We start from the raw sequence: 230,686 nt of genomic DNA on the forward strand, positions 1-230,686 counted from the left end.
AAAGAGCATGTCGAGCAAGCGAAGAAACGACTAAATGAACAGCTAACCCTGCAAGGAGGCGATCCGGTCTTAACCCTAAGCGCTGTGGGTCATGCTCATATAGATTTGGCCTGGTTATGGCCGATCCGTGAAACGATCCGTAAAGGAGCTAGAACGTTCTCAACTGTGCTTCGCATGATGGAGCGTTATCCCGATTATGTGTTCGGAGCGAGCCAACCGCAGCTGTACGATTGGATGAAGCAGCATTATCCCAAGCTGTATGAGCAGATCAAGGAACGTGTACGTGAAGGCAGATGGGAACCGCAAGGCGCCATGTGGGTAGAATCGGATACAAATGTACCTGGTGGTGAATCACTCGTACGCCAGATTCTGTACGGCAAGCGTTATTTCCAGCAGGAATTTGGCCTGGAAATGAAATCACTCTGGATGCCTGATGTATTCGGCTACTCGGCAAGTTTGCCCCAGTTATTAAAGAAATCCGGTGTAGATTACATGATGACCCAGAAGCTCTCCTGGAGTGAATACAACCGGCATCCCCATCATTCCTTTCTGTGGGAGGGAATTGATGGTTCAACTGTATTAACACATATGCCGCCTGAGGATACTTACAACAGTCCCGCAGCTCCGCGTTCGATCATCAAAGCTGAACAAGGGTATCTGGATAAAAATGTATCAAACCATGCGCTAATGCTCTTTGGTATAGGAGACGGAGGCGGAGGGCCTGGCGAAGAGCATTTGGAGCGGCTGACACGGGAGAAAAACCTGCTTGGCTTGTCACCTGTCATACAGGAACCTTCTTGGAAATTTTTCGAACGGCTTAATGAAGAACGTGAACGATTCCAGACGTGGCGCGGTGAGCTTTACCTGGAGAAGCATCAAGGAACCCTGACCAGTCAGGGGCGAAGCAAGCGGTATAACCGGAAGATGGAGAAGGCGCTGCGCGAATTGGAGTTCGCTTCTGTACTCGTGGCTGCACAGCTAGGCAAGTCTTATCCGTCCGAGACACTGGAAACGATATGGAAGGAAGTCCTCCTGTATCAGTTCCACGATATCCTTCCAGGGTCTTCAATTAAGCGAGTGTATGATGAGTCACTTGTACGATATGAAGAACTTTTAGATCAGACAGAGAATATGATCAACGAAACCTACAGCCATATGGCAGACCAGATCTCTTCAAATATCGAATCCTCATCCAGCTCCTCTGTGGTGATATTCAATTCATTGCCTTGGGAGCGTCAGGAATGGATTCACACGAATGGAAGCTGGCGCAAGGTTCAGGTTCCATCTATGGGATACACAATGGTATCAGATCATGTGGACCAGGGTGCCATAGATGAGATCGCATCATGCGCCCAGTTAGTTCCGGGAATACGAGAGTCGGAATTTCACGTTTCCGCTGAAGAACGCTGCGTAGAGAATGACACATTCATCGTAAAGTTTGATCGTAACGGAGTTATTCTCTCCATTCGGGACAAGGCAGAAGCTCGGGAAATCATTCCGCAAGGTCATCCGGGAAATGCACTTCGTGTGTATCACGACGAAGGAGATGCTTGGGATTTCAGTCATGACTATTCCGCACATACAGGTATGCCATTAACGCTTCATGACATTCGCGAGCTTCGTGACGGTCCAAAAGTTGGGCTGGTCTTCGAATATAACTATGGAGAATCCACTCTGATCCAGACCGTGGTTCTGACAGAAGGTAGCAGACGTATTGATTTCGAGACGACCGTGGATTGGAGAGAGAGCGGGAAAATGCTTCGTACTTCATTCCCGGTGAATATCCGTACAGATCAGGTTCACTGTGAGATCCAATTTGGCAGTTTGACCAGACCAACTCATCGAAATACCATGTGGGACTTCGCCAAGGATGAGATATGTGCTCATCAGTGGATTGACTTATCGGAGCCGGATTATGGAGTCTCATTGCTTAATGATTGTAAATATGGTCACAGAGCCATTGATAATGTGCTTGGTATGAATTTGCTGCGCAGTAGCTCCTATCCTGATCCGGAAGCGGATCGTGCGGAGCATACGTTCACTTACTCGTTATATCCGCATCAAGGCAACCATGTTCAGGCTGAGATCTATCGAAAAGGTAATGAACTGAACATTCCGCTTCGTACAGTTTCCTTATCATCTGTATCTGCTAAGCAGGAAGGTAAGCTCCCGTATTCCAAAGCATTTCTTCAGCCGGATCATCCGCACATCATGGTGGAATCCGTCAAAAAATCCGAGGATGGTGACGACATCATCGTCCGTCTATATGAAACTTCGGGAACGCATGCCACCACGGCATTACATCTTGGATTCCAGGTAGCAGATGCCTGGATGACTGATCTTATGGAGAATATCATTTCACCCGTTCCAATTGCAGGAACATCCGAGATGGCTTTATCCTTCACGCCATTTGAAATCATCACGTTACGATTGAAGCTAGGACAGCTATAGCTGGGATGGTTAACCGTCCATCATGAGAAAGGAGAGGTTGGAATGTGATCAAGACACGAGTGAGCAACAATCGATTGATGAAGCGAATCTGGCAGCATAAACTCTTTTATTTGTTTATGCTGCCCGGAATCGTCTGGTTTTTCCTGTTCTCCTATGTACCGCTATATGGAATCCAGGTTGCTTTTAGGGATTACAATTTCGTTGGCGGATTCACCGGGAGTCCGTGGGCGGGCCTCAAGTACTTTCAACAGTTCTTCAATTACTACCAATCCGGTGACATCATACGTAACACGATCATTATCAGTCTCATGAAACTGCTGATTGGCTTTCCGATGCCGATTATTCTTGCACTCCTCTTAAATGAAGTCCGTATGATCAAATTCAAAAAGACAGTTCAGACCCTTTCCTACTTGCCTTATTTCGTATCCTGGATCGTCGTAGTTACGCTGATGCAACGGCTTCTAACGCCGTATGGTGGGCCAGTCAATGATCTATTGGGGTCATTTGGAGCGGAGTCGATCCAGTTCCTGAACAATCCAACATGGTTCTATCAGATGATCGTTGGATCAGACATCTGGAAGAATATCGGTTGGAATTCCATCATCTTTATGGCCGCCATTGCGGGTATTGATCAGCAGCTTTACGAAGCTGCCAAGATGGATGGTGCGGGACGCTTCAGACAGATGTGGCATGTGTCGCTTCCAGGTATCCGCAATGTAGCTATCATATTATTCATACTCGCTGTGGGCAGTCTGATGAGCGCGGGTTATGAACAACTGCTTCTCCTGAATGGACCTGCAACCGCAAGCCTGGGTAGTGTACTGGACGTGCATGCCATTAACTCCGGGATTCGAGAAGGGCGTCTCAGTTACGCTGCAGCTGTCGGACTATTCCAAAGTGTTATCGCACTCATTCTAGTTGTAACCGTTAATCGCATCGCCCGCAAAGTCAGTGATGTATCCCTGTTCTAAGGAGGTGACCTTATGGAACGAAAATGGTCCTTATTCTCGGTACTTAACTATATCTTTCTCGCTTTGGTTGGATTCTCGATGATTTACCCTTTTATATACATCTTGGCTTATTCACTGAACGACGGTAAGGATTCGATGCAAGGCGCAATTTATTTTCTTCCCCGCCAATTCACATTGGATAATTATGCTCAGGTATTCGATAACGCGCGGATCTGGAAGGCATATCAAATTACGATTATGCGCACCGTGCTGGGTACTTTTCTCCACGTTGTATTGTGCACACTCATGGCGTATGCACTTTCCAAAAAAACATTGCCAGGTCGCTCCTTTTTTACCTTTTACATCTTTTTGCCCACGATTTTCAGTGCGGGATTCATCCCGTTTTTCATTACGCTTCAAAAACTGCATCTGATCAATAGTTTCTGGGTATACGTTTTGCCCATGTTGTTCAACTTCATGCACATCATCATTATCCGGACATTCCTGCAAGGCATACCGGAAGAGCTGGAGGAATCGGCCCGGATTGACGGGTATGGTGATTTTCAAATTTTTGTGCGGATCATTCTGCCTCTCTCCGGGCCGGTACTTGCAACGATCTCGCTGTTTATTGGGGTAGCCCACTGGAATGACTGGTTCTCGGGCGCTTATTACGTATCTAACAAAGATTTGATCCCGGTGCAGACCCTCCTGCAAGAAATGCTGACGGAAGCAGAGGCGCTATCCAATTCGATGCAGCGTGCAGCACAGCAGGGTGGGCAGACGGTTGGTGGTGTCGGTGGAGCAGGAGCAACACCTGAATCACTTCGTATGGCATTGCTTGTCATTACGGTTTTCCCAATCTTATGTATATATCCGTTTCTGCAACGATATTTCGTGAAGGGGGTTATGATTGGTTCCGTTAAAGGGTAGATCATCCTGACCTGAATTTGCTAGAGCTTTACCGAGATCATTTATTCAAGGAGGCGATTGGTTTGAACAGGATTTGGTCGAAAGGCGTATCCATTTTGCTCGTGTCCATCATGGTTGGAGGTTTGCTGAGCGGTTGCACGAATTCATCAGGGAACGGGGAAGGCGCAGAAGGGGAGAACGGAAATAAACTCAAAATCTTGCACAATTGGAATGGCTCAGGCGGATCGGATAATGGGATAACTCCTGTGGAGGAAGTAATCAAAGAGAAAACTGGCGTCACCTTGGAGTGGGAATATACGAAAGGCAGCGAGACGGAGAAAGTAAACCAGATTTTCGCTACACAGGATTTGCCGGACATTTACACCGGACCTGCATGGGGCGGCGAGCTGGACGGGATCATCAAGGCTGCCAAAGAAGGACAGCTGGTCGATATATCCGATAAATTGGGGGATTACCCGAACCTGGCGAAATCCATTGCGAAAGAGAATGTGCCACCAGCGTTGTATGAAAAAGCGATAGATGCGTATGACGGCAAGAAATATTTACTTTTACAAAATCAGCCCGCGACGAACGAAGACGGCATGGATTGGCTGTATGGCTTCTATGTTCGTAAAGACATCGCCGAGAAAGTCGGCGTGGATCCTCAGTCTGTCGTGACGAAAGAAGATTTCTATAACTTCCTCCAAAAAGTCAAGGATGCCAATCTGAAGGAGAGTGGCCAGCCCGTGTTTCCACTGGGTGGCTTTAGTAACGGATGGTCCGTAGGCATCGGAAACACGATGTTCTATTCGGGAGCAGGCTATGTAGACAAAGGTGACGGAACGGTAGAACATAACTTTTTCACCAAAGGATACGAAGAATACACCTTGTTCTATCGTAAACTGGTTGAAGAAGGGTTAATGGACCCCGAAGCCTTTACTCAGACGGATCCCATCGCCAAGGAAAAAATTAATCAAGGACGCATTGCTATCCTTGCCGCACATTATCCGGCCATTTTGGACGCCTCCAAAGAATATGTTACTTCACATCCTGGAAGCGATTACATCCCGCTCGGACCATTGGAGCGGGCAGATGTTGAGCCGAGCCGGCCCGTCGATCTTGGCATTCAAGGAAACAACGTAACGGCTATCACCAGTAGCTGTAAAGGTGCGTGTGTAGACGCAGCGCTCAAGTTTCTCGATTTCATGGCTTCTGACGAAGGCTTCATGCTTGCCCGGTACGGAGTTCAAGGTGTTCATTGGGACATGAAGGACGGCAAACCAGTACCGAACCAAGAATGGTTCGATAAGTTTACAGCAGATCAATCCGGTAAAGTTCGCAAGAGTGTGGGCATTAGCATCGGACTGGAATCGATCACGGGGTTAGATCGCATCAACTCGGGAGCAGGCGGAGACATCTGGGCAGATCAGGAAAGACTCGATGCCATGGAAAATGCCCGAAAAATCCTTCGTCCAAACGGTATTCACGTGATTACAGCCTATAACCCGGGCGATGTAATCACCAAATCACCGGAATGGGAAATGTTGAAGCCTTCCATGGACCGGATGGGAGATGCCTGGAAGGAAGCCATTTTCGCAAAATCGGATGAAGCCGCCCTTAGCATTATCAACGACCTCAGGGAACAGCTTCGGAAGACCGGATACGATCAAGCGATGCAGTTCACCAATGAGAACCTGAAAGGAAAAGATATCGTGACTGTTCAAATGCCGAACTAATGCCGAAAAGGCAGTTACCGCTTGGCACGGGAATCAAATAGGCTTTGCAGCGCCTTGATTAACAAGGCGAGCGAAGCCTTTCCTTTTTGAATCAGGACTTACCGTTTGCATTGAGAAAATTGAATTGAAGGAGATGTAACAAATGACGACGAGTTTCAGACCACCATCCGTACCTTTGATCACGGTAGACCCTTATTTTAGCGTATGGTCTGCTGCTGACCATCTCTATGATGATCACACCAGGCACTGGACGAACAAACCTCAGGGTATGGTTGGCATGATTGTCATTGACGGCAAAATCAGAAGGTTTATGGGGAAAGTAGGCGTTCACGAAGCTTCAGCCATTGATGAGCCGGACGTGCTCATTCAGACGAATCTAACTGTTGAGCCTGTAACTACCCGTTACACTTTTGAAGGAGAAGGCATCGAACTTGAGGTTCATTTTACCACACCGCTATTGCTTGATGATCTTGAACTGTTATCCAGACCTGTCACGTATGTTACGTTCCATGTTCGAGCGATAGATGGTCAAGGCCATCAAGTGAAAATCTATTTTGATGTGACAGGTGAATGGTGTGTACATACCCCTGATCAGCAAGTCACCTGGGCGTCTCATGTAATCAATGAACAGTTGCACGCCATGTCTATAGGAACGGTGGAACAGTCTATATTAAAACGTACCGGCGATGATACAAGAATAGACTGGGGATATATGTATCTGGTAGTTCAGCGATCCCATCAATCTCAATCAGTCATTCATTCGGTATCCAGGCGTGAAGAGTATGCCCGCTCAGGTCTTTTGAAGACAGGAGATGATTCTACCAAGCCGAAGTCCATATCTGGCGATATGCCTGTTATGGCAACTGAGATGGATATAGGTCTTATCCATGAAGAGTCAGCTTCCCGCTACCTGATGCTCGCGTATGATGATATTCATGCGATTGAATATTTTCACAAACCGCTGAATGCGTATTGGAAGCAAGGTGGTGTGACATTTCATGAGATGCTGGTGAAGGCAGCGGATCAATATGAAGAGATAGTACAACGATGCGACCGCTTTAATCGGGAACTCTTAACGGAGAGCCAAGCTGCAGGTGGGAACCAATATAGAGACATCCTGGCATTGACCTATCGACAAGCGATTGCTGCACATAAATTGGTTGCTGATGAAGCAGGAGAAGTATTATTTTTCTCCAAAGAAAACTTCAGTAACGGCTGCATTGCTACGGTGGATGTGAGCTACCCGTCGATTCCGTTGTTCCTGAGGTATAACACCGAATTGGTCAAAGGTATGATGCGCCCAATCTATAGGTATGCCGAGAGTACAGATTGGACGTTTGATTTTGCTCCACATGACGTGGGAACTTACCCCCAAGCTAACGGCCAGGTTTACGGAGAGAACAAACTCGAATATCAGATGCCCATCGAGGAATGTGGCAATATGCTCTTGATGGCAGCTGCGGTATGCAAATATGAGAAGCATGCAGAATTTGCCCGTGAGCACTGGGGACTTCTCACCACATGGGCTTCGTATTTGCTGCAACATGGACTGGACCCTGACAATCAACTGTGCACGGACGACTTCGCCGGACATCTTGCGCACAATACGAACTTATCCATTAAAGCGATATTAGGCATTGCCGCCTATGCCTATATGTGTAACGAGCTTGGTTTGCCGGAAGGTGCCGTTTATCGTGAATCGGCTGCAAAAATGGCAGAGGAGTGGTCATCCATGGCGACAGCAGGTGATCACTACAAGCTGACTTTTGACAGCTCGGATGAGTCATGGAGCATGAAATACAATCTGGTGTGGGATCAATTGTTGGACTTCAATCTTTTCCCGAAAGAAGTAGCTGCCAAAGAGTTGGCATATTATCAGCTAAAACAGAATCGATATGGCGTACCGCTGGATAGCCGTGAGACGTACACCAAGTCCGATTGGCTCGTATGGTGTGCCTCCATGAGCGAAACGCAGCCTCAGTTCGAACAGATGATTTCACCTCTGTGGGATTTTATGAATGAAACATCGAGCCGTGTACCTGTAACGGACTGGTATGACACCATCACCGGAAAGCAGTTAAATTTTCAAAATCGGTCGGTTGTCGGTGGATTTTTCATTCCTTTGCTGAGAATGACATCTGCATCCAAATCATGATGAGATCAGGTGATGAATGTGGAAACAAGAATCTTGGACATTCATGAATTACAACAGCAGTTCAAGAACCCAGAAGCAACGTATCGGCCACAGCCCTTTTGGTTTCTGAACCACCGTTTTAACAAGTTTGAGCTGGAAAACCAAATTCAATCCATGGTTGAAGCGGGGGTTGGCGGCGTTGTTTTGCATGCACGTCATGGAATGCAGGCCCCGTACCTGTCAGAGGAGTTCATGGATACGCTGGATTTCTGCACAAAAGAGTGCCAGAAGCGTGATATGGTTGTCTGGCTGTACGATGAGGACAATTGGCCGAGCGGAACGCTGGGTGGTAAGCTCACAAGGCAGCATCCTGATTATCGGATGAGATACTTAAGGGTTGAGGAACGAAGATATTTACATGAAATACAACAGGAAACGTTAACTCTCGATTTTGCCTCCTTCGCTAACAATGAGCTCCTTGCTATTCTTGCTTATCGTGCCATCCGGCAAGATGGGGAATGGCTGATATATGATCAACCTGAAGATATTACAGAGTTATGCGGACAGGAATGGAAGCCTGATACCAACGAGAATTACATTATACTTGCCTGTTGGTCCTGTGAAATTGCCGAGGGGATCACGTTTGCAAAAGGTTATTATTTGGATACGTTGAACCCGGAAGCTGTGCAGGCATTCATTCAGTCGGCATATGAGCCGTTTCACCAACTTCAGTCTTATTTCGGAGTGACCATTCAAGGTGTATTTACGGATGAACCTGGGCTCATGATCCATGACGGTTTTTTTGGAGTCGAAGCCATCCGAACGTCGGTTCAGGATGTGAATGCCACTCTGCCCGGAATGGTGTTTGCTTGGACACATGGTATGGTGGAGCGTTATCAGCAGGAGAACGGATATGATCTGATTCCAAGATTAGGCGCGTTGTTATACGGTATGGCCGATGGCAGCAGGTCTGCGAGGCAGGACTATTATGATACCATTACCCGTTGGTATGTAGAAGGTTATCATGAAGCTATTCGTACGTGGTGTGAATCACACGGTTTGCTGTACATCGGCCACACGCTGGAGGAGCCGGTCTGGGGGCAGGCTCGATCACAGGGTAATCAAACCCGCGTGTTGCAGCAGTTCCATTATGCGGGTGTGGACTACCTGACACATGGAATCGGTACGAAGGAGAATCCACATCGTATCGTATCCGTAAAGACGGCCGCGTCTGTCGCACAGTTGGATGGGAAAAAAAGAGTTATTTGCGAGTCCTTTGGTGCAAGCGGTCATGCCTATGCCATGCGACAAAGGCGGCTTGATGCCAATTTCATGGCATTTCTGGGTGTTAATCTGTTTATCCCGCATGCATTTTACTATTCGTTTGCAGGGTATCGGAAAACGGATTTTCCACCTACCGAATTCAAGCATGCACCGCATTGGCCGCATTATCGGACTTTTGCCGATTATCTTGGTCGGTTGAGTGTACTGGGTTCTTTCACGAAGCGTACACCTGAAGTACTTCTGTTGTCACCTATCCACACGATATATGAGCATATGTTCTTATCCGGTGAATCGAACCAGCTTCCAGCTGCAGATCAACTGTTTTCGTTATTGTCGGACCGCATGCTGCGCAGCTCCATAGATTACGATTATGTGGATGAGTGTCAGCTCAGAGAGGCAAAGATTACTCATACTGGAGCATTTCAGTTTAACGGAGAACTAGACGAATATTCGAGTTTGATTTTGCCGAAAATTACGGTCATGTCTATAGATATCGCAAAACAGCTTGTTGCCTTTGTAAACCGTGGTGGAACGCTTATTGCGATTGGGGCAATTCCTTGTGATAGTGAGCGACAGCGCCAAGATCCGGAATTACGGAAGCATATGAACGAACTGTATGGCTCCGATCCTGAGCCTGGGGAATTACAAGCGGTTGGTAAAGGGTACAGCTTATTCTATTCCATGAAAAACACAGCTCATAACGACACACTTATGAACTTTTGTGTTCGGTTAAGAGAATTAACGACATTATCACCAGCCATTGCCTGGAAACAGATAGAAGGGCACGCTGAGGATCTGATTAGCGTTGAACGCAAATTTGAAGATCATGTGCATATATGGCTGATGAACTGGTCTGAGCATCCTGTGACCATTCAACTCCATCAGAACCCTGTGAAAGAACACATTGAAGAACAGATGGAAGAATGGAACTTGGAAAACGGGAGTGTAAATTCGTTGAGTCATGATGCTGTTCTAACATTTGTACCGGGAGAGCTTCGGGTTTTATCGGTTAGTCCTGATCATGTATCTAATCTGCTTCACACTGAAGATACGACTCTTCCCAAACCGCAAAAGCATATAGATTATCGTGTGCATGATGCCAACGATGTGTTGGTATTAGGTGATCATTGGCATTTTCAGACCGTTGAACCGAATGTGCTCGTGTTGGATCAATGGCAGGTAACATTGAATGACCGTCAGTCCAGGATGAATGCAATGATGCCAGGTCAAGTCAACACGTACCGGACAACATTTGTCTTAACGGAAGAATGGATCGAGCTTATGAAATCACCAAAAGATGCAGATCAATCAAACGAATCTGGAAATAAGCAGATCTTCAAGATTGAACTGATTCTTGACGATATGGAGCAAAAAATCCCATCCCATATTGGTTTCCTTCAACGCAGACGTAATGTTGAAATCTTTGTTAATGGAGTACGGATGGAAGCACTCCGGCCTTCACTGTGGCAAGATATTCATTACGCTGGTGTGGACATTACCAAACACCTTGTGAAAGGCGAGAATATGCTTGAAGTTCTCACGGTTTCCCTGCTGGAACCTATGCCTGCCATTTCCTTTCCTGCCTATCTGATTGGTTCATTTTCTATAGAAAATCAGACTACATTAACCGTGGAACCTGAACGATTGAAGGGGGGATGGAATGTTGAAGGTTATCCTTTCTATTCGGGAGCAGGAGTGTACTCGCAGCAAGTGGATTTGTCTAATGTCAGTTTGAATCCGGCAAATGAAATATGGCTGGAAGCAGAAGACATTAGAGAGACGGCTTGCCTGTATGTGAATGGGGAGCAGGTTGGCATCCGGTTATGGCCCCCCTATCATTGGAACGTCTCGTCTTATATGGTGCCAGGTAATAATGTAATAGACATTCATGTGGCTAATACACTGGAGAATCTATACGGAAAGTCATCACTACCTTCGGGCATAAATGGACCGGTAAAACTTGTAACAAAAATATTAAAATAATGCACGATTCAGGTTTAGGTTTTGGATTCGTCGGGGAAGAATATGAACACAATAAAGTCGCCATATTGGCGGCTTTTTTTTGCATTTAACCCAAAAGACTGAGCTTTGCTACGCTGGAAATAATTATATTTGAACCGAGTTATTCATCAAATGATTAGACCTCACACGTTATGAAAGCGATTTAAATTTGTGTTGACGAAAACCATTTTCATAATTATTATGTAAATGAAAATAGTTTTAGAGAGGTGGATATCACTGTGAAACAATATTTTGAGAAGGCTCAGAAGTTTGGTAAATCGTTTATGCTTCCTATTGCTGTTTTGCCAGCGGCGGGTCTATTACTGGGGATTGGAGGGGCCTTGTCCAACGCCAATACGATTAACTCGTATCCATTTTTGCAAATCACTTGGTTGCAGCAAGTGTTTACGGTGATGAGCAGTGCAGGCAGTATTGTGTTTGATAATCTGGCATTGATCTTTGCCATTGGTGTGGCTGTTGGACTCGCCAGAGCGGACAAAGGTACAGCAGGTTTGGCAGCAGGTCTTGCCTATCTGGTCATGAATGCATCCATTAATGCGATGCTGGTCAATTCGGGCAAACTTGCTGCGGATCATTTGGCTAATGCCGGTCAAGGTATGGTACTCGGAATCCAAACACTGCAGACGGGTGTACTCGGAGGGATCGTGGTCGGACTGGTCACCGCATGGCTTCATAATCGATACAATAAAATAGAACTTCCTCAGTTCCTTGGATTCTTTGGAGGTTCACGTTTCATTCCTATCGTTTCATCTTTTGCAGCCATCTTTGTCGGTATTGCTTTGTTCCTGATCTGGCCAACCATCCAGCTCGGCATAGCACAGCTTGGCAGTTTGGTCGATAGAACAGGGTATATCGGAACACTGTTTTATGGATTTGTTTTAAGGATGCTTGGCCCACTGGGGCTGCACCATATCTTTTATCTGCCTTTCTGGCAGACGGGTCTCGGAGGAACAATGGAGGTTGCGGGAAAAGTTTACGAAGGAACACAGAATATTTTCTTTGCTCAACTGGGAGACCCTGCAACCGAGAAATTCTTCTCGGGTACATCCCGATTTATGTCAGGACGTTTTATCACCATGATGTTTGGTCTGCTCGGTGCAGCCCTCGCTATTTATCATACGGCCAAGCCTGAACGTAAAAAAGTGGTTGGCGGACTGATGTTGTCTGCAGCACTGACTTCGTTCCTGACAGGAATTACGGAGCCTCTGGAATTCTCATTCCTGTTTGTTGCTCCAATCCTGTATGTTATTCACGCCGTATTTGATGGTTTGGCATTTATGCTGTCGCATATTTTTGAGATTACAATCGGTCAGACTTTTTCAGGTGGATTAATCGACTTTATTTTATTCGGGGTACTTCAGGGTAATGCCAAAACCAACTGGATTATCGTTCCCATCATCGGTGTGGTCTGGTTCTTCCTTTATTACTTCACCTTCCGAATCTTGATCGTGAAGCTCAATTTAAAAACTTCGGGACGTGAGGAAGAGGTAACATCAGAGCCAGACGCCAAAACGCAAAGTCAGCCCTCCAACACACCCGCATCAACGAAAGGTGAAGAACGCTCCATCGCCATCCTGAATGGACTTGGCGGTGCAGACAATATTAACGAATTGGATTGCTGTGCAACGCGGCTTCGCGTATCTGTGAAGGATATCGAGAAGGTTCAGAAGGATGCACTTACAGCTACTGGAGCCAAAGGGGTAGTTCTTGTCGGTAACGGAGTGCAGGTTATTTATGGCCCTCAGGTTACCGTGATCAAAAATGAAATCGAAGAAATTATGGAAACGGAGTAATTGCAATGAATTTAGATAAATTAGGTTTACAAGGTGGTCTCGTTGTATCATGTCAGGCTTTGGAGCACGAGCCACTTCATAGTTCGCTGATTATGGGACGCATGGCAGTCGCGGCAAAAGAGGGGGGAGCGATCGGTATTCGTGCGAATACTGCTGTAGATGTGAAAGAGATCAAAGAACAGGTTGATCTTCCCATCATAGGTATTGTGAAAAGAAACTACGGAACCAATCCCGTATTCATTACACCAACGATCTTGGAAGTGGATGAACTTGCCGAGGTCCATGCAGAGATTGTTGCGGTTGATGCCACTTTACGTGCACGGCCGGACGGTAAATCATTGGATGAATTCGTACAGGAAATTCGCACCAAACATCCTCAACTTCTATTAATGGGGGATATTTCAACCAAAGAGGAAGCCATTAATGCAGAACGACTTGGTTTTGATCTGATCTCCTCTACATTGATTGGATATACAGAGGAGACAGCAGGGCTTAAGCTGTACGATAATCAATTTGCAGCCTTGAAAGAAATTCTAACTAGCGTACAAACGCCTGTCGTTGCAGAAGGGAATATTATGACCCCGGAGATGGCAGCAACGTGTCTGGAAGCTGGAGTCTATTGTGTTGTTGTCGGTGGCGCCATTACCCGCCCGCAACAAATTACGGAACGTTTTGTCTCTGAAATTGCAAAATTGAAAAGGCCTTCTCCTTCTGTCCAATAAAAAGGAGAAAACAACAAACAGCCAACGAATCAAGTTGGCTGTTTTGTTATTCAGCAGAATAAAGAGCTTTTAACGTTTGCTGCCGCGCACTAAGTAAATGTTCATCCTCAAGTAATAGCAGTGAAATCACATCCAGGATGTAAATGATAGCCAACTGGCTGTTGATAAAGTTCACATCTCCGGTTCGCCCGATATCCGGTGTGAAAATGCACAAATCCGAGATTTCGGAGAGGGGGGTGTGATCAAAATTAGTAATTCCAACGACTTTGCTTCCTCTTTTTTTGGCTGCGTTTAATGCATCACTGACTTCCAGTGTTCGTCCTGAATTGGATAAACCAATGACCAGATCATCTTCGCCCAAAAGAGAAGCACTCATGATCATCATGTGTGAATCGGTCACCGCATCAATGACGATACCCATCCGCATGAGTCTGTATTTGAACTCCAGTGCAGATAAACCTGAACTCCCCAAACCATAGACATAGATCCTGCGAGCATTTTTTATGTACTGGACCACTTGTTCGATTCTGTCGGTATCCAGCATTTCCGCGGTCGCATTGATGATATCATTGTGGATCTGCTGAGTTCTTATAAAGAAATCCGTTTGATTGCGGGGTTGATCCACTTCGCGGTTAAGTCGAATTTTAAAATCAACAAACGTAGAGCACCCTACTTTTTTACAAAATCGGGTAATGGTTGACATGGAGGCATTGGTATAAGCAGCCAAATCTCTAATATTGATGTTATTAATGGATGATTTATTGCGCATCACATAATCAGCGATTTCCTTTTCTTTCGCCGAAAAACGCTGGTATTCAAGCTGCAGCATGTCAATGACACTGGATGACATTACGAATCCCCTTTCCCGGAACATGTTAACTTTTGTATAGTCTATCCTCATTAGTCTACTTCCTAAAAGCCAATTCATCAAACATTTAAAAATAGTCTGCATATTTTCAACCAAGTACCACCAATAACCATATTAATTGTTATGTTAACTAAAACGTTATCCATATTACAATTCAAATAAATGTAAGAGTTTACATAAGTTTTACGTCGCGCTAACCGGATGCTGATGTTCCCTTGTTATGCTAGGCCTGTTTGGAATTACATAAGCCAACAATCATACATACAAAGGAGAGAATTATGATCAGTCACCTCTACAAAAAGATGTTATCCATCCTGTTATCGATTGCTTTGGTATTCGGATGGTTTGCGGGATTTGGGGAAGTCCATTCAGCCCAAGCCGCATCATTGTCCGAGCCTGACATGCTATTACAGCGTAATGCCAATTGGAATTATTTCGATCAGGGTCAGGATCTGCAATCGGATTGGCGTGCTTCATACGATGATTCGTCTTGGAATTCGGGACAGGCTCCATTGGGTTACAAAGACAATGGTAATGGCATAAGCACTTCCTATTTTGGACCTCTCAAAACGGAAGTCAGCTATGGTCTGGACAAAAAAAATAAACCCCGCACAACCTATTTCCGGACAAACCTTACCGTTAACAAGGAACAAATTGACGGTTATGGACAAATCCTAGGCACATTCGGTATTGACGACGGTGCAGTGATTTATGTGAATGGTGTGGAAGTCCGTCGTTTTGGCATGCCTGACGGTGATATTCAGTACTCTACCAAAGCAACCTCAAGTCAGGACTTGCCGGTAATGTATGAGGATATCGACCTGACTGAGCCAATGAAAGCCAATTTGCATGAAGGCTCAAACGAAATTGCGGTCGAAGTACATCAACAGAGCGATAGCAGCTCTGACCTGTATTTTGACATGGAGCTTAAAGCATTGGACAATGCACCATCGCTGGATATCAGCAAAGTAACGGTTACCTTCTATGGTGATGCAACAAATACCAAAGGATTCACTTGGTATACTCCTCTTGCATCTGCACAGAGCACGGTTCAAGTGGTACCTAACCAGGGAGGCCTTGCAGATTTCAGCCAGGCCCAAAGTTTCAACGGACGTGAATCCGTGGCTTCCAACTCCCCGGGAGAAATGGTGCATAAGGCGGAAGCAACGGGGCTTTTGCCAGATACATCCTATTATTACCGTGTTGGTGATCAGGATCTGGGCATATGGAGTGAGGTTGGAACGTTCAAAACGGCTCCGATTGACGGAGCGTTTACCTTTATCGACCTGACGGATACACAGGCGAAGGAAGAAGATGAGGCGATCCTGTCCGGCTCTACACTCTCCAAGGCACTGGCTACAGTTCCCAACGCTGAGTTTGTTGTCCATAACGGAGACGTTGTAGAGAATGGCACTTCAGAGCAAGAATGGAACTGGCTGCTTGGTCACTCGCAAGCCAGTCTCATGAATACGACCATTGCACCATCCGCTGGCAATCATGAGAATAAAAATTATGCGTTCTACGAGCATTTTAATGTGAAGCAGCCAGACGGTGCTGCAACGGTAACAGGCGCATATTATTCTTATAATTACAGCAAAGCCCATTTTATCGTATTGAACTCCAACGAGAATTCAACGGAGTACGCCAACTTCTCGAATGAGCAAGTCGCATGGATGAAGCAGGATGTAGCGGAGGCGAAAGCCGCAGGAGCCAAGTGGATTATCGTTAATATCCATAAAGGTCCATACACGACATCGAATCATGCTACGGATAGCGACATTATTGGTGCGAGCGGTGAACGAAAAAAAATCGCACCGCTCATGAACGAGCTGGGGATTGATCTGGTCCTTCAGGGACATGACCATATCTATGCACGGACGAAGCCAATCAAGAGCGATGGTACTGCTGAAGATGTGTCCAAAATAACGGAGACCTTCAATGGACAGAGTATCGAGTACTCGGTCAGACCGGATGGAACCATTTATATGATTCCTGCTACCGCTGGGGCCAAAGTATACTTCAAAAACGTAAAACCAGAACTTGGTGAAGCGTACTTCAACTTGTTCGAGCGTGCGGAAGAAAACCACGCACGGCAATATGGCGACACTACAAGTTTGGCCAGAGGTCAGGTGCAAAACTTCGTTTCATTGACTATTGACGGAGACAAGCTGTCCGCCATAACGTATGAGATTGACCAAAATAAAAATAATGCAGAACCATTTATCGTGGATATTTTCGGGATCATCAAGGAATCGGATACAGTTCCTGTTCCAGAACAGGTAAACAAGGTAACGGTAACGTTCCATGGAGATCCTACCAAGAGTAAAGGATTCACTTGGTATACTTCTTCCGATCAAGTAACGAATAGCGACCTTCAGGTTGTGGAAAAAACATCTGCAACACCTGATTTCACGCAAGCCAAATCGGTTCAAGGGCGCTCTGCACAGCCTGCCAATGCGCCTACAGAACTGATGCACAAAGCAGAAGTGACAGATCTGAAAGCCAATACGACCTATTATTTCCGTGTAGGGGATGCTTCTCAGCAAGTATGGAGCGAGACAGGTACCTTCCGTACAGCACCGGAAAAAGGCAAATTCACTTTCATTGATCTGGCGGATACACAAGCGAAGGAAGAGGATGAAGCAATTCTGTCCTCTGAGACATTGGCCAAAGCATTGGCTACAGTACCGGATGCACAATTTGTCGTTCATAACGGGGATATCGTGGATACTGGTGTCAAAGAGGAACAGTGGAACTGGCTGCTTGGGCATTCGCAGGAAAGCCTCTTAAACACAACCATCGTTCCGTCCGCAGGGAACCACGAGGACGAAAATTATGCGTTTATCGATCATTTCAATATCCAGTCACCAGTGAATTCCGCAACGGAGACGGGAGCTTACTATTCGTATGATTACAGCAATGCGCATTTTGTTGTGTTGAACTCCAATGAGGATTCGGACGAGTACGATAACTTCTCATTAGAGCAGGTCGAGTGGCTGAAGAAAGATGTTCAGGCTGCGAAGAAGAATGGATCCCAGTGGATTATCGTTAACATTCACAAGGGGCCGTACACGACGTCAAATCACGCAACGGATTCCGACATCATGGGAGCAAACGGTGTACGTACCAAGATTGCACCGATCATGGCGGAGCTTGGCATTGATTTTGTACTACAGGGACATGACCACATCTATGCCCGCACAAAACCGATTGATCAGAAGGGGAAAGCGCGTCAGCCAGAAATGATCACGGAAATTCAAAATGGACAGAAAATCGAGTATTCTGTGAATCCGGATGGCACGATCTATCTGATTCCGGCAACAGCTGGTCCAAAAGTGTATTACAAAAATCCGAGCACAAGTCTCGGTGATGCTTATTACAATCTTTTTGAACTGGCAGAGGAGAATCATGCAGCCAAATATGGCCCTGATCCGAATGACAACCGTCGTCCAATGCGCAGTCAGGTACAAAATTTTGTGGGCATTACGATTGACGGCAGCAAACTGACAGCTATAACGTATGAAATTGACCAAAATCAGAATGGAGCAGCCCCGTTCATTGTTGATCAGTTCGGTATCGTGAAGAAGACAGAACCATCGAATCCGGGACCAGGAACTTCCAATCCGGGAACATCGAATCCCGGCTCGGGTTCAGGCCCAGGTAATGGGTCCGGGCCTGGCAGCGGTAATGGCTCCTCAGGAAGCGGTGGCGATACAACAACCGGTAACGGTTCGAACAGCGGTAGTGGAAGCGGAACTGATTCCGGCAACAAACCGGATACTGGATCAGGCAATAACGGAAACGGAGGCACTGCGCCAGCGTTGAAAGATACAGCTGGACACTGGGCAAAATCCGCAATTGATAAAGCCCTGGCGGCTGGATTCGTCAATGGCTATGGTGATCAGACCTTCCGTCCGAATCAGAAAGTCACACGTGCCGAGTTCATTACGATGCTCGGCCGTGCATTGAATCTGAATACCGTAAGCGAGAGTATTCACTATACGGATGATAACAAGATTCCTTCATGGGCGAAGCCTTATATTACAGCAGCTGCATCCGCTGGCATTGTCAATGGTTACGAGAATGGCTCGTTTGGCCCTAGCAAGACGCTGAGCCGTGCGGAGATGGTAACTATGATTGCACGCGCTGGCGGAATACAAACGAATGCCAATGCGAAACTGGATTTCAAAGATGCAAAGGATGTCCCTGCATGGGCAGTATCCTATGTAGCTTCTGCCGTAGAAGCAGGTTTGGTCGGTGGTGTAGGTGGCAATCGATTTGCTCCGATGCAGACAGCTACCCGGGCTGAGGCAGTTACACTTATTGTTGGTCTTCTTGAACAATCGAGATAACCGAAATAACCCTAAATCTAATTTCCTCGAAACCAATGCGGAACGTTCCCGCATTGGTTTCTTGTTTATTCAGAAGATCTGGAAACATTGCAAAAGAATCAGAGTCCCTGTACAGTGGATGAATCATTAAGCAACAAAGAATCCCAGAAGGAAGGTATTTATGAAATCCCACACCTCTGAGCGTATTAAACTCCCGGCAGGGTTTTGGACAGGGTTACATCAATTAGGGATTGCCGCCCACGATGTAGCTCGCAGAGCACAACTGCCGCTCACGATTATAACTGAACCAGCCGTTACGACCGCTCAATATTTTGCGATCTGGCAGGCATATTCCGATCTCGTCGGTGATACTGCTGAAGGAATCATCAAGCTTGCAACCGTATTTGAAACAGGGAAATACCCGCCGAGTGTCTTAGCGACCTACCATGCGCGTGACTACCGTGATGCATTACACCGAATGGCTCGCTACAAACAACTTTGTCCCCCTGAAAGCTTGCGTATTACTGAGGAAGGCGATGATTGTTCAATCGAACTGGAATGGTTAACTAACGAACAACCAGGTCCGTCATTGCTGGTTGGAGTCACACTGGCATTTCTCCTCGAACTTGGGCGCCGGGGAACAGGTCAACCTTTGACTGCACGGCTTGTCGAATTTTCGCATACCATGGGCGATGTTCGTACCCTTGAGACTTATTTTGGCTGCCCAATTCGGATTGGTGCAACCTGTAACCGGCTGACTTTACAACGTAAAGATTTGGACCGTCCGTTTCTTTCATACAACGAAGAGTTACTGGAGATCCTTACTCCCGCGGTGGACCGATCACTGAATGAACAGCTGGGCAGTCGCTCTATTACAGAGATGGTCAAATGGATCATGAAACGCAGTCTCACAGGAGGTCGCCCTGACATTCAGGTCGTTGCCAAGGAATTGGGTATGAGCGATCGGACCTTGCAGCGCCGGCTTACAGAAGAGAATACAAGCTTCAAGCTTCTATTGACGAGAGCCAGACATGAGCAGGCACGAGCCTACTTGGCAGACCCTACACTGGATATTAAAGAAGTAGCTTTCTTGATTGGATATGAAGACCAGAACTCGTTCTACCGTGCCTTTCGTTCATGGGAAGGGGATACACCAACGAATTGGCGTACAGAATATTTAGGAACGAATTCGCTATCCGAAGGACCGCCAGAATCATCAACGCTTCATTAACTGAATGCTTTCTATCATTTGGCGTGTTATGCAAGAATTTTGGCGCAACACGCTAGTTACTCGGCAATGTAGACAAGGTAATATAAATCCTATCCGGAGCACAAGACTGTTTTTAACATGATTACGAATCAGCTTGCCGCTACAAGAAAATAAAAGGAGTAGTGTTGTGATATGGATATGGGTTTATACGGTAAAACAGCTTTGGTTACAGGATCGACGAAGGGGATAGGGAAAGCCATTGCGATTGAACTTGCCAAAGAAGGGGTTAATGTAATCATCAACGGACGAGATGATGCAAAGGTTGAGCGCACGGTTAATGAAATAAAGTCCGATTTTCCCGCTACCTCACCTCAAAAAGCTACAGCTGATCTGGTGGACATTGGTCAAAGAGAAGCTTTATTTGAAAAATACCCCCAAATTGATATCCTAGTGAACTCTATGGGGATTTATGAAATTATGCAATATGAAGATATCAGCGATGAGGTTTGGGAGAAATACTTCCGTACGAATGTTCTCGCTGCAAATGCATTGTCCAAATTTTATATGCCTAAAATGTTGCAAAATGATTATGGCCGCATGATCTTTATTGCGAGTGAAGAAGCCATCATGCCTTCAGGACAAATGCCTCAGTATTGCATGACCAAATCCATGTTATTATCGTTGTCCAAAAGTTTATCGAAATTAACGGTAGGAACAGAAGTTACCGTCAATACAATCATGCCAGGACCAACGCTCTCTGAACATGTGCAACAAATCCTAGAGAGCATCTACCCTGATGAATTGATGACTTTTTTAGAAAAAGAGAAGGATTTTATGCAGAAAAACCTGTCTCAATCCGAGATACAGCGATTTATCAAGCCTGTTGAGATAGGCAGATTGGCCACATTTGTATGCAGTCCGTATGCATCCGCATTTAAAGGTTCTCCAATCCGTATGGATGGGGGAATGGTGCCAACCATTTTCTAAACTTGCTTTTCACTACACAACTGAACGTAAAGAACCTTGAGCTAAGCCCGAGGTTCTTTTTTCGTTTCTATATATTGATAATCTCTTAATGGATCAAATCCAATTCGTTATCTGATACATGGATTGACTTTACAACTAGCTCAGTAAAAGCTTTAACGGCTGGAGATAACCATTTTTTCTTTTTAATCAGCATATGGGAGTAAATGGGGTCAAACTTTTCGGAATGACTTACAATCTTAAGTTTCCCTCGTTCCACGTCTTCTTTAACTGTCATGTAAGGCAAAAAAGAAAAGCCGAGTCCACTCATAACGGTTTGTTTGATGGCCTCAATACTCCATAACTCCATCGTTTGAAACGGGGGAATATCATGCTTAACAAGATATCTTTCAAACAAGGTTCGATAACTGCATCCTTCTTCGTTGGTGATAAAAAAGGTGGGGTTGTTCTCCAGTTTGTACGCATCAAAATGTTCCGGGCCGTCATTGCTGCAAACCAGTACTATTTTTTCTTCGATTAGCTCGTAATGAATACACTTTTCGTAGAGATGTTAGAAGTGATCCCTTATCTAACAACCCCATCATTATATGGTGGACAGGCTAAGGACGCATTTGATGTGATTATTCCTTCTTTGCCGGGGTTCGCATTTTCGAGTAAACCCACTCAGCCAGGGGTAGGGTCCAAATATGTAGCTACACTTTGGGCGAAATTGATGGATCGTTTGGGTTATGACCGATATTTTGTTCAGGGAGGGGATATTGGAGCAGGAGTCTCAACGTGGTTAGCCTACATCTACCCTGAGCGGGTGAGAGGACTTCATCTCAATTATATTCCTGGAAGCTATAGGCCACCACTTACTCAGAATACACCTTCGATGAGCAAAGAAGAGCGCACATACCTTGACTCCGTAGCAGAAAGGTCGGAACGAGAAGGCGCTTATAGCGCCCTTCATAGAACCAAGCCGGAAACTTTGGCTTTTGCACTAAGTGATTCCCCAACTGGTCTTGCCAGCTGGATGGTGGAAAAATTTCAGGGTTGGAGTGACTGTAAAGGAGATATTGAGAGTTCGTTTTCACTCGATCATATCCTCACCAACATCTCGATATACTGGTTTACCAATTCGATTACATCTTCCAAGCGAATATATACCGAAGGTGGCAAAATGCCACTGCATTTCACGGAAGGCCAGCGTGTTACTGTCCCAACAGGGATTTCCGTATTTCCCAAGGAACTGCCCATGCCTCCCCAAAGCTAGGTAGAGTGTGCATATCATGTTACGCACTGGGAGCAGGCGGATAAAGGGGGGCATTTCGCTGCAATGGAACAGCCAAAATTATTTGCTGAACATCTTCATCGTTTTTTTTCATTTCATTGATTGATATCTCATAGACTGCTTCCCTTGACTTTAACGGGAACAGACATATACATTAAAAAAGTCGCCTATTGGCGGCTTTTTTATAGTTATGCGGATTTGATTTGTTACGAATGATGTTCTCTAACGGTATATATACAGTTTCTTCCACCTGCCATTATGTACTCTCCACGTTCAATATGAACTTGATCCCCAAGAACCGTTTTGAATAAATGTAATTCATTTTTACATAACCCAGTACATACCGCCGCAGCTTCACAGATTGGACAATGCTTCTCTATAAATAAGAGGCTACCATCGCCTTGATCCTTGACCTCGGCCATATAACCTTCATTTGTTCGAATTTCAGCCAGTTTCTCCAGCCTTTCCTTCACGCCGGATGTATCACCAATGTACTGTAGATATTGATCTTGCATGTTCTTATTCCGCACACTCAGCAGCTTGTCCAGCCCTTCATTTCCAAAAGCTTCTTTCATGGAATTGATCAGACTGACGGATAACTCCGAATATCCACTCGGGAAAAAACGATCAGCCGCGGGGGTTAATCTCCATAGCTTGGTTGGTCGACCCATGGGACGAGCCTCTTCTTCGAAAGTAACCAATCCTTCTTCATTCAATGCATTTAAGTGCTGCCTGATAGCCATTCCAGATAACGCAAATTGGGAGGAGAGTGCCACCACATCCATTCCACCTTGATGCTTAAGCAGGTTAATGATTGCTTTTCGGGTACTGGTTGAGGCATCCTTTTTCGTTTGATCCCGGCTCATGGTGAACCTCCTTTTTAAACAACTGAATCTTCACTATTTCATACATTTTAAACAAAAATATTGACAAAGTCAAAGACGAACTGTAGCTTATACTTTATAAAGTAAAATGTTTACTAAGTATCCGGATACGGTGTATACATAAAAATTCTCTTGGAGGTTACATAACATGTCGTCCCCATCTCAAAGTATTTTCAGTCCGCGTTATTTTGCATTATCCATAGGAATTATATTGTCAGTGATGGCCGTTGGATTTGAAGGTTTGTCGGTAACGACAATTGCTCCTTCTATTGCCAGTGACCTGAACGGACTTAACCTGTTTGGCTGGATATTCAGTACATATCTGCTTGCACAGATTATCGGCACCTTGGTTGTAGGTCGAATTATTGACAAAGGGGACCCGCAGTTCCCTTTACTCTCGCACTTCTTTTGTTTATTGTCGGGCTGATCGCAGCCGCAACTGCAGGTGATATGTATACCATGATAGCGTCGCGAGCCATGCAGGGTTTGGGTGCCGGAGCTATGATGACTTGCGTGTACACGGCCATTTCCTTAAGTTATCCGGACGAATTACGTGCCAAAATACTCGGAGCATTCGGTACCGCGTACGTTCTTCCGTCCATGCTTGGTCCATATGTTGCAGGGCTTATTGCAGATCAGTGGTCATGGCGCTTTGTGTTCTGGGGGATTCTACCGATCCTGTTGGTTTCAGCGCTCCTTAGCCTACCTGCGTTCACGAAATTAAAATCACAGCCTACACAAGGGGAGGATGGATCTGCCGCTACTTGGATGGCGCTGCTATTAACGATAGGTACGGGGACTTTATTAGTGGGACTTGGCAAGCTTCCTTCAATTATTGGATTTGTTATCGTCCTTATCGGGGGAGTACTGATGGTATATCCACTGCGCAAACTGCTGCCGGAGGGAACGCTTGCTTTGCGAAGAGGTATGCCCGCTATTCTCGCTACACGTGGATTGTTCTTCGCTGCTTATACGAGTACACAAAATTTCTTGGTATTGGCTTTAATCGAGGTGAAAGGTATTACTACACCTTCTCAGGCCGGTTTAATTGTAGCAAGCGCTGCACTGAGCTGGTGCGTCATTGCTTATTTGCAGGGACGGTGGGACTCAGCAGATCAGGGCCGTGGACGTCATACACGAATTATTGTGGGTGTACTCCTGCTTGCCATTGGAATTACCATCGTATTTTGGGTTCCTGTTGTGACCGCTACCGTAGCGGTGATTGGCCAGATCATAGCTGGAATAGGCATTGGATTAGCACATCCGATTAGCGGTGTCGTCGCGTTTTCGCAAACAGGAGAGTCAGGCGTTGGTAAAACCTCGGCAAATCTGCAATTTGCAGATTCCTTTACACCGGGCGTAGTGATCGGGATCGGTGGCTCCATCCTGGTGGTGTGTCAAGCTGGAGGGATGTCATTGCAAGCTGGATTAATCGTAACGATGGGTTTTCATCTTTTGTTGATCATCTTGAGCTTGATTGCCAGCACTCGGATTGCACCTGTAACAGGACAGATAAGAACAGGGCTGCAATAGCTGGGCTTGAAAAACAAATAAACGGAGGTAAGCCAAGGAAGGTGTGTCAATATGTTGACTTCGGATACCGAGAAACTTTTCACAGCCTATCGTATTATCGGGACGAAATGGACTATCCATATCCTATGTTCTCTTTCACAAGGTCCTAAGAAATTCAGCGAAATTTACGGATGTGTGCCTTCCATCTCAGAAGCAATTCTCTCCAAACGTCTAAAAGATCTTCAGAACGATAATCTGGTTAATAGAACAGGCCTAACCCATTCCATACAAAACATGTATGAACTTACACCCAAAGGGGCCGCTCTAGCTGCTTTCATACCCTGTTTGATGGACTGGTTTACTAAAAACATGAATTAATGAAGAGGAATATACTGCGATTGCGATCATTTTATCCGGAGGTTTTCTGAATGAACCATGTGTTAATCCTATCAGATACACATCACATTGTTAAAAGTTTAAGTTTGTTAATTCGAACCGAGCCGTTTTTACATGTACTGGACGCTACTCGTGATGTGGTCCGTAACATTAATCATCTTCCGGATAATTCTGTGATCATCGTAGATATGAATTTGGAGAATATGGAGACGCTTATAAAACAATTTTCCGGGAAATATAGGATAGTTTTGTATAGCGGATCTCTTGAAATCATAGATATTCCAATCCATCTGCAAACAACTGATTGTCGTTATTTTAATGCATATACGAGTCCTGAAGATATCATTAAGATTTTATTGGGTTGTGTTTGAAAGTAACAGGATAGCCCAAAAATAATTACGTTCCAAGGAGGTATAACAATGATTCAGGTCAGTGAAGCAGCAGCAGAAAAAATCGTCGGAATCCTGGCAAGTGCGGATACCCAGAATTCTTTCCTTCGAGTCGGGGTGGATGAGGGGGGATGCAGTGGTCTATCCTATACCCTTATCGTAGATGAACAGCAAGCAGAAGGGGATATCTTATTAGATAAAGGTGTATTTCGTATATTGGTTCACACCAATACGGTTCCATATATTGAAGGACTTGAGATTGATTACGAAGAAAGTGGAATGTTAGGTGGATTCACCATGAATAACCCTAATGCAAAAGTTTCATGTGGATGCGGGGCCAGTTTCAGATTGGCGAATTACCGTGGTGAGGTCAAAAAATGTGATTAATTGTCAGGATGACGGAATATTTTCAACCAATATCTCATATTAAACATACAATGAAGGAGTTTTCTATTCGCCGATCGTGTAATCATTTCTTTTCAACTTAGGGAGAGAATGTCATGAATATTTTTGAAAATCACATACCTTTGGAAAAATTGAAATGGAATGAGCCATTAAAAGACCATACGTATATAAAACTTGGTGGTAAAGCAGACATACTTATCCATCCTACAACGAAAGAAGAAATTGTTAACACGGTTAACATTGCAAAAACACATCAAATACCTCTGACGGTCATTGGAAAAGGATCAAATGTCATCATTAAAGATCAAGGTGTGCGCGGAATAACGCTCTCTCTAAGCCAATTCGATCAGATTAAAGTCAATGGTGACAAAATTGTCGCGCAGAGCGGTTCCAACATTATTGATGTGTCACGGGCAGCTTTGCATTACAGCTTAAGGGGTCTGGAGTTTGCATGTGGAATACCCGGAAGTACAGGTGGCGCCTTATATATGAATGCGGGAGCTTACGGTGGTCAGATGGAAGAGGTTGTTGAGCGAGCGCTAGTGGTTACTAAAAATGGAGAGTTACTTAACATGGTCCGAGATGACATGCAGCTTGGTTATCGAAACAGTATTTTCCGAACGGATCAATACATCATACTTGAAGTCGAATTTAAGCTCAAACCAGGCAACAAAGATGTCATTTCCAGTACCATGCAGGATTTAACGTATAAACGGGAATCCAAACAACCGCTTGAGTATCCCTCTTGCGGAAGTGTATTCAAACGTCCAGAGGGACATTATGTCGGAAAACTCATTCAAGAATGTAATTTACAAGGCACTCGCATTGGGGGAGCGGAAATTTCCAAGAAGCATGCGGGTTTTATCATTAATGCAGATCACGCCACTGCCGAGGATTATTTGGAGTTAATTCAATTAATCAAAAAAACAGTACGTGATCAATTTAATATTGAATTGGAGACGGAAGTCATTATTTTGGGAGAGTAGGCTACTATGAACAGTGTACACCCTGGTGTCTTCCAAATCGCTTCAGATTCCCAAACCATCCATTATGATATAAGGAAATTTAACAGCAGAGGTAGATATTCAGCTCGCAAGCATTTTTATAGAAAGTGAACAGCAGTTAATGCAGCAGTTAGAAAAAATCACCCTAGGCAGCATGCTTAATGTGATGAAGGAATGTGCGTTGGAAACCATGGAATAGTTTTATGATGAAGAAGAAATCATTGGAGGTTAATGTTGTGAAATTAATCGGATTGTCCGGGTCACTGATTGGATCAAAGACACCAGTGGGTGTGGATGCTGTACTCCAGTTCGTAAAAAATAATCATCCGGAAATTGAAGTGGAACTCATCGATTTAAGAGATTATAAAGAGATCGAATTTTGCGATGGTCGCAAGTTGGAGGATTATAATGAACATACTCAGTCGGTGATCCAAAAATTGATTGATGCTGACTTTTACGTGATCGGCACACCCATTTATCAATCCTCTCTGACGGGCGTACTGAAAAATGTATTCGACCTTCTGCCCGTGCAGAGCATTTACAATAAAGTGATGGGTTTTATAGCAACCGGGGGCACCTATCAGCATTATCTGGTAGTGGAAAATCAATTAAAACCGATTGCCGGCTTTTTCCGCTCTTATGTTGCCCCAAGCTATGTTTATTTGAATAGTGATCATTTTGATGCTGAGAATAACATTAAAGATACTGAAGCCCTAAGTCGGCTGGAAAAATTGGCTGAGGAATTAGTCTTCATGCAGACTCAATTAAAAGCTTCATCCCACTGAAATAAGCAAGGATTAAAATTTATGTTCCAATAAAGAACAAAGGTAGCCGGTCAGTGCGATCGGCTGCCTTTGTTTATTTTTCATCTTCAAAAAAGCAGAATTCATACTAATGAGATGAAATAGCCAAAATTATTTTTTCTCATGCGTGGCTTTTTCGCTTCGTCCGGTGTCTAATTAAATGTAAATCAAGAGGAGGTTCCCCACCATGTCAGGAGCTCATGACACGAAACCTGTTTATCCGGATGAACAGGAAAGCATCACCATCTTTGAGAACACGTATGAGCAATATCGTCAGAGAATCAGCAAATACTTCTCACTGAAATTGAACCCGTCGGTTGCAGATGATTTGACCCAACAGGTATTTTTGAAAGCAGTCGAAAATATTCACAGCTTTAAAGGGAGCTCTAATTTATTCACCTGGATCTTTAAGATTGCTCAGAATACGGTGAAAAACGAATATCGCAGGTTATCGCGACAAAAAGAATCTCCTTATGATTTTACAGAATATGAATCACAATCGATCTCTCTTGAATTTACGAAACATGTTGATATTCGAATTGATATTGGCTCTGCGTTAAAAAAGCTGGATGAGATTGACCAGGAAATTATTGCATTACGTTTTTTCGTTGATTGCACCTTGCCTGAAATATCCAAGATAGTTGGACGACGGGAAAGCGCAGTAAAAAACAGACTGTACCGGGCTTTGGAGAAATTAAGAAAAGAACTGAAAGAGTGGGGGGATATTGCCATCATGTCTATTCAAGACCTGATTTCCATTGTAAATAAAGGTGAAAACCAAGATACGAATGATCGTACGAAGAAAGTGCATCAAGATTTGTTCGATGAGCTCAACAATAGTGTTGAACGAGTGTCGACCAAATATAAACATCATCCATCACAAAAGGTAGTTATTGAAATTTATCCTGATCTGCCAACGTTCCATCAAGCTGTCGGAGAAACAGATGCCCCCAATTGGTTTATGGGCACATATGAAGGGCGTACTCTGAAAATTGTCTCTCCATTGAACCCGGGACCGGAGCATACGTATCAATCCATTCTGAAAAGCACAGTCCACTTGTTCGCCATGTGGCTAATCAGCGACATTAATCCTGCAGCTCCCAAATGGATAAGACAGGGCATTGGTGGATATGAAGCTAAACAGATGTCCCAAGATTTCATTAAAGGATCAACGGAAGATAGCATACGCAATCAGTCGATTCCATCTTTTGATGAATTAAATAACGATACGTGGGATTTTGAAACGATGAAAGGTTTTCAGTTCTCTTATATGATGGTGGAATTTGTGGTTGAGCGATACGGAGTAGATGCATTGAACAAACTAATCCGCAGTCCTCAAGATTTCGAAGGGATCTTTCAATGCAGTGAGACTGAACTGCATGAGCAATGGGTGAAGTATATAAAAATATAATCTTATACTTTTGATTGTAGGTCCGGTGATGAACCGGGCTTTTTTTGTTTTAGTAAAGGTTTGGAGCATTGAAGTAGGTGAATTCGTTATATTTGACTTAGAGTACACTCTAAGCTGTAAACTTGTAGAAGACACATCTGGAAGGAGATTATTTTGATGAACCAGGATAATAAGTCGAAAACCTCACAACATAAAATCGGTTCCGGATTCAACCATCGCACGACAGCTGAGGAAGTATTGAATAACACGGATTTATCAGGAAAACTTGCTATCGTCACGGGTGGATATTCCGGATTGGGACTGGAGACTACACGTGCACTCGTTCGTGCTGGAGCCAAGGTTGTTGTGACCGCACGTCGGCCAGCCATCGCCAAAGAGGCTCTTGCAGGGCTAGCTGGTGTAGAGATTGATGAACTGGACCTCGCAGATCTCACTAGTGTCCGTGCTTTTGCCGATCGTTTTCTGGCAAGCAACCGGAGTATCGACATGTTGATCCTTAATGCGGGAATTATGGCTTGTCCAGAGACTCGCGTAGGCCCGGGCTGGGAAGCTCAATTTGCTACGAACCATCTTGGACATTTCACATTAACTAACTTATTATGGCCTTCACTTGTCAGCCATGGAGGAGCACGGGTTGTATCCGTTGCATCAACAGGGCATCATTTCTCACCAATTCGCTGGGACGATATGCAGTTTGAGAACGGCTATGAAAAGTTTCCTGCATATGGACAGTCCAAAACAGCAACCATTCTGTTTAGCGTTGAACTGGATAGACGCGGTGCAGATCAGGGAGTGCGTGCATTCTCTGTACATCCGGGTGGAATCCTGACGCCGTTGCAACGACATATGCCGAAAGAGGAAATGATCGCATTGGGCTGGATTGATGAGTCTGGTCAAGTAGCTAATCCAAACTTTAAAACACCTGAGCAAGGGGCAGCAACGCAAGTATGGGCAGCGACATCTCCGCAACTCAAGGGAAAAGGTGGCGTGTATTGCGAGGATTGTGACATCAGTGAGCCAGCTCCTGCGGACGGAGCCTTCTTTGGAGTCAAGGACTATGCCATCGACCCAGAGCAAGCCCGTCGTCTATGGAAAGTTTCAGCCCAGTTGACTCAAACTGATCTACCAACCTCTTAAGATCTTTTTTTCTGTTCACGAGGAAAGTCGCCTAAAATGGCGACTTTTTTGTGTTGGAGATGCCCTTCGTGAACAACCTCCTATGTAAAAGATGTTTTATAATCGTTTGTTATATACGCCTTCAATGGTCTGTTCTGTATAATTCTTTGTACATCTGGATTCGCTTGCGGATTATGAATGAGGAGGACAATGATGACTTTTTTTCAAAATGGGACGCATGAAGAACTTCGATGTTTGCTCGTTCAAGCAAGAAGCGTTTGTCTAAGGGCATTAGATCAGTATGAACTAGCATGGGATGGTATACATTTCATTCAGTTGTCAGATACCATCACGTACAAAATCGATACAGCTCCATCGAAAAGCTATTTGCTTCGCATTCATTCCAATCGGCTAAGTAAAGAGGCTATCCGTTCAGAACTTACTTTTCTTCAATCATTGGGCACATCCGATGATCTCCATGTACCTCAAGGTGTCGCGAGTCGCGACGGCTCGTATGTTTTGTCCATGGAGGCAGAAGAAGCGGGGATGTGCTTTTATGTCACGATGATGAATTGGGTAGACGGAGAGCATATGGATGGAAATGAGGTTACAGAACGTTGTGCATACCGTATGGGCTCAATGGTCGCAAAACTTCATGAAGCAACTACCCGTTTTGTACCACCTGTTGATTTTGCTCGGCCCACATGGGGCGAAGAAAGTTTTAAAGTGGATATGGCCAAGCTGAGACGCTATTACACAAGGTTTTTATCCGATCAGGCATGGAAGACGTATCAGAAAGCATCCCGTAAGATATTATCCCAACTTGCAGACTTGGATCAGAATCCACAGCATTACGGAATCATCCACGGAGATTTACATATTGGCAACATCGTATTCGACGATGAACAACCTAATCCAATTGATTTTGGCCGATGTGGGTACGGATATTATCTTTACGATATAGCAAATACGATATTAGGGCTTTTCCCCGCACAACGTTGGGAGTTCATCAGAGGTTATGAAAGTGTAAGCACACTGCCAACAGATTATGTTGAGGTTCTGGAAAGTTTCTTTATCATGTGCATGATTGAGAATTACAGCCACCACTCTTCCGACCCTAGAGAAGCATCACGATTAATAGAGGAGCAGCCGTACGCACAAGCGTGTATCAGAGAATATTTAATGAATGCTCCATTTCTCTTTAATGCGATAGAAGTGCAGGAAGTTACCTGAAATGAACGTCTTGAAATCAGCTCAACTGCTTTTTATCTTGCTCGCATGGCATCACGTCTTCAGGAAGTTTCAGAATAGTTCAAGGTTTAAAAATTTAATCATTTCAAAAGAGAAACGTAAAACGCATCGAATCCATGGACTCGGTGCGTTTTTATTTTATATTGAAGTCACAGGTTTATTTTTTAGTATAAGATCCTAATTGTTTCTGTGAAAATGGGTGAATGGAGTTTTTGTTTCTCAGCCACTTGTTGCCTTTAACAATTAAAACATAGACAGCTGCGACAAAATAAATGGTGCTCCAAATCCAAATTGTTGGTGTTAATATATTCTGTTCATAGCCATATTTAATGTACCAGATTCCAATTGGAAAATGCAGCAATATCGCTGAAAATAGTCCGGGATTATATATGCTTTTTGCTTTTATATTAGCGAAGAAGCCATGCCAGATAATCTGGAAAAATCCCATTAATATAGGCGCCAGACCCAGCCATACAACGGAAGGGAAGAATACAGGCGGCAAATAAAACACATAGGCGATAATCAGATTAATAATCATAGCTGACTGCTGATTTAACGGATATCTCTCAGGTGTTTTACTATGGAACAGAACTTTATTAAACAAGCCTGCAAAGTAACCCGGCCATCGGTATTCTTCAAATTGATGCAGGAGTATGGCAACAAAGCTTAACCCTAAAATGCTGTTAATGCGGGGAAGTGTTCCCCAATACATGATGACATAAATACATACAAGGCATGCAATGATCAATCCCAAGTCCTGCCAATGTTTTCTTAACATGTTCAACTCAATCACCTCCATCATTGTTTTTTAATGAAAGTATCTTTCAAAGAGCAAGTCAATTTGTGCATCTATAGGTGCGATCTTCACAGAAGCTCCTTTTTCCAGAATAGGACTCATAAGTGCCGGGAGAAAGAGCGCCCCAAAAATTTGCGTCATCATTGTAGTCAGTCGTTCCTGTTCTTGTTCTCCGGTTATCTCTTTTAACGTATTTTGAACTCTGGGGAACCCCATTAAATTTAAAAATGAACCGTACTCCTGTTGAGATGAGAAGTCTGCTGAACCCATAAGAATAATTCTGGATAACAATTCGGGATATTCACGGATGACTTGTAAATAATCCATCAAGAATTGCTTTAATCGATCTCGGGCGGGGATGGAAAATTCATCAAGTATAGCAAAGGTATGCTGAAAGCTACTCAAAATCATTTTAATAGATTCGCTGATCAAATTTTCTTTGGACCCGAAGTAATAATTAACAAGCGATACATTTGTGCCAGAGGCTTCGGCAATTTTTCGTATGGTGATGCCTTCAAATCCTTTTTGTTTGGTGAACTCCAGTGTGGCTTTCATAATCTTTTCTTTCGTTTCACTTTTCTTGTCTGGTTCCATATGTAAAACCTCCAACAAAGTTATTTAAACGTTGTTTTAAACGTTGTTTAAGTTTATATTAGCACGCTTTCCTAATATTGCAAGTCATACATTTGGAGGTATTGATCATTAACTAAGAAACATCATATCGCAGGCTTTTCATGAAGACATGGTTAGCTTTCGCGGATGTTTTCTTATGAAATGCGGAAAGGATGATGTACCAACTAAATATCGGTAAACAAAAAGCGCTATACCTGTGGTATGTTTTACGTACGAATATCCCGCTTCAATGTGAGAGGAGATTGTATGCCACAAGTGAAAAGAATAATCCGAAGCAAGTGGTTTCTATGGATGACAGGTGTTTTTGTTATTTTCATCGCTGCGTTCTGCGCGCTATCCTTCATCCTGGTAAATTCGGTATCTGCTACCTTCGAAACCGGAAGTATTGAAGAGAAATATGCTCTACCCGGCACGTACGAGGTAGATACGCTGGAGATCAAGGACGAACAAGGCGAGGAGCTCTACAGAATTTATTCTCCGCAATCAACGGATGTCTTGCACCCGCTCATCGCTTGGGGAAACGGAACGGGGGCATTACCTGACAATTATGATGAGTTGTTAAGACACCTGGCGGGTTGGGGATTTATTGTCATCGATACATACAGCCAAACCACGGGTACAGGAAAAGAAATTATGGCTGCGATTGAATATATGCTCAGTGAAAATGATGCGACAGTCAGCCCGTTCTACCACAGGATTCAAAAAGATCGGGTCGGTGCGGCAGGGCATTCGCAGGGATCCACGGGTGTGATTAACGCTCATACGAATTTTGAGAACGGTGGTCTCATCAAAACGGTTGTATCCATTGCTCTGCCCGAGCTGAAATATTGTGATCCAGAGGACGTGTATGATACATCAGCGCTGAAGGTTCCATTTTTTGTTATAGGGGGAACCCGAGATTTTATCATCTCTCCGTCAGAATCCAACAAACTGGCCTTAAATAATACCAATCCGGATCTTCCGGTCTTAATGGCTATGGCTAAGGGCGCTGCACATACAGCGATAGAGCAGGATGGCGGGCAGCATCGAGGTTATTTGACAGCTTGGATGAGATATCAATTAATGAATGATTCGGAGGCAAGAACGGCTTTTGTTGGAAATAATGCTGAAATAGGAACGAATAATCATTGGAAGGATGTTATTTTCGCAAATTTGCAATAGTCATGGTGCAACTAGTTCAATGCCTACGCACGGTGTAATTTATAGTAAACCAACGTTTTTCAGTGGCCTGAGGAGAATTCTCCTGAGGTTTTTTCTTGTATGTCTGAACGATCGAGTTCTAATAAAAGATAAGCCCCTTTTTCCAACAAAATGCCAAATAAATGACAACGAAATGTTATTTCTATTTGTAACTGCTTACTTTATGCTAGATTTCAACACCCGATGAAGAGACTGGATTATGTCTGTAAATACGGTTATGAGGGTTAACCGTTGTGCAGAAACAAGTTCTTCAGATGTAAGACAGAAGCGAACGTAGAGAATCTTAATGAACTTGTAAGCGGTAACAAAAAACAGACTAGGAGGAAATCATGTGAGAAAGAGTCGATTCATGTTCACGATGTTGGTCATTTTATTAATGGTTTCGTCGGTGCCACTCCCTGCCACAGCCTATCAAAATCCGCAAACATTACCGGATGAATGGGGACAATATGGACTCGGAGACCCCTATGTATTGAAATTTAATGGCTACTATTACCTGTATGTAAGCACAAGAGATACGGACGATGGTGTCAAAGTCTGGAGCTCCAAAGACCTGGTGAATTGGTCGTACCGCGGATTAGCTGCAACAGATCCCATTACGCACGGAGCTTATGCTCCTGAAGTCGTTTACTGGAATGGCATGTTCTACATGTATACATCACCTGCCGGAAAAGGTCATTATGTGCTGAGCAGCACAAGTCCTACCGGACCCTTCAATGTAGTAACGGGCAACCTTGGAAAGTCGATTGACGGTAATGTGTTCATTGACGATGATGGCTCGTTCAGCTTCTATCACGCCGCACAGGGCCGCATAGATGCAGCACCGATGAGCAGTCCGACGGAGATCGGAGTGAGTGCTTCAACAGGAGTGGGGATGGGAGGCTGGACTGAGGGTTCAACCGTCTTCAAACGAAATGGAAAATACTATATGACCTATACAGGTAACCACGTATTTAGCAAAGGATATCGGGTGGATGTGGCAGTTAGTACCACAGGTCCGAGATCCGGATATGTTACTGATAGCACAAACCCGGTATTAATTCGTACAGAGGGCGCAACCGTGGGATTGGGACACAACACCGTAGTAACAGGACCTAATCTGGACACTCACTATATGATGTATCATAATTTGGAAGGTAACGGAATAATTGGACCGCTGCGGCATCTGAACATGGACCGAATTGTATGGAACAACGACAAGATGATCGTGCAAGGTCCGACTTCAACGGATCAACCCAATCCAGAAATGCCTGTTTTCTATGACTACTTCGATCGTTCTGCAATCGGGAGCAATTGGTCCAACGTGAACGGTGGTAATTGGGGCATCTACAATCAGGAACTTATGTGGCAAAATTCGATGGGCAGCTCAACTTGGTATAAACAAGTGACCGCTTCGAGCAGCGCATCCGATTATACGGCTGAATTTAACATGAAGGAAATGAATCGGGGAACGTCCACCAATCCGAGATACGGCGCTACATTCTCCTATACGAATGAGAACAATTACGGTGTTGCGCTGATCAGTTCGAAAAACAAAAGACTTGAGACATTTTTCCGAATTAACGGGGTGGATCAGGCTTGGCAAACATTCGATCTGCCTGCCGACTTCAATTATTCCAAATGGCATAACATACGGATAGAGAAATCAGGATCAACGTTTAAATACTACGTAGATGGTATGTTCAAAGCAACGCGTACCGCCAATGTAGGAGCAGGCAAAATCGGTGTTCTGACAGAGGACACGCATGCGGACTTCGGCTATACTGCTTTTAACAACGATGTGAACGGAAGCAGTGCATGGAATGCCTCCAAGCCGATTCCAGGTACAATCGAGGCTGTTCATTATATGAAAGGAGGCGAAGGTGTCGCTTATCACGATACAACGGCTGGGAACCTGGGCGGGGCTTATCGGACCGATGCTGGGGATATTCGCCTGAATAACGAAGGAATGTTCAACTTAGGCTGGAATCAGACTGGAGAATGGTATAAATACAAAGTAAACGTGGAGTCAAGTGGATATTACGATATTGATTTTCGCATGGCTACCTCGTTGGACGGGGCTCAGATCCGAGTGTGGGATGGTGCGACTGACTTAACGGGTATCGTCAATGTACCTAATACGGGCGGATGGGATAATTGGAAAAACATATCGAAGAAAAAGGTCTATTTAAACGCTGGACAACGGGAATTAAAGGTTGAATTCGTAACAGGCGAGGCCGATTTCTCAAGAATGACGTTTCAGAAAAATGTTGATGTGACAAGTGTAAGTGATAATTTTAATGACGGCGACGACAATGGATGGACCCGGTTTGAAGGAACTTGGGCGGTAGAGAACGGTGAATACAGTGCAGCGAGCACCGGACCTGCCAAATCTACATTTGGGGATTCGCGATGGGCGGATTATACAGTCGAGGCGGATATAAAGATGATTGACTCCGGGGGAGACGGGGGGTTGCTTGTCAGAGTGTCCAATCCGTCCCACGGCACAGAGCGAGGCCAGAACAATTATGATGCTTTACAAGGATATTACGCCTATCTGACCACAAGCGGAGTTAGTCTGGGCAAGATGAATTATAATTGGGCGCTCCTCAAGAGCAACGCGCAGTCATATTCTACGAATACCTGGTACCATATGAAAGTTGCCGTTAATGGCACAAACATCAAAGTGTTTGTAGATGATATGGTCAATCCAAAGATCGACTATACCGACAACAGCTTGAATCCGTTCACGCATGGCAAAATCGGTGTTAGAACGGCAAACAAGCACACGCATTTCGATAACGTATCGGTTACTCCTTGAACAGGAAGCATAAATGTTGAGAATAAAAGGGTGTAACGAGAACTGAAATGCATATCAAGCCGCCAATTGGCGGCTTTTTTGCCTTAACGATATAAGCTATTGCGACTCAATGGTGCCTTCCTCTGATCTCCTTCACCACCGTCATTTCCCATTAGCCAATCCAACCCATTTCATTGATAATTAAATGATGGAATTGATAGGGAGGGTGGTTGGTAATGAAAAGTAGCGATTTGCTGATTGGATCGCATGTATCCTTTGGAGGGAAAGAGATGCTTCTGCAGGCTAGTAAGGAAGCCGCTTCTTACGGCGCATCTACTTTTCTGATATATACCGGCGCACCGCAGAATTCGAAACGAAAACCTATTTCGCAATATAATATAGAAGCAGGGCATTTGCATATGAAGCAGGAGGGCATTTCCAATATTGTCGTGCATGCTCCATTTCTGATTAATCTGGCCAATAGTTGCAAACGAGAGGTATTTGATTTTAGCGTACAATTCCTGCGGGATGAGATCAAACGAACGGCATCGCTTGGATCAAATCAGCTTGTTCTTCACCCCGGGGCCCATGTTCACGCTGGATTGGACATCGGTATTCGACAAATAATCCGGGGATTAAACGAAGTATTACAAGACGATAATCACCCGGAGGTACAGATTTCACTGGAGACGATGGCCGGAAAAGGAACAGAATGCGGAACAAGCTTTGAAGAACTGGCACAGATTGTCGATGGCGTGCAACGGAATGAACGACTCTCCATATGTCTGGATACTTGTCATGTGCATGATGCCGGATACGACATTGCTCATAATTTTGATGGGGTACTGGAGCAGTTTGACAAGGTAATCGGCCTGGATCGATTAAAAGTACTACACATCAATGATTCCAAAAATGTGCGTGGATCAAGGAAAGATCGCCATGAGAACATCGGGCACGGATATATCGGGCTTCAGGCTTTGGATTATATCGTGCATCATCCCCAACTCGCGTCACTTCCGAAACTGCTTGAGACGCCGTCGATTGGCAAAATAAAATATAAAAGTGCACCTTATCGACATGAAATTGCCCTGTTAAGAAGAGAGTGCTCCGAACCTGTGCAAAAAGAAGAGGATTCTTTAGAAAAAAGTAAGTAGAGAGCATTACAAACATTCGTTGACTCATTCCATGTTTATTCTCACGGGACATATGTTAAAATGGAGGTAGTACGTTACTTTTTACTAAAAAGGAGGCCGCCATGCAGCCAATAGAGCCTCAAGACATCCAATCCCGGATCAATCAACTTCTCGATCAGGACCTATATTTACACCTCGAACTCACGTCAGGTGCTTACGCCAGTCATTTCGATAGCACCAGGCACCCGGGGTCGGCATTCATTTCCAATGCGGTCATACGATATACGCAAGGATCTATCTCGGGCACGGGCCCATACCGAGTTGGCTTAAAGACCACTCACGGCTGGATATACGCTGAGGGACTTACACACATTGACGAGCTGGAACAAGAACGACTCATTCTGGCTGGTCACGATAGTCAAGGAAAGCTGGTTGTAGCTTTACAACTTAGTCGGGAATTGTTCTGATGAAAGCGGAGGATCAAATAAGCATGAATAACAAACAGATTGAACATCAGCGCATTTTAGTTGTGTTTCCCCATCCCGATGATGAAGCATTCACTGCTTCGGGAACGTTGGCGAAGTACATAGAAGGCGGTGCTCAAGTCACTTATGCTTGCCTGACTCTAGGGGAGATGGGACGTAATATGGGCATCCCTCCATTTGCCAACCGGGTCACCTTGCCAATAATCCGTAAGGATGAGCTCATAGAGTCCTCCAATGCGATTGGTATTCAAGACTTAAGGATGCTCGGTTTTCACGATAAAATGATTGAGTTTGAAGACCCTGAACTGCTAGATGGGCACATCTTGGCGCTGATCAAGGAGCTTAACCCGTCACTGGTCATTACTTTCTATCCGGGGTATAGTGTGCATCCCGATCATGATGCAACCGGAGCTGCGGTTACGCGAACGATTGGCCGACTGCCCGCAGAGGAGAGACCTGTTGTGTACTGCTGCGCATTCTCGAACAATCACGAAGAGAGCATCGGCAAAGCGGATGTGATTGAAGACGTGAGCGGATTCCTTGCCAAGAAAATGGCGTCGATTCGAGCTCACCGTTCACAATTCCAAGCGCCGGAACTTGTCGGCAAGCGGGAATTGGATGATGAACAAATCCGAAATCGTTTTGGAAGAGAAGCATTTTGGACCTATAAGTTTGATTAATTTTACAGTTTGTAAAATCTAGTTTTCGTAAAAAGTCGCCATTATGGCGACTTTTTTTTGTTTTAGACATACCATATTGTTCAGGTAGTGAATGGAGTGGGAAGGGGCAATCGTATGGTTTCCATACGTTTTCATGGGTAATAACATATTGACCATTAAACTCGTAAGGAGTGATACAATTGAAAGAACTTCGTTCTGTTTTTGTTAAAATCCCGATGTTCGTCATGTTTCTTGCACTTACAGCTTGCTCTGGAGAAACAGAGCCGCCAGCAACCTCTGAACCGTCAGCACCAACAAATGAATCGGTTACAGCTCCCACCACAGAAAATGAGGAAACATCTGAAACGACACGACCGCAAACAGAAAGCTTTGATTTGATGACGGGGGAGGGGAACTCATCACAAACGGCAACCTTGCATCAAGGAGAAAGTTTTTCGTTGTACGTGTTCGAGAAAGTTTCTTTAGACGTTGCCAAAGGCCGCTTGTCGCTGACAAGCAATCCGGACTACTATGTGGATATTGAACCGCTGCCCTCTGACTATGATCTGAAAAAACTTGAGACAGCTGGGCGAGAGGACTTGGAAAAAGCCGGTAAGGTGTCTGACTATAGTGGAGAGCTGATTGAGCATCCGCTTGGTTTCGCAGAGCTTTATCTTCAAGCCTCAGGTGAAAACGGGATAAACGATTATATGGTCTGGAAATCAGAAAAAGGTGACGCTTTTTTATTCCGTCTTCACAATCCTAAAGGTGAAGAAGCCTCTGATTTTGCTAGTCCGGTCCTTGTGTCCTTATCCACTGTTCAGGTCGAATAGTCATCATCGTCATCTTAAGGAGTGAGTGGACATCGTAATGCGAAAAATGCGAAGCAAACGAATCATTCAAATTACTGCGATAGTCATTTTACTTTTGCTCATATCATGCATCGTATTTGTTTATGTTAATGACAGACCTGGCGGACTAGCCGATCGGCGTATGTCCAAAGCAATGGGAATGAGTGAAACCATCCATATTCCTATAGGGAACACTGCTGAAGAAGCGATCCAGAAGTTTAGAAGTAAGGACGATTCATTACAAATCATTCATCAAGAGCCGATAGACGGGGGCATGATTTTGTTTAAACAAAAAGTTGGTCAGAAGAGTAACAGCAATCTTCAAATGGAATATGCTCGGAAGATAATATTCGGATGGAAGTGGGCTTGGGGTGGCGGATATTCCATCGGGGAATCATCTCAATTCACGTCTGCACTGGATTATATGAGCATACCTGAATTGAGTCATATATCGACACCTTTCCCTATGCTGTTTGGACATATATTAGACCCGGCTATTCAGCGTGTAACTGTCGAGTTCAAAGCAAATGAGAAACCAGTGGCTGCCGAAGCCAAGCTGGTTGAGGTAGGCCCGGAAAGCATAATCTGGTTTGTATTCCTGCCCTCGTCTGCAACTATTCCGTATGAGCTGAAGGGATTCAACGATAAAGGAGAGCTAATAACCCATAAACAAATTGATGATCCGAATGACATTGGTTCCATGGTTCTTGGAGAGCGTTAAGGAGTGATCGTACGGAACCAGTGAGTAGGGTGGGGATCGCCAGAAGTTAGGAGAACAGTAGGTACTTCTTATTTTGATAAAATCTACATGGTGCAACAAAAAGGGAACAACCCATTATGTAGGGGTTGTTCCCTTATACGTTACAAGGAAATTCGGGTTTACAAAAAAATAAGTAAAAGAATTCCGACTACAAAGCAATAGTATGAAAAGTAAATCAAGTTCCCTCTTGCCATAATTCCCATGAACCATCTCATTGAAAAGTAGGTTACGAAAAGGGTAGTAATGAACGCCAAAATGTAAGGTATAGCCAACTGCGCTCGGTGCGGATCGGTTACGATGTCAGATGCACCTAAAATTACTCCGCCGATGCTAATCGGAATGTAGAGCATAAAGGAAAATTTCAACGCCGTTTCTTGTTTCATCCCGACAGCAATAGATGCGATGACTGTTGCACCAGAGCGGCTTATTCCCGGAATAAGAGCCACCGCTTGAGCCAGACCCACCAGTACTGCGTCTTTCGCTGACAAATCGCCATCTCTTTTCCGCCCACGAAGGTTTCGAATAAGCCACAGCGCAACCCCTGTAATCAGTAAACTAATCGCAACCGTATAGACAGAAGTGAAGATTTCTTCAATTTTATCCTTGAATAGCACAGCCCCGATCGCAGCAGGTAGGGTACCAATGATTATGTATAGACAAAACATAAAATCTGCTCTGTACTCCGCATTGCGAGAGACTAGGAATCGCCAGCCTCCTACAATAAGTTTTTTGATATCTTCCCGAAAGATAAACATAATGGCAATCAGGGAGGCTGTGTTCGTCAAAATTTCAAAGGATAATCCGTTCTGCTTCATGCCAAGCAATCGTTGAACAATAATCAAATGTCCGCTCGATGAAACCGGAATAGGCTCTGTAGCCCCTTGTACGATACCTAATAACACATATTTCAACCACAAAATAACGTCTTCCATTGTATCCTCCTACTCATTATTTTCGATTGGCTTTGACATATTTCAGTTGGGCCACAATGATGACACTAATAATCACCAAAAGGAACCACGAACTGATCTTGCTAAAACTGACCAGTTGCCAGGAGTCATGCTGGTCAGGGTATTTCCAGCCGTTAAAAAAAGTAGCTATATTTTCAGCGGTCCAGATGAAAAAACCTACGATGATAAAAGCGAGCGTTAACGGCATTCGATAGGTAGTTAAACGTACCCGATAGATAATCCATGTTTTTCGAAAAACAATAAATACAAGAGCGGTCAACCACCACCGAAAATCGGGAATAAAATGATGTGTGAAAAAGTTGATATAGATGGCTCCTCCTAACAGAACAGAAGATGCAAACCCTGGCCAGCCCGTCATGTCCATACGCAATCTGCGCCATATTTGACACATAAAGCTTGCTACACTTGCATACATAAATCCGCTATAAAGGGGAACACCCAAGAGCTTGGTATACCCAGGCTCAGGGTATGACCAGGAGCCCATCCAGACCTTATACATCTCCAGTACTAACCCAATCACGTGAAATATACAGATGACTTTGATTTCATCACGTGTTTCCAATCCGCTGCGGTACATCAGGTACTGCACTGCTAATAAAATAAGCAAAATGGCATCATAGCGATAAAGAAAGGGTATCTGAATTACGCTAGAGAGGGCCAACGTTCCAAAGATCGCCACAGGAAAAATGCAGCTCATCGCCTGATGATAACCAAAATGCAGCAGCTGTACTAGAGGTTTCAAGTTATGTTTATCTCCTTCCCAAGCCTTGTTCATAATAATATAGATATGATCCATTTGTAAAAAGAGAAAAAAAGCTATATATATTTTCTTATTTTCAATTAGAGCGTATTCAAAGACAAACAAGGCCCCTCGTTACTGGAGGGACCTTGTTTTTTTGGCTAATTCATTTATACATTTTCAGATTGCTTGTAGGCAGATTTAATCGTATGTTCGATGAGCGTCGCGATCGTTACTGGACCAACGCCGCCCGGTACAGGTGTAATTGCTGAAGAAGGGACAAAGCAAGCTTCATAGTCCACATCTCCGACATTGCCTTTGTTATAACCTGCATCAATAACGACAGCACCGGGTTTAATCCAGTCTCCTTTAACAAAGAGCGGTTTGCCCACGGCTGCAATAATGATATCGCCAAGCTTCACGATTTCCTCCAGATTCACGGTTTTGGAGTGGCAAGTCGTCACCGTTGCATTCCGGTTTAGCAGCATGGCTGAGACAGGTTTGCCCAGAATTGGACTTCTTCCGATGACAACCGCATGTTTGCCCTCGATTTGAATATTGTAGAAATCCAGAATACGCATAATAGCCTGTGGTGTACAGGAGGGGAATTCAGCTTCTCCAAAAGCATTAAGTGCAAAACCGAGGGTCGTTACACCGTCCACGTCTTTCTCGATGCTAATGGCATCAAAAGCTGCTCTTTCATCGATATGATTCGGAACAGGGTGTTGAAGCAAAATACCGTGTACGGAAGGGTCATCATTTAGCTTGTTAATTTCTTGAATCAATTCATCCGTGGTGGTATCCGCAGAAAGAACGACCTTAATGGATTGCACGCCTAAGCGAGCACAAGCATTTCCTTTCATACGCACATAGGTCGCTGAAGAAGGATCATCTCCGACGAGGATTGTAGCAAGACAAGGCTGAATGCCTTTTTCCTTAAGAATGGCAACCTTCGAGGCCATGTCTTCCTTCATAAAATCCGCTACCGTTTGTCCATTCAAGATCAGTTTGTCAGTACTCATTTTCACATCGCCCTTTCAACATAAAAAAGAGGCAAGGAAATAAATATTCCTTACCTCTGCCCAGGCGTACGGCTTATTACAAAACCATATGCTCCCTCACGGTTCACCGTGTTCGCCAGTTACATATGATCGTTTAAATTGTTTAGTTTGATAGTACTTGAAAAAGAAGAATTGTTCAATAGTTAATGGATTTGATAACTGTTCTCACTTGTGCTATATTGTTAACTAGTAAACTATTTTAGATTAAATTAGTGAACAAGATTGATAAATTAAGGTTTTTTATTGTTTATTAGTAAATAAGGAGTGATAGAAGATTGGATTCAATAGATCGAACAAAACAGTTACTGTATGACCAATTTATCCGATTTTTACATGTATATGAGAATCACAAGGATACGGAAATTGAACATTTTCTAAGTATCGCCCAGCGGGAAAGCATGGACAAAATCCCTCAGCATTTGACCGCGGTTCATATGATAGAGTGCATTGGCAAGCATGAGCCTATTAACAACACAGGTATTGCCGACGCGATGAATTTGTCCAAAGCAAGCATTACCAAGATCGGCAACAAACTGCTGGAGGAAGGGTTCGTCAAACGTACGAAAATGAATGACAACAAGAAGGAGAGCTATTTCCGGTTGTCACCGCAAGGCAAAAAGATCTTTGAACTGCATGAACGTCTGCATGTACTTGTGGCTGAACGGTTCTATCGTTCTTTGGACAAATATTCGGAACCGGAGCTGAAAATAATACATCAATTTCTTCAAGACAGCAGCATGGATATGGAATCCAGATAAACTGAAGGAGAGTGAAACACTTGAGTCTGGCAGAATTGATCAGGGAACGCAGAAGTATTCGTAAATGCAATTCTACACCGGTGGGACAGGAGTTGGTTGTTGAATTGCTGCACAAGGCCACACGGCTTCAACCATCTGTTGAAGCTGGCTCATGGCGTGTTGTTTATGCCGGAACTCCCGAAGCTCGCAAACGGTTGGTGGACTGCATGCTGGAACAGATGTCGCAAAGCAAACTCGGCAAGCTGATTCCGGGAAAACTGCTGGATGTGTTTAAAAAGAGGTTTACAGATATTCCTGCTCACGTCATTGTTATGTCGACTGTAGGACCGGATCGTCTGACCAATGACCGTAATTATGCGGCTGCCTGCGGGATGATTCAAAGCTTCCAACTGCTGGGCTGGGAACAAGGGTTAGGAATGCTGTGGGATACAGAGTCCATGATTCAGAATGAAGGCTTTTTCAAAGGAATTGGACTGCGTGAGGATGAAAGATTTGTTGGCGTTCTTCATATAGGATACTACGACAAAGCGCCAAGAAGCCGGAAAAGAACACCAGCTGAGCAGAAGTGGAAAGTATTGCAGGCTCAGACTACGTAGAAGGGGAGGCTCTAAAAATGAAATTGTTCGATCTGGTAGGCGAAATAGACAGTCCGAAAGATTTTTCGAATCGAATGGTATCGCAGCAGCTAATCCTTGAATTGCTCAATCACGCCGTGTGGGCGCCAAATGATGGACTTCGTGAGCCGTGGCGATTTATTTTTGCCGATAACCGTAATGGGAAACTCATGCAGGGATTGCAGGAGCACGCTCCAGCCTATCTTCTGGTCTTGGTGAAGGAAGAGGCGGATCATCATAAGCGGGAAGAGGATTTTGCAGCCGTCTGCTGTCTAATCCAAAATTTTCGTTTGCTTGCCCATGAACAGGGCCTGGGTGTGCGCAGCACGTTGCATGGCTGGATGTACGACCGGAGCCGTACTGAAACGTTTGGCGTGTTAGGCAACGAGCGGATTGCTGCGGTTCTGGAATTGGGATATGATGCTGGACAGCATGAAGGAAAAGCTGAGATAGCTGAACCTCAGCTTCAGTTCGAACTGTTGTAGCGGGGAATATATAGGGAAGAGAATTGATATGAATGAGGAACGACAATGCCTTGATCAGGATTGTCGTTCTTTTTTATGCGGTGTGTATCCGGTTTGCAGATTAAAAGTCAGCTAAAGCGGATACACACAACTAATCCAGAGATTCACTTCTTTTAAAAAATGATGTTCCTATAATGTGTTAGTTACCTTGTTATGAGAATTAAATTGTGTTCTATTCTGTAAAGTAGATAAATCACCATCTAGATTTTTCAGATTTGGAAGGAATGCTGCGGCGGCCGAACAAAGCAAGGGAAGAAGACCCAAGGACAAGAATAAGAAAGGGATACCATAGAGTTCTGCAACCGCTGCACCTGCAAAAGCACCTACAGGCTGCAGTCCGCCACCAATTAGGAATCGTATTGAGTTGACTCGGCCTTGCAGAGGTCCAGGGACAAGCGTACCATGCAAAGATGAACTGAGAGAACCAAAGAAAGGTCCTGCTGCTCCAGCGGCACATAAGGCAACGAGCGCAAACGGGTAACTCGGGAATAGGCCCAGTAAGGCATTAAAAAGCCCGATGACCGCCAGACTGCAAAGCATGACTGTACGTCGTCTTTTGATTTCACCCATCCATGAGATGATCACTAGTCCCACTAATGTGCCACATGCCGAAGCAGTGGTGAGTGTGCCCATAGCAGCGGCATCCCGATCTAACACTTCACGAACAAAAGGAATCATCATGGTCCAGATGGCCACAGAAGACATGTTGCTGATCGAAACCATTCCCATAATCGAGAGCATAGCCGGGAAACTACGATAAAAGGAGAAACCTTCATGAATATCTCTGATATAAGCTTTAATTGAAAAGGAGGCCTTTGCTGCTACCGGCTTCTGCATTGTGGGTAGATAGAGCAACGTGGCAATGGCGGCGGTGTAACAAACAGCGTTGATGCCAAGCGTTGGCAACGCCCCGGCGGCGGCAGTAAGAGCTCCGGCCAAGGCTGGCCCTAACAAGGCAGCTGCATTACGGCAGCCGTCGATCACCGCGAATGCACGCACCAGTTTGCGTTCATCTGATACTCCCGGAACAATTGCCATTGCCGTGGGCATGAATAGGGCTGAACATGCCCCGCTCAGCCCTGCGGCCAGAAAAAGGTGCCATAATTGCAAGTGGCCTGCGAGTCCCAGACTCAGCGGTAATAAGAGCGTAAGTAACCTAACAGCAGCTAGCACTGCCATGAACCGCCCTCGGTGTAACCGATCGGACAACGGCGAACCGAGCAACCGAAAGACCACTTCTGGAATAGTAAAGCTTAGTGCCATCGCACCCATGGCCATCTTAGATGCAGTTATTTCATAGACAAGCCATTCCATAGCCAGAAGACCAAATACGTCACCAAATGAACTCAGAGTGACAGTAGCTAATAAACCATAATAACTGCGCTTAAGCATGAGAGTTCCTCCGTATGCGTGGGTTAAAGGGACCTTATAATCATTCTTCGATATAAGCTGAAATCTGTTCCGAAAGCTTGTTGAGAGCTTCCAGACGCAAGCTGTAAGAGGTAGTTTTCTGGTTATAATGCACGATGACAAGCCCCGCTGCCCTCAATGAAATCAGGTGGTAGTGCACTGTGCTCTTAGAAAGTTTAACCTCGCTAACGATCTCAGTGAATGTTAACTGCCTTCCAGCCAACAGGCGGAGGATGTATAATCTCGTTTCGTCGGACAATGCTCGTGTTAGACGCAACAACCGATGTTCAGGCCGACCCGTTGCTGGTGGGAGAATATCGGCAGAGTAACTAGTGAAAATCACTTCATCAAAGATTGCTGAGGTGACAAACGGACGGGCGTGATATTGAGGAATTAGAATCACTTGTTTGAGCAGAGGGGTGGAGTATAGACGCATACCCTCCGTGGCCTGTTCGTAGACCTCAAGGTCATTGGTTCCGTTTAAACTAGACCGTCTGGTTTCAGCTTCTAAGGCGAGGCCTTCGATAATCGCCGAATCGATTTGACTGAAATAGTGGGCATCCCATTCACGCAGTGCTTCGGATGTCCGGCTTCGCAGTTCCGGGAGATTGGAGGGAACGGACAACTTCACATTAGCAGCGATGTCATATAGTTGGCCTGTGGTTAGGTCTTCAAGCCAATCCAAAAAACCACTCACTGAGCGTTCACCAGGACAACTCCAGATATAAGGTGCAAGGCTAAAATCATCTACAAGTTTCATCGTCTCCCGCATTTGTTGCAGTTTGGCAGGTGCGAACCGATCCTGTACTTCTTTAACCCATAGTTTTCCAGCATCCAGAGCATTATGATTCTGTTTGCTCATGAAAACCGTCAGGCTACTTACACATTCATAAATTGGCGCGAAATCAACTTCCACTTTGTAGTTCATAGCTCGAATTTTCCCCTCGTCTTTCTTGTTCTATATTTATAGAACAACTAATTTGTTTTATTGTATACGAACAATTATGGGTTTGCAACAAAAATGTCCAATGATGATTTACTTATTCTCTTCAACGAAAAAAGACGTTCCACGGGTGGCGAGCACCTGAAGAATCGTCTTAATGAATTTATACTGACAGCAAAATGAACAGACCGGTTTTAAAATAACCGATTAATACTGTCCAAAAGAGTATATTGAAATTTCTAATCTTGGATGAGTTCTGCTATCTGATCTTTCACATTGACATCACTCAATCCCCCGTGGTAACAAACCACGGATGTAAGGTCAAGATATGTATACTTTCTCAACGAGAGCTTTGCTGCATTCATATCCGGTGTGGTCGGGGCGTGAATTCCACCAAGCATACCGTCTACACTGTACATGGAGTCTCCTGCAATGAGAGTTTTACTTTCCTTCAAATAAAGACTGATATGACCAGGTGTATGTCCAGGCGTGTGAATAACGCGAATCCCGCCGCAAAACGGCAGTTCCTGGCCATCTATTAAGGTATTGTTCACTGTGCCCTTCGGGGGATTCTCCAGGTGACTATCTTTTATAAGAGGCAGTTCCCCTTGGATGTAAGGCTTATCCAGTTCGTGTGCATATACTTTAATAGCATTACCACGCGCCTGCAAAATCTCCGAAAGATTCCCTATATGATCGACATCCTGATGGGTCAAAATCACCGCATTTAGTTTGTCTAACGAGACGCCAGCCTTTTCCATTGCCACACATAAATCCTCGAATTGACCTGGAAAACCAGTGTCTATTAGAAAAGTCATTTCATGATCCTTTAAAAGGATAGGGTGTATCACATTCCCATGATAGTCCAGATGAAGCATTTCGACTCCCTTTGAAATTTCCATAATATTAGTCCTCCGTAGAAAGAAATAGTATCTCTTTGTAAACGAATCAACTTCGTAAAAGGATACGGGGATAGAAAAGGGGGTAAGGATATAACTTCTTAAAAAAGTTTTAAAATGATATGTTGAGATAGTAGAAAGTTTCTTCAAAAATAATATTAGTGGTAAAATAAAAAATAAGGAGGGAATATCATATAACTTACACAGATGGTACAGAAATGTTGGAGGTGCAGGGTCTATAGTGAAGAAATTAAGCTTGGCAATACTGTTATTCTTAACGAGTTACGTATTATTCTCATCAAATTCAACAGAAGCTTCAACAACAGTTAAAACCGCTGTACATACCTATAAAGGTCAACCGTATGTTCAAATTAGTGGTGGAAATGCAATAGTTAGTAAAAAAATAAATTATACTTTAAAGGAACATACAGTAAAAGTAGCTAATGGCAATAAGGCTATCCAACAGAATAATAGTGCAGCTTGGTACAAAACGAGCGTGAAAACAATGTACAATAATAATAAAATATTATCTGTAGTTTACACAGATGGACTCAATTACAGCGATGACAATATCGGAACATATGTATCAATTATTTATAATTTTGATCTTGCAACAGGTAACCGAATTACATTATACGATGTAGTAGATTCTGATCAAAAAAAGGCCAATCTTGTGTCTGTTTTATCTCATAACCTTCAGCTCAAGTATAACAAGGGAATTACAATTTATGAAAAGAGCATATATGATATTCCGATAAACTCTTCCTCACCATTTTATTACTACGATAATGGTATAGTTATTCGATTTTATCCCTCTCAAGTTGCAGAATTGTCAGAGGGATTTATAGATATAAAGGTTCCATTCTCAAAGTTAAATGAAGAAATAAATAAATTGGATCCCCTTAGCACCTATTTAGATTATCTGCGGAACAATGTGACTGATTATGTAGATACTGAGATGGAATACTTTGATGGATACAGTATAAGGAATAGTTATCAACTTGCAAATGGTGAAATATGGATGCAAGTAGAGCCAAATTTTTTTAGCCTACAATCATATTCGTTGTATCCGAAAGTACGCATATATAAAGATAAAACACGCTATTATATGTGGGTTGAGGGTACAGATGACGCAGTAGAAGTTGAGAGAATTAGATAATTTCTAAGCATAGCATTTATTTCTCAGCCGCCCTTCTGGGCGGCTTTTTGCATATTTGTTTTCTTGTAGGTACAAGTCGATTTTTAGAAGGAAAGCAGAACAAAACTAAACATATTAGAGATTATTCTTTAGTTTGTCAGGTTTTTATGTAAACGCTATCATTCTATAATTTAGTCAGAAAGGAGGTTAAAGTAAAAAAAGAATTGCATCAATTGGTAATTGAGAACTTCAACCGAGAATCAGACGAAAGCAGTCGATAGGGCAAATACAATCATATTGGGAGGTAGAGTATGTTTAAATTTAGCAAAAAAATGTTGACGGTCATTCTTGCGGCTTCCATGAGTTTTGGCGTGTTTGCAGCAACCTCAAGTGCAGCGACAGATTATTGGCAGAATTGGACCGATGGCGGCGGTACGGTTAATGCTGTGAATGGATCGGGCGGAAATTACAGTGTGACATGGCAAAATACGGGGAATTTTGTTGTTGGTAAAGGCTGGAATGTTGGATCTCCAAACCGGACAATTAACTATAATGCTGGGGTTTGGTCTCCATCCGGCAATGGCTATTTGACACTCTACGGGTGGACAAGAAATGCACTCATTGAATATTACGTTGTAGATAGTTGGGGCACATACCGACCAACAGGAACGTTTAAAGGTACTGTCACCAGTGACGGAGGAACCTATGACATCTATACAACGATGCGATATAATGCACCTTCCATTGATGGTACACAAACCTTTGCCCAGTACTGGAGCGTAAGACAGTCGAAGAGAGCGACCGGGGTTAACTCCGCTATTACGTTCAGCAACCATGTGAACGCATGGGCAAGCAAAGGAATGAATCTGGGTAGCAGTTGGTCATACCAGGTGTTAGCGACAGAAGGATATCAAAGCAGTGGAAGTTCCAACGTAACGGTGTGGTAAGAAATCCACGATGATCCGTTTAATGAAAGTAAATCAGATTTTTATACATTAGGGACAGGCTCAATGTTTTTTTCCTCAGTTCTACCATCATTCCGGATATGTTGAAGGCCGTTTCAGTCAGACAAACGACAAACGGTCTTCGACGTTGCCGGATGCGAATGGCAGGTATCATAGCCAATTATTTTCCCATTAGCTTAAAGGAGATCGTTCAATGAGAAAGCTATTAATGTTCTTTTTAATAGCAGCAATCCTAGTGATTAGTGCTTGTTCGCCGGATAAACCCGAACCGAAGGATAACCTTGTATTCGTGCAAGGTGGAACGTTTAAAAACAATAAGTCCAATTTTGCTGGAAGAAAAGTGACTCTGTCGAACTTTTATATCGGGAAGTATGAGGTAACTCAAAAAGAGTGGGAAGATGTGATGGGAAATAACCCCTCCGGATTCAAAGGAGATCAATTACCAGTAGAAATGGTCAGTTGGTATGACGCGGTAGAGTATTGCAATCAAAGAAGTATACAAGAGGGCTTGAAGCCGCATTACAACATCGATAAGGATACCCAAGACCTGAATAATAAGAATGATAACGATAATATAAAATGGACAGTAACGATTAATGAGGGAACTAACGGTTACCGACTGCCTACAGAAGCGGAATGGGAATATGCCGCAAGCGGAGGTCAGGAGAGCAAGAATAACACATACAGCGGCAGCAACAACGCCGACGAAGTCGCATGGTATTGGAAGAACGCCGGGGACAAAATCTTAACTGGAGACTGGAACTGGCCTGCCATAGAGAGCAACAAAAACAAGACCAAATCGATTGGTACCCAAAAGCCCAACGAGCTTGGAATTTACGATATGTCTGGCAATGTAAGAGAATGGTGCTGGGACTGGTACAGCGATGCTGAGAGCCAAATTGCTTCATTTCGGGTTGTAAAAGGCGGAGGCTGGATCGGCGGTGTCAACAATAACGAGATCGCTTTTCGAGGAAAATTTGATGCAAATGGTTTTGGTCCCGATCAGGGTTTTCGTGTTGTTCGCGGAGAATAGTCGAAAGGTGGTAGAGTACCCAAATAGTTTAAGACGGCCTCATATGCTGCAAAGTAGGTCGTTGAACATAAAGAGATGTCCACGCTAATGCAGATTAGCCAGGGCATCTCTTTTTTGAAATGCTTGTATTTCATTCTAATGCACAGGATCGGAAACTTGATGCATTGTCGTACAATTTGAACCTTTATTTTGCAGGATCAAAAAGTATCCTACGACACAAAAATGATCGGATCACACAAAAAAGTGCGTACTATTCAACGATCAGGACACCTGATAATCTAACATTCGAAGGGCAAGTTGAATTGTCATTCAATATAAAAATCGTACTGAAGGGGTGGAATAAATGCCAGCGTATCAACTTCACTTGAAAGATAAACGTATCGAATGGGGAAACGCAATAGATGTGGAGTCTCTCATTGGCACATATCCACAGGACTCGATTAGAACAGGCGAGAATGCGGCTTTGGATTGGAAATTGCCTGACGGCATATATAGAGCAAAAGAGGTCGTCATAGAGCTGGATAAACTACTTGAAGCCATACTGGTTCAGCTTGGCGAACCGATAGACGGTAATCCTTCGGTGTTATTGGACAGCCTTCAGGCCAATTTGGCAATCTCCGGTGATCTTTCATCACTACCGCTTGGACCTTTGGCTTTGAAGGATAAAGCGGGTGTTGAAATTACGGCACAGGCTGCACGCATTGGTGAACAATTGGTTCTCTGGGCACGAGAGATTAATTCTGAAAAGAGGGCACTGGCGCAATATGGGCCGGAAACTCTTGGAGAGCTGGAATTTAGAAGTCATTGCTACGGTCATACCCTGATACCGGAAGCTATTGCTCAGGTTTGGGGACCCGCTGGGGGACCAAAAGTTATGCAGCTATATAATGAATACTTGCACCAATTTGTATTGCTGCGGGATGCATTACTTCCCTTTGCCAATTGGGAACAAGTACCCTTTGAAGTCAAGGAACACACGCAATTCAAAGGATTACGTTTTCTGGAGCCTGCCCGTAAGATCTTTTTAACTCAATTGCTCGGCAAGGAATTAACTCACAAGGCGATTGTTCAATATGCACAGAGTGTCGTTAGCTCGGGTTTGACCTCTGCTGGTTACGGTTTTCAATATTCTCTAGGAACCGTATTGCCCGCTGGCTTGGGAGAGTCGGCTGGCACGGCTGCGCGTTATCTTCTGAAGTGGCATCCGGTACAAACCATTGAGATTGAAGATACACAAGATATAGTTGCCATCTCATTCGAATATGAATATGACGATTATTATGCTGCACCACGCGACGAAGCAGGAGCGGGTATACCGGGTAGCAAGGATCACCTTCACATTTCAGAAGATCACAGTGATCTTCCATCCATCGCACGGCTGCTTCCGAACACAGAGTCAGATCGAACAACCGTGCGTTTCAGTTTCGAGAGGGAAGGTAATGCATCTACTGTAGATCTCGGTCAGCTCTTTAGGGGGCATCGATTTTCATATCGGCCTGAAAAGAACAGCCATTCCAAGGATGCTGCCGTGGAGCGACCATCGACGAGCATTCATCAGGTAGCAGACATTCTGTCGCATCCCGGATTGGTGACAAATACGGACGCTGGAGTCCATTTCATTTCAACAGGTGGGAATGAACTTGTACAGTGGGCTTTGTTAGGCAAGCTGTATCCTGAAAATGTGGTGTTATTGGGCAAAGGAGATCAAGAGGAGCTGGAAGCAGCTTTGGTTTCCGGGAAGGGGTATGGAACGCAATTTCTGGTTTTGTAATGCCTTAAACCATTCGTGACAGATGATATGACGGCGGCAGCGTATTCGTACACAGCTGCTGCCGTCAAATTACGACTACTCTAATTTACATTAGCGATGTCACGGCGAGAGTCATCATTGTCGCAAGATACTTCGTCGGGGAACTTCTCGATATAAGTCGTGCCAAACTTGCACAACATCTGAAGCATGGGGGCCAGTTCCTCGCCCAGATCGGACAAATAATATTCTACTTTTGGCGGTGCAACCGGATAGACCTTACGAATAATCAGACCGTCACTTTCAAGCATTCTGAGCTGCATCGTAATCATGCGTTGGGTTGCGTCAGGAAGAAGTCGCTGTAGCTCATTAAATCGAATGGGACCTTTAGTTAAGTGATTGAGTATAGAAATTTTCCATTTGCCGCTAAGTAAGCTCATGACAATTTCCGATGTACAGCGATAGGTTTTATCTCTAAAGTTAATCATCCTCCAACACATCTCTTTCACTTTGATTTTGTACTCCCCACTCACATAAACCTTCCAGAACGGGCAATAACGTTTCCGCTTTATTGGTCAGACTGTACTCGACTTTAGGAGGGACTTGAGGATACTCTTTCCGTTCGACCATACCATCCGCTTCCAATTCTTTTAGTTGTGAACTCAAGGTTTTAAACGTAATCGCTCCAATTTGTCTTTTCAGTTCATTAAAGCGTACCGGTTGGTTTTCTGCCAAAAGATAAATGATGACCATCTTCCATTTGCCGCCAATGACAGACAAGGTGTAGCCAAAAGGCGTATCTTGAATATGTTTAACCTTACCTTGATATTCAGCCATGCTCATATTTATGCTATCCTTTCGGGTAGTACCTGTCATAATAGTGCGTACTACTTTTTGATTTGCGTTCAGTTTATACTAACCTTACTTTGAAGTAAAGGAGATAAAACATGAATCAAAAAACAATACGTCTGTTAATGCCACAATGGCAGGGCGGAAACAATCCTAACTACTCTTTTGGGGCAGAACTGCTTGCCTGGCTGGCTCCTGATAATGATCAACCACTGATTCAAATTCCTGTACAAGCATATGATGGAACTCCACTGGAGAACGAGAATGGTGTAAATGGGAGAAAACAGCTCATTGAACAACTGGAAGCAGCCCAGCATATTATTCATGCTCATAAGCCGGATCGCATCGTCATGTTTGGTGGGGATTGCTTGGTTGAACAAGCACCGTTTGCCTATTTAAACGAACGGTATAATGGAGAATTGGGCTTGATCTGGATTGATGCGCACAGTGATTTGGTTGGTTACGTGGGTTATGATAACGGACATACGCTACCTCTGGGAAACCTTTTGGGAGAAGGAGATGAGGAGTTTGCAAAACATGTGAAAATCCCTCTAAAACCTGAAAATGTCTTTATTGCGGGATTGGCAACACCTACAGAAGAGGAAGGCGAAGTAATCTCAGAAGCATTTGAAAGATTGGGTATAACGACTGCAGAATCAGATACAGAAATGATTCAAAGACTTGGCATTAAAACTGCCGGAGCCGAAGAATTAACGAAAAGTACAGCATCCATCAAAGAGTGGATTAAAGAAAGCGGCATTAAGCATCTGGCTATTCACCTTGATCTAGATGTGCTCGATCCTAAGGCCTTTCGTTCTTTATTATTCGCGAATCCTGAAGGACCGTATACTTTTTCTCCTGCGGGATCCTTGCAAATTCCTCAGCTTCTTCAGCTGCTCAAAGAATTATCGGAAGAAACAGATGTCGTGGGATTGGGTATAACCGAGCATATGCCATGGGATTCAATTCATTTGAAAAATATGCTGGGGGAAATACCTATTTTAAATCAATAAAGTTGTATACGAGAAGAAATCATCGTTGAACAATAACTGATTTACCTCCAGCAAATCAAAAAGAGCCGTAGATTACTACGGCTCTTTTTGGTTATTTTCCAAATTGCCCACAGGTATGGGAAGCCAAATAGAATATGGCTCTTTCATACCTCTGTGCTGGAAAGGAACTTAATGATCACCCGAGGGGTCAGATATCAAGTTTGCGTGTGCCAAGCCATTTCACCATTTCTGGATCGTTATGAGAAAAGAACAGACTCTGTTTTGTATCTAATGCAGTAATTGATTCCATATCATTTTGGCTTAATTCAAAGTCAAAGATATTGAAGTTCTCAACAATTCTTTCTTTACGAACAGACTTCGGAATGACAACGACTTCTCTTTGTGTCAACCAGCGTAAAACGACCTGAGCAACGGATTTATTAACTTTTTCCGCGATGGATACCAATACTTCATTCTGGAACAGATTATTTTTCCCTTCTGCAAAAGGCGCCCAGGATTGAATCTGAACATGATTCTCTTTCATAAATGCAGCACTCTCGATTTGTTGATTGAAAGGGTGTGTTTCAACTTGGTTTACCGCAGGAACTACCTCATTATGAATGATTAAATCGATCAGACGATCCATCTGGAAGTTACTAACCCCAATAGCACGGATCTTTCCTTCACGATACAATTCCTCCATAGCGCGCCAAGAGCCGTACACATCGCCAAAAGGCTGGTGAATCAAATACAGATCCAACACATCCAATTGCAAGCGTTCCAGAGATTTCTCGAATGCTTTTTTAGTGTTTTCATAACCCGTATCCTGAACCCAAAGCTTCGTAGTAATAAATAACTCTTCTCTTGCCACACCACTTCGTTTAATGGCTCGACCAACGGCTTCTTCATTCAGATATGAGGCAGCTGTATCAATCAGGCGATATCCTGCCATAATGGCATCGTAAACGCTTTGTTCGCATTCATTTTGATCTGCAATTTGAAAAACGCCAAAACCCATAATGGGCATCTCTACACCATTGTTAAGTATTACTTTATCCATGTCAAAGCCCTCCTTTGAATATATTTATTATGTACCAAATCATAAATCTAACGTTATATCATTCATATCAAATGTTTGCCTAATTATCTCACAGGACGTATGAAATTAAATCTTGACCTTCAAGTAAAAGACTTCTATTCTGCCTCGAATAGAAGTCTTTGGATTTTTCTTAAAAATGTTCCCTTTTCCAACGGTCCAAGTGGATCGAAAGAACTAACCTTTCTTGTTACAGCTTGACCCAGGCCACCAACCCATCGGGTTGATCCGGATTAATACCATGGCGTTCGGCATTGGCAAGAGCAGCGATTTGCGAGACGAAAATGAAAGGGATACCCCGCACCGCTGTATTAAGCGGACGACTAGTTGTGATCTCAAGGTCGATGAATTCCTGCGGGATGCCCATCTCCCGATCGGCAAACGTAATAATGGTGGCTCCACGCTCCTTAATATCCCTCATCAAATTGCACTGATGCTCAATACCACTGTCCGACAAGGCAGCGATTACTAAAGTATCCGAACTAACGGTGACCATCGGCCCGTGCCGAACGTCAAGAAGATGGTATGCGTGGGCTTGTGTCTTGGCAATTTCGGTCAGAGCGATGGCACCCTCGGCTGCCAGCCCTTGTAGTTCACCGTCTGCAAGCAGGACTGCGTTTGTCCAGTTGAAGTCGGAGACACGGCGGATGCTGTCCTCTACACGTGCCATGTAGGCTTCACCTTGATGAATCGCTTCCTGCATATCGATAATCAGCTCCTCATCACCAGCAAGAAAAGCGGCAAGCAGGAGATTGGCTGCATACAGATTGGTTACTGTACGGGTCTGGCAAACGCTATGATCGAAAGCCCAGGGCAGTTCCAGAGGGAAATCGGCGCTTTTAGATAACGGTGAGTCCGTTACACAAGAAATCGTTAATAAAGGAATACGTTGGTCAGACTGGAGTAAACGCAGCGCTTCAACCACCTCACTCGTGCTGCCAGATCGTGACGGCGCTATGATCAGGCTACCCTCCAGCATAGGACGATAGCGGTCTGCATGGAGCATGAGATCACCAGCTGCAAGTGACATTGCAGGCAGGCCAGCACGCAAACGGAAGGAAAAAGCGGCCGCTTCGCTCAAGCAGTAGCTAGACCCGGCGCCAACAAAGGTAACGGAGGTAATCGCTTGAGCTTGGACAAAGGCAGTAAATTCCGTGCGCTTGGCCAGTAAATAGTTGTAGGTCTGCTGCAAGGCCTTATATTGTTCTTTTACTTCACGATACGTCAAACTCATAAAAATACCTCCCGGGAATGATTTAGATTGATAACTTCATTATTATGACCTTTTCGATCAAAAATAGGGTTAAATGATTGTGTTAATCATAATTATGCCTTTATAACTCACTAAATTGCAATAGTTTTCCAAAATAATGATTGATTTAATCAATTAAAAAGATTATTATGATCACATGCTAGAAATTATCAAATGTTTCCAAGTTCATCTGACCCGTGAAGGGAGGTGCAGGATTGATCAAATCGTCGCTATGTAACCTGATAGAGGATCTTAATTTGAATTCTTGAAGCAGGGAGCGACGAAACCTTAAGAGGGGGAATGGATATGCCACTGATCTCGTCCACTGAAATGCTGCAAACAGCTCGCAGGGACCAATACGCCATCGCTGCATTTAACGTTCATACCCTGGAGATGCTTCAGGCTGTCGTTGAAGCGGCTGTGGAAACCGAATCACCGCTCATTATTCAAACCACGGTGGGCACAGTCAACCACTTGGGTCCGGAGTACATTGCCCATGCGGCCAAAACCGCAGCGGACTTGACGGATATCCCCATCGCACTTCATTTGGATCACTGCACTGATTTTTCGACGATTATCCGATGCATACGAGCAGGCTATACCTCCGTTATGATCGATGCATCCATGTACCCTTTTGAAGAAAACGTGAACCTAACCCGTAAAGTGATGGAGGTTGCCCAGGCATCTGGCGTGAACGTGGAGGCGGAGCTTGGCAAGGTCGGCGGCGTTGAGGACGATATTGTCGTCGAGGAACAGCATGCTTCCCTGGCTGATCCTGAAGATTGCGTGCAGTTTGTAGAACGTACCGGCGTAACTACACTCGCTCCAGCAATCGGAACCGCACACGGTATTTATAAGGGACAGCCGAACATAGATTTTGAACGAATTGAAACCATTGCGAATCGAGTATCGGTTCCTTTGGTGCTGCACGGTGGTTCGGGCATTCCAGCTGAACAGATTCATCGGGCGGTTGCACTGGGGATGTCCAAGGTAAACATAGCCACAGAGCTGCGTATTGCTTTTTCCGAAGCGATCAAAGATGTATTTGTAATCCATCCGGAAGAGAATGATCCACGCAAATACATGGCTCCGGCGAAGGAAGCGGTTAAACGGCTTGCCATGGAGAAAATACGGTTATGCGGAAGCACTGGCAAAGCCGGCGTAGTCCGATGATTACCACAGTCACACTCCATGCGGCCATCGACCGGACATTGTATGTTGACAGGTTTGGCGTAGGCCAAGTGCATCGGGTGACAAGGCAGGTTAATGAGCCGGGCGGCAAAGGTAATAACGTAGCCAAGGTGATTCGGCAGCTCGGCGGTCAGGTTACAGCCACAGGTATTATTGGTGGCAATAATGGTGTATTTATTGAGAGCAGTCTGACTGAACGAGGGATACGGACTTCTTTTATCCAATCAGCTGGAGACTCACGAGTCTGCCTTAACATTGTGGACGATTCCAGTGGTAGCTCTACCGAGCTGCTTGGGCAGGGTCCAATCATGTCAGAAGTTGAAGTTGAAGCAATCAAGAAAAAAGTACAGGAGCTCGCAACCCAGTCCAGTACAGTTGTTATATCTGGAAGTTTACCCCCAGGTGCACCGGACACATTGTACGCAGAATTGATTTGTATTGTCCGTTCAGTAGGCACGAGAGCCTTTCTGGATACAGGTGGAACAAGTTTCAGTATTGGGCTGAGTGCAACGCCCCATTTCGTGAAGCCAAATGAGCTGGAACTGGCCGAATGGCTGGGGCAAAAGCCGAAAGACGTTAACGGATGGGCCCGTGCAGCGCACAGGTTGGCGCATCAAGGCATTGACGAAGTGTGCATAACACTCGGCAGTGACGGTGCTCTGGCTATTTTAAACGGAAAAGCATATCTGGCGAAGCCGCCATCCATTCAGCCTGTGAATACGGTAGGTTGCGGAGACTCCTTTGTTGCCGGCATGGCATATGCAGGAGAGCGCGGCGAATCGCCCGAGTCCAAACTGCGTACGGCTATCGCGGCTGCCGCTGCGAATGCAATGTCTTCCAAAGCGGGTGACATCGACTATGTTCTCTTTGAGGAGTACGAACATCGGGTGCAAATTATACCTTTATGATGGTTGAAGGTTTGGAAAATCAGCCTCTTATCCCTCATGAATAACCGTTAGAGAGATGCTTTTCTTATGGGATGCAGTTCACGTCGACATATTGCAATCCATCCTTTCATCCTACACAATAGAGCTAGCACGGGCTGAAGTTAACGGATATCATGCTGGCCCAGACATATTAAAGGAGAGAATTATGCAATATTCAAAGGGTGAACTGCGCAGAGCACAAACATTGGAACTGATTAAATCGCATGGGAAAATATCGCTGCAAGAGATTGTCCAAACAGTTGGCTGCTCGGAAGCAACCGCAAGACGGGATTTGGACGTACTTGAAAAAGCGGGCGAGATTATTCGAACAAACGGGGGAGCCATTTATGAAGGGAGTCTGACGTCGACGGTATCGGAGCTGCCTTTTGCAGCAAAACGCGATTTCAGACGGATGGATAAGGAACGGATCGCCGCCACGGCCGCTGCCCTTGTAAAAGAGGGGGACATCATCTGCCTGACGGGAGGTACAACGACGTTCTTTATTGCGAAAGCACTCAAAAAGCACCGTAATATTACCATTGTCACCAACGCTGTCAATATTGCTTATGAATTGGCTGATGCCGAAGATATTCAGGTCGTCGTCATTGGCGGCGTTATGCGGTCTAAAAGCTACGAGTTATGCGGTCCGCTGGCAGAAAGTGTGATTGATAAAATTAACATTACGAAAATGTTTCTCGGGGTGGACGGAGTAACGCAGAATTTCGGCTTTACGATGCATTCCGAGCTTGAAGCTCGTATTGCCCAATTAACAATGGAACGTTCCAGCGAAGTTTATGCTGTATTCGATCAAAGCAAGATTGAGAAAAGTGCTTTGTTTACGATTGCTCCCTTAACTCAGGTGACAGGGGTAATTACGAATAAACAGCCGGAAGGATGGTTTGAGCAGGCGTGCCGGGAGCATCAGATTGCCATACATACAACTACAGAGCACATTGCTTCTATATAAATACGCGTAATCCTCAAACGCCCTTCCCTTCATATGCTGGCTAATTTGCAGGACAAGGGAGGATATGCGAATGCATTTTTCCAAGTTTATGCTGATCATTGCGATGGTTTGTGTTGTATTCGCTGAAGCGGGCTGTTCCAGCTCCTCCTCTTCAGGCGGCGATACATCCGCAGACCCGCAAGGCAAGGTGAATCTGGTTTTTTGGAGTCATCAGGAAGACGCCATTGTGGGCGCATACAAGAAATTAATATCCAAATACCAGACTTTACACCCCGATGTAACGATCGAGTATCAGACCTTTCCATATGATGTATACAGCCAGAAGCTGAAAGCCTCATTCTCCGCGAAGAAACCACCCGATATTGCCGAATTTTTTGGCACGTGGGTGCCCGAATATTCCAAGAACGATCTGCTTGTCGAAATCCCTGATAGTGAAAATGTAAAAAAAGAGTACTATGATGCTCCCCTTGGGGGATATTTGCGAGATAACAAGCTATACGGACTGCCACTTGAGTACAACATTGAGAATGGCGGCATGTTGATTCACCCGCAAATGCTCAAAGAACAAGGCTTGGATCATCCACCCTCCAACTGGACAGAACTTGTGGATTACGCCAAAAAACTAACCGTACGTGAAAGCGATATCATCAAAGTCAAAGGCTTCGATTTTGTATCGGCAGACAATATTACATTCACTTTCCTATCCCTTATTTTGCAGCAAGGTGCAAGTTTTATGGGTGAAGACGGACATGTTAATTTTCACACGCCGGAGGCGCAGAAAGCGATGTCCACCTTGGTCTCGCTCGTGGCCAATGACAAAGTTGCGGATTTAACTACGTTCGGCGGTGAGCTGGATACCTCTGACTATTTTTTTCAGGGAAAATCGGCCATGACCTACCGCGGCCCCTGGACGATTGCTGCGGGACAGAACAACTATAAGGTTGATGATTTTGAGTACGTATCGGTGCCTTCCTTTACAGAGAATCCACCCGTTTTTGCTGCCGAATCCGGTTGGGGGCTTGCGGTGTCCAAGAAAAGCAAACAGCAGGAGGCCGCGCTTGATTTCATTCAATTCATCTCGGAGAAGGACAACCTCTCGTCATGGAATACGGACACTTTTACCGTTCCAGCCAAAAAAGAAATTGCTGAAAACCCGGAATTCCTGAAGAACAATCCCCATCTGAAGCCTTCGCTGGACATATTGGCGTTAGGTCAATGGATCGGCCCTATAGCAGACCGGGATTTCTTCTTCAAGCAGGTTAACGACAATTTCCAGCTGATGGCCAGTGGACAGCAGAGTGTCGAGGACGGATTGGCGAATATCGAACAGACGATCAATGATAATCAGGATCAACATAAGTGATAGGGGTGCTGGGGTATGAGTACTGCTATATCTACCAACAAGGCGGAAAAGGTTAACCCAGCGGTAAAGTCAACAGCTTACAGGGCAAAACGAAGGTTCATCATCATCTCCCTCGTACCGATCTTGCTTCTGTTTGGGGTGTTTGCTTTCCTTCCCATCGCATGGAGCCTGGGCTTGTCCGCATTCAAGTATGACCCGCTCAGCTCTAACGCGGTATTTGTTGGGGCGGAGAACTATATCCGGATGTTCCAGGATTCCATATTTCTGAAGTCACTATGGGTAACCTTCAAATTTGTAATTATCGCCGTACTGATCAATATTGTCATTACGCTGTTGATCGCTTCAGCGATTCAGCGAGTCAGCATCCCGTGGCTCAAAAATCTGTTTCGGACCGTATTCTTTCTTCCCACGATCGCTCCGCTGGCGGGAACAGCCATCGTATGGAATACAATGTTCAATTACAATGACGGCTTGTTCAATATGATTCTCGCCAAGCTTCATATGGCCCCGATCCAGTGGCTCAGTGATCCGCATTATGCGCTCTACTCCGTCATTATGATGACCTTGTGGGCTGATATTGGCTATAATATCGTTCTTTTCATTGCCGGATTGGACTCCATCCCGGATATGTATTATGAAGCAGCGAAACTGGAGGGAGCGGGTCGATGGCATGTTTTTGTTCACATCACACTGCCCTTACTGCGCAGAACGACGCTATTTGTTTCGATCACGACAGTCGTGTCCTATTTTCAGGCCTTCCCGCAATTTCAGATTATGACGAAGGGCGGACCCTTCAACGAAACACGAGTGCTGTCACTGCAAATTTATGAACAGGCATTCTCCAGTTCCAACATGGGGTACGCATCCGCTATGGCAACCGTGTTTCTAATGATCATCCTGCTTGTGACGCTGCTGCAACTGCGATGGGGACGCACACAATGGGAACATTGAGGAGAACAGGAGGAGAAGGCGATGCCGCGTAAATTAAGTCTGTGGGAAGGCGTCACTATCGCAGTTCTTGCAGTCATAGCCTGTATTATGCTTTTGCCTTATGCCTGGATGGTATTGTCATCTCTGAAAAGCAACATGGACATCGTCTCGGGTTCCGGCGGGTTGTTTCCAAGCAAGCCGAGCCTGGACGGATACCGAACGGTTTTTAGCGAGGCGCCGTTTGTTACGTGGCTGCTGAACAGTCTGGTGACTTCTGTCATCATAACGGTAATCACCTTATTTACCAGTGCTCTGGCCGGATATGTATTTGCCAAACATCAGTTTAAAGGCAAGAAACTGCTGTTCATTCTGATTCTGGCAACCATGATGATTCCCTTTCAGGTTATTATGATTCCAACGTATTTGATTACCGCTGAGTTTGGACTGGTTAACCATTTGCTGGCGATCATTTTGCCCAATCTGGTCAGTTCCTACGGTGTATTTCTGGCTAAACAATTCATTGAAGAGATTCCACAGGAGCTGCTGGAAGCAGCAAGGATGGACGGTTCAGGCGAATTCAGGCTGATGCTCCGCATCGTTATGCCGCTTATTATGCCCATGCTGTCAGCCTTGGGAATATTCACGTTCATGAACTCCTGGAATAACTATCTGTGGCCATTGATTGTATTAAATGATGAGAGCAAAATGACCGTTCCGCTAGCATTGGTTTATTTTAACGGAACGCATCAGGTCAACTACAACGTCGTCATGTCTGCTGCAGTACTGATTACGATACCGGTTATTATAGTGTTCCTGATCTTCCAGAAGCAATTTATTAAAGGCCTAGCTATGACGGGCATGAAATAACGGGTGAGGAGAAAAGTGATGACTAAAATCTCAATTATCGGAGCGGGTAGTGCATTTACGCGCGAGATCGCTATGGATATCCTGCTGATTGAAGGCTTGGAGGGTGGCACCATTGCCCTGGTGGATATCGACGAACGTCGGCTTGAGTTGGCACGCAGGCTGGTACTTCAGATCGTGGAAATGACAGGAAAAACGTGGGAAGTGCTTGCCTCTACGGACCGCAGAGAGGTAATTGGCGGTTCACAGTTCGTGATTAACCAAATTGAAGTGGGCGGGTTGGAGACGGTTCATTATGAATATGAAATCCCCTTGAAATACGGGGTAAAGCAGTGCATTGGCGATACGCTGGGACCAGGAGGACTGTTCAAGACGCTCCGTACGCTTCCCAGCTGGATGGAAATTGTGCGGGACATTGAAGCGCTCTGCCCAGACTGCATCATTCTGAACTATACCAATCCGATGTCTGCGGTTACACTCCTGACTTCCCGTATTACGGACATTCCTGTCGTGGGACTATGCCATTCGATCCAAAATACGTCGGCACAACTGGCCGAATATGCCGGAGTTCCATATGAAGAAATGTCATGGAAAGCCGGAGGGATTAACCACATGTCCTGGTTTGTGGAGCTGTCGCATGCCGGGAGGGATCTGTATCCTGTTTTATTGGAGAAAATACAAAGTCCTGAGCTGCTGCGGCAAGACCCGGTCCGCTTTGATGCTATGAAATACCTAGGAGCTTTCGTCTCGGAATCGAGCGGCCATTTCTCGGAATATATCCCGTATTACCGCAAACGCCAATCGCTTATCGACCAGCACTGCAGCACAGGTTATAATGGAGCCACGGGGTTCTACGCTGACAACTGGCCGATCTGGCGGAGAGAGAATGATGAGCAGATCGTTTCACAGCTTGAGGGAACTGTACCACTTGAACTGAAATCCAGTAATGAATATGCAGCTATTATCATCGAAGCGGTATTGAAAAATGAGCCGAAGGTCATTTATGGTAACGTTCCAAACCGGGGGTTGGTTGAAAATTTGCAGCCTGACGGTGTGGTGGAAGTAGCCTGCCTCGTTGACGGGAAAGGCGTTCAGCCTTGTCGCTTTGGAAGACTGCCCGAGCATTTGGCTGCATTGTGCCGCTCGAACATGGCTTTTTTTGACCTGGCTGTGGAAGCTGTACGGAGGAGTGACAAGGAAATGGCACGCCATGCACTGATGCTGGACCCGCTAACTGCTGCCGTGTGCTCTCTGGAGGAAATCGGAAGCATGTTCGATGAACTGTATGAGGCGGAACAGGGATTTGTTCCGGTGTTGAAATGATGCAGAGACAGGAAACAAGTCCCGTTGTTGTCATCGCTGGCGAGCTAAATGTAGACTTCATTGTATCCGGAAGAGATGTGATGCCGGAATGGAATCGGGAGAAAATGGTTGATGGCTTCGAGGTTGTACTTGGTTCCTCTTCAGCAATTACAGCCTGTGCGCTGGCAAGCCTGGGAGCGGACGTGCGATTCGTTAGCGTTGTGGGGGATGACGATTTCGGAAAGTTCTGTATCGCTGAATTGCAACGTATGGGCGTGAATACAGAGCATGTAACCCGATTGTCGGGCATCAAGACAGGTGTGACCCTATCCCTTTCCACACCCGTCGACCGCGGACTGTTAACGTACGCTGGAAGCATCCCGTTGTTGACTCCGGATTATATTCCAGAGTCACTGTTGCAGCAGGCCACACATCTTCATTTTGGTTCCTATTATTTACAGGATGGAATGAGACCCCATTGGACAGAACTTTTTTTGAGGTTGCGGGCAAATGGGATCAGCACATCTTTTGATACAGGCTGGGATGTATCCAATCAATGGGACCGCGAGGGCATATGTGCACTACTGGCGGTGACTGATTTGTTTATTCCCAGTGAGGATGAATTACTGCACATTTTCCCTGCCGACGGGGTAGCCCATGTGCTTGACTCCATGCTTCCTGCCGTGGCAGGAGTTGTAGCAGTCAAACAGGGGTCAAAAGGTGCTGCACTGCGCGAGCTGGACAAGCGCACAATATCGGCTGGGCCTTACACGTTGACCCCTGTCGATACGACAGGAGCAGGCGATTGTTTCAACGCAGGAATCATATATGGATACTTGCTCGGGATGCGGAGCGACAAACTGCTGCGATTTGCCAATGCTTGCGGTGCATTATCCACACTTGGCATTGGCGGCACAGGAAGTCTACCCACGATGGAGGCTGTGCTTCTTTTGCAAGCAGGGCATGAACAGTGAATCCTGATTATACTGTGCACAACCAAATGGATCAAAGGGAGTTGAGGGTATGTTGAAGTTCGGTAAAACAATGTTGGTGGGATTAAGTCTGGCGGTAGGGATAGGCTTGGTTTCAGGGATTGAATGGTCCTCAACTGCTGCCGCTGCAGGGACGGATTACTACGTGGCGACAAACGGAAATGACTCCAATGCGGGAACGAGCAGCGCGCCGTGGAAGACACTTCAGCACGCAGCAGATGCCGTTCCTGCAGGCAGTACAGTGCATGTTCGTGGCGGTGTGTACAACCAGAAGTTAAAGATCACTCGCTCAGGCTCCGCTTCACAGGGACCGATTGTATTCACTAACGATGGCACGGAGACTCCGATTATTGACGGCACCGGACTTTCGGTTAGCGGGATTGAAGGGCTGATTGACCTGACCGATGTAAATTACGTTACCCTTCAGGGATTTGAAATTCGCAATTATACAACGGCTACCAAGGACGTTATGCCCGTAGGCATCTATGTTCACGGATCAGGCAGCTTTATCAATCTGTCCGGCAACAAAGTCCATGATATCAAAAACACGGCTACCCCAACCGGCAGTGATCTGCTTGGCCGTGACGCACATGGGATCGCCGTATATGGCACAAAAGCACCGGAATCCATTCACGATATTACGATTAATGGTAATGAACTGTACAATCTCGTGCTCGGCTCAAGCGAATCGCTGGTGCTCAACGGTAACGTGGACACCTTCTCGGTGACCAATAATGTTATTCACGATAACGACAACATCGGCATCGATCTCATCGGTTTTGAAGGTAAAGCTCCGAATACGGCTTACGATCAGGTACGGAACGGACTCGTGAAGGGGAACAAGGTCTACAATATCTCTTCCAATAATAATCCTTCTTATGGGAAGTCACTTCCGAATAACAGTAATGCAGCCGACGGCATTTATGTCGATGGTGGCAAGGACAGTATTATTGAGCAGAACTACAGCTATAACAACGATATCGGTATCGAGATTGCGTCCGAGCATGCCGGTAAATCTACCAGCAATATTACAGTTCGAAGCAATGCAGTCTACAACAACCGACTCACAGGCATTGCCATGGGCGGCTACGACACCAAACGCGGCTCCACAGTAAACTGTAAGATCGTTAACAATACGGTATACAAAAATGACACGCTTGGAGATGGCAGCGGCCAGCTTTACGTTCAGTACGACACGCAAAACAACGTAATTAAGAACAACATTTTTGTAGCCAGCTCCACAGATGTATTGATTTACAATGAATACACCAAGAATTCCGGAAACGTTGTGGATTATAATCTCTATTTCGCCCCTGCCGGAAGTAATGGAGCGAACTGGACATGGAAAAATAAAGATTATACAGGATTCTCCGCTTACAAAACGGGAACTGGCAATGACGCACATTCCTTGTTCATTGATCCCAAATTTGTGAATGCCTCAGGATACGATTTCCATCTTCAATCTACATCTCCAGCGATTGATGCCGGGAACACGGACAATGCAATTATTGGAACACTGGACATTGAGGGGAAACCGAGAGTACAGGGAGCTGCTGTGAATATCGGCGCTTACGAATGAGACTTATAATCTAATGGGAAGACTCTCCCGAAGGCAATCCAACAAAGGCAACTGAGTAATCAGCTGCCTTTGTTTTATTTTATTTAAAGAGTAATAATCCTCTTTAAATAGCCGTGCCTGAATTAGACCTTACGTAAACCCATATTTAGGTAGGGAGCGGCATTTCCATTTCGATCCAAGGATAGTAAAATCGGTTATAGGATGATTAATGCAAAGGTTAATTCACGGCTTTAGCAAAGAAAGGAGGATGTGGAATGAAACCCGATTCCATCAAGCACTGCATCGTCATCTATTGGACCATAATCTTGATGCTGGTTTTGGCTGCGTGTTCCCGATCAGAGCAAAGTGAAAATCCGCCACCACTACAGCCTGCTCATCCTATACAACAGCCGGTTGAAAACAAGCCGAACTCCGATCAACCCGCATGGAAGCTTGATACCACGCCTGTGGATTTGACCTGGTTTGTGGGCGCGAACTGGTATGGGCACACGTGGGGTGAGAGCTTGACCTCCAAGGTTGTTACAGAGAAAACAGGCGTCAATATCAAATTTGAAGTGCCATCCGGCGAAGCCAGCGAACAAATTGCGCTCATGATGACCTCTGGTAAGCTGCCGGATTTGATGTCAATAGGCTCGTGGGAAAGTGCGATTAATAAGTTGTGGGAAGGCGATCAGGTATATGCCTTAAATGAACTGGCGGAGCAATATGATCCCTACTTTTTCAAGGTCGCGGGGGACGGTACACTGAAGTGGTATCGTCAGGAAAACGGCAATACATATGGCATTCCAAATGATTCATACAGTCCCAGCCTGATGCAGGCCACCGGTTTGACGGCTGCGAACCAAACCTTTTTGGTGCGAAAAGATCTGTATGAGGCTATGGGGAGACCGGATTTGAGCACTCCGGAAGGCTTTCTGAACGCACTGCAATTGTTAAAGGATCAGTATTCTGTGTATAAAGGTCAACTCATCAGTCCCTTCTTTGCTCAGGGGAATGTCTCTTATGGGATGACCGAGTACCTGCAAAACCTGCTGGCTATTCCGCATGAAAAGGATGGCAAATTTAACGATCGTATGACCGACGCTGACTACATCACCTGGTTGAAAACTTTCCGTATAGCTTATGAGCGAGGCCTGATTAATGTGGATTTTCTGGTAGATTCGAATACTCAGGTAGAAGAAAAAACCAGTAATGCCCGTTATTTTATGATGATTCGCGAGTGGAATAGCATGGCGGCTATCAATCCGATATTGGCGGCGGGTGCATATCCGAATTCGTACTACATTGCTGTGGATGGCCCGCAAAACAGCCACGGTGATTCCGCCAGACTGTTCCCTGGCAACATGGACGGCTGGATGGTTACGATGATCAGCAAATCCACCAAGAGTCCTGAACGAGCCATCCGATTTTTGACCTATCTGGCCAGCGAAGAGGGCCAAAGAGATGTATTTCTGGGCAAAGAAGGCGAAACATGGGCGATGAAGAATGGCAAACCGCAGTTGAGGGCGGAAATGGTCCAATTGCTTGACACGGATAGGGAAAGGTTAGAAAAGGAATACGGTATTATGGATACCTACTGGATGCTGCGCAACCCTGCCTTTGTTAACCAGTGGAGACCGGAAAAGGCACCATCCGTTAAGCAAATGGAGGAGTTCGCGAACAAACAGGCGGATATGGACAGCGGCATCTATAAGGGAATAGATCCTGTAGGGGATTCCGATATAGCCTTATCCTGGTCGCGTATTTCTCAGAATTGGGAAGAAGTGCTGCCTGAACTGATTACCGCCAAAGATGAAGCTGCTTTTGATAAAATTTTCGAAAATTTCTTGGCCCGCCGTGTGAATTACGGTTTTAATCAGGTGATGGAATACCGCCAGACCGAGCTTGAGGCGAGAAAAGCCAAGATGGCTGAATAATCATTCCCTAACATCCTCGCTCTCTATCAGTTAACTTGTAATATATGGTATAACAAAGGTGGTGAGAGTATGAGGATGAAATACCTACTAACTAGATTGAGGAAACTTTATCGCAATGCCCGTATATCCCAAAAGCTGTTTCTGGCGTTTAGCCTGATGATAGCCATACCTGTTATTTTGGTATCCTTTTTATATATTCGCATGCAGGAAACCCAGCTATACAAGGACGCTATGGCAACAGGCAACAGCCATGTTTCATGGCTAAATGAACAATTACGCAGCAGAATGGATATCATTGAGAACGCTTCCAATACTGCACTCACTCAGAAGTCATTTGTGGATTTCATTCATTCCAATATGCTTGTGGATGGACTGCGACTGGTGAAATTTAAACAAAACCAATTTGAGCAAATGCAAAACATTATTCAAAGTAATGCGATGATCAGTGAGCTCAGCTTTTACGTGGATAACCCGAACTTGTATGAAATCTGGCCTGAAATCTATCATTATCAGAAATTTTGGCCGCAGGATTACTGGGCTAAGCTTCGGGATGAAGGTGGTGCGGCTTACCGCTTGTTTTCTTTTAAGGATGGTGAACAAACGTTATCATACTACCGACTGGTTCGCCTTCAAGGCCAGGAGAAAAAACGACCTAGTATTATGGAAATTCGTGTCCCACACAGCATGTTTTTCAGCGACCTGCTCCAGGAGAGCAAGGGAGATTTCTTTTCTGTTTTGATGAACGAAAGCGATCCTCTCCAATATGTGTATAATTCCCAGCATGAGTTTGCGCAAAAAGCCGGGGAAGGACTGAAAGATATCCTTGGCGGTATTCATCACCAGTTGGATGTACTGCCACAGGAAAGTCCCGTTAAAATTGAGGTAGGAGATCAGAGCTACTATGCACTGTACCGCTATATCGCTCCGCTGAACACGTATGTGGTCGATATAGCCTCCCATCAAGCATTGATGAAGGGGCCACGCAGTTGGTATGCATTTGTGGTAACGATTACATTATGTGTACTGCTGCTCATCATGCTGCTCGTATCACATACAACTCGGCGGATTTTCCGACGGCTGGACAGCGTACTGGCTTCAATGCGTCAGGTACGTAAAGGTGAGCTGGATGCAATGATTGATACGGGCCTTGATGAGAACGAAAGAGGGGATGAGATCGATGAGGTGGCTGTGAGCTACAACAAAATGCTACATGAGGTCAAACGTCTGATGACACAGGTCGTGGATAAACAATTGATTGCCAAAAACGCTCAACTGCACTCCCTACATTCACAGATTAACTCTCATTTTTTGTATAACGCACTGGAATCTATTCGTATGCTCGCGGAGGTTCAACGGCAGCCCGCTATTGCGACTTCATTGGTATCGTTAGGTTCGCAACTTCGTTACAGCATGCAGTGGCGTAGCGATACCGTTGCACTTCGTGAGGAACTTGCCAATATTCAGAGCTACATTCAATTTATTAATTTAATGGAAGGTGGCAGCATCATACTGTCGTCAGATCTCCCGCAGGAGGTGCTTCGCTATGCGATTCCTAAAATGTGCATGCAGCCCATCGTTGAAAATGCAGTTCATCACGCTGCACCTTTAGGCGGTAGTGTGCGTATCCAAATTACGGTTTCTGTGGAGAATGACCGCTTGCTCATTAGGATACAGGATGATGGGGAGGGGGTAGATCCGGAGATGTTAGCTCGGCTGCAAGCGGCTCTGCGGGGAGACTCGGATTCACCGATTGTTACCAGCAAGAACGGACTTGGTTTGGAGAATGTGAATAAGCGGGTTCAGCTTCATTATGGCGAGGATTGCGGTCTTTGGATTGCTAGTGTTCGGGGCGTTTATACCTGTGTAACGATACGCTTGCCTTGGGAAAATGTAAATCTTGGAGGGTGGTAGGACGTGATCAATATTCTGGTTGTGGACGATCAAAAGCACATACGTGACGGTCTGCAGGCGATGCTGCATCAATTTCCTCTGGAGATGAACAACATTTACTGTGCCGCAAGCGGCATTGAGGCGTTAAACCTTTTGCGCCAGCACAGCATTCACATCGTTATTACCGATATTATGATGCCGGACATGGACGGGCTGGCTCTGATGGCACAGACCAAAGAGGAGCGCATCGAGGTGGAATACCTCATTATTAGCGGTTACAGTGATTTTACATATGCCCAAAAAGCGATCGAACTTGGGGCAAAGGGATACTTGTTAAAACCTCTGAAGCGAGAGGATCTGCAAGCTTCACTAGAGCATGTATGGCAAGAAATCCAGACACGGCAGGCGCTTGCGCACAACATGCAGCATGTCTCCCATCTCGCCAGGGAGATAGATCGCAAAGAATTACGAATGTTTATGCAGGGTGCGTTAAACGATGAGGCCTGGATTCACCAAATCCAGGAACAAAATCCTGCGCTTTGGCACAATTATCGCTTATGTTTGCTGCGAGAGAAATGTTGGATCAACCAGCCGGGTTCCAGCAGCGTCCATAGCATGGAAGCTATTGCTTATGATGTATTCGGTAGACAAGGCTGCATTTGCCTGCAACACAGCCCCTACCTGATCCTCGCAGTGGATGCAGCTGTAGATCCGGATGCTTTGCCAGCGGCGCTTAAGGAAGCAATGATTGATGCCATAACCGTTATGACTGACCCGCATCAAGGATTACAGGTATTACCCCGGAGCTATACACAAGTCCTTGAGCTATACCGCCATAGTTACCTGTTCCCAGATCAGTACATTTTGCTGCCAGTACAAATTGAGCATATGGAGCAGGAGTGGCAACTTCCCTATGAAAAGCTATATGATCTGTTCCAGGCCATCGGGACCGACGATAGTGGTAAGATCGCTCAGGGCATTTCCGCAATATTTCACAAAAATGTGCTGCAACGCTATCATATTCGCTATACCCAACAGCTATGTGGCGCCACAGTACAAATGATGGAGGAATACGAACGAGTTATTCGCCCCTATATGGGGGAAGAAGCGCTGGATCTTGAATCTTTGCGTAACTTCTATGATTATCCGGGGATGCGTGATTATATTCAAGCGCTGCAGCAGCAGCTGCTTCGGCTGAATCAGCTCTATTTTGAATATAAGTGCAGCTATCGCAATTCACAGGATTTAAATGAAGCCATCCGTTTTATACACGAGAGCTATCATAAGCCGCTGGACCTTGCGATGGTATCCAATCATGTGTCGCTTAATTACGCCTATTTCTCAAATCTGTTCAAGAAGAATATTGGCAAAGGTTTTGCCGAATACCTGCGTGATGTACGTTTGGATAAAGCGCGGCGTCTCCTCGCCGAAACCGATTATAAAATTGTCGAGGTGGCTGCTATGGTAGGCTATGAAAGCTACAAAAGCTTTACACGGGCGTTCCGCCTTGTGATGCAGATCCAACCCTCAGAGTACCGACAAATGATGCGCCAAAAGGTAGAACGTGAAGTTCAATACCATAGTACAACACCCTGAGGCATTAGATGGAATGGACAATTCTACGATTTGGGTATTCACATTAAATCAAACCCAAAAAAATGGGATATAACAAAAATAATTGTACCTTTTCAGCAGATTATCCTATTCGATAGAATAAAGATATTCCCCCATGTAAGCGATTTCCTTTATACGCATAGATTGGGAGAAACTATTATCCTATCAAAGGAGGACAATTATGAAACCATCTCACTTTACGGAGAAACGGTTGATGAAAAAAGTTCTTGGTTTGTTCTTAGTGGTTGTGATGCTGGCTAGTGTTGGCGTGTTGCCGACTTCGAAAGTCCAGGCAGCGGGAACCACCGTTACCTCGATGGAGTATTTCTCACCAGCCGATGGACCTGTTATTTCTAAATCTGGAGTTGGCAAAGCCAGCTACGGATTTGTAATGCCAAAGTTCAATGGAGGTTCCACTACGTGGAACGATGTTTACAGTGACGTGGGTGTCAATGTGAAAGTCGGTAACAACTGGGTTGATATTGATCAAGCCGGAGGTTATATCTACAACCAAAACTGGGGGCACTGGAGCGATGGAGGATTCAATGGCTACTGGTTCACCCTCTCCAAAACAACCGAAATTCAACTGTACTCCAAAGCAAATGGTGTTAAGCTTGAATATCAACTTGTATTCCAAAACATTAACAAAACAACCATTACAGCGATGAATCCGACACAAGGGCCGCAAATTACAGCAAGTTTTACAGGCGGTGCAGGCTTTACATATCCAACATTCAACAATGATCCTGCGGTAACTTATGAAGCTGTAGCGGATGATTTGAAGGTATATGTCAAACCTATAAACAGCAGCACATGGATTGATATTGACAATAATGCAGCCAGTGGCTGGATTTATGATCACAACTTCGGCCAATTCACCGATGGTGGGGGCGGATACTGGTTTACCGTAACGGAGTCGATCAATGTCAAATTGGAATCGAAGACTTCTTCGGCTAACGTCATTTATACCATCACCTTTAATGAACCGACAAGAAATTCATATGTCATTACGCCATACGAAGGAACAACTTTTACTGCAGATGCGAATGGTTCCATTGGGGTACCGCTTCCCAAAATTGATGGGGGTGCGCCAATCGCCAAGGAACTGGGCAATTTCGTATACCAGATTAACATTAATGGGCAATGGGTGGATCTGAGCAACTCCAGTCAGAGCAAATTTGCATACTCCGGTAATGGCTACAACAATATGTCGGATGCCAATCAGTGGGGATACTGGGCTGATTATATCTATGGCCTTTGGTTCCAGCCAATCCAGGAAAATATGCAAATCCGTATCGGCTATCCGCTGAACGGACAGGCGGGCGGAAATATCGGCAACAACTTCGTGAACTATACCTTCATCGGTAATCCAAATGCTCCGCGTCCGGATGTATCGGATCAAGAGGATATCTCAATCGGAACACCAACCGACCCGGCTATCTCTGGCATGAATCTCATTTGGCAGGATGAATTTAACGGAACTACGCTGGATACAAGTAAATGGAACTATGAAACAGGTTATTATCTCAATAACGATCCGGCTACCTGGGGATGGGGAAATGCAGAACTGCAGCACTACACGAACAGCACCCAAAATGTATATGTACAGGACGGGAAGCTGAATATCAAGGCCATGAATGATAGCAAATCTTTCCCGCAGGATCCGAATCGGTATGCACAGTATTCCTCTGGTAAGATTAACACCAAGGATAAACTCTCCCTGAAGTACGGCAGAGTAGATTTTCGTGCCAAGCTGCCTACAGGTGATGGCGTTTGGCCAGCACTGTGGATGCTTCCAAAAGATTCTGTATATGGCACTTGGGCTGCATCGGGTGAAATCGATGTTATGGAAGCGAGAGGGCGTTTGCCTGGATCTGTAAGCGGTACCGTACACTTTGGCGGACAATGGCCCGTGAACCAGTCTTCTGGCGGCGACTATCACTTCCCAGAAGGGCAAACTTTTGCCAATGATTATCATGTATACTCGGTAGTCTGGGAAGAGGACAACATTAAATGGTATGTCGACGGCAAGTTTTTCTATAAAGTCACTAATCAGCAGTGGTATTCCACAGCTGCACCGAACAACCCGAACGCTCCTTTCGATGAGCCGTTCTACCTCATTATGAACTTGGCAATCGGCGGAAACTTCGACGGAGGCCGTACTCCGAACGCGTCCGATATCCCGGCAAACATGCAGGTGGATTATGTACGTGTGTATAAAGAACAGTAATAAGACAGCCGTTTCCACGATTGGGGTCGTGTCGAGGCCATTCACCATAGTAGTTATGGGTGATGAGGCAAGTTGAACGGAGAAGAAAAGACAGGAAAGACCAACAACAAAAATGTTGTTGGTCTTTGTCGTTTGAGAAGGTATCCGGTTAAGCTCAAGCGAAATTTTTCTTCTCTACAATAATGAAGCAGCCTTCATTCAATTGTTGAACGAAGGCTGCTTGGAGTCTTTATATCATGCCTATTTATTTTGTAATTCCTTTTAATGACGGGAAGCTGCTTGCGCTGGTACCACTGAAGCCTCTTCACGCACAACCGCCTGTGCTGCCGAAGGTCTTACCTCAGGAGCCTCTTCACGCACAACCGCCTGTGCTGCCGAAGGTCTTACCTCAGGAGCTTCTTCACGAACAGCCGCTTGAGCTGATGGACGTGCTACTACAGCTGCTTCTTCGCGAACTGCCGTTTGAGCTGATGGCCGTGTTACTGCAGAAGCATCTTCACGAACTGCCGCTTGTGCGGAAGGACGTGTTACTGCAGAAGCATCTTCACGAACTGCCGCTTGTGCGGAAGGACGTGATACTACAGAAGCATCTTCACGAACTGCCGCTTGTGCGGAAGGACGTGTTACTGCAGGAGCTTCTTCACTGACAGCCGCTGATTGCGATGGACGCGTTGCCGCAGAAGCTTCCTCATTCGCAACCACCCTCGGAGTATTGCTGGAAGCCCAAGCCGTTGTCACTGTACTAACTGCAGCAACTAGGAATAGCGTCGATATCGCTATAACAAAAGTTTTCTTTTTCACATTCTTTACGTTAAGCATGAAAGTTAATCTCCTTTTGAGTTGTTTACCGTCCCCGGATAAAGAGGAGCAGAATTGTATGGGCAAATTCCTTGATCCAGCCACTACGTTCAGGATGGTTTCCCCATAGCGTTTACGATCTGCATAGGCCATTCCCTTTACGACTTCTTCATCGCAGGACAGTTCACTCCATGTATGAATATCTTTGGAAAGCATATGAACCAATGGATTGAACCAATGCAATGCACGAGCTACTAATATGAGCGCCTTGATCCATAAATCTTTCCTTTTCAGGTGTATCAGTTCATGATGGAGCACCATACCGATATCCACATTTGCAGAATTCTTCATAGGCAGATAAATCGTAGGTTTCCACAGCCCAATTAGAAAAGGACTACGAATCATAGCGCTGTAAGCAAGCCGAACCCCGCTCTTGAGACCCAGATTCCCCTGGATTACAGGGAGCAGCATAGCAATATCACTGTTGTTCGGAACGGTGGTTCGCGTAAGTTTTAATTTCTTGAGAAACCTGTGATAACAATAGGTTTGCCATGCTGCAAAAGCGATGACCCCGACTACCCATAAGCATATAAAAGCGAGAGCTACGTTTGCCGAAATGGTCTGTACTTGGATGGCAGGAGCTGGATTGAATGGTCCAGGTAACACATGGTGAACAGTTAAGGGTAACTCGTTTACTGTAGTACTGGATGGGAACAATGAAAATATCCAATTAAAGGCCAGAAAGATGGGCAATAGATACAATCCTAAAGCCATTTTCCCAATTCCAAAACGCCATTTTGCAGGGAAAACTTGAAATGGAACGAGGCGCAATAACAGAATGAAAGCCACAACGACACTTCCAGCAACAGTCAGCGTAGACAGTAATACAAGAATGGTATTCATAGACTACACCTACTTTTCTGAAAACCATTGTCTCAGCTCTGCAATGTCTTGATCAGAGAGTTTGTCTCCATCATACAAAGCTGAAATCAAATTTTTTACAGAGCCTTGATATAATCCATCCAGGACTTGTTGTGTCTCCAATAGCTTGTAATCTTCGGGCGAAATACGGGGGACATACTTGTTGGTACGTCCATCTCTTGTAGCTGTAAGGGCCCCTTTGTCTACCAGCCGAGAGAGAAAGGTAGAGATCGTTTGCGCCTTCCATGCTTTCCCCCTTTGGGAGAACATGTTCAGCAGTTCGGTGGAGGTGACAGGTGGATCACACTCCCAGATCACTTCCATCAGCTCCATTTCAGTTTCCGATAATTTTTGAAGATGGTTCACGGTGAACACTCCTTAACTTCGTTATGCGTCCATATCGAAGGTTATTACTACACTACGTAGTACATACAAATTACTACAATATGTAGTAGATAGTCAAGTGTTGAATGCTGCGAAACCAAAGTCAGGTTTGTACTAGCTATATAAGTTCAACTAATGAATATTTACACTGACACTTCGATGACAGAACAACCTTCCGATCGCTGTTATCCCCAGATTTTTTTGAATCCTTTTTGAAAAGGGGAAATCCGGGGATAAAGGCGAACGCTTCGCTTCTTCAGGTTATTTCTGTCCTCTCCGTTCTCGTGTAAATGTTTAGTTGAACATATATAGTAAACTCAATCTTTGATTGATTTTAATGCAGAGACAATTGTCTGGAGTATATACTTAGTCTTAAATCCTGAAATCACTATAGAGAGAGGAGAAATCATATGAATCTGTTTCATATACAATCTACATTGCAAGAGATCAACTGGACCACGTCGTTCCTGCAGAATAACTTTATCGGCATTGGTTGGCCGGCTACAGGAGATTTGGAGCATGAGCCTGCAGAAGAATGGAAAGAGCAACTAGTTCGACGCTACAGGATAGGAAAGATGGAACTTAGTGATGTCCTGGACACGCTCCATACCTTTGTCTACGTCATGCAGGATGGGGACTATGTCTTGATAAACGATGATGAATGGGCATATGTTGGGGATGTGGGAGATTATTTTTACGATGATTCCAACGGAACCGGAGAGGAATACATATGCCACCGACGAGGTGTTACCTGGCTGGGACGCATTCCCTTAGCAGAGTTAAACGTCAAAGTACTTGCACTTATAAGTCATTATTCACACATTGCAAAATTTGAACATCCAATTTCGCAGGCGCAACTGGAACCATGGGTTTCGAGTACCTCTGCAAAGACTGAGGGAGCAGTTAGAGTAGATGAAGGCACTATTCAAGAAGCGCTCAATGTGCTAATAAAAGCATTGCAAAGCGAAGAAGAAGACCTGCGGATCCGTGCAGCGGCGGCAATTTTACAATATGCCAAATCCTAGGGGCTTACTCACTTTGGTTTCTTTAATATCGGCTTTTTCTTGGCAATAACTGATTAAGCCGATAATGTAACCTGGGAAACAGTGCTTTTGAAATTATTATATATGCCTTGAAACACCCGCCTTAGTGGGTGTTTTTTTGTTTTGTTTTGTCTCTTGTCGAATATGAAATCATCTTGTCAAATGTACGATCACATGGTATCGTTGATAACGATTATCAATATCATTTGAAAAGGGTGGGTTCATTTTGCTTAAACGAAGAAATTCGATATGGATTATCTCCGCATTAATTGTATTGCTCGTGCTGAGTGCATGCGGTCAGGCCGCAACATCAAGCAATACAATGGAGACGACAAACACTACCGGAGCTGCGGGCACGGGATCATCAACCGACTCAACTTCAGTCTCTGATGCCGATACAACAACAGGCGCCGAAGGAGAAACCGTTACATATCAGTCGGATGCAGGTGAAGTGGAAGTACCTGTTGATCCGAAGCGGATTGTCGATCTGACCGCATTTTCAACAGGGTACTTTGTTGCACTCGATACTCCAGTCGTTGGAGCCTTGTCAGGTGCAATGAACAACAAGTACATCAAGGATCAACTTACAAGTGAAGGGACAACAGATCTGGGTGAGCAGCCAACAGCTGAGCAACTGATCAGCCTAAAGCCTGATCTAATCATCGCATATACAGGTACGGAGGGACTTGACAAATTATCGCAGATTGCACCAGTGGTCCAGTTACAATATGGTAAGCGCAATTTCAAGGATCTCATGTTGGAGTTGGGGAATCTGACCAATAGAGAAGCCGAAGCAAAAGACTGGATAACACAATGGGAAGCGAAGATCAATGAGCTGAAGCCCAAAGTACTTGCCGCTGTGGGAGATCGTACAGTCTCCATTTTGAATCCGTACTCCAAAGGACTATTTGTATTTGGTCATAATTACGGTCGTGGTGGTGAGATACTTTATGGTGAATTTGGCCTCAAGGCACCAAAAAGGGCTCAGGCAGAGGCCATTGATAGCGGCACAGGCTGGGCCTCAATCTCGATGGAAGTATTACCGGAATATGCTGGCGACATCATCTTCACCAGCCCGTGGTCAGGAGATACAAGCGATCCGAAGATTGTCTATGATAATACGGTGTGGAAAAATCTAACTGCGGTCAAAGAAGGCTGTGTGTTCCAGCTGGATCCAACCTCCGATACTTACAATGACCCTGTATCACTGGAAGGTCAATTGAAGTTTATCTCGGATAGCCTGCTCTCGGTTAAGTAGTTCATGATTTTTAAAATCGCTACTTCTGAGACTTATATAGAGTCATAAACAGGATATTCTTTCAACCCTTTGGTGAATCTTAGCCAAAGGGTTTTTCAATCCCATTTTCATGATAATATGAGATGAAGTATGCGAAATAAATCTTGGTTAGGAGAAGATAACATGGACGTTTTTGCAGAATATCTAGCACGAATTGATAACCTGGGACACCGGGATCGAACGGAAGAAATTCTGGCGTGGATTACCAACAAATACCCAAATCTGGTACCGAAAATAGCATGGAATCAGCCCATGTTTACCGATCATGGTACATTTATAATTGGGTTTAGTGTGTCCAAACATCATTTGGCTGTGGCGCCTGAAAAGGCTGGGATTAATCATTTTTCCGAACAAATTGCGAAGGCCGGTTATGACCACACCAAGGAGTTGGTGCGTATCCGGTGGGATGGACCGGTAGATTTTTCATTACTGGAAAGAATGATTGAATTCAATATCACGGAGAAGGCAGACTGTTCAACCTTTTGGCGGAAATAGGCATGACGGATATCCTACAACAAAAGACCTCGCTCTCACTTACGTCGGTGAGCGGGGTCTTTGTAATGTTCATTCATCCATTGAGTTGGACATTGCACCAAAGTAATCTATAACTACGTTGCGAAACGCGATAGCTGCTTTCGAGATATATCTGTTTTTATGCGACAATAAAGCAATTTCCCGCACAAGGTTCTGATCCTCGATCCGGAGATATACAATTCGTTCCTGCGGGTTTCTTGCTGTATTGGGTATAAAGGCAAGCCCAATCTCCGCCTCCACAAGTGCAGTTAATCTTGCAGGCTCATCTCCTTCATAAACATACTTCGGTACGAATCCGACGGATTGGCATTTGGAGTCCACCAGATCACGAATACCATATCCTTTTTTCACCCCCACAAACCACTCATCCTTAAGCTCTTCTAATGTGATGCTGCTTCGATCCGCATATCGATGACCGAGAGGCACAGCTACTACAATTGGGTCCTGGAACAGCATCTGACATTCGATATCATCCCCCTGGATTGGAGGGGAAGACAGGCAAAAATCAATTTCGCCGCGGTGGAGAAGCGTGGACATGTCTTCCAACGTAACCATTTGTACATGAAACTGAACATTCGGCTTATTTTTTCGGAATTCCCGCAAGATTCCTGGTAATGTGCTTGCTGTTGTGACTGCCAATTGAAGTGTACCGTGATCCGGGTTGGAGAGATCAGCAATTTCCTGTTTTCCCTGTTCCAATTCGAATAGGGCTTTTTCGGTCCGTCGAAGGAATGTTCTTCCGAATTCGTTTAACCGCAGCTTTCTACCCAATCGATCAAATAACGGTGCACCCAAGTCATCCTCCAAACGTTGTATCGTCTTGCTCAGTGAGGATTGAGTGACATGCAGCTTACCCGCAGCTTCCGTAACATGTTCACATCGGGCTAACGTCAGAAAATAGCGTAGTTGAAGAAGTTCCATTTCGCACCACTCTCTTATTCCTTTTAGTTCATCAAATCATAACATAAAATGCGTTGGAATAAATAAAGGGATTCCATTAAGATGACAACAGAAGAAGGAGGAGGGATATACATAATGAACGCTCGAAATATATGGTTAATGATTTCTGTAGGCTTGGGAATCATGCTGAATCCGCTCAATTCCTCCATGATATCTATAGCGATTGCAAGACTACAACAGGAGTTTTTACTTGATGTTACGGCCGTGTCATGGATTATTTTTTCCTTTTACATTGCAAGTGCTGTGGCTCAACCGGTCATGGGCAAGTGCAGTGATCTGTTCGGCCGCAGAAAGATATTCCTTATCGGTCTGGTTGTAGTTTTCGTTTCCTCCATATTATCTCCGTTATCTCCAGACTTTTCTTGGCTCATTGTTTTCCGGATCATTCAATCTGTTGGCACAAGCATGATGGTAGCCGTCGGGATGGCGATTGTAAGAATCCATGTTACTGAGAAACAGGCAGCTGCCCTGTCTATCCTTGCGATGTTCCTGTCTGGTGCAGCCGCGATAGGTCCTTTTCTTGGCGGTGTATTGATTCATTGGGGGGACTGGCCAAGCATTTTCCTTGTAAATATTCCATTGGTAATCGCAAGCTTTATATTCGCTTGGAAAACCATTCCAAAAGAAGCGGCACTCAAATCCAACCATGGTGACATGTCCATCAAGAAATGGTTCCTGCTGATTGATGCGCTAGGCATACTCTTGTTCACAGTCACTTTGGTGACTCTGCTAATGAGCATGCTTTCCGTTAAATCAACCGGACATCTTTCAACATGGCACCTTATGGCAGGGGGAATCGGTTTGATTGCATTAGCAAGTTTTATACGACATGAATTGAAAACAGCGTCCCCTTTTATACCGCTGAGGGTATTTGCCAAATATCCCGAAATGACCTGGGTGAATGTACAATTTATGCTGGTTAACACGCTGTTTTACGCGCTGTTCTTTGGTGTGCCGTCTTATTTACAGCAGGTACGCCATCTGAACGAAGTTCATACAGGATTAATTATGCTAACCCTCGGTTTATGTTCACTCATCAGTTCTCCACTCGCTGGACGCTGGATTGACAAATCAGGTACGCGGCCAGCTTTGATCGTTTCAGCAGTGCTAATGACGTTCGGTTCCATCTTGATTGTGGCATTGGATAAAGCTTCACCAGTGGTGAATGTCATCTTGCCCTTAGCTGTATTCGGCATAAGTAATGGGTTGAACACTGTCGGTATGCAGGCAGCTTTGTTTAAGAGCACACCCAAAGATATGATTGGGGTCGCATCAGGTATTTTTAATACATCGAGATATCTGGGTACCATTTTGTCGTCGTTGTTGATTGGCATTGTCATGGGAAACACATTCAGTTTTATAGGGTTCCAAACGCTCGGAATCATTCTGACGGTATTAGCTGCATCTTTAATCATGATGACCTTACGACGCCATAAATCATCCGAAACGCAAGCGATATAGTATCGAATCACATGATTTACATCATTACGTAGTCATATATTGCTTACGAAATTGAAGCGGAGACAATCCAATAGACCGTTTGAAACAGGCTGAGAAGTATGGGGCATAACGAAAGCCCACTTCTTCAGCAATGCGGTCGATCAACCAGTCTGTAGTAACCAGTAATCGCTTTGCACGTTCTAAGCGAAGTTCATTTAAATATTCAATTGGCGTTTTACCATACTTCATTTTCATGCAACGGATAACATAGTTGGGATGAAAATGGAGAGCTGCTGCCAAGGTTTCATTGGTGACCTTTGTCTTGTAATTCTGTTGAATGTATATCGCTGCTTGTTCTGCTAATCGAGTCTGCACGGAGTCCATAACCCGCAAGCTGCCTTCTTCCAGCATGGAAAGCAATTCACCGAGCAAGCGCTGCTCCTGCCAAAAAGAGCTATCCATTTGCAGTGTCAACAAATGCTCCAGAAGGTTGAAAGCCGCTTGCGGATTGGCTAATCTCGAATGTTTAGGAAGCCTTAATGTATATGGGTTGCCAAATGGCCTGGAGGAGTCTTGCAACTCCGGTTCATGGTCGGAAGAGGTCAGCAAGCTTTCATATCTTTCAACATGCTCGAAATGCAGCCAGTAAAACACCGTTTTCTGCGTACACGGCCTGACCGAATAGTGTTCTCCCTCTGGCAGCAGGATTAGTGAATCTCCTTTTTCCAAAGTCCATTGCTGATCATTCTCTCCAATATATAATTCTCCCTTGACCACAATCAGTAAATCGTAGATACCAAGCTTTTTTCGGTTCGGATGATGATCTCCAATTTCATATTCTGAACGTCCTGCTCCTAAATAATAGGGGAGTTGGGGGACTTTAAGCTCTATGATTCCATCTCCATTCAAAACAAATAGCCCTCCCTATTAGTGTTAAATTCTATAGAAAAAAGTTCAATTCAATTCTATTTTCCCACGTAATCACAGCTTATAATTGAAAACCACAAGAGTCAATTTTATAGGAGGAATTCCATAATGCCAAAAACCAAAGTTTCCATTCAAGACACCTTCTGGAAAGAATACTCAGAATTAGTCCGTCAGACCGTCATCCCTTATCAATGGGAAGCGCTAAATGACCGAATCGAAGGCGCGGAGCCGAGCTATGCCATCCGTAATTTCCGAATTGCAGCTGGCTTGGAGAAAGGCGAATTCGGGGGATGGGTATTTCAGGATAGTGATCTCTACAAATGGTTGGAAGCGGTTGCTTATTCGCTTGGTAACCATCCTGATCCACAACTTGAGGACATCGCTGATGAAGTCATCGAACTGATTGGTAAAGCTCAACATGAAAATGGCTATGTAAATACCTACTTCACCATTAAAGAGCCGGGAAGACAATGGACCAATCTGTATGAAGCTCATGAGTTATATTGTGCCGGCCATATGATTGAGGCAGCAGTTGCATATTACCAAGCGACAGGGAAGCGCAGATTGCTTGACATCTCATGTCGATTCGCTGATCTCATTGACAGCATGTTTGGAAACGAGCCAGGTAAAATTCAGGCGTATTGCGGGCACCAGGAGATAGAGTTAGCTCTGGTTAAACTGTACAACGTTACAGGAGAACAACGTTATTTGGATCTGAGCAGCTATTTCATTAATGAACGCGGCAACAAACCCAGTTATTTTGTGGAGGAATGGGAACGCCGGGGAAGGAAGAATATTTGGTCGCAAGGAACTCCCAATCTTGAGGTATATCAGTCTCATCTGCCTGTGAGAGAACAATCGGTGGCCGTAGGTCACTCAGTTCGTGCCGTTTACATGTACACCGCAATGGCCGATTTGGCGCGCCTTACGAATGATTCAAGTTTGCGTGAAGCCTGTGAGCGGCTATGGAACAATACAACTCGCAAGCAAATGTATATAACCGGCGGCATAGGTGCGACGCACTTGGGGGAAGCGTTCACGTTCGACTATGATTTGCCTAACGATACGGTATATGCGGAGACCTGTGCTTCGATTGGCCTGATATTCTGGGCACGTCGGATGCTGCAATTGGAAGCCAAAAGTGACTATGCTGACGTCATGGAAAGAGCATTATACAATAATGTACTTGGCAGCATGTCCAAAGATGGTCAACATTTCTTCTATGTAAATCCACTAGAGGTACACCCGGATGCGAGTGAAAAAAATCCTGACAAACATCACGTGAAGCCCGTACGGCAGAAATGGTTTGGTTGTTCATGCTGTCCGCCTAATGTGGCTCGTTTGTTAAGTTCACTTCATGATTATATTTATGATGTATCCGATGACGGAAAAACGGTGTACGTGCATTTGTTTATCGGCAGTGAGCTTCAATGGGTGACAGGAGATGGTCTGCAAGTCACATTACACCAACGATCTGAATTACCGTGGCATGGAAAAGTGGAATTCTCCATCTCTTTTACTGGAAATCCTGCGAAAGGTGCTCCATTTGAGATTGCACTTCGAATTCCGCATTGGTTTCAAACTGAGGACCCTTCATTAAAGATCAATGGAGAACCTCAACATTATCGTAAGGAAAATGGTTATGCAAAAATGGAACGTAATTGGTCCGATGGTGATAAAGTAGAGTGGATATTACCACTGGAAACCCAATTGATCGCGGCACATCCTTTGATTCGATCTGATGCTGGCAAAGCTGCCATCCAACGCGGCCCGCTCGTTTATTGCCTGGAGCAAGTGGATAATGGATCTCCACTGTCTTCACTCTCATTTGCCGAGGAGCCAAAGTTGAGAGAACACGAAGCGCCTGAACTGCTTGGTGGCTGCATTACTGTAGAAGTTGATGGACTACTTGTCGATGAATCTGCATGGTTGGAGAATCAACCTTACCAGTCGTTACACAAAAAAGTGAAACCGGTACAACTCACAGCAATCCCTTATTATTTATGGGGCAATCGACAAGCAGGAGAAATGAATGTTTGGCTTCGTACCTGATTCTAAAATTCGTATGTGACACCTTTAATTGAATATCGGGAAAGAGACACAATTGCAAAAGTCGCCTAAATGGCGACTTTTTTGCTTTATGGTCATGCTCATTTAATGCAAACAGACACTTTTTTTAAACGAAATTTAAGATACGCATTAAACCGGTGTAAGGTTGATCTTCTATACTTGCCTCTGAGCTTCAAAAATCATTCGAGGGAGAGATTTATATCAATCATTCACGTTCATTAACATCAAATCGAATCAGAATAACAGCCATCAGCGCACTCGCTATGATTCTGACGGCATGCCCAATCATAAGTACGGGCAGTGCTGCTGCTAATGCAGCTCCTGTATCTGCTATTTCACAGACCACAAAAGATCTTCAGGCTCAAGCGCCTATCCAATATCGAATTCAAGCACGGCTGGATGAGAAGAAGATGACGATAGAGGGTAGTGAATCCATTACTTACCGCAATACAAGCAAAGATACATTGAAGCAACTGGTTTTTCATACTTATGCTGATGCCAACCTTTCGGAATCGACACAGACGACCATGTTTAAACATTCCAATGAAGAGATTAGCAAAAATAATCCTGATAAGAAACCGGAAGACTTTCTTGGAGGAATTGATATTGAGAAGGTGACGACCGGCGGACAAGCCCTTGATTTCAGTAATAAAGACCAAGCTATGTCGGTGAAATTGGAGCAACCACTTCAGCCTGGTGAATCCGTGTCGGTTCAAGTCCATTTTAATCTGAAGATTCCCTATGGCTCACAGCGCTTATCGTATTACAAAGATATTATCAATGGGGCTCATTGGTTCCCTGTAATGTCAGTCTATGACGAGGCCAAGCATGAATGGGATAGCAAACCTTATAGTAAAACATTTGAAACGGATTACTATACTTCCGCGGATTATGAAGTTCAGTTCAATGTTCCCGATCAATATCAGGTAGTGATGCCTGGTACGATAACCACACGGGATGATGCAGAGACTGGACGCAAAGTGGTATCCACCGTAGCCGAGAATACGAGGGAGTTTGCTTTCTTTGCCAGCCCAAACTTCAAAGTGGACAGCGTAACCCGGAATGGCCTCACCGTAGAGTATTATTATTTTGACAACCAGCCAGGTAAGAAAAAGATCATTGATGGATATATTGACCAAGCATTCAAAGCCATTGATTTTTTCAGTGATAAATACGGTAAATACCCTTATCCTGAATTCCGGATTGTTGAATCGTATGTAGAAGGTGTAGCTATCGAGTATTCAAGACTTATCCAAATGGGGCAAATCGGAGTGAATTCCGACCCAGAACAAGACACGGTATTTGTCCATGAAATCGCGCACCAGTGGTTTCATGCATTAATCGGAAATAATTCGGAGACAGAGTCATTTCTGGATGAAGGCTTTGCAGATTTCTCCAAAGTGTATTTTGCTGAGAAGCAGGGAGATAAGATGAATGGCTTTCAATCCATCCAATTTGACGATTCCACTGTGGATAAGGCCATTGCTTCAACCAATGATGAAGTAGGGGATTGGGCAAGTCCGGTTTATTACGATAAAGGTCGCCAAGCGATATACCAATTGTACCGTTCCGTCGGGGAAGAGAAATTTAACGCCTTTATGAAAGAGTATTTTAAACGCTATGTGTACCAAAACGCTACGATTGACGGACTTCTGCAAACGATAGAAGATGTGCTAGGGAAAGAGGCGCGAAATGATATGAAGACGGCTTTATATGAGCCCAATTTTGTGCTGAAGCCCGAATATCAACTGTCGAATGAGGAAAAAACGGCATATTTTCATGATCAGTTTCAATCGCTGTATGAATCAGCATTAACTCAGGTTCCGAATTTACCTTTTGAAAGCATGAGCCGTGTGATGAATAAAGCCCTTCAAGGTGAGCGATTAGCCATTGTGCTTAGTGATCAGATGAGCAAGTCAGCGAACAAACAACAGGAAGCCATGGTAAATCAACTGACAACTCTTCTGGATTTAAGCGGAGTGAAGTATGACGTGATCCGGGACCGTCAGGAATTGAAGCAAAAAATGAAAAAAGAACTGGCTACCAGCAACCTGATTGTACTTGGCAATGCCAAAGCCAATGGTTTTGTACAAGCTTTAAAATCCAGCATTATGGATCGTGCTACCCATATCGGTTTTCAATGGAAAACGACCATGAACCAACCGTCTGCTGCGGGAGCTTATATTATCAAACATCCTTATAATCAAAATCGTTTGATGCTGCACTATTTCTGGAATGAAGATCATCTGAGTAGTGGGAGTCTTGAACCATTCATGATGAAGATGCAGGAATCCATTGGATTCAGCAGCGCTTATTATCAGTACTATGTGTTGGACAATACCGGCAAGGTCGCACTGGATAAAAAAGTGGAAAATCCACTTTCGAAATTTTTTGCTGAGGAATAATCCGAAGCGTTCAATCTAATAAAGAAAGATTAAATTCCCTTGCCCATTGTCATTGGAAGAACATCATATCACCTGGTATAGAGTCGCCTATATGGCGACTTTTTTATTTAAGTTGAAATTAGGTTTTTAAAAGCTGTTCTGAAGGGTAAATATAACGTGGATCTTTAAATGGATGTAAAATAAAACGTTGCGGAGGAAAATGAAGAATGTGAGGGAAAGCATTGATTGTTAATATACTGCAAATAATAACAATATAATGTTTGAAGACACGATTCGGAGAACACCGAGATGAGGAGGACATATGAAAACAACCAAGGTCTCATTTTATGTACTATCACTAATTCTGCTCCTAGGGGCGGGGTTATCCGGATGGTCGGGGGATGCCAATGCAAACTCCAATTCAGGTAAAACCTATGTGATTGGCACGGACATCACATTTGCACCGTTTGAGTATCAAGATGAAAATGGGGATTATGTAGGCATCGATATGGATTTGCTGGATGCGATCGCCAAAGACCAGAACTTTAATTATCAAATCAAAGCGCTGGGATTTAATGCTGCGGTGCAAGCTCTTGAATCCAATCAGGTGGATGGCGTCATTGCCGGGATGAGTATCACAGATGAACGAAAACAAAAGTTTGATTTCTCAGAAGCCTATTTCGATTCAGGTGTAGTTATGGGTGTGAGCGCAAATAACGATACCGTAAAAAGCTACGAAGATCTTCGCGGTAAAAAAGTCGCCGTAAAGACGGGCACAGAAGGGTACAGCTTTGCTGAATCTATTTCCTCAAAATACGGCTTTACCATCGTTCCGTTTGATGATTCTTCGCAAATGTATGACGATGTAAAGACGGGGAACTCCGCAGCGTGTTTTGAAGATTATCCAGTACTGGCCTTCGGGGTAAATCAGAATAACGGTTTAAAAATCGTTACCAAAAAAGAAGAAGGGGCTTCCTACGGATTTGCGGTAAGCAAAGGACAGAACCAGGAACTCCTAAAAATGTTTAATGACGGCCTAACGAATATTAAGGTAAGCGGGGAGTATGATCGTATTAAAGAGAACTACCTTGGTGAGAATGCCGTTGTCGCAAACCAGGGTCGTTGGGAATTAGTCCAGAAATCTCTGCCCGCGCTATTCAAAGGTCTGGGAAACACTCTCTTGTATACGATTGTTTCTTTGTTTTTCGCTTTCATCATCGGCTTGATTTTTGGCTTTATGAAAGTGGGTCAAAATAAGGTCCTTCGTGGGGTTGCTACCGTATTTGTAGATATTTTCCGCGGGATACCGTTGATCGTCCTGGCATTCTTTATCTATTTCGGGATTCCTCAGGCCATGGGCTTCACCATGCCACTGTTCCTGGCCGCCATTCTAACGCTGAGTTTGAATGCAGGGGCGTACGTAACGGAAATTATTCGCGGGGGGATTCAATCGATTGATCGTGGACAGATGGAGGCCGCCCGTTCATTGGGACTTCCTTATCGCAAAGCCATGATAAAGATCGTAATTCCTCAGGCCATACGGGTTATGATTCCTTCATTTATTAATCAGATGGTTATTACATTGAAAGATACGTCGATCTTATCCGTCATTGGCCTGGTGGAGTTGACTCAATCCGGTAAGATTGTTATCGCAAGAACATTTGCCTCTTTCGACATTTGGTTGACCGTTGCGATTATGTACCTGATTGTTATCATCACATTGACTAAAATTGCTGATTACCTGGAGGTGAAGGTTCGTCGTGGGTAAAATTAAAGTTGAAGGATTAAAGAAAAGTTTTGGCACAAATCAAGTGCTGAAGGGCATCGATATATCGGTCAACGAAGGTGAAGTTGTCTGTGTCATTGGACCTTCAGGTTCAGGTAAAAGTACGTTTTTGCGTTGCATTAACCAGTTAGATGAGATCACTGCTGGACGGGTTATCGTAGATGATCGGGATCTAAATGATCCCAAAACGAACATTAACAAAGCACGCGAGAATATTGGCATGGTGTTTCAGCATTTCAACCTGTTTCCTCATTTCAGCGTGCTCAAAAATATCATGTTTGCACCCAGAGAACTTGGGATATTACAAGAACAGGAGGCACGAGATACGGCGTTGCGTCTGCTTGATCGGGTTGGTTTGTCGGATAAAGCAGACAGCTATCCCAACCAACTTTCGGGCGGACAAAAACAACGCGTAGCGATCGCTCGTGCGCTTGCCATGAATCCGGACGTTATGTTATTCGATGAACCGACTTCGGCACTTGACCCTGAGATGGTAGGCGAAGTGCTTGGTGTAATGAAGGATCTTGCGAGCGAAGGTATGACGATGATTATCGTGACCCATGAAATGGGGTTTGCCCGTGAAGTTGCGGATCGGGTTGTCTTCATGGACGGTGGATATGTTGTAGAGCAGGGCACTCCTGTTGAAATATTCGGAAATCCAAAAAATGAACGGACGATCAGCTTCCTGGAGAAAGTACTCTAAGACGCCAAACCAAAAAAACCTTCAAGATCAGTTCTTGAGGGGTTTTTGGTTTGCATTTAATTTGAATGGGTCATTGCCCGTAATCGCTTTACATCTTCTCTTGGCGGAAAACCAAACATGCGAGAATATTCACGACTGAATTGTGAAGGACTTTCATAGCCTACCTGGAAGGCAACATCAGCAGCATCTGTCGATTCAGACAATAACAGACGCCGGGCTTCCTGCAGCCTTAATTGTTTTTGGAACTGAATAGGACTCATGGCGGTAACCTCTTTGAAGTGTCTATGAAGTGAAGCCACGCTCATTTTTCCAATCTCCGCAAGCTCCTCAATACGAAACGTTTGATTATAACTACTCACAATCCGTTCAATCACATCTCTGATTCGATAAGTAGCACTTCCTTCAAGTGCAATCTGCTCCAACATGCCTCCATGCTCACCTTCAAGAACTCTGTAGAGAATTTCCTTGATATATAGAGGTGCCAGTATCGAGATATCCTTTGGTTTATCCAGCAATCGGACTAATCGAATTACGGCATCAAGCATCGTTAACTCCGTCGGGCTGACATATATGCCTCGTTTGGCATTTTTCTTCTGCCGGCCTTGAATTTCGGCATCGCGTAACACGTCCAGCACTTGCTCCGGCGTAAATACAAGATTCAGAGCCAAATAGGGAACATCCGAGGAAGCTTCAACCACTTGTGAGGTAACCGGAAGATCCAAGGAGGCCACAAGATAATCGGCTGGACTGTATCTGAATCGCTCCTCGGCCAGCCATACATCTTTTGCACCTTGAACAATAATGCACAAGGAAGGTTTGTAAACACTATGCTTCGGACCGGTAACTGTTGAGCGACGAATAAAAAATAATGAAGGAATCGCAGTCTCATTTAAACCTTCATGTTCTGAATAATGCTGAATAACATGGGCAAGCTCTTCCTGTTGCTTATAAATGGGCTTAGACATAATATCCTCCTTACTCCTTCAACGGAATAGCCCAATTATAAACCATGAAGATCTCATATAAAAATGGTCTTGAGAAGATTAGGCAATCTTTTGCGATGAATTGGTTATCGGTCATTCATTCATCTGGTGCATAATTGGATGACAGAGACACCACAACAGTCTTACTTTCTTTAGAGAGGAGAATCAGAATGGAAAATCGTTCACTTGGAACTACGGGATTAAAGGTAACGAATCTATGTCTGGGTACAATGACTTTTGGTAATCAGGCAGATCAAAATACTTCATTTCATATTCTTGACCAGGCTTTTGATGCAGGTGTGAACTTCATCGACACAGCCGATGTATATCCCATTGGTAGAGCATCATATGCAATCGCAGGGGCTACCGAATCGATCATTGGGGAATGGACGAAGGGTAAACGGGACAAGGTTATTCTGGCTACAAAGTGTTTTGGAGCAATGGGACCTGGCGCTAATGACAAGGGTTTAAGCAGAAAGCACATCATAACAGCCTTTGAGGAAAGTCTTCGCCGCCTAAAAACGGACTATATCGATCTTTATCAAGCTCATCAATTCGACCCAAGTACACCCTTGGATGAAACGCTGCGTGCATTTGATCAGCTTGTGGAACAAGGTAAAGTTCGTTACTTGGGGGTATCCAATTGGCGTTCCTGGCAAGTGGCGAAAGCAAATGGAATTGCAGACAGAAAAAATTACACACGAATTGCGAGCGTCCAGCCACGCTACAACTTGTTGTTTCGGATGATAGAGGAAGATTTGATTCCAATGGCTCTCGATGAAGGTGTTGGAGTGATCAGTTATAATCCGCGATTTATAAAGTCACGGATGTAACTTCGCATGAACAAATGGAGGAACTAGCCGAGCTGGCTCTGGATACTGAGGGTTTGCGTAAAGAGGAGTATGCCAACAATATCCGAACAACCATTATATCCCCAGGAATGGTTACAACCGAATTAACCGAATCCATTACTGATGAGAATTTCAAACCGGTCGTTGAAAAAATGTATGAAGGGGCCATTGATGCAGACAGCATTGCTCGTTCCATTGCATTTGCCATTGAACAACCATCCGACGTGGCAATTAACGAAATGATCATTCGCCCTACAAGTCAGGAGCGGTAATCTAGGAAGAATGCGTTCTGCTGCTTGGAGGTGAGCATTTGTATACACGGATTAGAAATCTGTTTGAGATAAAAGGATATCGTTTATTCATCATTTGCATCCTGCTGGTCGGTATAGGTATTTCAATTACGCAGCCATATTTATCCTTGTATGCCACAGAAGTTTTGGGAATGAGTATGGGAACTTTTGGCGTTTTTATGGCCGTGAGTTCATTAGGTGGAGTACTGGTCAACTCGCTTATTGCCAAACGGTCAGATAGCGGTTTGGATCGAAAATGGTTAATTATTTTGGCAATGTTATCATCTGCGTTGGGATACGCTTCCTATTTGGTGTTTGATCATTTCATTATTCTGTTGGTTGTCATTACTTTTTTTAGTGGATTAGGCGCACCGGCGATGCCGCAAATCTACGCCTATGCACAGGAATCAGCAGTAGCAAGTCAAAACAATGATAAAACGTTTGCGATGTCTATATTACGTTCACTTGTGTCCTTAGGCTTCCTGATTGGACCACTTGTCGGTACAGTCATTTTGGGTGTACTTGGATATAAGGCTCTCTTTCTAGGCACATCTTTTATCTATATTACCATCGCGTTTCTTGTGTTCTTTTTCTTACAAAGACGAAAATTGGTCCAGCAAAATAAGGATAAGGTAAAAAGTGCACACACTTCATCGCTGAAAAACAAAAAAATTATGCTGCCGTTTTTCGTTTTTATCTTCCTGTTTGCTGTAAATGCGATGAATACTATCAACACGCCGTTGTTTATTGTTCATGAGCTTCAGGGTACACCGATGGATGTTGGATTGGTCGTTAGTATCTCGGCTTGTTTGGAAATCCCCATCATGCTTGTATTAGGATCGCTCGGCAAGAAAATATCAAATCACACCTTGTTGATTATGGGTTGTTTTGTGGGGCTTTTTTATTACGCCATCTTAAGTCTATCGACCCATTCCTGGCAGCTTATCGCGGCACAGCTCCTGCAAGCAATATATGTAGCCATTGTGATGGGGAATGGACTAAGCTATTTCTCGGATGTGTTGCCTCATTCACCAGGTCTGTCCACGACCCTCTATTACAATGGCTCCATTATTGGTCGTCTTGTGGGAAATATGGGTGGTGGTATTCTTGCCCAGATCATCGGATTTCGTCATGTGTACTGGATGTGTATCGTTATCATGATTTTCTCTCTGTTGATCCTATGGGCGACAAGGGTTCATTCAAAAGTCAAACCATCAGCAGGACACTCCCTGTAGTTCTTAATCCTCCATTTCCATTATCAAAAGAAAGAGGCAGGCAGGCATTCACCCAGGTGAATCTTGTTTAGCCTTCTTTTCCATTTGCCATGGTCTTTTCGGCCGGCGCATAAACCAAGCGCTTGCGGACAAGGGAGGGCAGGAATTTTAGATAGAAAAAGCTGACGGCTATCGTGCATAATGCCAACATGTAATGCAGCCAAGTGACCGATAACCAGACTGGAAAAGCAAGGGCAATACCTCCCAAAGCCAATGAGTGCCCAAGCATCATAATCGGCTCGATCAATGAATTAACTCGACCCATATTCTCCGGGGGAACAAGCTCCGGCATCCAACTACCCAGCGCAATGTTAATAGGAGCTATGGCGATTCCCGCCAACAGGATGAGAAAAAGATAGACTTCAATCCGCATGGTTGTTCCAAGTCCTCCGATAAGCAGGCTGGAAATGAAAAGTCCCGATATCAGAATCGGAGTTCTGGTGAAGCGGCGGATGAAGTGAGGAGCGATGATGCTGCCGATCAGAAAGCCAATTCCCAAAAAGACAGTAATGAGCGAAGAATGAACGACGTAATTTTCGGGGCTTAGCTTGTATTTCATGGCAAAGATGGGGAGTACAGAGAAGACGCCGTTTACAATACCGAAAAACAGAAATCCACTAATCAGTACAAGAAGCAATCGATTTCCGGCAATATACCGGATCCCCTGCCAAAAATCGTTGAAGAGAAGTGATAGCCGTAGTTCCCGAATAGCGGTTCTTCCATTGGGAGTTCGGGCACGTTCGGGGAAATCTCCCCAAGCTAAAAGAAGACCTGAGATCAGGAAACTGACACCGTCGATGATAAAGGCGTCTTTAATGCCGATAAAATGATAGGCCGCTGCGCCCAAGCTCATACCAAAGAGCATAAACATTCCCATGATCATCTGATTGAGGCCGGAGGCCTGAACATATTGGTCCTGATCAATGCTGCCTTGCAGCAATCCCATTTCTGCGGGACCAAAAAATTTGGATATCGAACTGCGTAAAAAGAGCATTAAAAAGCAGAAGAACAGCATGTCATAATGAACAAATAATAGCAGCAGCAGGGTAAGTCCTGCCCTGATCCAGTCACTGTAGGCAGCAATATGCTTGCGGTCGAATCGGTCAGCAATGACACCGACGATCCAGAACACAGCTAAGGTGGGCAATGAGTACATCAGCTCCGCCATCGTAGCGAGCGACGGGCGCTCACTGTATCTGTCTACCAAATAAAAGGCGAATGCCATATTTCCAATCACGGTTCCTAGCTGTGACGCAAAAGCCGCAATGAACAGCTTACAGAATGTCGGATTACGAAAAAGCGTCTTCATTCCTTCTCCCCCTAACACTACATCTCTTTCATCGATACTGGATGGAGCAGATTTTTCAAATAAAGCATCAGGGCATCATATTGCATTCGGGTGTTCGCTTTTTCGGGACCAATTGTGATGTAGTGGGTCATAATGCCCTCATGAAAAGAAGCAGCAAGTCTCGAGATATCCATAACATCCATGGCAGGTGAGAATTCTTCACGTTCCACACCGATCCGAAGCAACTCCCCAAATTGTGTGATTCCCTTTTCATATCGTTCAAGAAGCAGCTCACGACGTGGCACATCACGCCACCCCACCAGAAAGTACTCATAGAACGCAGGCATCAATCCGCCATGGGGAGAACGATGGAGCTCCTGCAACTGCTGGGAGTACAGCGTAGTCACCATTTCCCATATGGAGGAAGAGGACTCCATTAACTGATGTATATACTGTTCATAATCTGCATCCTGATAATCCAGTAAAGCCTCAAAAATATCCTCTTTGGTCTGATAATACAAGTAAATCCAGCCCCGACTCATTCCAGTTTCCTGAATGATATCCTTTAACGTCGCTGCGCCATAACCCTTTTCGGCAAACACTCGCTTGGCTGCTTCAAGGATTTGCAGAATTCTCCGTTCTTTTTGAGTATCTGTTAGTCTGGGTGACATTGCACCACTTCCTTTCCGTTTCAACAAAATGAACCTCGTGTCATTTTAATAATAATGACACGAGGTTCATTTTGCAATAGAAAAAAATAATCAACGCAAGAAAAATTCTTCAAGTGCGTTGATCATTTTTATATCATTCATCCAAATTGAAATTCTTCAACGAATATGTAGTCATTTGCATGTTTTTGGCGTAGTCAATTTGAAAGATACAGGAATATATCACGTTTAATACGTAATCAAAGGCAATCTGTGATGAAAATGTACCGATCTTTGCGTGTTTTGTTTCGTCATTCGGCACTTGGATACAAATCGTACTCATTTTGGCCAACTCACTTTGATGATTCGCGGTAATCGTGATAAATGGTATTTTTTCACGCGAGAAATGTTGGGCTGCCTTTAGGAAAATGGGCGATTTTTCATGATAGGTCAAAAAAATGGCGCAATCCTGATCCGTAAGATTTATGGTATGGTAGGCCCATTCGGATAGCTCTGTTGTGATCACGACGTATTTATTGATTTTAATCAGTTTATTCTGAAAGCTCTTCGCGCGGATTTGAGAATCCCCCAACGCATAGATGAAGATTCGTTTCGCCTGATCCAGTAAATGGGCTGCTTCTGTCAGAGAGGCTTCATCCATAAAAGCAAAATTTTTCTCAATCGTTTCTTTCATTAGTTCAGCAATATCTTTTGCCACCTGTAGTGAAGATTCACCAAGAGCGAAGGGATAATTGGGATCGATATTGGAGATGTTCTGAGCATTCTGCTGAAACTCTCGAGCAAGCTTTATACTGAACTCCTTAAACCCCGAAAGTCCAAGCTTATGAGTCAAGCGGTTGATGGCAGAATGTGACGTGTATGTAGCTTTGGCAAGCTCTTGAATATTAAATTGAAGCATTAGCTCCTTATGAGTCAGAATATAAGAAGCAATGCTTTTTTCATTTGGTGTAAAGTTGTTCATGTCTGCTAATTGGGTCAATATTTTCAACAGGTTCACCCCGAATTCATTGAAATAACGCTGATGTAGAGCGTCCAGTAAACATTTTGTTTAAAAAGAGGGCATCAAAAATACAAAACATTGGTCAAATGTACCGTAATTTCTCCAAAGCTCCTCCGGAGGATTTTCTTCTTCTATAATAAATGAAAAAGAGCCTAAGGGGGAATTCATATGTTAACCATCGGTTACATTGGCAATGGCAAAAGTACGAATCGTTATCATCTTCCTTTTTCATTGAATCGAGATCATTTGAAAGTAAAAACGATATATGCTCGGCATCCTGAAAAAACAGAATGGGAGAAAGCTCCTGACGTTCTGTATACAGATGATCTTGCAGCTTTAATGAATGACGATGACATTCAGTTGGTCGTGGTCTGTACACATACCGAATCCCATTATGAGTATGCAAAAATGGCACTCGATCACGGAAAACATGTACTTGTTGAAAAACCTTTTATGCTGACCAAAGAAGAAGCCGAATCCATTTTCCAGTACGCCAAAGAAAAAAATCTCTTGATTCAATGTTATCAGAACCGACGATATGATTCGGATTTTCTGACGACCAAGAAAGTGATTGAATCAGGAAAGCTTGGCGATTTGCTGGAAGTGGAGATGCATTACGATTATTATCGACCGGAGATTCCGAATGCTACCACCCATTTTTCCAAATACAAAAGTTATTTATACGGGCACGGTGTTCACACTATTGATCAGGTATTATCCTATTTCGGGCAACCGGACAAGATACATTACGATGTTCGTCAATTGCTGGGGCCTGGCAGAATGAATGATTATTTCGATCTGGATTTTTATTACGCTTCGCTCAAAGTATCAGTCAAATCGAGCTTTTTCCGCTTAAAGCCCCGCCCGAGTTTTGTGGTATACGGCAAAAAGGGGGTATTCGTAAAACAAACGGAAGATCGTCAAGAGGAACATCTGAAGTTATTTTACCTTCCCAAAGGACATCCCGATTTTGGTAAGGATTTGCCTCAGCATTATGGCGTACTGACGTATCTGGATGACGCAGGAATCTATCATGAAGAAAAAGTGTTTTCTGAACAGGGCGATTATGCAAGAGTGTATGACGATATCTATGAAGCCATCAACCATGGCAAGGAAAAAGTGATTCACGACAAAGAAACGATCGCGGTTATGGAAATATTGGAAAAAGGTATGGAGGAGTGTAACTAATATGAAACTGGGAATTGTCGGAGCCGGAATGATTGTAAGGGATCTATTAAGCTTTATTCATGAAATTCCTGCGATTACGTTGGAAGCCATCTGCTCCAGACCTGGTCATCTGGATAAATTGCTGTCTCTACAGGAACAGCATGATATTGCACGAATATATTCGGAGTATAACGATATGGTTGCAAATGATGAAGTGGATACGATCTATATCGGACTTCCAAATCATCTTCATTATGCTTATGCCAAAGAAGCATTATTAGGCGGCAAACATGTCATCTGTGAGAAGCCGTTCACTTCCAACCTGCAAGAATTTCTTGAACTTAAAGAGATTGCACGGCAAAAACAGCTGGTGTTGGTCGAAGCCATCACAAACCAATATTTGAAGAACTATTTGTCCATGAAGGAGAATCTGCCCAAACTGGGTGACATCAAAATCGTGGAGTGTAACTATTCCCAATATTCATCCCGCTATGCGGCTTTTCAGGCTGGAGAAGTGCTGCCGGCATTTAATCCGGAAATGTCCGGTGGAGCGTTGATGGATATTAATTTGTATAATATTCATCTGGTCGTGGGGCTTTTCGGGAGCCCGAAGAAGGTGGATTATTGGGCAAACATGGAACGCGGGATTGACACTTCAGGCATGTTGCTTTTGGACTACGGTGAGTTCAAGTGTGTTTGCATTGGTTCCAAAGACAGCACAGCTCCCAATGCAACGAACATCCAGGGGAATAAAGGGTATATCCACATGACGAGCTCCGCGAATAAATGTGAATCATTCGACCTTGCGCTTCATAAGGAAACGCCGATTCGGGTAGATCATAAGGATCATCCTCATCGCATGTATGACGAGTTTGTTGAATTCGAGCGGATGATCCGCGAGCAAGATCTGGAGAAAGTCACAGCTATGCTTGAGCATAGCGAGAAAGTGATGGAGGTTATTGAACAAGCCAAACGATCCGCAAATCTTGTATTTGGACCTGATCTATAATGCATTCTGAAATCTCAGAATGATTATTTCTTTTTGTACATTTCCCAAGATGGCGTGTTAAAATGCGGTGAATGATATAAAAATTCATTTACCAGTGAACCAATAACAGTCTTCTTGGGGAGTATTTAATGATAACGATTAAAGATGTAGCAAAGTTGGCGGGTGTCGCGAGTTCAACCGTATCCTATGTACTCAACGGCAAAAAACATGTAAGTGAGCACACAAGACAGAAAGTACTTTCAGCAGCAAGTGAACTTAATTACATCAAACACGGAGCCGCATCCGAATTAAAGCGAAAAAACACACAAACTATCGGTGTTATTGTTCATGACATGTCCGTTTCCTATTTTTCCGACTTGGTGAGTGGGATTGAATCCAGCGCCATAAGTCAGGGATACGACCTGATCGTATGCAGTTCCTTAGGCGGAGAGCGATCGACAGCCGCACGCTTTATCAGGGAGAGAAGGCTGGACGGCGTGATTGTAATCGCTGAAAATATTGAAGATGAATTGTTGTTGCAGGCCGCCGACACGGGATTTCCTATTGTCGTGATGGACCGGGAACTCCATAGAAAGCATGTTGTAAATGTTCTGATGGATGATGAGCAGGGTGGTTATATGGCGACCCGCTTCCTTCTGGATAAAGGGCACCGCGCAATAGCCTATATTAACGGGCCTTTAAGTTCGGATTGTAATCTGATGCGATATCAGGGTTATCTGAGAGCTATGCATGAAGCTGGGGTAGAAGAGAATGAGAATTGGAGACTAGGCGGACAATTTCTGAAAACTGGCGGCTACAACGCAGCCAAATTGCTAATGGAAGGAGAACTTCCAACAGCAGTCTTTTTTGCGAATGATGAAATGGCCATTGGAGGATTAGAGGCTTTTAAAGAACATCAGGTCTCCATACCCGAAGATCTGTCTATTATCGGATTTGACAACATACATGTATCCGAATACTTAAATCCACCTCTTACCACTTTTCGACAACCCAAAACAGATGCCGGCTCCCTTGCTGGACATGTATTAATTCAAATGTTAAAAGGAGAGACTGTAGAACCTACTTATAGGATTAATATACAGTGTGTCGAACGTGACTCTGTTTCGCAGCTGATCCTTTCTGAACGATGAGAGCGAACATACACATTTTTTCAATGAACAGCCCTAAACACCGGGGCTGTTTTTCTTTTCATAAGAAATTATCCTCGTAGATCTTCAGTGACGGTAAAAAGGTATATCGTCTCATTTAAATGGGCATCATCCAAAATGCATTGAATTCCGTTTCCTGTTATTCTATTATCAAAAGCTAAAAAGGCGGGACTGTTCATGTCCATAAGAAACGGAAAAATAATCAAAGCACCACAAGGGCTGGAACGTGCACCGGACAAACAAGGAAGCTTAAAGCAGAATGGTTTATCCGTCATTCAATTCTGTTTGCATACACAGGGGACAACAGGTTCCTTTTTTCTGAAAGATCACATGTTGTTGTTCGTTATATCGGGCGTGTATACGGTTCGATTTAAGGATCAAGAGTACACTGTGCGCAGTAATGAAATGGTGTTTCTTCACAAATCGATTCGCATTGATTACATAAAGTCGGGTGAACCTGGCTCTGAGTTTATGTTGGATTATATGATGTTTTTCCTGAACGAAAATATGCTTGCGGAGTTTGTTCAGTTTTCTGGCTTCAAACCGACAAATAGCGTGAATGAAATCACTCCGGTGTCCATTATTCAGGTCAATGAACTCACTCGCTCTTATATAGCGTCATTGAAACCCTATTTCGAAAATCCAGATGAGGTACAAGACGGACTGATACGCCTCAAATTCATGGAACTCCTGTTTCATCTGGCGCAGGCCAATGATCATTTCTTACATCAACTTCTGCAACCCAATCATGATAAAAACAGTAACTTCGGCAAAATAATGGAGGAGAATATCACGAATCCCATCTCCATAAGTGATCTGGCTTATTTATCCGGCAGAAGTCTGTCTACCTTCAAAAGGGATTTTCAGACCCTATACCATACTTCACCCCTGAAGTGGATTCGTAATCAGAGGCTAGATAAAGCCAAGAAACTGTTGGCCGAGACGTCTCTGTCCGTCACCGACGTCTGTTTCTCAACAGGTTTCGAAAATGTTGCCCATTTTTCCAAAGTGTTTAAGCTTCAGTTCGGGCTCCCGCCGTCGGAGTTTAGACAGCAATGCAAGCGAAGCGAGGAAAAGACAAATAGGGGGCATCACAATTGAGCTAAATAAACAAATCCAATGAGCTTAGCAGCAAAGAAACGCAGCTATTTTCTTGTTATTCTTGTCTCATGCGGTACGACGCTGTCGCACCAAAAAGTCTGAGGAGGATTAACCAATGGAATATGTGAAATTAGGAAATACCGGCATGGATGTATCTCGACTTTGTCTTGGCTGCATGGGATTTGGTGAACCAGGACGTGGGTTTCATCAATGGGTATTGGATGAAGAGAATAGTCGTCCCGTTATTCAGAAAGCCTTGGAGTTAGGCATTAATTTCTTTGATACAGCAAATGTATATGCAGGCGGAACAAGTGAGGAGATTCTGGGGCGCGCTCTCAAGGACTACGCCAATCGAGATGAAATTGTCCTTGCCACCAAAGTGTTTTCCCGCATGCATGATGGTCCGAATGGCGCTGGACTTTCTCGAAAGGCAATTATGAGTGAGATTGACAAAAGCCTCAAGAGACTGGGAACCGACTATGTGGATCTGTATCAAATTCACCGCTGGGACAACCATACCCCCATTGAAGAGACCATGAAAGCATTACATGATGTGGTGAAGGCAGGGAAGGCAAGATATATTGGTGCTTCTGCCATGTCAGCATGGCAATTCCAAAAGGCTTTATATGTCGCCGAGAAAAATGGATGGACCCGTTTTGTATCGATGCAAAACCACTATAACCTGATCTACCGTGAAGAGGAAAGAGAAATGATGCCTCTTTGTCAGGAAGAGAAAATCGGTGTAATTCCTTACAGTCCACTTGCTTCTGGCCGGTTGACCAGAGATTGGCAGGAAACAACACAGCGTTCCGAGACGGATCAGGTTCAAAAGGCAAAATACGATGCAACAGCCAGCACCGATCGATTGGTAGTAGAGCAGGTTGCAGAAATCGCCGAAAAACGCGGCGTTCCCCGGGTACAAATCGCTCTTGCCTGGTTGCTGCACAAAGATCCAGTTACGGCTCCGATTATTGGCGCTACGAAGACATCCCATCTCGAAAATGCAGCTGAAGCTCTCTCGATTGCATTAACTTCAGAAGAAATAGCTTGCTTGGAAGAGCCGTATGTTCCTCATCCGGTATATGGACTTAATGTTGGATTTAAGTCATAGCAACATGCTGAAGATGAGTTGATTGATAAGTTTACTACAAAGTAAATAGCTTGGAGTCCAGTAGTAACCCCCGACGTTAGTCGAGTTCCTCTAACCGACCACAGACAGACGATAAGTTCACTTTGGATTGTTATAATTCCGTTGGTAATCATTTATAACCAGAAGGAGAATCCAAAATGAAATCTGTATTACGTTTCATGATTTATCTGATCATTGTAGTTATTGTGGTGGTCGGGGGAGGAACAATCGGGTTCATCAGCACGATGAATTCAGGAATGTCGATTTACGATAAATCCGCTCCTGAATTGAAAAATGTACAAGTGCCGGAATATGACGCCAGTAAACCGACAGTGGCTGTGCTGTTGGCAAACGAGGTTACCGAGGTGTTCGATTTTCTTGTTCCGTACGAGATGTTTGCCATGACGGAAGCTTACAATGTGTACGGCGTAGCCCCCGAACGGAAAATCAAATCTCTAACCGGCGGACTTGATGTTATCCCGCATTATTCTTTTGATGAGATGGATATGCTGCTCGGAAAAAGTCCGGACATCATTGTCATTCCATTTATGCCAATGTTGGACGAAAATCAGTACGCACCTGTACGTGAATGGATTCAGAAGCACTCAAGTGTTAACACAACATTACTCTCCATTTGCAACGGAGCGGAAAACCTGGCTGATACCGGTTTGCTGGATGGCAAGTCTGCCGCAACACACTGGGGAGACGTTAACCGTCTCATCAAGAAATATCCCGGAGTCCAATGGCTGAAGGATCAGCGCTATGTTCAACAAGGCTCGATCATATCCTCTGCCGGTCTGACTTCCGGTATTGATGCGACACTTCGTGTAATCTCGGATCAATTGGGCGATTCGGCTGCGAAGAAGGTATCGGAGCAGATGAACTATCCATCTTTTGAATATGTCTTAAACCCGCATATGGAGCCGTTTAAGACCAAGTTGAGCGATATTACGTACATAATGAATAATGCTTTTCAATGGAAAAAGGTGAAGGCAGGGGTGTTGCTGTATAACGGAGCAGATGAATTGGATTTGTCATCTGCTTTTGATACGTATGGTGCTTCCGGTACAACAAGGACACTAACCGTTTCCAACAAAAATGAACCCATTGTAACGAAACATGGACTGAACATCGTGGGGCGGTATCAGATTGAAAACGTGCCGAAGCTGGAGAAAATGATTATTGTCGGTGCAAATGCGAAGTCTGTCGCTACTGAGGATATCAATAATTGGAAACACAGGGGTAATAGTTCGGAACTATTGTTCCTGCATGGTGATGCTTCGGAACGATTTGCAATGGAACCTGCTTTCGAAGATCTGGCTGAACAAGAGGACATCCAAACCGCGAAATTTGCTGCCAAGCGTCTTGAGTATCGCGCGACCGACCACCTTAACCTGAAGGGCAACGCCTTTTCCTTGGAAGCCTTTCTCATACCTGTGTTGCTCGGCGGACTGACTTTTCTTATCGTTCTGTTCATTGATTTGCGTTTCATCCGCAAGAAAAAGAAATCGTAATTGGATCAAATAAAGATGTTCTTCTAAACGAAGAAGAGAATAAGACTAATCAGGTCAATGGAAAAGAGACTAGGTGGCTAATCATGAACCACCTAATCTCTTTTTTTATTATTTCTTTAAAATATAGTTGGATTCAGTTCATAGGGGAATGTCTCTTCAAATGTCTCCTTTTTCGTATAAAGGCTATACCATGCTTCCGCGATAAGATCCGGATCACCATCAGTCCCAGCTTGAATCAAAGTGCCAACAGAGAGATGGCCAACATATATTCCTTTTTCCTTCAATTCGTTATGCAGGTTTGTCGCATAATTACGAACACCTGTCATGACGATACCCATGTTCCCCAGAGGGGGATAAGAGATCATTGCAGATATGCCTGTTGTGAAAAGAATGGCTCCTGAACCTTTACTCAACATGTCGGGTAATACTTCATTCACGGAAAGTACCGCTGGCAGTAAATAGCTATTCACAGGTTCCAATACGTTCTCAGGTGTTGTTTCTAACACATGTCTGAATACTTCAGGGCCTGCATACGGACTAAATTCAAGTACATCAATTTGACCAAAATCTTGTTTAACCGCTTGTAAGACTTCCCTTAAGGCAGACAAATCTGTGATATCCGCTACATATGACTTGGCTTCAATAGTTAACTTTTGAAGTTCAGATACGATCATTTCAAGTTTCTCGGCGTTACGTGAAATGACAGCAACCTTAAACCCGTTTTCACCAAATGTTTTAGCCAGGGACAAACCCAATCCAGGCCCAGCACCAATAATTGCAATAGTTTTCATCTTTGATAAACTCCTTTTTTGTGGTATATATATCAACACGTGTTGTTTTAATAGCTTAAATCCATTATTCAAACGGATCAACCAACAATGTGGTTCAGAATGTTGCTATAGCAACAGAATTCACCATTTTATCGGCTTAGGAGGGGATGCAGTGGGAACCAAAGTAAGAGATATGCGAACAACCCAAACGAAACAATCTCTAATAGATGCTTTTTTTTATTTCGTAAGTACTAAAGATTTTGAAAAGATCACAATTGCAGATTTGACTCAGGAAGCAAAAGTGAATCGGGCAACTTTTTACGCACATTTCAATGACAAATATGACCTGTTGGATTACATTATGGGTGATTCCGCGACCATGGCGATTGAGAGACAAACATCGGGGGCTTATAAATTTGATCAGGAAAGCATAAATCAACTCATTTTAGCGGTCTGTGATTTTTACCAGCAACCCAAATTTAAATGCCGCCAAAGCAATATCGGATTAGTCATACCTCAATTAAAAGAAAAAATAATAAATGAGTTGAAGCTGTATTTGTTCAAAAGCATAGATAATCAATTTACAGACATGGAGAAGGATTTATATATCCCTATCTATGCACAAATCATTCATGAAGCTGGCTATCTATGGGCTTCGGGAAATATTGAATTTAGCAAAGAGGAAGTAGCGCAGAGAATTTCTAAATGGATATAAGAAGTGGTATGGAAATTGTTATAACCGATGTAACCTAAGTCCAGGATATGAAGCTTCGTATTCAGGAGGCTTGTCCGTTATTTGAGATAAGTTATTGTCTTAATGGTGATATCTATTGTGAGTGGGAAGGGAAGGAAAGGAAAGCTATACCCATCAATGGACAGGCAATGCCTTGGGGGATTATGTAAGAGCTTTTTCCATTTCAAGCGCTACGAGCGTTGGACTTGCCTTTGCTGCGTGTGCCTGCATTTTCCTGTTAAAAGAGAAGTGACGTCATTGCATCAGACTAATGATTTCTTTGACTTTTGATCTCGTTACTCGAATTTCGAAAATCCTTAGGTGTTCGGTTCTGATGTTTTTTGAAAGACTGAATGAAGTTATTTACATGGTTAAAACCAACTCTATGAGCTATTTCGGTTACTGTATAATCGGTTGAAATTAATAACTCCATACTTTTCTTGATGCGGTATTTAATTAAGTAATCATACGGTGTCATATGAATGGTCTTCTTAAAACTCCGGGTGCACTCCGAGATGCTCAGATGTGCTGTATCAGCAATTTCTTGCAGTGTGATATTCGTTGAATATTGTTGATGGATAAAGCTGAGCATGAGTTGAAGGCGCTCTTGCTGAAGCTTTACATATTTGGGCGCCTCCTCGGAGGAAAGCGTAATATTATGAATTAAAATTAACCACAATTGTACTGTCTTGATAGAAACCTCATATTCCCAACCCCACTTTTTTGTCATGTCAAATCTCTTTTTCATATCCCATAACATATCTAGCACAATCTGTTGCCATTCTACATCACCCTTGATTACCAGCGACACCAGGGAAGAGTCTGTATAAGGTAAAACATAATTTTTCTCCATGGCACTATCTGCGTAGAAGGCTAACAGCTTTTCAGGGAAATTAAAACTCACATATTGACCGTTGTGAGTCAGATGCGTTGTAACATGCAAGACTCCCTTATTAATTAGGATAGCTTGACCCGCCATTAACTCATGATCAACACCGTTTACCTGTATAACCAACCTTCCTTGAGTAACCAAAGTAATCTGTAGTTCTTCGTGCCAATGCAAGTCATTAAATCCTCTACCTTCAGGAATAATTTTCTCGGAATTAGCTGTGTACATAATGTATGGGAATGAAGCATCAGGGAAAAGAATCGTCTCGTGAAGCTGCTTTGACATTTAAATGCGTCCTTTCAAATGGTGATATTTATATATAATATAGCGATATTATTACACAATTAAAATATTAACGATGATATTATTATATCCAATCTTTGTTTTATCACTATAATCCTGTGCACAGAATTTGGATAGAACATATTGAAGGAGTAAGTATGAAAATGAATAAATCGTTGTATTCGCCTCATCCGTACCTTTTGCTTTTTATCAGCATTTTGTCAATCTCAATTTCTTCCATATTGATAAAGTCATCAGAGACGCCAACCTCTGTAGCTGGGATGTACAGATTGTTCATAACCGTAATACTAATGCTTCCTTTTGTACCTTGGAAAAGTCTTCGAAACCTTAAGATGAGCAAAAAAGATTGGAGTGTTGTGTTGTTAGCGGGGCTCTTTCTCGGGTTGCATTTCTTATTCTGGATGGAGTCATTGGTGCATACCTCCGTTGCAAGTTCAATGGTCATTTTATCGTTGCAGCCTTTATTTGTAATGATGGGGTCATACTTCATCTTCAAGGAACGAGCAAACATGGTTACGATTCTATGTCTGGTCACAGCGCTTGCAGGATCAGTTATTATCGCATGGGGTGACATCGGGGTATCTAGAGAGGCGTTGGTTGGGGATGGATTATCTTTACTAGGTACAATCGCGGTTTCGGCATATATGCTTGCTGGACAAAAGGTCAGTCACAAAATCGATGCAAATGTGTACAGCGTTATTGTTTTCTTCCTTGCGGGAAGTGTATTGCTTATCTACAGTCTATTCAATCATATCTCCCTGACCGGATATAACACTTCAGATTGGATGTATTTCTTGTTGCTTGCCATAATCCCAACCATTTTTGGACAATTTCTTATTAATCTATTATTGAAATCTTTAGGCGCAACGACGGTTTCAGTAGGCATTATTGGAGAGCCTGTTCTTGCGATCATACTCGCCTTTGTATTTCTGGGAGAAACCATCTCTCTGTTTCAGTTTATAGGTGGGATGATGACTGTACTCGGCATGGGGGTGTTTTTTTGGGCAAAATCCTGGCGTTACGCCGTTTCTGAAGTTCGAACTTGATGTGAACTTATAACAACTATTCTAACCATAAAACAAGTAGAAGAGGAGAATATATATGGCTACCATTGATGATTTTTTGAAACTGGATATTCGCATCGGAACCGTTAAAAAAGCTGAGTTTTTTGCAGAAGCGAAAGTGCCTGCGATCAAACTTGAGATTGATTTTGGACAAGAAATTGGAATAAAAAAGTCTAGTGCACAAATTACCAAAAGATATGCAGCCGAGAAACTGGTTGGACAACAAGTCATAGGGGTAGTCAACTTTCCACCGCGCCGGATAGCCGGGTTTAAATCAGAAGTATTGGTTCTGGGAGGAATACCCGAAAAAGGGGATGTCGTTCTGTTAAAACCAGATATCGAGCTGCCTGACGGAACACCGATTGGATAATTGATCATATTGTCATATTGGCGTAACAGACAACGGGTAAGATGGCTATCGAGGTGATTGACCATGAAGAAAATATCAACCAAATCGAGTTGGCCCATCGGAAAAAATGTCTTACTCTCGGCGGCCATATTGGTTGCACTAGCTGGATGCAGTTCTAACTCAGCTTCTCCAAAGCCATTGGAGATTTCAGGGATGAACAGCAGTCAGGAGGAGAAGCAGGCTGTTCCTTCGGAGAAAATGAGCTACTGGAATGAACAGCGAAAAGGGACCAATTTTATGAACTCCACATCTCTTCCTGACAACTATGAAGCAGCCAAGGAACAGGGCATAGAGTTTGTACGGCTTGCGCCCGATAAGTGGAGTAAGGATCGAGATTTTTTGTTTAACGATAAGCCGGATAACCGGATTATAGCTTCGGAATTCGGAACGAGCCGAATGGTTCAAGGTGCAGATAGCTACATGGCGGATCTGATATCTATATTTAATGAATACGGGTGGCATTGGGCTTTTCTATGCCTTTCACGAAGATACGTGGGATGGGATGGACTATGAATTAGGCAGTGAGAAGCCCAACTGGAAGTATTGGGATGCCATTGGAGATCAGCCTGCACGCGGTACAGCAGACAATCCGATTTGGAATGAGATCAAGGCAAGCCTGACGAAGTGAAGTGGAGAAGGAACACGATTGCAGAACAGCCTCCGAAAGATTATTCGGGGGCTGTTTTCAATTTGAAGTTCATTCTGATAATGAATTCTGGAATAGCTAGCAGCAAGGTAATAGATCCATAAATACTTATAGTGTAGCTTGTAGCATAAACCAACCCGAATCCCAGATGAAAAAGGGAAGTGATGAGGTGAATCAACATGTTCGTGAAGCAAAAGGCATAACTTCGAATCATCCAGTTCCGGTGTTGGATCATTCGTTTCTGTTTAATCTGAATGAGAGCGGTAATCGTAATGAATAGCCAGATGATATTAAGCGCATTGAAACCGATACTGCTTATTTTCCCTCCAGTAGCGTAAGGGGCCATATAACCGGAAGTCAGTACAACAAGCACTACGGACACAATATAAACATAACCGTTTATACGGTGGAACCTGCGGCTCTTTTCAAAAATCCGATTAGAGAAGTTGAGCAATCCAGACGCCATGGCCAAACATGCAAACGCAACATGAACATACATGACATTCAGCCAGATCGGAAGATGAAGCTCACGCTTCAAACCTGTCTTATGGCTTAAAAAGCCTGAGGCTTCTGGGTCTATCCAATAGTTCTTCACTAAAGCGTACACAATAAATAAAATACTGACGCAGGCTAGCCATCCGTATAGTGTTCCTCGTTTCTTCATATCCACCTACAACCCCCGAGACTCCTTTTTGTGCACATAGACAGCAAGGCTAGTTTATTCGTTTTCCTGTTAATTTGGAAGCAGGAAGAAGGCCAGCCTTAGCGATTCCGCTCATCTGATCTCCATCCACGGTAACTTCGAATTTCAGATTCAAACGCATAGGTTTGGTAATCGGCAGGGTCCAGGTCAACCTATTGTCGCAGAGTACAGGGTTCAAAAAAGCGATTGTTTCATCACCTTGTGTGGCCGTGCCCTGGATCACATCGGTACTTGTCTTTATATAGAGCTTGACCTCCAGTTTACCAACAGGTGTAGCGATTGTTGTGTCCCAATTGCCGTCAAAGACGGATGTCTGAGTTTTCTCGTTATGCAATATGTCAGAGGTTACTGTCGATTGATTCATTACAATGCTTGGTTCGTTGTCCGTTAACGAATTGTGAGTGCTGGGTACAATGCCTTTCGCTCTCCAAACGGTTCCTCTTCGCTCATACTCAAACAACTGCTCTATCTCGTGTGCAATACGTGGTCCCAGTTCACGTTCGACCAGATACAGCGCAACATCGAGTTCCGAGGTCACACCGCCACCAGTAACCAAATTACCATCATCCACTACGCGTGCCGGAACTGGAATTGCCCCGGTTGCACCAAGTAAATCCATACCCAAACGATGTGTTACCGCATGTCTGCCTTCCAGGACTCCTCCCATGGCTAACAAAAGGGAACCACCGCACACCGTAGCGATTACGATGTCTTTGTGTTCGAGAGCTGCCTTGATCTTAGTGGTCAATTCCGTATTCATGGCTTTGCCCAGAATAGCTGGAATCGAGTCTGGACCATCTCCTTCAACATCGCCGGCTGCGCCTGGCACAAGTATTATACCCCCACGTTCCGTGTCCAGTGTGTCGTTCGCTTCAATGGTCAAACCATTCATACCGCTAGTCACAGATCTTGGCCCTTCAGCAGTGACCAGTTCTACCCTTAGTGCGTTGTCGGTATGCATGGAAGCCGCGCAAAATACTTCGTAAGGTGCAATAGCATCCAGTAGGTCGAAACCGTCAAATAAGACGATTTGAACAGTTAACATTAATAAATCCCCCTCAATTTTATTTGGTCTAAAGATCTTTTAGCTTGTGATATATCATAACAAACGAATATCTCAAAGGAAGTCGTAGAAAGGTCACAAAACAATAAACAATTCATCACAAAATATAGCCTCGCCTTGGTAATAGAAGAAAAAATGATAAACTAGATGCCAGAGGTGGGATAATCATGAGTAAATATCATACGATACTTGTTGTAGATGATGACCAGAGTATCGTCGAGCTATTAAGGGACTTTCTAGAGAATGACCATTTTCACGTAAAAACTGCTTGTGATACGGAACAAGCGTGGACCATACTTCAACAGCATTCTATAGATTGCATTGTTCTGGACATCATGATGCCGGGACAAAACGGATTTGAGTTATGCCGTCAAATTCGAGGGGAAAGCAATGTTCCAATCCTTTTCTTGAGTGCTCGCAGTGATGATGTGGATAAGATCCGAGGCCTGACGCTCGGCGGCGATGATTATATTGTCAAAACGGCTTCGCCCGTGGAAATTGTTGCCAGAGTGAAAGCCGTTTTGCGGCGCACCACTTCCAGGCAGCCCATGGAGGGCAAGGTCTTGGATTACGGCCGCATCCAGTTGAATCTGACCGCAAGAGAAGTCCTGGTCGAAGGGGGAAAAGTTGAGCTTACGCCTAAAGAATATGAGTTGTTGCGATTATTTGCTGAGCATCCGAGACATGTTTTCTCCTATGAACAATTACTTGCAAAGTTTTGGGGGGGCGTGGGTGACAGGCATACCATTCGGGTCCATCTTAGCCGGCTTCGGCGAAAAAATTGAATCCGATCCAAACCATCCACAATTCCTCATCAACGTATGGGGAGTAGGATATCGCTTTGAGGGAGCATAACATGAGAAAACTTCGCATTCGTACATTTACTATGCTTTGCTTATTCTTCTTGCTTACGTTGCCGTGGATCTTCTTTGTCACAGCTCACTTTATGGACACTCAGACGTTTAGCATCTCTACAAGCCAACAGCAAAATGAAACGCTGCAAAGGCATCTCAGCGAGATGATCCACATGATTGAAGTTGGTACGGATAAATGGGCGAATACCGTTTGGCAAAACGAACTTCACACCGAGTTGAGCAAAGCAAAGATGGATGTGGTGATTGAATCTGCGTCCAATTCGGAAATTTATCGTTCCAGCCAAAAGCACCACAGTAGATTATCGTCTACTGAACAGTTCTCTGTCATAAAAGATGGACAATTACTGGGAAGGGTGGTTCTTTATCTTCCTAAATCCAATGGAGTTCCAATGCTTGCGGCATTTTTCGGGCTGCTGCTTGCTTTCTTTGTGGTTGGAGTTGAAATGAGAAGGTTCCTTCTTAAACCGCTTGAGAAAATGAGCAAGGCAGCTAGACAAATTGCAGCTGGTCATTGGGAAGTGCAGTTACCTAAATCCAGAATCACGGAAATTGCCGAAGTCCGGGACGGATTCGATGTTATGGTAAAAGGACTCGAGCAATCCCACCGGAAACAAGTGGAGCTGGAGGAAGAACGCAGATTTGTCATCGCTGCCGTTGCACATGATTTACGCACACCGTTGTTTGCTCTGCGTGGTTATTTGGATGGATTGGAACAAGGCATCGCACAGTCACCGCAGAAGGTCACCCGGTATATCGCCGTATGTAAAGAGAAATCCGCCCAATTGGATCGATTGGTTGAGGACCTGTTCACTTATACAAAAATGGAGTACATGGAAAGTAAACTTAACACCAAAACGCTGGATTTCACGCACATCCTTCAAAAGTCGATTGACAGTTTGAGCCCGCTAGCTGACCAGAAACATATTTCTATCTTAAAGCAATTAACAGACGGTTGTTTCATTAGCGGAGATTCACATGTATTGGAGCGTGCGATAAACAATGTGTTGGAAAATGCCGTTAGATACACGCCTTCTGGTGGCGAAATAAAGGTCCAATGCTGCAAAGAAGGTAATAAAATCAGGTTCACGATACACGATACCGGACCAGGGTTCTCGTCCGAAGAACTAGAGCGCGTTTTTGAACCCCTATATCGTGGGGAAGTGTCTCGAAGTCGTGCCACTGGGGGCAGTGGATTAGGATTAACGATCTCACAACGAATGATGAAGCAACATGGAGGAGAACTTGTTGTAAGCAATTATTCTGACGGTGGGGCAGTTCTGACAGGATGGCTACCTCGATATAATGCTTGATTTGTTCAACGGGTTAGATATAATGTGTTTATATGTTTAAACTTTTAAACGCACTGGAGTGATTTAAATGCAAGCCATGGTAATTGAGAAATACGGGAAGAATGTTCCTTTGATACGGAAAGAAATGCCTACTCCTCAAATCGGAGATCATGATGTATTGGTAGAAATCCACGCAGCAAGTTTAAATCCGATTGATTTTAAAATAAAAGAGGGTAAGGTAAAGCTTCTGCTGAGTTACAAGATGCCATTAATCCTAGGAAATGATTTTTCCGGTGTTGTGGTCAAGGTGGGTAGTAAGGTGAACGCTTATCATCCTGGAGATGAGGTATACGGCAGGCCTCGTAAAGACCGAATCGGGACTTTGGCTGAAATACATTGCTGTCCATGAAGAAGACATATCTTTGAAGCCCCAAAACTTAAACTTTGAAGAAGCAGCATCCATACCACTGGTGGGACTTACGACATATCAAGCTTTTTACGATATTTTGAACCTTCAAAAAGGCCAAAAAATATTAATTCACGCAGGATCAGGAGGGGTTGGCACGTTCGCCATTCAGTTGGCCAAATTAATGGGTGCTTATGTTGCTACTACTGCCAGCGATAGAGGTTATGCATTAGTCCAATCCCTTGGTGCGGACCGCATCATCAATTATCGCAATGAAAATTTTGAAGAAATGCTGTCGGGATATGATGCGGTGTATGACACGATAGGAGGTGAGGTGCTGGAAAAATCCTTTCAAGTACTTAAGCCCAATGGAAAAATAGTATCCATTTCCGGCTTGCCAAACGCGAGATTCGGGAGAGAAGCCAACTTGGGCTGGTTAAAAACAGCACTGCTATCGATTGTGAGCCATAAGATTACAACTCTTGAGAAGAAAAACCAAGCAAGATATCATTTCCTCTTTATGAAACCAAGCGGGATGCAATTAGAGCGAATAAAGGGTTACTTGGAGGAAGGTCTCATTAAACCGGTTATTGATAAGGTTTATGGTTTCAAAGATGTCGGGCAAGCGTTTCATTATCTTGAAAGTGGAAGTGCCAAAGGAAAGGTCATCGTTAAAATGAAGTAAGGGTTCACTGGAGAGGGTTATCGTTCTTGTCCGAATTAAGGACAAGAACGTACTAAAATAGATTTCTCTTTATTTTATCGGTATCCAGATTTGAGGTGGCTGGTGAGGTCCTGGATATACTTCAAGCTCAGGTATACCTGCATGCTCGTAAGGATTGGAAGGGAACCATTCGGAAATAATCTGCTTCCATAAGCGCTGCATACTGTCCGGCATCGGACCTTCAACTTCAAAGACACTCCATTTGGATGCAGGAATCGTGAATGATGATAATCCTTCAGGTACTTCTCCATCATAAGCCGTAGCAATCCAGTATTCCATCTGCTTCTCCTGGATTTCATTCTGATCCACACAGACACCAAGCAGCCCTTGAATTACACCATTATTCAATTCAAATAAACGATCTTCTGTCCCGCTCGTATACGCATCCTGCCACATCTTGGCTATGCCTCGCAAGTTTTCGCCGTCGATATAAGAAAAAGCCTGCTTTATCCCTACTAATGTAAACGCACCTTGTTCAACAATTCTGTGTTTCATTGGTTCTGCTCCTTTTAGACTTAATTGAATAACCAAACGATTATACGATTTGACAGAGGTACTGTTCTTACGTGCTTCACTGGGGGCAATTCCGTGCTGCCTACGAAAGGCTTTGGAGAAAGATTCAGGAGTGTCATAACCATACTTGAGCGCCAGATCAATGATTTTGTAATCACTCTGTATCAGTTCATTGGCCGCCAATGTTAACCGTCTTCGTCTGATATATTCGGCTACCGTAACATCAGTTAATAGGGCAAACGTACGTTGAAAATGAAAGGGCGAAATATGAGCTTGAGCTGATATTTGCTCCATTGTCATATTTTCGAGTAAATGTTCTTCCATATAAGCAATGGCTAGCTGTAATGATTCGATCCAGTTCATACGATTAATCACTCCTTGATTCCCATAATAGATGAAGACTGATCCAAGAGCCTGTCATTATGTGCTTTGATTTGTCCGGTTATGGAAAGAGGGAGAGTGAACCCAATAGATACGTAAAAAAAGATGACCCCCTGATGAATTCAAAGGCCATCTTTTGAGAAAAAAAGAATTGAACGAAAAATAACGCTATGATATAATCGTTAGCGCCATTGACAAACAAAATAAAAGTATGTACTTGTTTTTATCCCTACTTTAATTTTACATCTGGAATTTTGATTTGTCAATGCTCTTTTTCATCCCAAAAATAGGAAAAGGAGTGGTTCGGAGAGATGCAAACAAAAGATTGGCAGCTGGAACAGGAACGTCTGGAGTCTGTAAGGAACAAACTGCAGGCCAGAATCGCAGAATTGGAGCCAGAGGTTGCCGGAATGCGTGACCAGGCTACGGAAATTCGCAAGCGCTTTTGGGAAGAAGTGACGATCAACACAAGCACCCACGAAGATTTCGAAGAGACCTTCTACACTATTAACCAGCAGTCAGCGGTATTAGCCGAGCGAGAACGTGGTCACATGCGGTTGACGCAGCAATGGAATAACATGAAGCGTTTGCTCCCGTCCCCTTATTTTGGACGCATTGACTTTCAGGAGAAAGGTATGGCCCTCACCGACCATATCTATATCGGCGTATCTTCTTTTGTCGACGAAGACGGTTTGAGCTTTCTGATCTATGATTGGCGTACACCGATCGCGAGCATGTACTACGACTCTTCCCCAGGCGTAGCGTCCTATGTAACGCCGATCGGACGAATCGATGGCACAATGGAGCTCAAACGGCAATTTCAGATCCATAACGGAGAAATCCGCAATATGTTTGATGCAAACGAAACGATTGGAGACCAATTGTTGCAGCAAGTGCTCGGCAAAGGTGCAGATTCACAAATGAAAAGTATCGTGGCAACCATTCAGAAGGAGCAAAACGCCATTATCCGTAATGACACAAGCCGAATGCTTATCGTACAAGGAGCAGCTGGTAGCGGTAAAACTTCCGCAGCCTTGCAGCGGGTGGCGTACTTATTGTACAAACATCGCCAGACGATCAGTGCTGATCAGATCGTCCTTTTCTCACCGAATCCGATGTTTGGCAGTTATATTTCCACTGTTCTTCCGGAGCTCGGTGAAGATAATATGCAGCAGACCACTTTTCAACAATTTCTCGACTATTGGCTTGGATCTTCGTTGCGTCCGGAGGATATCTTTGATCAAATTGAATATGTAATGACCGCGCATGATGATCCGGGCTATGAGGCTCGTCTTCAGGGGATCGAATATAAAGCTTCCGATGCTTTTCTGCAAGCCTTGCAGAACTATGGAAACTGGTTGGGACAGGAAGGCATGCGATTCAACAGTATTCGGTTTCGGAACCGTGATTTGATTACCGCGGAGCAAATGAGTGCCAAATTTTACGGTTATGATCGTTCCCTGCCCTTGCTAAATCGTATTGTTCTCTTGCAGGAATGGCTGCTGAAAGAGCTGGCTTCCCTGGAACGAATGGAACGTGAAGAATCATGGGTACAGGAAGAATTGAATTATCTCGACAACCATCAGTATGCGGATATCTTTGAAGTGCTGCATAAAGATAAGGAAGTATTCGATATCGCGGAGCAGTACGCCCAAATTCGCGAGAAAATAAGCAAAAAGCGTCGGGAAGATGAAGGTGATTTTGACTTTGCCCAGAAGGAGGAGGAGCTGCTCAGCCGAAAGGTCGTGAAAGAACGTTTTAGCCCACTAAGAAAAGTTATCAAGAAATTCTCGTTTGTTGATATCAAAGGCATATATGGCGAATTGTTTGTTGACGAAGCCGCTTATCGGGAGAAAACGAATGCTTCGGTTATCCCCTCTCTATGGCCTGAGATATGCAAGCTAACCAAGGAAAGCCTGCTCCGGAACGAGTTGTTCCATGAGGATGCGACTCCCTATTTGTATGTAAAAGAACTGATTGAAGGTGTCCGGACAAACACGGAAATCAAGTATGTCTTCGTTGATGAGGGTCAGGATTATTCAACATTTCAATATGAATATCTCAAAAAGTTGTTTCCACGAGCCCGTATGACGGTGCTCGGCGATTTTGGGCAAGCAATCTTCACGCAGGCTACTAATTTGGCCGCAGCTGATTCACCACTGGTCCGTCTCTACGGTGAAGCCGAAACAAGCCTTTTCGCCCTAGTACGCAGTTATCGCTCTACGAAGGAGATCGTTGAATTTACAAGAGCGATGCTTCCAGACGGAGATGAAATTGTACCATTTGAAAGAAAAGGGCTAAAGCCCCTGCTAACAAGAAGCAACGACAGGGAGAAGCTGAATACACAAATGGTGGCAGATATCGCTGCGCTAAGAGCCGAGGGCTTTGATTCCATCGCTATTATTACGAAGACCGCCGCCGAAAGCCACAAGGCCCATGAATCGTTACAGATTCAAGGGGGCGAAGCTTTGCAGCTCGTTACGAAGGAAACGTTCAACTTTGAAAAAGGTGTGATGGTCATTCCTGTTTATCTCGCCAAAGGTGTCGAGTTCGATGCCGTCTTGGTCTATGATGCTTCGTCTGGAGTTTATGGTCGAGACAATGAACGAAAGCTTCTTTATACGGCGTGCACGCGGGCTATGCATCGCCTTCATCTATACACGACGGGTAATTGGTCACCTTTTGTGCAGGCTTTGCCATCGGATTTGTATGAGGAATCGGAGGTCTATACAACGGAGTAAATATGTCGGCATTTTCTGATCTAGCAGCGTATGCGAATTGAATCACTCAAATAAGTAGCACTAGTCGCCTTCTAGGCGACTTTTTTTAAAATTTCTATGTCATTAATAGAGACGAATTTGTCATCGACGACCTTTGGATTATTTCCATATTGTTATACTCAGCATAAATTTTATTATATGGGTGGACTAAGATTACAGTTATATAATAGAAATACGTAACCAGAAGAATAGATTGCATACATAAAGTATAGAGGAGCTAAGATCATGTTAACCAAAATGAACTTGCAGGGAAGCTGGGAGCTTCAACTGGATGAACATAAACAAGGTGTACAAGGCCCATTTGACGATACCATAAAGCTGCCGAACACGACTTCTCATGCACACAAAGGAAGAAAGAATGATGTAGCTCACATCGGGTCTTTGACTGATGAATATTCATATGAAGGATGGGTGTGGCTGAAACGGGAGATTAATATACCGGCAACGCTTGCTGGCAAGAAATGCAGTATGTATCTGGAACGCACGCGCATAACCAAGTTATGGGTCGATGGTGAAGAAGTTGGAGCGCAGGATAGCCTCAACACCCCCCATGTGTATATCTTGCCGGAAGGGCTATCGGAGGGAGAACACACCCTCACCATCCGGGTTGATAATACGGACTATCCTACAAAAGGCGGGCATCTTACATCCGTCGATACTCAGACCAACTGGAACGGAATTACCGGGAAGCTGGAGCTTCATTTTTACCACGACGTGCACTTGGATGAGGTACAGATCTATCCCAATGCTAAAGAGCGAACATTCAGAATCACAAGTACATTGTCCAAATCGATACCAGGTACTGTATTGTCCGTTACTGCGCAAACCCTCAAGCCCCTTTTAAAAGAGACTCATGGATATGTGGCATCAGACAGAAACCATGTGGTGAATGAGCAGACCTATCCATGCAGCCAGGACGAAGTTAATGTGCTCTACAAGATGGGAGACGACGCATTGCTCTGGAGTGATTCAGACCCACATCTGTATGTGCTGACCCTTACTCTGTTGGGGGAACATGGCGATGTGCTGGATACAACCGAAATCATAACAGGACTGCGAGATTTTGAAGCTAATGGAGATGCTTTTACCATCAACGGTCGAAAGACCTTTCTTCGTGGAAAACATGATGGTCTAATCTTCCCGCTTACAGGTTACGCACCAACCGATGTGGATGAATGGCTGCGAATCCTGAGCATTTCCAAATCATATGGTATAAATCATTATCGTTTCCATACCTGTTGTCCACCTGAAGCAGCGTTCACCGCTGCAGATATGCTTGGCATCTATATGGAGCCTGAATTGCCATTCTGGGGAACGATCACGGATGAACTTGACCCACAGCATAATCAGGCTGAACAGGACTATCTCATTCGTGAAGGCTTTGCCATGCTCAAGGCGTTTGGGAATCATCCTTCTTTTGTAATGATGTCACTCGGTAATGAACTTTGGGGAAGTAAAGAAAGACTGAATGCGATTATCAAAGCGTATAGAGCATTTGATCCACGTCATCTGTACACCCAGGGTTCAAACAATTTTCAGTTCACTCCGCTGATTCTAGAGGAAGAAGATTTTTACTGCGGCGTACGTTTTTCCAAAGATAGACTTTTCCGCGGCTCCTATGCCATGTGTGATGCCCCGTTGGGACATGTTCAAACTGACGTGCCTGGTACCCTGAAGGACTACGACGACATGATCTTGCCCGTTGGAAGAGTTTCGGAGAGTGAGGCAATTCAAGCAGAAGAATCTGAAATTCAAATTCAATATGGCACGGAAGCCAAGACCGTGAAAGCCGCTTCTGTTGAACAACAACTCATTCCATATCTACCCGTCATCTCCCATGAAATTGGACAATATGCCATGTACCCCAATTATGAAGAGATCGAGAAGTATACCGGGTCACTGAAGGCAAAAAACTTCGAGGTGTTTCGGGAACGATTGCAATCCAAAGGAATGGGACATCTGGCTGAACCCTTTTTCAAAAGCTCCGGCAAACTTGCAGTAGCCTGCTATAAGGAAGAGCTTGAGGCGGCATTTCGATCCAATCATCTGGCAGGATTTCAATTGCTCGATCTTCAGGACTTTAGTGGACAGGGGACCGCACTGGTAGGTATTTTGGATGCCTTCATGGATTCGAAAGGCTTGATTACTCCCGAGGAGTGGAGGACGTATTGCTCCGATGCAGTACTTCTGGCCCGATTCGAGAAATTTAACTACAATTCGGGTGAAGATTTCAATGCTGATATTCAATTAAGGTACTACCGAACCGATTCATTGAAGGGTCATACCGTGGAGTGGGAGATGCATGATTCGGATCATTTGATTGCAAAAGGAAAAGACGAGATTTCCTTTGTCTCTGGAGAAACTTGGTTTGAGATTAGCCAAATTAAGTTCAAGCTACCTGATGTGAAAAAGATGACGCCTGTCACGCTGTCTCTGCATATTTCAGGTACCGATATTCGGAAACAATATGACCTTTGGGTATACCCTGATCATGATGTTACAGGTATTGAACATGACTATATTTATAAGGAATTGTCCGATGATGTAATTAACTTACTGGAAAAAGGCGAGCGTGTGCTGTTACTCCCAACACTCGAAGATAACGATAGTTCAGTCGAAGGTACATATTGTACCGATTTCTGGTGTTATCCGATGTTCCGATCCATTTCGGAAAGCATGAACAAGCAAGTGCCCGTCGGTACACTTGGCCTTCTAATCAATAATTCGCACCTGGCGTTGAAGCACTTTCCAAGTGAGACCCATTCCACTTATCCTTGGTGGCATATTGTCATGAATTCACGGTCTATTATTCTGGATAAGGTCGCAGAGAATGTTCAACCTGTTGTTCAAACCATCGATAATTTTGAACGTAATCATAAGCTGGGACTGCTGTTTGAATGTCAGGTTGGAAAAGGCAAGCTGCTGGTTGGGGCACTAAATTATAATAAATTGATCAGCCAGGCGGAAGGGCGGCAACTACTTTACAGCCTTGCACAATATGTAAAAAGTGAGGAATTCCAACCGGAAGCCAAGATAGAACTGGAAGAGCTTCAACAGTTGTTAAGCAAGAAATAGAAATAGTTAACGAAAGTATTATTATGTAAACCGAATATCGGTTTCATTTCTTTTTACCCTAATGACATAAAACCTCCATCATATGTAAACCGTAATGGGGTACGCATGAAGGAGGATACATATGAAAAGTCATGTGCATCGAGAAGAAGATGACAAACTAAGCTGGATTAATCTTTCATTATTTGGAGCGGGATGTACGCTGGGAACGGGATTTTTCCTCGGAACAAGTTTGGCTATTCATTGGTCCGGTTTATCCGTGCTTGTACTTTTGGTGCTGGCTGCTGCAGGGACCTATTTTGTATTTGGAGCATTGGCTCAGATGACGGCAGATGATCCAAAGGAAGGGGCTTTTCGAACATATGCCGGTGAAGCGTTCGGCCCATGGGCTGGTTTCGGAAGTGGCTGGATGTATTGGTCTTCCGAAATGCTGATCATGGGTAGTTCATTAACTGCGCTCGGATTGTTCTCTCAATTTTGGTTTCCTAAGTTTCCATTATGGGCGTTTGTGGCGGTATATGCATGCATTGGATTGTTCATCGCCGCATTGGGAGCCAAAGGGTTAACTCAAACGGAGAATGTGCTCGCAGTAATTAAGTTAGCTGCAACGGTTGCTTTTATCGCGATTGCAGCAGCAGCTTGCCTGGGCTGGTTAGATGTGAAGATTACACCGCAGAAAATAACCAATGAATGGTTTCCTCACAAAATAAAAGGCGTGTGGAACGGTTTTATTTATGCTTTTTTTGCCTTTGCCGGAATTGAGGTCATGGGTTTAATGGCAGCCAAGCTGAAAGAACCTAAGGACGCAGTGAAATCAGGAAGAGTGATGTTGTTAACCGTCAGTACGTTGTATGTTGTGGCGATTGCCTTGATCCTGCTACTGGTTCCCGCTGCTAAATTAACACCAGACGAGAGTCCTCTCGTCAAAGCGATGTCATCGATTGGATTTACGGTCGTGGTTCATATTCTCAATGGACTCTTGATTATCGCGGGGTTCTCCACGATGGTCGCTTCAATCTATGCGATTACGTCCATGTTGGTTAAACTGGGTGAAGACGGAGATGCACCGAAGATGTTTACGAAGACATGGGGAAAAAAGAGCATGCCCCTGTATGCATTAGGATGCACTGCGGCCGGATTAATACTTTCTACCCTCATGGCGTTATGGATGCCTAAGAGCCTATTCGAATATGCAACAACAGCAGGCAGCTTGGTATTAATGTATACTTGGCTTCTGATTTGCATCACGTATATCAAGAAAATGAAGCCAACCAAATGGAATCGCACCAAAGTATGGATCGCCATGGTTCTTATACTTGCAGCAGTAGCTGGGACAGCCACGGAAAAAGCCAGCAGAAGAGGTCTGCTGGCCAGTATAGGTCTTGTTGTATTGATTGCCTTAATTACTTACATTGTAAACAAAGTACGAAAACCGCGACCTTCACCATCCACTGAACCATCAAAATCCTGAATTGGTGTCTCGTATCAGCTATTTCGTCAATTTGCTAATGGCTTGCTTCATGCGCATAAAGGGACATTTGGAAGGGGGCTGCTCGTCATCGGGCAGGAAATATTGTTTCCATTCCAGATTATCCTGCTGTCCATACCACATGAGCGAAGGGTGAGCCGGAATAGCATCATAGGCTGCTAAGCGTTTGCGAATCAAGGTTTTCATTTTCCGACCAAGAGGTGTGTTGTCATTAATCGATTCAAACACCCACCGTGGTTGAAAAGCAAACATAAGATAAGGGAAGTGCCTACTGGCTCTAAGCTCGTGCGCGGGAGTGGCACAGAAACAAAAGTAAGGCTCCCCGCCAAAGCAAAATTCCCATGTGGCTTCATGTGGATCAGTCGAAATATGTTCAGGCCAGGAGGCAGTATCGAGTGAGCTTACCCGGTTAAGCATCTCCCAGAATAAGGACTGATACTTCTCTACCGTTGTGTTATTTCTCAAATCATCGGGTGTATCGCAAATGACAACCAAAGAAGCGTAATGTCCCGTGTCCCGGGAAACGGGTCCATATTGACTAAGTAATTCCGCCATGTCTTTAGTAGAAGCTTCTGTACGCGGATCACTTGTGAATCCGTATCTCAGATGTCCTGAGAGAAAACCCATGCGTCCTGGTACACAAGGATACGTATTACCCTCATCTGCAATCATATTGGCAAATTGTGAATACGCGTCCTGCTGCCATTCGGGAAGACCTTTGAATAATGCATTTATTTCATCGGCACTGTACAGCTCTGCCATGAATTCCCCAACTCCATTCCACATGATACCGTTAACGTATTAATGCGGAAGGTGTTGGGTGACTGTCCAGTGTAGTTTTTATGTCAGAAAAAGATGGAGCGTACAGCTTCAAATCCGAAGTACAGACCAAAACCGATCAGGCAAATTCCTGAGATGATGGAGATCCAGCGCAAAACGGTTTCGTTGCTGCGTTTATGAAATCGGCTGGCCATACCAGCCATGATGATGTCCCATACAAGGATTCCTATGAAAATACCAGAACTGTATAGTAGCAGATGAGCGGTGTCGGTATGCTTCACGGTTGTAGCAAGAATAGAGCCGTAAATCCCGAGCCAGAATAAAATATTCAGCGGATTGGACAAGGCCATGAGAAAGCCAGAGACAAAGGATTTCCCAACCCTTGCTTCTGCTGTAGATGAGGCCTGAATGCCGTCTTTTAACTTGGACAGTGTTTCCACACCGGTATACACCAGAACAAAGCTACCAAAAGACCAAAGAAACGAACGCATGAACGGCGTGTCCAGAAAATGGGCAACTCCAAAGTAGATTAGAAGCATGTACACCAAATCGGCAAACATCGCTCCCAGTCCCAAAATCCAGGCATGCATGAATCCGTGGCGAGCTCCCCGATCCAACTGAGCGGCATTAATCGGACCAATTGGAGCTGATAGTGAGATTCCCAGAATAATATAACTAAACAGTACAGACATATTCTCGTTCACTCCTTAACGGGTTCGACGAATTGTACCGGTAAGTCACACGCATATGGGTACAAGTCATCGTATTCCCGTCTGGAGCAAATTAGAACAAGCTGTAAGTCGCTTAATCTGTTATGGACTCTACATCCAACTGGATGGCTGTGCAATGGTATCCATTGCAAGAGCTTTCTTCACAAGGACAGGAGGATAAACCGATAACCAGATCGGTCAAAGCCTCCATCTCAACATAATCACCAGCGCGCGAGTCTGGAGCTACGACATCAATCTTACCCATATCATCTACGACCGATTTCATAAAAAGATTAAACGGATAATGCTGATCTGGTGGCAAGATCCCGAACGGTTCAAGAGCCTGATTTAGGTTATGATAGCAGCTGGCATGATTTTTTTTGTCATATAATACTTCATACATTTCCGGACGACAGGCAGAGTTGAAAAAATCATGAACACCAACCGTGTCACGAACGATTTTAAGCAACGGCTGATATTGATTAGAATACACGGATTGTCCTGGTTTGATCCGGTAGGACCGCAGTACGTCCATCGTCACCCCTGGGTCTAGTCGATTATTGGCATTTTGAGCATCATATGCAACAAAATCAACGACCTGCTGACCCTCCAAATCGGTCACCCGAATTAAAGAACCTTTATTTACCTTGACGGCATAACCCGTTTTGGCCGGGATTCGAACAGACTGTTTATGGCGTTCCGTTGTATTCATATTCATTCGTCACATTCCTCCGCTATTTTTGTTTTCAGTATGCGGAGCTGACATGGCTTTCATGCACTTTGGCAAACATATGGCTTACATTGAAAATGATATAGGATGTATTCTGCGTTTATACTGGAAACAGTGGATTCCCTTTCATGCCGACCCATAGTTCGGAGGTTTCCAGCTGACCAGCCAGATGAAGCAACCAATCTTCACGGCCTTTCGTTGCCATAATTTGTACACCCATGGGCAGGCCTTCAGGAGTCACATGCACAGGAACACTCATGGCTGGTTGACCCGTCAGATTCGCGAGTTGAGTGAACGGAGTGTATGTAAGACTTGGTTCAAACATCTCATAAATCAACTGCTGCTGCTGGATCTTGTCCAAATCGCTAATGCGCATCAAATGCTGAATCTGTTCATCATGAGGTGTCAATTCTCCGATCTTGGGTGCTGCAAAAGCATTGACAGGTGTGACATAAAAATCATACCGTTCAAACAATGTGGACATCTGAGCTGCGGCAACATCCCATTCCGCCAGACTATGTACGAATTCGGCAGCGGATACTTTTTTACCGGCTTCAGCCAAAACCCAGGACTCGATCTCCATATCATCAGATGTTAATGCTCTGCCCATAGAACGTTCCATGGAAGAGATCATCGCCGCCATTTCGCCGCTGTTCATCATGTAATAGTTCTCCATCAATTTCACACCATTAACCGGACTCAGCTTTTCTTCAACCTCATGACCTTGTTCTTCCAGCCAGCGAACCATCTTATAAACTGCTTCTTTGGCTTCATCACTCACAGGTGTACCTACAGGAGAAGCTGTCGTGTAAGCGACTTTCAGTTTGCGTTGATGAGGATAGTTCATATCAGTCAGGTAGCTGCCTGGAAAGAGGGGAGCATGAAACGCGGCTTCGGGTTGAATCACTTGCAGTGTATCCAGTAAAGCAGCGCTGTCGCGAACGGAGCGGGACAAGGCAAAATCAATCGAAGCACCCTGCCACTGACGACCAACTCCCGGTCCAACAGGTGTCCGTCCACGTGTAGGTTTTAGTCCGAACAAGCCGCTGAATGAAGCAGGGATTCGGATTGAACCGCCACCGTCACTGGCTCCCGCAAGGGGTACAATACCCGAGGCTACTGCGGCTGCGGCACCTCCACTTGAACCACCTGGTGAGTGATTCGTATTCCATGGATTTCGACTTGGACCGTGAAGACGGGGCTCGGTAATATTTTTCAGGCCAAATTCCGGCGTATTGGTATGTCCAATGATAATGAAGCCTGCATCGCGCAGACGGGAAACAAAATTGGAATTCCGCTGTGCACGATGTTCACGGAGAAGACATGAACCCGAGGTGAGAATTTCACCCTCCAGGGATTGAGAGATATCTTTCAATAACAAGGGTACGCCGGCAAAAGGCTGCTCTCCCGGGCGAACCATACCCGCTTCCTGACGTGCACGTGTTTCATATGTACGAATGACCGCATTGAGCCGCGGGTTCACTTCTTCCAGGCGAGCATACGCCGCTTCCAGTAATTCGACAGGGGATATTTCCCGAGACCGAACCAATTCAGCCAAGCCTATAGCATCGTAGGATGTATATGAAAATGATGAAGATGAAGACATGATGATCGTTCCTCTCTAAATTGACTTGATCTACTATTCCATATGTCATCGTACCACCGGAATAGTGAAAAGACAAAAGGCACTTGTACATCCCGATGGATGTGCAGTGCCTTGATTGATTCGCGTTATATATGAAATTCAATCCGTACGAAGCTTTGGTGCAGCTTCAGCCGAACTCGCTGAGCGTTCTTGCTGTTTGGAGATGGCGAATAGGGCAATCCAGATGAGGATGAAGCCCACCAGTTGCTCCCAGGTAATTAACGTACGGAATGCAATCCAGTTTACCAGTACGCCTGCCATCGGGAAGCTCAGTTCTGCGAGTGTTGCGACTGAGGCTTTGGTGGAAGAAAGTCCTTTGTAATATAACAGAAGACTCAGTAACCCTGGCAGTAAGGCCTGACCCAGAATATTAAGTGCCACAGCCGCCTGTTCACCTGTGGCGGAAGGGAATGTCCAGGCAGCCCCTTCGTTCCACGTCATAAAGATCAGCAGTGGCAAAGCTACGACAAAGCGCAGGGAGGTGACCGTTTCATAACGGGTTTGCCCCAACATCAGCCGACCCATAACCGTTGAGCCGCCCCACAAGGCAGCGGCACCCAGTGATAACAGGCTGCCTGCATGAACCCAATTGTCCCAGTTTCGAAGGGGAAGGGTAAAACCGAAAGTAAGCAGGTATGTTCCTGCAAGTGCAATGATAAAGAGTCCACCGAAGCGACGAGGCAATGTTTCTTTCAGCAGCATCTTAGCCAAAACAATTGCAAATAGCGGCTGCATCTTTTGCAACAACAAAACGGTGTTGGGATCGTTATGCGTCAGCGCCAGGGTGAACAATACCGTGGCGAGAGCGGATCCTCCCCAGGAGATAAAGATCACGGCAATCCAGTGGCGTGCACGCAGGTTTTTCAGATCGGCCCGGAACTTCCACAAGACGGGAATCGCCACAAGGCTGACAATAATATGTTCCACCAGTACAATCTGGGTGGAGGTCATCGTTTTGAGCAAAATAATACGGAACAGAGGATCTACACCCCAAAGGGCGGCGCCGAGCACGACGAGCCAGAATCCGGTATTGCTTCGTTCCTTGCGGTAAACCGTTGATGCAGGTTGGGTCTTTTCCATATTCAGGACTCCTTCGTCAGAACACGGAATCTTCAGTTGGCAAAATCGACAAAAGCCCCCGTTTTGGAATACACCAAATAAACGGGGGCTCAATCATCGCCATGTCGTACGGAAAGAAGCCTTCCCGTAACGGCATGCCAATGTGTTGATCTTCTCTCATCCGGACTGTACCGTCGGCCTTGGAGTCACACCAAGTCAGTCGCTGAATCCCTACATCGGGTCAAACAGCGAGTCGCGGGCTGGTTCCGAAGAACATCACCGCCGGTTGGGAATTGCACCCTACCCCGAAGATCCTATTCAATTATATAGTGTGTTGAACAAGCTGTAACATTAATAAGTCCATCTTATTCCTGTAAGCGCTAGCAGTTCAAGTGTTTTTTTAGAATATGATATTCCAGCTTCCCTGTTGTCTACGTAGTAATACAATCTGGCCTGCATGATACGCATCGTGGAGTATCCAGCGAGCAAGTTCATGTGCCCATTTTTCATCCGTATCTATGTACGGAGCTTCGAGATCGGATTCTTCTAATGAAGCGAGCTGATCACGAAGCTGTCCGGCTAATTGCGTTGTATTTTGCATAAGTGTTCTCCAGCCAGTGGTATCGGAAGGGTCGCCCGGATCTCCGAAGGTGGATTCATTGTTTTCGGCAGCTGTACCTGAGGGGGTTGTGCCCTGAATGCGACTCAACAAGCGATGATTATAATAATACATATGGTTAACCAACTGCCAGATGCTTAATCCACTGGATGATGGGACCCAGGCTGCCTGTTCAGCAGTCAGTCCTTCGAGCGCCTTGGATAAAGGCACAATCCAATTACATTGATCCCAGGTATCATCTTTCTGAATGAGCAATAGTTCTGTTGCTGTTGTAGTCATTGATTTGTCCTCCCAAAAATGAAATCATGGTAACTAGCTAAAGTGCTTAAATGTGGTTACAATAAATATAACCCAAACATGAATAATTGTAACTATCTTTTTCATTTTAGGTAGTTACAATTTAGCGGAGGTACGTATGGATATACTATGGACTGATTTTGTAAACAGTGATTACCATGACTGGCGTGGCGGAGATCGTTCAGAGGACAGGCTCGGCAAAACAGAATGGCAGCAAGGATTTCTCAAACAATGGCAGCTGAATGCATCTGTACCTGCTTCTTCTGAAGAGGAAGGAGCCTTGAGAAACTTCAGAAATGAATTGCATGCTCTTGCAACTCGTCTATCTACCGGAAACCCATTATCGAACAAAGACCAGGAATGGCTTAACGCCATGATGGAGGAAGGTCAAGTCATAAGAAGACTGAACACTGGAGATGAGGGACTGAAACTTTCACTTATTCCTGTAGGAACGCAATGGCAGCAGGTCATGGCAGAGGTCGCAGCCGATTTTGCAATCACAGTAGTTGAAGGGGATGGGGGAAGGATTCGGATCTGTGACAATACGGATTGTCGCTGGATTTTCTATGACGATACGCGTAGCAGAACTCAGAAATATTGTGATGACAAGATGTGCGGTAATCTGATGAAGGTTAGAAGATTTCGGGCAAAGCGGAAGATGGATCACCAGCAAGAATAAGGCGTATGCACAGAAAGTGTGATTTGCTGTACTTTTTGATAGCCAGGAAATAATAAATAAGATTTTTGTGAATCCAAAATTGAATCTTCCCATGCGCTCCTATATAATGGTTATATACTTAAAATATTTCAGCTAGTCATTTCATCAGAGATTAACATCCGGGATTCAAGCGTATATCCAACAAAAAAACAATGATTGGAGATGTGTCTTGTGGGGACAAGTTATCTACTGAAAAATGGTTGTGTATTGTCTATGGATTCGTCGGTGGGTCAGTATAAGCGGGCGGACGTTCTGATTGAAGATTCACTAATTACTGCCATCCAGCCCGATCTGAGTTGTGTTGAAGCGGAAGTGATAGATGCATCGGAGATGATCATACTCCCTGGACTCGTAGATACACACCGGCATGTGTGGGAATCGCTTGTAAAAACAGCGGGAACCAACTGGTCACTGCCGGTTTATTTGCAAAATCTCTACTATGGAGCGATGGGGAGTAAACTCCGGCCACAAGACAGCTATATCGCCAATTTGCTAGGTTCTTTGGAAGCGCTTAATGCAGGAGTGACCACCGTACTAGACTGGAGTATGCCGTATTCATCGGAGCACACGGATGAACTCATTCGAGGACTTCAGGATGCGGGTATTCGGTCGGTTTTCGCTTATGGTATACCGGGTGAGACGCCCTATTGGAACAGAGAGAGCCAGCTGACTTATTCAAATGATGTGAGAAGAGTCAAGGAACAGTATTTTTCCTCACGGGATCAGCTACTTACGTTCGGCCTCGCTATTCGTGGTCCGGAGTTCAGCCATTGGGATACCACGGTGAAGGAAATTCAGCTTGCGCAAGAGCTGGATGCGATATGTTCAATGCATGTTGGCTTTGGAAGCTGGGGATCTGTAGATCGTTCGATAAGTAAAATGTATGAGGCTGGTTTACTGAGCCCAGGTCTGAACGTCGTACACGGAAATACGATGGATACGGATGAGTATAAAATGTTGGCCGATAGCGGTGCTTCACTGTCCGTCACACCGGAAGTGGAGATGATGATGGGGCACGGCTATCCGGCCACGGGGTACTTCCTTGAAAATGGAGGAACCCCAACGCTCGGAGTCGATGTTGTCACTTCAACGGGTGGGGATATGTTCTCCCAGATGAAATTTGCACTTCAGGCCGAGCGTTCCAGAGGAAATGAACAACTTTTGCTGCAGGGTGAAATGCCTGGTGAGCTTAATTTGCAATCCAGTCAAGTTCTGAGATTTGCAACTTCTGCTGGGGCGAAGGCTCTGGGACTGGAGCGGAAGATTGGCACACTTACTCCAGGTAAAGAAGCAGATCTGATTATGATCCGAACCACCGACCTTAATTTGTTCCCGGTGCATGATCCGGTTGGAGCGGTGGTTCAATTTGCCAATCCATCCAATGTGGATACCGTGTTTGTAGCAGGTCGGCCGGTGAAGCGCGAAGGCAAGCTGCTGCATGTCGATCTGAATGAGGTCCGTCGGAAAGCTTTGGACAGCAAGGAATATCTGCTATCTCAATATCGGATGTCGGATGCAGAGCGAATTGTATTTTCATAAGTGTGATGATCCATGTGAATGAAAGAGTGATGGTCTTCCGGGAATCAATAGAGTGGATGTTCTCATCTGTCTTAAAAATTTAATAGCGTTTCAATTGAAGGGCCGCATACGGATATGCGGCTTTTTGGTGTACCTTTTTATCTTGCAACAAGACAGAGGTAGCAAGGAATAAACAGCAAAAAGAGGTGGAAAGGCCCTTTATTTATTAAAGTGCATTTAACAACGTATTTATGAGGTTTAATTGAAGAAAAAAGCCATTAAAAAACTGCGCATAATATAAATTATACGCAGTTTTCGTTTAAATCGATTTTTATAATCTAGCCTGTCCAACAGATCATGATAATTTTCCTCGTGAACGCACAAAATATGCCATCATCCCAAAATAAATTTAACAAAGCAACGCGACAAAGTGTAGAAATAGATAGATTTTTATAGTTGGTCAGTAAGATAGAACAAAGGTCTTTTTCATAGAACAGATGGATCAAACAAAAACATGTGAAGTTAAAGAGACACATTCATCATTTTCAATACGAGAGGAAACTGTGTATGAATCAAAACCAGAATCGATCTTCCTTGTTTAGAAAAAAGCCGATTGCCACCGGAAATAACGAAAGCAACATGTTGAAAAGGGTTCTGGGTCCGCTTGATCTGATGACCCTCGGGGTAGGTGCGATCATCGGTACGGGTATCTTTGTATTAACAGGTGTTGCTGCTGCAACATATGCAGGTCCAGGTTTGGTACTGTCTTTTCTGCTGGCAGGTATTATCTGCGCCTTCGCTGCATTGTGTTACTCGGAGTTTGCATCCAGTGTGCCTGCTTCGGGAAGTGCGTATACATACAGCTATACCGCCTTTGGCGAAGTCATTGCGTGGATTCTCGGATGGGATCTTATTCTGGAGTATGGATTTGCGAGTGCGGCAGTTGCCAGCGGTTGGTCTGGATATTTCCAAACGTTATTGTCCGGATTCGGATTGCAATTACCCCATGCGCTCACCAGTGCATTTAGTCCGGAAAAGGGTACCTATTTTGATATCACCGCAGCGGCGATCACGTTAATCATTACGTTCCTGCTCACCCGAGGGGTGAAAGAGGCTGCTCGTGCCAACGGAATCATGGTAGCAATTAAAATTATCGTGGTGCTGATTTTTATCGGTGTGGGTGTGTTCTATGTGCAGCCGGATAATTGGCGGCCATTCCTTCCGTTTGGCATCTCAGGGGTAACCGCAGGAGCGGCAACGGTATTTTTTGCTTACATTGGTTTCGATGCGGTCTCTACGGCTGCGGAAGAAGTGAAACGTCCTCAACGGGACTTGCCAATTGGTATTATTGCATCCCTTGCGATCTGTACCGTGCTTTACATCGTTGTATCGTTAATACTGACAGGAATTGTACCTTATCACATGCTGAATGTGAGTGATCCGGTTGCCTTTGCCTTTGAATTTGTGCAGTTGAAAGGCTTGTCCTGGATTGTTTCGCTTGGGGCGATTACGGGAATTACCACTGTATTACTTGTAATGATGTACGGTCAGACGCGTTTGCTTTATTCCATGTCACGGGACGGACTATTGTCTCCGGTATTCTCCAAAATCAGTGGCAAAAGCCAAACGCCTGCTACGGGAACATGGGTTGCTGGGATTATCGTTGCTTTATTCTCGGGATTCATTTCACTTGGCCATCTGGCGGAGTTGACCAACATCGGAACACTGTTTGCTTTCGCGGTTGTGAGTCTGGGGATTATCGTATTGCGTAAAAACAACCCGGAACTGAAAAGGGGATTCCGCGTGCCTTTCGTTCCATTGATTCCTATTCTGAGTGCTGTTGGCTGTATGTATCTCATGACACGTCTTGCGGCTCTGACCTGGATTACATTCTTCGCTTGGTTAATTATTGGTTTAATCATCTACTTTGCCTACGGACGTCATCACAGCCATTTGAATCCGGCACGCCGTATATCGGACACATTCAAAACAACAAAGGAAAAGTAGCTGTCTACATTGTCTCATACTGCATCGCCAAAGCGATGCGGTATGGGGCTTTTTTTGTGAGAGCAGATCGTGTAATACGAAAAAAAAAAGATAGATAAGGCTATATATGGGTATCTAATAAGTGATTCATCTATCCTTGTGAGCAGAACCGGGGTTGCGGTCAGGGCAAATATGACATATATTTGGGGGTGTGACATGCCATCAGACATAGGAGAGGGGATGTATCATGAACACACCATTACATACTAATCAACATCACCAAAATTCGAATTTCGGCTTTGCATTGGCTGACTCAGCCGTACTTGCCGAGACGAAGCTAATCATTTCACATCCAGAGGACACAATCGAATTTCAATTGGATATTGATCCGCAGCGCCGTTTGAAGAATGGACGCAAAGTCTCGGTTGTTGCGCAGCATATGGATGCACCGCTGGATCGACAAGATGCCGTTATCATATATGGGGAGGAGCTGGGATTTGTACAATATGCAGTTACCTTGCGACCTGACAGTACATGTTCACTTGCTCCCATTGAAGGAATAGACCATCCAATTGTATTGAATTGGGGCGGTTTTGCAGAAGGGGAGTACGAGCTGCGCATTTCCCTGCATGTCAAAACACCCCGCATTGCAGAGGGAGCACTAGAGCCCGAGCAGCTTGCCATGGTGAAATATGCTCAGGTGGTAACTGTAGCGATATGTCTGTTTTCAGCCGAAGCTGAACAGATGAACACAGCGCCCGAAGCAGTCTGGACACGGGAGAGTCATGTGTTTGACTCCTACGGCAGTGGTGGATTTATTCTCGCAGATATGCCTCGTATGGCGAAACGTGTAGAAGATCTGATCGGTTCTAGAAACCATAATTTGATTGAACAATTCGGTGAGGGCGACCTTTCCGACACCTTGCTGGAAGAAGGTCTCATGGCGATTGCCTGGGGAGTTACGCCATGGTGTTATTCGATTTATTCAGCTCCGGATGAAAATTCCAGAACCAAACTTTCGGTAGACAAGCTGGGTGATGAACCTCACACCACGGGAATATACCGTGTGCATCGCGAAAGTAAACAATTAAGCATCGTGCCGGTGAACGAATTGGCTTACTGGCCATCCTGTGCAGAGAAAGAATGGCCTGTGATTGATGTTGCGGGTGAGGGCGAGACGTTGCGTATGGACTTGTATGTTCAGATCTGTGAATCCGTCAATGGACTGCACGAAAATCCACTGCCTTCATTTGTACTCACCCGCAGTGAGGGACAACCCGAAGCAATCATCCCACTAATCGACGTTGTAATTATAGACTAATATATAGAAGTGTGGTGACGAACATAGATGATGACCGAAGACATTCAGGAGCAGTACGCCGATGAGCTTGAAGCTTTTCACATATGGATGAAAGATGCGGGGTACACGGGATATACGGTAAAATCATACACAAGTGACGTTGTTGAATTTCTCGTCTCTATTCATGGAAAGTCACTGGAGCAGGTCAAAAAACTTCATGTCTTATCCTTCTTGTCCCGAGCTCGGGAAAGAGGGGTCAGTGACTCGACGCGGAATCGGAAACACGCAGCGGTGAACTGTTTTTATAAGTCATTGATTGAGCTTGAATTGGTGACCAATAACCCCGCTTTCGGAATCAAGAAATCCAAAACCGAGCAAAATCGTGCCCCCGTCTTCCTTGATGAAAGCGGTTTGGAACGATTTTTGCAATCGGTCGAGGGTAAGTATCGTACACGAAACCTGGCTATTTTTCTGCTCATGGGATACATGGGATTGCGGGTTGGAGAGGTGCATGCCCTGAACTGCAAAGATTATAATGCGGAACGGCGCACGCTGGACGTATTCGGTAAGGGCCGAAAATGGCGTACACTGCCTGTGCCTGAGACCGTTGCCGAACTGTTATTCCAGGCTCTTCAGGAGCGGCTGGATCCATGGCGGGCGAAGGAAGAGGCGTTATTCGTCTCGCAAAAAGGGAAACGATTGTCGATTCGCAGTATTCAGCTTATATCGACCGAAACCTTTGAACGCTTTCAGCAGGAATCGGCCTCCAATCAGCGTGTGAACTATTCCAGTCATAAACTGCGTCACTCATTCGCGACCATGATGCTTCGACGTGGAGCAGATCTGCGAACGGTTCAGGAGCTGTTGGGTCACTCCTCCATTCAAACCACCACGGTGTACACCCACGTAACCAGCCGTGAGAAGGAAGAGGCGATGGCCTTGCTGGATGTCAAACTTCCCGCGTTTGTGGCTGATATGTAAAAGAGAAACTTGGTTTATATGTAGAAGAAAGTAATGATGTAGAAACCTGTCCAAAACGACAGGTTTTTTGCAATTTGATGTAGAGAAGTGAAAATACATTTAATGGAATTATAAGAATAAATAGAAAATTATAAAATAATCTCGTTTTTATTATTAACGGAACAATTATTATGTAAACTCAAGTTATGAAATCAATGTTTACTTTTCTTGTCCATATGAAATAGGGTGATATACTAGCCAGAGATTGACCTTCAATTGAAACTTAACGATATACAACAGTGAAAGCTTTACTGGCTCATTTTGCAGGCAGCTATTAATACTTATTTATAATAAGACCAAAGGACCACTCGCATCTTCACAAGGAAGATACAGGTGGCCCTTTAGTTATACAACCTTAACGCTAGCTGTTCGTGATCAAATAACGTGATTAGTCAAGCGTCTGAATTTACTCCAGTCCGGCAATCTGTTCTTTCAATTTGTTGGCAGACGCCTGGAAAGCGACTTTCTCCGTCTCATTCAAAGGAAGTGGCAGAATCTCACGTACACCGTTGCGATCAACTACACATGGAACACCCAGATATACATCGGATACGCCATTGTAATCTTCCAGCAATGTGGAAACATTCAGTACGGAGCCTTCATTGCCCAGAATGGCAGCGACAATACGGTCCAAAGCGAGCGCAATTGCATAGGAAGTGGCTCCTTTGGCATTAATAATCTCATAAGCCGCATTTTTGGTGCGATCAAAGATATCCTGTTGCGTTTCTTCATCCAGCTCCAGATCCGTTCCAGCAACGTTTGCTAGACTCCATACCGGTACTTCGGAATCACCATGTTCCCCGATAATATGAGCGTGAATGCTACGTGGATCAATTCCTTTGTTTTTACCAATCAGGTAACGGAAACGTGCACTGTCCAGTAACGTTCCAGAACCAATTACGCGAGAAGCTGGCCAGCCGCTTTGTTTCCACGAGGTATAGGACAAAATATCTACAGGATTCGTTGCAATCAAAAGAATACCGTGGGAATTAACTTCAGTAATACGTTCAATAATCTCTTTGAAAATGCTTGCATTTTTCTTCAGCAGATCAATTCGAGTCTCTCCTGGTTTTTGGGAAGCACCCGCAGTAATAATAATGATGTCTGCGTCTTTGCAGTCCGAGTAATCGCCTGCCCATACTTTAACGCCTCCGGTAAATGGGAGACCGTGGTTCATATCCAGCATTTCGCCGGTTGCTTTATCATGATTCACATCCACAAATACCAACTCGGATGAACGCTGTCTTAACATCAGCGTGTATCCCGTTGTTGTTCCCACCGCACCCATGCCTACAATAACGACACGGCTTGGTTTAAGTGCTGCACTGTTTACCATGTTCATATCCTCTCCTTTTTGGGGTATACTTCCATCCATATTAAGGGATAAGCGTGCGAAAAGCGAGCCATGTCTATAAACTTTTTCACATTTGATGTCTATTTGCGGAAGATTTCGTCGAAATCCTGGTTTGTATTCCGTGAAGAAACGGATGTATCCAAAAGATCGCTGCCTGCTTCTAGAGAGTGGAGATGAACCTTTTCGACATCGTTTGTGGTAGAATAGGAGCAGTGGATTCAGATGAATCGTAAAAACAACATGAATGGACAGGCATGCGCGCCTGCTTATTGGATGAGAGAGGTGGAAACCACTTGCGTTCGCAATGGATCAAAATCGCGCAGACAGCATTGCTGTCTATCGGTATAGCTGCTGTGCTGGCGGCTTGCACCGATTCGGGAGAAACCCCGGTGGCAGAGCCGCCGCAGGAGCAAGAAGATAACGGAAATATGGGCCAAACCTTAACGGTTGTTCCCCCCGCAAACAGTACGCAAGCTGCGGATACAGCCAAATATCAAATTCAGACCCGTTTAACCGATTTCCAGTTGCTTAATGGTAACGGTGGTTTAGCATGGGGAGTGACGCGTAACGCCCTGCGTCTGTATTATACTCAGGATCAGGGAAGTACCTGGACCAATATCTCACCTTCGGAAAATGTGCAGTTTCCGGCTAATCCGCAATATGGACAAAGCATTTATTTTGTAGATAGTACACATGGATGGATTGTTCGTGAAGGAATGGGCGGAACAGATACGATGGTCCTGCGCACGAATAATGGTGGAGCAAGTTGGAGTCTTTCCTCCTTGTCGAAGACAGATAAGGTGACCGCCATTACATTCGTATCTCCTGAGAAAGGCTGGATACTGACCACGGCAGATACATCCATTGGCAAACAGGATAAGAAATTATATCTGACCGAAGATGGCGGTATTACGTGGAATCAGATGTCCTCAAGTGATGAGGACGGCAAGCCGGCCGCAGCGGAGATCCCGACACGGGGATATACTACAGGCCTGACCTTTTCCGATTCAAACCACGGGTTCCTGACAGCGCTGGAGTTCGGCACACCGAAACTGTATGTTACAACGGACGGTGGTGAACATTGGAAGTCGGGACCGTCTTTCTTTGACCGAAACAAATTTAACGGATGTGGCAATTTTAATATCAGCTCGCCACAATTTTTTGGAAGAGAGGCTCAGGGCGCCTGGATGTCCATGTCCTGTTCCCAAGGAGAAAGCACGAAATTTAATGGCTTCTTTACAACAAATGGTGGACAGAACTGGACTCTGTCAACGTTTAGTCTGAACAAACAAACCGGCATTAATCGTAATCTGGCTCCTTCATTCCTGAACCCCTCGGAAGGCTGGGCCATGCAAAAGGGCAAAACCTATTATACCAAGGATGCAGGTAAAACATGGAAAGCACTTCCTGTGAGTAAAGTGTTGGAAAGCATTCATAAAGACTACCCGGAGATCGTCAAGCTTCAGATGGTTTCCTCAAAACTAGGCTGGATATTGGTTGAAAATACGGATGCCAAAAGATCACTGTTGCTGCAAACCGTAGACGGCGGTGTGCGCTGGAAAGTACTATAATTGCGGTTGAATAGAACTTCTTTGGAAGAGGAACCTGCGGGTTTCTTTTCATTTTAATTACTTTGTGAATTAAATCACAATAAATCCCTTCAAATGATGTTATATTGAATTCAAGAAGAGATGGGAGTGATGAACATGAGAACGAATGAACAAGCTCAATTCACGCAGGCGGACGAGTTAACCAGATACATGCTCCAATTATGCTACACATGTGATGATGCCAACCGTTGTACCACCGAGGAAGAAGTCAAAGCATGCATGGCAAAATATGCACAGGAAGATGAACCTGAACAGGCGGATGGTGGAGACGTAACACGCGGATTGATGGACCTGATGTACGCTTAATAAACGAGCAGATAAAAAATAGCGTATAGCAATGTTTTGCCCCCAATAGGGGGCGTTTTTTTGTTGTGATTTGTGAATCGTATTTGGGAAAAATAAGATCAATTCAGGATTTTTAGATCGGTGTTACTTTTTTTTCCTTTGCGGGTGGGGAGGCTATAGTAAATCAAAGATAAAAGTTCGTCAGCATGGATACGCATTTATATGATATTCAGAGTCTGATATAGATAATATTGAAAAATACAGCCGATAGAAAAACCAATTTGAATCCCAAATAACAATTTCCCTGTTCATGCGCATATATATTACAGAAGACGGGTCAAGACTCCGGCTGTCCTAGGTTTGATGAACGGAGGGGAGAGACATGGGCATTGAATCATCCTGGATGTTTGATTTTTTTGGAACCGTCTTTCCGGTAGTATTTGTCCTGATTATAGGTATTGTTCTTCTGTCGGTAGGGAAAGAAGTATGGAGATGGGGCCGCAATAACTCAGAGCCTCTGCTTACCGTACCTTCACGTATTACCAGCAGGAGAATGCAGATGAGTCAGTCGCACTCCGAACCAGGAAGTACAGCCCGTACGCTTTATTACATCACATTTGAAGTGGAGAGCGGGGATCGTCTCGAATTCAAAGTGAACGGTGATGAGTACGGTTTGTGCGCCGAGGGAGATGAAGGTCGACTCTCTTTCAAGGGAACGCGTTATGTAGGCTTTGAACGCTACAATCGTTTGTACTCTGAGCGTGTACGCGGATAAACCGGCTGGCTTGCGCCATAGTGGCGTAAGCTTTTTTTAATTTCTTTTACGGACAAGCGTTTCTTAATGGGGCTAACGTGTTTCTATATAAGAAGAGACTTTATTCAATTTGTGGTCCATATTCAGTGAGTTGATGTAGACTTATGTGATGAATGGACCATCCCAATAGAGGAGGAAATGATGATGTCATTTACAGATCAAGTCGTGGTTGTGACGGGAGCAGCCCAAGGAATCGGTAAAAGTGTAGCTGAGGCCTATGCGGTTGCAGGGGCTAAAGTCGTACTTGCCGACTATGAGGAAGCGGAAGGGGCTGCTGCGGCAGCTTCGATTCGCAATGAAGGCGGAGAAGCCATTTTTGTCCAATGTGATGTACGGCAAGAGAAGGATATAACGAACCTTATTCAAACTACAATGGATGAATTCAAACAGATTGATGTGCTCATAAACAATGCGGGTGTCTCCAGATGGAAGTCTCCCTATGAGTTAACGCTGGAAGAGTGGGACGATATACTCAATACAAATGCGCGAAGTTGCTTTCTTGCAAGCCGGGAAGCGGCCAAACATATGAAGCACAACGAGAATGGTGGAGCCATTGTTAACATGGCCTCAACACGTGCGTTTATGTCAGAGTCGGAAACAGAGGCCTATGCTGCTTCGAAGGGAGCTATCGTGGCATTGACGCATGCGATGGCGGTCTCCTTGGGTAAAGACAAAATTCGGGTCAATTGTATCAGTCCCGGTTGGATTGAGACAGGAAATGTTGAGAAATTGAAGCCAGAGGACCATGAACAACACCCGGCGGGACGTGTGGGCGTTCCTTCGGATATCTCCCGTGCTTGTTTATATTTGACCGATCCGAGCAATACCTTTGTCACAGGGACCAACCTGATTATTGATGGGGGTATGACCCGAAAAATGATATATGAGGACTAGTACCGGGATTTCTCCGGTCGATTGTAAACTTTTGAAAACATAGCAGAAATAAGCCCAAGTTAAGCACTTGGGCTTATTTGTTTTTGATAACTCGGTTGCTATAATAAATGTGATTTTACCACAGTACAGGAATGGAGGGAGATTATGTTCGGGAACTCATCCCGGAAAGTGTTTTGGCTATTACTGCTGATTGGAGGGATTATAATGACAGGCTTTGAATCTACTGCGGAAGCTGACGCAGATATACGAGCAGCCTGGGTATGGCAGGCCAAGTCTGTCAGTGATGGAGGAAATGAGCTGCTGGACAATGCAGCTAAACATAAGATTAACAGACTGTATGTGAATGTGGATATGAATCTGTCAGAGGAAGTCTATCATACGTTTATATCCAAAGCCAGCAAGGCTGGCATTGCAGTTGAAGCTCTTGGCGGAGATCCATCATGGGCAGTCAGCGGTCGTGAAGGTCCGATGCTCAAGCTGGCGACCTGGGTGAGTAATTACAACCTGGCTGCAAAGCCGGAAGAGCGATTTGATGCCATTCACCTGGATATCAAACCTTATGTACTGCCACAGTGGAAAGAAGATGCCAAGCCGCTGGTCCAATCCTGGGTTGCCAATATGAAGCTCTTACTGGAACAGGTGAAACAGGCTGGGGCGGTCGAAGTGAACGTCGACTTGCCTTTTTGGCTGGATTCTTATACCGTGACGGGCAGCAGAACTACTAACGATGCGGATAACGAGTCGTTGTCACACTGGTTTATTGGACAATTTGACCATATTACGCTGCTCGCTTACCGTGATAGCGCGCAAGGAAACAATGGAATTATACGTTTGGTAGAACAGGAAATGATATGGGCTGACGCCAGAAATGGTTCTATTACCGTTGGGGTAAACACCAAGCCCATGCCAGGGGAAGAGTTCACGACTTTTGCCGGCAAAGGTACAGCACAATTGGAGAGTGTCATAAGCGAGGTGGCGTCTGCATTCACGGATCACACTTCCTACGCAGGTTCGGCTGTGCATGACATTGTGTACTGGGGGCAGCTGGAGCCAGAGGAAGTACCACTACCGGAGAATCCATCCAATCAACCTGAAATCCGGGGAACCTATATCTGGCAGGCTTCTCAGGTTACGAATGATGGTGGAGATCACATTCTGGAGTTCGCCAAAGCGCAAAACATTAATTGGTTATACGTCCGGCTGGATTTGGATCAACCGTACTCCAGCTATCGCAGTTTTGTGAAACGTGCACAGGCTCAAGGCATTGAGGTTCATGCCATGGGCGGCCATCCAATCTGGGGCAAAAAGGAAAATCGGCCACGGATACAGCGCTTGATTGATTATGTGAAAAATTATAACGCCGAATCCGAACCGGATGAACGTTTTAAGGGAATCCATCTCGATATTGAGCCATACACCTTACCTGAATGGGAAAATGATCGGGATACGCTGCTGACCGAGTGGGCTGCCAATATTGCTTATTTTCATGAAGAGACGAAAAAGGACAGTAATCTGGAAACAAGTGCCGATCTGGCCGTTTGGCTGGATACATTGCAGTTACCGGGAAGAGACATGTCTGTCAGTGAATACATGATCACAACACTGGATCACGTATCTCTCATGGCATTCCGTAACATTGCTGAAGGCTCCAATGGAATTGCCGACGTCGTCAGTCAGGAAATGAAAATTGCGGATGGTCTGGGTAAACCATTGTTGATCTCGGTGGAGATGAAAGAGAATTTTGAAGGTAAACATATTTCATTTTATGATAAGGGAGCAGCGGAAATGGAGCGCCAGCTTGCACTGCTTCCGGATTTGTTAAGTGAGTATAAAGCCTACAAAGGCAATATCGTCCATGCTTACGATTACTGGATTCAAGCCAAGCCCTGAATAGGCAGGTTATATAGGAAATATGATGTCTCGGGACTTCACACAGGGTGAGGTTCCGGGCTTTTTTTATGGGAAAAAGATAAAATCGTGTCACCGAATGGGCACCTGCACAATACGATATACGGTGATGAAGAGGTTCAACAAGGGAGGAAACAGGATATGGCTGTTATTAAAGCCAACTCGGAAGACGTCAAGCTGCTCGCTAGGCTGATGAGGGCGGAGGCTGAAGGTGACGGCGAACAAGGCATGCTGCTTGTCGGAAATGTAGGTGTAAACCGGGTGCTGGGTGATTGCCTGGACTTCGGCGATATTCGGGACATTAATCGAATGGTGTTTCAGAACCCGGGTGGCTTCGAGTCTACGCAAAAAGGGTACTTCTACCAACGGGCAAGACAATCGGAAATACGCCTGGCGCAGCGGGTCATTAATGGTGAACGCTTCTGGCCAGCCAGTAACTCCCTGTGGTTTTTCCGTCCTGTGGGGGAATGTCCGCCAACATGGTATAACCAGCAAAATACAGGTCGTTTCAAGGCGCATTGTTTCTTCAGTCCGACAGGTGAAGACTGTCCGAGTGTATATTAAATTTTGGGAGGAATCATAATGATTAACCAGCCTTATCAGCCAACAACTCAGTCCTTGGGGATGCAAGCCAACTCGCAAGTGCAAGGGACTTCTTACAAAATCGGCAATGGCAGTCCGATGATGTCGCCAACACCAGGTATGGTATCACCTAGCTCAACAAGTGTACCTCCGCTCGTATCTAGCGGTGCTCCAATGTCACCTGCGGGTGGTGTGGTAACCACAACTGCACCGCAGTTTGAACAATCCTACATTGAAAATATCCTGCGGCTTAATCTGGGGAAATGTGGAACGTTCTACATGACTTACGAAGGTAACAAAGAGTGGAATGCTCGTATTTTCCAAGGTATATTGGAAGCAGCTGGGCGCGACCATATCATTCTCAGTGATCCGAATACCGGTAAACGGATCATGCTGCTGATGGTCAATTTCGACTACGCGACATTTGATGAGCCTCTGTTGTATCAATATCCAGGTGTGATCGGGAACTATCCGCAACAACCAAGCAGACGCTAATCTGTAGCGAAAAACAGAACATATATAATACGGTCATACACTGGGCCGTCTCGAATGCGGATGTTATTCCGCAAACGGGGCGGCTTTTCCTATATTATGATATAGAACATAAACTTGATTAAAATAAAATTAAACATAAGTAGAAGTAACCTTTTTCTCAAGTCATGGCACTTAAAGATAAATACATCAAGCAGCAAGCGCACAGGAAGGAGCAAAACATATTGAAAACATGGATCGATGGAGCAATCCAGGGGGAAGCCGAGGCTTATGAACAGCTGGTGAAGCAATTTCGCGGGATGGCACTGGCTGTCGCCTATCAAAAATTAGGGGATACGTTCCTGGCCGAAGATGTGGTACAAGAGGCTTTCACGGAGGCCTTTGTGAATTTGTCCAAACTGGACAATCCTGATGCTTTTCCCGGGTGGTTCAAAATCATCGTGGAAAGACAGTGTTACCGTCTTATGAGGCGTAAGCAGCATGGCACCATCCCGGTCCTGGAGATTCAGGATGCAATTCAGGAAGAGAATCAGGCTCATAATCCTGAAGAACAGGCTTTGAAAGGAGAGGTGCATCGCCTCCTGCGAGATTCGATTTCCATTTTGCCAACTTCCATGCAGCTTGCTGTTGAACTGTTTTATTTTCAGGGCTATTCGCTCAAGGAAATGTCTGAATTCCTCGGGGTTACTGTTCCGGCTCTGAAGAAACGGTTGTATGATGCCAGATCCAGGCTCAGGCGTTCATTGCCTGTGGCGGATGTGATTTCAGTATTTAGTGATCTATACGAAGGAGGAAAAGGAATGCTTCACATTATGAATGGTGACCATGCGGCAGATCGATTAAGACAAAGCGGGATTCAAGGTGAAATTCTGGTCTGGCGAGAGCTTTATACATTTGGACCGATAACAAGAAATATGAGGAATGAGAAGGATCGAAGTGAACGTGCAATATATTTGGAGCAGCACTTGGGTATTCCACAGAATGAATATTTAAAAATCAAGGAACTTGAGCAGGCACTTAAGTCACTCCATCAGCACGAAGAGATCGTCCTGTGGTTTGAGTATGACCTCTATGATCAGGCAATGCTATCGTATTTGCTGCACTATTTCAGGGAACAAGACCTAAAGAATACAAAGCTGAATCTGTTATGCATCGATACCTTTCCGGACATAGAGCATTTTCGGGGACTTGGGCAGCTTACACCATCACAGATTGGACGTTTATCAGGTACCTGGCACGTGATGGGGGCAGAGGAAATCCAGGCTGGCAGCGAGTTTTGGGCAGCGTATGCATCATCTGACATTCAGGATCACAAGGACTACTTGCTGAAAAATACATCGGTGCTCCCTTTTGCACATGCTGCATTCAAGGCCCACCTGTCCCGTCTGCCTTCTGTATCGAACGGACTGGGCATAATTGAGCAATCCACACTGGAGGCCATAAGAGAGGGCGTGGATAGCCCTTATCCATTGTTCAAGCATGTTGGAGACCAATTGCATATCTTGGGAATGGGTGATCTGGAGTACTGGGCTCATCTGAAGAGAATGACAGAGGAACCTCATGCTTTACTTCGACTAAGTGGTGTACAAGCTTTTCCTAACTTCCAGCAGCATCATGACGAATTCCGTCACGGTGTCTTGTCTTTGACCGAACTCGGTATTCAGGTACTGAACGGAGAAGCAGATTGGGCACTATTAAGACATGATATATCCTGGATTGGCGGTCTTCAGGTAGGGGAAGACACGCCGTGGCGCTGGGACACCGTTAATGGGAACGTAGTGATCCTATAGAGAATGAGCTGGCCTTAGAAACAAAATAAAATCAGTAGAAGCAGTAAAGAAGCGTTAAGTAAACAGGCTATCTAATCCTAATCATCCATAAGATCATGAAAAAAGAGTATCCCGCCATGCCTGAGCATGAGCTAGGATACTCTTTTGTTAGTTCAACCTTTATTCTACTTGGACGCATCCAACTTCAATGCAGTTACCATCTTGCGGAACACATCCGTATTATCGAGATAGCCGGAGAACAGGCGGGACCCTGGTCCCGAGGCGTTGATTGGCACATCGTCGAATGTGTGGACTTCCTGGCCTTCATCATGAGGCAGGTTACCCGTGTAGTGAACACCGTCCGGGTCTTTGTCCGGGTTAGCGATATACCATGTTTTGTCCTTCACGTTAGGGTCCTGAATGGTAGGACTGATTGGCACCGGGTTGGCGAGATAATCCTCATTGTTATCCGGCATATTGCCCCAGCCAACAGCGATCTTCCATTCGGAATCCGGATTGTCCGGGAAGCCATCTCCGTTTGCATCCACATACGTCGGGAATTTGGAGTCAGCATATGTGCCGATCAATTCACGGAGTTCGTCGCCCGATTTACCTTTGGCGGCCTCCGTATTATACGTCCCATTAAGGGTCAAGGAATGACCGTGGTCCGATGTGACGATCACGAGCGTATCCGGGTGTTCCTTCGCATAGGCCTTAACTTGACCTACTGTTTGATCGAATTCAATCGCATCCCATACGGAGCGTTCAAAATCCATGGTGTGAGCCTGCTTATCAATCGATGCGCCCTCAACCATCAGGAAAAATCCGTTCTTGTTCTGTTCCAGCACCTGAAGGGCTGTGTCGGTCATTTCCATTAACGTTGGCTGATCGGTATCTTTGCCCACAATTTCCGCGTTGTTTGGCTGTGTATATTCCCGATCATAATAAACGTTCATGTTGCCTTTGCGGAATAATCCAAGCAATGATTTGGTAGAGGCAGACTTGTCCAGATTTGTTGCATCTGTAACGTAGGTATATCCTTCTTTTTTGAACTCCTCCACAATATTGCGTCCATCTTTACGTTTTCCGCCGTCAGCTGCTGGAAGGAACCACTCCAGACCACCGCCCAGAATAACATCCGGTCGATTGGCTTCATTCAGATACATGCTGGCAATCGCTTCTTGCTCCCCGCGCTTACGTGTATGTACAGCCATCGCAGCAGGTGTCGCATCTGTCACATCCGCAGTCGTTACAAGGCCAGTAGCCATACCACGTGTCCGTTTCACCAGCTCAACGATGTTTTCCACCTTCGGATCGTCAAAAGGGTCTGGTGTATTGTCCGGGTAGACACCCTCGGCATTGACTGCCGTTTTGTGACCGGTTGCATAAGCGGAAGCACTATTGGCCGAATCGGTGACGATCGAATCCATGCCAGACGTGGTGACCATGCCCATGGCATCCATTTGCTCCATCTCCAGCCAACCCTTGAATTTGCCTTCGTTAATACCCTTGGATACAACACGAGCGGCGGTGCGGATATTGGCACTCATGCCATCGCCAATCATCAGAACGACATTTTTGGCTTGCTCACCGTTTGTCAGTGTCGCCGTGTCTTTGGAAGGATCGAACACTTGGTATACGACCCGTGAATATGTACGCTTGCCTGTAGCCGTCGTCTCGGCGGTTACCACAATGGAATCACTCTCTTTGAAGGCAACATCCCGTATGGTGTATTCTGTGCTCAGTTCGGTGCTGCTTGTCCACGTTCCGGACTTGCCGAAGTATTTGTCCGGTGACAAGCCATTAACCTGGATTTTAATGTCTTTCGATTTTAACTTGGCACCGTTCAGTTCAACTCGGAAATCGAGCTTCTGGCCTGCCAGAATCTGAGCGCGGTCAATAGGTAAAATGGTAAATGCGGCAGGGGCCGTCTGTTGCTGGGCAGATACGGGTTCAGCATTGACCTGCCAAGGCACTGCTGTAATTGCAACAGCCGCGCTAAGTAGTAGAGCATTCCATTTCATAGCATGATGGCTTTTCATGAACATACCTCCGAGATCAATTTGTTGTTCTATTTGGAAGTATATAGCTGAATGATTAACTGAGCGTAAGAGAAAAGTTAAACTGCAAGCAAGAAGATGCATATATTTGTTAGTAAAACGTAAAAAAAACTGCGCATTCGGTACATTTGTTAACGAAATAGCCCGTATGCATCATTTCGTTGTCATAGGACACGGATTGACTGTGTAGTGTAGAATTATATAATAAAAGAAGCATATCCTTGTTATTCGACAGAAGAAGGTGGAGGTGAACGCATTGGGAAGTTGAAACTGCATATGAGCGGCAGAATGGCAATTATCCTACATTTTCGAAGGAGGTGGACCTATTTGCCGAAGAATGACGGCGAATAGGATGATAATTTGAGTGACCCCTTACCGAGTATATTAAATTTATTTTTAATTGCTTTGCTTGTATTGATGAATGGTTTTTTTGTCTCGGCAGAATTCGCGATGGTCAAAGTTCGTGGTAGCCGGATTGAAGCTTTGGTGGAAACAGGCAATAAAAATGCGATTTATGCTTCCAATATTGTACGCAACCTGGATGCTTATCTATCCGCGTGCCAATTGGGCATAACGCTCGCTTCACTTGGACTCGGGTGGCTGGGAGAGCCAGCGATTGCTCACCTGTTAGAGCCCATGTTTACTGCATTTGGAATGGGTCCGGTATACGTACACGGAATCTCCATTGCGATTGCTTTTGTTATTATTACGATTTTGCATATTGTACTCGGGGAACTTGCTCCCAAGACGATGGCCATCCGCAAATCAGAGACGATCACGTTATGGTCTGCGGCGCTGCTTACGTTCTTTTACAAATTAATGTATCCCTTTATATGGGCATTGAATGGTATGGCGAACAGCCTGCTGAGAGTGTTTCGCATGGCACCGGCCTCGGAGCATGACTCAGCGCATAGTGAAGATGAAATACGCATTCTGATGAAAGAAAGCAATAAGAGCGGTTTAATTGATAATACTGAATTGGCGCTTGTTGATAATATATTTGATTTTACGGCAACAACCGCCCGTGAAATTATGATTCCGCGGACGGAAATGATCTGCCTGAATGCCAATCAGTCCATGCTGGAAAATCTGGAAATTGCCAGTGAAAGCATGCGTACCCGTTATCCGGTTTATAACGGTGACAAAGACCATATTATCGGTTTTATTCACATTAAAGACCTGATGCGATCTCAGCTTACAGATACCATCTCGGTGATTCGGCCGATTCTCGCAGTACCCGATTCCACTCCGATCAGTGACCTGCTCAAGCGGATGCAGCGTAGCAAGACACAGATTGCCATCCTGATTGATGAGTACGGAGGAACCTCCGGCCTTGTAACGCTCGAAGACATCATGGAAGAGATCGTGGGCGAGATTCAGGACGAATTTGACCAAGAGCGTCCGGCGATTGAGAAAGTGGATGAGATGGAATACTCCATTGACGGCCTCATGCTAATTGAAGAGGTTAGTGAGCGCTTTGGCCTGGATATGGACCGGGCGGATTATGATACGATTGGCGGCTGGTTATACTCCAGAGTAGAAACCATCCCACCAGAAGTAGGGCAGTCGGTAGAGTATGATGGATATGTCTTTGTAATTCAAGAGACCGAACATAAACGGATTTCGCGTGTGAATGTGATTAAGCTGGATCTGATGGTTGAAGGCGAAGGCGCCTAATCCAAGGTATTATTTTGGAGACAGGAGATCCCAGTCTATAGAGAGGCCGTACGGTGGATTATTTCACTGTGCGGCTTTTTGTTTACCCTATAATCGTAGCATGCACGGCTGCAAACAGGGTATAATGGAACGACTTTGCAAGATAGGAGAGGTTGAGATTGAGCTATCGCATTGAGGTTGGATTTACACCTGTATTTGAATTCATGGCCAGTTTGCATACATATATTTGCCGAAAATCGCATAAAAAGATTGATTTATCTATAGCTTGGGCGCAAGAAACAGAAGGGCAGCTAACCCCTGAGCTTGCTGCTGTCTTGCAAAATATGAACGTGGATGATGATTGGAAATGGATGTATCTGCTTGTCTGTTTGCGAGTGGAAGCTGAGGAGCCAGAGGATTTTATTGAATGGTTCAGCCAACGAACAGTGCCTGACCTTCATGACATTTTTAGTCGGTACAGTTTCCCGTATACGGATGATATCGCTGCTTTCCAGACCAAAATGACCTATGTCTTAACCGGGTGGAATGAGCAATATTTTCGCTTGCTTGATCCCGCCATTTTACAACATCTGCGCCAAGAGGTTCTGAACCGCAAGGAACAGTTAAGTCAATCTCCCCAGGAAGAAGTACTCGACGATGCGACCAACGGGTTGATGTTCCGGGACATGAAGGGGCTGGATAGACTGCTGCTTGTGCCACAATTTCATTTTCAGCCGCTAAATGTCATCCTGCATTTTGGAGATACTCTGCTGTGCCATTATTCCTCCAGATTGTATATGGGAGACCATGAGTATATTCCGACCCATCATTTGCGAGTGATTCGCAGCCTGGGAGAAAAGAATAGACTGAAAATCATGCGTTTTCTGCATCAGGGACCACGTTCGTTTATAGAAATTGTCCGTCACTTGAAGCTCTCCAAAGGAATTACTCATGACCATCTTTCCAAGCTTCGTGGAGCAGGGTTGGTCTATGCGCATTTTGAAGGAGAGAGCCTGGTTGAGTATTCACTTCGTCTTCATGCACTGGAGCAAATTTTGCCGAATGTCATGAATTATCTGGAGCAATAACGTTTATCAAAATGTGGTTTTTAGAAAAAAAGTATTCCTTCTATACAGCCGTATGTTTGTTGTGGCCGAACTGAAATTTATTCAGGAAATCCGCGCAAAACATACGGCTATTTTATCGCTTTAAAGTGGATATTAATGGGTTTAATATAAATATTTTTTTGCGGTTCTCTATTTACAGAACCGAATGCGGTTCTTATAATAGGGCTTATCGAACTTATACCTTACTAATTTCATAGGAATTATATATATTCTGGATTATTTCGGGAATTAGGAACGGCTGAGCGAGAAAAATATGAATTATTTATGAATTGGGGAGGATTTTATGAGATTGAAAGGTTTATCCGTGGCATCGTTAATCATCAGTAGTGCTATTGTGTTATCTGCATGTGCAGGAGGTGGAGGAACAGAGACCACTTCTTCTGGAAGCGGAACAACAAATCCGGGCACACAAGCGACTCCGGTTTCAGCAGCACTGGATGCACCATTTCAGGCAACGGACCTGAATCAATTACCTGAGACGGCAAAAAAACGGACGGATACGGTTATTGTGGGACTTACGGATCCCAGTGGGGCTTTCACACCGTACTTCCATCAGAGTGGATATGATGGCAACGTTGCTTCATTGCTATTTGCTTCACTTGTGACCGTAGATGAGAAAGGATTGCCTGTCCCTGATCTCGCTGAAAGCTGGGATGTGTCCGACGATCAGCGTACATACACGTTTCATCTGAGAAAAGATTCCAAGTTCAGTGACGGCTCCGCGCTCACCGCAGATGATATTGCTTTTACATGGACCATTCTGCATGACAAGTCGTATGACGGTGGATTCGATATTTTCTCCACCAAGGTGAAAGGCGGCAAAGCGTATACCGAAGGAAAGGCAGATCACATTGAGGGTATTGAGGTTATTGATCCGTTAACGATCTCGGTCACCCTGGAACAGCCAAACGCGACTGCTTTGCTCACATTGGGCTCTGAAGTGTTGTCCAAAGCCTATTACGGCAAAGACTATCAATTCGGAAAGCTCGAATACATTAAAAATCTTCATGCAACACCTGTAGGCAACGGCCCTTACAAACTTGAAAAGTTCATTCCGGGTCAGGAAGTTCGATTCGTTGCCAACGAGTTCTACTACAAGGGCAAACCGAAAACCGAGCATTTCATCTATAAAACTTCGGAAGGAGACACCTGGCAGTTTATTGAGACCGGAGAGATCGACTTCACTTCGTTCACGGCTACCCAGGAGAATATTGATAAGCTGAAAAACATCCCATACCTCAACCTTCTGCCTTACACACCAAGTACATACGGATATTTACAGCTCAATCTGGAACATGAACAGCTCCAGGAAAGAGAAGTGCGGCAAGCCATTACGTATGGCCTGGATCGCCAGTCCATCTATGTGGATGCCAATCAGGGTGCAGGTGCTGTCGCCAACATCCCAACTTCGCCTATTTCCTGGTCTTATACGGAAGAAGGCATTAATCCATACGCCTATGATCCGGACAAAGCCAATCAACTGCTGGATGACGCAGGCTGGGCGCCTGGAGCGGATGGCATCCGTGAAAAAAACGGGAAGAAGTTGTCCTTGCATTTCCTCGGAACGAAAAGTCCGGCCACGGATATCTTCATTGCTGTAGCCAAAGAAAACTTCGAAGCGATTGGCGTGCAGTTCCAGCCTGAAGTGTTTGCCGATTTCAACTCGCTTGTCTCCAAAGTGGAGGGCGGTGATTACGACGTGGCTTCCTTCTCCACACCGATGCTAACGGATCCTTCGGACGGGGTACTGCAATTTGTGGATGGTGAGCTGAAAGGGTACGACAATCCCAAAGTGAAAGAGCTCTACAACAAAGGTCTGGCTACGACAGACATTGAGGAACGCAAGGCAGTATACAAAGAGCTGTACCAGTTGCTCAACGATGAGCTGCCTGTCATTTTCACCAGTTACAAAAAAACAGTTTATGCCTATAACGGTCGCATCGATGGACTCTCCGTCAGTCCATACCGCGGGATTGCAACCAGCTTGCCGGAATGGTCTCTGAAATAAGCGGTGGTATGAATCAAGAAACATCAATACCGAAATAAACAAAACGTCCCTTGTGTTTGCGATGTCGCAGATGCAGGGGACGCATTGATAAGGAGCCTGATATGAGCACTTACATTGTGAAACGGATGACATACATGGTTCTTATTTTGCTGGCCGCTTCCGTCCTGATATTCAGCCTGTATGCACTTACCCCTGGCGACTACATTTCCAGCAACATTAAGCTGAGTCCCGAGCGCAAGGCCGAGCTACGAGAATTGTATGGACTGGACAAGCCAGTTATCGAAAGGTATCTCATCTGGATGAAAAATGCTGTACACGGGGACTTCGGATATTCATTGGCACAACAAAAGCCAGTGCTCTCGCTGTTCAACGAATATATCTGGAATTCATTCCTGTTAGCTGCGGTGACCACGTTTCTGACCTGGTTCATCGCGGTTATTATCGGTGTGATAGCTGCCTATAAGCAGTACTCGTGGTTCGATACCTTCGTGATGATAGGCATATTTGCAGCCATGTCCGTGCCATCCTTCTTTATCGGATTGTTTTTGATTAAACTGCTGGCGGTTGACTTAAAATGGTTGCCTCCAGGCGGCATGATGACCACAGGAAGTAATGCCACAGGTCTGGCCTATGTCAAGGAGGTGATTCAGCACATGACCTTGCCTGTAATTGTCATGACCCTGCTTGGGGTAGGTTCCCTTACCCGTTACTTCCGCAGCAACATGATTGATGTGATCAAGCAGGATTATATTCGAACAGCACGAGCCAAAGGTTTAAAAGAAAGCAAAGTGTTATACACCCATGCCTTGCGCAATGCTCTGTTGCCTGCGATAACACTGATTGGATTCGAGCTGCCGTCCTTATTCGGCGGTTCACTGATTATTGAGAAAATTTTCAGTTGGCCTGGTATCGGTCAGTTATATATGCAGTCCTTCTCACTGCGTGATTATCCGCTGCTGATGGGCTTTACGATGTTTATCGCCATCCTGACCGTCATTGGAACGCTGCTGTCTGATGTGCTCTATCACATCGCAGATCCGCGTGTCCGTTTGCAATAAGGGGGCTATGAAAATGACAATCTCTTCATCTTCTGTAACGAGAAATACCGCAGAATCTGCCTTACCTTTAAAGGTTCCTGCCAAGTCTTCTTTATGGAAATTGTCGCTGCGAAGACTGCTCAAGAACAAACTTGCCGTTGGCGGATTCATCGTGGTTTTGTTGATGTTTGTGGCTTGTTTCATTGGACCTCTGTTCTCACCTTACACCGATAACAAGATCAATATGGCAGCGATGAAACAGGGTCCAGGCATTAATCACTGGCTTGGTACGGATGCGCTCGGCAGGGATGTGCTAACCCGTATACTGATGGCTGGTCGTATCTCACTCACCGTTGGTCTGGCGTCCATGGTTCTATCCGTATTTATCGGCTCCTTGCTTGGAGCTATCGCTGGATATTATCGCGGCATAGTTGATCAGGTCATTATGCGGATTGCCGACTTGCTGCTTACAATTCCCGGACTGCCGCTGCTGTTCATTTTCGGCGCGTTGTTATCGGATTGGAAAGTTCCGCCGGATTCCAGAATGTATATCGTCATGTTGATGCTCAGCTTTGTCAACTGGCCCGGTATGGCCCGAATGGTACGGGGACAGATGTTAAGCTTGCGGGAGCGTGAATTCATGCAGGCTGCTGTTGTTCTTGGCTTGCGTGACCGTCGCAAACTGTTTCACCATCTTCTGCCCAATATCGTCCCGCTTCTCATCGTCATGGCGACTCTGAATATCGGAGGGTCCATTCTCAGCGAGTCGGTACTCAGCTTTTTTGGACTGGGTGTCATGCCGCCAACACCTACATGGGGCAATATGATCGATGCGGCCAACAATATGATTGATTTTCAACAGCATCCGTGGTTATGGATTCCGCCAGGGCTGTCCATTTTCATGACCGTTATTGCCATTAACATTTTTGGTGATGGACTTCGAGACGTATTAGATCCCAAACAGAAGAGAAGGTGAGCACTCCCCATGCAGAATATGATTGAAATTGAACAACTTGAAACTCATTTTTACTCGGAAGAAGGCCATGTCAAAGCCGTGGACGGCATAAGTCTGAATGTACGAGAAGGGGAGACGGTGTGCATCGTTGGTGAATCAGGCTGCGGCAAAAGTGTAACCGCCATGTCGATCATGGGATTGATCGAAGAACCTGCAGGCAAGGTGGTAGGTGGTGCAATCCGTTTTGGTGGACGGGATCTGCTCCGTGAAAGTAAATCCTCATTACGTGCCATCCGGGGCAACGATATCTCCATGATCTTCCAGGAACCGATGTCATCGCTAAATCCCGTGCTGAAGATCGGTGAGCAATTGATGGAGCCGCTGATTGTGCACTTGAAAATGAGCAAAAAACAGGCTCGCGCCAGAGCGGTTGAGCTGATTGCCGAAGTTGGCATTTCACGCCCGGAACAGATTGCGAACAGCTATCCGCATGAGCTGAGTGGAGGCATGCTGCAGCGCATAATGATTGCCATTGCCATCTCATGTAACCCGAAACTGTTAATCGCGGATGAACCAACCACCGCACTGGATGTGACTATTCAAGCGCAGATACTGGATATGTTACAACACATCAAGTCCCAGTCAGGAACTTCCATTCTGATGATCACGCATGACCTTGGAGTTGTAGCCGAAATGGCGGATTATGTAGTTGTGATGTATGCAGGCAAAGTGGTGGAAGAGGGGGAAGTCGTGCAATTATTTGAATCTCCCAAACATCCATATACCCAGGGATTGCTTCGCTCCAAACCGATTATCAATCAACGGCAGGATGAATTGTATTCTATACCCGGACATGTACCTGATCCATTATCTTTGAAAGAATCTTGTCATTTTGCTGATCGTTGTGAGCACTGCATGTCGATATGCACCACGCAAATGCCGACGCTGAAGCAGCTTGGACCCGGACAGAAGGCTGCATGCTGGCTGTATGAGGAGGCATTAAGCCATGTCTGAACCTTTATTGGAAATTGAACATCTCAAAACCTATTTTCCGGTGCGCAAAGGTTTATTGAATCGTACAGTAGCCCATGTGAAAGCGGTCGATGATATCAGCATCACGATCCATGAAGGCGAGACGTTTGGATTAGTGGGAGAATCCGGAAGTGGCAAGAGCACCGTTGGAAGAACCATCGTGCGCTTAACGGAGAAAACGGAGGGACAGATTCGTTTTCAAGGTGTAGACTTGCACCATTTGTCGATGCAGGAAGTGCGGAAGATTCGTCCGCAGCTTCAACTTATTTTCCAGGACCCTTACAGTTCACTAAATCCGCGCATACGCATTGGTGATGCAATCGGGGAGGCTGTATTGGATCACGGGTTAGCGACCGCAAACGAGGTGCGTGAACTCGTCAAGGAAGTACTCGGAGCCTGCGGATTGTCATCTTATCATATTGACCGTTTTCCTCATGAGTTCTCTGGTGGACAGCGACAACGGATTGGAATTGCGCGAGCTTTGATTTTAAATCCGAAACTGATTATCGCAGATGAACCGGTATCAGCACTGGACGTGTCTATTCAGGCTCAGATTATCAACCTGTTCAGACGGCTTCAGCAAGAGCGTGGCCTTGCTTACTTGTTTATTTCGCATGATCTGAGTGTGGTGGAACATCTGTGTGACCGCATTGGAGTCATGTATCTGGGCTCCATGGTCGAGACGGCTTCCAGAGATGAGTTATTCGGTAATCCACTGCATCCGTATACGAAAGCCTTGCTATCAGCTGTACCTGTGCCGATTCCCAAACTGAAACGGGAACGAATTGTGCTTAAAGGGGATATTCCCAGTCCGGTGAATCCGCCAACTGGCTGCAAGTTCCATACACGTTGTCCATGGGCAGAAGATATCTGCAAGCAGCAAATTCCAGCGTATCGGAACGTTGGAGCGGATCATTTTGTAGCCTGTCATTTGGTCTGAGACATGTGAGAGTAACTTCATATCACCGTTAACTTATGGATACGGAATGGAATTATTTAGGTTTCATCCATTCTGTATGTATTTATCCGAAGTTGCATTAAAGAACCAAAAGACGCTACCGACATGAATGTGGCAGCGTCTTTTATTTTTTTGAAACCTTCAAACCCCTTCATCCGTTTAATATTTACACAAAATCAAATTTGGAAAATGAAGGGTGGATACATATGCGGAAAATAAGAATAACGTCCATGCTGAAAGTCATGATTGTTGCAGCACTATCGGCACCCATAATTCTTGCCATACCAACCGCCGAGGTAGCTGTCGCCAGTCCAAGTATCAAGCCTCACGCGCTTACTCCACCACCACCGCCCTTGGAACCAAGTATTCATGCACTGACTTCCCCGAAATATATTTATCAGGCAGTGGGGACTGTGACACCTGGAGGGGGGCTGACTGCGATTGTAAATACAACAACGACGACTTTCTCGGAAATGAAATCACTGCAAGTTGATTATCGACTTGAGCGCTGGACGGGATCGGCCTGGATACTCTATCAATCCGGATCCAAGAAGAAAACGCAAACGCAGACTCTTAATGCTCAATCGAACTGGACCGTTATAACAGGATATTACTATCGAGTCGTCAGTCTTCATACGGCCGACGATGGGGTCAAACCTGAGACGACAACACATATTTCAAGCAACGTATTATTTTAATTTATTTTTGGGTACTACCTGGAAATTTTTGTTCCTGCAGGTCATTGGCAATGGCAATCATCTCTTCTTCCGAGACGGTTCCGAATAGGCTCATGTTGACAGAACCCATCATCCATTGAAAGGTATTATAGGGGGGACCGAGGTACATAAATGCCTCGCTGCCATCAGCCAGTTTGACGATACTTGTTTCGCGTAGCATGGGCCCCTCAATGACCTGACCAGGCAAAACATAAGCATAATCAAACTGAATGATTTCTTCTTTACCATTTTTGCCTACACCGGTATAACGAACTCTCATGCGTTCAGATTCATAATAATCTTCCGGATTGACGGGATTGAGGGTATCCAGCATAAGTTCATATTTGATCTTTGTAAACCGCTCGGGTATGGCTTTTGACAGCAAAAAGTCACCTTTAAATCCCGAGCGTGCGATATCCTTTGTTACAACAATAGGTTCAAGCAAGTGTGACTCCTCATAGAAGGGGAGTTTAATCTCTCCTTCTTCTTCGGGTTGTTCATCTCCACTGGAAAAAGTGGGAGCCTCATTGATTCCTCGTTCAGGAGGTGGAGGTGTCTTGGCTGTCGACGGATCAGCGCCCAAATGAGTAGTACGATCCTCAATAACAATGGATTTCATACCATTGCCCCAGTCCTTGATTGATTGTACAAAAGGGGAGACGGCTTGCGTCCCGGTAGGCATACTGAAGATGACTGCGCCGATGGTCACGGACGCAGCAACAATAACAGATAAACGTATGGTGCGCATTCTTTTCTTGCGTACGCCAACCCGGGCAATTTCCTTTTGAACTCGGAGCCACGATTGACGCATAGGTTCGGTGTTGGAAGCAGGGGTGGCAGATACAGCCTGATGGAAGGCTTCGTCAAAAGCCATATCAAACGCGGCATCGAAAAAATCGTCTTCCAGCTCTGAATCGAATGAATCAATATGCTTATCGGACTTGCCTTTGCTCAATGCTTCCACCCCATTCCTTATGTAATTTCTTCTTGATACTTCCGCGGGCTCTGAACAAACGTTGCTTCACAATTTCTTCGGATGTATCAAGCAGATCGGCCATTTCCCGATAGGAAAGACCTTCTTTCCAGCGCAGCTCCACGAGTACACGGTATTCCGGCTTAAGCTGTTCCAGATAGAACTCGATGGATTCCTGCATCATTTGAGTCTCCACCGTGCTCTCCACGGAAGCTGCCGTCTGATTAATTGTCTCCATATCTATAAAAACACTATCCGTATCCAGTTGGTTACGGTTATTTTTATTTTTTCTCAGATAATTAATGGCGGTATTCCGTGTGACAACCTTCAGCCATGCTTTCAGTTTGACTTCGTTGTCGAAGATAGGTTTGTTCTTAATGATTTTGATAAAAGCTTCCTGAATGATATCTTCTGCTGCAGCACGTTCTTTGATGATGTAAACGATGAGACCATGTACCATATTATAGTATTCGTAGTACACTTCTTCTTGAAGCTGGGGGCCCAAATTATGGAAATCTGAGGCTAAGAGTAATTGGAGCCGATTGGCCATGATGTTCTCCTTTCTGGTGAACAATCCACAAACATTGGTATCATTTCATTTTACAACATTATATGGAAGCGATACAATGGGAGGTTAGTCCGACAGAAGCAGAAAAAGTATAGCCAAAATAGAGAGACGCCGCCTTGCTAACCAGTAAATCATGGTCAGTAGGGCGGCCTCTATGTGTTGTTTAATAATCGTAGAATAACAGATACGAATAGCTTAGAAAGCCCAGTCGCCGTTCAGGAAGATGGCCTCACGCTCGCCATTCGCTGTTACACCGTAAATGTTCGTTTCCGGTGATCCCATCATGAAGTCAACGTGAGTAATGCTGGAGTTCATGCCGCGAGCTGCAAGCTCTTCGGTTGACATGGTTTTGCCACCATCGATATTGAAAGCATATGAACTACCGATCGCGAGGTGACATGAAGCATTCTCATCATATAGCGTTGTGTAATAGAGAATGCCACTTTCCGAGATTGGAGAATGGAAGGGCACCAAAGCGACTTCGCCTAGATAATGCGAGCCTTCATCCATATTGATAAGTCTTTCTAGTGTATCTTGACCTTCTTCGGCGTTGAAATCAATGATGCGTCCGTTCTCAAACGTAAGGGAGAAGCGATCAATGATACTTCCGCCATAACTGAGCGGTTTGGTACTGGACACTTTGCCGTTCACCCCATATTTAGCTGGCGCTGTGAACACTTCCTCTGTCGGAATGTTGGCGACAAAACGAGTGCCTTGTTCGTTAACGCTGCCAGCCTGCGCCCAAATGTTCCCTTCGGGCAGCTCAACGGTAAGGTCGGTTCCCGGTGAAACAAAATGCAGAGCTTTATATTTTTTGCTGTTCAGGGCAACTGCTTTGTGCTCCAAACGCTCGATATGTTGCTCCCAAGCCGCTACAGGATCTTCCAGATCGGCTCTTACAGCAGCGAAAATGGCTTCCCAGAGCTGTTTCATTTGCTCGGCAGGGGGAAGATCAGGGAACACTTTGGCGGCCCAATCCGTTGAAGGGCAGGCTACTCCTGTCCAGCTCATTTTGTCTGCCTGCTGATACTGCCGATATTTGGACATCGCCTGACCGTATGTACGCTGGTGGGTGGAGATGCGTTCTGGATCGATGCCTTTCAACAGGTCCGGGCTGGATGACAATACGGTCAAGAACGAAGCATTGTTCGCTGCCAGCTCCTCAAGTTCAGCGGCATGCCATTTGGGCGGGTCCTGGAAGGAGTCCTCGGGCGCTATTTCAAACCGCAGCCGATTGACAGTTTCGTCTCCATATTTGACGATGACTTTCTTTGCCCCGGCCTCGTAGCCTTTGCGGACCAACAAACGTACGAATTCAGCTGTGTCAATCATGGCGCTGATGACGAAGATTTGTCCGGGCTGAACGTTGGCTCCAACTTTTACGGCCAGTTCAGCATAACGATCCAGTTTTTGTTCAAAACTCAACATATCAAGTTCCTCCATATCATGGATGCCCCGCATACGCAGGAAGAGAGAGGAGTGATCCTCTCTCTCATTTTACACCGTTTATTAGAAAGCCCAGTTGCCTTGCAGGAAGATTGGCTCTTCGTTACCCTCGGAAGTGACCCCGTGAATGTTCATTTCTCCCGATCCAATCATGAAATCCACATGCGTGAGACTGGAGTTCATGCCATGGTTGATCAATTCCTCTTTGGACATCGTTTTGCCGCCTTCCAAACAAAAGGCATAGGCATTACCGATGGCTAGATGGTTGGATGCATTTTCATCAAAGAGGGTGTTATAGAACAGAATATTCGTATCGGAAATTGGCGATTGATGTGGAACGAGAGCTACCTCGCCGAGATAATGGGCGCCTTCATCCATTTCAATCAGGCTTTTCAGTGAATCAAGTCCTTGTTCAGCCGTATAATCAATGATTCGACCATTCTCGAAAGTCAGGGAGAAGCCGTCGATCAGGTTACCGCCATAACTCAGTGGCTTGGTGCTACGAACTGTACCGTTAACTCCGGTTTTAAGTGGAGCGGTGAACACTTCCTCTGTAGGCATATTGGCAACAAAGACATGTCCCTGCTCATTGATGCTGCCACCGGATACCCACAGATGGCCTTCAGGAAGCTCGATTGTCAGGTCTGTGCCAGGGGCAGTATAGTGAAGCTTTTTGTATTTTTTCTCGTTAAGCAGATCAGCGCGGGAGTCGAGATTCAGCAAATGCGTTTTCCATTCAGCGACAGCATCCTGCTCACCAATGCGAACGGTTTTGAAGATGACATCCCACAATTTATCGATTTGTTGCTCTGCCGGAAGATCGGGGAATACTTTGGCTGCCCATTCAGGGGACGGAACAGCCACAATGGACCAGCTGAATTTGTCTGCCATCTGATAGGAACGATATTTCTCCATCGCTTTACCGCGAACTTTCTGACTCGTTACGATCCGTTCCTGAGGAACACCTGCAAGCAGATCCGGATTTTCTGCGATCACATGCAGAATGGCAGCACCTTCTTCTACGAGTTCCGTCATTTCCCCTGCAAACCATTTTGGTTCAATGGAGAAGGATTCCTCGGGTGCGAGATCATAGTGAAGACGTGTAATCACCTCATCACTCCAGTTTACTTTGACCAACTTGGCACCTGTGCCATAAGCGGCTTTGACGATCAGGCGCACAAAATGTGCTGCCGAGATTGGTGCGTTCACGACGAGCGTCTGCCCAGGGTGGACATTGACACCGACTTTGACAGCCAGTTCGGCATATTGTTGTAAATTCGTTTCAAAATGGTTCATGCTATTTTTTCCTCCTATTTGGTATAATGTCGTAGCTGTTTGTTATTATAGTCCTCATTACAGGTATGTAAGGAGTCAGTATGGTTCCCTCATTGAATAAGGTATACGTTGCTACGATATATATTGTACAATTAACCAATAATAATTACCAAACTAGGTTTACCATAAATTGTGGAGACCTGCAACTGAAGAGAGATTAAAGGAGAGAACGATTGTGAATATTGAGATTATTCGTGCAGAGATGCGTCGTGAAGATGAGAAGAATTATGTAGGAAATACGGTTTTTCGTGCAGAAGGCGAAAAGTCAGTTTATGAGATTACGTTTATGAGCAAGAACGGCAAGGATTGGGATTATAGTCTGCATTTCACTGAACAATCCGGTGATGAAGAGGAATTGCTGCGTATGGACGAGCTGCTGGAAAACGATGACGATATGTACAATCAGCTGCTTGATGCGGCACTCGACGCTTACCCAGCATAATAGGACCGAGAGGTTCTTGTTCTAATATGGAATGTAGCTGATTATACTAGACGGTGTATGCCTGAAACAGGGCGTCCACCGTCTATTTTATTGGTAATAAGGAATAGTTACTCCAGAAAAGGGAAGTCTATGACAGATGAATGGAACCAGAGAGACAATCCGCCTGAATGGGAGGGAACCGTGAATGGCATCTGACAATCTGATTACAGCAGGATTGACGGGACTTGAAGAAGTCGCGCACGATATCCTCAGTCTGCGTACACTGTTCGTTAATGTTGTGTTCATCGGGGAGCCTGGAAGCAGGAACTGGGTGCTGGTGGACACTGGAATGGCGAGTTTCACTGATCAGATTCTTCATGTTGCAACTGAACGCTTTCCTGGTCCACCGTCTGCGATTATTTTGACACATGGTCATTTTGATCACGTAGGAACCGTCATCGAACTGGAACAATTCTGGGGTGTCCCGGTGTATGCACACCCGCTGGAACTGCCTTATTTGACAGGTGTGAAGGATTACCCTCCGGCGGACCCTACTGTAGGTGGAGGTTTGATGGCACGACTGTCATTTACTTATCCTAATGAAGCCATTAATCTGGATGATCGGATATTCAGTCTGCCGGATGACCATTCAATCCCAGGTGTTTTTGGCTGGGAATGGCTGCATACTCCCGGTCACACACCGGGCCATGTGTCGCTATTTCGAAAAGAAGACCGTATCCTGATTGCGGGAGACGCGATCGTCACCGTGAAACAGGAATCGCTCTGGAGTGTGCTGCTTCAGGACAAACAGTTGCACGGTCCACCCGCATATTTTACAACGGATTGGCAAGAGGCTCATCGATCGGTTCAGCATATTCGTCGGCTGGAGCCCATAGTTGCGGTTACCGGACACGGACATTCCTTAACCGGAGAAATACTGAGAGATTCGCTGGAGCGGCTCGATCTTGATTTCGAACAGACCGCCGTCCCGGATCACGGCAAATATGTGGATCAATAGAACCAGTGCCATGCATGGCATTTCATAGAAATCTGGCATGATTCAATTACAACAGCATAAGCGGATGGAGACAGCCACGGAGCTTCGTAGCTGTCTTTTTTGTCGTTCCATCATGAATTTGTTCTCTATCATAGATTGGTATTTTGTGCACGGTCATGATATAGTCGAGCCGTATAATATAACCTTAGTATGCAGGAGGTACATATAACGATGACACAGCAAAATGCAGCTTTCGAAGAACAATTTGGAGGGATACCAGCCGTCTGGCTTCGTTTTAATCAATTCGAAGCGGCTGTCATTCCGACCGTGGGTGCCAACCTAGTCGCTTTCCGTGATACAGAGCGAGGATTCCGTTATTTGCGTGAGCCGGATCAAGAGCATATGGATGATTTTATGGCTGCACCTGCCGTATACGGTATTCCGATTCTTTCCCCGCCAAATCGTTATGAGGATGGTCGCTTCCCATGGAACGGTGAAGTCTATCAATTACCTGTGAACGAACCGGCTACAGGCAACCATCTGCATGGATTCCTGCATGATGCCGAGTGGAAGGTTGAGGGCTACGGATCTGACGAGCTGGAAAGTTATGTTGTGCTTAGTCAGGAAGTGAAGGAAGGACATGTCTTCTACAAATACCTGCCATTCACCTTTACAGTGACGCTCCGTTATTCGCTGAGTAATCTGGGACTTCAGCAACAATTGAATGTCCGCAATAACGGGAAGGAACGTATGCCGAATTTGTTCGCATTCCATACAGCTATTAGCGTACCATTTGCACCGGAAAGCCAGGCATCCGATTACACCGCCAAAATAACCATTGGTCAGCGTCGTGAATTGAATGAACGTTCTTTGCCTACGGGACAATTTCAACCGCTTACACCAGAGGAAGAGCAATTAAAAGGTGAAGGCATTAGTCCGTTTTTTGCAGCCATGGACAACCACTACACGGCAGAACCGCAGAATGGACGCAACTATATGGAGCTTACCGATCATCGTACCGGTGACAAGCTGGTATATGATGTCGGGACGTCCTACAAGCACTGGATGATCTGGAATAACAACATGGCTGGTGGCTTCTTCTGTCCTGAGCCACAGATGAACCTGGTTAACGCTCCGAATGTACAAGGCATTCCTGCTGAAGAAATCGGCCTTATTGGTCTTGAGCCTGGCGAATTATTCGAGCAAACCAGCCGTCTTTATCCGATCGAAGCGCAAAAATAAATACTCGGACATTTTGCGGCACGCTTACATTTTTGTCGAAAAGGTGAAAACCTGTCAGGCAATCATGTATAATATGACAAGATACACAAGCTTTGCTCATAAGAGCATTTTGCATAAATGCCAAAGATCACTTTGGAATCAACAGATGCAAGATGCTGTGAAGAAAAGAATGTATATGTATTTTGTAGAGACCCAAACCATCTTTTTGGAGGAGGAAAAGCAAGTGGAATACCGCATTGAGAGAGATACGTTAGGTGAAATGAAAGTACCAGCCGACAGGCTGTGGGGAGCTCAAACGCAGCGCAGCAAGGAGAACTTTCCGATTGGTCGCGAGCATATGCCGATGGAAGTTGTACGTGCTCTTGCCATTTTGAAAAAAAGCGCTGCTGCCAGTAACCATAAATTAGGTAAATTATCCGCTGCTAAATCAGATGCTATCGCTTATGCCGCTGATGAAATTATTGCAGGCCGGATTGATGATCATTTCCCGCTCGTGGTATGGCAGACGGGCAGCGGAACACAGTCCAACATGAACGTAAACGAAGTCATTGCCAACTTGGGTAACCAATTGCTTGAACAAAAAGGCAAGGAAGAACGTCTGCATCCAAATGATGATGTGAACATGTCCCAAAGCTCCAATGATACATTCCCAACGGCTCTGCATGTTGCAGGTGTACTTGCTGTTGAGGATCAGCTCTTGCCGGCAATCGCGGTGCTGAAAGCCACTTTTGCAGACAAATCTGAAAAATTTAAAGATATTATCAAAATTGGACGTACTCATCTTCAGGATGCAACGCCAATCACACTCGGTCAGGAGATCAGCGGCTGGGAAGCGATGCTCGATAAGAGTGAACGCATGATTCGGGATAGTGTTCATTATATGAAAGAACTCGCAATTGGTGGTACAGCTGTGGGAACCGGAATTAATGCACATCCTGACTTTGGTGATTATACAGCCAAGGAAATCGGCAAACATACCGGCAAGGATTTTGTATCCGCACCTAACAAATTCCACGCGCTTACAAGTCATGATGAAGTGGTTTACGCTCACGGTGCAGTTAAAGCGCTTGCAGCTGACTTGATGAAAATTGCCAATGATGTTCGCTGGCTGGCTAGCGGCCCACGCAGTGGTCTTGGAGAGATTCGTATTCCGGAGAACGAACCGGGCAGTTCCATTATGCCGGGTAAAGTGAATCCAACCCAGAGTGAGGCGATGACCATGGTGGTTACGCAAGTGATGGGGAACGATGCGGCGATTGGCTTCGCGGCAAGTCAGGGTAACTTCGAGTTGAATGTATTCAAACCGGTTATTATCTATAACTTCCTGCAATCTGTTCAGCTTCTTGCTGATTCCATCGTTGCATTCAACGATAAATGCGCGGTGGGCATTGAGCCTAACCTAAGTCAGATTGAACACAATTTGAATAACTCACTTATGCTGGTTACTGCTCTTAATCCACATATCGGTTATGAGAATGCAGCCAAAATTGCCAAGCTTGCGCATAAGGAAGGACTGTCTCTGAAAGAAGCAACATTACAGACAGGTCTGCTTACGGAAGAGCAATTTGATCAGTATGTCGATCCGGCGAAAATGATTGCCCCGAAAGCCTAATCAGTCATTATCATGCGAACTTCATTCCAATAAACAAGCGACCTGCATACGCAGGTCGTTTTTTAGCTCATGAGGTTCGTGAACTAAGGCTTGTCAGTCTATACGTATACATATAAACTACATATGCGATTGTTTTTTAATCGATCGGAATTGTTTATTTCACTGGAGGTTTCTGCGTTGTCGAAAAAGAGAAGATTCACGATACGCTCCAAAATTCTATTGGGCTATCTAGTGGTTGTGTTGTTATTTGGAGCCGTTTTGCTGGTGCTATCTGCCCAAATTAATGCATCGCAGAAGGAGATCGATTTTATCAGCCACCACGACCTGGAAGTGCATAACCTGACCAACGCAATTGAGAAAAATGTTCTGAATATGGAAACAGGACAGCGGGGATTCATGATTACAGGGGAAGAAAGTTATTTGGAGCCATACACCCAAGCGCTGACCCAGTGGAACTCCAATTATGCCGAATTGTATGAATTGGTTAGCGATAACCCATCCCAGCAAATGAGTCTGGAGAACATCAAATCACATATTGTCCGCTGGATTGATGTTGCCGGAGCAGCCTCGGTAGCCCTAAAAAGACAAGGGGATCAGGAGAAAGTCATTGAATTTTTCCATTCCGATCCGGGGAAAAGCGAAATTGATCTGTTAAGATCCCAGTTCGAGAACTTCCGCAACACAGAGTTGCGCCTCACAGAGAGCCGGGTGACCGAGCTCGCAGCGCGAAGCTCCACACTACTGACCATTATATATACCTTATGGGCTGTCGTTGCCGGACTATCTGTTGCGGCAGCGCTTGTAATTTCGGGCAATATCGTCAAGACCCTGCGTGAAGTCAAACACACCATAAGCGACATAGCTCAAGGCGGCAATCTCACACAGCGTATTCTTGTCCGAACACATGATGAAGTCGGTGATTTAGGTCAAGAGGCGAATATATTGCTGGACACGGTACAGGAACAGAATCGACTTAAGGATCGGGTTGCCAGCATAGCTACGCTCCTGCAGAACCCTACAAGTCTGGAGGGACTGTCACGATTGTTCCTAAACCAGGTCGCGATCCTGCTGGAAGCCCCTTATGGCGTGTTATATGCAATGAAAGAGAATCGTCTCATTCGTGTAGCTGCGTATGCAGCGGATGGAGAGAAAGAGCGCTCCCTCGGTAAAGTATCCGTAGCACCGGGTGAGGGATTAGTCGGTCAGAGTGCGATTGAGAAGCGGGTTTTGCAAATGAACGACTTGCCTCAAAGTTACATTCGTATCTCATCGGGTCTTGGTGATGCGTCAGCTGCATCACTCACCGTAGCCCCGGTGGTATTTGAAGGTAAAACAATAGCTGTAATCGAGCTGGCTTCCATGAAGCCAATCGAACCAAAGGAGACAAAGCTGCTAACCGAACTGATCGAAATCTTCGGGGTCTCGCTTCATTCCACTGTCACACGTATGGAATTACAGCATTTGTATGATGAATCCCAGGTGCTGAATGAAGAATTGCAGACACAATCGGAGAAACTGCAGGCACAGACCGAGGAGATGGTGTCTCAGACGGAAGAATTACATATGCAGACAGAAGAGCTGCACATGTTGAACGAGCGTCTGGAACTGCAGAAAAATGCGGCTGAGACATCTGCCAGCGAGCTTGCAGAAGTAGCGGATCAGTTACGGACAAGCTCTGGTTACAAGTCCGAATTCCTGGCGAATATGTCGCATGAGCTGCGTACTCCGCTGAACAGTATGCTGATTCTGTCCGAGATTTTGGCTGAGAACAAACATCAGCACTTAAACAGTGAAGAACAGAAATATGCTTCGGTGATCCATGCATCAGGCAAGGACCTGTTGAATCTGATTAACGACATTCTCGATCTTTCCAAAGTGGAGGCCGGGGAGATGGAAGTGGATTTGGATGATGTCTATCTTGGAACCCTGCCGGAAGCGATGAATCAATATTTCCTGAAAACGGCTGAGCAAAAAGGAATTGATTTTCGAATTCAGCTTCAAAGCCCTCTGCCGGAAACGATTGTTTCCGACGAGATGCGGTTACACCAGATTTTGCGAAATTTGCTATCCAATGCATTTAAGTTTACCAATGAAGGTGAAGTGGCCTTAACTATTTCCAGAGTGAGTCTGGCCAATCCTGAAGAAAACGGCGCAGAGACAGATGTCATTGCCTTCTCGGTTAGTGATACCGGAATTGGCATTGCGGAGAACAAACTGTTGCAGATCTTTGATGCGTTCAAACAGGCAGATGGAGCCACAGCCCGAAAATATGGCGGAACCGGACTGGGACTTTCTATCTCTCAATCCCTTGCCAATCTGTTGGGAGGATCAATCTCGGCAACTAGTCGTGAAGGACAAGGAAGTGTTTTCACCCTATTCCTCCCGCTTAGAAGGGAAGAGCCTGAGGTTATACAGAACTCCAGATTGTTCTTGAAGGAAGTTGCCGTGACTGCTCCTGAAACAAACAGTACTTCAGTGGCAAATTCAACAAACGTTGAGATGTTGCTGACTCCACTGGAAGAATCATTATTGAATGGCCGCCAGGTTCTTGTTGTCGATGATGATATTCGAAATGTATATGCCTTGGCAAATGCCCTTGAGCAGTATGACATGAAGGTGATTACAGCTCAGAATGGCTACGAGTGTCTGGAGATGTTAGAGAGCGGAGAAGCGAATCCGGATATTATCTTGATGGATATCATGATGCCAGAGTTGGATGGGTATGAGACCACTCGCCAAATCCGTGAGAGATTAAATCTTAAGCAGCTCCCTATTATTGCTTTGACTGCCAAAGCCATGAAAGAAGATCGTGATAAATGTATCGCGGCAGGAGCCTCGGATTATATTAGCAAACCGCTGAACATGAAAGAGGTACTGTCCCGGATGAAATTGTGGCTGAGTCATGAAACATTGGGAATCTGATCTTTTCTGTTTGTAATTCAACATATATCGATTCAAAAATAAAACCTATGCCAGTTGCGCAACGATTGCTGCAATTGTGTCATGGGTTTTATTTTTTCTCATGTAAGCTATTTAAATGAAATTGATGTTATAATACTTAACAACATTCAAGGTTTATTTTAATAAAATGGGTAAAATCAAGTGTTTCACCATAGTTTAAGTCCGAATCAAGGATAAAAATCGCTTTATGTGTTATATATATGGGAGGTAATGTCCATGCAGCTTACGGTTAAAGAGGCTTTACAGGTATACCCGTTGTCTGAGGCCAGACTGGTTGCAGGTGGGGAAGGGACATCGCGGATGATGAAATCCGTTAACGTCATGGACGCTCCAGATATAGCGGATTGGATCAAATCCGGAGAACTGCTGTTCACAACCGCATTTATTATGAAAGACAATGAGACGGATGCACTTCGTTTGATGCGCCGCCTGAACGAACGCGGTTGTGCCGGACTTGGCATTAAATTGGGCCGTTTCTGGCAGTCCATTCCGCAAGGGATCATCGAGGAAGCAGATCGGCTGCGGTTACCGTTGCTGGAACTGCCGTTTCAGTTTACATTTTCCGACCAGATGAATGCGTTATTCAAGGCTGAACATGAACGCAGCAATCGTTTACTGCACGAGGTGGTGCAAAAACAGAAAAAATTGATGCAGTTTGCATTGCAGCAGCAACAGCATCGGAATGTATTTGCCGAGCTCGCTACCGTGTTGAATTATCCGCTTGCAGTTATTGGCTCCCGCGGACATGTGCTGTACGGCAGCGAAGGCATTGCGGGAGATGCGGTAGTACAGGGTTGGCCTTGGAAATCCGTCATGCACCGAGTGAAATGGAATCAGGGAAGCTGCCACCGAGTACCCATCAAGCAGAATGATGAAGAATACGGATTTTTGCTTGTCTTTACAGACTCGGCGCTGTCACTTAGAGCGGAGGAAGAATTATTTCAGCAGGCTGCGGATGTTCTGGCATTCTATATGGATATGACTTATAGGGAACACATTAACCCGACCGTTCAGGATGAGATGCGTACGCTGCTAACCCAATATCTAGATAACAAAATGACGGTAGAAGAACTCACCAAGCTCAGCGAGAATAAAGGTGTTCACCTGTTCCAGGGGACCTATCAATGCGTGTTAATCACGCTGGAACCATCTGTTTTTGCAGAAGGGAAGCTGCTGAAGCAGATCCACCGCGAGTTGCAGTACAATCCGCTTATGCAATTCACGGCCTCACAGCATTTTCAGATCGAAGATGGCATATTATCCATCTATACATGTCCAACGGGTCGGGATTATGGAGAGGAATTATCAGCATTTCTGCTGAATCGGTTCGGTGATGTTCTTGCAGCACAGGAAGCTAAGGGAGCATCTGCACCGCGGTTCTGGATCAGCAAAATGAAACATGAGCCGAAGTCGCTGTGCGAAGCCTATCAGGAATGTCTGGATACCCGTCAATTGGCTCGCCGATTCGGGATGAAGGATCGGGCTCTCCAGTTTGAGATGTTGGAATTCGCCTATGTATTCCAACATGTTCCAGATAACATCATGGAGAATTATTGCAATAAAGTACTTGAGCCTTTACTGGCCAGGGATGGCGATCCCAATCAGGTACTGATGAATACGTTGGAATCATTTATCGAGAATGATGGACTCATTAACGAAGCTGCGAAGCAGCTGTTTGTGCATCGGAACACTGTTACCTATCGGATGGAGAAAGTCGGAAGTTTGCTGCAAATGGACTTTAAGAAGACTAATGATCTGCTGAAATTAAAGCTGGTGTTCACCTTCCGCAAGTTTGTGCGAGACAAAACAGCCGCAAGACCTTATTCCCAGCATCATTAATCTGAAGGCGGACCCATTTAATACGTATATCCTTTTATGATGATAATAATCATTATCCTGCACAAGTGTTGTGCAGGATAACAATGAAGTAGGCATGTCAGATAAAACCGTATTTCCCTTGAGGAAGTGCGGTTTTTTTGATTTTTCATTTCATTTGAATAACCCAATCCCGTGCATTGCTAACAAATCACATAACTGATGTTATGTTATATTACAAAATTGCGTAAATATTGTTGTCGCAGTACCAAAAGACTCTTAAAATGAAGAACAACAATCTACTGAAGACCGGAGGTTCTAACATGGTCGACTTCATTAAACTCGTTAACAACTGGTCTATAACACAATTCGTGCATACATTTGGCGGACTATTCGAAGAATCTCCCTGGGTGGCAGAGCGTTCCTGGCCTTTACGGCCATTTGACTCTTTTGAACAGATGATGAATGTGATGAAGAATGTAGTTCAGACATCCGAGGAAAAGGTGAAGTTGCAGCTGCTGTGCAATCACCCGGATCTTGGGGCGCGAATCAGCATGAGCAGCAATTCCGTTCAGGAACAGGCCGGTGCAGGCCTTAATTCACTTTCGGTGGAGCAATATAACGAACTTAGTCAATTAAATAAAGAATATACAAGCCGATTCGGCTTTCCTTTTATATTGGCGGTGAAAGGTCACACAGCTGAGTCTATCCTGGAGTCCATGCGGAAGCGTAATCGGAGAGGAAGAGAGGAAGAATTCCAGACCGCCCTGAAGGAAGTATTCAAGATTGCTTCCATTCGATTAGAGCAGTGGCTGGTGCAGGTGGGTCATGAACATGAATTTGAATATAAACCCTCCGAAGTAAAGCAGCGGACCATGTATTACGGCAAAGGCGATGTATGGATGTACCGATCATACGCCAAACCGTTGACGGGAATTCAGCCCATCCCGGAATCTCCATTTACCGGACGCAATAATATCCTGTTCGGATTAAACATTAAAGTAGCCGTGCAAGGCGATGAATTTCTGCCCTCTTTTATCGAAGGAGATAATTCCCGCGTCGTTGCAACAGATTCAATGAAGAATTTTATCCTAAAACATGCTGCGAATTTCAGCGGAGCTACGGTGGAAGGCTTTCTGGCTTATGTCAGCCAACGTTTTCTGGAGACATATCCGCAAATGTGTAAAGTCCAGATGACGGCAGATCAGATTCCTTTTGAAGATGTGCCTGTTCGCAGGGAGGGAAGCCTTCGGGCAAGCGAGTTGGTATTTCGTTATTCCCAGAATGATCGGGCCACGGCTGCAATTGAAGCTCAGCGAAAAGGAAATCAGGTCGAGCTGAGCAATCATTTCAGTGGTGTTGCAGATATCAGGTTGATTAAAGTCAAGGGCAGTGAATTTGCCGGTTTCGTCAAGGATGAGTACACCACCTTACCCGAGACATGGGACCGTCCACTGTTCATTTTCCTGAATATCAATTGGCGATATGAAGACCCGAGAGATGGCATGGACGATCAGCGCGGGCGTTATGTAGCGGCGGAGCAGGTAAGGGATGTAGCTGCTGCCGTGTTCCATGCGTGTCGTTCGGCATCTATTCAGCATCTGATTTATCAGATTGGACTAAGGCTCTTGCGTCGATTTGGACAGCTCAGTGAAGTTTCATTTGAATCCAACAATCGGACATGGGAAACGGTGCTGGAGGAAGTAAAAGAAGGAGAAGGCAAAGTGTTCACCGAGGCCAGACCTCCTTATGGGTTCCAGGGCTTCTCAATGACAAGGGATGATCTAGAGGCTGACCATAGGGGCTTGAAGAGAGAAGGTGAGGCGTGATGTCGGTGGCTGGAGGACGGATTACTACGCATGTGCTGGATGCTTCCAAAGGCGTTCCGGCTGCAGGCGTGCGGGTTGAACTTTTTGTATTGCATAGGGATGGCGAGAAGGAAAGCAAAATGAAAGTTGCTGAATCGGTGACCAATGCCGATGGGCGTCTGGATGCACCGTTGCTTGAAGGCGGGAAGCTTGAGCAAGCGGTCTACGAGCTTGAATTCAACGTTGAGAGTTATTACGCACAGCGATCTCCTGAAGAACTAGGGCAGACATTATGGACGGTTGTACCGATTCGGTTTGCCGTATCCGATGCTGCAAGTCACTACCACATTCCTTTGTTGATTGCGCCAGGAGGTTACAGTACATACCGGGGAAGCTGAAATATACGAATCCGGTTCTGATCAGGGGAGGGTCATCCATATGACAAGATTAGATACGATCATCCGGGGGGGCCGGGTAGTATTGAGAGATAGCGTGAAAGAACTGGATATTGGGATTACAGGTGAAAAAATAACAGCTTTGTCCTCACACCTGCTGGGTGATGAAGACACTGAAATAATAGAAGCAAATGGCCTCACCGTGATGCCAGGGGCGGTGGACATTCATGTTCACTTCAATGAACCTGGACTCGCGAGTTGGGAGGGATTCAAATCTGGATCAGCATCACTGGCTGCTGGCGGAATTACGACATATGTTGATATGCCGCTTAATGGTGTTCCCCCAACGATAAGACCGGAGGCATGGGAGTCGAAAATGAAAGCAGCCGACGGTCAATCCTATGTAGATTATGCGTTCTGGGGAGGGCTCGTTCCCGGTAATCTGTCTGAGCTTGCGCCTTTGGCCGAAAGGGGTGCGGCGGGATTCAAGGCATTTATGTCCGAACCTGGCGGAGAAGGGGAAGACATCTTCGCCAGAGCGGATGACGATACCCTTTTGAAGGGTATGTACGAGATTGCAAAGTTGAACCGTGTACTGGCGCTTCATGCGGAAGACGAAGCGATGGTTGCTGAACTTGGTGCCAGAAGTGTTGCAGATGGACGAATCGGCCCGATGGATTACGTGCAATCTCGCCCAGCAGAAGCAGAGGTTCGAGCGGTGTCACGAGCGCTGCAATATGGGGAGCAAACTGAATGTGCACTGCATTTTGTTCATATCAGTACACGGGAAGCGCTTGATCTGATTGCAGAGGCGAAACAGCGCGGGCTGGATGTAACTTCTGAAACATGTCCGCATTACCTGACTCTGACAGATGAGGATGTTGTCCGGTTGGGAGCTGTAGCTAAGTGTGCGCCGCCATTGCGGAGTCAGGCTGAGAAAGATCAGTTATGGGATGCGCTGGAAGCAGGTCTGATTGATGTTATTGCATCCGACCACTCACCCTGTCCGCCATCGATGAAACAATCTGATAATTTCTTTGAAATCTGGGGTGGCATCTCCGGTGCGCAAAGCACGCTTCTGCTCATGTTGGAGGAAGGACATCTTCAGCGAAATGTAGCCCTTCCGTTGCTCGGAAAAGTCCTGGCTCTGCAACCTGCGAGAAGACTTGGATTGGAGAGCAAAGGTGAGATCGCCATCGGCAAGGACGCGGATCTGGTGCTGATTGATTGGGAGAAGAGTACCATCTTAAATACGGATGACCTGCACTACACCCATAAACAGAGTCCTTATCTGGGACGCACGTTTTCCTCCAGCATTGCAGATGTGTTCTGCCGGGGCACACGAGTATACAGTTCAAAAACAGGATTATCGGATGAACCTGTAGGACGGTTTATCCGTGCAAACTCATCTGTTCCAGTTGGGATTGAAGGAACGGAGGGGATATCATGACGGACTTTGAAGTACACACGCCTTCTGGTACGGAACGTCCCATCCAGCCTTTGCCGCAATTGGAGCAAGTGGAGCTGCAAGTAATGCTTGACTGGTTATCCGCCTATGGCGCTGATCCCCAGGGAGGTGTGACACGTCTATTGTATGACCAAGCATGGTGTACGGCACAGCATGCGCTTGCGGCAAAAATGCAGGAGAAAGGGTTGGCTCCTGAATTTGATCAATCGGGCAACCTGTATGGAACTCTGCACGGTAATGGTAGGGGTTCAGGAATGGGAGAAGGAATCGAAGAGGCACCGATTGTTACCGGGTCCCATATCGATACTGTGGTGCATGGTGGAAAGTATGACGGCGCATATGGCGTAGTTGCGGGAGTGCTCGCGCTAGAGTATCTGCAGAACCATTTCGGGGCACCCAAACGAACGCTTCAAGTGGTGTCCCTATGTGAAGAAGAAGGTAGTCGATTCCCCTTCGCATACTGGGGATCACGGAGTATAACAGGGGTAAGCAGTCTGGAAGAAGTTCAGCATTTGAAGGATCAAGAAGGCATTACCTTTGCACAGGCGATACGTGATGCAGGCTTTGGACCAGATAGCAGCTATAGAACAGCTTCACACACATATGGTGCGTTCATTGAACTTCATATCGAGCAAGGTCAGGTCCTTGAACGATTGGGCCCTTCGATTGGTATTGTATCGGATATTGTAGGCCAGAAACGCTTTAGCATTACAGTAAGTGGCGAAGCCAATCATGCCGGAACTACACCGATGTCCTGGCGTAAGGATGCACTTGCAGGTGCAGCTGAGATGATTACAGCCGTAAGAAGTATTGCGCTGGAAGCGGGAGAACCACTTGTTGCCACAGTGGGACGAATCACAGCTGATCCAGGTGTAGGTAATGTCGTTGCTTCCCGAGCCGTATTTTCGCTCGATATCCGCCATATTAAGCAAGAGAGCATTGACCGATGCTGGCAGGATATGCTTCAGGCATTTATCCGAATTGCAGCCGAGCAACAGCTTGGATTGAACTGGGAGGAGCACTTGTCTGTAACGCCTATTCCGATGAACGAACAGATTACGTCAGACATTCGAGATATATGTGAAGGTGAAAAGTTATCCTATATGCACATGCCAAGCGGCGCAGGACATGATTCACAGATCTTTCAACCGGCTTGCCCTACAGCGATGATCTTTGTCCCTAGCCAGGATGGCATTAGCCATAATCCCCTTGAATATACAGCTGAAGAGGACCTGATGAAAGGTTTCCGGGTTCTCGTCCAGCTACTCTATAAATACGGTTACGGGAGTTGAGTGAAGATGTCCAACTATAAAGAATTGTCCCCTTCCTTGCGGACGATCATGACACCGGGGCCAGTTGAAGTCGACCCAAGAGTTCTGAGGGCATTATCCTTCCCGATCCTGGGGCAGTTTGATCCGGAGTTCACTTCCCTGATGAATGAGACGATGGCCATGCTGCGTGAACTATACATGACAGACAATGAGTGGTGTTATCCGGTAGATGGCACATCCCGCTCAGGTATTGAAGCCGTGCTGGTCAGTCTGATTCAGCCGGGGGACAAGGTGCTGGTCCCCATCTATGGTCGGTTCGGACATCTGTTGGTTGAAATTTCGGAACGCTGTGGTGCCGAGGTTATCTTTTTTGAAACAGAGTGGGGAACGGTATTTGATCCCGAAGAGGTTATCAAGGCGATCCATGCACATAAGCCGAGTTTGGTTGCAATGGTTCACGGTGAGACATCAACCGGGCAAATGCAGCCACTCGCCGAGATTGGCAAAGCCTGTCGTGAACTCGATATTTTACTTGTGGTTGATGCGGTTGCCACAATTGGCGGAACACCTGTCGAGACAGATGCCTGGCATCTGGATGCAGTAATGGGAGGAACGCAGAAGTGTTTGTCCGTTCCATCCGGGATGGCGCCATTAACGTATAACAGCCGTGTGGAGAAGAAACTGATGAGCCGCAAAACCGTCGAACGGGGCCTTCGCGATGCAAAAAGTGCTCGGGCTGAAGGGCGCACCATTGCCAGCAATTATTTTGACCTGAGCCAATTACAGGACTACTGGAGTTCGGCACGGTTAAACCATCATACAGAGGCTACTTCGATGCTCTACGGTCTTCACGAGGGACTACGAATTTTGCTTCAGGAAGGTCTGGATGCCCGTTTTCAGAGACATCGGATCAATGAACGAGCGTTGGTCGCGGGAATTCAGGGCATGGGGCTCAAACTATATGGAGAGTTGTCCAGTAAACTTCCAGTGGTCACCTGTATCGAAATTCCGGATGGCATAGACGGCGAGTCGGTACGCAGCAAGCTTCTGAACGATTTCAGTATTGAGATTGCCAGCTCATTTGGACCATTGAAAGGCAAGATTTGGCGTATTGGTACAATGGGATTCAGCTGCCAGCGCAAAAATGTACTTCATGTGCTGGGCGCACTGGAAGCTGTACTCTTGCGTCATCGTCACACCTTGCCAGTAGGCGAGGCCGTACAGGCAGCGCTGGATGTGTATGCCGGGAAGGAGGGCGTCTTATGTTGAACCAGATGCCGATATCCAGGGAGGTAATGGTTACCTCCCCACATTATTTGGCAAGCGCAGTTGGCAGCTCAATCCTCCAGCAGGGAGGGAACGCTTATGATGCTGCTGTAGCTGTAAGTGCAGCACTCGGCGTAGTCTACCCGCACATGACAGGACTTGGCGGAGATGCTTTCTTTCTGATTCACGATGGAGCAAGTGGTGACATAACTGCCTACAACGGAAGTGGTCGTTCAGCAGCAGGCATTCATGCCGACACATTCAAAGCGATGGGGATGAGCACCATTCCTCAACGAGGTGTGCTTAGTGCGATTACCGTTCCTGGAATGGTAGATGCATGGTGGGAAGTCTGGTCCCGCTATGGGAAGTTAAAGTGGGAACAGTTGCTTGAACCAGCTGCGCTATATGCGGAAAAGGGATGTCCTGTATCCCGAAATCTGCGCCTGTGGCTGGAACGTGATGAGGATTTCATTATGGGGCATACACCGCTGCGAGCGGTATTTGCCCCTTTTGGTACACTTTTGCAGGAAGGAGATCTACTCTTGCAGCCTGAGCTGGCCGCCTCCATTCGCCTGATTCAGGCAGGTGGACGCGATGTTTTTTATACCGGGGAACTGGCGGAGCAGCTGACATCGGCTATTCGTGAGGATGGCGGTATGCTTGCACCAGCGGATTTCGCGGCTCACAAGGGAGAGTGGGTGAAGCCGATCAGTATCGATTACCGTGGTTATCAGGTTCACCAGATGCCGCCCAATTCACAGGGTTTCTCGATGCTGATGATGTTGAATATGCTGGAACATATTAATCTATCTTCCGTGGCACGGACGTCCCCTGAGTTCTATCATCTGATGGCTGAAGTGGTCAAAAAGGCTTTTCGTGACCGTGATCGTTATCTAACTGACCCGGAGTTCAGGGATATTCCGCTGAAAAATCTGTTATCCAAGGTTTACGGAGATGAATTGTGGAACGAGATTCAGTCCGCTCCACCTGTGGCACAGCCTTTTCTGTCCAAAACGATGGGTCAGGATACGGCTTATGCGGCAGTTGTGGACAATGAAGGCAATGCCGTCTCGTTTATTCAGAGTCTGTACTTTGATTTTGGCGCTGCTTATGTGCCGGGGGATACGGGTGTGATCATGCAGAACCGCGGGTCCTTTTTCTCGCTTGATCCGAAGGACGCCAACGTATTGGAACCGAATAAACGCTCATTCCACACCCTAATGCCGGGTCTTGTCACCCGTAACGGAAAACCATATATGCTCGTAGGCACACAGGGCGGTGAGGGCCAGCCTCAGACACAGTTATCGGTTCTTACGGGTGTGCTGGACTATGGTCTGAACATTCAGGAAGCCATTTGGCTGCCGCGTTGGGTGTATGGGCGTACCTGGGGCGAGGAAGGCGACACGATGCGAGTGGAGAATCGCTATCATGACGACGTATGTGACACGCTTGCCCAATGGGGGCATAACGTCGAAGCCAGAGCGCCGTGGGATGGGATTATGGGGCAGTCGCAAGGGATAGTTATCCGTGAAGATGGCATGATCAGCGGCGCAGCAGACCCTAGGGGAGATGGCATGGCTATCGGGTGGTAACGATCCTGAGGGAGCGTGAAGAGAAACTTCAATGTGCAGGATCATAGAGCTAGTGAAATTTAAGCGGATAGCTATGTTTAACTAAACATTTACGCGATAACGGAGAAAACAGAAACCTGGAGATAACAGAGATTGGAAGGTTGTTCTGTCATCGTAAAGGCTAGTGTAAATATCCTTTAGTTGAACTTATATAGATACGGATAGGGGAGATTATCATGGGAACGATCCTGCTAAAAGGTGCACAACTCGTCACAATGAATGCAGAAGAGGAAGTATTTACGGGAGATCTGCTGATTGAGGATAACAAAATCAAAGAGATTGCTGAGCATATCGATGTTCAGGCTGATCAGGTCATTGATGCTCGGGGCAAAGTGCTGCTGCCAGGTTTCATCCAGACGCATATTCATCTGTGTCAGACCCTTTTCCGCGGACGTGCGGACGACCTGGAGCTAATGGACTGGCTGCGTCAACGCATTTGGCCGCTTGAGGCAGCGCATGATGAGGAATCTGTCTATTACTCGGCGATGCTCGGCCTGGGCGAATTGATCTCCAGCGGTACAACGACCATTTTGGATATGGAGACTGTGCATCATACCGATTCGGCTTTTCAGGCGATGGCACAGAGCGGCATTCGAGTGATCTCCGGTAAAGTGATGATGGATCACGGGGATGAAGTTCCTGAACCTCTGCGTGAAAATACGGCTACCTCGCTGCAACAAAGTGTCGATTTGCTGGAGAAATGGAATGGATTCGGCGGCGGCCGCATTCAGTATGCGTTTTGTCCACGCTTCGTCGTCTCGTGCACCGAGGAATTATTGGTTGAGGTTCGTGACCTGTCGAATAAGTACCATGTGAAGGTGCACACCCACGCCTCCGAGAATCGTGGCGAGATCGAATTGGTGGAACACGAACGCGGTATGCGCAACATCGTCTATCTGGATCATATCGGCCTGGCTACCCCAAGACTTGTGCTTGCCCATTGTGTGTGGCTGAGTGAGGAAGAGAAGGAGATTATTCGCAAACGCGGTGTAAAAGTCACCCACTGTCCCGGATCGAATATGAAACTGTCCTCGGGTATTGCGGATATTCCTGATCTGCTGAATCGCCAGATTACGGTAGGGATTGGTGCCGATGGTGCACCTTGTAACAACAATCTGGATATGTTCCAGGAGATGCGCCTGACCGCGCTCATTCAGAAGGTGCCACATGGCCCAACGGTAATGGATGCCCGGACAGTGCTGCGCATGGCAACGATGGGTGGAGCGGAAGTGCTCGGAATGTCCAAGGAAATCGGCAGTCTGGAAGTAGGTAAAAAGGCAGATATGCTGCTGCTGGATTTGGATGATTTCCATACGTATCCTTCCTATGAGACCGATGTGTACTCCCGTGTGGTCTACTCGGCAACGCGCAGCTGTGTGGATACCGTTATTATTGATGGAAGCATTGTGCTCAAAAACCGGAAGATTCAAACGATTGATCGTGACATCGTACTTCGTGAATCGGATAAAAGTATTGCAAGATTGATGAAACGCATCTAATCGAATGCAGTCGGAGGAAGCTTACCCAGACTACTATCTGAGCAGAAGTTGGGAATTCTACCTTCACTGGGAAGCTCTGATTCACCTCTTGGATCCTAATCCTGAAAGGATGGAGACAATTATGGAAATGCATGATCTGTGTGCAATTGCAGCGCGGGAACCACGCTGTGTACTCGCAACAGCGGTTAAGGTAGAAGGTCATGCTTACCGTAAGCAGGGAGTCTCTATGCTTTTAACTCGAGAAGGTGCGATGTATGGCAGTATCAGTCCGGGTTGTCTGGAAAGTGATCTGCAGGCCCGGATGGAGCGCGTGTTGGATACAGGGCGGTTGGAATTCGTCGAGTATGATATGCGTCCCGAAGATGATCTGTCCTGGGGGGAAACGATTGGCTGCGGCGGGTTAATTATTGTGCTGCTAGAGCCGGTATGTGGTGAACTCAGGTCGATCTTGTCCCATATGCATACGCATTTTCAATCTGGGTCAACTGTGGAGCTAACCCGTTCATTCTACAATCAATACACCCGGATTCATTATGTGATTCAGCTCGCTGAGGATGCAGAAACCCAGACATCATTATACCCTTCTCCAGTTGCCAAGGGAGCTTCTCTAGGTCCAATAAATAAAATGATTACAGTGGACATACCACGCCTATCGTTGGTCGTTATTCATCCGTCTGAAGTTGATGCAGTCGCATCTAGTTCTGGAGAAAGTGAACTTCAGAGGGATGGATTGACTGATCCAGAGCGGTGGGATGTCCCTCTACAGATCTCTGCAAGATATGAGCCCAAACCCCGTCTGATTATCATTGGTGCCGGGAATGACGTGATTCCTGTCGTCCGTCTGGGCAAATCAGCAGGATTTCGTGTAGTTGTAGCGGATTGGCGAGAAACCTTGTGCACTGCTGAACGCTTTCCGGGTGTTGAGCTTGTCCGCGGTTTTCCTTGTGAGATCATGCCTGTATTGGATATCCAAAGCAGGGATTATATCGTATTGATGAGTCATCAATTTCCGAGAGAACGGGAGTTTCTTGAATTACTAGAGGATCGGAACTATGCATACCTTGGCATTATGGGCTCCAGAACACGGACAGCACGTTTGCTGAACGAGCTCCCTCCACTAAAACATTTGCATTCCCCCGTCGGTTTGACCATTGGCGCCGATGGACCGGAAGAGATCGCGGTTAGTATCGCAGCAGAACTTATCGCCTGTAAACGTGCGGCAGCTGCCGCAGAGCGTCGCAACGTACAGAGGGGGATTGCGCATGCGACTGACGGGCATCTTTCTAGCAGCAGGTAAGAGCAGCCGAATGGGGCGGGATAAACTGTCTATCGTCATGCCTGATGGAAGATGTTTGGCCGCATGGACCTTGGAAGCTGCCTTGAATTCTAATTTGGAGAAAGTCATCTGTGTGGTTAAACCAGAGGACTCATTGGCTTGGATCCCATCCATGTGGCTCAATGCAGCATCATATGGCTGTAGTCCAGATACGAGGACGAGGCTCCAGATTGCAATCTGTACCGATTATGCATATGGTATGGCCATGTCCCTTCACTGTGGTCTTCTGTCTGCTGTGGCATACAGGCCAGAAGGTGTGATGATAATTTTGGCAGATCAGCCGCTATTGCAGGCACAAGATATTAACAGAGTTGCTGAGGCGTTAGCCGACAACAAACTGTGCGATTATGCAGCCGCGACGGATGGCGGTGGAGGCAAGCCTCCGGCAGCCTTTCGTGAGCATATGCTAGGGCCTCTTTTGTCGCTTAGTGGAGATGAGGGGGCGCGAAAAATCATGCGCAATGCCAAATATGCGGGCACGCATGTATCGTTGTCTGATTTTAGCTTTTGGGATGCAGATACCGAACCAGAGCTGGAGCGCATTTTGGATTATGTGAATGGGATAAGATAAATGGAGATTACGGCAGAAGGAGCGATTCCTTGTGTATTATTTCTTGAAGTATTGAGGTAAGCCAGACGATCTGGTTGGCCTCTTTATTGTTTTTATTTGGCTAGTTATGAACTGGCTTGTGTTAGCTTATTACAGTAAACAATGCATCAAGCACAAATCAAAGAGTCTATTTATACATTTATCCAAAATGATGTGAAGATAATTGACCTTATTGTTGCAGTCCCATATGATTTGAAGAATTATTTGGAGCATTCGGTCTCATCCAACGTCCCGCAGACAGATTCCAGGTAGAGAAGGGAGATGGAAGGATGGTCATGCCGGCATATGGGTCTGGAGCGCAGCCAACAGTTTGGCAGCCCGTTAATCTGGATGAACTTCAAGCTTTAAAGAGTGAGCTGTCCGGAAAGTATTGTTTTGCAGCAGGGGCCACATTATTGCGTACTCAGTGGGAAGCCGGCCTTGTTCCTGTACCGGAGCATATGATCAGCCTTGTTCGCATTCCAGGTGCATGCGGAGTATATGTGGATGGAAATGATCTGGTCATTGGAGCACTGACAAGATTAAGTCATTGTGCCACAGACGTTCATCTGCAGCAACTGCCCCTATTACAGTCCGCAATGAATTCCATCGCTGCTCCTTCTATTCGAAATGTAGCGACGATTGGCGGCAACATTGTTTCCGGAGTTGGGGACTCCATCCCCGCACTCCTTGTCTACGATGCACAGTTGTATTGGATCACGGACCACGGCATGGAGATGCGCAGTCTTTCGTCCTGGTTGAATGGTGGCCATGACGGCAGTCGCAACCCAAATGATGTATTGATCAGTATTCATATTTCGATGGAAAATACGCCTTTCACTGATGCCAATAGCGAGCGGACTTCTGTGGCACGCAAAATTTCATTTTACCGCAAGCTGGGTCGGCGGGAGACCTTTACAGCATCGCTGGTGACGATTGCATTTCACGGAGAAGTGGGCACAGATGGCCGCTGGAATAAGATAGCGATCGCTGCAGGTGGAGGTTCAGGCATGGCCATGCGACTTACTGAATCGGAAAAGCTGCTTCTTGGCGTGGAGGCTTCTGTTATGCAAGCTTCATCTCTAGCTGCCGTGGCAGCTTCGCAATTCGTGACTTACGGAGATGCATTCGCAACAGAACAGTACCGCAAGCAAACGGCAGGTAATATGCTTGGTGCCGGACTGTGGGAAGCACTTTGCTCATAGAAGAAAACCATGTCACTCTGCCATATAAGTTAAATCGAACTCTAACACCATAACGGAGATATTGCAGAACCAATTTGGAGAAGCAAAGCGTAAGTCTAACAGCTTTCGGAAGGCAGAAAGGGGAGAGAGTATGCTGTTGAATCGGAATAGTAGCGGAAAACGCTGGCACCTGCGGCCAGACGGGGTAGGCAAAGTAACCGGACAGCTTCAATATCTGACAGACATGACGCTGCCCGATATGATCCATGGAAGGGTCCTTCGAAGCTCTTACCCTTATGCCCGCATATTGTCTATCGATATTACCGGAGCAGAGGTCATGGAGGGTGTATTTGCCGTGCTCACCGCCAAAGATGTGCCCGGTTTGAACCTCTTTGGCATTGCAACTCCGGATCAGCCTGTATTTTGCGAGCATGTCGTTCGTTATGTCGGTGATGCCATTGCCGCAGTTGCTGCGGATTCCCCGGAACGTGCAGCGCTCGCACTGGATGCGATCCGGGTGGAGTATGAGGAGTGGACTCCGCTGGACAGCCCGGAGGCTGCACTGGCACCCGGTGCACCAGAGCTTCATGAACATGGCCCCGGCAATGTGCTGCACCGTACCGAAATCAAGCGAGGGAATGTAGATGAGGGCTTTGCTGCATGCGAACATATGGTGAGTGAGACGTATTATACCCCTCGTCAGATGCATGCCTATATGGAGACAGAAGGCGGTTTGTTTGTTCCTGATGAAAGTGGAAGACTCCATGTCTATGCGGCTACACAGCATGGTTACAAGGACAGGATGCAGCTTGCTCGAATCATTGGGTGTTCCGAAGAGGATATCCGGGTTGTCTCGTCTCCGATTGGCGGTTCCTTTGGCGGGAAAGATGAGCTGAATGTACAGCCCTATGGTGCACTGCTTGCTTTAAAATCCGGCCGCCCTGTGAAAATGCACAATTCACGCAAAGAATCGGTACGTGCAGGTCTGAAGCGTCATCCGATGAAAATTGAAATGCAGACCGGAGTCAGCCGTGAAGGCATGATCCAGGCTCACCGAGTCCGCATTACCGCAGACACAGGAGCATATGCCACGCTGGGGGCCCCAGTCCTGAATTTTTGCACAGAACACTGCCTTGGGCCTTATTGTATTCCCCATGTAGATGTGGAGGGCGTCTCGGTGTATACGAATAATGGAGTGTCGGGAGAGTTTCGAGGGTTTGGCGGCAATCAGGCGATCTTTGCAATGGACGGTCAGATGGATCGGCTTGCCGAGATTATGAATATGGACCCCTGGGAGTTTCGAAGACGCAACATGAGGGAAAAGGCAGATCCTGGACCGTTAAATCAACGGATTCTGGTTACGGATGGACTGTCGCAAGTATGGGAGGCGATGGATCGTTCGGAGTTATGGCAAAAACGAAAACATCAGAATCCCCCGGCAAATCTTGCTTTGCCTCCCTGGATTAAACGTGGTGTGGGTGCAGCCATCGCCATGCACGGGGCAGGGCTGGGGTATGGCATTCCCGATCCGGCGGGAGGCCGCCTATCCCTGAATGCCGCAGGTAAAATTGAAGTGGCATTTAGTTACGAAGAATTCGGTCAGGGACTTATTGCCACACTGGAAATGATGCTCTGCGATCTGTTCCAGTGCTCAACATCCGATCTGAGCATCATTATTGGAGATACGGATCGAGTTCCGCACAGTGGTTCAAGTACCGCTTCGCGTTCAACGACAATGGCCTGGATGGCTCTTCAGCGATTACAGACACCATTCCGTTCCAAAATTTTGTCAGTAGCCTCGGCCTTGTCAGGAATTCCGGCAGACGAATTGATCACTGGAGTAGGAGGAGTATGGCGTCAGGGACAGCTTCCTCCGGAAGTTACAGCGAATGATACGTCGATTAATACCAGAGTTGTTGTTTCTTACGTAGATCTAGCGAAGCATGGAGAAGCGGAAGAATGGATTTTTGATACTCATTTTGAATATCCGACCACCCCGGATAATGTTGTTGGCGGGCATTATCTGTATACGTATGCGGCAGTAGCGGCAGAGGTGGAGGTAAACACGCTAACCGGGGAAGCCAAATTGCTGGATACGAGGCATGTGGTAGCTGCTGGGCCTGTCATCAATCCAATGGGATTCATCGGACAGATCGAAGGCGGGAGCGTAATGGCTCTGGGTTTTACATTGACCGAGGACGCCGTGATGCAAGACAGTCGCTATATGACAACCAATCTTGACACCTACCTGATTCCGACGATTCGAGATATACACACGAACCTGGAGGTAGAGGCAATTGAAGATCTGCCAGAGGGTGATCCATTTGGACCGCGGGGGATTGGCGAGATTGGTTCGGTGGCGCTAGCTCCGGCAATAACCGCTGCGATTCATCAGGCTACAGGGGTGTGGGTTAATCGTTTGCCGGTTCCGCGAGATCAATTGATTAAATCACTGGACATCTCGCTTCAGGAAGGAGTGAGCTCATCATGACTGAACCATTAACCCATTTCTGGACAGCCGTTGTAAATGGCGAGGAGAAACAATTGCAGATTGGCCAGACAACCCGTCTTGTGGATGTACTACGTTCACATTTGAATCTGACCGGAACGAAAGTTTCCTGCGAGGTCGGCCGATGCGGTGCTTGTATGATACTGATGGATGGAGAACCGGTCAATTCCTGTCTCATTATGGCTTATCAATGTGTTGGCAGTGAGATAACAACAATAGAAGGCTTACATGGTGAAAAGGAAGGCAAGTTGCATCCGATTCAACAGGCTTTTGTCGAGGAAGGCGGCTTCCAATGCGGGTATTGTACTCCCGGCATGGTGATTTCCACCAAGGCTCTCTTGGACCGCTATCCGCACCCTAGTCAGGAGCAGATCGAAATGGGATTATGCGGAAATCTGTGCCGCTGCACCGGATATGGAGGAATACTACGAGCGGTAAGGAAGGTGATCGATGAGCATGACATAACGTGTTCTACTAATGATTATGGCAGTAGGGGGGACTAAGCTGCCTCTGAATTTCAATATCATAAGAATTTTTATAGACCAACTTATGCTCTGCGGGTTGGTCTTTGTTGTTCAATGAAACATCTTACGAAAAGAGTGGATACGGGCACATTGAGGACTTGTTAGTCAGTATACTTTTCATTTGTCCATATGTTACTTATAATAGATGTCCAATGAAGATGGTGTAATTGATATTACACACAAGGAGGGGTGATTCGTGAACAAATCGGATCGTATGCTGGCCATTGTACTTGAGCTGCAGCGGGGGAAGGTTCAACGTGCGGAAGATTTAGCCCTCTTGTTTGAAACAAGTGTCCGAACCATATACAGGGACATTCAGGCGTTATGTGAGGCAGGAGTTCCTGTGGTGGGAGAACCCGGAGTAGGATATTCACTTATGGAAGGATACTTTTTGCCTCCGATCAGCTTCACAGCTGAAGAAGCGGTAACACTTCTCATCGGACTTGATTTTGTGGAACAGCGCTTCGATAACTACTACAAAAGTACATCCTATACGTCCCGTTCCAAAATTGAAGCAATCCTGCCCGTGCCTCTTCGGGAAGAGGTGGGACAGATACAACAGGGTATCCGTTTACTTCGTTCACCGGACAGTGATGCACGCGAGCGAGAGATCGAACATATGGGAATCATCCGAAAGGCAATGCAGCATAAGCTCAAAATCCGCTTTCATTACCATAAGCCTGGAACTATTAATGAAACCGTGCAAAAGACCATTCGTTTGGCCTCCCCTTACGGGATGCTTTGGATGCAAGGGTCATGGATGCTGATTGCCCGATGCGATTTGCGACAGGAGATTCGTCATTTTCGTATATCCCGCATGAGCGATCTGGAGATTAGCACAGATCCATTCGACCTTCCTCCAGGTTTTAATATCCATAGCTACTCACCACCTGACAACCGTGATGTTCATGTCCGTGTATGGTTTCATGGTCGAATTGCAGATAGAGTGATTGAAGCGAACAATTACTACATGGAGAAAGCAGAACTGCAAACAGACGGGTTATATGCAGATTTTCGTGTAAGGCATCCAGAAGACGTGCTGCATTGGATACTTGGCTGGGGAGCCTCGGCTCTGGTTTTGGAGCCCGAATCGTTGAGAATCCGTATTCGCGAGGAAGCAAGCAATCTCCTTAAACACTACTGACATAACGCTGTCAGTAGTGTTTGTGTATGATCGGTTTATAACCGATTGAAGGAGCTGTATATTTTTATGGACACGCCAAGATCAAGGAACAACAGTGAGATTCTACGTCATTTTGAACTGACGCTGGAACGTTATTTGCAGGAGCTGGAGCTGATGAGCGATGCTCAGTTAAGCTACAAACCCAGTGAGATTGAGTGGTCGATGGGCCAGATGTACCAGCATTTAATTCAGTCTGCAATGAAAATGCATTTAGCCAATATTCGACTTTGTATAAGCGCAGACAAGGACGCGGATAAGAAGAAAAACCAGGGCAAAACAGAAACAGGTGAAGCTGTTTTTGCGCAAGCAAGTTTTCCGCCGATACGTATTCACGTTCCTGCTTCTCCTGAGTATACTCCACTTCAACCGGATGGAAGAGAATCAATAATTAAAGGATTCAGTGAGGTAAGGGATGAAATGCGAAGAATGGAAGTGCTGCTGGAAGGAACAACGCTGGAATCTACGTTGCCACATCCTAGATTCGGCGGTTTGAATGCAGAGGAATGGTTTGCATTGGTCGAGATGCATTATCGTCATCATTTCTTGCAGCTTGAGCGTCTGAAGATGGTATGGGAAGAACGGGTGCAGCGATGAATGAAGAGGAAAAGCATGATTCGATAGCTACCAGCAAAGAAATTAAGCAGATTTATATGAGTGAACTCCTGGCTCCTCAGTTAAATGTTGAGGTGGAATCTGAAACAGGAAACCGCTACTGGATTGGCGTTGTGTCCGCCTCTCATGTGGAGAAAGGCGTAGAAGGTGGCTTCGCTCAGCTCTGTCACGGCAAGGCAGCATCTCTGCGTAGAATGAATGCAGGCGATTGGCTGATCTATTATTCGCCTCGAACAAGCTTGCATGGGGGCAAGGTGCTTCAAGCATTTACCGCCATAGGACGAGTCGTAGACAATCAGGTGTACACATACCGTATATCGGATTCCTTTGTGCCATATCGGAGGAATGTTCAGTTTTATCCTTGTCAGCAGGTGAAGATCGCTGATCTGCTGGACCAACTGATCCTTACTCGGGGACAGACACGTTGGGGATATCATTTTAGATATGGGCATTTGCAGATTCAAAGAGAGGATTTCCTGAAAATTGCAGGTGCCATGTTGGGGGCTGAGATAGAAATCTGCTAACCTACAAAGTTTGGGTAAAGAGTCAGATCATATTAATGTGGGGCACAAAGCTGAGGAAAAAATAGACCTTTTGAGGGGAAATATAAAAGGATTGAATTATTAACAACGTAATAATTATTATGTAAACTTATTATTTTCGATGACCTCCATAAGCTGTATCTATATTGCTAACCATGTCCAAGGGGCGAATTTAGGTGATTTTTTAGTTCGAATCTGTGAAGAAAATGTCCTGCTTATATCGTCTTCAAGATGGTTCATTTGGCAGCGCAGAATGGCTGTAATGAACTTATAAAAAATCGTTTTCGATGAATGTAAGAACGGATGTTATTTTTCTCTGTAGATGCAAATTAAATTTCGTAAAATCATTGTTATATGTAATATGTCGCTCTGATTTGTTCCTGTGACACTCTCAACGCGATGAGTATGGAGTTTCGAAAAAAACAAGATGAAATGTACCGCTTCAAACCTAATTTATTCAGTGGAATAGACCTGTAAAATGGCATGTTCATTGGTGTGTAAATGTGTTCATTTATCGACGAGGGATAGAAAGGGCTTATTTCCCAAAATCGGGCTATTACGCCCGTTTTAGATCAATTTCATATGGATTTGCGATGGATTTAGTACCGCTTTCAATGTACGCTTTTGGAAACTGGAAAGGAAGTGGGAAAAATGGAACGCGAACTGGCGTTGGAAATTGTCCGAGTAACAGAATTGGCTGCGTTAGCTTCAGCACCCTGGATGGGGCGGGGCGACAAGAATAGTGCAGATGAGGCGGCTACTTTGGCTATGCGCGCCATGTTCGATTCCGTGTCCATTCGCGGCACGGTGGTAATCGGTGAAGGAGAAATGGATGAAGCACCCATGTTGTATATCGGCGAGGAAGTCGGCAACGCCGAGGGTCCCGAGGTTGATGTGGCTGTAGATCCTTTGGAAGGTACAGAGATCGTAGCCAAGGGCCTGAACAACGCTTTATCGGTTATTGCAGTGGCGGGAAAAGGCAACCTGCTCCACGCACCGGATATGTACATGGAGAAGCTGGCTGTAGGGCCGGCTCTGGTGGGCAAGGTCAGTATTGAAGACCCGGTTGAGGTGACATTGGAGAAAGCTGCTGTTGCATTAAACAAAAACATCTCAGATCTGACTGTTATGATTCTGGACCGTGTCCGGCATGAAAGTACGATCAAGACATTGCGCAAGGTTGGTGTCCGGATCAAGTTCCTCAGTGATGGTGACGTAGCTGGCGCGATGGCACCTGCGTTCCCAGAGGCGGGAATTGATCTGTATGTCGGATCAGGAGGAGCACCGGAAGGTGTGCTTGCTGCAGCCGCATTGTCCTGCCTCGGAGGCGAGATTCAAGGTCGCCTGATGCCTGCCAATGCAGACGAATTCCAGCGCTGCCTCCAAATGGGAATCGACAATCCTTACAAAGTATTAACGATGCAGGATATGATCGGCACGGAAGACGTCATTTTTGCAGCAACGGGTGTTACCCCGGGTGAGATCCTTGGCGGTGTGCGTTACCTCGCGGATGATCGAGCAGAGACCGATTCCATTGTCATGCGTGCCAAAACCAAAACCATTCGTTTCATCCGTTCTCAGCATTTCCTTCCGAATAAGGAAGTGTTGCACAAAGTGCGGAAGCTCCAATCAACACCTGAGCCTTCGGATCGCATTCAAAGTCATGTCACCATTTTGGAACAGGCTGAGTTTAGTCAATCATCTGTTGGTAACGGTGTGACGACCTAAATTAAATCTGGTCTCGACTGTTGTGGGCTTTGCTTTTCGATATAAATCCATGTGAAGTCATCTGAAAATCGGCAGGGAATATGGGACAAGTTACAAGAAAATATAGTAAGTAAAGGATGGGGAATTTGTTTACACAAATCCTCATCTTTTTTTGTGTTAAAAGCATTGACAACGGTTACAACACATGAGAAGATGTACGCGCGTACATAATTATTTTATACAATGCATCGGTTTTGCATGTGTTCAGGAAACATGAAGGAGGTGAGATCCATGGCATCCCGTAAAGAAGTGGCTGATCTTGCCGGTGTTTCGGAAGCTACAGTATCCCGAGTTCTTAATGGCGTTGGACCTATTAAAGAGGAAACCCGCCGCAAGGTTATTGAAGCTTCCGAGCAGTTGGGTTACGTGCCCAGCGCACTGGCCCGCAGCTTTGCGAGAAGTAAAAGCGGTAACCTTGGCGTGGTATTACCCTACGTTCCGAAGGCACACTTGTTCTCGGCGTATTTCTTCTCGGAAATGCTGAGCGGCATTGGGAGCAAAGCCAGGGACAACGGCATGGACCTGCTGGTCATGTTCAGGACACCGGGTGAAGTCATGAATTATACGGATCTGTTCCGCCGTCAAAAAGTGGATGCTTGCATCATTCTCGGCGCGCGAGATGATCATGGGGAACTGGCTGCCATGCAGCAGCTTCAGCAGGAAGGACATCCCTTTTGCATTATGAGCCAGCACTTTGCAGGTGAATCATTCATGGAAGTGGATGCCGATCATGTGGAGGGCAGCAGGCTGGCAATCCGTCACCTTACCGATCAAGGATACCGGAAAATTGCCTTTCTCAATGGTCCGGATAGTTATTCCAACAGTCAGGAGCGGCTTCAGGGCGTTCAGATCGGCCTGAATGAGGCCGGAATGAATGTGGATTCCAGCCTGTTGCTGGAGGGGAATTACGGCAGACGAAGCGGGGTGGAGGCAGCTGCTACCATTGCAGCCCGGCTTGACGAGATTGATGCTGTATTTGCTGCGAATGACCGGATGGCAATCGGTGTTATGCATGGTTTGCGAGAGCGTGGGATCAAGGTTCAGGATTTCCCCGCGTTCGTGGGTTACGATGACTCCGATGCTGCGGAGATGGCGGTTCCGCCGCTGAGCAGCGTCAGGGTTCCCTTTTATGAAATGGGAGAACTGGCTGCATCCAAACTTATTCATGGATCATTGGAGGCAACAGCTTCATCGGTGAATACCAAATCCCTCTCAGAAACTGCAAGGCAGTTATTGCCTACAGAGCTGATTATCCGTGCCTCTTCAATCCGTAATTAATACATGGCTATATAGAATGAACTAAACATTTACACGAGAACGGAGAGGATAGAAATAACCTGAAGAAGCGAAGCGGTCGCCTTTATCCCCGGATTTACCATTTAAAAAAAGAAATAAAAAAAATCTGGGGATAACAGCGATCGAAAGGTTGTTCTGTCATCGGAGTGGCAAGTGTAAATATTCTTTAGTTCAACCTGTATAGCTATATCCCAAAGGAGGAAATGACCATGTCAAGTCGTCTTCGTGTCGGAATGGTTGGATACAAATTTATGGGGAAAGCCCACAGCAACGCTTATCGTAGCCTGCCGATGTTTTTCCCGTCTGCTCCGCTCCAACCCGAGATGTCGGTAATCTGTGGACGCAGCGAGCAGGGAGTTCAGGAGGCCGCCAGTCAGTTCGGATGGTCTGAAAGTGTAACGGACTGGCGCGAGCTGGTGCGGCGTGATGACATCGATCTGATCGATATTAACGCTCCAAGTGATGCCCATAAGGAAATCGCGCTGGAAGCCGCTCGCCAGGGTAAACATCTGTTCTGTGAAAAACCGTTGGCTCTATCGCTCGCAGATTCGCGTGAAATGCTACAGGCTGCAGAAGAAGCAGGAGTTGCACACATGGTCGGATTCAACTACCGTTTCTCACCGGCTGTGCAGCTGGCCAAAGAACTGGTGCAAAGCGGACGTCTGGGCAAAATCTATCATTTCCGAGCGTTTTTCCTTCAAGACTGGATCATGGACCCTTCGTTCCCGCTGGTGTGGCGTCTGCAAAAGGAAGTGGCAGGTTCCGGTTCACATGGCGATCTTGGGGCACACCTGATTGATCTGGCACGTTTCCTGGTGGGTGAGTTCAAGGAAGTAATCGGGATGAGCGAAACGTTCATTAAGGAGCGGCCGCTGGCTTCGGAAATGACCGGACTTAGCGCCAAAGGCAGTTCGAACACAGATGCTCCGAAGGGTGAAGTTACGGTAGATGATGCCACTTTGTTCCTCGCACGGTTTGCAGATGGTGCGCTGGGAAGCTTCGAGGCTACACGCTTTGCAGCAGGTCACCGCAGTACCAATTCGTTTGAGATCAATGGCAGTCTGGGCAGCGTCCGGTTTGATTTTGAACGGATGAATGAACTGGAAGTGTATTTTACGAAGGACGATGAAGATGTGCAGGGCTTCCGCCGTGTTCTGGCGACCGATCCGGCACACAAATATGCTGAGGCGTGGTGGCCTGCGGGACATACGATTGGATTCGAGCATACGTTCACACATGAAATGCTGGAGCTGGTGACTGCGATCTCCGAAGGACGTCAGCCTGAGCCAAGTTTCCACGATGGCGTTGCCTGTCAAGCGGTATTGGAAGCCGTTGAACGATCCGTTACAGAGCGCCGCTGGGTGTCGCTAGAAGAAATGTAAGTATTGAACCACTGAATGTGAAATGGATATCATATTGGCACTCATTTGAAATAAATAAGCTAGATATAGGCAAGGATGTTGACCTCGGAGAGATCTTGAATTAGCGCAAAGTCCGATAGAGAATGACAATAACTTAACTTCCGGAAAGCGAGTGATGGGTGATGAGCAAAGCACTAATCGTATGGGGCGGCTGGGATGGACATGAACCGGAGCAGGTAGCAGCAATTTTTGAACGCATTCTGAAGGAAGAACAATTTGAGGTTGAAGTCTCAGATACACTGGAAGCGTATGCGGATGCAGAGAAACTGCTGGGTTTGGATCTGATCGTTCCACTGTGGACGATGGGACAGATTGAACAGGAACTGGTCAATAACGTATCTGCGGCTGTTCAGAGCGGCGTGGGACTTGCGGGTCTTCATGGCGGGATGTGCGATGCGTTCCGCAACAACGTCGACTGGCAGTTCATGACGGGTGGACAGTGGGTTGCGCATCCAGGGAACGACGGCGTGGAGTACACGGTCAACATGAAGCGTGGTTCCAGTCCGCTCTTGGATCATATTGAAGATTTCCAGGTAAAAAGTGAACAGTACTACCTGCACGTGGACCCTGCTGTTGAAGTGTTGGCAACGACACGGTTCCCAATTGTTAACGGTCCTCACGCAGCGAATGGCCCTGTGGATATGCCTGTCGTTTGGACCAAACGCTGGGGTGCAGGCCGTGTATTCTACAACTCACTCGGACACCATGCAGATATCGTGGAGATGAAACAAGTTACTGAGATGATGCGTAGTGGTTTCAAATGGACTGCCGCAGGCAAAGCGCTTGCTCAGAGCCGCACGAATGCAGTGGCTGAAGTTTACACAGGAATGGCTGATAACCAAAGTCGCTAATTTAATTTAATTCTCAATTCATATCCGTTGAGATAGATATATTGACCCACATAATAGCGGTCTAGAGGTTTTTGGAAGCGATATACCAAGTGGGAACACGAAGGGAGTCCAAGCATGAAAACAATGAAAGTAGGCATTATTGGCTGCGGTAAAATCAGCGGTATTTATATGGAGAACTGTCACCGATTTGAGGTGCTCGATCTTGTTGCGGTTGCAGATCTTGACCGGAACAGGGCAGAGGAGCAGGCGGCTGCTTATAATGTACCTAACGTATACACGGTAGAGGAAATTTTGGCAGACCCTGAGATCGACCTGATTATCAATCTGACGATCCCTGCCGTTCATGCGGATGTATGCTTGAGAGCGCTCGAAGCAGGCAAACATGTTTACGTGGAAAAACCACTCGCTGTCACACGAGAAGAGGGTCAAGCGGTCCTGGAAACGGCCAAGCGCAAAGGTCTGCTCGTGGGCTGTGCGCCAGAAACGTTCTTCGGTTCAGGCATTCAGACGGCACTCAAAGTGGTAGAGGATGGTGTCATCGGCAAGCCTGTGGCGGCCACTGCATTTATGATGAGCCGTGGACATGAACATTGGCATCCCGATCCGGAGTTCTATTATGCAGCCGGTGGCGGGCCGATGTTTGATATGGGGCCATATTACCTGACTGCGCTTGTACAATTGCTGGGGCCAATCAAGTCAATTGCTGGTATGACGGGCAAAGCGATGGAACAGCGGACGATTACGAGTGAGAAAAAGCGAGGTCAGAGCATCCCCGTTGAAATTCCGACGCATGTAGCTGGATTGTTGCAATTCGAGCAGGGAGCCATCGGCACGCTGATTACGAGTTTTGACGTATTCGGCGGAAGTGTATTGCCACCAATTGAAGTATACGGCACCCATGGAACACTACAGGTTCCTGATCCAAACACATTCGGCGGTCCAGTTCGTTACCGCTTGCTAGGTGATGAGGAGTGGACTGAGGTACCTCTGCTGCCAGGATATCAAGAAAACACACGTGGCATCGGTGTTGCAGATATGGCTTATGCCGTGGGCAGCGGACGTGCTCACAGGGCAAGTGGAGAGCTTGCCTACCATGTGCTTGAAGCTATGTGGGCGTTCCATGATTCTTCGGATGATCAGACTTTTTATAAAATGGACAGCACATGTCAGCGCCCTGCTGCACTGCCAGCAGATCTGCCATTGTACACGCTGGATCAGTAATCGATCAAGACAGAACTATAGCCCTGACTCCCGATACGAGGGAAGCAGGGCTATTTTCATTTTATATCAAGGCATGATTAGGGTTCGAATCCGGCTTGGCTAATCCAGATTTCATGTTCCTCAAAATGCGCCTTCATTCGCTCAACTACCATTTTGTAGGCTTCAGGACTGTACCAATCTTCCTTGCCCACTTGTTCGTAAAGTGGCTTCATGCCAAGTCTCCGGGTTCGCTTGCCCTCACTCCCATCTCCCATGAAGTAATCATCAATACATATACGCTGGACAAGCGGCCTTAGGATGGCTGCAAAATTTTCGCTGCTGGGTAATACTGGAGCAATAGCAGCCTGTGTGGGGATACCGGCATCTCGCAGTTGTTCCAGGGCACGCAATCTGCCCGCGATTGGCGGAGCTGCAGGACTGAACTGCTTGCGGATATCATCCAGATCCGTTTCCACGGTCATGCTAACACGGACTCGGTCACCCAACTTTTGCAGCAGATCGATATCTCGGGTCACCAATGGACTTCGGGTTTGAACCAATATAAAATCGGGTGGATGCTGGGCCATGACTTCAAGCAAAGAACGCGTGATTTGCTCCTTATATTCAGCGGGCTGATACGGATCTGTACTGGATGACATAAAGAGTGTGACCTTACCTTTCGATTTCGCACGCTTCAGCTCCTTGGCAAGCACATTGGCGGCTTCCTGTTTCACATCAACCCAGCTTCCCCACGGCTCTTTGCGAAATAAAGATACGGGCATTTGCCTTACATAACAATAGGAACATCCAAAAGCACAGCCTGTATAGGGATTCAACGTATGGGTATAACCATTAAGGAACCCGGTTCCTTTGTTCAGCAACGTTTTGGGTACTTTGTATACCAGACTGGTCTTCATAATGAATCACGCCTTTGTTCACGGTAATTGGCAGGTGTGCATCCTGTATGTTTTCGAAATACAGTAATAAAATACGCCGGATTGGCTATGCCGACCTGTCGACCGATATCTGTGACGGTAAGACTGGTGCTTTCAAGCATTTTCCGGGCTTCGGTGACTCGTTTTTCCTGAATGTACTCCACTGGTGTTAGACCCGTAATTCGTTTGAACACCCGGTGCAGATGGTACGGACTACCATGACTAACACTCGCAAGAATATCAAGTGTTAGAGGCTCGGCAAAATGATGTTCGATATAGTCTGTTACAACGGAAATCCATTCCTGATCGGGGACTCGCTCGCCCGTTGGTTTGCACCGTTTGCATGGACGGAAATGTCGCGCCAATGCTTCTTCCGAGTTTTTAAATATAAAGACATTCTCATAATTGGGTGCTTTCGACTTGCAGGAAGGTCGGCAAAAGATGCCTGTTGTTTTGACACCGTAATAGAATTTTCCATCAAAGCTGCTGTCGTTGTGAATAATGGCATTCCACTGTTTGTCATCTATAGGCACAGAATCTGTTTGATAGGGGTTGTGATATTCCAAAAGAATCACCTCAAGTCTCATTATACCCCTGATTGATTGAGATCGACGAAGTTTCAAGCAAAAAAGCAAGATATCAATATGTTGGAAAATGTACTTCCCTTCAATCTGAATGAAATATAGGCTACAATGTACAGGATGGCAAGCAGTTTAAGCGTGAAATTTTATTTATGAAAGAGGTAGATTGAATGGTTCGTTTTGGAGTGGTAGGTACCAACTGGATTACAGAGAGGCTTCTTGAGGCCGCTGCACAAGTCGAAGGATTCGAATTGACCGCCGTGTATTCAAGAACTGAAGATAAAGCTAATGCATTTGCAGATCAATATCAGGCTGCACTTCGATTCACCAACCTGGAAGAGATGGCGGCGAGTGATGGTCTCGATGCCGTGTACATTGCTACACCGAATACCTTTCATGCCGAGCAGGCAGAGTTATTTTTGAGAAACGGCAAACATGTCCTGTGCGAGAAGCCTTTGGCTGCCAATGGGGCAGAGGTCCGTCGTATAATTGATACAGCGCAAGAACATGGAGTACTGCTCATGGAGGCCATGAAATCGACCCTTGTTCCCTCGTTCAAAATGGTACAGTCTCACCTACATAAAATTGGCCCGGTACGTAAATATGTGGCGAGTTATTGCCAGTACTCTTCCCGGTACGATAAGTATAAAGAGGGAATCGTCCTGAATGCGTTCAAACCTGATCTTGCTAATGGAGCGTTAATGGATCTTGGTGTGTATTGTCTCTATCCGTTGATTACGCTATTTGGCGAGCCTACACAAGTTCAGTCCCAGGCAATGATGCTGGAATCAGGGGTAGATGGACAAGGCAGTGTTATTCTGAATTATGATGAGATGGATGCGGTAGTGACGTACTCCAAAATCTCCAATTCTCGTGTTCCAAGCGAAATTATGGGCGAACGCGGCAGCATCATCATTGACAAAATTGGTTCACCCGAACATGCGGAGATACGCTACAATGATGGTACGGTGGAAAAACTCACTGCCGAGCAAACTCATCCGTCGATGTATTATGAGGTGGAGGAGTTTGTCAATCTGATCCAGCAAGGCAAAAAGGAATCGGACATGAACACCTATGAACGTTCCTATGTTACCATGCAGGTGATGGATCAGATCCGGCAGCAGATTGGTCTTGTTTTTCCTAACGATTAATTCTGAAAGTGAGCTGAGACGAGATGAGTAGAGATGAGCAGAAGAGCAGAGTGGCCGGCCTGGAGTTGGCACAAATTATTTTTATCGGGCGAACCTTCGAAGAATATATGAAGATGTTCAACCTGACCGTGGAAGAGATTAAAGGTAAGTCCATTCTCGATTGTCCGGGCGGGGCCTGTTCTTTCAGTAGCCATGCACGAGAGTGGGGTGCAGATCCCATGGCAGCGGATATTGCCTATGAACATGAGAGCAGCCAACTGGAAGTGAAGGGACTTCAGGATATTGAACATACGATGAAACAAATGGAACAAGTACAAGACAAATATAGATGGGATGATTTCGGTTCGATCCATGGCTTGAAAGAAGAACGTAGACGTGCAATCACCGATTGTGTAGCCGATATGAGACGTTTTCCTGACCGTTATGTGGCCTCTGTACTGCCGGAGTTACCTTTTGCCGATGAACAATTCGATCTGACATTGTCTGCGCATTTCCTGTTTACGTATGCGGATCGCCTGGATGCCGATTTCCATCTTCAGACGATCCTTGAGCTGCTGCGTGTGACGAAGCGGGAGCTGCGGATTTTTCCTACGGTAGACTTGTCTGGCAAACGTTATGAGCACATGGATGAACTAAAGGCTATACTGGAAGAACGCGGTTATATTACTTCTGAAGAGAAAACTTCATATGAATTCCAGCGGGGAGCACATACGATGCTCCATATTGTGAAATCACGGTAAAAACACCTGAATTGCAACAACACAGACAGCACTTCATTCATGAAGGTTTTAATAAGATACGCATGACCAGAACAGGTTAGGAGGTTTTATCAGATGAAAAAAGTACTTATACTTGGTGGTACACGGTTCTTCGGCAAACGTCTGGTTGATCATTTACTGTGGGAAGGAAAGTCTCAAATTACGGTCGCAACTCGTGGTAAAACGGATGTAGACTTTGGACCCGAGGTCAACCGGATTAAAATGGATCGTGAAGATCCGAAATCGCTTGCCGAGGTTGCACAGACCGACATGTGGGATATTGTCTATGACAACATCTGTTACTCGCCAGATGCGGCGAAGTCGGCTTGCGAAGCTTTTGCAGGACGTACCCAAAGATACATTTTGACATCAACGCTATCGGTATATGGAGATCCCAAACCTGGATTTACGGAAGACGATTTCGATCCGTATACCTATCCGCTGCAATATGGAAGCCATGAGGATTTCTCCTATGGAGAGGGTAAACGGCTTGCGGAAGCTGTGTTTTTCCAGGAAGCGGATTTCCCGGTGGCAGCGATGCGTATTCCGATTGTACTCGGAATTGATGACTACACACGAAGACTTCATTTTCATATTGAACATGTGCAAAAAGGAAAACCCATCGGCATGCCAAATCCGAATGCCGAGATTGGTTTCATCAATTCCACAGAAGCCGCTAGATTTCTCGCTTGGCTTGGTCATTCATCCATTACAGGACCTGTGAATGCAGCGTCCAAAGGAGCTATAACTCTTTCAGCCATGATGAAACTGATTGAAACGGTAACGGGTATGCAATCCCAGGTACTGACCGAAACGATCAAAGAAGACATGTCACCCTTTGGAATCTCGGATTCCTGGACAATGGATACTTCGAAAGCAGAGCAGGCGGGATATACGTTTGAAGCATTAATGGATTGGTTCCCGGGTCTGGTTCGGGAAGTCGCTCTGGCACTTCAATCCGAAGGCTAGAATCCAAATCTATATTTGAGTCTCATTTCATTACAAAGAAAACAGGACGCAATCAGAGAGATATTCTCCGATGCGTCCTGTTTGTGTATTTGCTTCAACAAAACAGTTTCTCTCAAGTTGCGGTTCCAACCTCAATTGATTTTCCTGTTTATTTGCAAGGAGCAGAGGCCGAAGCTCGAATACGCAGCTCAGATGGCATAATAACAGTTTGTGGTTGCTCAGGAGCTTTGCCTTCAATTCGGTCGATCAGCATTTGCATTCCGATAGCACCGAAGTCATAGGCAGGCTGTGCAGCAACAGTAAGAAAGGGATCAAAGGCGGAAGCCAAATCCAGATCATCAAAACAGACGACCGAGATATCCTCAGGTACACGAAGCCCCCGTTTACGCAAAAGTCGAATGACACCGATAGCGAGCATGTTGTTTGCTGCAAATATGGCTGTAGGTTTATGCTGATGTGCAAGTAAACTGTCGATACCCTCTTCATCACTGAAATCCCGGTAGCCTGTTCGAAGGATTAATCCAGAATCAAAAGGAAGCCCGGCTTCCCGGAGTCCCTCCATATATCCTTCTTCTCGCAGCCTCGCAGTGGAAACCTCGGAAGAACCATTGACCAGAGCTATGCAGCGATGTCCGAGATCCGTCAGATATCGAATCAATTGAAGTGCACCATCTCGGCTGTCCCCAGCGATAACGTCGGATGTGATTCCCGGGACGGTGCGGTCCAAAATAACAAACGGAATGTTACGTTCCTGCAGCTGCTTCAAGTGATTTAGCGAACGGTCCCCAGCTGGTGCAAACAGCACACCATCGACGCGGGTAGACAGAATGGTTTCTACATAATTTTTCTCCTTGTCGTAATCCTCGTCGCTATTGCTGAACAAGAGGCGATAACCGCGCAGATTGGCAGCGTCTTCAGCTCCCCGGGCCAGCGTTGTATAGAAGGGGTTCGTAATATCCGTAATTAACAGTGACAACATCTGAGTCCGCTGCAGCACAAGACTGCGTGCATTGGAGTTGGGAATGTAACCAAGTTCTTCGATGACCTGTTGTACACGCTCGCGTGTAGCCGGGCTGATGCGACCTGTTTGATTGATGACTTTGGAAACGGTCATGGCGGAGACGTTGGCTTTTTTGGCAATATCATAAATGGTAATCAATAGGATCTAACCTTTCCGCAACATAGTCTTTCCATTCTATAGGATAATGCCGATTGACAGCAACATAGGCTCATGCTATCTTAGGGTTACCCATAACCCTAACCAAAAAAATTGATTTTTTCAGTCTAACCGCTCTTCAATTTTGCTCACATCGCTTCCTTCATACACCATTACAGGGCAGCATAACGGAGTCAATAATATAGAGCGGTTTATTTAATTGAGTATTTGTAAACGCATTCATAATAAGAAAAAGAAGTGACCATTGTGGCATGCAACGGTAATGTGATAACTCGGGTATCGGTGAACAGAAGGAATCAAAATTCTTAATTAGCCCCATCAAATTGCATACGGACAAGTCACAAGTAATTCGTACCTATTCTATGAAACCATTGAAGGAGGACGTTTTAGTATGACACATCAGGATTACCGTTATAAACAGGCATTTCCCAAGATTGGTATTCGTCCCACAATTGACGGCAGACGCAAGGGTGTTCGTGAATCATTGGAAGAGCAGACGATGCGTATGGCGACGTCCGTTGCCGAGCTGCTCGCAGCAGAACTTCGTTATCCCGATGGATCGCCGGTAGAATGCGTCGTTGCCGAGTCCTGTATTGGCGGCGTGAACGAGGCAGCGGCAGCGGCGGAACTATTCAGTCGTTCCAACGTGGGCGTGACCATTACCGTTACACCTTGCTGGTGTTATGGGACAGAAACGATGGATATGTCCCCATCCATTCCCACGGCGATCTGGGGTTTTAACGGCACTGAACGTCCGGGCGCAGTATATCTGGCAGCAGTACTCTCTGCCCATGCACAGAAGGGGATTCCCGCTTTTGGAATCTATGGAGAGGATGTTCAGGATGGAGGAGATACGACGATTCCTGATGACGTTCGTGAGAAATTACTTCGCTTCAGCCGTGCAGGTCTTGCCGCTGCAACCTTGAAGGGACGTGCTTATCTGTCCATTGGCTCGGTATCCATGGGCATTGCCGGCTCTATCGTGAACGATTCCTTTTTCCAGGAATATTTGGGCATGCGGAACGAATATGTGGACATGAGTGAATTGACTCGTCGTATAGAAGAGGAGATTTATGATCCTGAGGAGTATAAGCTGGCACTGGCCTGGGTGAAGGAGAACTGTAGTGAAGGACCGGATAACAATCCTGCCTATCTTCAGACAGATCGCAAACGCAAAGAGTATGAATGGGAAACGGTTGTGAAAATGACCCAGATTGTGCGTGACCTGATGGCAGGCAATCCGAAGCTGGCGGAGCTGGGATTCACAGAGGAATCCATGGGCCACCACGCGATTGTCTCCGGGTTTCAGGGACAACGGCAGTGGACAGATCATTCACCCAACGGAGATTTTCTGGAATCTATCCTGAATTCTTCCTTTGACTGGAATGGCAAACGCTCGCCTTATCTGGTGGCAACAGAGAACGACAGCCTGAATGGTGTGTCGATGTTATTTGGTTCCCTTCTTACGCATACCGCGCAGATCTTCGCAGATGTACGTACCTATTGGAGCCCGGATTCGGTAAAACGCGTGACAGGGCATCAGTTGGAAGGAAACGCAAAGGACGGTATTCTGCATCTGATCAACTCCGGTTCTGCGGCATTGGATGGTACAGGGCAACAATCAAGAGCGGGTGAGCCTGTGCTCAAGCCTTTCTGGGAAATTACAGATGAAGAGGTTGAGGACTGCCTGAAAGCCACCTCATGGCGGCCGGCATCCGTGGAATATTTCCGGGGCGGCGGCTATTCGGCTGATTTCCTGACTAAAGGCGGCATGCCTGTTACGATGACTCGTCTCAATTTGGTCAAAGGACTCGGTCCAGTGCTGCAACTGGCTCAAGGTTACACCGTCGATCTGCCTGAGGATGTACATGATACGCTGGATCAGCGGACAGATCCGACTTGGCCATCTACCTGGTTTGCACCTGTTCTGACGGGATCAGGGGCCTTCACCTCGGTTTATGAAGTAATGAATCAATGGGGTGCGAACCATGGCTCCATCTCTTATGGACATATCGGTGCGGATTTGCTGACACTGGCCTCCATGCTTCGTATCCCGGTGAGTATGCATAATGTACCGGAATCCGAGATTTTCCGTCCGCGTGCCTGGGGACTGTTCGGCACAAGTGAACCGGAAAATGCCGATTACCGGGCATGCAGCGTCTTTGGACCGTTGTATCGATAACAGCCAAACGGCTTGTCGTGGAAGCGAAGGAGGCATGAGAGATGGGTACTCAAGCAACACATGTGCTTGCTGCCGATTACGGCGCCGGAAGCGGCCGGGTGGTCCGTGGGACTTTTGACGGGAGCAAGCTCTCGTTACAAGAAATGCATCGATTCAGTAACGATCCTGTACACCTGGGAGATGGCCTGTACTGGGATTTCCTGCGACTTTTCCACGAACTAAAACAAGGGATTGTAAAGGGCATGCAAGGCATCTCCCAACCGGTCCGTTCCATTGCTGTGGATACGTGGGGAGTCGACTATGGATTGGTGGACGGGGCGGGAAGGTTGTTCTTCAATCCGCGTCATTACCGGGAATCGCGTAATGCGAAGTGGATGGAAGAAGTCCTGCACATGGTGAGTGAAGAAGAGCTTTATTCCATGTCTGGTGTCCTGCCACAACAGATAAATACGATATTTCAACTGCTTGGAAGTGTGCGCGAGCACTCGGAAGGTCTGCGGCCAGATGTGCGCATGTTATTGATGCCGGATTTATTTAACTATTATCTATCTGGTCAGCAGGCCTGCGAGTACACAATTGCGAGTACAAGCGGACTATTGCATGCCGGAGAGGTCCGTTGGAATGAACAGTTGATTGGCCGTCTGGGTATCCCGGAGACGCTATTCCCACCTCTCGTACAGCCAGGCACGGTGCTAGGGCAGTTAACGGATGACTTGTGTGCAGAGTTGCGGACTGGACCGATGCAAGTGATATCTGTAGGTTCACATGATACAGCATCTGCATTGGCAGCCATTCCTGCTACAGATTCGGAATTTGCTTTTATTAGCTGTGGCACCTGGTCACTCATGGGGGTGGAACGCGACAGCCCTGTATTGGATGAACGTAGCCGCCAACTGGGGTTCACCAATGAAGGCACGGTAAATGGCAAAGTGCGAACCTTGAAGAATCGCTCAGGCCTGTGGCTATTGCAGGAGTGCAAACGGCAGTGGGAACGGGAGAATCAACGTTTTACCCATGAGGAACTGGTCCAGCTCGCTGCTTCGGCAACCGCTCATCAATGTTATGTATCGTCCGGAGATGGGGTGTATTTGGCACCAGGCAACATGCCAGAGCGAATCCGGCAACAGTGCAGTGCCAGAGGGCAAGGAATACCCGAAACGATTGGAGCCATTGTGCGTTGTATTCTCGAAAGTCTCGCGCTGGAGTTCAGACAGACTCTGGATGAACTGGAGCTAATTACAGGCACCCGGCCACGGGTGATTCATATAGTCGGCGGCGGTGTGCATAATCGCTTATTGTGCCAATTTACGGCTAATGCAGCAGGTATTCCGGTGATAGCCGGTCCTGCCGAGGCAACTTCAGCCGGAAATTGCATGCTGCAATACCTGGCACATGGCGAAATAAGCAGCTTATCCGAGGTGCGAGAAGTTATGGCTTCTTCCTTTTCTCCCGAAACCTATGAGCCAGAAGACACCGCAAGGTGGCAGGAAGCCTACGTAAGATACCAACACCTGAATCAAACATTGGCAAGCAAATCCAATTAGATGAGCATTTTTTAAAATGCTTAAAAAGAAAAGTCAAAGGAGTGGAGCAGAACATGTCTGAACAACATGTAAGGGAAGAATTGACCAAATATGCCCGCAGAGCGGTTGCTCAGGGGCTGGTGGTTGGACCAGGGGGGAATCTGAGCGCCCGTTCCGAAGGAACGATGCTGCTTTCGCCCAGTGGTTATGCACTAGAGGATCTGGAGCCTGACGAATGGATCGCGATTGATATTGCGACAGGAGAGACACGTGCCGGATCGACACGCCCTTCCTCCGAGGTGTTGATGCATCTGTATAGCTATCGGGTCAACCCTGACATTCAAGCCATTGTCCATACACATCCGGCATACACCATCGCCCTGAGTCTCGTTTTCGATGAATTGCCTCATTTGTTCCCTGATCAGTCGGCACTGGTGGGCGATATTGGCTTTGTACCTTATGTTCTGCCCACAACCAGACTCCTTGCCGATGCGGTAGCTGCCAAGGTTGAAGAGCACACAGCGCTCATTCTGGTCAACCACGGATTGGTTACGACAGGTAAAAATCTGCGCGAAGCCTACTACCGCACCCAAGTGGTGGAGGAAAGCGCCAAGGTGTATATGATCGCCAAGGCAGCAGGGGAGCCTAAAGTGCTTACTGCGGAAGAATACAAGGAGATCCAGTCTCTTGAAAGTGAAGCTTACCGCGTGCAGCTGCTGCAACAACTCAAGTCATAACTGAATATTTATAATTAAACGAAGTATAAAGGTTATCTCGACAAGAGCAGGTTACGTCCTCCAGAAAAAATCTGGAATACAGGATGTGAATTGCTCTTTTTTTATTTTGGGTCAAACGGGTAGTACATGGCGCAAAAAAAATACACAGTAATTGGGTAAGAATTATTGAAATTATTATCGATTGAAGTTATACTGTCGTTAATCATCAGTGAGTAACAACAAAAGAAATGCAATTATTTATATATGAGGAGTGAATTTAGTGGGTCCTGAGCTAAACGAATTGGAGTTGGAATACGAACTGCTGAAGCAGCTTCGGGACGCGAGCGCTCCCATCGGGGCCAGCACGTTGGTTCATACCTTGGGCAAAACGTACGGTCTAAGTCAGGCTACAATCGGAAGAAGACTTATGGAGATGGACGTTGAAGGTTTCACGATACTGGAGGGCCGGAAGGGCAGAATTCTAACCGAACAGGGGCTGGAGCGAATCAAGACTTTGGAGAAAGATTTACAGCAAAAAAGTGTGAATTCCCAACTCATTCAGATGCTGAACCATTCCGGTGAAAAGGCTCTGCTTGATGTCCTTGTGGCCAGAAGGGCTCTGGAACGGGAGATTGCTTCCCTGGCAGCACAACGAGCCTCAAAAGAATACATATTGTTGCTGGAAGCCTCCATCGCTACCCAGCATCAATTGCTTTCCCAGAATATTATTCCTTACGAGGAGGATCGGGAGTTTCACAGGCTGCTGGCTTATGCGGCTCAAAACCAGATTCTGCTGCATGCGGTTGAACTGGTTTGGGAGACAAGCCGTGATTTCCTGGAAACAGCTTATATTAGGCAAAGAGTAGGAAGCGAACTGGTCGTGGACCATCAGCGGATTCTGGAGGCTGTAGCAGCGGGCTCCCCGGAACAAGCTGAAGCGGCAATGGTGGATCATATTAACCAGATGATTGAGGATGTCAAACGATATTTCGCTATGCAGAACCTTAATATAACTTCGGATGAGACCCGTTGATAAAGGAGTTGAGCTTGTGAGAACAATTTATCGATTAGGTATAGATATCGGAGGCACATTCACGGATGCCCTGGTTATGGACAATCATGGCAGGGTGATTGCCGCACTGAAGACGCCATCGATTACAGCAGCTCCGGAACAGGCGATTTTTAATGCACTTGATCAGCTCAAAGCTAGCGGGGTCGATCTTCATGAGATCGATCTGTTTGTGCACGGAACAACGCTTGGTGTTAACACCCTAATTGAGCGTAATGGCGCAGTTACAGGTCTGTTGGTCACCAAAGGTTTCCGGGATATTCTTGAGATTCGGAGGCTTCGACTCGAGGATACAACCAATCTGTATGGTGACAAGACCGATGCGCTTGTTCCGAGACATCTTATCAAGGAAATCGATGAACGAGCGCTTGCGAGCGGAAGCATACTTCAACCACTGAATCAGGAACAACTACTTCAAGCGGTAGACGAGCTGGTAGAAGAGGGGATTACAGCCTTGGCGATCAGTTTCTTGCACGCTTATGTCAATCCTGCTCATGAGCAGCTCGCGGAAGAGTTAGTCAGGGGACGTCATCCGCACCTGTTTCTTTGCAGAAGCAGCGCCATTTGGCCACAGCAGCGTGAATTCGAACGGACTCTCGCCACGGCCATGAATGCATATGTTGGGGAACGAATGGGATCATATTTCCTGCGTCTACAAGAAGGAATTGGCGCTTACGGCCTGAAAGCCAATTTGCTGTCCACGATGTCCAATGGTGGAATCATGACTGCGGCCAGAGCGGCCAAAGAGCCTGTACGTACTCTCCTGTCTGGACCTGCTTCCGGCGTAATCGCCGCCACCCATATTGCCGAGCAGGCCGGCATTCATCAAGTCATCACATTCGACATGGGCGGGACAAGCGTTGATGTCGCCCTCATCGATAAAGAACCTGCGTATTCTACAATGAATAGGGTTGGGGATTTTCCGGTCATCATTCCCGCTGTGGATGTAACCGCGATTGGAGCCGGTGGGGGCTCGATTGCCTGGCTTGATTCCGTAGGTGTACTCAAGGTGGGACCACGTAGTGCTGGGTCCAATCCGGGTCCAGCCTCCTATCATCGTGGGGGAGAAGAGCCGACAACGACGGATGCCTATCTGCAACTGGGCGTTTTACAGGCTGATCGATTCCTTGGCGGACAGATGCGTCTCTATCCCGAGCTTGCTGAACGTACTCTGGGTAATCTTGGCGAACGGCTTGGACTAAGTCCCACGCAAACTGCACAAGCCATTCTCGATGTGGCCACCGCCAATATGTATGCCCAATTCTCTCCGCTCATGGCACGCAAGGGTGTTGATCCCCGTGACTTTACGTTGCTCGCCTATGGTGGAGCTGGGCCGATGCATGCTTTCCTCATGGCGCGTGAAGTGGGCATCCGCCGGGTGCTGATCCCACCATCTCCAGGAACACTTTGTGCCATGGGCTGCACAGTTGCCAATCTTCGCAATGATTTCGTTCAAACCTTGCACAAAAGCAGTCAAACGCTTGAGCCTGGCGAGTTAGCGAATCTATACACAAGACTGGAGGATCAAGGGCGCAGCTGGGTTGAAGAGGAAGCCCGAGGCGGAGTGAAACTGGAACATATCTATTGCTTATATAGCGCCGACATGCGTTATGAAGGTCAGGCCTTTGATTTGGAGGTTACCCTCACATCCGAAGAAATCGCCGATCCCGAAAAAGCAAGGAACAAATTCCATATGTACTACCAAAATGTGTTTGGCATCAGCCAGCCGGAAGCTGATGTGATGTTCGTTAGTCTGAGGGCGACCATTGTTGGCATTCTGCCCACCCAAAGCACAGCGACTCCGGTAGAGTTGCCATTCGATGAGAGTGAAGCAGAAGAACGGATCATCACTTTTGACCACGAACAACGAACTGCAAAAGTTCTAAAGAGGGGACAGATACCACTGCGTATGCCCATTCATGGGCCCATTATCGTGGAGGAATATGATACAACCATTTTCATCCCGCCTGGCTTTACGGTATACCGGGATGGTTACGGGAATGTGATTGGGGAGGTGGAGCAATGATTGGCGACAAGGTTTTTCTTGAAATTTTCAACAACCGGATTCAGGCTGCGGTGGAGGAAATGGCCAATGTCGTGTTACGCACCGGATTCACCGCTTTTGTTAAAGAAACGGGCGATTTTGGAACCTACCTCTTGTCACCATCTGGGGAAACGTTTGGGTCGCCATTGGAGACGGGTTACAATCTTTCCCTTGGTATCCCCGCAGCGGCGACCATAAACAGCATCACAGACTGGAAGGAAGGCGATCTGGTCATTTGTAATGATCCTTATTCCACCAAAGGCATGGTGACACATCTACCGGATGTTCATCTGATCAAGCCCTATTTTCACAAAGGGGAAATCATCGCATACGGCATGTGCTTCGTTCATTCATCCGATGTAGGTGGTAAGGTACCGGGAAGCGTATCTCCAAGCGCCTACGATATTCATATGGAAGGCATTCGAATTGCTCCAGTCAAGCTGTATGAAGCGGGCGTTCTTAATGAACAGATACTGCGCATGTTTCTGGACAATAGCCGCATTCCGGAGCAAAACCTTGGTGATCTCAAGGCGCTGATGGCAGCCTTGAATCGGGGGGAGCAACGACTAGAAGAGCTTATCGGCCGTTACGGTGTGGAGCGAATTCAGCAGGGCATCGAGCAATTGCTGGAATACGCTGAGTTGAAGGCCCGCGCCATCGTACAGGAGATTCCGGACGGTTCATATGAGTTCTGGGACTATCTGGAGAAAGGTCCTGGCGGTTATCCCATCCGATTGCGCTGTAAAATGACGATCGCAGGCAGTGACATTCATCTAGACTTTAGCGGCACCGACCCTCAGGTCAGAGCTTCGTTCAATATTCCTACCCACAATCAGCAGGGGCATTACATGCTGGTTCCCGCACTCATTCGTTATTTCCGTACGCTCGATCCGACGATTCCATGGAATTCGGGCATGATTCGTATGGTGCGAAATTACGCACCGCCAGCTTCAGTTCTCAACCCGGAGCCGATGGCAGCGGTTGGGGCACGAGCAGCGACCTTTATTCGGTTGATGGATGTCATCACAGGCGCTCTTGGAAAAGCCCAGGCCAGTAAGGTCCCCGCCGCAGGAGCCGGACAGGCATGCATTGTTATGATGGCGATGACGGATGCGTCAGATGGCAAGAAAAAGGTCGGTGTGATCCAGCCGATATGCGGCGGTTCAGGAGCAAGACCAATGAAAGATGGGATTGATGGCATGGATTTTGCTGTGGGTCATCTTCGAAACATTCCTGCGGAAACAGTAGAGTCCGAGATGCCTGTGCTCATAGAGCATTATGGTCTTCGTGCTGATTCCGCTGGTGCGGGAACCTTCCGTGGTGGAAGCGGAATCGACCTGTGCATCAAAATTCTCACACCAGATACCGTAATGACGGCCAGAAATATGGAGCGTATGGAGTTTCATCCGTGGGGCAGGCTTGGCGGAGGTGTAGGTACCCATGGGGAAGCAATTCTCAATGCTGGACGTGCAAGTGAACATCATCTGGGAAGAATTGATGAGTTGCTGCTTCAACCCGGAGAGACAGTGACGTTCCTGTCACAAGGCGGTGGCGGATACGGCGATCCATTTGATCGGGATCCACTGCTGGTGCTGGAGGATGTAAGAAGAGGACTGGTATCAACGGAAAAAGCTCTTGAACTATATGGTGTGGTCATAGAAGGGCGGAACCTGAACGAGAGTGAGACCAGACAGTTGCGAGCCAAGAGGGAACGGCAGCATGAAGAATTCGATTTTGGCTGGACAAGGACACAGTTTGAGTCCATATGGACTGATGAGATGCAAGTATCGCTGAATCAGGCTTTGCTGAATGTTCCGCTTGCACTCAGAGACTACCTGAAGCGTCAGACCATGGGAGTAGTGGAGGAGAAGCATACAGCGTCTGTATCCGTATCACCACATGAGATATCAGACATTATGGAAGGGTTGCGTCAGAAAATAGGATTGTAGTGATCAGGTGTACGAAGTAAAACGATTTAATTTTGTCATATCCATAAAACCAACTTAATCGATGGGGGAAATTCACATGTTTAAATCAAACAAGAAACGCTTTCTCAGCCTCGCCTCACTGACACTGGCCGGTACACTGGTTCTCTCTGCCTGCGGTGGAACAAGCAGCTCCAGCAACACAGCAGGAGGGTCCGACTCTTCCGGAGGAAGCGGAGACAAGGTTAAACTGACCATGTTTATCTGGGCAGGCTCCAATCAGGATGTCGTTCCAAAAGAAGTGGTTGCAAATTACGTCAAAGAGCATCCAAACGTCGAAGTTACCTTTGAGGAATCATCCAACGCAGTCATGTATCCGAAAATGGTCGCTGGCAAGCAGGCTGATCCCAACAATCCAGTTGTCAACTTTGGCTACTTCAACGCAGATGCGACCGCAAAAGGCTTGAACGATGATATGTGGGAGCCACTGGACACAAGCATCGTGACCAATATCAAGGACATCCCGGAGCAGTTCCACAAGCCTGACAATAAGGGTGTCGTGTGGGGAGTTTCGAGCTTCGCCCTCGTCTATAACAAAGACCTTGTAAAAACACCGCCAACAAGCTGGAACGATCTGTGGGATAACGAGGAATTCAAAGGGAAAACGGCACTCTGGGACTACATGTTCTATTCCTATATCTCTCCACTCCTTGCAGTTAAAGGACAGGAGATTGGCGCATCGTATGAAAATCCTGAGCCAGCATTCCAGTTCTGGGCAGATCACAGTGACCAGATCGGCACATTGGTTACATCCAATGACCAGTTAAAGGCTCTCCTGGAGTCGGGGGATGCTCTGATTGCCCCTTTCAGTGCACAGGTTGCACAGACATGGATTGATAGTGGTTCACCACTCGCTGTAGCGTATCCGAGCGAAGGGGCCATTACCTTCCCGTACACACTTCAGGTTGTGAAGGGGTCAACACCTGAGCAGACACGTGTAGCCAATGAACTTATCAACGAGCTGCTGAGTGCAGAGGCGCTGTCACAATACGCAGAAGCAACAGGTACACCGGTAACCAGCACGACTGCTGCCGTTCCGGACAAATACAAGGGCGATCCTTCCTTCTCCGTGGAAACACAGAGTAACGGTATTAATCCTGACTGGGATGTTCTTGCTCAAAACAGCTCTTCTTGGAAGGAACTCTGGGACCGACTCGTCAAAACCAAACTTCAATAAAATGATGGTTTTTAGACAAACCACAATAACGGGTTCTATTTCGAACCCGTTATGGACGGGAGGGAAACAGAGATGAGCAGCGGACAAGAACCCATTTCCATTGAAACAAGAAAAGTCACAAAGACCTACGGAGAGCGAGCCGCCGTTAACCATGTTTCATTGCAGGTGAAGAAGGGAGAATTCGTTTCCCTGTTAGGTCCGAGTGGCTGCGGCAAAACAACACTGCTGCGAATGCTTGGCGGACTTGAACAGCCGGATCAGGGGAGCATTATGTTGGGAGGTCGGGATGTAACCGGCATCCCGGCCTATGGTCGTAACAGCAACATGATTTTTCAGCAGCTTGCGCTATTCCCACATATGGACGTTTTCAACAATATCGCCTATGGGCTAAAGGTGAAGAAGTTACCGAAAGCCGATATCAGGAGGCAGGTACACGAAATGTTAGAGCTGGTACAGCTCGGAGATTATGGCAGACGGGCTGTTTCCCAGTTGTCCGGGGGGCAGGCTCAACGTGTAGCAATTGCTCGCGCATTAATCAACCGACCCGAAGTTCTGCTGCTCGATGAGCCACTTTCCGCACTGGACATGCAACTGCGTTTGGATATGCAGCGCGAACTGAAACGCATACAACGAGAATTCGGCGGTACGTTCATCTTTGTAACGCATGATCAGAATGAAGCCATGAACATGTCAGACCGAATCGGTGTCATGCGCGCTGGCAAGCTGCTGCAATATGCTACGCCCGATGAAATCTATGAAAGACCGGCAGACAGCTTCGTGGCCAAGTTCATTGGTGATACCAATCTTTTGGCAACAACGGTACTTGGACATGATGCAAATGGAATCCAGGTTGAATGCTTCGGGTATTCGCTGCTGGTGAAGACAAGTGAGGACACCCCGGTTGCCATAGCGGGTGCCCGGCACTCGTTGTCCATTCGCAACGAATATATTCGACTTGGAGAAGAGGCGAACCCTTGCCTGAACAAGCTGGATGGACGTGTCATAGAAGCAGTATATGGCGGGGCAAACATTCGTTATACGATCCAGATTGCTGAGGGGTTTCTGGTTCAGGCCAGTGTACTGCATCAGCGGGGAGCCTCACGTTTTAGCCCGGGGGAGCCAATCCGGATTGGCTTTGATCCGGAGGACGCGCTCTTGTTATCCGAACCTTTGCTGCATGATTCGGTACAGGAGGAAGGCATATGAATCGGATTGCGGATCGGATCGTGAATCTGTATTCATCCAAAAACCGCCAGTGGATTACCCAGTTGCTGCTTCTGCTGCCTGCTCTAGCCCTGATGGGCATCGTATATCTGGGTGGTCTGCTGATCTTTGGCAGGTACAGCTTCGATATCTATGAAAATGGCAAGCTCATTCGGGGCTGGGAGTGGGATGCCTATCGTGCTTTTCTGTCCGATCCGTACTATTGGAAGCTGATAGGCACCACGTTTCGTATTGCCTTCAAGGTTACGCTGTGGAGCCTGCTGCTTGCATACCCGCTAGCTTATTGTATTGCCGGCCTGAAGAAACCAGGCATGAAGCAATTGTTGCTGCTGCTTACGTTTCTTCCGCTGCTGGTCAGCGCGGTTGTGCGATCGTATGGCTGGCAGCTGCTGCTGTCCAAACAGGGTTTCATGAACTGGCTGTTTATTCGGCTTGGAATCACGGATGAAGGCTTCAGCATGATATATAACGAGACCGGTGTGGTCGTCGCACTTGTTCATATTTTTCTGCCTTTCATGGTCTTTCCGATCCTGAATGTATTATCGCAAAGTGACGCTTCACTCAAAGCGGCTGCTCAGGATCTGGGAGCAGGAAGCTGGCGGACATTCCTGACGATTACCTTACCTTTATCAGCAAGAGGTATTGCTAGCGGGGTACAGATTGTATTCACGCTATGCCTCACGGCCTTTACAACGCCTCAACTGATTGGTGGAGGCAGAGTCATGACACTTCCGGTATTTATTTACCAGCGAACACTGGACACCAACTGGCCGATGGCTGCGGTTGCAAGTATGTTCTTGCTCGTTTCTTCCATCGTCGTTTCACTCCTGGTCAATAAAGGAGCGGAAATGCTGATGTTCCGTCGTTCCCGGAAGGGAGGACAGGCTTATGGTTAAGTCGAACAGGTTCACCAAGCTGCTGCTCTATATATTTGTAGCGTCTGTAGCGGTTTATCTGCTACTGCCACTGCTTATGATCCTATTGACATCGGTAGGTTCCGGATCGGCCAGTACATTCCCGCCGGAAGGTCTTACCTTGAAGTGGTATGCGAATCTTGGAGAGCAGACTCAATTTCTCGTTGCATTCAAGAACAGTCTGATCGCCTCTACAGGAGCGGTATTGCTGGCGCTGTTTACCGGAACACTTGCGGCGCTGGCTATCGTGCACTACCCGTTCCCGGGTGCTGGTATCTTAAGGGCATTTTTTGTTTCCCCGATGGTTATGCCGAAAATTACGCTTGGTATTGCGTATCTGATTCTGTTCTCCAAAATGCATATTGCAGGCGGATTGTTCGCTCTTATTTTGGGTGAAGCGGTCATCGTGCTTCCATTCGTACTAACGCTTGTGGGCAGTGCCTTAGCCAATCTGCAGCCTGCACACCGGGAGGCGGCAGCAGACCTTGGAGCAGGGCCGCTGCGCATCTTTTTTACAATCACATTGCCACAGCTCAGACTATCTCTGCTCCTTTCCGGATCAATCGCATTTGTCTTCACTTTTGATCAGGTTGAGGCAGCACTGCTGCTGCTTCGTCAGGACAGCTACACACTGCCGATACAACTGTTCCTGTATATGGAGAAGTGGCAGGACCCGACAATCGCTGTTGTGTCTGTCGTACTTATCGCTTTTGCACTGGCCCTGTTCATGATCATCAAGCTGGTACTGCGCTCAGTACCCGGACTTGAGAGTTTGTTTGGGGGCAGGAAAAACAAAAGGAGGTCTGGATCATGATACATTCACATCATTTATCCCATGGCTCGGGTCTAAACCGGGACCGTGCGGAAGACGGAATGAAAGTCCAAGGGCTTAGTGCCCTGATCGCAACAACTCCGGAAAATATTCACTATGTCATCGGCTCCCAGCTACGCGCGAGCAACTGGACGATGCAGATTTACGCCATTCTGCCTGCCGACCGATCCGCACGGCCATGTATCGTCATTCCGACGAATCGTTTGGGCGTTGTGGCCCAGTTCGGTATCACGGGGGTAGATATATTTGCTTACAGCGACTTCTTCGTGGAAGGTTCAATTGAAGGTAAACCTTCTACTGATGATATTGATCTATTCTACTCTTTGCTACAAACGACAGCCATTTATCCTGGACCTATAGAAGCGCTTAAGGCTGCGCTGAAACAGCTCGACATCGAGAATCAACCGATTGGAGTCGATGAGATGCGAATCGCTCCTGAAATTTTGGCGCGGATCACGGAGGATGCGTCTCAAGGAGCAGTTGTTCCCGCGTACAAGCTATTTCGCCAAATCCGCCTGGTTAAGACACCTTTCGAGATCGAGCAGCTCCGACAGGCTGCGCAGGTGAATGAACGGATTGAGCAAGAGCTGATTGATCTGATCGCAGCCGGTGTTCATGAGAAGCAGCTAGCCGACCATTACCGACTGGCTGTGATGAGAGCAGGGGGCACACCTGCAATGACTGCGGTAGGGGCGGGTCCGCGCAGTGCGCTGCCGCTCATCGAAAATTATTTTCATACCATTGAGCCAGGGGATCAGATCCGCTTTGATCTGTGTTTGCAGTTGGAAGGATACTGGGGGGATACAGGACGTACCGTTGTGGCAGGAGAGCCAACTCCCTGGATGAAAAAGCATTTTAATGCAGTGAAAAGCGGATGGGAGACGGCACTTGAAACTGTGCGCCCTGGCGTCAAAGCTTCCGACGTATTTCATGCGGCTGTATCTCGTGTTCAGCGTGAGGGAATTCCGCATTACCGTCGTCAGCATGTTGGTCATGCCATCGGCTTGGAACTGTACGACGATATGACCCTCTCTCCTGGTGACCAGCGCATACTGGAGCCCGGCATGGTACTGTGTGTGGAGGTACCCTATTATGAGCTCGGCGCTGGTGGCTTCCAAATCGAGGATACGGTTGTTGTAACTCCTGATGGTTATGAGTTTTTGACCCATATGGAGCGTAAACTGTTTATCAAATAACGATTAATGGAAGGCTTCAGCCAAGCGATCAGTCAGCAGCCGATCATGAAGCTTTCCTGCCGAGAAAGTTGGAGTATCATGATTCAGCAGGGAACTAAGACGTTTCGTAACATTAGCCTTGCGCTGTTTGCCGGAGGTTTTGTGACTTTTGCGTTACTATACAGCCTCCAGCCCCTAATGCCCGAGATTAGCGAGGCGTTTGCGATCTCGCCTGCACATTCCAGTCTTACCCTCTCAGTGACGACGATTGCCATGGCACTGACGATGTTGTTCATCGGTTCCTTGTCCGATTCATTGGGAAGACGCTTCATTATGACAGCAGCTTTAATTGTTTCATCTCTCATTGCTATGATCAGCGCGTTTAGCCCGGGATTTACAGAGCTGCTTCTGCTTCGCATTTTACAGGGAGTTGCACTTGCCGGGCTGCCCGCGACAGCCATGACATATCTGTCCGAAGAGATTGAGCCTGCGAGTCTCGGGTATGCCATGGGCCTCTATATCAGCGGAAATTCGATTGGAGGTATGGCTGGACGTTTTATCAGCGGGGTAATCACAGACTGGTTCAGTTGGCGTGCTGCAATTGGTTTTATCGGTATTCTTGGCCTATGTGCAGCCGTTATCTTCTGGCTTGTTATCCCGCCGTCCCGCCATTTTGTCAAAACGACTCCTGGATTCAAAAAGATCATTCCGCTTTTGTGGTCACAGTGCCGAAATCCACGACTACTTTGCCTATACGGACTGGGCTTTCTTCTGATGGGGGGCTTCGTGACGTTGTTCAACTACATTGGCTTTGAATTGTTAGGAGAACCCTATCATCTAAGCCAGTCAGTTGTTGGCAGCCTTTTTGTCGTGTACCTTATGGGGACGTTGAGCAGCACCTGGATGGGCAGGCTTGCAGATCGGTATGGCAGATCGAATGTTCTTGGAATCGCGCTGGGTATTATACTGGCCGGAGCAGTTTGTACTGTTCACCCTGAGCTGTGGGTCAAAATTATTGGACTTGCGCTGTTTGCCTTTGGTTTCTTTGGCGGACATTCCATCGCAAGCAGCTGGGTTGGACTCGTAGCGAATCAGCACAAATCCCAGGCCAATGCCTTGTATTTGTTTTTCTACTACGTGGGATCAAGTGTCAGCGGAACTGGAGGGGGACTACTTTACAGCCATCTGGGTTGGATTGGCATCGTGGGCATGATTGGTGTGTATGTGGTAATCGGCTTTATTTTGTGTCGGTTGCTTATAGAAAGGGTACAAGAACATACCAAGCTTACTTTTTAACTAAACATAAATAGAAAGTTTGTTAATAAAAGCACTCATTTTGACCCATAATCATCCAATAGTCCCTAATACAATAACTAACTTTTTTCGACAAGTATTGCATATCCCGAAATACCGAGTATAATACTGGGTAAATAGATGCAAAGGGGATGCAATAAACGATGAAAACACATGCTGAATTGAACTCACTTCTTGTTGACGATTATCTGGATCTCCTGAACATAGCGAAACAGCTAGGTGATGAGGAGTGGAAAGAGGCCATTCTGCAAGCATTGAAAGAAGAAGTGGATGCTAATCATCATCTGGATTCAACCGAGGTCAGACAGGATCTTTGGAGTCAATTTGAAGGTATTAACGAACAGATGCATGATCTGTTAATGCAACTGAAGCATGCCGATGGTCCCGAAGAGAAAGAACAAATTATTGAAGCCATTTGGGGACTGAAAGTGGACCGGAATGCCATTACTCGCAAACTTGAAACCATGAGCCGTGCCAGCGCTGGACATCAATAAAGCTCTATCGTTTAAAAAAATAAAGACCCGCGTGCCGCCCTGTGGAATTCATCCATGGGTTAGCATGCGGGTTTTGTGTTTGTTTCTGTGTTTGTGTTTGTGTTTGTGTATGTGAAGATTAAAACTGTTTGGCTAGCGTACGTGCCTCTTCAATGGCTTGCTGTTTGATCTCATCTGCACGTTCCTTATACTGGTTATGTCCTTCTACAAATATGCCTTCAAGCTTTGGAACACCCAAGAAAGACATAATAATGCTCAAATAACGATGGCCGGATTCCATTTGGGCCGCAGGTCCTTCAGAATAAATGCCGCCACGGGCCTGAATATGCAATGCCTTTTTGTTGGAAAGCAATCCAACCGGGCCTTGTTCCGTATAACGGAACGTTTTACCAGCTACGCAGATGGAGTCGATATAAGCTTTCATAATGGGAGGAAAAGAGAAGTTCCACATCGGTGTTACAAAAACATATTTGTCAGCAGAGGCAAATTGATCGGATAATTCATTCAATCGTTGGACCTTGGTCTGTTCTCCAGAAGTCAATTCGCTGCCGGATTGAAGTTTCCCCCAACCACTGAACACATCTGCATCAATATGAGGAATATCTGAGCGATACAAATCCAGATGAATAACCTCATCCGAGGGATAGCTTTCACGATATGCATCCACAAACGCTCTTCCTGCAGCCATGCTGAAGGAAGTTTCATGATCATGAGGATGGGCAGTAATAAACAATAATGTAGTCATGTGGTTCTTCCTCTCTATGATGTTGTTTTGCCAAAAAGGGCCGACATTAATAAGCGACCGATGTAGTATGCATCGTTTATAACGTTTTATACCTAGATAGTGACCTGGTACTCAATCATGTATAATACATTGGTGTAAGGTGAATTCGAACGATAATAGGAATGAGTGAGATGAGCGCATATGGGAATGGATCTGGAGAAGCAACGATTAAGCATTGAAGCAGCGAAATTGTATTATCAGTCGGATTACAGCCAACAGGATATTGCGGTCAGGCTGGGCGTGTCACGTCCAACAGTATCTCGGTTACTTCAGTATGCGAAAGATCGCGGTTACGTTCGCATTGAAATTATGGACCCGCTGGAGGATATCGACATTATCGCCGGGGAGCTCAAGGCTAAGTATAATTTGGATACTGCGCTTGTATGTTTTGCCCCGTTGAAGAGTGATGAAGAAATTTTGAAACATATTAGTAAGAGAGCAGCAGATTACTTACAGGATACGGTGCAGGATGCGGACATAATTGGCGTAACCTGGGGGACAACGATGAACGCCGTAGCCCGTCAGCTTCGTCCAAAGCAGGTCAAAGGCGTGGAAGTGGTTCAACTTAAGGGAGGCGTAAGCCATTCCCATGTGAATACGTATGCGGCCGAAATTGTTCATTTATTTGCGGAAGCTTTCCATACGGTTCCCCGATATTTGCCTTTGCCCGTGATCTTCGACAACATTGAAGTCAAAAAAATGGTAGAAGCAGACCGACATATTGGCAGGATTGTGGAGCTTGGCCGACAGGCGAATATTGCCATGTTTACCGTAGGTACAGTGAAAGAAGATGCACTTTTGTTCAGACTGGGTTACTTTAATGAAGAAGAACAGCAATTGCTGATGCATTCAGGTGCGGGTGACATTTGTTCACGTTTTTTTGATGCCGAGGGCCGTTTGATCAGTGAAGAAATTAACAACAGAACCGTCGGAATTGATCTGGCCGAGCTGCGAAACAAGGAAAAATCGATTCTCGTGGCCGGGGGAAAGCGTAAAATAGAAGCCATTCATGCTGCGCTCAAAGGTCATTACGCCAACATTTTGGTAACAGACCAATACACTGCTCAGGCTTTGCTTCGATTATAATTCAATGAATGACAACATCTGCCACGCGACATGGGCGGATGTTTTGCTTTCTTAGACAGAAGCTATACTGTACAATTTCATCCCGCTGAGGGAAGTCTTTTGTTTAATGCAGTTTCCATGGAATGTGTTAAGAATTCAACAATGAACAAAAGTTCATATTGATTTTTACATATGTTCATGTTAGGGTAGGGATATAGAAAATAACTAGTTCAGATAAGGGGAGATTTAATTGACTACATCACAATTAGCCAAAATGATAGATCATACCTTGCTTCGTGCAGATGCAACACAAAGTGAAATGGCCAAATTGACCGAAGAAGCGAAACAATATCAATTTGCTTCTGTATGTGTTAACCCGGGTTGGGTTGCTTATGCTGCTGAACAGCTTAAAGGTACTGGCGTAGATATTTGTACCGTGATTGGTTTCCCTCTGGGAGCTTCCACTTCCGAGACCAAAGCGTTCGAAACCAAAGATGCCATCGCAAAAGGTGCTACTGAGGTGGATATGGTCATCAACATTAGCGCGTTGAAAGACGGCAAAGATGACGTTGTGGAACAGGATATCCGTGCAGTGGTTGAAGCAGCAGCGGGTAAAGCTTTGGTGAAAGTCATTATTGAGACTTGTCTGTTGACGGATGAAGAGAAAGTACGTGCATGTCAGGCAGCTGTAAAAGCTGGCGCTGATTTTGTTAAAACGTCCACAGGTTTCTCTACGGGTGGGGCAACGCCAGAAGATATCGCTTTGATGCGTCGTACCGTTGGTCCGGATGTGGGTGTTAAAGCTTCCGGCGGAGTGCGTAGTCTGGAAGATATGCAAAAAATGATCGCTGCAGGAGCAACTCGGATTGGTGCCAGTTCTGGTGTGAAAATCATGCAAGGCGAACAATCTACATCTAATTATTAATTCGTGAGTAACTTAGCTCGTTAAATTCCTCACCATGGAATGCTTGGATGCTTTAAAAAGGTTTAACTTGTTCTTCATATCGCTGGATGGATGTGGAGAACAAGTTTTAAAGCTGATTCAATTTTCTATATTTTAATTAAAACAGAACCATCAAATACCGAATTTATTGTAAGCGCTTCAACCGTTTTCTGAAAGGTTAATTCATCACATATATGGGAAACCTTTGAGCTGAATGAACATCCGGCTTAACTACCTTCAAAGGAGAGATAGAATGAAATTCCTAATTGCCCTTCTTGGTATACTTGTTGTATTTGGACTAGCCTATCTGGTCAGCAACGGTAAGAAGAAGATCCGATATCGTCCACTAATCATTATGATTGTTTTGCAAGTTATATTGGGATACGCATTGTTGAACACAGAAGTGGGTACATTTTTGATTGGCGGTTTCGCGACCGTATTTGAAAGTTTGCTTGGTTATGCGAATGACGGTATCTCATTTGTATTCGGTGGCTTGACTACCGTTGGTGCAGACAGTGGGGGCGCGCCGTTCTTCCTCAGTGTGCTGATGCCGATCGTGGTCATCTCAGCGCTCATTGGGATATTGCAGTATATCCGAATCTTGCCTTTTGTTATAAAATATATTGGTCTGGTATTAAGCAAAGTCAACGGAATGGGCAAACTGGAATCATATAACGCGGTTGCTTCGGCTGTATTGGGGCAATCTGAAGTGTTCATTTCTGTGAAAAAACAAATTGGGTTGCTGCCAAAACATCGGCTGTACACCTTGTGTGCCTCGGCAATGTCGACGGTATCGATGTCGATTGTCGGTGCCTATATGTCCATGATTGATCCGAAATATGTGGTTACGGCACTTGTGCTGAACCTGTTTGGCGGTTTTATCATTGCTTCCATCGTGAATCCTTATGAGGTTTCCGCGGAAGAAGATATATTGGAAGTACAGGAAGAGGAAAAACAATCCTTCTTCGAAATGCTGGGCGAGTACATTTTGGATGGTTTCAAAGTTGCCATCGTCGTAGCAGCGATGTTAATCGGTTTTGTTGCTTTGATCGCACTTGTTAACGGGATCTTCAGTGCAGTGCTCGGCATTTCGTTCCAGGAACTGCTTGGTTATGTGTTTGCACCATTTGCCTTTATTATGGGTGTTCCGTGGAAAGAAGCGATTCAAGCGGGAAGTATTATGGCTACCAAAATGGTATCCAACGAATTCGTTGCCATGCTTGATCTGACCAAACAGACTACATTGTCTGCCAGAACAACAGGAATCGTATCCGTCTTCCTCGTATCGTTCGCCAACTTTTCCTCGATCGGTATCATTGCCGGTGCGGTGAAGGGACTTCATGAGAAACAAGGTAACGTGGTGGCCCGCTTCGGTCTGAAACTGCTTTACGGTGCATCGCTTGTCAGCGTGCTGTCTGCGATCATCGCCGGACTGTTCTTGTAAAGCCGGATTATTGGAAGGAGTGCTTAAGTTATGTCAACATTCAAAAGAGTACATCTGATCGTTATGGATTCAGTGGGAATTGGTGAAGCGCCGGATGCAGCGGAATTCGATGATTTCGACGTCGACACCTTTGGTCACATTGCACGTGAACGCGGAGGATTGAAGATGCCGCATATGGCCAGTCTTGGACTGTCCAATATTAAGGAAATTGAAGGTGTCCCTGTAGCGGATGCACCAAAAGCCTTTTACACCAAGATGCAGGAAGCATCCAGAGGGAAAGACACCATGACGGGTCACTGGGAACTGATGGGCCTATACATTGATACCCCATTCCGCGTGTTCGCAGACGGGTTCCCGGATGAGTTGATTCAACGCATTGAGGAAAAAACAGGCCGTAAGGTGATCGGGAACAAACCAGCCAGCGGCACGGAAATCATTGATGAATTGGGCGAAGAGCATGTGAAAACAGGAGCCCTGATTATATACACATCCGCAGATTCGGTTCTGCAAATTGCAGCCCATGAGGATGTTGTTCCGCTGAAAGAACTGTATGAAATCTGTGAGTTCTGCCGCGAGATTACTCTCGACGATCCATACATGCTGGGCCGTATTATTGCCCGTCCGTTTGTAGGCGAAGTAGGTAATTTCAAGCGTACAGCTAACCGTCATGATTACGCGCTCAAACCTTTTGGCCGTACCGTGATGAATGAACTTAAAGATGGTGGATTTGATGTGATCGCTTTGGGTAAAATCGCAGATATCTATGATGGCGAAGGCGTAACCAAGTCTGTACGTACCGTCTCCAACATGGATGGCATGGACAAACTGTCCGAAACGATGGATGAAGCGTTCAATGGACTTAGCTTCCTGAACCTGGTTGACTTCGATGCTCTGTTCGGTCACCGTCGTGATCCACAAGGCTACGCTCAGGCGCTTGAAGAATATGATGCTCGTCTGCCTGAGATCTTCAGCAAAATGACGGACGATGATCTGCTGCTCATTACAGCTGACCATGGTAATGACCCAACCTACCGCGGTACGGACCATACACGTGAGTATGTGCCACTGCTTGTGTACTCTCCACGCTTCAGCGAGGGTAAAAAGCTTGAACTGCGCAGTACGTTTGCGGATGTTGGAGCAACAGTAGCTGAGAACTTCGGAGTGAAACTGCCGGAATATGGTACAAGCTTCCTGAAGGATTTGAATTAGTCACAATTTTTACTTTAACTGAACTTGGGGAAAGCTGTTATTTTCTTGAAACATAAAGTCGGACAGGATAACCTCGGGGGCAGCTGCGGCTGCTCCGGTCCCTGGCCTTCATTCAATGCTATGGATAACTGGAGGAGATTTAATCATGAGTACACATATTGGAGCTAAACCCGGAGATATTGCAGAAACAATCCTTTTGCCAGGAGACCCATTGCGTGCAAAATTTATTGCAGATACGTACCTTGAAGATGTCGTTTGTTACAACGAAGTTCGCGGAATGCTCGGATTCACGGGTACATATCAAGGACACCGAATTTCGGTGCAAGGCTCGGGCATGGGGATTCCATCGTTCAGCATCTATGCTAACGAACTGATCAGCGAATATGGTGTGAAAAACCTGATTCGTGTAGGTACTTGTGGAGGTATGCAGGAACACGTACGTGTTCGTGATGTTATCCTTGCTCAAGCGTCCTGTACGGATTCCAGCATGAACAAGCTCGTATTTGGTGGATATGATTTCTCCCCGATCGCGACGTTCTCCCTGCTGAAAGAAGCTTATGACCGCGCAACTGCAAAAGGCATGAAAATTCACGTCGGTAACGTATTCAGCTCCGATTCATTCTATCGTGACGACCGTTCCGTGACTGAAAAGTTGATGCAGCACGGCGTACTGGGCGTTGAGATGGAAACAACGGCACTGTACACACTCGCAGCTAAATTTGGCGTAAACGCACTGACCATCCTGACGGTAAGTGACCACTTGCTGACAGGTGAAGAGACTTCCGCTGAAGAGCGCCAAAAAACGTTCAACGACATGATGGTAGTAGCACTGGAAACAGCAATCACGCTGTAAATCATTTAATTTATCAATATCAATTGATTTTAATCGAAACTTTTGTTCCACGAGCGTAGTGGAGGAACCGGAATCGATTCTGTAGAAGCGAAGCGTTCGCCTTTGTCTCCGAATTTCAACCTTACTAAAGGGGATTCAAAGAAATTGGAGACAACAGCGATCGAAAGAACGATCCGGGTCCGGAACGGATGCAGCACAAAGTGTTCTTTTAACAAACTATCAAGTGATTGTATCGAAACTTTTGTGTTGAGCACGTAGTGAAGGAACCGGAATCGATTCTGAAGAAGCGAAGTGTTCGCCTTTGTCTCCGAATTTCAACCTTACTAAAGGGGATTCAAAGAAATTTGGAGACAACAGCGATCGAAAGAACGATCCGGGCCGTAGCGGACTCAGCACAAAGTGTTATAGGATGACAACATTATATGTTGCATTTTATATTCAATATTCATTGATTTTGATCGATACTTTTGTTTTAAGCGCATAGTGCAGGAAACGGAATCGATTCTGAAGAAGCGAAGCGTTCGCCTTTGTCTCCGAATTTCAACCTGACTAAAGGTGATTCAAAGAAATTTGGAGACAACAGCGATCGAAAGAACGATCCGGGTCTGTAACGGACTCTGCACAAAGTGTTCTATATAATCACCCACAACGAAGGAGAGATCATCATGAGAATGGTAGACATTATTGCTAAGAAACGCGACGGAAAAGAACTGACAACAGCTGAGATCGATTTTGTTGTTCAAGGATATACACAAGGAGAAATCCCGGATTATCAAGTCAGCGCTTGGGCGATGGCCGTATTCTTCAAGGATATGACAGATAAGGAACGCGCAGATTTGACCATGTCCATGGTGAACTCGGGCGAGACCATTGATCTGTCCGCAATCGAAGGCATTAAGGTAGACAAGCACTCCACGGGAGGTGTGGGCGATACAACAACGCTGGTACTGGCACCGCTCGTTGCTGCTCTGGATGTTCCTGTTGCCAAAATGTCTGGACGTGGATTGGGTCACACAGGTGGTACAACAGACAAACTGGAATCTGTTGCAGGCTTCCACGTGGAGTTGGAGAAAGAAGAGTTCATCCGACTTGTTAACGAACATAAAGTTGCCGTTATCGGTCAAAGTGGCAACCTCACGCCGGCGGACAAAAAACTCTATGCATTGCGTGATGTTACAGCTACCGTTAACTCCATCCCACTCATTGCCAGCTCTATTATGAGTAAGAAAATTGCAGCAGGTGCCGATGCCATCGTACTGGATGTCAAAACAGGTGCTGGTGCATTCATGAAGACTACGGAAGATGCAAAAGAACTGGCACATGCCATGGTAAGCATCGGTAACAATGTAGGTCGCAAAACGATGGCTGTCATTTCCGATATGTCCCAACCACTGGGTTTCGCTATCGGTAACGCACTTGAAGTGAAAGAAGCCATTCTTACGCTGCAAGGCAAAGGACCAAAAGATCTGGAAGAACTCTGTCTGGCACTTGGACGTCAAATGGTATTCCTTGCTGGCAAAGCTGACTCCCTGGAGCATGCTGAGGAGAAATTGAAAGAAGTGATCCAGAACGGTAAAGCACTGGATAAATTCAAAGACTTCTTGGCAAACCAAGGCGGAGACGCTTCAGTTGTAGATCACCCGGATCGCTTGCCGCAAGCGAAATATCTGGTTGAAGTACCAGCGGATAAAGACGGATATGTAGCTGGTATCGTCGCTGACGAAATCGGTACTGCTGCAATGCTGCTCGGCGCAGGCCGTGCAACAAAAGAATCCGAGATCGATCTTGCTGTGGGCCTGATGCTCAACAAAAAAGTGGGTGACCAGGTTAAAGCTGGTGAATCCCTCGTAACGATCCATGCCAATCGTGAAGACGTGGCAGACGTAATCGCGAAGATCAAAGAGAACATTACTATTGCAGATCATGCGGATGCTCCTGTATTGGTGCATGATATCGTAACTGAATAATATATCAGGGCATACAAGGTTAAACTTATGAATTAAATTTAAAGCCCCGAAGCTGTGCATTTCATAGCTTCGGGGCTTTTCTTATTTATTTTGTAATTTACCATACGCCTTTACCGAATCGGCACTGGTGTAAATGTAAAGGGTGGATGGCTGATCGACCGGCGTTACCTTCGTCGCCCGAATCTCAATGGTATCCTCGCCGTTCACTTGGGCCGAACCAATTGTGCCATCGATTTGTACCCAACTGTCTGTAGGAAAGCTGTCTGCATTCGGGACATGAATCATCACGCCAAAGGGTGCCGCGTCTGCCGGGCAGCACATCACGAGAAATCGCCCTAATGCAAAATGAGATTCATGATCCATGCTTTTGTCTCGATATACAAACCCGGTAAGGCTGATGGCCTTGCCTGCGAATTGTCGTTGGAACATGTCGATGGAACCTAATGTTTCGGAGAAGATTTCAGGATATACCTTAATGACCGATTCCGCATATAACTTCTCTGCCAGTTCAGCAAATTCACGACTGTATTCATCCGGGGGAACGAATTGTACTTTCGTGGCAGGTACAGATGATTCAAAAGCTGCCGTTTTTTTGGATAGATCTTTAATGTCCAGTTCTGCTGTATCAGGTAGGGGTTCTTTTCGCCGAATCTCCGAAGGTCCATAGGATAGGGACATGCCTTTTTGACTGGCCATGGAACTGCCGAGTGCCTGATCGGGCAAAAGAAAACCAAGCACTAATGGAATGGCAATCAATCCATACATCAGCGAGCTGCGTACCCATCCTGAAGGAGGTGGATGCTCACAGTCGCACTGTATCTGGCTATTACCAAACAGTCCGTGCCAGGCCATGATGGCGGCAATAAACAAAAAGGGAACAGGGCAGCAGAGAAGCAATCGCTGCATCGTCGGCGCCAAGTAATAATGAAGAGAATCCGTTGTATTCAAATGAATGATGTATACAGCGAGCCCGCCGATCCACAGCGCACGAATCAGGTTATGCCACTGAATAGGGTGAGTTTTGGTAACCGGAACTTTGGTCATTGTATAACCAGGATGGTTCATGTAATCACCTCTTTTGATCAGATCGTGAATGTCATTAAATATACTCATAAATGCTCTTAAATGCTCATGCCAAAAGGTTAATCAACCACGACCCTGCGAAAACCAACGCAATAATGACCAGACTCAAGCCAATGACAAACCGCGTGCGGAAGGTGGAGAGCAGCATCAATGTGCTTTTGAAATCAAGCATTGGACCGAGAACGAGAAAGGATAATAGCGGCCCTAACGCAAACGTGTGAGAGAAGGCAGAGGCTACGAATGCATCGGATGTTGAACAGAGAGACAATACATACGCAAAGCCCATCATGAATGCATAGGAGGCGACAGGTCCGTTACCCAGAGAGATGAGGTCACTGCGGCTGATAAAGGTTTGAATGCAGGCTGTAATGAGAGCACCAATCACCAAATATTTGCTCATATCGACAAATTCGTCCCCCGCATGGATGAAAAAGCTGCGCCAGTTTTTATCGTGCACGTGATCATGATTGGCTGAATGTGAATGAGGCTTTGCCATTTTAAATCCGGGATGTGTCTTGACCTCCGTCACTGTAGCCTTCGGTTTACGCAAAGGATTTTGGCGGACAAACATATACACCAGACCACCGATGGCGGCTGCTACAGCAAAGCCCAGTCCCATACGGGCGATCGTAATTTCGGGATGGGAAGGAAAAGCGAGCAGGGTCGCGGTAAAGACAATTGGATTTACAACAGGACCGCTAAGAATAAAGGTTACCGCGATATAGGGCGGCATGCCTTTATGCATCAACCGTCGCACGACCGGAATCATGCCACATTCGCAGATGGGGAAAATGATTCCCAGCAGACCGGCTACCAGAACACCTCCGACGGGGTTCTTAGGCGTTAGTTTACGAATCATTTCCTCAGAAACAAACCATTGCATCAGCGAAGACAACAGCACCCCAATGAGCAGAAATGGAGCGGCTTCGAGAAAAATGCTGACGAATACCGTTTTCATATTTTGTAAGGCTTCACTGTTCCACGCTTCTTTCAGATCGGGAGCCATCGTGATCAACACGGGAACAAGGAATGCACAAGGAATCAGGAATGACAGAAGCTTTAAATGGGCTGCCATTTTCATTGGATAGACCTCCAGGGCCAGGACTTTGGTAAAATATATGCTTGTACTTCCAGCAACATACACGGTTAACGTGTTAAATCATAAATTTTACGATTTAATTAAAGTTCTATTGAGCCAAGAGATCTCTTGTATAAAATGATCAACTGTATTATTATCATTTTATAGAATGATAATAATAAGATAAATCAAGGAGAACTTCTTCGATGAAAAAAATGGACTTATTACTTCATCCTGTCCGGATGCGGATTGTACAAAAACTGCTGTTAGGAAAACCGCTAACCATTGCCCAAATCGCAGAGATGCTGGGGGATATTCCGCAAGCTACGTTATACCGACACATGAAGCTTCTACTTGATCAACATCATATTGAAGTGGTGGAGACACGGAAAGTGGCTGGCACAGAAGAACGTTTCTTCATGGTTAAGAGTGATTCTTTGGAAATCTCGGAGGATGAGGTTGAGCTTACTGCACCAGAAGACCATGTTCAGCATTTCTCGGTGTACCACGCTAATCTGTTTCAGCATGTAACCTCGTATCTGACGAACAATTCGCCACAAGACTATAAACAAGAAGGCTTTGCCTATTGGAATACACCTTTACATTTGACGGATACCGAATTTCAGGAGCTTACCCAGACCATCCAAGCATCTATTGAAAAGGCATTTCAAAACGAGAAAACGCCGGACCGTTCGACAAGAACATTTGCAGGAATGTTCATACCGCATAAGGAGAAGTAGGGCTAACTCATGTTGACATGAACGGAGGGGATTGAAATGCATTATGGATACCATGTTGGAATTGAGAATATCAGGGAATGGCTGCCTGTGCTCTTACCGTTGCTCATTATACAGTTGATTCTGATTTCAGTAGCGCTTTGGGATTTGTTTAAGGGGACCCAGAGTAAGGAGAACAAGTGGATCTGGTCGATGATTATCATTTTTGTTTCATTGTTTGGACCTGTTTTGTATTTTGTCATAGGGAAGAGGGATCGGTGAGATGAACATGCTCCAGGTTACAGATTTGCAGAAAGATTATGCTGAACATCGAATTATCAAGCATCTTGATTTTATGATTCAGGAAGGAGATTGTGTCGCTCTTCTGGGCCCTAACGGATCTGGAAAAACAACAATTATCAAAATGCTTCTCAATATCATTAAACCTACCGGGGGACAGATTCGCTTTTGGGGACAGTGTCATGACCAGTACCTGCACAGGATTGGTTATTTGCCTCAGCACCCTACCTTTTACCCCTGGATGACGGGTATTGAACTGCTCACGTTCATGGCAGGTCTTTCAGGTATCGATAAACATGCCCTGGATCAACGAATAAACCCATTGATGGAACGAGTGGGGTTAAGCAAGGATGGACATAAGCGCATCAGTACATATTCAGGAGGCATGAAGCAGCGGTTGGGAATTGCCCAGGCTCTGATCCATCAACCCCAATTGCTGATTATGGATGAGCCTGTTTCAGCACTTGATCCTCTGGGTCGGAGAGATCTGTTGGAACTGCTTAAAACGTTAAAACAAGAAACAACCATTCTGTTCTCGACTCATGTCCTGCATGATGCGGAAGAGCTATGCAATCAGATCATGATCTTGAAGGAAGGTGATCTACAGTTTAGCGGTTCAATGGAAGAGATTCTGCTGCAGAATCAACAGCCCATTTTTGTCATTCAAGCTCCGATGGCGAAGGAATGGGCACCTCGGCTGGTTCATCCAGACATTGTGGATTCAATCACCCAGACAGAGAGTATGGCAAAGGTACATGTGAAAAACATTGAACAAGGACGAATATGGTTGCTGGAGAGGATTCATTGTTTACAATTGCCCCTCAAGAAATTTGAATTGGTTCAGGAAAGCCTGGAAGAAATTTTTGTGAGGATGGTGAAATCATGAGCTCAGTCCGGTGGTCGGTTTTATGGAGGAAAGAATGGCTGGAGGCCAGAAGGAGTTACAAGTTATTATGGTTCCCCGTTGTATTTATTCTGATGGGCATGTTACAGCCATTATCCACGTATTATTTGCCGCAGATTCTGCAGATGGCTGGTGGTTTGCCTGATGGATCGCATATTACATTGCCCGAATATACAGGGGCTGAAGTGATGGCTTCAACTTTGGCGAACCAGTTCGATCAACTCGGTGTCATCATTATGGTAATAGGCATGATGGGCGTAATTGTATCGGATAAGCATAACGGAATGTTGGCTTTTGTACTTACACGCAACACGACATTAACAGAGTATTTTTTGAGTAAATGGTTGAGTCAGGCTGTACTGATCGCAGTTGCAATAGGGGCGGGTTTCATCACATCTCTTGTGTATACTTCATATTTGTATGAGGGCTTGCCATTATCCAGGATGGCAGCGGGCTTCGGGATTTATTTTGTTTGGTGTTTATTTGTGGTAACGCTAACGTTGATGCTGTGTTCAATATTAAACCGTTCTTCTGGAGTTGCGGTTGTAGCCATCTTTGCACTGTTGTTCTTAAAAGGAATCACTGCTTTCAAAACCGAGTACCAAATACTGAATCCGGCCTATATGAGCCAGCATGCGGTGAACATGATCACAACCGGTGAGGTGCTTCCTTTTTTTGCAATATCATTCATTGGAACTATTGGCATCATTGTCGTATTTATTTATTGCTCCACCTTCTATCTGTCACGAAAAGAACTGCCTTCAATGTAAATAAGAGCGTGTCCTCATATATTTGTTATAAACAATTTAAACTCGGAATGTTGACAAACAAAAGAAAGTTCATGTATAGTTTAATTTTTTAATCGTAACAATTACTATTAAAACCATTTTTGCTATATCGGTTGGGTTGAAGGAGTTACATATCGTTAGATACCTCTTTTTTTGGTATACATGGATAAAGTGAGTGGAGGAATTAAAATGTCAGAACAACAGGTACAACCCCGAGTTCCGGTGACTGTACTAAGTGGATATCTGGGGGCAGGCAAAACGACATTACTTAACCACGTGCTCCATAATCGGGAGGGCATGCGAGTTGCTGTCATTGTGAATGACCTTAGTGAAGTTAATATTGATGCAGGCTTGATCCGGGATGGTGGTGGACTGTCACGTATTGATGAAAAGCTGGTGGAGATGTCCAATGGCTGCATCTGCTGCACGTTGCGTGAGGATTTGCTGAAAGAGGTGGAGCGGCTTTCGTTGGACGGTTCTTTTGACTATATATTGATTGAATCGACAGGTATTGGAGAGCCAGTGCCCGTTGCCCAGACGTTTACGTATGTTGATGAAGAGCTGGGGATTGATTTAACGAAATTTACGCGGCTCGATACGATGGTAACGGTCGTGGATGCTGCCCAGTTCTGGCGTGACTTCTATTCCAAAGAAACGTTGAAGGATCGGGGGCAGGAAGCCGGAGAGGACGATGTACGGGGGATTGTTCATCTACTGACGGATCAGGTTGAATTCTGTGATGTGCTGATTCTGAACAAGTGTGATCTGGTATCGGAAGACGAGCTGCTCAAACTAGAAAAAGCACTGCACGCCATGCAGCCGGAAGCCCGACTTATTCGCACAACACATGGACAGATTGACCCGAGGGAGATATTGAATACCGGACGGTTTGATTTTGAAAAAGCAAGCCAGTCTGCTGGCTGGATCCGCGAATTAATGAAGGAAGAACACACGCCCGAGACAGAGGAGTATGGCATTCACTCATTTGTATACCACCGGAAACGTCCGTTTCATCCGGAACGTTTTCTGCGCTGGATTGCGAAATGGCCTGAGACCATTGTACGTTCCAAAGGCTTAATGTGGCTGGCTACACGTAACCATATGGCGGTGTCTTTCAGTCATGCGGGAACATCCAAGCAGTTGGGACCAGCCGGGTTGTGGGTAGGAGCAATGAGTGATGAAGAGAGACAAATGCATTTTGGTGATACACTTCCTCTGATTCCGGATTGGGATGAGCAGTGGGGCGATCGGGTTACGAAACTGGTGTTCATAGGGATAGACATGGACCGAGTGGAGATTGAACG

General features: G+C 45.8%; 194 protein-coding genes, 4 pseudogenes and 2 riboswitches (2 of these 200 only partly in view). Of the genes and pseudogenes, 152 read left to right on the forward strand and 46 right to left on the reverse strand.

From position 1 onward, the window contains the following. From ACFVQB_RS05610 to ACFVQB_RS05645, 8 genes are all read left to right on the forward strand, one after another. On the forward strand, positions 1-2,451 hold the 3' portion of the coding sequence (locus ACFVQB_RS05610; RefSeq protein ID WP_379435387.1) for an alpha-mannosidase. The gene continues 633 nt to the left of window position 1, outside the view; only the last 2,451 of its 3,084 coding nucleotides appear in the window; the start codon falls outside the window, past its left edge; the stop codon is at positions 2,449-2,451. Positions 2,452-2,495: 44 nt separating this feature from the next. Then, positions 2,496-3,422, forward strand: a complete 927-nt coding sequence (locus ACFVQB_RS05615; protein WP_082935088.1) for an ABC transporter permease — start codon at positions 2,496-2,498, stop codon at positions 3,420-3,422. 12 nt (positions 3,423-3,434) lie between these two features. Continuing rightward, on the forward strand, positions 3,435-4,331 hold the full coding sequence (locus ACFVQB_RS05620) for a carbohydrate ABC transporter permease (RefSeq protein WP_379435388.1): 897 nt from the start codon (positions 3,435-3,437) through the stop codon (positions 4,329-4,331). A gap of 62 nt (positions 4,332-4,393) precedes the next feature. Then, a complete protein-coding gene (locus tag ACFVQB_RS05625) occupies positions 4,394-6,046 on the forward strand; it encodes an extracellular solute-binding protein (protein WP_379435389.1) in 1,653 nt (550 codons plus the stop codon). A 142-nt stretch (positions 6,047-6,188) separates the two neighbouring features. Beyond that, on the forward strand, positions 6,189-8,201 hold the full coding sequence (locus ACFVQB_RS05630; protein ID WP_379435390.1) for a glutaminase family protein: 2,013 nt from the start codon (positions 6,189-6,191) through the stop codon (positions 8,199-8,201). Between the two features lie 18 nt (positions 8,202-8,219). After that, entirely contained in the window at positions 8,220-11,447 is a 3,228-nt protein-coding gene (locus ACFVQB_RS05635) for a glycosyl hydrolase (RefSeq protein ID WP_379435391.1), read from the forward strand. A gap of 257 nt (positions 11,448-11,704) precedes the next feature. Next, complete coding sequence (gene ptsG, locus ACFVQB_RS05640; protein WP_483874947.1) at positions 11,705-13,279, forward strand: glucose-specific PTS transporter subunit IIBC; 1,575 nt, start codon at positions 11,705-11,707, stop codon at positions 13,277-13,279. A gap of 5 nt (positions 13,280-13,284) precedes the next feature. Next, entirely contained in the window at positions 13,285-14,001 is a 717-nt protein-coding gene (locus tag ACFVQB_RS05645) for an N-acetylmannosamine-6-phosphate 2-epimerase (RefSeq protein WP_379435392.1), read from the forward strand. 46 nt (positions 14,002-14,047) lie between these two features. Here the strand turns inward: ACFVQB_RS05645 and ACFVQB_RS05650 are convergent, their stop codons facing one another. Further along, positions 14,048-14,851 carry a MurR/RpiR family transcriptional regulator gene (locus tag ACFVQB_RS05650; RefSeq protein ID WP_379435393.1) on the reverse strand — a complete coding sequence of 268 codons (804 nt, stop codon included), beginning with the start codon at positions 14,849-14,851 and terminating at the stop codon, positions 14,048-14,050. A gap of 296 nt (positions 14,852-15,147) precedes the next feature. On the opposite strand from ACFVQB_RS05650, the gene ACFVQB_RS05655 reads away from it, so the two are divergent. From ACFVQB_RS05655 to ACFVQB_RS05665, 3 genes are all read left to right on the forward strand, one after another. Next, positions 15,148-19,221 (forward strand): S-layer homology domain-containing protein, encoded by a 4,074-nt coding sequence (locus tag ACFVQB_RS05655; protein ID WP_379435394.1) that lies wholly within the window; start codon positions 15,148-15,150, stop codon positions 19,219-19,221. Between the two features lie 160 nt (positions 19,222-19,381). Next, positions 19,382-20,431, forward strand: a complete 1,050-nt coding sequence (locus tag ACFVQB_RS05660) for a helix-turn-helix transcriptional regulator (protein WP_379435395.1) — start codon at positions 19,382-19,384, stop codon at positions 20,429-20,431. Positions 20,432-20,602: 171 nt separating this feature from the next. After that, positions 20,603-21,397, forward strand: a complete 795-nt coding sequence (locus tag ACFVQB_RS05665) for an SDR family NAD(P)-dependent oxidoreductase (protein WP_379435396.1) — start codon at positions 20,603-20,605, stop codon at positions 21,395-21,397. Positions 21,398-21,482: 85 nt separating this feature from the next. On the opposite strand, the pseudogene ACFVQB_RS05670 reads toward ACFVQB_RS05665, so the two are convergent. Continuing rightward, positions 21,483-21,935: pseudogene (locus ACFVQB_RS05670) on the reverse strand (LysR substrate-binding domain-containing protein); the annotation flags it as partial. 6 nt (positions 21,936-21,941) lie between these two features. On the opposite strand from ACFVQB_RS05670, the gene ACFVQB_RS05675 reads away from it, so the two are divergent. After that, the gene (locus ACFVQB_RS05675; RefSeq protein ID WP_379436361.1) at positions 21,942-22,649 is read left to right on the forward strand and encodes an alpha/beta fold hydrolase; all 708 of its coding nucleotides are present in this window, start codon (positions 21,942-21,944) and stop codon (positions 22,647-22,649) included. A 224-nt stretch (positions 22,650-22,873) separates the two neighbouring features. On the opposite strand, the gene ACFVQB_RS05680 is transcribed toward ACFVQB_RS05675, so the two are convergent. After that, positions 22,874-23,533: a helix-turn-helix transcriptional regulator gene (locus tag ACFVQB_RS05680; protein ID WP_379435397.1), complete on the reverse strand. Its 660-nt coding sequence runs from the start codon at positions 23,531-23,533 to the stop codon at positions 22,874-22,876. 166 nt (positions 23,534-23,699) lie between these two features. On the opposite strand from ACFVQB_RS05680, the gene ACFVQB_RS05685 reads away from it, so the two are divergent. The 10 genes from ACFVQB_RS05685 to ACFVQB_RS05730 all read left to right on the forward strand — a co-directional run bounded on the left by ACFVQB_RS05685 (position 23,700) and on the right by ACFVQB_RS05730 (position 31,820). Beyond that, positions 23,700-23,978, forward strand: coding sequence for a hypothetical protein (locus ACFVQB_RS05685; protein ID WP_379435398.1), 279 nt, complete (start codon positions 23,700-23,702; stop codon positions 23,976-23,978). Beyond that, the gene (locus ACFVQB_RS05690) at positions 23,960-25,084 is read left to right on the forward strand and encodes an MFS transporter (protein ID WP_379435399.1); all 1,125 of its coding nucleotides are present in this window, start codon (positions 23,960-23,962) and stop codon (positions 25,082-25,084) included. The genes ACFVQB_RS05685 and ACFVQB_RS05690 overlap by 19 nt, the downstream gene beginning before the upstream one ends. A gap of 51 nt (positions 25,085-25,135) precedes the next feature. Further along, entirely contained in the window at positions 25,136-25,441 is a 306-nt protein-coding gene (locus ACFVQB_RS05695) for a winged helix-turn-helix transcriptional regulator (protein ID WP_379435400.1), read from the forward strand. Between the two features lie 50 nt (positions 25,442-25,491). Next, a complete protein-coding gene (locus ACFVQB_RS05700) occupies positions 25,492-25,830 on the forward strand; it encodes a hypothetical protein (protein WP_379435401.1) in 339 nt (112 codons plus the stop codon). Positions 25,831-25,878: 48 nt separating this feature from the next. Then, entirely contained in the window at positions 25,879-26,235 is a 357-nt protein-coding gene (locus tag ACFVQB_RS05705) for a HesB/IscA family protein (RefSeq protein WP_379435402.1), read from the forward strand. Between the two features lie 113 nt (positions 26,236-26,348). Continuing rightward, a complete protein-coding gene (murB, locus tag ACFVQB_RS05710) occupies positions 26,349-27,239 on the forward strand; it encodes a UDP-N-acetylmuramate dehydrogenase (RefSeq protein WP_379435403.1) in 891 nt (296 codons plus the stop codon). 254 nt (positions 27,240-27,493) lie between these two features. After that, positions 27,494-28,042 (forward strand): NADPH-dependent FMN reductase, encoded by a 549-nt coding sequence (locus ACFVQB_RS05715; RefSeq protein ID WP_379435404.1) that lies wholly within the window; start codon positions 27,494-27,496, stop codon positions 28,040-28,042. Positions 28,043-28,247: 205 nt separating this feature from the next. Then, positions 28,248-29,471 carry an RNA polymerase sigma factor gene (locus tag ACFVQB_RS05720; RefSeq protein ID WP_379435405.1) on the forward strand — a complete coding sequence of 408 codons (1,224 nt, stop codon included), beginning with the start codon at positions 28,248-28,250 and terminating at the stop codon, positions 29,469-29,471. A 156-nt stretch (positions 29,472-29,627) separates the two neighbouring features. Continuing rightward, a complete protein-coding gene (locus ACFVQB_RS05725; RefSeq protein WP_379435406.1) occupies positions 29,628-30,608 on the forward strand; it encodes an SDR family NAD(P)-dependent oxidoreductase in 981 nt (326 codons plus the stop codon). A 189-nt stretch (positions 30,609-30,797) separates the two neighbouring features. Continuing rightward, entirely contained in the window at positions 30,798-31,820 is a 1,023-nt protein-coding gene (locus ACFVQB_RS05730) for a phosphotransferase enzyme family protein (protein WP_379435407.1), read from the forward strand. 175 nt (positions 31,821-31,995) lie between these two features. Here the strand turns inward: ACFVQB_RS05730 and ACFVQB_RS05735 are convergent, their stop codons facing one another. Beyond that, the gene (locus tag ACFVQB_RS05735) at positions 31,996-32,622 is read right to left on the reverse strand and encodes an HXXEE domain-containing protein (protein WP_379435408.1); all 627 of its coding nucleotides are present in this window, start codon (positions 32,620-32,622) and stop codon (positions 31,996-31,998) included. 24 nt (positions 32,623-32,646) lie between these two features. Beyond that, entirely contained in the window at positions 32,647-33,228 is a 582-nt protein-coding gene (locus ACFVQB_RS05740; protein WP_379435409.1) for a TetR/AcrR family transcriptional regulator, read from the reverse strand. Positions 33,229-33,513: 285 nt separating this feature from the next. Here ACFVQB_RS05740 and ACFVQB_RS05745 point away from each other — a divergent pair, with 285 nt between their 5' ends. The 7 genes from ACFVQB_RS05745 to ACFVQB_RS05775 all read left to right on the forward strand — a co-directional run bounded on the left by ACFVQB_RS05745 (position 33,514) and on the right by ACFVQB_RS05775 (position 41,095). Further along, on the forward strand, positions 33,514-34,428 hold the full coding sequence (locus ACFVQB_RS05745) for a poly(ethylene terephthalate) hydrolase family protein (protein ID WP_379435410.1): 915 nt from the start codon (positions 33,514-33,516) through the stop codon (positions 34,426-34,428). A gap of 370 nt (positions 34,429-34,798) precedes the next feature. Further along, positions 34,799-37,267 carry a family 43 glycosylhydrolase gene (locus ACFVQB_RS05750; RefSeq protein WP_379435411.1) on the forward strand — a complete coding sequence of 823 codons (2,469 nt, stop codon included), beginning with the start codon at positions 34,799-34,801 and terminating at the stop codon, positions 37,265-37,267. A 215-nt stretch (positions 37,268-37,482) separates the two neighbouring features. Next, positions 37,483-38,400, forward strand: coding sequence for a deoxyribonuclease IV (locus tag ACFVQB_RS05755; protein WP_379435412.1), 918 nt, complete (start codon positions 37,483-37,485; stop codon positions 38,398-38,400). 101 nt (positions 38,401-38,501) lie between these two features. Next, the gene (locus tag ACFVQB_RS05760; RefSeq protein WP_079344516.1) at positions 38,502-38,846 is read left to right on the forward strand and encodes a YojF family protein; all 345 of its coding nucleotides are present in this window, start codon (positions 38,502-38,504) and stop codon (positions 38,844-38,846) included. Between the two features lie 23 nt (positions 38,847-38,869). After that, a complete protein-coding gene (gene bshB2, locus ACFVQB_RS05765; RefSeq protein WP_379435413.1) occupies positions 38,870-39,544 on the forward strand; it encodes a bacillithiol biosynthesis deacetylase BshB2 in 675 nt (224 codons plus the stop codon). A 170-nt stretch (positions 39,545-39,714) separates the two neighbouring features. Further along, entirely contained in the window at positions 39,715-40,356 is a 642-nt protein-coding gene (locus ACFVQB_RS05770; protein WP_379435414.1) for a hypothetical protein, read from the forward strand. A gap of 37 nt (positions 40,357-40,393) precedes the next feature. After that, entirely contained in the window at positions 40,394-41,095 is a 702-nt protein-coding gene (locus tag ACFVQB_RS05775; protein WP_379435415.1) for a hypothetical protein, read from the forward strand. A 158-nt stretch (positions 41,096-41,253) separates the two neighbouring features. Here ACFVQB_RS05775 and ACFVQB_RS05780 read toward each other — a convergent pair whose 3' ends face one another. The 3 genes from ACFVQB_RS05780 to ACFVQB_RS05790 form a co-directional block, all read right to left on the reverse strand. After that, the gene (locus ACFVQB_RS05780) at positions 41,254-42,066 is read right to left on the reverse strand and encodes an undecaprenyl-diphosphate phosphatase (protein ID WP_379435416.1); all 813 of its coding nucleotides are present in this window, start codon (positions 42,064-42,066) and stop codon (positions 41,254-41,256) included. Between the two features lie 16 nt (positions 42,067-42,082). Next, positions 42,083-42,880, reverse strand: coding sequence for a DUF817 domain-containing protein (locus tag ACFVQB_RS05785; protein WP_379435417.1), 798 nt, complete (start codon positions 42,878-42,880; stop codon positions 42,083-42,085). Positions 42,881-43,014: 134 nt separating this feature from the next. Continuing rightward, positions 43,015-43,866: a bifunctional 5,10-methylenetetrahydrofolate dehydrogenase/5,10-methenyltetrahydrofolate cyclohydrolase gene (locus ACFVQB_RS05790; RefSeq protein ID WP_379435418.1), complete on the reverse strand. Its 852-nt coding sequence runs from the start codon at positions 43,864-43,866 to the stop codon at positions 43,015-43,017. 51 nt (positions 43,867-43,917) lie between these two features. After that, positions 43,918-43,999: riboswitch (ZMP/ZTP riboswitch) on the reverse strand. Between the two features lie 181 nt (positions 44,000-44,180). Between ACFVQB_RS05790 and ACFVQB_RS05795 the strand changes: the two genes are divergently transcribed. Genes ACFVQB_RS05795 through ACFVQB_RS05805 form a run of 3 tightly spaced genes read left to right on the forward strand, consistent with a single transcriptional unit; the run spans position 44,181 to position 45,762 of the window. Beyond that, entirely contained in the window at positions 44,181-44,663 is a 483-nt protein-coding gene (locus tag ACFVQB_RS05795) for a MarR family transcriptional regulator (RefSeq protein WP_379435419.1), read from the forward strand. Positions 44,664-44,674: 11 nt separating this feature from the next. Next, positions 44,675-45,259, forward strand: a complete 585-nt coding sequence (locus ACFVQB_RS05800) for a nitroreductase family protein (protein ID WP_379435420.1) — start codon at positions 44,675-44,677, stop codon at positions 45,257-45,259. A 17-nt stretch (positions 45,260-45,276) separates the two neighbouring features. Then, positions 45,277-45,762 (forward strand): nitroreductase family protein, encoded by a 486-nt coding sequence (locus ACFVQB_RS05805; RefSeq protein ID WP_379435421.1) that lies wholly within the window; start codon positions 45,277-45,279, stop codon positions 45,760-45,762. A 168-nt stretch (positions 45,763-45,930) separates the two neighbouring features. Here the strand turns inward: ACFVQB_RS05805 and ACFVQB_RS05810 are convergent, their stop codons facing one another. The 3 genes from ACFVQB_RS05810 to ACFVQB_RS05820 form a co-directional block, all read right to left on the reverse strand. Further along, on the reverse strand, positions 45,931-47,193 hold the full coding sequence (locus ACFVQB_RS05810) for an MFS transporter (protein WP_379435422.1): 1,263 nt from the start codon (positions 47,191-47,193) through the stop codon (positions 45,931-45,933). 40 nt (positions 47,194-47,233) lie between these two features. After that, the gene (locus tag ACFVQB_RS05815) at positions 47,234-48,073 is read right to left on the reverse strand and encodes an ArsR/SmtB family transcription factor (protein WP_379435423.1); all 840 of its coding nucleotides are present in this window, start codon (positions 48,071-48,073) and stop codon (positions 47,234-47,236) included. A gap of 320 nt (positions 48,074-48,393) precedes the next feature. Then, positions 48,394-49,056: an MBL fold metallo-hydrolase gene (locus tag ACFVQB_RS05820; RefSeq protein ID WP_379435424.1), complete on the reverse strand. Its 663-nt coding sequence runs from the start codon at positions 49,054-49,056 to the stop codon at positions 48,394-48,396. 238 nt (positions 49,057-49,294) lie between these two features. Here ACFVQB_RS05820 and ACFVQB_RS05825 point away from each other — a divergent pair, with 238 nt between their 5' ends. The 4 genes from ACFVQB_RS05825 to ACFVQB_RS05840 all read left to right on the forward strand — a co-directional run bounded on the left by ACFVQB_RS05825 (position 49,295) and on the right by ACFVQB_RS05840 (position 53,960). Next, a complete protein-coding gene (locus ACFVQB_RS05825) occupies positions 49,295-50,212 on the forward strand; it encodes a hypothetical protein (RefSeq protein ID WP_379435425.1) in 918 nt (305 codons plus the stop codon). A gap of 290 nt (positions 50,213-50,502) precedes the next feature. Next, entirely contained in the window at positions 50,503-51,138 is a 636-nt protein-coding gene (locus ACFVQB_RS05830; RefSeq protein ID WP_072732839.1) for a glycoside hydrolase family 11 protein, read from the forward strand. Positions 51,139-51,349: 211 nt separating this feature from the next. Beyond that, the gene (locus tag ACFVQB_RS05835) at positions 51,350-52,189 is read left to right on the forward strand and encodes a formylglycine-generating enzyme family protein (RefSeq protein ID WP_379435426.1); all 840 of its coding nucleotides are present in this window, start codon (positions 51,350-51,352) and stop codon (positions 52,187-52,189) included. A gap of 343 nt (positions 52,190-52,532) precedes the next feature. Continuing rightward, complete coding sequence (locus ACFVQB_RS05840; RefSeq protein WP_379435427.1) at positions 52,533-53,960, forward strand: hypothetical protein; 1,428 nt, start codon at positions 52,533-52,535, stop codon at positions 53,958-53,960. An 80-nt stretch (positions 53,961-54,040) separates the two neighbouring features. Here the strand turns inward: ACFVQB_RS05840 and ACFVQB_RS05845 are convergent, their stop codons facing one another. Together ACFVQB_RS05845 and ACFVQB_RS05850 are read right to left on the reverse strand one after the other, a co-directional pair. Continuing rightward, the gene (locus tag ACFVQB_RS05845; RefSeq protein ID WP_379435428.1) at positions 54,041-54,424 is read right to left on the reverse strand and encodes a winged helix-turn-helix transcriptional regulator; all 384 of its coding nucleotides are present in this window, start codon (positions 54,422-54,424) and stop codon (positions 54,041-54,043) included. Beyond that, positions 54,417-54,779, reverse strand: coding sequence for a winged helix-turn-helix transcriptional regulator (locus tag ACFVQB_RS05850; RefSeq protein ID WP_113054774.1), 363 nt, complete (start codon positions 54,777-54,779; stop codon positions 54,417-54,419). Before ACFVQB_RS05850 ends, ACFVQB_RS05845 begins: the two co-directional genes overlap by 8 nt. 104 nt (positions 54,780-54,883) lie before the next feature. On the opposite strand from ACFVQB_RS05850, the gene ACFVQB_RS05855 reads away from it, so the two are divergent. Further along, complete coding sequence (locus ACFVQB_RS05855) at positions 54,884-55,798, forward strand: arginase family protein (protein ID WP_379435429.1); 915 nt, start codon at positions 54,884-54,886, stop codon at positions 55,796-55,798. A 187-nt stretch (positions 55,799-55,985) separates the two neighbouring features. On the opposite strand, the gene ACFVQB_RS05860 is transcribed toward ACFVQB_RS05855, so the two are convergent. Both ACFVQB_RS05860 and ACFVQB_RS05865 read right to left on the reverse strand, forming a co-directional pair. After that, complete coding sequence (locus tag ACFVQB_RS05860) at positions 55,986-56,837, reverse strand: aldo/keto reductase (RefSeq protein WP_379435431.1); 852 nt, start codon at positions 56,835-56,837, stop codon at positions 55,986-55,988. A 226-nt stretch (positions 56,838-57,063) separates the two neighbouring features. After that, positions 57,064-58,107, reverse strand: a complete 1,044-nt coding sequence (locus tag ACFVQB_RS05865) for an SIS domain-containing protein (protein ID WP_379435433.1) — start codon at positions 58,105-58,107, stop codon at positions 57,064-57,066. 324 nt (positions 58,108-58,431) lie between these two features. On the opposite strand from ACFVQB_RS05865, the gene fba reads away from it, so the two are divergent. The 13 genes from fba to ACFVQB_RS05930 all read left to right on the forward strand — a co-directional run bounded on the left by fba (position 58,432) and on the right by ACFVQB_RS05930 (position 75,889). After that, positions 58,432-59,298 carry a class II fructose-1,6-bisphosphate aldolase gene (gene fba, locus ACFVQB_RS05870; protein ID WP_379435436.1) on the forward strand — a complete coding sequence of 289 codons (867 nt, stop codon included), beginning with the start codon at positions 58,432-58,434 and terminating at the stop codon, positions 59,296-59,298. Further along, on the forward strand, positions 59,262-60,224 hold the full coding sequence (locus ACFVQB_RS05875; protein WP_379435439.1) for a 1-phosphofructokinase family hexose kinase: 963 nt from the start codon (positions 59,262-59,264) through the stop codon (positions 60,222-60,224). Before fba ends, ACFVQB_RS05875 begins: the two co-directional genes overlap by 37 nt. Positions 60,225-60,408: 184 nt before the next feature. After that, positions 60,409-61,209 (forward strand): DeoR/GlpR family DNA-binding transcription regulator, encoded by an 801-nt coding sequence (locus ACFVQB_RS05880; RefSeq protein WP_379435442.1) that lies wholly within the window; start codon positions 60,409-60,411, stop codon positions 61,207-61,209. Positions 61,210-61,279: 70 nt separating this feature from the next. Beyond that, the gene (locus ACFVQB_RS05885) at positions 61,280-62,572 is read left to right on the forward strand and encodes an ABC transporter substrate-binding protein (RefSeq protein ID WP_379435464.1); all 1,293 of its coding nucleotides are present in this window, start codon (positions 61,280-61,282) and stop codon (positions 62,570-62,572) included. A 15-nt stretch (positions 62,573-62,587) separates the two neighbouring features. Next, on the forward strand, positions 62,588-63,523 hold the full coding sequence (locus ACFVQB_RS05890) for a carbohydrate ABC transporter permease (RefSeq protein ID WP_379435467.1): 936 nt from the start codon (positions 62,588-62,590) through the stop codon (positions 63,521-63,523). Between the two features lie 21 nt (positions 63,524-63,544). Further along, a complete protein-coding gene (locus ACFVQB_RS05895) occupies positions 63,545-64,369 on the forward strand; it encodes a carbohydrate ABC transporter permease (protein WP_379379720.1) in 825 nt (274 codons plus the stop codon). Positions 64,370-64,387: 18 nt separating this feature from the next. Next, positions 64,388-65,689 carry an alpha-galactosidase gene (gene melA, locus ACFVQB_RS05900; protein WP_379435469.1) on the forward strand — a complete coding sequence of 434 codons (1,302 nt, stop codon included), beginning with the start codon at positions 64,388-64,390 and terminating at the stop codon, positions 65,687-65,689. Next, on the forward strand, positions 65,686-66,642 hold the full coding sequence (locus tag ACFVQB_RS05905) for a carbohydrate kinase family protein (RefSeq protein WP_379435472.1): 957 nt from the start codon (positions 65,686-65,688) through the stop codon (positions 66,640-66,642). Before melA ends, ACFVQB_RS05905 begins: the two co-directional genes overlap by 4 nt. Before the next feature lie 49 nt (positions 66,643-66,691). After that, complete coding sequence (locus ACFVQB_RS05910) at positions 66,692-68,239, forward strand: choice-of-anchor Q domain-containing protein (RefSeq protein WP_379435475.1); 1,548 nt, start codon at positions 66,692-66,694, stop codon at positions 68,237-68,239. Between the two features lie 254 nt (positions 68,240-68,493). After that, positions 68,494-70,155 carry an extracellular solute-binding protein gene (locus tag ACFVQB_RS05915; RefSeq protein WP_379435478.1) on the forward strand — a complete coding sequence of 554 codons (1,662 nt, stop codon included), beginning with the start codon at positions 68,494-68,496 and terminating at the stop codon, positions 70,153-70,155. 69 nt (positions 70,156-70,224) lie between these two features. Next, positions 70,225-72,066 carry a sensor histidine kinase gene (locus ACFVQB_RS05920; RefSeq protein ID WP_379435481.1) on the forward strand — a complete coding sequence of 614 codons (1,842 nt, stop codon included), beginning with the start codon at positions 70,225-70,227 and terminating at the stop codon, positions 72,064-72,066. Positions 72,067-72,069: 3 nt separating this feature from the next. Next, positions 72,070-73,641 carry a response regulator gene (locus ACFVQB_RS05925; protein WP_379435484.1) on the forward strand — a complete coding sequence of 524 codons (1,572 nt, stop codon included), beginning with the start codon at positions 72,070-72,072 and terminating at the stop codon, positions 73,639-73,641. Positions 73,642-73,840: 199 nt separating this feature from the next. After that, positions 73,841-75,889: a glycoside hydrolase family 16 protein gene (locus tag ACFVQB_RS05930; RefSeq protein ID WP_379435486.1), complete on the forward strand. Its 2,049-nt coding sequence runs from the start codon at positions 73,841-73,843 to the stop codon at positions 75,887-75,889. Positions 75,890-76,150: 261 nt separating this feature from the next. Here the strand turns inward: ACFVQB_RS05930 and ACFVQB_RS05935 are convergent, their stop codons facing one another. Both ACFVQB_RS05935 and ACFVQB_RS05940 read right to left on the reverse strand, forming a co-directional pair. After that, the gene (locus ACFVQB_RS05935; RefSeq protein ID WP_379435488.1) at positions 76,151-77,590 is read right to left on the reverse strand and encodes a M56 family metallopeptidase; all 1,440 of its coding nucleotides are present in this window, start codon (positions 77,588-77,590) and stop codon (positions 76,151-76,153) included. Positions 77,591-77,599: 9 nt separating this feature from the next. After that, positions 77,600-77,974: a BlaI/MecI/CopY family transcriptional regulator gene (locus ACFVQB_RS05940; RefSeq protein WP_379435491.1), complete on the reverse strand. Its 375-nt coding sequence runs from the start codon at positions 77,972-77,974 to the stop codon at positions 77,600-77,602. Between the two features lie 428 nt (positions 77,975-78,402). Between ACFVQB_RS05940 and ACFVQB_RS05945 the strand changes: the two genes are divergently transcribed. The 3 genes from ACFVQB_RS05945 (at position 78,403) to ACFVQB_RS05955 (ending at position 80,827) form a co-directional block, all read left to right on the forward strand. Then, on the forward strand, positions 78,403-79,017 hold the full coding sequence (locus tag ACFVQB_RS05945; protein WP_379435494.1) for a hypothetical protein: 615 nt from the start codon (positions 78,403-78,405) through the stop codon (positions 79,015-79,017). Between the two features lie 244 nt (positions 79,018-79,261). After that, positions 79,262-80,293, forward strand: coding sequence for an ABC transporter substrate-binding protein (locus tag ACFVQB_RS05950; RefSeq protein WP_379435497.1), 1,032 nt, complete (start codon positions 79,262-79,264; stop codon positions 80,291-80,293). A gap of 162 nt (positions 80,294-80,455) precedes the next feature. Beyond that, positions 80,456-80,827 (forward strand): iron chaperone, encoded by a 372-nt coding sequence (locus tag ACFVQB_RS05955; RefSeq protein ID WP_379435499.1) that lies wholly within the window; start codon positions 80,456-80,458, stop codon positions 80,825-80,827. A 69-nt stretch (positions 80,828-80,896) separates the two neighbouring features. Here ACFVQB_RS05955 and ACFVQB_RS05960 read toward each other — a convergent pair whose 3' ends face one another. After that, complete coding sequence (locus tag ACFVQB_RS05960) at positions 80,897-81,787, reverse strand: LysR family transcriptional regulator (protein WP_379435502.1); 891 nt, start codon at positions 81,785-81,787, stop codon at positions 80,897-80,899. Positions 81,788-81,901: 114 nt separating this feature from the next. On the opposite strand from ACFVQB_RS05960, the gene ACFVQB_RS05965 reads away from it, so the two are divergent. Then, complete coding sequence (locus ACFVQB_RS05965) at positions 81,902-83,287, forward strand: MFS transporter (protein ID WP_379435504.1); 1,386 nt, start codon at positions 81,902-81,904, stop codon at positions 83,285-83,287. A 24-nt stretch (positions 83,288-83,311) separates the two neighbouring features. Here the strand turns inward: ACFVQB_RS05965 and ACFVQB_RS05970 are convergent, their stop codons facing one another. Then, a complete protein-coding gene (locus ACFVQB_RS05970; protein ID WP_379435507.1) occupies positions 83,312-84,175 on the reverse strand; it encodes a helix-turn-helix domain-containing protein in 864 nt (287 codons plus the stop codon). Positions 84,176-84,301: 126 nt separating this feature from the next. On the opposite strand from ACFVQB_RS05970, the gene ACFVQB_RS05975 reads away from it, so the two are divergent. The 4 genes from ACFVQB_RS05975 to ACFVQB_RS05990 all read left to right on the forward strand — a co-directional run bounded on the left by ACFVQB_RS05975 (position 84,302) and on the right by ACFVQB_RS05990 (position 91,136). Then, positions 84,302-86,245: a glycoside hydrolase family 127 protein gene (locus ACFVQB_RS05975; RefSeq protein ID WP_379435510.1), complete on the forward strand. Its 1,944-nt coding sequence runs from the start codon at positions 84,302-84,304 to the stop codon at positions 86,243-86,245. A 281-nt stretch (positions 86,246-86,526) separates the two neighbouring features. Continuing rightward, complete coding sequence (locus tag ACFVQB_RS05980; RefSeq protein ID WP_379435513.1) at positions 86,527-88,668, forward strand: M1 family metallopeptidase; 2,142 nt, start codon at positions 86,527-86,529, stop codon at positions 88,666-88,668. Positions 88,669-88,969: 301 nt separating this feature from the next. After that, a complete protein-coding gene (locus tag ACFVQB_RS05985) occupies positions 88,970-90,415 on the forward strand; it encodes an amino acid ABC transporter substrate-binding protein/permease (protein ID WP_379435516.1) in 1,446 nt (481 codons plus the stop codon). Then, positions 90,408-91,136 (forward strand): amino acid ABC transporter ATP-binding protein, encoded by a 729-nt coding sequence (locus tag ACFVQB_RS05990; RefSeq protein WP_379435518.1) that lies wholly within the window; start codon positions 90,408-90,410, stop codon positions 91,134-91,136. Before ACFVQB_RS05985 ends, ACFVQB_RS05990 begins: the two co-directional genes overlap by 8 nt. A 56-nt stretch (positions 91,137-91,192) precedes the next feature. On the opposite strand, the gene ACFVQB_RS05995 is transcribed toward ACFVQB_RS05990, so the two are convergent. After that, a complete protein-coding gene (locus ACFVQB_RS05995; RefSeq protein ID WP_379435521.1) occupies positions 91,193-92,101 on the reverse strand; it encodes an AraC family transcriptional regulator in 909 nt (302 codons plus the stop codon). 188 nt (positions 92,102-92,289) lie between these two features. On the opposite strand from ACFVQB_RS05995, the gene ACFVQB_RS06000 reads away from it, so the two are divergent. The 3 genes from ACFVQB_RS06000 to ACFVQB_RS06010 are packed head-to-tail and all read left to right on the forward strand — an operon-like array spanning position 92,290 to position 94,495. Then, positions 92,290-92,952 carry an aldo/keto reductase gene (locus ACFVQB_RS06000; protein WP_379435524.1) on the forward strand — a complete coding sequence of 221 codons (663 nt, stop codon included), beginning with the start codon at positions 92,290-92,292 and terminating at the stop codon, positions 92,950-92,952. A 14-nt stretch (positions 92,953-92,966) separates the two neighbouring features. Further along, positions 92,967-93,242, forward strand: a complete 276-nt coding sequence (locus ACFVQB_RS06005; RefSeq protein WP_379435527.1) for an SDR family oxidoreductase — start codon at positions 92,967-92,969, stop codon at positions 93,240-93,242. A gap of 38 nt (positions 93,243-93,280) precedes the next feature. Continuing rightward, a complete protein-coding gene (locus ACFVQB_RS06010) occupies positions 93,281-94,495 on the forward strand; it encodes a sugar efflux transporter (protein ID WP_379435529.1) in 1,215 nt (404 codons plus the stop codon). Positions 94,496-94,562: 67 nt separating this feature from the next. Here ACFVQB_RS06010 and ACFVQB_RS06015 read toward each other — a convergent pair whose 3' ends face one another. The 3 genes from ACFVQB_RS06015 to ACFVQB_RS06025 all read right to left on the reverse strand — a co-directional run bounded on the left by ACFVQB_RS06015 (position 94,563) and on the right by ACFVQB_RS06025 (position 97,478). Next, positions 94,563-95,843: an MFS transporter gene (locus tag ACFVQB_RS06015; RefSeq protein WP_379435531.1), complete on the reverse strand. Its 1,281-nt coding sequence runs from the start codon at positions 95,841-95,843 to the stop codon at positions 94,563-94,565. A gap of 17 nt (positions 95,844-95,860) precedes the next feature. Next, complete coding sequence (locus tag ACFVQB_RS06020; RefSeq protein WP_379435535.1) at positions 95,861-96,493, reverse strand: TetR/AcrR family transcriptional regulator; 633 nt, start codon at positions 96,491-96,493, stop codon at positions 95,861-95,863. Between the two features lie 133 nt (positions 96,494-96,626). Continuing rightward, positions 96,627-97,478, reverse strand: coding sequence for a MurR/RpiR family transcriptional regulator (locus ACFVQB_RS06025; RefSeq protein ID WP_379435537.1), 852 nt, complete (start codon positions 97,476-97,478; stop codon positions 96,627-96,629). A 180-nt stretch (positions 97,479-97,658) separates the two neighbouring features. On the opposite strand from ACFVQB_RS06025, the gene ACFVQB_RS06030 reads away from it, so the two are divergent. The 6 genes from ACFVQB_RS06030 to ACFVQB_RS06055 all read left to right on the forward strand — a co-directional run bounded on the left by ACFVQB_RS06030 (position 97,659) and on the right by ACFVQB_RS06055 (position 104,558). Then, positions 97,659-98,678 carry a Gfo/Idh/MocA family oxidoreductase gene (locus ACFVQB_RS06030; RefSeq protein WP_379435539.1) on the forward strand — a complete coding sequence of 340 codons (1,020 nt, stop codon included), beginning with the start codon at positions 97,659-97,661 and terminating at the stop codon, positions 98,676-98,678. Position 98,679: 1 nt separating this feature from the next. Further along, positions 98,680-99,666, forward strand: coding sequence for a Gfo/Idh/MocA family protein (locus ACFVQB_RS06035; protein ID WP_379435542.1), 987 nt, complete (start codon positions 98,680-98,682; stop codon positions 99,664-99,666). Between the two features lie 128 nt (positions 99,667-99,794). After that, a complete protein-coding gene (locus ACFVQB_RS06040; RefSeq protein ID WP_379435545.1) occupies positions 99,795-100,796 on the forward strand; it encodes a LacI family DNA-binding transcriptional regulator in 1,002 nt (333 codons plus the stop codon). 195 nt (positions 100,797-100,991) lie between these two features. Continuing rightward, positions 100,992-101,915 (forward strand): helix-turn-helix domain-containing protein, encoded by a 924-nt coding sequence (locus tag ACFVQB_RS06045; RefSeq protein ID WP_379435548.1) that lies wholly within the window; start codon positions 100,992-100,994, stop codon positions 101,913-101,915. Positions 101,916-102,030: 115 nt separating this feature from the next. Beyond that, positions 102,031-103,026: an aldo/keto reductase gene (locus ACFVQB_RS06050; RefSeq protein ID WP_379435551.1), complete on the forward strand. Its 996-nt coding sequence runs from the start codon at positions 102,031-102,033 to the stop codon at positions 103,024-103,026. A gap of 176 nt (positions 103,027-103,202) precedes the next feature. Beyond that, entirely contained in the window at positions 103,203-104,558 is a 1,356-nt protein-coding gene (locus tag ACFVQB_RS06055; protein ID WP_379435553.1) for a DJ-1/PfpI family protein, read from the forward strand. Positions 104,559-104,674: 116 nt separating this feature from the next. Here the strand turns inward: ACFVQB_RS06055 and ACFVQB_RS06060 are convergent, their stop codons facing one another. Further along, on the reverse strand, positions 104,675-105,349 hold the full coding sequence (locus ACFVQB_RS06060) for an SDR family NAD(P)-dependent oxidoreductase (RefSeq protein ID WP_379435555.1): 675 nt from the start codon (positions 105,347-105,349) through the stop codon (positions 104,675-104,677). Between the two features lie 151 nt (positions 105,350-105,500). Here ACFVQB_RS06060 and ACFVQB_RS06065 point away from each other — a divergent pair, with 151 nt between their 5' ends. Beyond that, complete coding sequence (locus tag ACFVQB_RS06065; protein ID WP_379435558.1) at positions 105,501-106,043, forward strand: TetR/AcrR family transcriptional regulator; 543 nt, start codon at positions 105,501-105,503, stop codon at positions 106,041-106,043. A 286-nt stretch (positions 106,044-106,329) separates the two neighbouring features. On the opposite strand, the gene ACFVQB_RS06070 is transcribed toward ACFVQB_RS06065, so the two are convergent. After that, a complete protein-coding gene (locus ACFVQB_RS06070; protein ID WP_379435561.1) occupies positions 106,330-107,235 on the reverse strand; it encodes an AraC family transcriptional regulator in 906 nt (301 codons plus the stop codon). Positions 107,236-107,396: 161 nt separating this feature from the next. Between ACFVQB_RS06070 and ACFVQB_RS06075 the strand changes: the two genes are divergently transcribed. The 4 genes and pseudogenes from ACFVQB_RS06075 (at position 107,397) to ACFVQB_RS06090 (ending at position 109,354) form a co-directional block, all read left to right on the forward strand. Further along, the gene (locus tag ACFVQB_RS06075; protein WP_379435563.1) at positions 107,397-108,299 is read left to right on the forward strand and encodes a DMT family transporter; all 903 of its coding nucleotides are present in this window, start codon (positions 107,397-107,399) and stop codon (positions 108,297-108,299) included. A 55-nt stretch (positions 108,300-108,354) separates the two neighbouring features. Further along, complete coding sequence (gene csaA / locus ACFVQB_RS06080) at positions 108,355-108,687, forward strand: chaperone CsaA (RefSeq protein ID WP_379435566.1); 333 nt, start codon at positions 108,355-108,357, stop codon at positions 108,685-108,687. Positions 108,688-108,879: 192 nt separating this feature from the next. Beyond that, positions 108,880-109,146 (forward strand): annotated as a pseudogene (locus ACFVQB_RS06085) (hypothetical protein); the annotation flags it as partial. An 82-nt stretch (positions 109,147-109,228) separates the two neighbouring features. After that, a complete protein-coding gene (locus ACFVQB_RS06090; protein WP_379435569.1) occupies positions 109,229-109,354 on the forward strand; it encodes a hypothetical protein in 126 nt (41 codons plus the stop codon). Positions 109,355-109,394: 40 nt separating this feature from the next. Here the strand turns inward: ACFVQB_RS06090 and ACFVQB_RS06095 are convergent, their stop codons facing one another. Both ACFVQB_RS06095 and ACFVQB_RS06100 read right to left on the reverse strand, forming a co-directional pair. After that, on the reverse strand, positions 109,395-110,036 hold the full coding sequence (locus ACFVQB_RS06095) for a DUF2306 domain-containing protein (protein ID WP_379435572.1): 642 nt from the start codon (positions 110,034-110,036) through the stop codon (positions 109,395-109,397). A 49-nt stretch (positions 110,037-110,085) separates the two neighbouring features. Then, complete coding sequence (locus ACFVQB_RS06100) at positions 110,086-111,120, reverse strand: DJ-1/PfpI family protein (RefSeq protein WP_379435575.1); 1,035 nt, start codon at positions 111,118-111,120, stop codon at positions 110,086-110,088. Between the two features lie 185 nt (positions 111,121-111,305). On the opposite strand from ACFVQB_RS06100, the pseudogene ACFVQB_RS06105 reads away from it, so the two are divergent. The 3 genes and pseudogenes from ACFVQB_RS06105 (at position 111,306) to ACFVQB_RS06115 (ending at position 114,393) form a co-directional block, all read left to right on the forward strand. Continuing rightward, a pseudogene (locus tag ACFVQB_RS06105) lies at positions 111,306-111,993 on the forward strand (response regulator transcription factor). Position 111,994: 1 nt separating this feature from the next. Further along, entirely contained in the window at positions 111,995-113,323 is a 1,329-nt protein-coding gene (locus tag ACFVQB_RS06110; protein ID WP_379435578.1) for a sensor histidine kinase, read from the forward strand. 67 nt (positions 113,324-113,390) lie between these two features. After that, a pseudogene (locus ACFVQB_RS06115) lies at positions 113,391-114,393 on the forward strand (NADP-dependent oxidoreductase). 69 nt (positions 114,394-114,462) lie between these two features. Here the strand turns inward: ACFVQB_RS06115 and ACFVQB_RS06120 are convergent. After that, positions 114,463-115,308: an AraC family transcriptional regulator gene (locus ACFVQB_RS06120; RefSeq protein ID WP_379435581.1), complete on the reverse strand. Its 846-nt coding sequence runs from the start codon at positions 115,306-115,308 to the stop codon at positions 114,463-114,465. A 329-nt stretch (positions 115,309-115,637) separates the two neighbouring features. Between ACFVQB_RS06120 and helD the strand changes: the two genes are divergently transcribed. The 3 genes from helD to ACFVQB_RS06135 all read left to right on the forward strand — a co-directional run bounded on the left by helD (position 115,638) and on the right by ACFVQB_RS06135 (position 122,649). Further along, positions 115,638-118,067 (forward strand): RNA polymerase recycling motor HelD, encoded by a 2,430-nt coding sequence (helD, locus tag ACFVQB_RS06125; RefSeq protein WP_379435583.1) that lies wholly within the window; start codon positions 115,638-115,640, stop codon positions 118,065-118,067. A 264-nt stretch (positions 118,068-118,331) separates the two neighbouring features. Then, a complete protein-coding gene (locus ACFVQB_RS06130) occupies positions 118,332-121,181 on the forward strand; it encodes a glycoside hydrolase family 2 TIM barrel-domain containing protein (protein ID WP_379435586.1) in 2,850 nt (949 codons plus the stop codon). A gap of 121 nt (positions 121,182-121,302) precedes the next feature. Beyond that, a complete protein-coding gene (locus ACFVQB_RS06135) occupies positions 121,303-122,649 on the forward strand; it encodes an amino acid permease (protein ID WP_379435589.1) in 1,347 nt (448 codons plus the stop codon). An 18-nt stretch (positions 122,650-122,667) separates the two neighbouring features. Here ACFVQB_RS06135 and ACFVQB_RS06140 read toward each other — a convergent pair whose 3' ends face one another. The 6 genes from ACFVQB_RS06140 to ACFVQB_RS06165 all read right to left on the reverse strand — a co-directional run bounded on the left by ACFVQB_RS06140 (position 122,668) and on the right by ACFVQB_RS06165 (position 128,489). Then, complete coding sequence (locus ACFVQB_RS06140) at positions 122,668-123,429, reverse strand: YqcI/YcgG family protein (RefSeq protein ID WP_379435592.1); 762 nt, start codon at positions 123,427-123,429, stop codon at positions 122,668-122,670. 83 nt (positions 123,430-123,512) lie between these two features. Beyond that, positions 123,513-124,139, reverse strand: a complete 627-nt coding sequence (locus ACFVQB_RS06145) for a LysE family transporter (RefSeq protein WP_379435595.1) — start codon at positions 124,137-124,139, stop codon at positions 123,513-123,515. A gap of 112 nt (positions 124,140-124,251) precedes the next feature. Further along, positions 124,252-124,875: a DUF1989 domain-containing protein gene (locus tag ACFVQB_RS06150; RefSeq protein ID WP_379435598.1), complete on the reverse strand. Its 624-nt coding sequence runs from the start codon at positions 124,873-124,875 to the stop codon at positions 124,252-124,254. Between the two features lie 112 nt (positions 124,876-124,987). Beyond that, positions 124,988-126,493: an amidase gene (locus ACFVQB_RS06155; protein ID WP_379435601.1), complete on the reverse strand. Its 1,506-nt coding sequence runs from the start codon at positions 126,491-126,493 to the stop codon at positions 124,988-124,990. 138 nt (positions 126,494-126,631) lie between these two features. Next, positions 126,632-127,612: a DMT family transporter gene (locus ACFVQB_RS06160; protein WP_379435604.1), complete on the reverse strand. Its 981-nt coding sequence runs from the start codon at positions 127,610-127,612 to the stop codon at positions 126,632-126,634. A 144-nt stretch (positions 127,613-127,756) separates the two neighbouring features. After that, positions 127,757-127,908: riboswitch (FMN riboswitch) on the reverse strand. A gap of 83 nt (positions 127,909-127,991) precedes the next feature. Then, complete coding sequence (locus ACFVQB_RS06165; RefSeq protein ID WP_379435607.1) at positions 127,992-128,489, reverse strand: DinB family protein; 498 nt, start codon at positions 128,487-128,489, stop codon at positions 127,992-127,994. A gap of 136 nt (positions 128,490-128,625) precedes the next feature. Between ACFVQB_RS06165 and ACFVQB_RS06170 the strand changes: the two genes are divergently transcribed. The 5 genes from ACFVQB_RS06170 to ACFVQB_RS06190 all read left to right on the forward strand — a co-directional run bounded on the left by ACFVQB_RS06170 (position 128,626) and on the right by ACFVQB_RS06190 (position 135,010). Then, positions 128,626-129,186: a CGNR zinc finger domain-containing protein gene (locus ACFVQB_RS06170; RefSeq protein ID WP_379435609.1), complete on the forward strand. Its 561-nt coding sequence runs from the start codon at positions 128,626-128,628 to the stop codon at positions 129,184-129,186. Positions 129,187-129,387: 201 nt separating this feature from the next. After that, entirely contained in the window at positions 129,388-130,764 is a 1,377-nt protein-coding gene (locus ACFVQB_RS06175; RefSeq protein ID WP_379435612.1) for an amidohydrolase family protein, read from the forward strand. Positions 130,765-131,310: 546 nt separating this feature from the next. Next, positions 131,311-132,750, forward strand: a complete 1,440-nt coding sequence (gene bcaP / locus ACFVQB_RS06180) for a branched-chain amino acid transporter BcaP (protein ID WP_379435615.1) — start codon at positions 131,311-131,313, stop codon at positions 132,748-132,750. A gap of 226 nt (positions 132,751-132,976) precedes the next feature. Beyond that, the gene (locus ACFVQB_RS06185; protein WP_379435617.1) at positions 132,977-134,050 is read left to right on the forward strand and encodes a hypothetical protein; all 1,074 of its coding nucleotides are present in this window, start codon (positions 132,977-132,979) and stop codon (positions 134,048-134,050) included. Between the two features lie 27 nt (positions 134,051-134,077). Continuing rightward, positions 134,078-135,010 carry a tyrosine-type recombinase/integrase gene (locus tag ACFVQB_RS06190; RefSeq protein ID WP_379435620.1) on the forward strand — a complete coding sequence of 311 codons (933 nt, stop codon included), beginning with the start codon at positions 134,078-134,080 and terminating at the stop codon, positions 135,008-135,010. Positions 135,011-135,455: 445 nt separating this feature from the next. On the opposite strand, the gene ACFVQB_RS06195 is transcribed toward ACFVQB_RS06190, so the two are convergent. Further along, the gene (locus tag ACFVQB_RS06195; RefSeq protein ID WP_024632045.1) at positions 135,456-136,385 is read right to left on the reverse strand and encodes an L-lactate dehydrogenase; all 930 of its coding nucleotides are present in this window, start codon (positions 136,383-136,385) and stop codon (positions 135,456-135,458) included. A gap of 311 nt (positions 136,386-136,696) precedes the next feature. On the opposite strand from ACFVQB_RS06195, the gene ACFVQB_RS06200 reads away from it, so the two are divergent. The 8 genes from ACFVQB_RS06200 (at position 136,697) to ACFVQB_RS06235 (ending at position 144,778) form a co-directional block, all read left to right on the forward strand. Further along, positions 136,697-137,974, forward strand: coding sequence for a WD40/YVTN/BNR-like repeat-containing protein (locus ACFVQB_RS06200; protein ID WP_379435623.1), 1,278 nt, complete (start codon positions 136,697-136,699; stop codon positions 137,972-137,974). Positions 137,975-138,109: 135 nt separating this feature from the next. Then, positions 138,110-138,319, forward strand: coding sequence for a hypothetical protein (locus ACFVQB_RS06205; protein ID WP_379435625.1), 210 nt, complete (start codon positions 138,110-138,112; stop codon positions 138,317-138,319). A 361-nt stretch (positions 138,320-138,680) separates the two neighbouring features. Next, complete coding sequence (locus ACFVQB_RS06210) at positions 138,681-139,073, forward strand: DUF2500 domain-containing protein (RefSeq protein ID WP_062319566.1); 393 nt, start codon at positions 138,681-138,683, stop codon at positions 139,071-139,073. Between the two features lie 183 nt (positions 139,074-139,256). Beyond that, entirely contained in the window at positions 139,257-140,006 is a 750-nt protein-coding gene (locus tag ACFVQB_RS06215; protein WP_379436365.1) for an SDR family NAD(P)-dependent oxidoreductase, read from the forward strand. 204 nt (positions 140,007-140,210) lie between these two features. Then, positions 140,211-141,896 (forward strand): hypothetical protein, encoded by a 1,686-nt coding sequence (locus ACFVQB_RS06220; protein ID WP_379435627.1) that lies wholly within the window; start codon positions 140,211-140,213, stop codon positions 141,894-141,896. 159 nt (positions 141,897-142,055) lie between these two features. Continuing rightward, the gene (locus ACFVQB_RS06225; RefSeq protein WP_090898102.1) at positions 142,056-142,478 is read left to right on the forward strand and encodes a cell wall hydrolase; all 423 of its coding nucleotides are present in this window, start codon (positions 142,056-142,058) and stop codon (positions 142,476-142,478) included. 60 nt (positions 142,479-142,538) lie between these two features. Next, a complete protein-coding gene (gene gerQ, locus ACFVQB_RS06230; protein ID WP_379436367.1) occupies positions 142,539-142,991 on the forward strand; it encodes a spore coat protein GerQ in 453 nt (150 codons plus the stop codon). Between the two features lie 221 nt (positions 142,992-143,212). Then, positions 143,213-144,778: a sigma-70 family RNA polymerase sigma factor gene (locus ACFVQB_RS06235; RefSeq protein WP_379435631.1), complete on the forward strand. Its 1,566-nt coding sequence runs from the start codon at positions 143,213-143,215 to the stop codon at positions 144,776-144,778. 164 nt (positions 144,779-144,942) lie between these two features. Here the strand turns inward: ACFVQB_RS06235 and ACFVQB_RS06240 are convergent, their stop codons facing one another. Continuing rightward, positions 144,943-146,799: an alkaline phosphatase gene (locus ACFVQB_RS06240; RefSeq protein WP_379435634.1), complete on the reverse strand. Its 1,857-nt coding sequence runs from the start codon at positions 146,797-146,799 to the stop codon at positions 144,943-144,945. A gap of 378 nt (positions 146,800-147,177) precedes the next feature. On the opposite strand from ACFVQB_RS06240, the gene ACFVQB_RS06245 reads away from it, so the two are divergent. The 8 genes from ACFVQB_RS06245 to ACFVQB_RS06280 all read left to right on the forward strand — a co-directional run bounded on the left by ACFVQB_RS06245 (position 147,178) and on the right by ACFVQB_RS06280 (position 156,288). Next, the gene (locus tag ACFVQB_RS06245; protein WP_110000146.1) at positions 147,178-148,494 is read left to right on the forward strand and encodes a hemolysin family protein; all 1,317 of its coding nucleotides are present in this window, start codon (positions 147,178-147,180) and stop codon (positions 148,492-148,494) included. Between the two features lie 158 nt (positions 148,495-148,652). Further along, a complete protein-coding gene (locus ACFVQB_RS06250) occupies positions 148,653-149,561 on the forward strand; it encodes an ArsR/SmtB family transcription factor (protein ID WP_379435638.1) in 909 nt (302 codons plus the stop codon). Between the two features lie 322 nt (positions 149,562-149,883). Next, positions 149,884-151,608 (forward strand): ABC transporter substrate-binding protein, encoded by a 1,725-nt coding sequence (locus ACFVQB_RS06255; protein WP_379435640.1) that lies wholly within the window; start codon positions 149,884-149,886, stop codon positions 151,606-151,608. Between the two features lie 101 nt (positions 151,609-151,709). Further along, the gene (locus ACFVQB_RS06260) at positions 151,710-152,666 is read left to right on the forward strand and encodes an ABC transporter permease (protein WP_063563946.1); all 957 of its coding nucleotides are present in this window, start codon (positions 151,710-151,712) and stop codon (positions 152,664-152,666) included. A 13-nt stretch (positions 152,667-152,679) separates the two neighbouring features. Further along, on the forward strand, positions 152,680-153,621 hold the full coding sequence (opp4C, locus tag ACFVQB_RS06265) for an oligopeptide ABC transporter permease (protein WP_379435644.1): 942 nt from the start codon (positions 152,680-152,682) through the stop codon (positions 153,619-153,621). Between the two features lie 9 nt (positions 153,622-153,630). After that, positions 153,631-154,614 carry an ABC transporter ATP-binding protein gene (locus ACFVQB_RS06270; protein WP_379435647.1) on the forward strand — a complete coding sequence of 328 codons (984 nt, stop codon included), beginning with the start codon at positions 153,631-153,633 and terminating at the stop codon, positions 154,612-154,614. Further along, positions 154,607-155,572, forward strand: coding sequence for an ABC transporter ATP-binding protein (locus ACFVQB_RS06275; protein ID WP_379435650.1), 966 nt, complete (start codon positions 154,607-154,609; stop codon positions 155,570-155,572). Before ACFVQB_RS06270 ends, ACFVQB_RS06275 begins: the two co-directional genes overlap by 8 nt. 224 nt (positions 155,573-155,796) lie before the next feature. Next, positions 155,797-156,288: a hypothetical protein gene (locus tag ACFVQB_RS06280; RefSeq protein WP_379435653.1), complete on the forward strand. Its 492-nt coding sequence runs from the start codon at positions 155,797-155,799 to the stop codon at positions 156,286-156,288. A 1-nt stretch (position 156,289) separates the two neighbouring features. Here ACFVQB_RS06280 and ACFVQB_RS06285 read toward each other — a convergent pair whose 3' ends face one another. From ACFVQB_RS06285 to ACFVQB_RS06300, 4 genes are all read right to left on the reverse strand, one after another. Next, positions 156,290-157,261 (reverse strand): hypothetical protein, encoded by a 972-nt coding sequence (locus ACFVQB_RS06285; RefSeq protein ID WP_379435656.1) that lies wholly within the window; start codon positions 157,259-157,261, stop codon positions 156,290-156,292. Beyond that, positions 157,239-157,829 (reverse strand): RNA polymerase sigma factor, encoded by a 591-nt coding sequence (locus ACFVQB_RS06290; RefSeq protein WP_024632024.1) that lies wholly within the window; start codon positions 157,827-157,829, stop codon positions 157,239-157,241. The genes ACFVQB_RS06285 and ACFVQB_RS06290 overlap by 23 nt, the downstream gene beginning before the upstream one ends. Positions 157,830-158,042: 213 nt before the next feature. Beyond that, on the reverse strand, positions 158,043-159,275 hold the full coding sequence (locus ACFVQB_RS06295) for an aminopeptidase (protein ID WP_379435660.1): 1,233 nt from the start codon (positions 159,273-159,275) through the stop codon (positions 158,043-158,045). 81 nt (positions 159,276-159,356) lie between these two features. After that, on the reverse strand, positions 159,357-160,589 hold the full coding sequence (locus ACFVQB_RS06300) for an aminopeptidase (RefSeq protein ID WP_379435663.1): 1,233 nt from the start codon (positions 160,587-160,589) through the stop codon (positions 159,357-159,359). 214 nt (positions 160,590-160,803) lie between these two features. Between ACFVQB_RS06300 and ACFVQB_RS06305 the strand changes: the two genes are divergently transcribed. From ACFVQB_RS06305 to ACFVQB_RS06430, 26 genes are all read left to right on the forward strand, one after another. Beyond that, the gene (locus ACFVQB_RS06305; RefSeq protein ID WP_174532100.1) at positions 160,804-161,070 is read left to right on the forward strand and encodes a hypothetical protein; all 267 of its coding nucleotides are present in this window, start codon (positions 160,804-160,806) and stop codon (positions 161,068-161,070) included. Between the two features lie 184 nt (positions 161,071-161,254). Continuing rightward, positions 161,255-162,067, forward strand: coding sequence for an MBL fold metallo-hydrolase (locus ACFVQB_RS06310; RefSeq protein ID WP_379435666.1), 813 nt, complete (start codon positions 161,255-161,257; stop codon positions 162,065-162,067). 210 nt (positions 162,068-162,277) lie between these two features. Beyond that, the gene (locus ACFVQB_RS06315) at positions 162,278-163,288 is read left to right on the forward strand and encodes an aldose 1-epimerase (protein WP_379435669.1); all 1,011 of its coding nucleotides are present in this window, start codon (positions 162,278-162,280) and stop codon (positions 163,286-163,288) included. Positions 163,289-163,511: 223 nt separating this feature from the next. Then, positions 163,512-164,900 (forward strand): class II fumarate hydratase, encoded by a 1,389-nt coding sequence (fumC, locus tag ACFVQB_RS06320; RefSeq protein WP_379435672.1) that lies wholly within the window; start codon positions 163,512-163,514, stop codon positions 164,898-164,900. Between the two features lie 177 nt (positions 164,901-165,077). After that, positions 165,078-167,822, forward strand: a complete 2,745-nt coding sequence (locus ACFVQB_RS06325) for a CHASE3 domain-containing protein (protein ID WP_379435675.1) — start codon at positions 165,078-165,080, stop codon at positions 167,820-167,822. Between the two features lie 255 nt (positions 167,823-168,077). Further along, positions 168,078-169,700, forward strand: coding sequence for a PucR family transcriptional regulator (locus ACFVQB_RS06330; protein ID WP_379435678.1), 1,623 nt, complete (start codon positions 168,078-168,080; stop codon positions 169,698-169,700). A 299-nt stretch (positions 169,701-169,999) separates the two neighbouring features. After that, on the forward strand, positions 170,000-171,505 hold the full coding sequence (gene pucL, locus ACFVQB_RS06335) for a factor-independent urate hydroxylase (protein ID WP_379435681.1): 1,506 nt from the start codon (positions 170,000-170,002) through the stop codon (positions 171,503-171,505). After that, complete coding sequence (gene uraH / locus ACFVQB_RS06340; protein ID WP_379435684.1) at positions 171,505-171,882, forward strand: hydroxyisourate hydrolase; 378 nt, start codon at positions 171,505-171,507, stop codon at positions 171,880-171,882. The genes pucL and uraH overlap by 1 nt, the downstream gene beginning before the upstream one ends. A gap of 40 nt (positions 171,883-171,922) precedes the next feature. After that, complete coding sequence (allB, locus tag ACFVQB_RS06345; protein ID WP_379435687.1) at positions 171,923-173,329, forward strand: allantoinase AllB; 1,407 nt, start codon at positions 171,923-171,925, stop codon at positions 173,327-173,329. Next, positions 173,326-174,639, forward strand: coding sequence for a Zn-dependent hydrolase (locus ACFVQB_RS06350; protein WP_379435689.1), 1,314 nt, complete (start codon positions 173,326-173,328; stop codon positions 174,637-174,639). The genes allB and ACFVQB_RS06350 overlap by 4 nt, the downstream gene beginning before the upstream one ends. Positions 174,640-174,645: 6 nt before the next feature. Next, positions 174,646-175,887: a pyridoxal-phosphate-dependent aminotransferase family protein gene (locus ACFVQB_RS06355; protein WP_379435691.1), complete on the forward strand. Its 1,242-nt coding sequence runs from the start codon at positions 174,646-174,648 to the stop codon at positions 175,885-175,887. Continuing rightward, a complete protein-coding gene (gene ggt, locus ACFVQB_RS06360; RefSeq protein WP_379435694.1) occupies positions 175,881-177,476 on the forward strand; it encodes a gamma-glutamyltransferase in 1,596 nt (531 codons plus the stop codon). The genes ACFVQB_RS06355 and ggt overlap by 7 nt, the downstream gene beginning before the upstream one ends. A gap of 215 nt (positions 177,477-177,691) precedes the next feature. After that, positions 177,692-179,014 carry a 5'-deoxyadenosine deaminase gene (locus ACFVQB_RS06365; RefSeq protein WP_379435697.1) on the forward strand — a complete coding sequence of 441 codons (1,323 nt, stop codon included), beginning with the start codon at positions 177,692-177,694 and terminating at the stop codon, positions 179,012-179,014. Positions 179,015-179,135: 121 nt separating this feature from the next. Further along, entirely contained in the window at positions 179,136-180,311 is a 1,176-nt protein-coding gene (locus tag ACFVQB_RS06370; protein WP_379435700.1) for an XdhC family protein, read from the forward strand. Further along, positions 180,277-180,921 (forward strand): nucleotidyltransferase family protein, encoded by a 645-nt coding sequence (locus ACFVQB_RS06375; protein ID WP_379435703.1) that lies wholly within the window; start codon positions 180,277-180,279, stop codon positions 180,919-180,921. The genes ACFVQB_RS06370 and ACFVQB_RS06375 overlap by 35 nt, the downstream gene beginning before the upstream one ends. A gap of 308 nt (positions 180,922-181,229) precedes the next feature. Then, positions 181,230-182,144, forward strand: a complete 915-nt coding sequence (locus ACFVQB_RS06380) for an FAD binding domain-containing protein (RefSeq protein WP_379435706.1) — start codon at positions 181,230-181,232, stop codon at positions 182,142-182,144. A 130-nt stretch (positions 182,145-182,274) separates the two neighbouring features. Continuing rightward, entirely contained in the window at positions 182,275-184,614 is a 2,340-nt protein-coding gene (gene pucD, locus ACFVQB_RS06385; protein ID WP_379435708.1) for a xanthine dehydrogenase subunit D, read from the forward strand. After that, on the forward strand, positions 184,611-185,135 hold the full coding sequence (locus ACFVQB_RS06390; protein WP_379435712.1) for a (2Fe-2S)-binding protein: 525 nt from the start codon (positions 184,611-184,613) through the stop codon (positions 185,133-185,135). Before pucD ends, ACFVQB_RS06390 begins: the two co-directional genes overlap by 4 nt. A gap of 217 nt (positions 185,136-185,352) precedes the next feature. Then, a complete protein-coding gene (locus ACFVQB_RS06395; RefSeq protein WP_379435715.1) occupies positions 185,353-186,300 on the forward strand; it encodes a helix-turn-helix transcriptional regulator in 948 nt (315 codons plus the stop codon). 66 nt (positions 186,301-186,366) lie between these two features. Continuing rightward, positions 186,367-186,933 carry a DinB family protein gene (locus ACFVQB_RS06400; RefSeq protein ID WP_379435717.1) on the forward strand — a complete coding sequence of 189 codons (567 nt, stop codon included), beginning with the start codon at positions 186,367-186,369 and terminating at the stop codon, positions 186,931-186,933. 56 nt (positions 186,934-186,989) lie between these two features. Beyond that, complete coding sequence (locus tag ACFVQB_RS06405) at positions 186,990-187,475, forward strand: EVE domain-containing protein (protein WP_379436370.1); 486 nt, start codon at positions 186,990-186,992, stop codon at positions 187,473-187,475. 669 nt (positions 187,476-188,144) lie between these two features. Next, positions 188,145-189,221 carry a class II fructose-bisphosphatase gene (glpX, locus tag ACFVQB_RS06410; RefSeq protein WP_379435720.1) on the forward strand — a complete coding sequence of 359 codons (1,077 nt, stop codon included), beginning with the start codon at positions 188,145-188,147 and terminating at the stop codon, positions 189,219-189,221. A 270-nt stretch (positions 189,222-189,491) separates the two neighbouring features. Beyond that, positions 189,492-190,538 (forward strand): LacI family DNA-binding transcriptional regulator, encoded by a 1,047-nt coding sequence (locus ACFVQB_RS06415; RefSeq protein ID WP_379435723.1) that lies wholly within the window; start codon positions 189,492-189,494, stop codon positions 190,536-190,538. 227 nt (positions 190,539-190,765) lie between these two features. Next, complete coding sequence (locus ACFVQB_RS06420) at positions 190,766-191,938, forward strand: Gfo/Idh/MocA family protein (RefSeq protein ID WP_379435725.1); 1,173 nt, start codon at positions 190,766-190,768, stop codon at positions 191,936-191,938. A 161-nt stretch (positions 191,939-192,099) separates the two neighbouring features. Then, the gene (locus tag ACFVQB_RS06425) at positions 192,100-192,828 is read left to right on the forward strand and encodes a ThuA domain-containing protein (RefSeq protein WP_379435728.1); all 729 of its coding nucleotides are present in this window, start codon (positions 192,100-192,102) and stop codon (positions 192,826-192,828) included. A gap of 114 nt (positions 192,829-192,942) precedes the next feature. Next, complete coding sequence (locus ACFVQB_RS06430; RefSeq protein WP_379435731.1) at positions 192,943-194,049, forward strand: Gfo/Idh/MocA family protein; 1,107 nt, start codon at positions 192,943-192,945, stop codon at positions 194,047-194,049. 77 nt (positions 194,050-194,126) lie between these two features. On the opposite strand, the gene ACFVQB_RS06435 is transcribed toward ACFVQB_RS06430, so the two are convergent. Both ACFVQB_RS06435 and ACFVQB_RS06440 read right to left on the reverse strand, forming a co-directional pair. Then, entirely contained in the window at positions 194,127-194,945 is an 819-nt protein-coding gene (locus ACFVQB_RS06435) for an SPL family radical SAM protein (RefSeq protein ID WP_379435733.1), read from the reverse strand. Further along, a complete protein-coding gene (locus ACFVQB_RS06440; RefSeq protein ID WP_379435735.1) occupies positions 194,942-195,529 on the reverse strand; it encodes a bifunctional transcriptional activator/DNA repair enzyme AdaA in 588 nt (195 codons plus the stop codon). The genes ACFVQB_RS06435 and ACFVQB_RS06440 overlap by 4 nt, the downstream gene beginning before the upstream one ends. A gap of 185 nt (positions 195,530-195,714) precedes the next feature. Here ACFVQB_RS06440 and ACFVQB_RS06445 point away from each other — a divergent pair, with 185 nt between their 5' ends. The 3 genes from ACFVQB_RS06445 to ACFVQB_RS06455 all read left to right on the forward strand — a co-directional run bounded on the left by ACFVQB_RS06445 (position 195,715) and on the right by ACFVQB_RS06455 (position 198,422). Continuing rightward, entirely contained in the window at positions 195,715-196,695 is a 981-nt protein-coding gene (locus tag ACFVQB_RS06445; protein WP_379435737.1) for a Gfo/Idh/MocA family protein, read from the forward strand. 23 nt (positions 196,696-196,718) lie between these two features. Next, positions 196,719-197,435 (forward strand): SAM-dependent methyltransferase, encoded by a 717-nt coding sequence (locus tag ACFVQB_RS06450; RefSeq protein WP_379435740.1) that lies wholly within the window; start codon positions 196,719-196,721, stop codon positions 197,433-197,435. A gap of 93 nt (positions 197,436-197,528) precedes the next feature. Continuing rightward, on the forward strand, positions 197,529-198,422 hold the full coding sequence (locus ACFVQB_RS06455; RefSeq protein ID WP_379435742.1) for an NAD-dependent epimerase/dehydratase family protein: 894 nt from the start codon (positions 197,529-197,531) through the stop codon (positions 198,420-198,422). A gap of 148 nt (positions 198,423-198,570) precedes the next feature. On the opposite strand, the gene ACFVQB_RS06460 is transcribed toward ACFVQB_RS06455, so the two are convergent. After that, a complete protein-coding gene (locus ACFVQB_RS06460; protein WP_379435745.1) occupies positions 198,571-199,581 on the reverse strand; it encodes a LacI family DNA-binding transcriptional regulator in 1,011 nt (336 codons plus the stop codon). 409 nt (positions 199,582-199,990) lie between these two features. Between ACFVQB_RS06460 and ACFVQB_RS06465 the strand changes: the two genes are divergently transcribed. The 13 genes from ACFVQB_RS06465 (at position 199,991) to ACFVQB_RS06525 (ending at position 216,248) form a co-directional block, all read left to right on the forward strand. Continuing rightward, positions 199,991-201,781 (forward strand): L-fucose isomerase, encoded by a 1,791-nt coding sequence (locus tag ACFVQB_RS06465; RefSeq protein ID WP_379435747.1) that lies wholly within the window; start codon positions 199,991-199,993, stop codon positions 201,779-201,781. 41 nt (positions 201,782-201,822) lie between these two features. Continuing rightward, on the forward strand, positions 201,823-203,325 hold the full coding sequence (locus ACFVQB_RS06470; protein ID WP_379435750.1) for a rhamnulokinase: 1,503 nt from the start codon (positions 201,823-201,825) through the stop codon (positions 203,323-203,325). Between the two features lie 53 nt (positions 203,326-203,378). Further along, positions 203,379-204,041 (forward strand): class II aldolase/adducin family protein, encoded by a 663-nt coding sequence (locus ACFVQB_RS06475; RefSeq protein WP_379435753.1) that lies wholly within the window; start codon positions 203,379-203,381, stop codon positions 204,039-204,041. Between the two features lie 259 nt (positions 204,042-204,300). Then, positions 204,301-205,053: a FadR/GntR family transcriptional regulator gene (locus tag ACFVQB_RS06480; protein WP_379435755.1), complete on the forward strand. Its 753-nt coding sequence runs from the start codon at positions 204,301-204,303 to the stop codon at positions 205,051-205,053. Between the two features lie 16 nt (positions 205,054-205,069). Then, positions 205,070-207,115 carry a hydantoinase/oxoprolinase family protein gene (locus ACFVQB_RS06485; RefSeq protein WP_379435757.1) on the forward strand — a complete coding sequence of 682 codons (2,046 nt, stop codon included), beginning with the start codon at positions 205,070-205,072 and terminating at the stop codon, positions 207,113-207,115. Next, the gene (locus tag ACFVQB_RS06490; protein WP_379435760.1) at positions 207,112-209,082 is read left to right on the forward strand and encodes a hydantoinase B/oxoprolinase family protein; all 1,971 of its coding nucleotides are present in this window, start codon (positions 207,112-207,114) and stop codon (positions 209,080-209,082) included. The genes ACFVQB_RS06485 and ACFVQB_RS06490 overlap by 4 nt, the downstream gene beginning before the upstream one ends. 76 nt (positions 209,083-209,158) lie before the next feature. Beyond that, a complete protein-coding gene (locus ACFVQB_RS06495) occupies positions 209,159-210,295 on the forward strand; it encodes an ABC transporter substrate-binding protein (protein ID WP_379435763.1) in 1,137 nt (378 codons plus the stop codon). A gap of 72 nt (positions 210,296-210,367) precedes the next feature. Then, entirely contained in the window at positions 210,368-211,501 is a 1,134-nt protein-coding gene (locus tag ACFVQB_RS06500) for an ABC transporter ATP-binding protein (RefSeq protein WP_379435768.1), read from the forward strand. After that, complete coding sequence (locus ACFVQB_RS06505) at positions 211,498-212,415, forward strand: ABC transporter permease (protein WP_379435771.1); 918 nt, start codon at positions 211,498-211,500, stop codon at positions 212,413-212,415. The genes ACFVQB_RS06500 and ACFVQB_RS06505 overlap by 4 nt, the downstream gene beginning before the upstream one ends. Next, positions 212,408-213,247 (forward strand): ABC transporter permease, encoded by an 840-nt coding sequence (locus ACFVQB_RS06510; RefSeq protein WP_379435774.1) that lies wholly within the window; start codon positions 212,408-212,410, stop codon positions 213,245-213,247. The genes ACFVQB_RS06505 and ACFVQB_RS06510 overlap by 8 nt, the downstream gene beginning before the upstream one ends. Beyond that, positions 213,244-214,461, forward strand: coding sequence for a M24 family metallopeptidase (locus tag ACFVQB_RS06515; RefSeq protein ID WP_379435777.1), 1,218 nt, complete (start codon positions 213,244-213,246; stop codon positions 214,459-214,461). The genes ACFVQB_RS06510 and ACFVQB_RS06515 overlap by 4 nt, the downstream gene beginning before the upstream one ends. Before the next feature lie 78 nt (positions 214,462-214,539). Then, on the forward strand, positions 214,540-215,736 hold the full coding sequence (locus ACFVQB_RS06520) for an MFS transporter (protein WP_379435779.1): 1,197 nt from the start codon (positions 214,540-214,542) through the stop codon (positions 215,734-215,736). A 161-nt stretch (positions 215,737-215,897) separates the two neighbouring features. After that, on the forward strand, positions 215,898-216,248 hold the full coding sequence (locus tag ACFVQB_RS06525; RefSeq protein WP_379435782.1) for a hypothetical protein: 351 nt from the start codon (positions 215,898-215,900) through the stop codon (positions 216,246-216,248). Positions 216,249-216,366: 118 nt separating this feature from the next. On the opposite strand, the gene ACFVQB_RS06530 is transcribed toward ACFVQB_RS06525, so the two are convergent. Then, positions 216,367-216,993, reverse strand: coding sequence for an FMN-dependent NADH-azoreductase (locus ACFVQB_RS06530; RefSeq protein WP_379435785.1), 627 nt, complete (start codon positions 216,991-216,993; stop codon positions 216,367-216,369). Between the two features lie 186 nt (positions 216,994-217,179). Here ACFVQB_RS06530 and ACFVQB_RS06535 point away from each other — a divergent pair, with 186 nt between their 5' ends. From ACFVQB_RS06535 to ACFVQB_RS06560, 6 genes are all read left to right on the forward strand, one after another. Further along, the gene (locus tag ACFVQB_RS06535; RefSeq protein ID WP_090996297.1) at positions 217,180-218,118 is read left to right on the forward strand and encodes a DNA-binding transcriptional repressor DeoR; all 939 of its coding nucleotides are present in this window, start codon (positions 217,180-217,182) and stop codon (positions 218,116-218,118) included. A gap of 253 nt (positions 218,119-218,371) precedes the next feature. Beyond that, entirely contained in the window at positions 218,372-219,022 is a 651-nt protein-coding gene (gene deoC, locus ACFVQB_RS06540) for a deoxyribose-phosphate aldolase (RefSeq protein ID WP_379436375.1), read from the forward strand. Between the two features lie 271 nt (positions 219,023-219,293). Further along, on the forward strand, positions 219,294-220,484 hold the full coding sequence (locus tag ACFVQB_RS06545) for a NupC/NupG family nucleoside CNT transporter (protein WP_379435787.1): 1,191 nt from the start codon (positions 219,294-219,296) through the stop codon (positions 220,482-220,484). Positions 220,485-220,514: 30 nt separating this feature from the next. After that, complete coding sequence (gene deoB, locus ACFVQB_RS06550; protein ID WP_379435790.1) at positions 220,515-221,693, forward strand: phosphopentomutase; 1,179 nt, start codon at positions 220,515-220,517, stop codon at positions 221,691-221,693. Between the two features lie 145 nt (positions 221,694-221,838). Then, entirely contained in the window at positions 221,839-222,546 is a 708-nt protein-coding gene (deoD, locus tag ACFVQB_RS06555; RefSeq protein WP_090995905.1) for a purine-nucleoside phosphorylase, read from the forward strand. A gap of 665 nt (positions 222,547-223,211) precedes the next feature. Continuing rightward, positions 223,212-224,513 (forward strand): pyrimidine-nucleoside phosphorylase, encoded by a 1,302-nt coding sequence (locus tag ACFVQB_RS06560; RefSeq protein WP_379435793.1) that lies wholly within the window; start codon positions 223,212-223,214, stop codon positions 224,511-224,513. A gap of 81 nt (positions 224,514-224,594) precedes the next feature. Here ACFVQB_RS06560 and ACFVQB_RS06565 read toward each other — a convergent pair whose 3' ends face one another. Then, entirely contained in the window at positions 224,595-225,578 is a 984-nt protein-coding gene (locus ACFVQB_RS06565) for a TIGR03943 family putative permease subunit (protein WP_379435796.1), read from the reverse strand. A gap of 64 nt (positions 225,579-225,642) precedes the next feature. Next, positions 225,643-226,677, reverse strand: a complete 1,035-nt coding sequence (locus ACFVQB_RS06570; RefSeq protein ID WP_379435798.1) for a permease — start codon at positions 226,675-226,677, stop codon at positions 225,643-225,645. A 203-nt stretch (positions 226,678-226,880) separates the two neighbouring features. Between ACFVQB_RS06570 and ACFVQB_RS06575 the strand changes: the two genes are divergently transcribed. From ACFVQB_RS06575 to ACFVQB_RS06595, 5 genes are all read left to right on the forward strand, one after another. Then, positions 226,881-227,414, forward strand: a complete 534-nt coding sequence (locus ACFVQB_RS06575) for a helix-turn-helix domain-containing protein (RefSeq protein WP_379435801.1) — start codon at positions 226,881-226,883, stop codon at positions 227,412-227,414. 36 nt (positions 227,415-227,450) lie between these two features. Next, positions 227,451-227,672, forward strand: coding sequence for a PLD nuclease N-terminal domain-containing protein (locus ACFVQB_RS06580; RefSeq protein WP_379435804.1), 222 nt, complete (start codon positions 227,451-227,453; stop codon positions 227,670-227,672). A 1-nt stretch (position 227,673) separates the two neighbouring features. After that, positions 227,674-228,576: an ABC transporter ATP-binding protein gene (locus ACFVQB_RS06585; protein ID WP_379435806.1), complete on the forward strand. Its 903-nt coding sequence runs from the start codon at positions 227,674-227,676 to the stop codon at positions 228,574-228,576. Then, positions 228,573-229,364 (forward strand): ABC transporter permease, encoded by a 792-nt coding sequence (locus tag ACFVQB_RS06590; RefSeq protein WP_379435809.1) that lies wholly within the window; start codon positions 228,573-228,575, stop codon positions 229,362-229,364. Before ACFVQB_RS06585 ends, ACFVQB_RS06590 begins: the two co-directional genes overlap by 4 nt. 207 nt (positions 229,365-229,571) lie before the next feature. Continuing rightward, on the forward strand, positions 229,572-230,686 hold the 5' portion of the coding sequence (locus ACFVQB_RS06595) for a GTP-binding protein (RefSeq protein WP_379435812.1). It continues 85 nt past the right edge of the window; the window shows 1,115 of its 1,200 coding nt (coding positions 1-1,115); it begins with the start codon at positions 229,572-229,574; the stop codon falls past the right edge of the window.

The sequence above is a fragment of the Paenibacillus sp. NPDC057886 genome, from assembly GCF_042796655.1.
GTDB lineage: Bacteria > Bacillota > Bacilli > Paenibacillales > Paenibacillaceae > Paenibacillus.

What these genes read in the sequence shown, in the direction of transcription:
- ACFVQB_RS05620 (WP_379435388.1), top strand. Translation starts at nt 3,435, where the DNA reads ATGGAACGAAAATGGTCCTTATTCTCGGTACTTAACTATATCTTTCTC.
- ACFVQB_RS05630 (WP_379435390.1), top strand. Translation starts at nt 6,189, where the DNA reads ATGACGACGAGTTTCAGACCACCATCCGTACCTTTGATCACGGTAGAC.
- ACFVQB_RS05645 (WP_379435392.1), top strand. Translation starts at nt 13,285, where the DNA reads ATGAATTTAGATAAATTAGGTTTACAAGGTGGTCTCGTTGTATCATGT.
- ACFVQB_RS05650 (WP_379435393.1), bottom strand. Translation starts at nt 14,851, where the DNA reads ATGTCATCCAGTGTCATTGACATGCTGCAGCTTGAATACCAGCGTTTT.
- ACFVQB_RS05655 (WP_379435394.1), top strand. Translation starts at nt 15,148, where the DNA reads ATGATCAGTCACCTCTACAAAAAGATGTTATCCATCCTGTTATCGATT.
- ACFVQB_RS05660 (WP_379435395.1), top strand. Translation starts at nt 19,382, where the DNA reads ATGAAATCCCACACCTCTGAGCGTATTAAACTCCCGGCAGGGTTTTGG.
- ACFVQB_RS05665 (WP_379435396.1), top strand. Translation starts at nt 20,603, where the DNA reads ATGGATATGGGTTTATACGGTAAAACAGCTTTGGTTACAGGATCGACG.
- ACFVQB_RS05675 (WP_379436361.1), top strand. Translation starts at nt 21,942, where the DNA reads ATGTTAGAAGTGATCCCTTATCTAACAACCCCATCATTATATGGTGGA.
- ACFVQB_RS05680 (WP_379435397.1), bottom strand. Translation starts at nt 23,533, where the DNA reads ATGAGCCGGGATCAAACGAAAAAGGATGCCTCAACCAGTACCCGAAAA.
- ACFVQB_RS05685 (WP_379435398.1), top strand. Translation starts at nt 23,700, where the DNA reads ATGTCGTCCCCATCTCAAAGTATTTTCAGTCCGCGTTATTTTGCATTA.
- ACFVQB_RS05695 (WP_379435400.1), top strand. Translation starts at nt 25,136, where the DNA reads ATGTTGACTTCGGATACCGAGAAACTTTTCACAGCCTATCGTATTATC.
- ACFVQB_RS05700 (WP_379435401.1), top strand. Translation starts at nt 25,492, where the DNA reads ATGAACCATGTGTTAATCCTATCAGATACACATCACATTGTTAAAAGT.
- ACFVQB_RS05705 (WP_379435402.1), top strand. Translation starts at nt 25,879, where the DNA reads ATGATTCAGGTCAGTGAAGCAGCAGCAGAAAAAATCGTCGGAATCCTG.
- murB (WP_379435403.1), top strand. Translation starts at nt 26,349, where the DNA reads ATGAATATTTTTGAAAATCACATACCTTTGGAAAAATTGAAATGGAAT.
- ACFVQB_RS05720 (WP_379435405.1), top strand. Translation starts at nt 28,248, where the DNA reads ATGTCAGGAGCTCATGACACGAAACCTGTTTATCCGGATGAACAGGAA.
- ACFVQB_RS05725 (WP_379435406.1), top strand. Translation starts at nt 29,628, where the DNA reads ATGAACCAGGATAATAAGTCGAAAACCTCACAACATAAAATCGGTTCC.
- ACFVQB_RS05730 (WP_379435407.1), top strand. Translation starts at nt 30,798, where the DNA reads ATGATGACTTTTTTTCAAAATGGGACGCATGAAGAACTTCGATGTTTG.
- ACFVQB_RS05740 (WP_379435409.1), bottom strand. Translation starts at nt 33,228, where the DNA reads ATGGAACCAGACAAGAAAAGTGAAACGAAAGAAAAGATTATGAAAGCC.
- ACFVQB_RS05745 (WP_379435410.1), top strand. Translation starts at nt 33,514, where the DNA reads ATGCCACAAGTGAAAAGAATAATCCGAAGCAAGTGGTTTCTATGGATG.
- ACFVQB_RS05755 (WP_379435412.1), top strand. Translation starts at nt 37,483, where the DNA reads ATGAAAAGTAGCGATTTGCTGATTGGATCGCATGTATCCTTTGGAGGG.
- ACFVQB_RS05760 (WP_079344516.1), top strand. Translation starts at nt 38,502, where the DNA reads ATGCAGCCAATAGAGCCTCAAGACATCCAATCCCGGATCAATCAACTT.
- bshB2 (WP_379435413.1), top strand. Translation starts at nt 38,870, where the DNA reads ATGAATAACAAACAGATTGAACATCAGCGCATTTTAGTTGTGTTTCCC.
- ACFVQB_RS05775 (WP_379435415.1), top strand. Translation starts at nt 40,394, where the DNA reads ATGCGAAAAATGCGAAGCAAACGAATCATTCAAATTACTGCGATAGTC.
- ACFVQB_RS05780 (WP_379435416.1), bottom strand. Translation starts at nt 42,066, where the DNA reads ATGGAAGACGTTATTTTGTGGTTGAAATATGTGTTATTAGGTATCGTA.
- ACFVQB_RS05785 (WP_379435417.1), bottom strand. Translation starts at nt 42,880, where the DNA reads ATGAACAAGGCTTGGGAAGGAGATAAACATAACTTGAAACCTCTAGTA.
- ACFVQB_RS05790 (WP_379435418.1), bottom strand. Translation starts at nt 43,866, where the DNA reads ATGAGTACTGACAAACTGATCTTGAATGGACAAACGGTAGCGGATTTT.
- ACFVQB_RS05805 (WP_379435421.1), top strand. Translation starts at nt 45,277, where the DNA reads ATGAAATTGTTCGATCTGGTAGGCGAAATAGACAGTCCGAAAGATTTT.
- ACFVQB_RS05810 (WP_379435422.1), bottom strand. Translation starts at nt 47,193, where the DNA reads ATGCTTAAGCGCAGTTATTATGGTTTATTAGCTACTGTCACTCTGAGT.
- ACFVQB_RS05815 (WP_379435423.1), bottom strand. Translation starts at nt 48,073, where the DNA reads ATGAGCAAACAGAATCATAATGCTCTGGATGCTGGAAAACTATGGGTT.
- ACFVQB_RS05820 (WP_379435424.1), bottom strand. Translation starts at nt 49,056, where the DNA reads ATGGAAATTTCAAAGGGAGTCGAAATGCTTCATCTGGACTATCATGGG.
- ACFVQB_RS05830 (WP_072732839.1), top strand. Translation starts at nt 50,503, where the DNA reads ATGTTTAAATTTAGCAAAAAAATGTTGACGGTCATTCTTGCGGCTTCC.
- ACFVQB_RS05835 (WP_379435426.1), top strand. Translation starts at nt 51,350, where the DNA reads ATGAGAAAGCTATTAATGTTCTTTTTAATAGCAGCAATCCTAGTGATT.
- ACFVQB_RS05840 (WP_379435427.1), top strand. Translation starts at nt 52,533, where the DNA reads ATGCCAGCGTATCAACTTCACTTGAAAGATAAACGTATCGAATGGGGA.
- ACFVQB_RS05845 (WP_379435428.1), bottom strand. Translation starts at nt 54,424, where the DNA reads ATGATTAACTTTAGAGATAAAACCTATCGCTGTACATCGGAAATTGTC.
- ACFVQB_RS05850 (WP_113054774.1), bottom strand. Translation starts at nt 54,779, where the DNA reads ATGAGCATGGCTGAATATCAAGGTAAGGTTAAACATATTCAAGATACG.
- ACFVQB_RS05855 (WP_379435429.1), top strand. Translation starts at nt 54,884, where the DNA reads ATGAATCAAAAAACAATACGTCTGTTAATGCCACAATGGCAGGGCGGA.
- ACFVQB_RS05860 (WP_379435431.1), bottom strand. Translation starts at nt 56,837, where the DNA reads ATGGATAAAGTAATACTTAACAATGGTGTAGAGATGCCCATTATGGGT.
- ACFVQB_RS05865 (WP_379435433.1), bottom strand. Translation starts at nt 58,107, where the DNA reads ATGAGTTTGACGTATCGTGAAGTAAAAGAACAATATAAGGCCTTGCAG.
- fba (WP_379435436.1), top strand. Translation starts at nt 58,432, where the DNA reads ATGCCACTGATCTCGTCCACTGAAATGCTGCAAACAGCTCGCAGGGAC.
- ACFVQB_RS05875 (WP_379435439.1), top strand. Translation starts at nt 59,262, where the DNA reads ATGCGGAAGCACTGGCAAAGCCGGCGTAGTCCGATGATTACCACAGTC.
- ACFVQB_RS05880 (WP_379435442.1), top strand. Translation starts at nt 60,409, where the DNA reads ATGCAATATTCAAAGGGTGAACTGCGCAGAGCACAAACATTGGAACTG.
- ACFVQB_RS05885 (WP_379435464.1), top strand. Translation starts at nt 61,280, where the DNA reads ATGCATTTTTCCAAGTTTATGCTGATCATTGCGATGGTTTGTGTTGTA.
- ACFVQB_RS05890 (WP_379435467.1), top strand. Translation starts at nt 62,588, where the DNA reads ATGAGTACTGCTATATCTACCAACAAGGCGGAAAAGGTTAACCCAGCG.
- ACFVQB_RS05895 (WP_379379720.1), top strand. Translation starts at nt 63,545, where the DNA reads ATGCCGCGTAAATTAAGTCTGTGGGAAGGCGTCACTATCGCAGTTCTT.
- melA (WP_379435469.1), top strand. Translation starts at nt 64,388, where the DNA reads ATGACTAAAATCTCAATTATCGGAGCGGGTAGTGCATTTACGCGCGAG.
- ACFVQB_RS05905 (WP_379435472.1), top strand. Translation starts at nt 65,686, where the DNA reads ATGATGCAGAGACAGGAAACAAGTCCCGTTGTTGTCATCGCTGGCGAG.
- ACFVQB_RS05910 (WP_379435475.1), top strand. Translation starts at nt 66,692, where the DNA reads ATGTTGAAGTTCGGTAAAACAATGTTGGTGGGATTAAGTCTGGCGGTA.
- ACFVQB_RS05915 (WP_379435478.1), top strand. Translation starts at nt 68,494, where the DNA reads ATGAAACCCGATTCCATCAAGCACTGCATCGTCATCTATTGGACCATA.
- ACFVQB_RS05920 (WP_379435481.1), top strand. Translation starts at nt 70,225, where the DNA reads ATGAGGATGAAATACCTACTAACTAGATTGAGGAAACTTTATCGCAAT.
- ACFVQB_RS05930 (WP_379435486.1), top strand. Translation starts at nt 73,841, where the DNA reads ATGAAACCATCTCACTTTACGGAGAAACGGTTGATGAAAAAAGTTCTT.
- ACFVQB_RS05935 (WP_379435488.1), bottom strand. Translation starts at nt 77,590, where the DNA reads ATGAATACCATTCTTGTATTACTGTCTACGCTGACTGTTGCTGGAAGT.
- ACFVQB_RS05945 (WP_379435494.1), top strand. Translation starts at nt 78,403, where the DNA reads ATGAATCTGTTTCATATACAATCTACATTGCAAGAGATCAACTGGACC.
- ACFVQB_RS05955 (WP_379435499.1), top strand. Translation starts at nt 80,456, where the DNA reads ATGGACGTTTTTGCAGAATATCTAGCACGAATTGATAACCTGGGACAC.
- ACFVQB_RS05960 (WP_379435502.1), bottom strand. Translation starts at nt 81,787, where the DNA reads ATGGAACTTCTTCAACTACGCTATTTTCTGACGTTAGCCCGATGTGAA.
- ACFVQB_RS05965 (WP_379435504.1), top strand. Translation starts at nt 81,902, where the DNA reads ATGAACGCTCGAAATATATGGTTAATGATTTCTGTAGGCTTGGGAATC.
- ACFVQB_RS05975 (WP_379435510.1), top strand. Translation starts at nt 84,302, where the DNA reads ATGCCAAAAACCAAAGTTTCCATTCAAGACACCTTCTGGAAAGAATAC.
- ACFVQB_RS05980 (WP_379435513.1), top strand. Translation starts at nt 86,527, where the DNA reads ATGATTCTGACGGCATGCCCAATCATAAGTACGGGCAGTGCTGCTGCT.
- ACFVQB_RS05985 (WP_379435516.1), top strand. Translation starts at nt 88,970, where the DNA reads ATGAAAACAACCAAGGTCTCATTTTATGTACTATCACTAATTCTGCTC.
- ACFVQB_RS05995 (WP_379435521.1), bottom strand. Translation starts at nt 92,101, where the DNA reads ATGTCTAAGCCCATTTATAAGCAACAGGAAGAGCTTGCCCATGTTATT.
- ACFVQB_RS06000 (WP_379435524.1), top strand. Translation starts at nt 92,290, where the DNA reads ATGGAAAATCGTTCACTTGGAACTACGGGATTAAAGGTAACGAATCTA.
- ACFVQB_RS06005 (WP_379435527.1), top strand. Translation starts at nt 92,967, where the DNA reads ATGGAGGAACTAGCCGAGCTGGCTCTGGATACTGAGGGTTTGCGTAAA.
- ACFVQB_RS06015 (WP_379435531.1), bottom strand. Translation starts at nt 95,843, where the DNA reads ATGAAGACGCTTTTTCGTAATCCGACATTCTGTAAGCTGTTCATTGCG.
- ACFVQB_RS06020 (WP_379435535.1), bottom strand. Translation starts at nt 96,493, where the DNA reads ATGTCACCCAGACTAACAGATACTCAAAAAGAACGGAGAATTCTGCAA.
- ACFVQB_RS06030 (WP_379435539.1), top strand. Translation starts at nt 97,659, where the DNA reads ATGTTAACCATCGGTTACATTGGCAATGGCAAAAGTACGAATCGTTAT.
- ACFVQB_RS06035 (WP_379435542.1), top strand. Translation starts at nt 98,680, where the DNA reads ATGAAACTGGGAATTGTCGGAGCCGGAATGATTGTAAGGGATCTATTA.
- ACFVQB_RS06040 (WP_379435545.1), top strand. Translation starts at nt 99,795, where the DNA reads ATGATAACGATTAAAGATGTAGCAAAGTTGGCGGGTGTCGCGAGTTCA.
- ACFVQB_RS06045 (WP_379435548.1), top strand. Translation starts at nt 100,992, where the DNA reads ATGTCCATAAGAAACGGAAAAATAATCAAAGCACCACAAGGGCTGGAA.
- ACFVQB_RS06050 (WP_379435551.1), top strand. Translation starts at nt 102,031, where the DNA reads ATGGAATATGTGAAATTAGGAAATACCGGCATGGATGTATCTCGACTT.
- ACFVQB_RS06055 (WP_379435553.1), top strand. Translation starts at nt 103,203, where the DNA reads ATGAAATCTGTATTACGTTTCATGATTTATCTGATCATTGTAGTTATT.
- ACFVQB_RS06060 (WP_379435555.1), bottom strand. Translation starts at nt 105,349, where the DNA reads ATGAAAACTATTGCAATTATTGGTGCTGGGCCTGGATTGGGTTTGTCC.
- ACFVQB_RS06070 (WP_379435561.1), bottom strand. Translation starts at nt 107,235, where the DNA reads ATGTCAAAGCAGCTTCACGAGACGATTCTTTTCCCTGATGCTTCATTC.
- ACFVQB_RS06075 (WP_379435563.1), top strand. Translation starts at nt 107,397, where the DNA reads ATGAATAAATCGTTGTATTCGCCTCATCCGTACCTTTTGCTTTTTATC.
- csaA (WP_379435566.1), top strand. Translation starts at nt 108,355, where the DNA reads ATGGCTACCATTGATGATTTTTTGAAACTGGATATTCGCATCGGAACC.
- ACFVQB_RS06090 (WP_379435569.1), top strand. Translation starts at nt 109,229, where the DNA reads ATGGACTATGAATTAGGCAGTGAGAAGCCCAACTGGAAGTATTGGGAT.
- ACFVQB_RS06095 (WP_379435572.1), bottom strand. Translation starts at nt 110,036, where the DNA reads ATGAAGAAACGAGGAACACTATACGGATGGCTAGCCTGCGTCAGTATT.
- ACFVQB_RS06100 (WP_379435575.1), bottom strand. Translation starts at nt 111,120, where the DNA reads ATGTTAACTGTTCAAATCGTCTTATTTGACGGTTTCGACCTACTGGAT.
- ACFVQB_RS06110 (WP_379435578.1), top strand. Translation starts at nt 111,995, where the DNA reads ATGAGAAAACTTCGCATTCGTACATTTACTATGCTTTGCTTATTCTTC.
- ACFVQB_RS06120 (WP_379435581.1), bottom strand. Translation starts at nt 115,308, where the DNA reads ATGAACTGGATCGAATCATTACAGCTAGCCATTGCTTATATGGAAGAA.
- helD (WP_379435583.1), top strand. Translation starts at nt 115,638, where the DNA reads ATGCAAACAAAAGATTGGCAGCTGGAACAGGAACGTCTGGAGTCTGTA.
- ACFVQB_RS06130 (WP_379435586.1), top strand. Translation starts at nt 118,332, where the DNA reads ATGTTAACCAAAATGAACTTGCAGGGAAGCTGGGAGCTTCAACTGGAT.
- ACFVQB_RS06135 (WP_379435589.1), top strand. Translation starts at nt 121,303, where the DNA reads ATGAAAAGTCATGTGCATCGAGAAGAAGATGACAAACTAAGCTGGATT.
- ACFVQB_RS06140 (WP_379435592.1), bottom strand. Translation starts at nt 123,429, where the DNA reads ATGGCAGAGCTGTACAGTGCCGATGAAATAAATGCATTATTCAAAGGT.
- ACFVQB_RS06145 (WP_379435595.1), bottom strand. Translation starts at nt 124,139, where the DNA reads ATGTCTGTACTGTTTAGTTATATTATTCTGGGAATCTCACTATCAGCT.
- ACFVQB_RS06150 (WP_379435598.1), bottom strand. Translation starts at nt 124,875, where the DNA reads ATGAATATGAATACAACGGAACGCCATAAACAGTCTGTTCGAATCCCG.
- ACFVQB_RS06155 (WP_379435601.1), bottom strand. Translation starts at nt 126,493, where the DNA reads ATGTCTTCATCTTCATCATTTTCATATACATCCTACGATGCTATAGGC.
- ACFVQB_RS06160 (WP_379435604.1), bottom strand. Translation starts at nt 127,612, where the DNA reads ATGGAAAAGACCCAACCTGCATCAACGGTTTACCGCAAGGAACGAAGC.
- ACFVQB_RS06165 (WP_379435607.1), bottom strand. Translation starts at nt 128,489, where the DNA reads ATGACTACAACAGCAACAGAACTATTGCTCATTCAGAAAGATGATACC.
- ACFVQB_RS06170 (WP_379435609.1), top strand. Translation starts at nt 128,626, where the DNA reads ATGGATATACTATGGACTGATTTTGTAAACAGTGATTACCATGACTGG.
- ACFVQB_RS06175 (WP_379435612.1), top strand. Translation starts at nt 129,388, where the DNA reads ATGTGTCTTGTGGGGACAAGTTATCTACTGAAAAATGGTTGTGTATTG.
- bcaP (WP_379435615.1), top strand. Translation starts at nt 131,311, where the DNA reads ATGAATCAAAACCAGAATCGATCTTCCTTGTTTAGAAAAAAGCCGATT.
- ACFVQB_RS06185 (WP_379435617.1), top strand. Translation starts at nt 132,977, where the DNA reads ATGAACACACCATTACATACTAATCAACATCACCAAAATTCGAATTTC.
- ACFVQB_RS06190 (WP_379435620.1), top strand. Translation starts at nt 134,078, where the DNA reads ATGATGACCGAAGACATTCAGGAGCAGTACGCCGATGAGCTTGAAGCT.
- ACFVQB_RS06195 (WP_024632045.1), bottom strand. Translation starts at nt 136,385, where the DNA reads ATGGTAAACAGTGCAGCACTTAAACCAAGCCGTGTCGTTATTGTAGGC.
- ACFVQB_RS06205 (WP_379435625.1), top strand. Translation starts at nt 138,110, where the DNA reads ATGAGAACGAATGAACAAGCTCAATTCACGCAGGCGGACGAGTTAACC.
- ACFVQB_RS06210 (WP_062319566.1), top strand. Translation starts at nt 138,681, where the DNA reads ATGGGCATTGAATCATCCTGGATGTTTGATTTTTTTGGAACCGTCTTT.
- ACFVQB_RS06215 (WP_379436365.1), top strand. Translation starts at nt 139,257, where the DNA reads ATGTCATTTACAGATCAAGTCGTGGTTGTGACGGGAGCAGCCCAAGGA.
- ACFVQB_RS06220 (WP_379435627.1), top strand. Translation starts at nt 140,211, where the DNA reads ATGACAGGCTTTGAATCTACTGCGGAAGCTGACGCAGATATACGAGCA.
- ACFVQB_RS06225 (WP_090898102.1), top strand. Translation starts at nt 142,056, where the DNA reads ATGGCTGTTATTAAAGCCAACTCGGAAGACGTCAAGCTGCTCGCTAGG.
- gerQ (WP_379436367.1), top strand. Translation starts at nt 142,539, where the DNA reads ATGCAAGCCAACTCGCAAGTGCAAGGGACTTCTTACAAAATCGGCAAT.
- ACFVQB_RS06240 (WP_379435634.1), bottom strand. Translation starts at nt 146,799, where the DNA reads ATGAAAAGCCATCATGCTATGAAATGGAATGCTCTACTACTTAGCGCG.
- ACFVQB_RS06255 (WP_379435640.1), top strand. Translation starts at nt 149,884, where the DNA reads ATGAGATTGAAAGGTTTATCCGTGGCATCGTTAATCATCAGTAGTGCT.
- ACFVQB_RS06260 (WP_063563946.1), top strand. Translation starts at nt 151,710, where the DNA reads ATGAGCACTTACATTGTGAAACGGATGACATACATGGTTCTTATTTTG.
- opp4C (WP_379435644.1), top strand. Translation starts at nt 152,680, where the DNA reads ATGACAATCTCTTCATCTTCTGTAACGAGAAATACCGCAGAATCTGCC.
- ACFVQB_RS06270 (WP_379435647.1), top strand. Translation starts at nt 153,631, where the DNA reads ATGCAGAATATGATTGAAATTGAACAACTTGAAACTCATTTTTACTCG.
- ACFVQB_RS06275 (WP_379435650.1), top strand. Translation starts at nt 154,607, where the DNA reads ATGTCTGAACCTTTATTGGAAATTGAACATCTCAAAACCTATTTTCCG.
- ACFVQB_RS06280 (WP_379435653.1), top strand. Translation starts at nt 155,797, where the DNA reads ATGCGGAAAATAAGAATAACGTCCATGCTGAAAGTCATGATTGTTGCA.
- ACFVQB_RS06290 (WP_024632024.1), bottom strand. Translation starts at nt 157,829, where the DNA reads ATGGCCAATCGGCTCCAATTACTCTTAGCCTCAGATTTCCATAATTTG.
- ACFVQB_RS06295 (WP_379435660.1), bottom strand. Translation starts at nt 159,275, where the DNA reads ATGTTGAGTTTTGAACAAAAACTGGATCGTTATGCTGAACTGGCCGTA.
- ACFVQB_RS06300 (WP_379435663.1), bottom strand. Translation starts at nt 160,589, where the DNA reads ATGAACCATTTTGAAACGAATTTACAACAATATGCCGAACTGGCTGTC.
- ACFVQB_RS06310 (WP_379435666.1), top strand. Translation starts at nt 161,255, where the DNA reads ATGGCATCTGACAATCTGATTACAGCAGGATTGACGGGACTTGAAGAA.
- ACFVQB_RS06315 (WP_379435669.1), top strand. Translation starts at nt 162,278, where the DNA reads ATGACACAGCAAAATGCAGCTTTCGAAGAACAATTTGGAGGGATACCA.
- ACFVQB_RS06330 (WP_379435678.1), top strand. Translation starts at nt 168,078, where the DNA reads ATGCAGCTTACGGTTAAAGAGGCTTTACAGGTATACCCGTTGTCTGAG.
- pucL (WP_379435681.1), top strand. Translation starts at nt 170,000, where the DNA reads ATGGTCGACTTCATTAAACTCGTTAACAACTGGTCTATAACACAATTC.
- uraH (WP_379435684.1), top strand. Translation starts at nt 171,505, where the DNA reads ATGTCGGTGGCTGGAGGACGGATTACTACGCATGTGCTGGATGCTTCC.
- allB (WP_379435687.1), top strand. Translation starts at nt 171,923, where the DNA reads ATGACAAGATTAGATACGATCATCCGGGGGGGCCGGGTAGTATTGAGA.
- ACFVQB_RS06350 (WP_379435689.1), top strand. Translation starts at nt 173,326, where the DNA reads ATGACGGACTTTGAAGTACACACGCCTTCTGGTACGGAACGTCCCATC.
- ACFVQB_RS06355 (WP_379435691.1), top strand. Translation starts at nt 174,646, where the DNA reads ATGTCCAACTATAAAGAATTGTCCCCTTCCTTGCGGACGATCATGACA.
- ggt (WP_379435694.1), top strand. Translation starts at nt 175,881, where the DNA reads ATGTTGAACCAGATGCCGATATCCAGGGAGGTAATGGTTACCTCCCCA.
- ACFVQB_RS06365 (WP_379435697.1), top strand. Translation starts at nt 177,692, where the DNA reads ATGGGAACGATCCTGCTAAAAGGTGCACAACTCGTCACAATGAATGCA.
- ACFVQB_RS06370 (WP_379435700.1), top strand. Translation starts at nt 179,136, where the DNA reads ATGGAAATGCATGATCTGTGTGCAATTGCAGCGCGGGAACCACGCTGT.
- ACFVQB_RS06375 (WP_379435703.1), top strand. Translation starts at nt 180,277, where the DNA reads ATGCGACTGACGGGCATCTTTCTAGCAGCAGGTAAGAGCAGCCGAATG.
- ACFVQB_RS06380 (WP_379435706.1), top strand. Translation starts at nt 181,230, where the DNA reads ATGGTCATGCCGGCATATGGGTCTGGAGCGCAGCCAACAGTTTGGCAG.
- pucD (WP_379435708.1), top strand. Translation starts at nt 182,275, where the DNA reads ATGCTGTTGAATCGGAATAGTAGCGGAAAACGCTGGCACCTGCGGCCA.
- ACFVQB_RS06390 (WP_379435712.1), top strand. Translation starts at nt 184,611, where the DNA reads ATGACTGAACCATTAACCCATTTCTGGACAGCCGTTGTAAATGGCGAG.
- ACFVQB_RS06400 (WP_379435717.1), top strand. Translation starts at nt 186,367, where the DNA reads ATGGACACGCCAAGATCAAGGAACAACAGTGAGATTCTACGTCATTTT.
- ACFVQB_RS06405 (WP_379436370.1), top strand. Translation starts at nt 186,990, where the DNA reads ATGAGTGAACTCCTGGCTCCTCAGTTAAATGTTGAGGTGGAATCTGAA.
- glpX (WP_379435720.1), top strand. Translation starts at nt 188,145, where the DNA reads ATGGAACGCGAACTGGCGTTGGAAATTGTCCGAGTAACAGAATTGGCT.
- ACFVQB_RS06415 (WP_379435723.1), top strand. Translation starts at nt 189,492, where the DNA reads ATGGCATCCCGTAAAGAAGTGGCTGATCTTGCCGGTGTTTCGGAAGCT.
- ACFVQB_RS06420 (WP_379435725.1), top strand. Translation starts at nt 190,766, where the DNA reads ATGTCAAGTCGTCTTCGTGTCGGAATGGTTGGATACAAATTTATGGGG.
- ACFVQB_RS06425 (WP_379435728.1), top strand. Translation starts at nt 192,100, where the DNA reads ATGAGCAAAGCACTAATCGTATGGGGCGGCTGGGATGGACATGAACCG.
- ACFVQB_RS06430 (WP_379435731.1), top strand. Translation starts at nt 192,943, where the DNA reads ATGAAAACAATGAAAGTAGGCATTATTGGCTGCGGTAAAATCAGCGGT.
- ACFVQB_RS06435 (WP_379435733.1), bottom strand. Translation starts at nt 194,945, where the DNA reads ATGAAGACCAGTCTGGTATACAAAGTACCCAAAACGTTGCTGAACAAA.
- ACFVQB_RS06445 (WP_379435737.1), top strand. Translation starts at nt 195,715, where the DNA reads ATGGTTCGTTTTGGAGTGGTAGGTACCAACTGGATTACAGAGAGGCTT.
- ACFVQB_RS06450 (WP_379435740.1), top strand. Translation starts at nt 196,719, where the DNA reads ATGAGTAGAGATGAGCAGAAGAGCAGAGTGGCCGGCCTGGAGTTGGCA.
- ACFVQB_RS06455 (WP_379435742.1), top strand. Translation starts at nt 197,529, where the DNA reads ATGAAAAAAGTACTTATACTTGGTGGTACACGGTTCTTCGGCAAACGT.
- ACFVQB_RS06465 (WP_379435747.1), top strand. Translation starts at nt 199,991, where the DNA reads ATGACACATCAGGATTACCGTTATAAACAGGCATTTCCCAAGATTGGT.
- ACFVQB_RS06470 (WP_379435750.1), top strand. Translation starts at nt 201,823, where the DNA reads ATGGGTACTCAAGCAACACATGTGCTTGCTGCCGATTACGGCGCCGGA.
- ACFVQB_RS06475 (WP_379435753.1), top strand. Translation starts at nt 203,379, where the DNA reads ATGTCTGAACAACATGTAAGGGAAGAATTGACCAAATATGCCCGCAGA.
- ACFVQB_RS06490 (WP_379435760.1), top strand. Translation starts at nt 207,112, where the DNA reads ATGATTGGCGACAAGGTTTTTCTTGAAATTTTCAACAACCGGATTCAG.
- ACFVQB_RS06495 (WP_379435763.1), top strand. Translation starts at nt 209,159, where the DNA reads ATGTTTAAATCAAACAAGAAACGCTTTCTCAGCCTCGCCTCACTGACA.
- ACFVQB_RS06500 (WP_379435768.1), top strand. Translation starts at nt 210,368, where the DNA reads ATGAGCAGCGGACAAGAACCCATTTCCATTGAAACAAGAAAAGTCACA.
- ACFVQB_RS06505 (WP_379435771.1), top strand. Translation starts at nt 211,498, where the DNA reads ATGAATCGGATTGCGGATCGGATCGTGAATCTGTATTCATCCAAAAAC.
- ACFVQB_RS06510 (WP_379435774.1), top strand. Translation starts at nt 212,408, where the DNA reads ATGGTTAAGTCGAACAGGTTCACCAAGCTGCTGCTCTATATATTTGTA.
- ACFVQB_RS06515 (WP_379435777.1), top strand. Translation starts at nt 213,244, where the DNA reads ATGATACATTCACATCATTTATCCCATGGCTCGGGTCTAAACCGGGAC.
- ACFVQB_RS06520 (WP_379435779.1), top strand. Translation starts at nt 214,540, where the DNA reads ATGATTCAGCAGGGAACTAAGACGTTTCGTAACATTAGCCTTGCGCTG.
- ACFVQB_RS06525 (WP_379435782.1), top strand. Translation starts at nt 215,898, where the DNA reads ATGAAAACACATGCTGAATTGAACTCACTTCTTGTTGACGATTATCTG.
- ACFVQB_RS06530 (WP_379435785.1), bottom strand. Translation starts at nt 216,993, where the DNA reads ATGACTACATTATTGTTTATTACTGCCCATCCTCATGATCATGAAACT.
- ACFVQB_RS06535 (WP_090996297.1), top strand. Translation starts at nt 217,180, where the DNA reads ATGGATCTGGAGAAGCAACGATTAAGCATTGAAGCAGCGAAATTGTAT.
- deoC (WP_379436375.1), top strand. Translation starts at nt 218,372, where the DNA reads ATGATAGATCATACCTTGCTTCGTGCAGATGCAACACAAAGTGAAATG.
- ACFVQB_RS06545 (WP_379435787.1), top strand. Translation starts at nt 219,294, where the DNA reads ATGAAATTCCTAATTGCCCTTCTTGGTATACTTGTTGTATTTGGACTA.
- deoB (WP_379435790.1), top strand. Translation starts at nt 220,515, where the DNA reads ATGTCAACATTCAAAAGAGTACATCTGATCGTTATGGATTCAGTGGGA.
- deoD (WP_090995905.1), top strand. Translation starts at nt 221,839, where the DNA reads ATGAGTACACATATTGGAGCTAAACCCGGAGATATTGCAGAAACAATC.
- ACFVQB_RS06560 (WP_379435793.1), top strand. Translation starts at nt 223,212, where the DNA reads ATGAGAATGGTAGACATTATTGCTAAGAAACGCGACGGAAAAGAACTG.
- ACFVQB_RS06565 (WP_379435796.1), bottom strand. Translation starts at nt 225,578, where the DNA reads ATGAACCATCCTGGTTATACAATGACCAAAGTTCCGGTTACCAAAACT.
- ACFVQB_RS06570 (WP_379435798.1), bottom strand. Translation starts at nt 226,677, where the DNA reads ATGAAAATGGCAGCCCATTTAAAGCTTCTGTCATTCCTGATTCCTTGT.
- ACFVQB_RS06575 (WP_379435801.1), top strand. Translation starts at nt 226,881, where the DNA reads ATGAAAAAAATGGACTTATTACTTCATCCTGTCCGGATGCGGATTGTA.
- ACFVQB_RS06580 (WP_379435804.1), top strand. Translation starts at nt 227,451, where the DNA reads ATGCATTATGGATACCATGTTGGAATTGAGAATATCAGGGAATGGCTG.
- ACFVQB_RS06585 (WP_379435806.1), top strand. Translation starts at nt 227,674, where the DNA reads ATGAACATGCTCCAGGTTACAGATTTGCAGAAAGATTATGCTGAACAT.
- ACFVQB_RS06590 (WP_379435809.1), top strand. Translation starts at nt 228,573, where the DNA reads ATGAGCTCAGTCCGGTGGTCGGTTTTATGGAGGAAAGAATGGCTGGAG.